Source organism: Microbacterium sp. NPDC064584, assembly GCF_040687315.1.
Lineage (GTDB): Bacteria > Actinomycetota > Actinomycetes > Actinomycetales > Microbacteriaceae > Microbacterium > Microbacterium lacus.
Map to the genome: position 1 here is coordinate 114605 of NZ_JBFBMZ010000001.1, position 225371 is coordinate 339975.

Annotated in this window: 207 protein-coding genes, 1 tRNA gene and 2 riboswitches (2 of these 210 running past the window's edge); of the genes, 72 read left to right on the forward strand and 136 right to left on the reverse strand. The window is 70.6% G+C overall.

Going from position 1 to position 225371, the window contains the following annotated elements; genetic code table 11:
- On the forward strand, window positions 1-1449 hold the 3' portion of the coding sequence (locus AB0P18_RS00540) for a molybdopterin-dependent oxidoreductase (protein WP_363358458.1). 129 nt of this gene lie to the left of the window's left edge; the window shows 1449 of its 1578 coding nt (coding positions 130-1578); its start codon lies off the left edge, out of view; its stop codon occupies window positions 1447-1449.
- Between the two features lie 60 nt (window positions 1450-1509).
- Here AB0P18_RS00540 and AB0P18_RS00545 read toward each other — a convergent pair whose 3' ends face one another.
- The 3 genes from AB0P18_RS00545 to ddaH form a co-directional block, all read right to left on the reverse strand.
- Window positions 1510-5019 carry a carbohydrate binding domain-containing protein gene (locus tag AB0P18_RS00545; protein ID WP_363358459.1) on the reverse strand — a complete coding sequence of 1170 codons (3510 nt, stop codon included), beginning with the start codon at window positions 5017-5019 and terminating at the stop codon, window positions 1510-1512.
- A 419-nt stretch (window positions 5020-5438) separates the two neighbouring features.
- Window positions 5439-6662 (reverse strand): ornithine--oxo-acid transaminase, encoded by a 1224-nt coding sequence (gene rocD, locus AB0P18_RS00550; RefSeq protein ID WP_363358460.1) that lies wholly within the window; start codon window positions 6660-6662, stop codon window positions 5439-5441.
- A complete protein-coding gene (gene ddaH, locus AB0P18_RS00555; RefSeq protein ID WP_363358461.1) occupies window positions 6659-7549 on the reverse strand; it encodes a dimethylargininase in 891 nt (296 codons plus the stop codon). The genes rocD and ddaH overlap by 4 nt, the downstream gene beginning before the upstream one ends.
- A gap of 177 nt (window positions 7550-7726) precedes the next feature.
- Between ddaH and AB0P18_RS00560 the strand changes: the two genes are divergently transcribed.
- A complete protein-coding gene (locus tag AB0P18_RS00560; RefSeq protein WP_363358462.1) occupies window positions 7727-9679 on the forward strand; it encodes an MDR family MFS transporter in 1953 nt (650 codons plus the stop codon).
- Between the two features lie 6 nt (window positions 9680-9685).
- Here the strand turns inward: AB0P18_RS00560 and AB0P18_RS00565 are convergent, their stop codons facing one another.
- From AB0P18_RS00565 to AB0P18_RS00580, 4 genes are all read right to left on the reverse strand, one after another.
- Window positions 9686-10690, reverse strand: a complete 1005-nt coding sequence (locus tag AB0P18_RS00565) for an NAD(P)-dependent alcohol dehydrogenase (RefSeq protein ID WP_363358463.1) — start codon at window positions 10688-10690, stop codon at window positions 9686-9688.
- The gene (locus AB0P18_RS00570) at window positions 10687-10914 is read right to left on the reverse strand and encodes a helix-turn-helix transcriptional regulator (protein WP_363358464.1); all 228 of its coding nucleotides are present in this window, start codon (window positions 10912-10914) and stop codon (window positions 10687-10689) included. The genes AB0P18_RS00565 and AB0P18_RS00570 overlap by 4 nt, the downstream gene beginning before the upstream one ends.
- Window positions 10914-11348, reverse strand: coding sequence for a hypothetical protein (locus AB0P18_RS00575; RefSeq protein ID WP_344055905.1), 435 nt, complete (start codon window positions 11346-11348; stop codon window positions 10914-10916). Before AB0P18_RS00575 ends, AB0P18_RS00570 begins: the two co-directional genes overlap by 1 nt.
- Before the next feature lie 101 nt (window positions 11349-11449).
- Window positions 11450-15184, reverse strand: coding sequence for a bifunctional proline dehydrogenase/L-glutamate gamma-semialdehyde dehydrogenase (locus AB0P18_RS00580; RefSeq protein ID WP_363358465.1), 3735 nt, complete (start codon window positions 15182-15184; stop codon window positions 11450-11452).
- A gap of 103 nt (window positions 15185-15287) precedes the next feature.
- Between AB0P18_RS00580 and AB0P18_RS00585 the strand changes: the two genes are divergently transcribed.
- Entirely contained in the window at window positions 15288-16175 is an 888-nt protein-coding gene (locus tag AB0P18_RS00585) for a LysR family transcriptional regulator (protein WP_344055907.1), read from the forward strand.
- A gap of 7 nt (window positions 16176-16182) precedes the next feature.
- On the opposite strand, the gene AB0P18_RS00590 is transcribed toward AB0P18_RS00585, so the two are convergent.
- Window positions 16183-16770 (reverse strand): hypothetical protein, encoded by a 588-nt coding sequence (locus tag AB0P18_RS00590; protein ID WP_363358466.1) that lies wholly within the window; start codon window positions 16768-16770, stop codon window positions 16183-16185.
- A 147-nt stretch (window positions 16771-16917) separates the two neighbouring features.
- Between AB0P18_RS00590 and AB0P18_RS00595 the strand changes: the two genes are divergently transcribed.
- Genes AB0P18_RS00595 through AB0P18_RS00605 form a run of 3 tightly spaced genes read left to right on the forward strand, consistent with a single transcriptional unit; the run spans window position 16918 to window position 18616 of the window.
- The gene (locus tag AB0P18_RS00595; RefSeq protein ID WP_363358467.1) at window positions 16918-17562 is read left to right on the forward strand and encodes a hypothetical protein; all 645 of its coding nucleotides are present in this window, start codon (window positions 16918-16920) and stop codon (window positions 17560-17562) included.
- Window positions 17559-18104, forward strand: coding sequence for a hypothetical protein (locus AB0P18_RS00600; RefSeq protein ID WP_363358468.1), 546 nt, complete (start codon window positions 17559-17561; stop codon window positions 18102-18104). Before AB0P18_RS00595 ends, AB0P18_RS00600 begins: the two co-directional genes overlap by 4 nt.
- Window positions 18101-18616: a hypothetical protein gene (locus tag AB0P18_RS00605; protein ID WP_344055911.1), complete on the forward strand. Its 516-nt coding sequence runs from the start codon at window positions 18101-18103 to the stop codon at window positions 18614-18616. The genes AB0P18_RS00600 and AB0P18_RS00605 overlap by 4 nt, the downstream gene beginning before the upstream one ends.
- Here AB0P18_RS00605 and AB0P18_RS00610 read toward each other — a convergent pair.
- Window positions 18589-19851, reverse strand: coding sequence for a hypothetical protein (locus tag AB0P18_RS00610; protein WP_344055912.1), 1263 nt, complete (start codon window positions 19849-19851; stop codon window positions 18589-18591). The genes AB0P18_RS00605 and AB0P18_RS00610 overlap by 28 nt on opposite strands.
- 19 nt (window positions 19852-19870) lie before the next feature.
- Entirely contained in the window at window positions 19871-20431 is a 561-nt protein-coding gene (locus AB0P18_RS00615; RefSeq protein WP_363358469.1) for a thioesterase family protein, read from the reverse strand.
- 153 nt (window positions 20432-20584) lie between these two features.
- Between AB0P18_RS00615 and AB0P18_RS00620 the strand changes: the two genes are divergently transcribed.
- Window positions 20585-21091: a GNAT family N-acetyltransferase gene (locus AB0P18_RS00620; protein ID WP_363358470.1), complete on the forward strand. Its 507-nt coding sequence runs from the start codon at window positions 20585-20587 to the stop codon at window positions 21089-21091.
- 10 nt (window positions 21092-21101) lie between these two features.
- On the forward strand, window positions 21102-21866 hold the full coding sequence (gene cofE / locus AB0P18_RS00625) for a coenzyme F420-0:L-glutamate ligase (protein ID WP_363358471.1): 765 nt from the start codon (window positions 21102-21104) through the stop codon (window positions 21864-21866).
- Here cofE and AB0P18_RS00630 read toward each other — a convergent pair.
- The 3 genes from AB0P18_RS00630 to AB0P18_RS00640 are packed head-to-tail and all read right to left on the reverse strand — an operon-like array spanning window position 21853 to window position 25324.
- Window positions 21853-23571, reverse strand: coding sequence for a cytochrome b/b6 domain-containing protein (locus AB0P18_RS00630; RefSeq protein WP_363358472.1), 1719 nt, complete (start codon window positions 23569-23571; stop codon window positions 21853-21855). The genes cofE and AB0P18_RS00630 overlap by 14 nt on opposite strands.
- A gap of 5 nt (window positions 23572-23576) precedes the next feature.
- Window positions 23577-24545: an electron transfer flavoprotein subunit alpha/FixB family protein gene (locus AB0P18_RS00635; protein WP_363358473.1), complete on the reverse strand. Its 969-nt coding sequence runs from the start codon at window positions 24543-24545 to the stop codon at window positions 23577-23579.
- A gap of 2 nt (window positions 24546-24547) precedes the next feature.
- Window positions 24548-25324, reverse strand: a complete 777-nt coding sequence (locus AB0P18_RS00640) for an electron transfer flavoprotein subunit beta/FixA family protein (RefSeq protein ID WP_363358474.1) — start codon at window positions 25322-25324, stop codon at window positions 24548-24550.
- A gap of 108 nt (window positions 25325-25432) precedes the next feature.
- On the opposite strand from AB0P18_RS00640, the gene AB0P18_RS00645 reads away from it, so the two are divergent.
- Window positions 25433-25969, forward strand: coding sequence for a MarR family transcriptional regulator (locus AB0P18_RS00645; protein WP_344055919.1), 537 nt, complete (start codon window positions 25433-25435; stop codon window positions 25967-25969).
- A 43-nt stretch (window positions 25970-26012) separates the two neighbouring features.
- Here the strand turns inward: AB0P18_RS00645 and AB0P18_RS00650 are convergent, their stop codons facing one another.
- The 5 genes from AB0P18_RS00650 to AB0P18_RS00670 form a co-directional block, all read right to left on the reverse strand.
- On the reverse strand, window positions 26013-26795 hold the full coding sequence (locus AB0P18_RS00650) for an enoyl-CoA hydratase (RefSeq protein ID WP_363358475.1): 783 nt from the start codon (window positions 26793-26795) through the stop codon (window positions 26013-26015).
- Window positions 26792-27694: a 3-hydroxyisobutyrate dehydrogenase gene (gene mmsB / locus AB0P18_RS00655; RefSeq protein WP_363358476.1), complete on the reverse strand. Its 903-nt coding sequence runs from the start codon at window positions 27692-27694 to the stop codon at window positions 26792-26794. The genes AB0P18_RS00650 and mmsB overlap by 4 nt, the downstream gene beginning before the upstream one ends.
- The gene (locus AB0P18_RS00660; protein ID WP_344056030.1) at window positions 27691-28827 is read right to left on the reverse strand and encodes an acyl-CoA dehydrogenase family protein; all 1137 of its coding nucleotides are present in this window, start codon (window positions 28825-28827) and stop codon (window positions 27691-27693) included. Before AB0P18_RS00660 ends, mmsB begins: the two co-directional genes overlap by 4 nt.
- A gap of 512 nt (window positions 28828-29339) precedes the next feature.
- On the reverse strand, window positions 29340-35378 hold the full coding sequence (gene pulA, locus AB0P18_RS00665; RefSeq protein WP_363358477.1) for a pullulanase-type alpha-1,6-glucosidase: 6039 nt from the start codon (window positions 35376-35378) through the stop codon (window positions 29340-29342).
- 296 nt (window positions 35379-35674) lie between these two features.
- Window positions 35675-36331 carry a histidine phosphatase family protein gene (locus AB0P18_RS00670; protein ID WP_363358478.1) on the reverse strand — a complete coding sequence of 219 codons (657 nt, stop codon included), beginning with the start codon at window positions 36329-36331 and terminating at the stop codon, window positions 35675-35677.
- A gap of 62 nt (window positions 36332-36393) precedes the next feature.
- On the opposite strand from AB0P18_RS00670, the gene AB0P18_RS00675 reads away from it, so the two are divergent.
- Complete coding sequence (locus AB0P18_RS00675; RefSeq protein WP_363358479.1) at window positions 36394-37743, forward strand: DUF222 domain-containing protein; 1350 nt, start codon at window positions 36394-36396, stop codon at window positions 37741-37743.
- Window positions 37744-37865: 122 nt separating this feature from the next.
- On the opposite strand, the gene AB0P18_RS00680 is transcribed toward AB0P18_RS00675, so the two are convergent.
- Window positions 37866-39044, reverse strand: coding sequence for a thiolase family protein (locus tag AB0P18_RS00680; RefSeq protein ID WP_363358480.1), 1179 nt, complete (start codon window positions 39042-39044; stop codon window positions 37866-37868).
- A gap of 47 nt (window positions 39045-39091) precedes the next feature.
- Window positions 39092-40594: a helix-turn-helix transcriptional regulator gene (locus AB0P18_RS00685; protein ID WP_344055927.1), complete on the reverse strand. Its 1503-nt coding sequence runs from the start codon at window positions 40592-40594 to the stop codon at window positions 39092-39094.
- Window positions 40595-40707: 113 nt separating this feature from the next.
- On the opposite strand from AB0P18_RS00685, the gene AB0P18_RS00690 reads away from it, so the two are divergent.
- Window positions 40708-42339: an alpha/beta hydrolase gene (locus AB0P18_RS00690; protein ID WP_363358481.1), complete on the forward strand. Its 1632-nt coding sequence runs from the start codon at window positions 40708-40710 to the stop codon at window positions 42337-42339.
- A 19-nt stretch (window positions 42340-42358) separates the two neighbouring features.
- Window positions 42359-43318 carry a type II CAAX endopeptidase family protein gene (locus AB0P18_RS00695; protein WP_363358482.1) on the forward strand — a complete coding sequence of 320 codons (960 nt, stop codon included), beginning with the start codon at window positions 42359-42361 and terminating at the stop codon, window positions 43316-43318.
- A gap of 33 nt (window positions 43319-43351) precedes the next feature.
- Here the strand turns inward: AB0P18_RS00695 and AB0P18_RS00700 are convergent, their stop codons facing one another.
- Genes AB0P18_RS00700 through AB0P18_RS00715 form a run of 4 tightly spaced genes read right to left on the reverse strand, consistent with a single transcriptional unit; the run spans window position 43352 to window position 47644 of the window.
- Window positions 43352-44545, reverse strand: a complete 1194-nt coding sequence (locus AB0P18_RS00700; protein WP_363358483.1) for a bifunctional 2-methylcitrate synthase/citrate synthase — start codon at window positions 44543-44545, stop codon at window positions 43352-43354.
- 20 nt (window positions 44546-44565) lie between these two features.
- Window positions 44566-45465, reverse strand: a complete 900-nt coding sequence (gene prpB, locus AB0P18_RS00705) for a methylisocitrate lyase (RefSeq protein WP_363358484.1) — start codon at window positions 45463-45465, stop codon at window positions 44566-44568.
- Window positions 45465-46991: an MmgE/PrpD family protein gene (locus AB0P18_RS00710; RefSeq protein ID WP_363358485.1), complete on the reverse strand. Its 1527-nt coding sequence runs from the start codon at window positions 46989-46991 to the stop codon at window positions 45465-45467. Before AB0P18_RS00710 ends, prpB begins: the two co-directional genes overlap by 1 nt.
- On the reverse strand, window positions 46988-47644 hold the full coding sequence (locus AB0P18_RS00715; RefSeq protein ID WP_363359094.1) for a GntR family transcriptional regulator: 657 nt from the start codon (window positions 47642-47644) through the stop codon (window positions 46988-46990). The genes AB0P18_RS00710 and AB0P18_RS00715 overlap by 4 nt, the downstream gene beginning before the upstream one ends.
- Before the next feature lie 137 nt (window positions 47645-47781).
- Between AB0P18_RS00715 and AB0P18_RS00720 the strand changes: the two genes are divergently transcribed.
- Genes AB0P18_RS00720 through AB0P18_RS00735 form a run of 4 tightly spaced genes read left to right on the forward strand, consistent with a single transcriptional unit; the run spans window position 47782 to window position 51682 of the window.
- On the forward strand, window positions 47782-48714 hold the full coding sequence (locus tag AB0P18_RS00720) for an ABC transporter ATP-binding protein (RefSeq protein WP_363358486.1): 933 nt from the start codon (window positions 47782-47784) through the stop codon (window positions 48712-48714).
- A complete protein-coding gene (locus AB0P18_RS00725; protein WP_363358487.1) occupies window positions 48711-50330 on the forward strand; it encodes a polyketide antibiotic transporter in 1620 nt (539 codons plus the stop codon). Before AB0P18_RS00720 ends, AB0P18_RS00725 begins: the two co-directional genes overlap by 4 nt.
- Window positions 50331-50335: 5 nt before the next feature.
- Window positions 50336-50794, forward strand: coding sequence for a MarR family transcriptional regulator (locus AB0P18_RS00730; protein WP_344055936.1), 459 nt, complete (start codon window positions 50336-50338; stop codon window positions 50792-50794).
- 9 nt (window positions 50795-50803) lie between these two features.
- Window positions 50804-51682, forward strand: a complete 879-nt coding sequence (locus tag AB0P18_RS00735; protein ID WP_363358488.1) for a hypothetical protein — start codon at window positions 50804-50806, stop codon at window positions 51680-51682.
- Here the strand turns inward: AB0P18_RS00735 and AB0P18_RS00740 are convergent.
- The 5 genes from AB0P18_RS00740 to rlmN are packed head-to-tail and all read right to left on the reverse strand — an operon-like array spanning window position 51673 to window position 57086.
- Window positions 51673-52257: a dihydrofolate reductase family protein gene (locus AB0P18_RS00740; RefSeq protein ID WP_363358489.1), complete on the reverse strand. Its 585-nt coding sequence runs from the start codon at window positions 52255-52257 to the stop codon at window positions 51673-51675. The genes AB0P18_RS00735 and AB0P18_RS00740 overlap by 10 nt on opposite strands.
- A 35-nt stretch (window positions 52258-52292) precedes the next feature.
- A complete protein-coding gene (locus tag AB0P18_RS00745; RefSeq protein ID WP_363358490.1) occupies window positions 52293-52775 on the reverse strand; it encodes an NUDIX domain-containing protein in 483 nt (160 codons plus the stop codon).
- A gap of 15 nt (window positions 52776-52790) precedes the next feature.
- Window positions 52791-53801 (reverse strand): aldo/keto reductase family protein, encoded by a 1011-nt coding sequence (locus AB0P18_RS00750; RefSeq protein WP_344055940.1) that lies wholly within the window; start codon window positions 53799-53801, stop codon window positions 52791-52793.
- Between the two features lie 55 nt (window positions 53802-53856).
- Window positions 53857-55815: an AarF/UbiB family protein gene (locus AB0P18_RS00755; RefSeq protein WP_363358491.1), complete on the reverse strand. Its 1959-nt coding sequence runs from the start codon at window positions 55813-55815 to the stop codon at window positions 53857-53859.
- 32 nt (window positions 55816-55847) lie between these two features.
- Window positions 55848-57086 (reverse strand): 23S rRNA (adenine(2503)-C(2))-methyltransferase RlmN, encoded by a 1239-nt coding sequence (rlmN, locus tag AB0P18_RS00760; RefSeq protein ID WP_344055942.1) that lies wholly within the window; start codon window positions 57084-57086, stop codon window positions 55848-55850.
- A 51-nt stretch (window positions 57087-57137) separates the two neighbouring features.
- On the opposite strand from rlmN, the gene AB0P18_RS00765 reads away from it, so the two are divergent.
- Window positions 57138-57776 carry a LysE family translocator gene (locus AB0P18_RS00765; RefSeq protein ID WP_344055943.1) on the forward strand — a complete coding sequence of 213 codons (639 nt, stop codon included), beginning with the start codon at window positions 57138-57140 and terminating at the stop codon, window positions 57774-57776.
- A 214-nt stretch (window positions 57777-57990) separates the two neighbouring features.
- Here the strand turns inward: AB0P18_RS00765 and AB0P18_RS00770 are convergent, their stop codons facing one another.
- From AB0P18_RS00770 to AB0P18_RS00785, 4 genes are all read right to left on the reverse strand, one after another.
- Window positions 57991-59541, reverse strand: coding sequence for a DUF4407 domain-containing protein (locus AB0P18_RS00770; RefSeq protein WP_363358492.1), 1551 nt, complete (start codon window positions 59539-59541; stop codon window positions 57991-57993).
- A 161-nt stretch (window positions 59542-59702) separates the two neighbouring features.
- Window positions 59703-60533 (reverse strand): NAD(P)-dependent oxidoreductase, encoded by an 831-nt coding sequence (locus AB0P18_RS00775; protein ID WP_363358493.1) that lies wholly within the window; start codon window positions 60531-60533, stop codon window positions 59703-59705.
- Window positions 60530-61321, reverse strand: coding sequence for an enoyl-CoA hydratase-related protein (locus tag AB0P18_RS00780; protein ID WP_363358494.1), 792 nt, complete (start codon window positions 61319-61321; stop codon window positions 60530-60532). Before AB0P18_RS00780 ends, AB0P18_RS00775 begins: the two co-directional genes overlap by 4 nt.
- 19 nt (window positions 61322-61340) lie before the next feature.
- Window positions 61341-62105, reverse strand: a complete 765-nt coding sequence (locus AB0P18_RS00785; protein ID WP_363358495.1) for an SDR family NAD(P)-dependent oxidoreductase — start codon at window positions 62103-62105, stop codon at window positions 61341-61343.
- 176 nt (window positions 62106-62281) lie between these two features.
- Between AB0P18_RS00785 and AB0P18_RS00790 the strand changes: the two genes are divergently transcribed.
- Window positions 62282-63007 carry an aminoglycoside 3'-phosphotransferase gene (locus tag AB0P18_RS00790; protein WP_363358496.1) on the forward strand — a complete coding sequence of 242 codons (726 nt, stop codon included), beginning with the start codon at window positions 62282-62284 and terminating at the stop codon, window positions 63005-63007.
- 12 nt (window positions 63008-63019) lie between these two features.
- Here AB0P18_RS00790 and AB0P18_RS00795 read toward each other — a convergent pair whose 3' ends face one another.
- Genes AB0P18_RS00795 through AB0P18_RS00805 form a run of 3 tightly spaced genes read right to left on the reverse strand, consistent with a single transcriptional unit; the run spans window position 63020 to window position 65864 of the window.
- A complete protein-coding gene (locus AB0P18_RS00795; RefSeq protein WP_344055948.1) occupies window positions 63020-63781 on the reverse strand; it encodes an energy-coupling factor transporter transmembrane component T in 762 nt (253 codons plus the stop codon).
- On the reverse strand, window positions 63781-65235 hold the full coding sequence (locus AB0P18_RS00800) for an ATP-binding cassette domain-containing protein (RefSeq protein WP_363358497.1): 1455 nt from the start codon (window positions 65233-65235) through the stop codon (window positions 63781-63783). Before AB0P18_RS00800 ends, AB0P18_RS00795 begins: the two co-directional genes overlap by 1 nt.
- 5 nt (window positions 65236-65240) lie before the next feature.
- Complete coding sequence (locus AB0P18_RS00805; RefSeq protein WP_363359095.1) at window positions 65241-65864, reverse strand: ECF transporter S component; 624 nt, start codon at window positions 65862-65864, stop codon at window positions 65241-65243.
- Between the two features lie 5 nt (window positions 65865-65869).
- Window positions 65870-65978, reverse strand: a riboswitch (TPP riboswitch).
- Between the two features lie 37 nt (window positions 65979-66015).
- Between AB0P18_RS00805 and AB0P18_RS00810 the strand changes: the two genes are divergently transcribed.
- A complete protein-coding gene (locus tag AB0P18_RS00810) occupies window positions 66016-67437 on the forward strand; it encodes a D-alanyl-D-alanine carboxypeptidase (protein WP_363358498.1) in 1422 nt (473 codons plus the stop codon).
- Here the strand turns inward: AB0P18_RS00810 and AB0P18_RS00815 are convergent.
- Window positions 67430-68104: a hypothetical protein gene (locus AB0P18_RS00815; protein ID WP_363358499.1), complete on the reverse strand. Its 675-nt coding sequence runs from the start codon at window positions 68102-68104 to the stop codon at window positions 67430-67432. The genes AB0P18_RS00810 and AB0P18_RS00815 overlap by 8 nt on opposite strands.
- Before the next feature lie 188 nt (window positions 68105-68292).
- Between AB0P18_RS00815 and AB0P18_RS00820 the strand changes: the two genes are divergently transcribed.
- Window positions 68293-69735, forward strand: a complete 1443-nt coding sequence (locus AB0P18_RS00820; RefSeq protein ID WP_363358500.1) for a DUF2252 domain-containing protein — start codon at window positions 68293-68295, stop codon at window positions 69733-69735.
- 18 nt (window positions 69736-69753) lie between these two features.
- On the opposite strand, the gene AB0P18_RS00825 is transcribed toward AB0P18_RS00820, so the two are convergent.
- From AB0P18_RS00825 to AB0P18_RS00855, 7 genes are all read right to left on the reverse strand, one after another.
- Window positions 69754-70380 (reverse strand): hypothetical protein, encoded by a 627-nt coding sequence (locus tag AB0P18_RS00825; RefSeq protein ID WP_363358501.1) that lies wholly within the window; start codon window positions 70378-70380, stop codon window positions 69754-69756.
- 17 nt (window positions 70381-70397) lie between these two features.
- Complete coding sequence (locus AB0P18_RS00830) at window positions 70398-72428, reverse strand: ABC transporter ATP-binding protein (RefSeq protein WP_344055954.1); 2031 nt, start codon at window positions 72426-72428, stop codon at window positions 70398-70400.
- Window positions 72425-74152 (reverse strand): ABC transporter ATP-binding protein, encoded by a 1728-nt coding sequence (locus tag AB0P18_RS00835; RefSeq protein ID WP_363358502.1) that lies wholly within the window; start codon window positions 74150-74152, stop codon window positions 72425-72427. Before AB0P18_RS00835 ends, AB0P18_RS00830 begins: the two co-directional genes overlap by 4 nt.
- A 117-nt stretch (window positions 74153-74269) precedes the next feature.
- Complete coding sequence (locus AB0P18_RS00840) at window positions 74270-75196, reverse strand: DnaJ domain-containing protein (protein ID WP_363358503.1); 927 nt, start codon at window positions 75194-75196, stop codon at window positions 74270-74272.
- Between the two features lie 51 nt (window positions 75197-75247).
- The gene (locus AB0P18_RS00845) at window positions 75248-75778 is read right to left on the reverse strand and encodes a hypothetical protein (protein WP_363358504.1); all 531 of its coding nucleotides are present in this window, start codon (window positions 75776-75778) and stop codon (window positions 75248-75250) included.
- Entirely contained in the window at window positions 75775-76608 is an 834-nt protein-coding gene (locus tag AB0P18_RS00850; RefSeq protein ID WP_363358505.1) for an LssY C-terminal domain-containing protein, read from the reverse strand. Before AB0P18_RS00850 ends, AB0P18_RS00845 begins: the two co-directional genes overlap by 4 nt.
- 10 nt (window positions 76609-76618) lie before the next feature.
- Window positions 76619-77686 (reverse strand): enoyl-CoA hydratase/isomerase family protein, encoded by a 1068-nt coding sequence (locus AB0P18_RS00855; protein ID WP_363358506.1) that lies wholly within the window; start codon window positions 77684-77686, stop codon window positions 76619-76621.
- Between the two features lie 113 nt (window positions 77687-77799).
- Between AB0P18_RS00855 and AB0P18_RS00860 the strand changes: the two genes are divergently transcribed.
- Both AB0P18_RS00860 and AB0P18_RS00865 read left to right on the forward strand, forming a co-directional pair.
- Window positions 77800-79242 carry an ABC transporter ATP-binding protein gene (locus AB0P18_RS00860; RefSeq protein WP_363358507.1) on the forward strand — a complete coding sequence of 481 codons (1443 nt, stop codon included), beginning with the start codon at window positions 77800-77802 and terminating at the stop codon, window positions 79240-79242.
- Complete coding sequence (locus tag AB0P18_RS00865) at window positions 79239-80060, forward strand: ABC transporter permease (RefSeq protein ID WP_363358508.1); 822 nt, start codon at window positions 79239-79241, stop codon at window positions 80058-80060. Before AB0P18_RS00860 ends, AB0P18_RS00865 begins: the two co-directional genes overlap by 4 nt.
- A 5-nt stretch (window positions 80061-80065) precedes the next feature.
- Here the strand turns inward: AB0P18_RS00865 and AB0P18_RS00870 are convergent, their stop codons facing one another.
- Window positions 80066-80542 (reverse strand): hypothetical protein, encoded by a 477-nt coding sequence (locus AB0P18_RS00870; RefSeq protein WP_363358509.1) that lies wholly within the window; start codon window positions 80540-80542, stop codon window positions 80066-80068.
- 104 nt (window positions 80543-80646) lie between these two features.
- Between AB0P18_RS00870 and cofG the strand changes: the two genes are divergently transcribed.
- Genes cofG through cofC form a run of 4 tightly spaced genes read left to right on the forward strand, consistent with a single transcriptional unit; the run spans window position 80647 to window position 86172 of the window.
- A complete protein-coding gene (gene cofG, locus AB0P18_RS00875; protein WP_363358510.1) occupies window positions 80647-83022 on the forward strand; it encodes a 7,8-didemethyl-8-hydroxy-5-deazariboflavin synthase CofG in 2376 nt (791 codons plus the stop codon).
- Entirely contained in the window at window positions 83019-84527 is a 1509-nt protein-coding gene (locus tag AB0P18_RS00880; RefSeq protein WP_363358511.1) for an NAD(P)/FAD-dependent oxidoreductase, read from the forward strand. Before cofG ends, AB0P18_RS00880 begins: the two co-directional genes overlap by 4 nt.
- On the forward strand, window positions 84524-85543 hold the full coding sequence (gene fgd / locus AB0P18_RS00885; protein ID WP_344055965.1) for a glucose-6-phosphate dehydrogenase (coenzyme-F420): 1020 nt from the start codon (window positions 84524-84526) through the stop codon (window positions 85541-85543). Before AB0P18_RS00880 ends, fgd begins: the two co-directional genes overlap by 4 nt.
- On the forward strand, window positions 85540-86172 hold the full coding sequence (cofC, locus tag AB0P18_RS00890) for a 2-phospho-L-lactate guanylyltransferase (protein WP_363358512.1): 633 nt from the start codon (window positions 85540-85542) through the stop codon (window positions 86170-86172). Before fgd ends, cofC begins: the two co-directional genes overlap by 4 nt.
- Here cofC and AB0P18_RS00895 read toward each other — a convergent pair whose 3' ends face one another.
- The 6 genes from AB0P18_RS00895 to AB0P18_RS00920 all read right to left on the reverse strand — a co-directional run bounded on the left by AB0P18_RS00895 (window position 86173) and on the right by AB0P18_RS00920 (window position 89978).
- Window positions 86173-86913 (reverse strand): sulfite exporter TauE/SafE family protein, encoded by a 741-nt coding sequence (locus AB0P18_RS00895; protein WP_363358513.1) that lies wholly within the window; start codon window positions 86911-86913, stop codon window positions 86173-86175. It lies immediately after the preceding gene.
- An 8-nt stretch (window positions 86914-86921) separates the two neighbouring features.
- Entirely contained in the window at window positions 86922-87914 is a 993-nt protein-coding gene (gene cofD, locus AB0P18_RS00900) for a 2-phospho-L-lactate transferase (RefSeq protein WP_363358514.1), read from the reverse strand.
- Window positions 87911-88705: a uroporphyrinogen-III synthase gene (locus AB0P18_RS00905; RefSeq protein ID WP_363358515.1), complete on the reverse strand. Its 795-nt coding sequence runs from the start codon at window positions 88703-88705 to the stop codon at window positions 87911-87913. Before AB0P18_RS00905 ends, cofD begins: the two co-directional genes overlap by 4 nt.
- Before the next feature lie 181 nt (window positions 88706-88886).
- On the reverse strand, window positions 88887-89186 hold the full coding sequence (locus tag AB0P18_RS00910) for a hypothetical protein (protein ID WP_363358516.1): 300 nt from the start codon (window positions 89184-89186) through the stop codon (window positions 88887-88889).
- Window positions 89176-89577 carry a phage holin family protein gene (locus tag AB0P18_RS00915; RefSeq protein WP_344055971.1) on the reverse strand — a complete coding sequence of 134 codons (402 nt, stop codon included), beginning with the start codon at window positions 89575-89577 and terminating at the stop codon, window positions 89176-89178. Before AB0P18_RS00915 ends, AB0P18_RS00910 begins: the two co-directional genes overlap by 11 nt.
- Window positions 89578-89579: 2 nt before the next feature.
- Window positions 89580-89978, reverse strand: coding sequence for a hypothetical protein (locus AB0P18_RS00920; RefSeq protein WP_363358517.1), 399 nt, complete (start codon window positions 89976-89978; stop codon window positions 89580-89582).
- Window positions 89979-90119: 141 nt separating this feature from the next.
- Here AB0P18_RS00920 and AB0P18_RS00925 point away from each other — a divergent pair, with 141 nt between their 5' ends.
- Window positions 90120-90452, forward strand: a complete 333-nt coding sequence (locus AB0P18_RS00925; RefSeq protein ID WP_344055973.1) for a hypothetical protein — start codon at window positions 90120-90122, stop codon at window positions 90450-90452.
- 6 nt (window positions 90453-90458) lie between these two features.
- Here AB0P18_RS00925 and AB0P18_RS00930 read toward each other — a convergent pair whose 3' ends face one another.
- The 5 genes from AB0P18_RS00930 to AB0P18_RS00950 form a co-directional block, all read right to left on the reverse strand.
- Window positions 90459-91943 (reverse strand): FAD-dependent oxidoreductase, encoded by a 1485-nt coding sequence (locus AB0P18_RS00930; protein WP_363358518.1) that lies wholly within the window; start codon window positions 91941-91943, stop codon window positions 90459-90461.
- Between the two features lie 101 nt (window positions 91944-92044).
- Window positions 92045-92713 carry an ABC transporter ATP-binding protein gene (locus AB0P18_RS00935; protein ID WP_344055975.1) on the reverse strand — a complete coding sequence of 223 codons (669 nt, stop codon included), beginning with the start codon at window positions 92711-92713 and terminating at the stop codon, window positions 92045-92047.
- Window positions 92710-93642, reverse strand: coding sequence for an ABC transporter ATP-binding protein (locus AB0P18_RS00940; RefSeq protein ID WP_363358519.1), 933 nt, complete (start codon window positions 93640-93642; stop codon window positions 92710-92712). Before AB0P18_RS00940 ends, AB0P18_RS00935 begins: the two co-directional genes overlap by 4 nt.
- A 4-nt stretch (window positions 93643-93646) precedes the next feature.
- Entirely contained in the window at window positions 93647-96331 is a 2685-nt protein-coding gene (locus AB0P18_RS00945) for an FtsX-like permease family protein (protein ID WP_363358520.1), read from the reverse strand.
- On the reverse strand, window positions 96328-98685 hold the full coding sequence (locus AB0P18_RS00950; RefSeq protein ID WP_363358521.1) for an FtsX-like permease family protein: 2358 nt from the start codon (window positions 98683-98685) through the stop codon (window positions 96328-96330). The genes AB0P18_RS00945 and AB0P18_RS00950 overlap by 4 nt, the downstream gene beginning before the upstream one ends.
- A gap of 86 nt (window positions 98686-98771) precedes the next feature.
- Here AB0P18_RS00950 and AB0P18_RS00955 point away from each other — a divergent pair, with 86 nt between their 5' ends.
- Window positions 98772-99341: an HhH-GPD-type base excision DNA repair protein gene (locus tag AB0P18_RS00955; protein WP_344055979.1), complete on the forward strand. Its 570-nt coding sequence runs from the start codon at window positions 98772-98774 to the stop codon at window positions 99339-99341.
- Window positions 99342-99344: 3 nt separating this feature from the next.
- Here AB0P18_RS00955 and AB0P18_RS00960 read toward each other — a convergent pair whose 3' ends face one another.
- From AB0P18_RS00960 to AB0P18_RS00970, 3 genes are all read right to left on the reverse strand, one after another.
- Window positions 99345-99740 carry a hypothetical protein gene (locus AB0P18_RS00960; protein ID WP_363358522.1) on the reverse strand — a complete coding sequence of 132 codons (396 nt, stop codon included), beginning with the start codon at window positions 99738-99740 and terminating at the stop codon, window positions 99345-99347.
- A gap of 138 nt (window positions 99741-99878) precedes the next feature.
- Window positions 99879-102395, reverse strand: coding sequence for a C1 family peptidase (locus AB0P18_RS00965; RefSeq protein WP_363358523.1), 2517 nt, complete (start codon window positions 102393-102395; stop codon window positions 99879-99881).
- Between the two features lie 167 nt (window positions 102396-102562).
- Window positions 102563-103066, reverse strand: coding sequence for a DUF2087 domain-containing protein (locus AB0P18_RS00970; RefSeq protein ID WP_363358524.1), 504 nt, complete (start codon window positions 103064-103066; stop codon window positions 102563-102565).
- A gap of 39 nt (window positions 103067-103105) precedes the next feature.
- Between AB0P18_RS00970 and AB0P18_RS00975 the strand changes: the two genes are divergently transcribed.
- The gene (locus AB0P18_RS00975; RefSeq protein WP_344055984.1) at window positions 103106-103543 is read left to right on the forward strand and encodes a VOC family protein; all 438 of its coding nucleotides are present in this window, start codon (window positions 103106-103108) and stop codon (window positions 103541-103543) included.
- Window positions 103544-103626: 83 nt separating this feature from the next.
- Here the strand turns inward: AB0P18_RS00975 and AB0P18_RS00980 are convergent, their stop codons facing one another.
- Together AB0P18_RS00980 and AB0P18_RS00985 are read right to left on the reverse strand one after the other, a co-directional pair.
- Complete coding sequence (locus AB0P18_RS00980; RefSeq protein ID WP_363358525.1) at window positions 103627-104790, reverse strand: hypothetical protein; 1164 nt, start codon at window positions 104788-104790, stop codon at window positions 103627-103629.
- 68 nt (window positions 104791-104858) lie between these two features.
- Window positions 104859-105644, reverse strand: a complete 786-nt coding sequence (locus AB0P18_RS00985; protein WP_344055986.1) for an SDR family oxidoreductase — start codon at window positions 105642-105644, stop codon at window positions 104859-104861.
- A gap of 61 nt (window positions 105645-105705) precedes the next feature.
- Here AB0P18_RS00985 and AB0P18_RS00990 point away from each other — a divergent pair, with 61 nt between their 5' ends.
- Window positions 105706-106284, forward strand: a complete 579-nt coding sequence (locus AB0P18_RS00990; protein WP_363358526.1) for a TetR/AcrR family transcriptional regulator — start codon at window positions 105706-105708, stop codon at window positions 106282-106284.
- A gap of 161 nt (window positions 106285-106445) precedes the next feature.
- Here the strand turns inward: AB0P18_RS00990 and AB0P18_RS00995 are convergent, their stop codons facing one another.
- Window positions 106446-107831 carry a glycine--tRNA ligase gene (locus AB0P18_RS00995; RefSeq protein ID WP_344055988.1) on the reverse strand — a complete coding sequence of 462 codons (1386 nt, stop codon included), beginning with the start codon at window positions 107829-107831 and terminating at the stop codon, window positions 106446-106448.
- 116 nt (window positions 107832-107947) lie between these two features.
- Here AB0P18_RS00995 and AB0P18_RS01000 point away from each other — a divergent pair, with 116 nt between their 5' ends.
- A complete protein-coding gene (locus AB0P18_RS01000) occupies window positions 107948-108988 on the forward strand; it encodes a cupin domain-containing protein (protein ID WP_363358527.1) in 1041 nt (346 codons plus the stop codon).
- On the opposite strand, the gene AB0P18_RS01005 is transcribed toward AB0P18_RS01000, so the two are convergent.
- The 5 genes from AB0P18_RS01005 to AB0P18_RS01025 all read right to left on the reverse strand — a co-directional run bounded on the left by AB0P18_RS01005 (window position 108989) and on the right by AB0P18_RS01025 (window position 112537).
- Window positions 108989-109816 carry a hypothetical protein gene (locus AB0P18_RS01005; RefSeq protein WP_363358528.1) on the reverse strand — a complete coding sequence of 276 codons (828 nt, stop codon included), beginning with the start codon at window positions 109814-109816 and terminating at the stop codon, window positions 108989-108991. It abuts the gene before it with no gap.
- Between the two features lie 140 nt (window positions 109817-109956).
- Window positions 109957-111090, reverse strand: coding sequence for an o-succinylbenzoate synthase (gene menC, locus AB0P18_RS01010; RefSeq protein ID WP_363358529.1), 1134 nt, complete (start codon window positions 111088-111090; stop codon window positions 109957-109959).
- A gap of 25 nt (window positions 111091-111115) precedes the next feature.
- Complete coding sequence (locus tag AB0P18_RS01015; protein WP_363358530.1) at window positions 111116-111574, reverse strand: hypothetical protein; 459 nt, start codon at window positions 111572-111574, stop codon at window positions 111116-111118.
- A gap of 32 nt (window positions 111575-111606) precedes the next feature.
- Window positions 111607-111747 (reverse strand): hypothetical protein, encoded by a 141-nt coding sequence (locus tag AB0P18_RS01020; RefSeq protein WP_344055993.1) that lies wholly within the window; start codon window positions 111745-111747, stop codon window positions 111607-111609.
- A 76-nt stretch (window positions 111748-111823) separates the two neighbouring features.
- Window positions 111824-112537: a GNAT family N-acetyltransferase gene (locus AB0P18_RS01025; protein WP_344055994.1), complete on the reverse strand. Its 714-nt coding sequence runs from the start codon at window positions 112535-112537 to the stop codon at window positions 111824-111826.
- Between the two features lie 128 nt (window positions 112538-112665).
- Between AB0P18_RS01025 and AB0P18_RS01030 the strand changes: the two genes are divergently transcribed.
- Window positions 112666-114066 (forward strand): MFS transporter, encoded by a 1401-nt coding sequence (locus AB0P18_RS01030; RefSeq protein ID WP_363359096.1) that lies wholly within the window; start codon window positions 112666-112668, stop codon window positions 114064-114066.
- A gap of 191 nt (window positions 114067-114257) precedes the next feature.
- Here the strand turns inward: AB0P18_RS01030 and AB0P18_RS01035 are convergent, their stop codons facing one another.
- The 9 genes from AB0P18_RS01035 to AB0P18_RS01075 form a co-directional block, all read right to left on the reverse strand.
- Window positions 114258-115781, reverse strand: a complete 1524-nt coding sequence (locus AB0P18_RS01035) for an aldehyde dehydrogenase family protein (RefSeq protein ID WP_363358531.1) — start codon at window positions 115779-115781, stop codon at window positions 114258-114260.
- Entirely contained in the window at window positions 115778-116422 is a 645-nt protein-coding gene (locus tag AB0P18_RS01040; RefSeq protein WP_344055996.1) for an HD domain-containing protein, read from the reverse strand. Before AB0P18_RS01040 ends, AB0P18_RS01035 begins: the two co-directional genes overlap by 4 nt.
- Before the next feature lie 9 nt (window positions 116423-116431).
- Complete coding sequence (locus AB0P18_RS01045; protein ID WP_363358532.1) at window positions 116432-117718, reverse strand: FAD-dependent oxidoreductase; 1287 nt, start codon at window positions 117716-117718, stop codon at window positions 116432-116434.
- A complete protein-coding gene (locus AB0P18_RS01050) occupies window positions 117718-118038 on the reverse strand; it encodes a 2Fe-2S iron-sulfur cluster-binding protein (RefSeq protein ID WP_344055998.1) in 321 nt (106 codons plus the stop codon). Before AB0P18_RS01050 ends, AB0P18_RS01045 begins: the two co-directional genes overlap by 1 nt.
- A gap of 18 nt (window positions 118039-118056) precedes the next feature.
- Window positions 118057-118830 carry an SDR family oxidoreductase gene (locus AB0P18_RS01055; RefSeq protein ID WP_344055999.1) on the reverse strand — a complete coding sequence of 258 codons (774 nt, stop codon included), beginning with the start codon at window positions 118828-118830 and terminating at the stop codon, window positions 118057-118059.
- An 11-nt stretch (window positions 118831-118841) separates the two neighbouring features.
- Window positions 118842-120680 carry a PEP-utilizing enzyme gene (locus tag AB0P18_RS01060; protein ID WP_363358533.1) on the reverse strand — a complete coding sequence of 613 codons (1839 nt, stop codon included), beginning with the start codon at window positions 120678-120680 and terminating at the stop codon, window positions 118842-118844.
- 63 nt (window positions 120681-120743) lie between these two features.
- A complete protein-coding gene (locus tag AB0P18_RS01065; RefSeq protein ID WP_363358534.1) occupies window positions 120744-121817 on the reverse strand; it encodes a PEP/pyruvate-binding domain-containing protein in 1074 nt (357 codons plus the stop codon).
- Window position 121818: 1 nt separating this feature from the next.
- Window positions 121819-123126 (reverse strand): cytochrome P450, encoded by a 1308-nt coding sequence (locus tag AB0P18_RS01070; RefSeq protein ID WP_363358535.1) that lies wholly within the window; start codon window positions 123124-123126, stop codon window positions 121819-121821.
- A 50-nt stretch (window positions 123127-123176) separates the two neighbouring features.
- Window positions 123177-124031, reverse strand: a complete 855-nt coding sequence (locus AB0P18_RS01075; RefSeq protein ID WP_363358536.1) for an IclR family transcriptional regulator — start codon at window positions 124029-124031, stop codon at window positions 123177-123179.
- 102 nt (window positions 124032-124133) lie between these two features.
- Here AB0P18_RS01075 and AB0P18_RS01080 point away from each other — a divergent pair, with 102 nt between their 5' ends.
- On the forward strand, window positions 124134-124811 hold the full coding sequence (locus AB0P18_RS01080; RefSeq protein WP_363358537.1) for an HD domain-containing protein: 678 nt from the start codon (window positions 124134-124136) through the stop codon (window positions 124809-124811).
- 182 nt (window positions 124812-124993) lie between these two features.
- Complete coding sequence (locus AB0P18_RS01085; RefSeq protein WP_363358538.1) at window positions 124994-126064, forward strand: LacI family DNA-binding transcriptional regulator; 1071 nt, start codon at window positions 124994-124996, stop codon at window positions 126062-126064.
- A gap of 4 nt (window positions 126065-126068) precedes the next feature.
- Here the strand turns inward: AB0P18_RS01085 and AB0P18_RS01090 are convergent, their stop codons facing one another.
- From AB0P18_RS01090 to speB, 6 genes are all read right to left on the reverse strand, one after another.
- Complete coding sequence (locus tag AB0P18_RS01090; protein ID WP_344056006.1) at window positions 126069-126458, reverse strand: DUF1801 domain-containing protein; 390 nt, start codon at window positions 126456-126458, stop codon at window positions 126069-126071.
- Window positions 126459-126502: 44 nt separating this feature from the next.
- Window positions 126503-127705 (reverse strand): cysteine desulfurase-like protein, encoded by a 1203-nt coding sequence (locus AB0P18_RS01095; protein ID WP_363358539.1) that lies wholly within the window; start codon window positions 127703-127705, stop codon window positions 126503-126505.
- Between the two features lie 121 nt (window positions 127706-127826).
- On the reverse strand, window positions 127827-128516 hold the full coding sequence (locus AB0P18_RS01100) for a cyclase family protein (RefSeq protein ID WP_363358540.1): 690 nt from the start codon (window positions 128514-128516) through the stop codon (window positions 127827-127829).
- Window positions 128506-129882, reverse strand: a complete 1377-nt coding sequence (locus tag AB0P18_RS01105; protein ID WP_363358541.1) for a cytosine permease — start codon at window positions 129880-129882, stop codon at window positions 128506-128508. The genes AB0P18_RS01100 and AB0P18_RS01105 overlap by 11 nt, the downstream gene beginning before the upstream one ends.
- A 26-nt stretch (window positions 129883-129908) precedes the next feature.
- Complete coding sequence (locus AB0P18_RS01110) at window positions 129909-130319, reverse strand: nuclear transport factor 2 family protein (protein ID WP_344056010.1); 411 nt, start codon at window positions 130317-130319, stop codon at window positions 129909-129911.
- Window positions 130316-131308: an agmatinase gene (speB, locus tag AB0P18_RS01115; protein WP_363358542.1), complete on the reverse strand. Its 993-nt coding sequence runs from the start codon at window positions 131306-131308 to the stop codon at window positions 130316-130318. Before speB ends, AB0P18_RS01110 begins: the two co-directional genes overlap by 4 nt.
- A 97-nt stretch (window positions 131309-131405) precedes the next feature.
- On the opposite strand from speB, the gene AB0P18_RS01120 reads away from it, so the two are divergent.
- Window positions 131406-131987, forward strand: a complete 582-nt coding sequence (locus AB0P18_RS01120; RefSeq protein WP_363358543.1) for a helix-turn-helix domain-containing protein — start codon at window positions 131406-131408, stop codon at window positions 131985-131987.
- 398 nt (window positions 131988-132385) lie between these two features.
- Here AB0P18_RS01120 and AB0P18_RS01125 read toward each other — a convergent pair whose 3' ends face one another.
- The 12 genes from AB0P18_RS01125 to AB0P18_RS01180 form a co-directional block, all read right to left on the reverse strand.
- On the reverse strand, window positions 132386-133165 hold the full coding sequence (locus AB0P18_RS01125) for an IclR family transcriptional regulator C-terminal domain-containing protein (RefSeq protein WP_363358544.1): 780 nt from the start codon (window positions 133163-133165) through the stop codon (window positions 132386-132388).
- Between the two features lie 117 nt (window positions 133166-133282).
- The gene (locus AB0P18_RS01130) at window positions 133283-134452 is read right to left on the reverse strand and encodes a thiolase family protein (protein WP_363358545.1); all 1170 of its coding nucleotides are present in this window, start codon (window positions 134450-134452) and stop codon (window positions 133283-133285) included.
- A gap of 1 nt (window position 134453) precedes the next feature.
- Entirely contained in the window at window positions 134454-135101 is a 648-nt protein-coding gene (locus AB0P18_RS01135; RefSeq protein ID WP_363358546.1) for a 3-oxoacid CoA-transferase subunit B, read from the reverse strand.
- Window positions 135098-135850, reverse strand: a complete 753-nt coding sequence (locus AB0P18_RS01140) for a 3-oxoacid CoA-transferase subunit A (protein WP_363358547.1) — start codon at window positions 135848-135850, stop codon at window positions 135098-135100. Before AB0P18_RS01140 ends, AB0P18_RS01135 begins: the two co-directional genes overlap by 4 nt.
- Before the next feature lie 226 nt (window positions 135851-136076).
- Window positions 136077-137066: a hotdog domain-containing protein gene (locus AB0P18_RS01145; RefSeq protein ID WP_344050370.1), complete on the reverse strand. Its 990-nt coding sequence runs from the start codon at window positions 137064-137066 to the stop codon at window positions 136077-136079.
- 23 nt (window positions 137067-137089) lie between these two features.
- Window positions 137090-137749: a substrate-binding domain-containing protein gene (locus tag AB0P18_RS01150; protein ID WP_363358548.1), complete on the reverse strand. Its 660-nt coding sequence runs from the start codon at window positions 137747-137749 to the stop codon at window positions 137090-137092.
- A 14-nt stretch (window positions 137750-137763) separates the two neighbouring features.
- A complete protein-coding gene (locus tag AB0P18_RS01155) occupies window positions 137764-138819 on the reverse strand; it encodes an aldo/keto reductase (protein WP_363358549.1) in 1056 nt (351 codons plus the stop codon).
- The gene (locus tag AB0P18_RS01160; protein ID WP_363358550.1) at window positions 138816-139769 is read right to left on the reverse strand and encodes a Gfo/Idh/MocA family oxidoreductase; all 954 of its coding nucleotides are present in this window, start codon (window positions 139767-139769) and stop codon (window positions 138816-138818) included. Before AB0P18_RS01160 ends, AB0P18_RS01155 begins: the two co-directional genes overlap by 4 nt.
- Window positions 139766-141121 carry a protocatechuate 4,5-dioxygenase subunit alpha/beta gene (locus tag AB0P18_RS01165; RefSeq protein ID WP_363358552.1) on the reverse strand — a complete coding sequence of 452 codons (1356 nt, stop codon included), beginning with the start codon at window positions 141119-141121 and terminating at the stop codon, window positions 139766-139768. The genes AB0P18_RS01160 and AB0P18_RS01165 overlap by 4 nt, the downstream gene beginning before the upstream one ends.
- Window position 141122: 1 nt before the next feature.
- Window positions 141123-142076 (reverse strand): amidohydrolase family protein, encoded by a 954-nt coding sequence (locus tag AB0P18_RS01170; protein ID WP_363358553.1) that lies wholly within the window; start codon window positions 142074-142076, stop codon window positions 141123-141125.
- On the reverse strand, window positions 142073-142777 hold the full coding sequence (gene ligK, locus AB0P18_RS01175) for a 4-carboxy-4-hydroxy-2-oxoadipate aldolase/oxaloacetate decarboxylase (RefSeq protein ID WP_363358554.1): 705 nt from the start codon (window positions 142775-142777) through the stop codon (window positions 142073-142075). Before ligK ends, AB0P18_RS01170 begins: the two co-directional genes overlap by 4 nt.
- A 17-nt stretch (window positions 142778-142794) precedes the next feature.
- Window positions 142795-143823, reverse strand: coding sequence for an amidohydrolase family protein (locus AB0P18_RS01180; RefSeq protein ID WP_363358555.1), 1029 nt, complete (start codon window positions 143821-143823; stop codon window positions 142795-142797).
- Between the two features lie 110 nt (window positions 143824-143933).
- Here AB0P18_RS01180 and AB0P18_RS01185 point away from each other — a divergent pair, with 110 nt between their 5' ends.
- Window positions 143934-144842: a LysR family transcriptional regulator gene (locus AB0P18_RS01185; RefSeq protein WP_344050386.1), complete on the forward strand. Its 909-nt coding sequence runs from the start codon at window positions 143934-143936 to the stop codon at window positions 144840-144842.
- Here AB0P18_RS01185 and AB0P18_RS01190 read toward each other — a convergent pair.
- The gene (locus tag AB0P18_RS01190; protein WP_363358556.1) at window positions 144839-145471 is read right to left on the reverse strand and encodes a hypothetical protein; all 633 of its coding nucleotides are present in this window, start codon (window positions 145469-145471) and stop codon (window positions 144839-144841) included. The two genes, AB0P18_RS01185 and AB0P18_RS01190, sit on opposite strands and share 4 nt — an antisense overlap.
- A gap of 61 nt (window positions 145472-145532) precedes the next feature.
- Here AB0P18_RS01190 and AB0P18_RS01195 point away from each other — a divergent pair, with 61 nt between their 5' ends.
- From AB0P18_RS01195 to AB0P18_RS01215, 5 genes are all read left to right on the forward strand, one after another.
- Window positions 145533-146285: an IclR family transcriptional regulator gene (locus AB0P18_RS01195; RefSeq protein ID WP_363358557.1), complete on the forward strand. Its 753-nt coding sequence runs from the start codon at window positions 145533-145535 to the stop codon at window positions 146283-146285.
- 195 nt (window positions 146286-146480) lie between these two features.
- Complete coding sequence (locus AB0P18_RS01200) at window positions 146481-147665, forward strand: 4-hydroxybenzoate 3-monooxygenase (RefSeq protein ID WP_363358558.1); 1185 nt, start codon at window positions 146481-146483, stop codon at window positions 147663-147665.
- A gap of 228 nt (window positions 147666-147893) precedes the next feature.
- Entirely contained in the window at window positions 147894-148955 is a 1062-nt protein-coding gene (gnd, locus tag AB0P18_RS01205; RefSeq protein WP_344050396.1) for a phosphogluconate dehydrogenase (NAD(+)-dependent, decarboxylating), read from the forward strand.
- Window positions 148952-150319, forward strand: coding sequence for a glucose-6-phosphate dehydrogenase (locus AB0P18_RS01210; protein WP_344050399.1), 1368 nt, complete (start codon window positions 148952-148954; stop codon window positions 150317-150319). The genes gnd and AB0P18_RS01210 overlap by 4 nt, the downstream gene beginning before the upstream one ends.
- A 40-nt stretch (window positions 150320-150359) precedes the next feature.
- A complete protein-coding gene (locus AB0P18_RS01215) occupies window positions 150360-151133 on the forward strand; it encodes an alpha/beta hydrolase (protein ID WP_363358559.1) in 774 nt (257 codons plus the stop codon).
- Window positions 151134-151151: 18 nt separating this feature from the next.
- Here AB0P18_RS01215 and AB0P18_RS01220 read toward each other — a convergent pair whose 3' ends face one another.
- The 4 genes from AB0P18_RS01220 to AB0P18_RS01235 form a co-directional block, all read right to left on the reverse strand.
- Complete coding sequence (locus AB0P18_RS01220) at window positions 151152-152045, reverse strand: aldo/keto reductase (RefSeq protein WP_363358560.1); 894 nt, start codon at window positions 152043-152045, stop codon at window positions 151152-151154.
- An 84-nt stretch (window positions 152046-152129) separates the two neighbouring features.
- The gene (locus AB0P18_RS01225) at window positions 152130-152621 is read right to left on the reverse strand and encodes an FBP domain-containing protein (RefSeq protein WP_344050405.1); all 492 of its coding nucleotides are present in this window, start codon (window positions 152619-152621) and stop codon (window positions 152130-152132) included.
- Window positions 152622-152836: 215 nt separating this feature from the next.
- Window positions 152837-153157, reverse strand: coding sequence for a multidrug efflux SMR transporter (locus AB0P18_RS01230; protein WP_344050407.1), 321 nt, complete (start codon window positions 153155-153157; stop codon window positions 152837-152839).
- Window positions 153158-153169: 12 nt separating this feature from the next.
- Window positions 153170-153236, reverse strand: a riboswitch (guanidine-III (ykkC-III) riboswitch).
- Window positions 153237-153293: 57 nt separating this feature from the next.
- Window positions 153294-154079 carry a hypothetical protein gene (locus AB0P18_RS01235; RefSeq protein WP_363358561.1) on the reverse strand — a complete coding sequence of 262 codons (786 nt, stop codon included), beginning with the start codon at window positions 154077-154079 and terminating at the stop codon, window positions 153294-153296.
- A 144-nt stretch (window positions 154080-154223) separates the two neighbouring features.
- On the opposite strand from AB0P18_RS01235, the gene AB0P18_RS01240 reads away from it, so the two are divergent.
- Both AB0P18_RS01240 and purU read left to right on the forward strand, forming a co-directional pair.
- Window positions 154224-155594: a DUF222 domain-containing protein gene (locus AB0P18_RS01240; RefSeq protein WP_363358562.1), complete on the forward strand. Its 1371-nt coding sequence runs from the start codon at window positions 154224-154226 to the stop codon at window positions 155592-155594.
- A 30-nt stretch (window positions 155595-155624) separates the two neighbouring features.
- The gene (purU, locus tag AB0P18_RS01245) at window positions 155625-156509 is read left to right on the forward strand and encodes a formyltetrahydrofolate deformylase (RefSeq protein WP_344050413.1); all 885 of its coding nucleotides are present in this window, start codon (window positions 155625-155627) and stop codon (window positions 156507-156509) included.
- A 12-nt stretch (window positions 156510-156521) separates the two neighbouring features.
- On the opposite strand, the gene AB0P18_RS01250 is transcribed toward purU, so the two are convergent.
- The gene (locus AB0P18_RS01250) at window positions 156522-157436 is read right to left on the reverse strand and encodes a serine hydrolase (protein ID WP_344055764.1); all 915 of its coding nucleotides are present in this window, start codon (window positions 157434-157436) and stop codon (window positions 156522-156524) included.
- A 142-nt stretch (window positions 157437-157578) separates the two neighbouring features.
- Window positions 157579-159540 (reverse strand): M13-type metalloendopeptidase, encoded by a 1962-nt coding sequence (locus tag AB0P18_RS01255; RefSeq protein ID WP_363358564.1) that lies wholly within the window; start codon window positions 159538-159540, stop codon window positions 157579-157581.
- A gap of 83 nt (window positions 159541-159623) precedes the next feature.
- Between AB0P18_RS01255 and AB0P18_RS01260 the strand changes: the two genes are divergently transcribed.
- Window positions 159624-160949: an MATE family efflux transporter gene (locus tag AB0P18_RS01260; protein ID WP_363358565.1), complete on the forward strand. Its 1326-nt coding sequence runs from the start codon at window positions 159624-159626 to the stop codon at window positions 160947-160949.
- 57 nt (window positions 160950-161006) lie between these two features.
- On the forward strand, window positions 161007-161453 hold the full coding sequence (locus AB0P18_RS01265) for a pyridoxamine 5'-phosphate oxidase family protein (protein WP_363358566.1): 447 nt from the start codon (window positions 161007-161009) through the stop codon (window positions 161451-161453).
- Window position 161454: 1 nt separating this feature from the next.
- On the opposite strand, the gene AB0P18_RS01270 is transcribed toward AB0P18_RS01265, so the two are convergent.
- The gene (locus tag AB0P18_RS01270; RefSeq protein WP_363358567.1) at window positions 161455-162081 is read right to left on the reverse strand and encodes a TrmH family RNA methyltransferase; all 627 of its coding nucleotides are present in this window, start codon (window positions 162079-162081) and stop codon (window positions 161455-161457) included.
- Between the two features lie 148 nt (window positions 162082-162229).
- On the opposite strand from AB0P18_RS01270, the gene AB0P18_RS01275 reads away from it, so the two are divergent.
- Window positions 162230-163504 (forward strand): Nramp family divalent metal transporter, encoded by a 1275-nt coding sequence (locus AB0P18_RS01275; protein WP_363358568.1) that lies wholly within the window; start codon window positions 162230-162232, stop codon window positions 163502-163504.
- A gap of 135 nt (window positions 163505-163639) precedes the next feature.
- Window positions 163640-164293 (forward strand): metal-dependent transcriptional regulator, encoded by a 654-nt coding sequence (locus tag AB0P18_RS01280; protein ID WP_344050425.1) that lies wholly within the window; start codon window positions 163640-163642, stop codon window positions 164291-164293.
- 26 nt (window positions 164294-164319) lie between these two features.
- Here AB0P18_RS01280 and AB0P18_RS01285 read toward each other — a convergent pair whose 3' ends face one another.
- A complete protein-coding gene (locus AB0P18_RS01285; protein ID WP_363358569.1) occupies window positions 164320-165273 on the reverse strand; it encodes an SDR family NAD(P)-dependent oxidoreductase in 954 nt (317 codons plus the stop codon).
- Between the two features lie 88 nt (window positions 165274-165361).
- On the opposite strand from AB0P18_RS01285, the gene AB0P18_RS01290 reads away from it, so the two are divergent.
- Both AB0P18_RS01290 and AB0P18_RS01295 read left to right on the forward strand, forming a co-directional pair.
- On the forward strand, window positions 165362-166171 hold the full coding sequence (locus AB0P18_RS01290; protein WP_344050429.1) for an HAD-IIA family hydrolase: 810 nt from the start codon (window positions 165362-165364) through the stop codon (window positions 166169-166171).
- 16 nt (window positions 166172-166187) lie between these two features.
- A complete protein-coding gene (locus AB0P18_RS01295; RefSeq protein WP_363358570.1) occupies window positions 166188-166763 on the forward strand; it encodes a YdeI/OmpD-associated family protein in 576 nt (191 codons plus the stop codon).
- Window positions 166764-167055: 292 nt separating this feature from the next.
- Here AB0P18_RS01295 and pyrE read toward each other — a convergent pair whose 3' ends face one another.
- Together pyrE and AB0P18_RS01305 are read right to left on the reverse strand one after the other, a co-directional pair.
- A complete protein-coding gene (pyrE, locus tag AB0P18_RS01300) occupies window positions 167056-167634 on the reverse strand; it encodes an orotate phosphoribosyltransferase (RefSeq protein ID WP_344050433.1) in 579 nt (192 codons plus the stop codon).
- Window positions 167635-167692: 58 nt separating this feature from the next.
- Complete coding sequence (locus AB0P18_RS01305; protein WP_363358571.1) at window positions 167693-168496, reverse strand: trypsin-like serine protease; 804 nt, start codon at window positions 168494-168496, stop codon at window positions 167693-167695.
- Window positions 168497-168600: 104 nt separating this feature from the next.
- Here AB0P18_RS01305 and AB0P18_RS01310 point away from each other — a divergent pair, with 104 nt between their 5' ends.
- Window positions 168601-169446 (forward strand): exodeoxyribonuclease III, encoded by an 846-nt coding sequence (locus AB0P18_RS01310; RefSeq protein ID WP_363358572.1) that lies wholly within the window; start codon window positions 168601-168603, stop codon window positions 169444-169446.
- Between the two features lie 7 nt (window positions 169447-169453).
- On the opposite strand, the gene AB0P18_RS01315 is transcribed toward AB0P18_RS01310, so the two are convergent.
- Window positions 169454-170698, reverse strand: a complete 1245-nt coding sequence (locus AB0P18_RS01315; protein ID WP_363358573.1) for a PIG-L family deacetylase — start codon at window positions 170696-170698, stop codon at window positions 169454-169456.
- 171 nt (window positions 170699-170869) lie between these two features.
- Between AB0P18_RS01315 and AB0P18_RS01320 the strand changes: the two genes are divergently transcribed.
- The 5 genes from AB0P18_RS01320 to AB0P18_RS01340 all read left to right on the forward strand — a co-directional run bounded on the left by AB0P18_RS01320 (window position 170870) and on the right by AB0P18_RS01340 (window position 175571).
- On the forward strand, window positions 170870-172141 hold the full coding sequence (locus AB0P18_RS01320) for a sensor histidine kinase (RefSeq protein ID WP_363358574.1): 1272 nt from the start codon (window positions 170870-170872) through the stop codon (window positions 172139-172141).
- Window positions 172138-172794: a response regulator transcription factor gene (locus AB0P18_RS01325; protein WP_344050445.1), complete on the forward strand. Its 657-nt coding sequence runs from the start codon at window positions 172138-172140 to the stop codon at window positions 172792-172794. Before AB0P18_RS01320 ends, AB0P18_RS01325 begins: the two co-directional genes overlap by 4 nt.
- A gap of 66 nt (window positions 172795-172860) precedes the next feature.
- Complete coding sequence (locus AB0P18_RS01330; protein WP_363358575.1) at window positions 172861-173745, forward strand: ATP-binding cassette domain-containing protein; 885 nt, start codon at window positions 172861-172863, stop codon at window positions 173743-173745.
- A complete protein-coding gene (locus AB0P18_RS01335; protein WP_363358576.1) occupies window positions 173742-174857 on the forward strand; it encodes an ABC transporter permease in 1116 nt (371 codons plus the stop codon). Before AB0P18_RS01330 ends, AB0P18_RS01335 begins: the two co-directional genes overlap by 4 nt.
- A gap of 129 nt (window positions 174858-174986) precedes the next feature.
- Window positions 174987-175571: a nitroreductase family protein gene (locus tag AB0P18_RS01340; RefSeq protein ID WP_344050451.1), complete on the forward strand. Its 585-nt coding sequence runs from the start codon at window positions 174987-174989 to the stop codon at window positions 175569-175571.
- A gap of 10 nt (window positions 175572-175581) precedes the next feature.
- Here the strand turns inward: AB0P18_RS01340 and AB0P18_RS01345 are convergent, their stop codons facing one another.
- Entirely contained in the window at window positions 175582-175959 is a 378-nt protein-coding gene (locus tag AB0P18_RS01345) for a VOC family protein (RefSeq protein WP_363358578.1), read from the reverse strand.
- A gap of 68 nt (window positions 175960-176027) precedes the next feature.
- On the reverse strand, window positions 176028-176543 hold the full coding sequence (locus tag AB0P18_RS01350; protein ID WP_344050454.1) for a winged helix-turn-helix domain-containing protein: 516 nt from the start codon (window positions 176541-176543) through the stop codon (window positions 176028-176030).
- Between the two features lie 58 nt (window positions 176544-176601).
- Here AB0P18_RS01350 and AB0P18_RS01355 point away from each other — a divergent pair, with 58 nt between their 5' ends.
- From AB0P18_RS01355 to AB0P18_RS01370, 4 genes are all read left to right on the forward strand, one after another.
- Window positions 176602-177993, forward strand: coding sequence for an MFS transporter (locus tag AB0P18_RS01355; protein ID WP_344050456.1), 1392 nt, complete (start codon window positions 176602-176604; stop codon window positions 177991-177993).
- A 61-nt stretch (window positions 177994-178054) separates the two neighbouring features.
- Entirely contained in the window at window positions 178055-179188 is a 1134-nt protein-coding gene (locus AB0P18_RS01360; protein WP_344050458.1) for a type III polyketide synthase, read from the forward strand.
- Window positions 179185-179883, forward strand: a complete 699-nt coding sequence (locus tag AB0P18_RS01365; RefSeq protein ID WP_344050460.1) for a methyltransferase domain-containing protein — start codon at window positions 179185-179187, stop codon at window positions 179881-179883. The genes AB0P18_RS01360 and AB0P18_RS01365 overlap by 4 nt, the downstream gene beginning before the upstream one ends.
- A complete protein-coding gene (locus AB0P18_RS01370; RefSeq protein ID WP_363358579.1) occupies window positions 179876-181039 on the forward strand; it encodes an NAD(P)/FAD-dependent oxidoreductase in 1164 nt (387 codons plus the stop codon). Before AB0P18_RS01365 ends, AB0P18_RS01370 begins: the two co-directional genes overlap by 8 nt.
- A gap of 3 nt (window positions 181040-181042) precedes the next feature.
- Here AB0P18_RS01370 and AB0P18_RS01375 read toward each other — a convergent pair whose 3' ends face one another.
- The 7 genes from AB0P18_RS01375 to AB0P18_RS01405 all read right to left on the reverse strand — a co-directional run bounded on the left by AB0P18_RS01375 (window position 181043) and on the right by AB0P18_RS01405 (window position 190275).
- Window positions 181043-181897 (reverse strand): UbiA family prenyltransferase, encoded by an 855-nt coding sequence (locus AB0P18_RS01375; RefSeq protein WP_363358580.1) that lies wholly within the window; start codon window positions 181895-181897, stop codon window positions 181043-181045.
- Entirely contained in the window at window positions 181894-182364 is a 471-nt protein-coding gene (locus tag AB0P18_RS01380) for a hypothetical protein (RefSeq protein WP_344050466.1), read from the reverse strand. The genes AB0P18_RS01375 and AB0P18_RS01380 overlap by 4 nt, the downstream gene beginning before the upstream one ends.
- A gap of 32 nt (window positions 182365-182396) precedes the next feature.
- Complete coding sequence (locus AB0P18_RS01385) at window positions 182397-184601, reverse strand: AAA family ATPase (protein ID WP_363358581.1); 2205 nt, start codon at window positions 184599-184601, stop codon at window positions 182397-182399.
- Between the two features lie 193 nt (window positions 184602-184794).
- Window positions 184795-186459: a SulP family inorganic anion transporter gene (locus AB0P18_RS01390; RefSeq protein WP_363358582.1), complete on the reverse strand. Its 1665-nt coding sequence runs from the start codon at window positions 186457-186459 to the stop codon at window positions 184795-184797.
- Between the two features lie 60 nt (window positions 186460-186519).
- Window positions 186520-187530, reverse strand: coding sequence for a helix-turn-helix domain-containing protein (locus AB0P18_RS01395; RefSeq protein ID WP_363358583.1), 1011 nt, complete (start codon window positions 187528-187530; stop codon window positions 186520-186522).
- 310 nt (window positions 187531-187840) lie between these two features.
- The gene (locus AB0P18_RS01400; RefSeq protein WP_363358584.1) at window positions 187841-189049 is read right to left on the reverse strand and encodes a glycosyltransferase; all 1209 of its coding nucleotides are present in this window, start codon (window positions 189047-189049) and stop codon (window positions 187841-187843) included.
- Window positions 189050-189054: 5 nt separating this feature from the next.
- The gene (locus tag AB0P18_RS01405; protein ID WP_363358585.1) at window positions 189055-190275 is read right to left on the reverse strand and encodes a glycosyltransferase; all 1221 of its coding nucleotides are present in this window, start codon (window positions 190273-190275) and stop codon (window positions 189055-189057) included.
- 271 nt (window positions 190276-190546) lie between these two features.
- On the opposite strand from AB0P18_RS01405, the gene AB0P18_RS01410 reads away from it, so the two are divergent.
- The 3 genes from AB0P18_RS01410 (at window position 190547) to AB0P18_RS01420 (ending at window position 194162) form a co-directional block, all read left to right on the forward strand.
- The gene (locus AB0P18_RS01410) at window positions 190547-191443 is read left to right on the forward strand and encodes a formylglycine-generating enzyme family protein (protein WP_363359097.1); all 897 of its coding nucleotides are present in this window, start codon (window positions 190547-190549) and stop codon (window positions 191441-191443) included.
- A 42-nt stretch (window positions 191444-191485) separates the two neighbouring features.
- Window positions 191486-192076, forward strand: coding sequence for a hypothetical protein (locus AB0P18_RS01415; RefSeq protein WP_363358586.1), 591 nt, complete (start codon window positions 191486-191488; stop codon window positions 192074-192076).
- A 73-nt stretch (window positions 192077-192149) separates the two neighbouring features.
- Window positions 192150-194162: a LuxR C-terminal-related transcriptional regulator gene (locus AB0P18_RS01420; protein WP_363358587.1), complete on the forward strand. Its 2013-nt coding sequence runs from the start codon at window positions 192150-192152 to the stop codon at window positions 194160-194162.
- A 9-nt stretch (window positions 194163-194171) separates the two neighbouring features.
- On the opposite strand, the gene AB0P18_RS01425 is transcribed toward AB0P18_RS01420, so the two are convergent.
- From AB0P18_RS01425 to dnaK, 9 genes are all read right to left on the reverse strand, one after another.
- The gene (locus tag AB0P18_RS01425) at window positions 194172-196595 is read right to left on the reverse strand and encodes an arylsulfatase (protein ID WP_363358588.1); all 2424 of its coding nucleotides are present in this window, start codon (window positions 196593-196595) and stop codon (window positions 194172-194174) included.
- A gap of 5 nt (window positions 196596-196600) precedes the next feature.
- On the reverse strand, window positions 196601-197773 hold the full coding sequence (locus AB0P18_RS01430) for an AI-2E family transporter (protein ID WP_363358589.1): 1173 nt from the start codon (window positions 197771-197773) through the stop codon (window positions 196601-196603).
- A 304-nt stretch (window positions 197774-198077) separates the two neighbouring features.
- On the reverse strand, window positions 198078-199148 hold the full coding sequence (locus AB0P18_RS01435) for an AI-2E family transporter (protein ID WP_363358590.1): 1071 nt from the start codon (window positions 199146-199148) through the stop codon (window positions 198078-198080).
- The gene (locus AB0P18_RS01440; protein WP_363358591.1) at window positions 199145-199930 is read right to left on the reverse strand and encodes an ion channel; all 786 of its coding nucleotides are present in this window, start codon (window positions 199928-199930) and stop codon (window positions 199145-199147) included. The genes AB0P18_RS01435 and AB0P18_RS01440 overlap by 4 nt, the downstream gene beginning before the upstream one ends.
- Window positions 199931-200108: 178 nt before the next feature.
- The gene (locus tag AB0P18_RS01445; protein ID WP_363358592.1) at window positions 200109-200783 is read right to left on the reverse strand and encodes a ThuA domain-containing protein; all 675 of its coding nucleotides are present in this window, start codon (window positions 200781-200783) and stop codon (window positions 200109-200111) included.
- Window positions 200783-201247 carry a MerR family transcriptional regulator gene (locus AB0P18_RS01450; protein ID WP_344050488.1) on the reverse strand — a complete coding sequence of 155 codons (465 nt, stop codon included), beginning with the start codon at window positions 201245-201247 and terminating at the stop codon, window positions 200783-200785. The genes AB0P18_RS01445 and AB0P18_RS01450 overlap by 1 nt, the downstream gene beginning before the upstream one ends.
- A gap of 40 nt (window positions 201248-201287) precedes the next feature.
- A complete protein-coding gene (locus AB0P18_RS01455) occupies window positions 201288-202280 on the reverse strand; it encodes a DnaJ C-terminal domain-containing protein (RefSeq protein WP_363358593.1) in 993 nt (330 codons plus the stop codon).
- Window positions 202281-202295: 15 nt separating this feature from the next.
- Complete coding sequence (locus AB0P18_RS01460; RefSeq protein ID WP_344050491.1) at window positions 202296-202883, reverse strand: nucleotide exchange factor GrpE; 588 nt, start codon at window positions 202881-202883, stop codon at window positions 202296-202298.
- Between the two features lie 4 nt (window positions 202884-202887).
- On the reverse strand, window positions 202888-204759 hold the full coding sequence (gene dnaK / locus AB0P18_RS01465; protein WP_344050493.1) for a molecular chaperone DnaK: 1872 nt from the start codon (window positions 204757-204759) through the stop codon (window positions 202888-202890).
- Between the two features lie 159 nt (window positions 204760-204918).
- Between dnaK and AB0P18_RS01470 the strand changes: the two genes are divergently transcribed.
- Window positions 204919-205476, forward strand: coding sequence for a GNAT family protein (locus AB0P18_RS01470; RefSeq protein ID WP_363358594.1), 558 nt, complete (start codon window positions 204919-204921; stop codon window positions 205474-205476).
- A 2-nt stretch (window positions 205477-205478) separates the two neighbouring features.
- Here the strand turns inward: AB0P18_RS01470 and AB0P18_RS01475 are convergent, their stop codons facing one another.
- Window positions 205479-206162 carry a GntR family transcriptional regulator gene (locus tag AB0P18_RS01475; protein ID WP_344050497.1) on the reverse strand — a complete coding sequence of 228 codons (684 nt, stop codon included), beginning with the start codon at window positions 206160-206162 and terminating at the stop codon, window positions 205479-205481.
- Between the two features lie 184 nt (window positions 206163-206346).
- Between AB0P18_RS01475 and AB0P18_RS01480 the strand changes: the two genes are divergently transcribed.
- Together AB0P18_RS01480 and AB0P18_RS01485 are read left to right on the forward strand one after the other, a co-directional pair.
- Window positions 206347-208032 carry an L-lactate permease gene (locus AB0P18_RS01480; RefSeq protein ID WP_363358595.1) on the forward strand — a complete coding sequence of 562 codons (1686 nt, stop codon included), beginning with the start codon at window positions 206347-206349 and terminating at the stop codon, window positions 208030-208032.
- Window positions 208029-210887, forward strand: coding sequence for an FAD-binding and (Fe-S)-binding domain-containing protein (locus tag AB0P18_RS01485; RefSeq protein ID WP_363358596.1), 2859 nt, complete (start codon window positions 208029-208031; stop codon window positions 210885-210887). Before AB0P18_RS01480 ends, AB0P18_RS01485 begins: the two co-directional genes overlap by 4 nt.
- A 7-nt stretch (window positions 210888-210894) precedes the next feature.
- Here the strand turns inward: AB0P18_RS01485 and AB0P18_RS01490 are convergent, their stop codons facing one another.
- Window positions 210895-212088: a cation:proton antiporter gene (locus AB0P18_RS01490; RefSeq protein WP_344050500.1), complete on the reverse strand. Its 1194-nt coding sequence runs from the start codon at window positions 212086-212088 to the stop codon at window positions 210895-210897.
- 7 nt (window positions 212089-212095) lie between these two features.
- Window positions 212096-212584 (reverse strand): TrkA C-terminal domain-containing protein, encoded by a 489-nt coding sequence (locus AB0P18_RS01495; RefSeq protein ID WP_344050502.1) that lies wholly within the window; start codon window positions 212582-212584, stop codon window positions 212096-212098.
- Window positions 212585-212724: 140 nt separating this feature from the next.
- Here AB0P18_RS01495 and AB0P18_RS01500 point away from each other — a divergent pair, with 140 nt between their 5' ends.
- A complete protein-coding gene (locus tag AB0P18_RS01500; RefSeq protein WP_344050504.1) occupies window positions 212725-214107 on the forward strand; it encodes an MFS transporter in 1383 nt (460 codons plus the stop codon).
- Between the two features lie 6 nt (window positions 214108-214113).
- Here the strand turns inward: AB0P18_RS01500 and AB0P18_RS01505 are convergent, their stop codons facing one another.
- Window positions 214114-214641: a MarR family transcriptional regulator gene (locus tag AB0P18_RS01505; protein WP_344050506.1), complete on the reverse strand. Its 528-nt coding sequence runs from the start codon at window positions 214639-214641 to the stop codon at window positions 214114-214116.
- Window positions 214642-214754: 113 nt separating this feature from the next.
- Between AB0P18_RS01505 and AB0P18_RS01510 the strand changes: the two genes are divergently transcribed.
- Window positions 214755-215438, forward strand: a complete 684-nt coding sequence (locus tag AB0P18_RS01510) for a hypothetical protein (protein ID WP_344050508.1) — start codon at window positions 214755-214757, stop codon at window positions 215436-215438.
- 85 nt (window positions 215439-215523) lie between these two features.
- Here the strand turns inward: AB0P18_RS01510 and AB0P18_RS01515 are convergent, their stop codons facing one another.
- Window positions 215524-216132 carry a TetR/AcrR family transcriptional regulator gene (locus tag AB0P18_RS01515; protein ID WP_363358597.1) on the reverse strand — a complete coding sequence of 203 codons (609 nt, stop codon included), beginning with the start codon at window positions 216130-216132 and terminating at the stop codon, window positions 215524-215526.
- Between the two features lie 73 nt (window positions 216133-216205).
- Here AB0P18_RS01515 and AB0P18_RS01520 point away from each other — a divergent pair, with 73 nt between their 5' ends.
- Complete coding sequence (locus AB0P18_RS01520) at window positions 216206-216640, forward strand: ester cyclase (RefSeq protein WP_363358598.1); 435 nt, start codon at window positions 216206-216208, stop codon at window positions 216638-216640.
- An 85-nt stretch (window positions 216641-216725) separates the two neighbouring features.
- On the opposite strand, the gene AB0P18_RS01525 is transcribed toward AB0P18_RS01520, so the two are convergent.
- The 4 genes from AB0P18_RS01525 to AB0P18_RS01540 form a co-directional block, all read right to left on the reverse strand.
- Complete coding sequence (locus AB0P18_RS01525; protein ID WP_344050514.1) at window positions 216726-217526, reverse strand: ABC transporter permease; 801 nt, start codon at window positions 217524-217526, stop codon at window positions 216726-216728.
- Window positions 217527-217535: 9 nt separating this feature from the next.
- Window positions 217536-218459, reverse strand: a complete 924-nt coding sequence (locus tag AB0P18_RS01530) for an ABC transporter permease (protein WP_363358599.1) — start codon at window positions 218457-218459, stop codon at window positions 217536-217538.
- 64 nt (window positions 218460-218523) lie between these two features.
- On the reverse strand, window positions 218524-219705 hold the full coding sequence (locus tag AB0P18_RS01535; RefSeq protein ID WP_344050518.1) for an ABC transporter substrate-binding protein: 1182 nt from the start codon (window positions 219703-219705) through the stop codon (window positions 218524-218526).
- Between the two features lie 56 nt (window positions 219706-219761).
- Window positions 219762-220835 (reverse strand): ABC transporter ATP-binding protein, encoded by a 1074-nt coding sequence (locus AB0P18_RS01540; RefSeq protein ID WP_363358600.1) that lies wholly within the window; start codon window positions 220833-220835, stop codon window positions 219762-219764.
- 125 nt (window positions 220836-220960) lie between these two features.
- On the opposite strand from AB0P18_RS01540, the gene AB0P18_RS01545 reads away from it, so the two are divergent.
- Together AB0P18_RS01545 and AB0P18_RS01550 are read left to right on the forward strand one after the other, a co-directional pair.
- On the forward strand, window positions 220961-221737 hold the full coding sequence (locus AB0P18_RS01545; protein ID WP_344050522.1) for a GntR family transcriptional regulator: 777 nt from the start codon (window positions 220961-220963) through the stop codon (window positions 221735-221737).
- Window positions 221734-222492, forward strand: coding sequence for a cache domain-containing protein (locus AB0P18_RS01550; RefSeq protein ID WP_363358601.1), 759 nt, complete (start codon window positions 221734-221736; stop codon window positions 222490-222492). The genes AB0P18_RS01545 and AB0P18_RS01550 overlap by 4 nt, the downstream gene beginning before the upstream one ends.
- 34 nt (window positions 222493-222526) lie before the next feature.
- On the opposite strand, the gene AB0P18_RS01555 is transcribed toward AB0P18_RS01550, so the two are convergent.
- From AB0P18_RS01555 to AB0P18_RS01565, 3 genes are all read right to left on the reverse strand, one after another.
- Window positions 222527-222916, reverse strand: a complete 390-nt coding sequence (locus AB0P18_RS01555) for a PPOX class F420-dependent oxidoreductase (RefSeq protein ID WP_363358602.1) — start codon at window positions 222914-222916, stop codon at window positions 222527-222529.
- Window positions 222909-223514, reverse strand: a complete 606-nt coding sequence (dcd, locus tag AB0P18_RS01560) for a dCTP deaminase (RefSeq protein WP_344050529.1) — start codon at window positions 223512-223514, stop codon at window positions 222909-222911. Before dcd ends, AB0P18_RS01555 begins: the two co-directional genes overlap by 8 nt.
- A 115-nt stretch (window positions 223515-223629) precedes the next feature.
- Entirely contained in the window at window positions 223630-224847 is a 1218-nt protein-coding gene (locus tag AB0P18_RS01565; protein WP_363358603.1) for a low temperature requirement protein A, read from the reverse strand.
- A 76-nt stretch (window positions 224848-224923) separates the two neighbouring features.
- Here AB0P18_RS01565 and AB0P18_RS01570 point away from each other — a divergent pair.
- Both AB0P18_RS01570 and AB0P18_RS01575 read left to right on the forward strand, forming a co-directional pair.
- A tRNA-Gly gene (locus AB0P18_RS01570) sits at window positions 224924-224997 on the forward strand.
- Between the two features lie 214 nt (window positions 224998-225211).
- Window positions 225212-225371 carry the beginning of a peptidase M23 gene (locus AB0P18_RS01575; RefSeq protein ID WP_363358604.1) on the forward strand. 407 nt of this gene lie beyond the right edge of the window, so the window shows 160 of its 567 coding nt (coding positions 1-160); the start codon lies at window positions 225212-225214; the stop codon falls past the right edge of the window.

The following is a 225371-nucleotide window of genomic DNA, read 5'->3' on the forward strand; positions in this document are numbered from 1 at the left end:
ATCGGCTCCGCCCTGATCGACTTCGCACCGGCGTGGGCGAAGGAGACGGCGATCGCCCTGTTCGGCACCGCCGACAAGATCGCGCTCATCGTCGGGATCAGCATCGTGCTCGTCCTCGTCGCCGCGATCGCGGGGCTGATCGAACGCGCGCGTCCGCCGTTCGGGCTCGCGCTCATGATCGTCTTCGGCGGTGTCGGGGTGCTCGCGGCCATGACGCGCGCGAACCCCGGCCAGCTCGACTGGGTCCCCTCGCTCTCCGCGGGCGTGGCCTCGGCGCTCGCGCTGAACCTGCTGATCGCCCGTCTTCCCGAACGCGCGACCGCACCGGCGGAGGACGTCGGATCGGATGCCGAGGAGACGGCGGTCCGCCCGGCGGCGGCATCCCGTCGCACCTTCCTGCTGTGGACCGTAGGCACCGCCGCGGTCGGCGTGCTCGCGACCGTCGGCTCGAGCGTCGCGCGGGCGGGCTCGCGCGCGGTGACGGCGGTGCGCGAAGCGCTCACCCTGCCGACGCCCGCCGTCGCAGCAGCCCCCGTCCCGGCAGGTGCCGAGCTCGGCATCACGGGGCTCGACCCGGTGGTCACCCCGAACGACCGGTTCTACCGGATCGACACCGCGCTGATCGTGCCGCAGATCGACCCGGCGGAGTGGAGCCTGCGCATCCACGGCATGGTCGAGAACGAAGTGACCCTCACGTGGGACGAACTGCTCGCGCTCCCGCTCGAAGAGAGCCACACGACCCTCGCCTGCGTGTCGAACCCCGTCGGCGGCGACCTGATCGGCAACGCGCTGTGGCTGGGGTACCCGATCCGCGAGCTCCTGGCCCGGGCCGTGCCGCAGGCGGATGCCGACATGGTGCTCTCCCGCTCGATCGACGGCTTCACCGCGAGTTCGCCGATCGAGGCGCTCACGGACGAGCGGAATGCGATCCTCGCGGTCGGGATGAACGGTGAACCGCTCCCGCCCGAGCACGGCTTCCCCGTGCGGATGGTCGTGCCGGGTCTGTACGGCTACGTCTCGGCGACGAAGTGGGTCACCGAGCTCGAGGTCACGCGATTCGACAAGGCCACCGCGTACTGGACGACCCGCGGGTGGTCCGAGCGGGGACCCATCAAGCTGCAGTCGCGCATCGACGTCCCCAAGAAGCAGCAGGGCATGAGCGCGGGCGACTCGGTGATCGCCGGCGTCGCGTGGCAGCAGCAGGTCGGCATCTCCGCGGTCGAGGTCCAGATCGACGAGGGCGAGTGGCAGCAGGCGACGCTCGCCACCGCGATCTCGAACGACACGTGGGTGCAGTGGAGCATCCCGTGGACGGCGACCGTCGGCGATCACCTGATCCGCTGCCGGGCCGTCAGCGCGACGGGTGAGGTGCAGACCGCCGACGTCTCGCGCGTCGATCCCGACGGCGCGACCGGCTGGCACGAGCGCTTCATCTCGGTCTTCGCCTGACCGGCCGCACGCAGCGGTGCGGCATCCGTCCCCGGAAGAACGGATGCCGCACGGGCGCTGTCAGTGCTCGGCGCGAGTCTTCCGTCGGCGACGCATGAGCAGGGCGCCCAGTCCCAGGAGCAGCAGGGCGAGCCCCGCGAGCGGTGTCACATCGACTCCGCCCGTCGTCGCGAGACCGCCCGCACCGCCGGAGGCCTGACCACCGGACGCGCCGCCGGTGGAGCCCGTACCGGTCCCGGTCCCGTCACCGTTCCCGTCTCCGCCGCCGTCACCGTCGCCACCGCCGCCGGTGGTCGGGTCGGTGACTTCGGTGAGCACCTGCACCTTGTCCAGGCTCACCGCGCCCTCGGGCGCGGCGAACAGCGACAGGCTCGTGGCGTCCGGCAGCGGAGCACCGGCGACCTCGATCTCGTAGCCGGTCACCGCCGTGCGACCGAAGCCGTCGTCCGCGGCGCCCTCCTGCTGCTGAGCCGACCGCGCGAAGTCGGCGAACGGCAGCTGCACGAACCGCCATCCCGCCTCATCGTCCGTGAACGTCGCCTCGAACTTCTCGGTCTCCTGTGGCGCCTGGTAGACGCGTACGTAGTCGACCTTCAGCTGTTGCGGAAAGGTGAGGGTGTCCGCAAGCGGGCCGCCGAAGTTGCCGCCGACCGCCATGTTCATCAGGAGGGTGAACGGGTGCTCGTACACCCAGTCGTTCGGCGCGATGTCCTCGGGCGTCGCGGTGTGGAACAGGATCTCCTCGCCGCCGTCGCGCTGCACGTACCAGCGGATCTCGCCCTCTTCCCACTCCACCGCGAACGTCAGCCACTCGTTGCTCAGGTCTTCACCGAAGTCGTATGTGTCGCCGTAGGCCTGGCCGCCGCTGTACCCGGGGCCGTGGATCGTGCCGAAGATCTCCTCGGGGAGTTTGCCGACGTACTCCATGATGTCGATCTCGCCGGTACGCGGCCATCCGACGTCACGGAAGTCGTTGCCCAGCGACCAGATGGCCGGCCAGATGCCCGCTTCGCCGTCCGGCATCTGCGCACGCGCCTCCATGCGGCCGTGCAGCACCTCGAGCTTGCCCTCGGTGATCAGGCGCGCCGAGGTGTATTCGCACGGTCCGTACCAGCACTCAAGACCCGAAGCCGCGGGCTCCTCGACCGCGCGGGTCGTGATCACCATGTTCCCCTCGCCGTCGTGCGCCGCGTTGTCGGTCGAGTCGCTGTAGTACTGCAACTCGTCGTTGCCCCAGCCCCAGCCGCCGGTCTCGTACGACCAGTAGCGGGAGTCGGCCCGGGTACCGGCCGGTGCGTCGAACTCATCCGACCACGCGAGCGTCCAGTCCTCAGGACCCGCGTCGACCGGCGTCGTGTCGTGGACGCGCAACGTCACGTCGCGGCCGTCGCCCTGCCCGTCGTACCAGAAGCCGATCCCCTCGTGTGCGCTCCAGTCCTGCGGCTGGGCGAAGCTGCGGGCGTATCCGCCGGTGCCGTCGATGTCGAGCACGTTCTCGAAGAGGTCCTGCCCCTCGTACGCGTCGTCGTCGGATGCCGCCACGAGGCGCGTGGACAGCGCGGCGTCGCCGATCGGGTCCAGGCCCGCGGTGCCGTTCTCGAAGTCGTCGAGCAGGCCCGGCAACGGTGCATCGCTGTCCTGGATGCTGACCCGAGCCACCGCGAGCGGGTTCAGCTCGGCGCCCACGGGGTCGGAGAGCCGCACGAGGAAGGTCTCATCCACCTCCGCCTTGCCGTCGGCGAGCGTCGGGACCGTGATGACACCGTCTCGGGAGCCCGCAGGGATCGTGAGGGTGCCGCTCGTGCTCACGTAGTCCACGTCGGGCGTGGCCGGCGGGTCCTCGGTGGACGTGCGGTCGACCGCTTCTTCGGTGCGGTACGCCACCGTGACGTCCTGGTCCGCGGCACGGGTCAGGCGCACGAGCACCTCGGCGTCATCCCCTTCCGCGACCGTGAAGATCGCCCGGGCGGTGTTGATCATGAGCGGCCGGTTGGTGTCCGCCTGACCGACGAGGGTGATGTCGTCGATGAGGAGGTCGGGCTGGACGGGGGTGGAGGTCTGCTCGACACCGATGCCGATGCCGTGGACCTCCGTCAGCGTGAACCCGTCGTCCGGGGCGCCGTTGCCGATGTTCTTGCGCGTGAAGTCCGAGAACGGGAACTCCACGAACCTCCACCCGGTGAAGTCATCCGTGAACCGCACCGACATCCGCTCCGCGTCATCGACCGTCGAACCGGGCGTGCGGTTGTCCAGCACGTCCACGAACATCGGAGCACCCGAGTTCGACCCGCGCATCCAGAACCCGACACCCCGGTACGCCGACCAGTCCTGCGGCACCCACGTGGACCCGTCCGTGGTGAAGTTGTCGATCACGACCGCCCACGACGACGTATCGAAACCCAGCGCCAGCGCGTCGTTGCCGTCCGCCGCACCCGGACGACCGGCATCCGCCACCCGCTCGAACGACGGCACGTTGCCCGCACCCTGCGCCGCGAACCACCCCACCGGCGGCACCGCCGCCGGATCCCCCAGCACCAGCTCCGCCTCGAAGTCCTCGACCGTATCGGTCAGCACGCCGATCGCGCCGGCCGGCGCGGAATCGTCGTCGCGCACGGTGACGGTCGTCGCGGCAGCGCCGACCGTGGCGCCGGCCGCACCGGAGAGCGCGACGGTGAACGTGCGGTTGCCGTCCACGGTCTCGTTCGCCGTCGTCGGGACGACGATCTGCGCGTCGCGCACGCCGGCGGCGAACGTGAGGGTGCCGCTGGTCGCGGTGTAGTCGGTTCCGGCGACCGCCGTGCCGTCGGCCGTCGTGAAGTCGACGGTCACGTCGCTCGTCGGCGCGGTTGACAGGCGCACGGGGATCACCGCGTCGGAGCCCTCGACCACGTCGAGGGCGGTCGTCGTGACGCCGACCGAGGGAGCGACGACCGTGCCGGCATAGAGGCCGATCTCGTCGAGCTTGACGACGGCCTTGCCCGCGTTCGCCGGGAAGAGGAGTCCGCGGACGAAGTCGAGGTCGAGAGTGCCGTCGTTCGGCGCCCCTCCGTCCTGGTAATCGGTGGCGTACCCGAAGCTCGCGAACGGGAGCTTCACGAGGTTCCAGCCCGCGGGGCCGAGCGGCACCACGACGTCCCAGCGGTCGTGGACCGTGGAGTCGGCCGTGACCGCATCGAGAAGCTCGACCTGCACCGACGAGGCGCTGCCGTCGCTGTACATCCAGAACTGCACGCCGTCGTACGCGCTCCAGTCCTGCGCGGGCTGCCCGCCCGTGTACTCGAAGCCGATTCCTCCGTAGAACGGGTCGGCGGTGAGGTCGAAGCCGTAGGAGAGCACGTTCGCGTTCGGCACCGAATCCGACCACGAGCCGACGCCCGAGTCGGCCACGGACTGCACCCCGGCGCCGGCGGCACCCCACTGGATGTGCGAGGTCGTGCCGTCCTCGAAGTCGTACAGGGTCGTCACGGTCTCCTCAGCGGCCGCGGCCGCGGTGGGAACGAGCGCTGTCGCGGCGAGAGCCGCAAAGGTCGCCGCGGCGATGGCCCGGCGGCTGGGGTGTGGTCGGGTCAAGACAGACTTCCTCGTCTTCGGTGCGAACGCGTGAGAGCGCTCCCAGAGAGCGCTCTCACAGATTAGTGCGCGCTTCGCGGCCCTGTCAACGGCCATCTCCCCGGCGAGCGGTGCCCAAAGACGGCTGAGTGGGGCAGCTGTCGCCGCGGGCGGCCCTGAACCGCCCCGCCCGTCACTCTCAGCAGTCTTTCGGCACGGGTGAGCGGCCGCGCGGACGGCGCGGCGCCGGGCGGCGCAGGCCGGACGGAGGGCGGGCGGCGCAGGCCGGACGGAGGGCGGGCGGGTGAACGGGCCAGCCGGCGCGGCGCAGGCCGAGTGTCCGGGCGAGCGGACGGCCCTCGGCGGTGCGGCGCAGGCCGAACGGGCGGGCCGGCGGCCGGGCCGCCCGGGCGGGCCGGCGGGCCGGGCCGCCGGGGCGATCAGCCGGCGAGAACCACCCGGAGCTGCTCGACCGCCCAGTCCAGCTCGGTGCCGCGGATCACGAGCGGCGGCGCGATGCGGATCGTCTGTCCATGCGTGTCCTTGACCAGCACCCCACGCGCAAGCAGCTTCTCGGCGATCTCCCGCCCCGTGCCGCGGGCCGGGTCGATGTCCACACCCGCCCAGAGGCCGGCGACACGGATGCCGGTCACGCCGTCTCCGACGAGCTCGGTGAGCTTGGCCTCAAGATGCTCGCCGAGCGCCGCGGCGCGTCGCTGGAACTCTCCGGTCGCGAGCATCTCCACGACCCGCGTCCCGACGGCCGCCGCCAGGGGATTGCCGCCGAACGTCGACCCGTGCTCGCCCGGCCGGATCACGCCGAGCACGTCGCGGTTCGCCACCACGGCGGAGACGGGCAGGATGCCGCCGCCGAGCGCCTTGCCGAGGAGGTACACATCGGGAACCACGCCCTCACGGTCGCACGCGAACGTCTCGCCCACCCTGCCGAGCCCGGACTGGATCTCGTCGGCGATCATGAGCACGCCGTGCCGGGAAGTGATCTCGCGGACGGCGCGCAGGTACCCCGCCGGCGGGATGACGACCCCGGCCTCTCCCTGGATCGGCTCCAGCAGCACCGCTGCCGTGTTCTCGTCGATCGCTGCCTCGAGGGCTGCGGCATCCGCGTAGGGCACCGTCACGAAGCCCGGGGCGTACGGCCCGAAGCCGTCGCGCGCCTGCGGGTCGTCACTGAAGCCCACGATCGTCGTCGTGCGACCGTGGAAGTTGCCTCCCGCCACGATCACCGTCGCGCGATCATCGGCAATGCCCTTCACGCGGTAGCCCCACGCGCGGGCCACTTTGATGCCGGTCTCGACCGCCTCGGCGCCGGTGTTCATCGGCAGCACGAGGTCCTTGCCGCACAGCTCGGCCAGCGCGGCGGCGAACACGCCGAGCCGATCGTTGTGGAACGCCCGGCTCGTGAGGGTGATGCGGCCCAGCTGCTCGCGCGCCGCGGCGAGGATGGCCGGGTGGGAGTGGCCGAAGTTCACGGCGGAATAGGCCGCGAGCAGGTCGAGGTAGCGCCGACCCTCGACGTCGGTCACCCATGCACCTTCCCCGGAGGCGATCACGACGGGCAGCGGGTGGTAGTTGTGCGCGACGTGCTCGTCCTCGGCGGCGATGATCGCCGCCGAGTTCGCGTCGAGAACCTGCGGGGTCGTCATGCCCGGGCCCCGCGCAGCTCGAGCGTGCAGCACTTGATGCCGCCGCCGCCGAGGAGGAGTTCGGACAGATCGACCATGATCGGGTTGTAGCCGCGCTCGCGCAGCTGCGCCTCGAAGCCCTTCGCGCGCGGCGAGATGATGACGTTGTAGCCGTCGCTGGCGGAGTTGAGCCCGAACACCGCGCCGTCCTCATCCGACACGTGGATCGCATCGGGGTAGCGCGTGGCGAGGATCGCCTGGCTCGCCTCGTCGAACGCCGACGGCAGATAGGCGATGTTGGCCCGCTCGGGTCCGCCGTTCTCGATGCCCTCGATCGGATCGAGCACCGCGATCGCCGTGTCCAGGTGATAGAACCGGGGGTCGGTGAGCGTGAGCGAGATGACCTCGCGGCCGAAGACCTCGCCCACCTCGCGGTGGCTGTCTCCGGTGGAGCGGAAGCCGGTGCCGGCGAGGATCACGTCGCCGACGAGGAGGAAATCGCCCTCGCCCTCGTTGACCTCGACCGGCTCACGGGTGTCGAAACCCGCCGCCCGGAACCAGTCGATGAAGGGACCGGCCTCCCCGGCGCGCTCGGCGAAGCGGAACTTCGGCCCGTAGGCGATCCCGTCGATCAGGAACCCGCCGTTCGCGGTGTAGACCATGTCCGGCAGCCCCTCGACGGGGTCGATCAATTCGATCTCGTGGCCGAGCGCGATGTACGTGTCGTACAGGTCTTGCCACTGCCGGACGGCGCGCGCCGTGTCCGTCGGGTTGGCCGGCTCCATCCACGGGTTGATCGTGTAGCTCACCGTGAAGTGCTCGGGGCGGCACATCAGGTAGCGGCGGTGGTGCGCGGTGCGGGCGGTGGTGCCGGCGGTGGTGGATGCCGGCGCGATGTTCTGCGTCATGATGAGCTCCTGTGCAGAGGGGCGGCGGACGCTGTCCTCGGGGCCCGGCGGAGCTGCGGAAGCCGGCGACTCGGGCACGCCGATTTCATTCTCGCACAGCGATATCCGCGCTAAGGTAGTTGACCTGCGACAACTACCGTCGTCGCTGAGTGCTCCTCTTCTCGCTCCGAGGTCTCGATGTCTGACGCTACGACGGCCACCGGCCGCATCCGCACCCGCGGCGCGGAACCGGTGATGACGCACCGCATGATCATGTTCGTCATATTCGGCCTGATGGCCGGGATGTTCCTCTCCGCGCTGGACCAGACGGTCGTCGGCACGGCGATCCGGACGATCGGCGACGACCTGAACGGGTTGAGCCAGCAGGCGTGGGTCACGACGGCCTACCTGATCGTCTCCACGATCTCCACACCCATCTACGGCAAGCTCTCGGACATCTTCGGCCGGCGCCCGCTGTTCATCTTCGCGATCGTCGTGTTCATGATCGGCTCGCTCCTGGCGAGCTTCTCCACCTCGATGATCGAGCTGGCCGCGTTCCGCGCGATACAGGGCCTCGGCGCCGGCGGCCTGATGTCGATGCCGCTCGCGATCATGGGCGACATCCTCGCGCCGCGCGAGCGCGCGAAGTATCAGGGCTACTTCCTCGCGGTCTTCGGCATCTCGAGCGTGATCGGCCCGCTCGTGGGCGGCCTGTTCGCCGGAGCCGACCAGATCCTCTGGATCGCGGGCTGGCGCTGGGTCTTCCTCATCAACGTCCCGATCGGCCTCGTCGCGCTCGGCATCGTGCTGCGCTTCCTGCACATCCCCCGCCATCCCGCGCACTCCGTGCGGATCGACTGGTGGGGCGCCTCGCTCGTCGTGATCGCACTCGTCCCGCTGCTGCTCGTCGCCGAACTCGGCCGGGAGTGGGGATGGGGGTCGCCCCTCGCGATCACGTGCTACGTGGTCGGCATCCTCGGTGTGATCGGCTTCGTGATCGCGGAGGTTCTCATGAAGGACGACGCGCTGATCCCCCTGAAGCTCTTCCGCTCCTCGACGTTCTCGATGGCGACCGTGATCGGCGTCTTCATCGGCTTCGGCATGTTCGGCGCGATGCTGACCCTGCCCCTCTACCTGCAGCTCGTCACGGGCGCGACGCCGACCGAGAGCGGTCTGCAGATGCTGCCGATGATCCTCGGCCTCATGATCGCCTCGATCGGATCCGGACAGATCATCGCCCGCACCGGGCGGTACCGCATGTTCCCGATCCTCGGCACGGCGCTGCTCTCCCTCGGTTTCTTCGCCCTGACCTTCCTGCAGTACGACACCTCGTACTGGTACATCGCCGGTGGGATGCTGCTCATCGGTCTCGGACTCGGCCAGCTCATGCAGACCCTCACGATCGCGAGCCAGAACTCGGTCGGCATCCGCGATATGGGCGTCGCGACGAGCTCATCGACGTTCTTCCGGCAGATCGGCGGGACGCTCGGCACCGCGGTGCTGCTCTCGCTGCTGTTCACCGTGCTGCCCGCGAACGTGCAGACCTCGTTCGCCGACACCGAGACGCTCACGACGGCTCTGGATGCGGCGCTGGACCCGGCGGTCGCCGAGGCCCCCGAGAACGCCGCGATCATGGACCAGATCTACGCGCCGATCGTCGCACAGCTCACGACCGCCACGACCACCCAGATCGAGGACGCCCTCGCGCAGGGCGTGCCCGCGAGCCAGCTCGAGCAGCAGATCCCGGTCGCGCAGATCTCCGAAGACGGCACGGTGACGCTCGACTTCTCCGACGACGCCGCGCGCACGGCCTACGTGGAATCGGCCGTCCCCGTGATCGAGGACCGATTCGCCTCGGGCGGCGGCACGAGCGAGATGGACTCCGCGGCGCTGGACGACACGTCGTTCCTCACGGGCGCGGCTCCCGCGCTGACCGCGCCGATCCTCATCGCCTTCAACGCTTCGGCGGTGCTGGTGTACCGCGTCGCGATGTGGGTCGTGATCGTGGCGTTCATCCTGTCGCTGTTCTTCCGCACGCCGCCGCTGCGCGCCAAGTCCGCACTTCAGGAGGCGGCGGACGACGCGCGGGAGGACGAGCTGGTCCGGGCGACGAAGGCCGCCGACACCGCCGGGGTGCTCGTCCAGCCGTAGGGTCGGTCAACCCGCGTGCGCCCCGCGCACGAGGACCTTGCCGACCGTGCGACCGGCTTCGACGTGGGCGAGCGCGGCGCTCGCGTCCTGGAACGCGAACGTGCGCTCGATCACCGGCGTGAGGCGACCGGATGCCGCCTCCGCGAGCAGTCGCTCGGTGACGGGCGTCTTCGTCACCGCCGTGATCGGGACGAAGCGGCGGCCGGGCCGCCCGACGAAGAGGGACCGGAGGATGCGACCGACCGGGCCGAGGACGCGACCGCCGTCGCCGCCGACGAGCGCGACCTTCCCGCCGCGGCGGAGGAGTCCACGCAAGAGCGTGAGGGGCGGCAGGCCCGCGATGTCCACGACGACGTCGAAGTGGTCGGCGGGCAGATCGGCGAGGTCGGTCGTGCGGTAGTCGAACGTCCGGGCCGCGCCGAGCCGACGGAGGGTCTCCTCCGCCCGTGCCCCGCACGTCGCCCAGACCTCGGCGCCGAGGGCCGCGGCCAGCTGCACCGTGAACGTCCCCACGCCCCCGCCGGCGCCGACCACGAGCACCCGCGAGTCCTTGCCGACCCCGCACCGGTCCAGGACGGTCAGTGCCGTGTTGCCCGCGATCGGCAGGGCTGCGGCATCCGTCGTCGACACCTCGGCGGGGATCGCCGACAGCCGCTTCTGCGGGACCGCGACGAACTCGGCGAGCGTGTCCTGGTGCGCGCCGACCACGCGGTCGCCGACCCGCAACCCGGTCACATCCGCGCCGAGCGCGACGACGGTGCCGGCCAGGTCCATCCCCCGACCGGCGACGCGGGGGCGGCGCAGGCCGAGGAAGAGCCGGACGAGGCGGGGTTCGCCCTGCATGAGGTGGATGTCGCCGGAGTTGATCGAGACGGCGTCGACCCGGACGAGGACCTCATCGGCGCGGGGAACCGGCACCGGCACGGTCTCGGCGGCGACGGCGTCCGCGCCGCCGTACCGATGTTGGCGCCAGGCGGTCATGGTCTTCGTCGTGGCGGTATACGTGCTCATGCGGATTCTCCTTCGGTGGGGTACTGGAAGACGTCGTCGAGGCCGGCCCCGAAGACGCGGGCGATCTGGAACGCGAGCTCGAGCGTGGGCGAATAGCGCTCCTGCTCGATCGCGATGACGGTCTGGCGCGTCACGCCGATGCGGCGGGCGAGCTCGGCCTGCGTGATCCCCGCGGCTTCCCGCAGTGCCCGGATGCGGTTCGTGACCCGTGTCGGCTTGACCATCAGACGAGTCCCCGCCGGTAGGCGATCACGCTGGCGAGCCCGCCGACGAACGCCGACAGGGCGAAGCCGAAGAACATCGTGTTGGCGATCCAGAACCGGTCGGCCCCGATCGCGCAGAGCACGATCACCCCGACACCCGCGATCGCCAGGAACGCCTGACCGACCCGGCTCCCCATCCGCGAGATGTCCCGGTCACGCAGATCGGAGCGGGTCGCGCCCTCGGGGTCGCGCATGCCCGCGACGATCCCCCACAGGATGCTGCTCACGATCATCACGACGACGCCGATGCCGATCGTCCACAGCATGATCGGCCACCAGACGACCTCCGTCAGCGGCCCGCCGTCGGCCTGCTGCAGGACGGCGATCGTGTAGACCGCCATCGCGATCACGCTGCCGACCAGGCCGACCCAGGTATTGCGTTCCTCGTACCCCACGGCATCCCCCGATGTCTAGAATGTTTGACATCACGGTACGCGACGCGAGTCGTGCGTGTCAAACTTTCTTTACATCGGGCGCGAGCCCACGGTCGGCGAGTTCAGATGACGGAGGCGCTCCAGGGATCGGGGTTGCCGAAGCGATGCGCGGTGATCGTGATCGACTGCTCGTGCAGGAACGGCAGGAGCTCGACGCGGCCGGCGGTCGTGACCTCGTTCGAGTACACGGCGAGATCGGGGTCGCCCGCCACGGCGTCGGCGAGCGCGCGGTGCAGCTCGGCGACGGAGTCCGGCGCGCCGACGAGTCGGGCACGCGGCGGACGGGGGCCGGCCCCCTCACCGGTCGCGGTCATGCGCTGGAGCCATTCCTCGTCCGACTCGACGAACACCGCGACCCCTTCGTCACCGAGCGCACGGCGAACGGACGCGGGAAGACCCACCGGCGCGCTGAGCGTGAAGGACGACCCCGCCCGGATGCCGGCCACCACGACCCGCAGCAGGGCCTGCCACGACGCGTCCTTCGTGGCGCGCACCGCGACCTCGACGGGGCGGTAACGGAACAGGTTCCGCTCGACGCCGAGGCGCGACACGTCCCGCACCTGCCCGAACTCGCGGTCCCACGCGAGCGCGTCCGACAGCGCTCCACGCCGCAGCCACTCGAACGCCTCGTAGTCCAGCGACGGCTGCGCCGCCTCGATCAGCGTCGTGATGCGCGAGTCGAGCCCGCGCAGGTGCAGCGTCGTCGAGGCGGCACCCCCCGCGGACGGTCGCCACGCGCCGAGACCGACGAGATAGTTCGGACCACCGGCCTTCGTGCCGGCGCCGACCGAGGAGCGCTTCCACCCGCCGAACGGCTGCCGCTGCACGATCGCGCCGGTGATCCCACGATTGACATAGAGATTGCCGGCCTGCACCTCGTCCAGCCACACCTCCAGATCGTCGGGGTTCTGGGTGTACAGACCCGCGGTGAGCCCGTATGCGACGGCGTTCTGCAGCTCGATCGCGTGCGCGAGCGAGTGCGCGTGCATCACGCCGAGCACCGGGCCGAAGAACTCCTCGCGGTGGAACCGGGATCCGGGGCGCACGCCGGTGCGGATGCCGGGGCTGAAGAACCTGCCCTCGTACTCGCGTCCGAAATCGAGCGGACGCGGCTCGACGAGCCATTTCTCGCCGTCGTCGAGTGTGCTGAGCGCCCACGCGAGCTTGCCGTGGGGTGGTTCGATCACGGGCCCGACCTCGGCGGTCGGATCGGTCGGCGGCCCGACGCGCAGCGAGGTCGCGGCATCCACGAGCTGTCGCGCGAAGCGCTGCGAGCGCGCGACCGGCCCGACGAGGATCGCGAGCGAGGCGGCGGAGCACTTCTGTCCGGCGTGGCCGAACGCGCTCTTGACGAGGTCGGCCGCGGCGAGATCGAGGTCGGCGGAGGGCATCACGATCATCGCATTCTTGCCGCTCGTCTCGGCCAGCAGCGGCAGATCGGGACGCCAAGAGCGGAAGAGTGCGGCGGTCTCCCACGAGCCGGTGAGGATCACCCGGTCCACGTCGGGGTGCGAAACGAGGTGCCGTCCGAGCGCGCCTTCGTCGAGGTCGACGAGCGCGAGCACATCGCGCGGCACACCGGCCTCCCAGAGCGCCTCGGCGAGCACGGCGGCGCACCGCCGGGCCTGTGGCGCCGGCTTGAACACGACACCCGACCCGGCGGCGAGGGCGGCGAGAACGCCGCCCGCCGGGATCGCGACGGGGAAGTTCCACGGCGGCGTCACGACCGTGAGCCTGGCCGGGACGAACACCGCGCCGCTCACCCGATCGAGCTCGCGCGCGGTCGCGGCGTAGTAGTTCGCGAAGTCGACCGCCTCGCTCACTTCGACATCCGCCTCGGCGAAGACCTTGCCCGTCTCCGACGCCGCGACCTCGATCAGCTCGCCGCGCCGCGCCTCCAGGGCTCGCGCGGCAGCCTGCAGCACGGCCGCCCGGTCGGCCGCGGGACGCTGTCCCCAGGGCTCGGCGGCGGCACGGACCCGGGCGATGATCACCTCGAGCTCGTCCGGATCGCTCACGAGCGCCGCGGCGATCGTCGCGTCGCCGGCGGTCGAGGAGTCGATGCGCTGCAGAATGGCGCGGCTCCACTCCCGGTTCGCCGGAAGCGAGGGGTCGGTGTCGGCGGCGTTACGGAATCCGGGGGCACCCTCGGCGTGGTCATCGGCCTGCCGGACGGCGAACACCGCGGTCTCGACGTAGGCGTCACCGGCGAACATCTGCTCGGCGGCCGTCGGCTCGATCGGGACGGTGTCGCCCTCGCCGGCCGACCCGCGGGCGATGCCGAGAACAGCCTGCGTCAAACCCTGGGGAGAATCCGCACCATTCGCGTCGCTGAGGGACCCGACGGGCGCTTTTCTCCCCGGCGTTTCACCGTCCGCGGGCCGCACCAGCGCCGGGGGCGCCCCATCGACAATGCGGTCCTGCCGACGGTTCGGCCCCGTCGGCAGCGCCGGGTCGGCTGCGCGGGCGATCGAGGCGGTGAAGCGGTCGCGCTCGCGGTCGAACAGAGAGGAGTCGTCGGCGAGCTCGAATGCCGCCGAGAGGAAGTTCTCGCTCGACGCGTTCTCCTCGAGGCGCCGCACGAGGTAGCTGATCGCGACGTCGAACTCATCCGGACGGACGACCGGCACGTACAGCAGCACGTGTCCCACCTCGCGCGCGACGGCCTCGACCTGCCCCTGCGCCATCCCCAGGAGCATCTCGAACTCGACGTCGGCGCGCACCCCGCGCTCACCGGCGAGCAGCCACGCGTACGCGATGTCGAAGAGGTTGTGGCCGGCGACGCCGATCCGCACCGCGGCGGTGTGCGCGGGATCCAGCGCGCTCTGCAGGCACCGCACGTAGTTCGCGTCCGAGTCGAGCTTGCGGTCGTACGTCGCGAGCGCCCAGTCGTGCATCACGGCGTCCACGCGCTCCATCGCGAGGTTCGCGCCCTTCACCAGGCGCACCTTGATGCGCGCCCCGCCCGCGGCGACGCGAACGCGCGCCCACGCGGTGAGCTCCTCGAGTGCGGGCAGGGCGTCGGGCAGGTAGGCCTGCAGCACGATGCCCGCCTCGAGCTGCTGAAGGCGGGGGTCCTCGAGCAGTCGGGTGAAGACGGCGATCGTGAGGTCGAGGTCGCGGTACTCCTCCATGTCGAGGTTGATGAACGTGCCGTCGGTCGCGGCCGTGAGGTACAGCGGCAACAGTCGCGTGACAACCCGTTCGACGACGTCGTCGAACGCCCACATCGAGATGTGGCTCGCGATCGCCGAGACCTTGACCGAGACGTAGTCCACGTCGGGCCGGCGGACGAGGTCGTGGATCCCCTCGAGCCGGCGCAGCGCCTCCTTCTCGCCGAGCACCGCTTCGCCGAGCAGGTTGAGGTTGAGCCGCGCACCGCTCTCGCGGATCTTCGCGATCGCGGGGCCGAGCTTGTCCGGGCGGGCGTCGACCACCAGATGCCCGACCATCTCGCGCAGGACGCGCCGCGCGATCGGCACGACCGGTGTGGGCAGCACCGGGGCGACGACGCCGCCGACCTGCACGGCGCCACGCAGGTACCACGGCAGGAACTTCGGCACGAGCGGGGCGACCCGCGTGAGGTTGGATGCCGCCGCGGACAGGCTCTCCGGACGCATCACCCCGTCCACGAAGCCGATCGTGAAGGGCAGCCCGTCCGGGTCCTTCAGCACGCCGGCGAGGCGCTGCGCGGATGCGTCGCCCTGCACCCCCGCGCTCTCGGCGACCCAGCGACGGGCGAGGTCGATCGCCTCATCGGTCAACGTGTCGGGGAGCGCAGTCGAAGAGGCGGACATGCCTCCAGCATGCGGCATCCGAACGTTCGAGAAAAGCAACCATCTATGATCGGTACCGTTCGCTCTCATCGATGAATGCCGAGGCGAGGTCCGAGGGGGTGCCGTGTTCGAACTTCGACGACTCCGTCTCCTGCACGAACTCTCGCTCCGCGGCACGCTCGCCGCGGTCGCCGAGGCGCTCTCCTACAGCCCCTCGACGATCTCGCAGCAGCTCGCGCAGCTGGAGAAGGACGCGGGCGTCGCGCTCCTGATCGCCGACGGTCGTCGGGTGCGGTTGACGGATGCCGGCATCCTGCTGGCCGCGCACGCGGCGCGGGCGCTCGAGCTCGAAGAGCGGATCCGCGCCGAGCTGGAGAGCCTGCAGCCGGGCATCGCGCCGGTGCGCGTGGCGGTGCTGCAGACCGCGGCGCACGCCCTGCTGCCGGCTGCGCTGTCCCTGCTGGCCGAGCGCGAACCGGGCCTGCGGGTGGAGATCGCCGAGGTGCCGCCGGAAGAGGGTCTGTTCGAACTGTCCGCCCGCGGATTCGACCTGGTGATCGCGGAGCAGTATCCCGGGCACACCCGCGCGCATCGAGCCGGGCTCGAGCGCGACGTGCTCGGCAGCGATCCGATCCGGCTCGCCCTGCCACCGGCGGACTCCGCCCGCTCCCTCGCCGACCTCCGCGACCGCGCCTGGGTCATGGAGCCCGCAGGAACGGCCGCCCGTCAGTGGGCGGTGCAGCAATGCCGCGCCGCGGGATTCGAGCCCGACGTGCGCTTCGAGATCGCCGACCTCACCGCCGCCGTGCGCCTGATCGCCGCGGGCCGGGCGGTCGGAGTCCTGCCGGATCTGGTGTGGACCGACATCGATCCGCCGGTGCGACTCGTCGACCTGCCCGGTCAGCCGGTTCGCGAGATCTTCAGCGCCGCCCGCGCCTCCTCGGCGTCGAGGGTCGGCATCCGGGCGGTGCGGGCGGCGCTGCGCGACGCGTTCGCCGCCCGGCCGGTGTGACCGCAGGTCAGGCCGGCGGGCGCTGCTCCCGCGCTGCCCGCACCGCGTCGGGGTCCCCCGACACACCGTCTCGCGCGGCTGGGACGTCCCCGGCACTGCGTCGCGGCGCGGGCACGTAGCCCTGCGTGACGTCGCCCTCCCGGTCGTCCCGGATGCCGTCGCCGTCGGCGTCCGCGTGACGCGCATCGCCCTGTCGGGCATCCGCCCGCTCGGTGCGGACCTGCGGGTCGAGCTCGTCGGCCTTGCGCAGCTTCTCGGCCTGCTCGGCCCGCAGCCGCTCGGCGTCCGAGCTGTGCTCGCCGATCGTGGCCGAGGCGCGCTCCGCCTCGATGCCGGCCTGAGCGGCACGGGCCTTCGCCTGCTCCGCCTCCGCAGCGGCGGTCGCCGCATCGGCCCGCGCCTGGGCGGCCTGCGCTTCGCGCTCGCGCGCGGCGAGCTCGGTCTGCCGCGCGTCCGCGCGCAGCTCCTCCGCCTTCGAGTGTTGGGCTTCGAGCCGCTTCGCCGACGCACGCCGCGAAGCCATGATCGCGATCACGACGATGATCGCGACGACGATCACCGCGATGACGATCCAGATGAGGGTGGCAGTGTCCATGAGGTCACTCCTTCGAGGTTTCGGGATCGCCCGGGTGGGACGACCGCACCTCCGAAGGCAACCGCACCTGCGCGCGCCGCGCCATCCGCTTGCGCGGTCGGGCGCCGTGGGGTACGCCGACAGGACGACGTTTCGTAGGGTGAAGTGGTGACGCCCCCCGACCAGAGCCCGGTGACGCGCGCTCGGACGCGCTTCGGATGGTTGCGCGCGGCATCCGATCGGGTGCCCACCCGCTGGTTCGCGGCGATCGGAACAGGACTCTTCCTCGCTGCGACCGCCGCTTTCGGGGGACTCGCGACCGCCGCGGAGCACGAGCCCGCGGTGCTCGCCGACGGTGCGACGCACCGCAACGCCCAGCTGTCGATCCAGGTCGAGCGGGCGGTGCTGATCGACGAATTCCCGGATGCCGGCGTCTACGTCGAGGACGGCCAGCGGGTCCTCGCGCTCGTGGTGACGGTCGAGAACGAATGGACGCAGCCGCTGCCGACGAGCCCGGGCACGAGCGTGGCGAAGTCCTTCACGATCGAGGGGCTGAGCGCCGGACCCGACTCGACGGCTCGCCTGGACGATGCGACGGTGGGACCGTGGCTCCAGCCCGGTGTCCCCGCGCAGATCGTCGTGACGTGGGCCGTCGATGCCGATCGGTTCGACGCCGACCAGAACCTCACGGTGACGCTGAACGATCTCACGCTGTACACGGGGTCGTTCGTGACCAGTGGGCAGTGGTGGACGGATCCGGTGCCCGCGGCGACCACGACGGTCGTCATCGAGGACGTGGGGGCGGGGGCATGAGGCGCGTCCTCGCCTGGGCGGCGGGCGCGGGACTCGTCGCCGCGGCGTGGGGCGTCGCGGCGATCACTCCCGCGCCGGACGCCGAGGAGGAGCCGTTCGTCGTGGCCGCGGCCGTCGGCGAGCGCGCGGTCGGGCGCAACATCGCGATCACCGTCACGGACGTGACGCGCGCGAGTGATGTTCGTGCGGGCGAGTGGAGAGCGGAGGGCAACTGGGTCGTCGTCGACCTGGATGCCGAAGCCGTGGTCTCGGAGAAGGGGTGCCTCCTCGCCCTGGCGACCCTCGAGGTGGACGGCCGAACCTACCGCGCCAGCGAGCGGCCGGAGTCGTTCCTGGGTCAATCGCTCTCGGTGGGGGTTCCGCAGTCCGGGAGCGTCGCCTTCGAGCTCGCCGACGACGTCACCGGCGGCGATGCCACGCTGCGATTCGGAGAGACCACCGACCCGCGTCTGGACTCCCTCATCGCGGTGAACGTCGACCTCGGCACCGTCGAGCCCGCCGCCGACGTCGAGCTCGATCCGACCGTCTGGAGCGCCCGATGACCGGCTGGTGGCGGCGCAATGCGGTCGCGCTCGGCGCGGTGGCGGTCCTGCTGCCGCTCACGGCCGGAGTCGTCGCGGTGAACGAGTGGTCCGAGTTCGACGCGGGGCATGCCACCAGACCCGTCACGGTGCACAGCGGCGACTCGACGGTCTACGCCGGCGCGACCGTGGGCCCGGCCCGTGCGGGCGTCGAAGACGAGTCCTCGGCTCCCCCCGGCACGAAGGTCGTCATGGCCCGTGTCCTGGTGGATCCCGGTGCCGAGCCCATCGCGTGCTCCCCGCCCGTCCTGCGCGAGATCGGCGGGACTCAGCGTCAGTGGAACGAGGCGTCACTCGAGCTCGATCTGCCCTACGACCCCGAGCGTCGATCCTCGTGCGACTCCGCGCTCCCGATCCGCTACTCGCTGACCCTCGCCTACATCGTCCCGGCCGATGCGGAGGGTCCTTTCACGGTCGACCTCGAGACCGCTGCGGAGTATCCGAACTACGTGCGGCTGATCGTCTCGCCCTGAACCGGCGCCGCCTCGTCGCTCGCCGCGGCGGGCGCCAGCCGCGCGATCACCGCGTCGTATGCACCGGCGACCAGAACGACCCGCAGCGGCTCGATCACGAGCGGCACCGCGAGGAAGATCAGCGGCGCGTTGACCATCCAGAACGACGCGAGCTCGTTCGGGCCGACGACGCGGGAGATCCCGAGCTCGAGCGCGGCATCCAGCGACAGCAGCACGGTGAACAGCAGGACGTACGACCCGATCAGCACCGGTCCGGCGCGCCACATGAGCAGGATCGCGCGCCCGATCGGCTGGAAGCGGGCGATCAGGTCCGACCAGATGTCCTTCAGGCGCGCGCGCAGTCTGCCCGGCAGCGTGTCCAGGCGGGCGCGGGCACGGGTGTAGACCGCACCGCCGAGCTGCGCGCTCTGCGGCGCGACCGCCTGCCCGTAGATGACGCCGGCGATCGTGAGCCACGCGATCGGCAGCAGGACGATGCCTCCGACCTCGCCGAGGAGCCACTCCACGCCGTCCCAGATCCACGCGATCGGCACGAGCTGATCGGCGACCCACGCGCGCGCCTCCGCGAGCCAGACGATGCCCTGCCGGGTCTGCACCCAGCCGGTCACGATCCCGAGCGCGTCCGCGATCAGGGTCACCGACAGATAGACCCACAGGATCTCGAGATACACCGCGGCGACCGCGAACGCCCGGGGCAGTCGCGCGCGATGGCGCTTCCACAGCCAGCGCCCGGCGAAGGCGGCGACGATGATCGCGATCGTGATCGGGCCGAGGCTCAACTCCCCGACCGCCGCGTCACCGGCCCGCTCCCGACCGCCGAAGATCTCGTCGGCGATCAGCCCGGTGTTCACGTCGAGGAGGCGCGCGAAGTAGGCGGCGGCATCCTCTTTCAGATAGCCCCATGCGGCGTAGAACGCCACGAAGGGCAGGATGCCGGCCATGAGCGCATCGACGAACGCCCGGCGCCGCCCGGCCCGATCGACCGGCACCGGCGCGATCGCGCCGAGGGCGACCATGCCGTCCCTGAGCACCAGGAGCATCGCGACGAGGGCGACCAGACGCGCGAGGATCGCGAGGGGGAAGAGCAGCGCACCGCCGATCGCGCTGTACGCACCGACGAAACCGGCGATCTGGATCGCGAGGTACCGACCGAGCGTGCCCGCGAGGTAGAGCGCGAGAAGGGCGGGCCAGTGCCGCCACAGCAGCCGGCCGGCCAGGCGCAGGACGGCGATCACGCGTCCACGCTACCGGGGCCTACTGCCAGGTGCTCGGCGCCGGAACCCGCGTCGACGGCAGGGCCGACGCCGCCGCCCACTCGACGACCCACGGGGCGAGCTCGGGGAGGTTGTCGGGGCGGTGCAACTCCTGGAACAGCTCCTCATGCGGCACGATCCCGCCCGAGCGCCGCAGGAAGCGCGCGCGCACGATCATCTCGGCGTACACCTCGCCGTCCACGACGGCGCGGTGCATCAGGTACGCCGACTTGTCGTCGTGCCCGAGCAGGCGCGACTCGACCGTGAAGCGCTGCCACAGCTGCAGCGACTTGCGGAACGTGATGGTCTCGCTGGCCACGACCGCGTACCAGCCCTGGCGGCTGAACACGTCCCAGATACCCGTGCGGATCAGCAGGTCGAAGCGGCCGAGGTCGAACAGCGACCCGTAGCGGCCGTTGTTCATGTGCCCGAGCAGGTCGATGTCGGTCGGAAGCGTCCGCACCGACACGCGCCCCACGGCCGTCGGGGGGAGGGTGCCCTTGCGGCGCAGCTGGATCTTCGCGCGCCAGATCGTCAGCAGGGTCCGCCAGATCACGTTCACGAGGAGCGATGGTAGCCATCGACGACCGCTCGGGCGATTCCGTTGTCGGATTCCGACATGCTTCGGAGGCGGCATCCGCCGTTCGCGACACCCCGATTGTCAAGCGCCGGCGCCGATTTTGGCCGCCGCAGAGCCGAGCGTAGAGTCAGCCCCATGGAAGCCGAACTGCAGACCGACATCGTCGTCCGTCCAGTGCGAGACGTCGATGCTGAAGCCCTCGGCCGCGTACACGCGACCTGCTGGCACGAGACGTACGACCACCTGATCAGCAAGGCGGCGCTCGAGAAGATCTCGCCGCGCCGGATGGCCGAGCTGTGGACCCACTGGGCATCACAGGGTCCCGACTTCAAAATGTTCGCCGCGCTCGCCGACGGTGAGATCGTCGGCTTCGCCGGCTCCGGCCCCGCCCGCGACAAGGACGCCCCGCGCTTCCGCGAGCTGTACTTCATCTATTTGCTCGACGCGTGGCACGGCACCGGCATCGGTCAGCGTCTGTTCGACGCCGTCGTCGGCTCCGACGAAGAGGTGTACCTCTGGGTCGCCGAGGACAACCCTCGCGCGCACCGCTTCTACTCCCGCAACGGGTTCAGCCTCGACGGTGCCGCGCACACCGAGCCTTTCCTCGGCGAGACGCTCACCGAGGTGCGGTTCGTCCGCTGACACGGTCTCGGTGCTGCAGATCTGGCCGCTGCGCGGCATCCCCGAGGTCACCGCGCAGTCGGATCTCGTCGCGCTGATCGCGGACGCCGCCGGCGACACGCTCGCGGACGGCGACATCCTGGTGGTCACCTCCAAGATCGTCTCGAAGGCCGAAGGCCGCATGATCGCCGCGGACGACCGCGAGGACGCGATCACGGCGGAAACGGTCAGGGTCGTCGCATCCCGCACGTCCGAGAGCGGTCACACGACGAGGATCGTGGAGAACAAGCTCGGGATCGTCGCCGCCGCCGCCGGTGTGGATGCGTCCAACACCCCGCAGGGCACCGTCTTGCTCCTGCCGGTCGACCCCGATGCATCGGCGCGGGAGATCGCCACCGGGCTGCGCGCCCGTCTCGGCGTGCGGGTGGGCGTGATCGTCTCGGACACCCTCGGTCGGGCGTGGCGCGAGGGGCAGACCGACGCCGCGATCGGCGCGGCGGGCGTCCACGTCTTCGAGGACCTGCGCGGTGCGACGGATGCCGAGGGCCGGCCCCTGGTCGTCACGATGCCGTGCGTCGCCGACGAGCTGGCCGCCGCGACCGATCTCGTGAAGGGCAAGGCGACCCGACTGCCCGTCGCGGTGGTGCGGGGCAGAGCGGATCTGGTCGGCGACCTCGACCTGCCCGGGGCCCGCTCGATCGTCCGGGATCCCGAGCGCGACATGTTCCGCCGCGGGGCGGACGAGGCCTACGCCGACGGGTTCGCCGCGGGTGCGGCATCCGTCACCGGCCGCTGACGGTCCCGAAGAGTCGCGCGATCGGGGCGAGGACGAGCGGCCGCGCGGCGATCCACCCGGCGGCGATCACGACCATGGACGCGGCGAAGATCCAGAACCCGACCCAGTTGACCGCGTCCTGCGCGGCGTACATGTGGTTGAGGTTGCGCAGGGCCCCGGTGGCGAAGACGAGTGCGACGTGCACGATGATGAACGCGACGAAGTACAGCATCACCGGGAAGTGGATCTTCCGGGCCCACTCGACCGGGTACGCCTTGTTCAGCGCGGTCGCGTTCTTGGGCCAGATCCCCGACATGCGCACACCGGTTGCGATCGCGAGCGGCGCGGCGAGGAAGACGGTCGCGAAGTACGCCAGCTGCTGCAGTGAGTTGTAGTTCACCCAGCCGTTCTCGGTCGGCCAGTCCAATGACACGTACTGCAGCGCTGCGCTGATCGCGTTCGGGAACACCTCCCAGCTGGTCGGGACGATCCGCATCCACTGCCCGGTGGTGAACAGCAGGACGATGAAGATCACGCCGTTCGTGACCCACAGCAGATCCAGCGCCTGGTGGAACCACAGGTTCAGGCTGATCTTGCGCTTCTTCGCGCCGCGCGGCGACCAGAACACGCTCGGCCGCTTCTCGCGGCGCACCTGCAGGCCGGTGCGGATGATCAGCACCATCAGGAACACGTTGAAGAAGTGCTGCCACCCCAGCCACGCCGGGAACCCGACCGGCGCCCCCTCGGGCAGCTCGTACTCGCCCGGATAGGTGGTCAGGAAGTCCTGGAACGGCTCCAGGCTCAGCAGGAACCGCACCGCGACCACGGCCATCCCCGCCGCGAACAGCAGCCCGGCCCCGCCCACGATCACGGCCCCCGCCCACTGGAGTCTCGTGAACGGGCCGATCCGCGCAGGTTCGGGGCGCGGTGCGGGGCGGGTGCGCGCGGCTCTGCCCGGGTACACCGTGCGCGTGAACGGCAGAGGCACCGACAGATCGGTGGCGGCATCCGCCCGCGAAAGTGTGACCTCGTGCCCGGTCGGCGGCGCGGAGGCGACCGGTACTGCCACGTCGGCATCGGAGGCCGGGTGCGAAGGTGTCGCGTCGTGCCGGGTAGGCGGCGCGGAGGCGACCGGTGCTGTCACTTCCGCGCGCTGCTCCGGCGCGAACCCGGCGGGCGGCCACGGGTCACCGCCCACCGTGCGGGGCAGCCCGCGCCGGAGCGGGCGCGCACCGTCCGTGCTCGGCGCCGCCGCGGCGGGCGCGGCCGCGGCGGGCGCGGTCGCTCGGGGTTCGTCCGTCACCTGTGCACGGATTTCAGGGGCGTCGGCGTTCACGGGTGACGGATGAACGGGCGCGGCGGCAGGCTCCGCCGAGGCGACGACAGCGGATGCCGGGGGCCAGGGCTCCCCGCCCGGCACGCGCGGCAGGCCGCGGCGGATCGTCCGGGCACCACCGGCCGCGGCGGCCGACGCGGGCGCGATCGGATGCCGATCCCCGTCCACACGGACCGCATCCGGCGTCAGGGCCCCGGCCGCGATATCCGCGGGCACGGCGGTCGGAAGCGCCGAGGGGACGACGCCCGTGCCGTGCGCGTCAGCGGCGGGCGCCTCGGCGGCGGGCATCTCGGGAGATGCGACGAGCGGAGATGCGGCATCCGCGGGCCACGGCTGCCCGCCCGGGGTGCGCGGCAACCCGCGCCGCAGGGTCTGCCCGTACGTCGCCACCGGGGTCAGGCCTTCCGCGCCTGCAGCGCCTCGATCAGCTGCGGCACCACCGTGAACAGGTCGCCGACGACACCGAAATCGGCGATCTCGAAGATCGGCGCGTCGGCGTCCTTGTTGATCGCGACGATCGTCTTCGCGGTCTGCATGCCGGCCTTGTGCTGGATCGCGCCGGAGATTCCCAGCGCGACATACAGCTGCGGCGACACCGAGACACCCGTCTGCCCGACCTGGTACGACTGAGGCACATACCCGGCGTCCACCGCCGCGCGCGACGCACCCACCGCAGCTCCCAGCGCGTCGGCGAGCTCGTCGACGAGCGCGAACTTCTCCGCCGACCCCAGCCCCCGGCCTCCCGAGACGACCGCCTTCGCGCCGCGCAGCTCCGGCCGCGACGACGTCACCGCGGCCGGCTCCACCGCATCCACCGACGCGGCCCGCTTGCCCGACGCGGTCACGGCGAGATTCTGCACCGCCGGTTCTGCGACCGCGGCCGCGCGGGCCTCGACCGCGCCCTGCCGCACGGTGATCACGGGCGCCCCCCACGTCACCGCGGCGTCGACGTTGTACGCACCCCCGTATACGGAGTGCTGCGCGACCACACCCTCGGCATCCCGCGAGACAACGACGGCGTCCACGCACAGACCCGACCGGGTCCGCGCTGCGAACCGGCCCGCGACATCACGTCCCTCGATCGAGTTCGAGATCAGGATCGCGTCCGGGCGCACCAGATCCGCCGCCGCGGCCAGCGCATCCACTACCGGCACCGTCAACTCCCCCGCCACAGGCGCCACCACCAGGACGGATGCCGCGCCCAGAGCACCGGCATCCGCCGCGAGCTTCTCGTCGCCGACGATCACCGCGACGGGCGTGCCGATCTCCGCCGCCGCCCCGAGAAGCCCGGCCGCGGACTTGGCCAGCTCGCCGGTCGGCATCACATCCAGGAGCGCCAGGATCGAATCCTCTGCGAACGCCATGATCACACCAGCCTGTTCTGCACGAGGAACTCCGCGAGCTTCTCGCCCGCGTCGCCCTCATCGACGATCTTCGTCCCCGCCTGACGTGGCGGCTTCTCACTCAATGCCAGCACGATCGAGCGCGACGCGGAGTGATCCTCCGGCTCGACACCGAGGTCCGCGAGGGTCAGCGTCTCGAACGGCTTCTTCTTGGCCGCCATGATGCCCTTGAAGTTCGGGAACCGCGCGTCCGGCAGCGCCTCCGTGATCGAGATCACCGCCGGCAGCTCCGCCGACACCCGCATCGTCGCGCCGTCGCTCGCCCGCTCCCCCGACACCCGACCGTCCTCGATCTGCACCGAGGTCAACGCCGTCAGGTTCGGCACGTCCAGCAGTTCGGCGACCATCGCGCCCATCACCCCACCGGACCCGTCCGTGGACAGGTTCCCGGCGATCACCAGATCGAACCCGGTGCGCGAAACCGCCGCGGCCAGCACCTCCGCCGTCAGACCCAGATCCGCCCCGACCAGCTGCTCATCCGCGACCTGCACCGCCGAATGCGCGCCCATCGCGAGACCCTTCCGCACCGTCGCCGCGGACTCCGCCGGCGCCATCGACACCACGACCACCTCGGTGCCGGCATTCTGATCCGCGTAACTCAACGCCACCTCGAGCGAACGCTCCCCGATCTCGTCGAGCACCCGCTCGCTCGCGGACCGATCGGCCAGACCCGTCTCCAGGCTCAGCTTGCGATCACCCCACGTGTCCGGGACCTCTTTGACCAAGACGACGATTCTCATTGCGCTCCGCTCCTTCGTGCTTCGAGTCTATGGCGCGCGCACAGCCGCGATCGCGCTCGTGGCGGCCTCGAACGGCTACCGTGGACATCGCCGGAAGGGAGGCCCGGGATGCCCAAGTCAGGACCGCTTCCCGTCGACCCGATCGCCGAGGCGAAGCGCCAGTGGACGGCGCACGGATGGACGGATGCCGCACCGGGAATGTCCGCGGTGACCTCGATCATCCGCGCGCAGCAGCTCATGCTCGCGCGAATCGATGCGGCGCTCAAGCCCTTCGGCCTGTCGTTCGCGCGGTACGAGATGCTGCGCCTGCTGGGGTTCACCCGAGAGGGACGGATGCCGATGGCCAGCGCGATCGCGCGGCTGCAGGTGCACCCCACGAGCGTCACCAACACGGTCGACCGGCTCGTGCGCGACGGCTTCGTCGAGCGACGCCCCCACCCGGTCGATGGACGTGCCGCGATGCTCGTGCTGACGGCATCCGGTCGTGATCTCGTCGAGCGCGCGACCCTGGCGTTGAACGAGCAGGTGTTCGCCGAGCCGGGCCTGAGCGCAGAGGACACCGCCGAACTGGTGGCGATCATCGCGCGCCTGCGCAAGGATGCCGGCGACTTCGCCGAGCCGCGCCCGCTGCCCGACCCCCTGTAGCCCGGCGCCGCACCCACCCGCGAGACTGCCATCGGGGGGAGAGTCAGCGGTTCTGGAAGTCGGGGGACCGCTTTTCGCGGAAGGCGGCCATGCCCTCCTTCTGGTCCGCCGTGTCGAACAGCGACGCGAAGGTGTGCTTCTCGAGGCGCAGGCCTTCGGCGAGCGTGGACTCGAGCGCGGCATCCAGCGTCGCCTTCGCGGCGTACACGGACGGAAGGGACTTCGCGGCGATCGTGTCAGCGACCTTTCCGGCCTCCTCGAGCAGCTCGGCAGCCGGGACGACCCGCGACACGAGCCCGGCGCGCTCGGCCTCTTCAGCGCCCATGAGGCGACCGGTGAGCACGAGCTCGGCGGCCTTGTAGTACCCGACCGCCCGGACGAGTCGCTGCGTGCCGCCCATCCCGGGGATCACGCCGAGGTTGATCTCGGGCTGGCCGAATTTCGCGGAGTCGGCGGCGAGGATGATGTCGCACATCATGGCGAGCTCGCAGCCGCCGCCGAGCGCGTAGCCCGCGACCGCGGCGATCACGGGCGTCCGCACCGCGGCGAAGCGCGCCCAGCCGCCGAAGTGATCGTCCATGACCATGTCCAGGCCGGTCTTGGACTCCATCTCCTTGATGTCGGCGCCGGCGGCGAAAGCGCGCTCGGATCCGGTCACGACGATCGCGCCGATGCGCGGATCGGCGTCGAAGGCCGAGGCCGCGGCGACGATGTCGTGCATCACCTGCGAGTTGAGGGCGTTGAGCGCCTCCGGACGGTTCAGGGTGATCCACCCGACCCGGCCGCGGGCCTCGACCAGGATCGTCTCGTACGTGTAGGTCGTCATGCGGATGCTGCTCCTCGGCTCTCGGCGCGGATCGTGGTGATGATCCCCGAGAAATCCTGCCCGGCACCCGCGCCGTCCGCGAACTCTTTGTAGATCTCGCGCGCGAGCAGGCCCATCCGCGCGTCGACGCCGGTGAGATCGATCGCCTGCTCGGCGAGCCCCAGGTCTTTCGACATGAGGGCGCCCGCGAAACCGGGCTGGTAGTCGCGGTTCGCGGGACTCGTCGGCACCGGTCCCGGGACGGGGCAGTTCGTTGTGAGGGCCCAGCACTGTCCCGATGCGTTCGAGGCGACATCGAACAGGGCCTGATGGCTGAGCCCGAGCCGCTCGCCGAGCACGAACGCCTCGGCCACGGCGATCTGCGACACCGCGAGGATCATGTTGTTGCAGACCTTCGCCGCCTGCCCGAGGCCGGCGCCGCCGCAGTGCACGACGCGGCGGCCCATCGCCTCCAGAAGCGGCCGGGCCGCCTCGAAGTCCTCATCCGAGCCGCCGACCATGAAGGCGAGCGTCGCGTTCTCCGCGCCGACCACCCCGCCTGAGACGGGGGCGTCGAGCGAGCGATGGCCCGCCGCTTCGGCGAGCGCGTGCGCCTCGCGCGCCTCGTCGACAGCGATCGTGGAGCAGTCGATGAACAGCGTCCCCGGTGCCGTCGCGGCGAGCAGTCCGTCGCGGTACGCGTCGATCACGTGCCTCCCGCTCGGGAACATCGTGATGACGACGTCAGCGGATGCCGCGGCATCCGTCCCCGCGTCGGCCACGACCAGGCCGCCGGCGCGCGCGGCGTCGATCGCGGCGGGCACGACGTCGAAGCCGATCACCTCATGGCCGGCCTTCGCCAGGTTGAAGGCCATCGGCAGGCCCATGTGCCCGAGGCCGAGGAACGCGACGCGGGTCATCGCCCGGATCCCAGCAGCTCGCGGCCGATGATGACGCGCATGATCTCGTTCGTGCCCTCGAGGATCTGGTGGACGCGCAGGTCGCGGACGACCTTCTCGATGCCGTACTCGTGCAGGTACCCGTACCCGCCGTGCAGCTGCAGGGCTTCGTTCGCGACGCGGAAGCCCGCATCGGTGGCGAAGCGTTTGGCCATGGCGCACTGCAAGGCGACGTCGGGGGCCTTCTCGTCGATCGCCCGCGCGGCGTCGCGGACGAGTGCGCGTGCGGCGCGGAGGTCGGTGGCCATATCGGCGAGCGTGAAGACGACCGACTGCTTCTCGGCGAGCGGTTCGCCGAACGTGAAGCGCTCCTGCACGTACTGCACGGCACGGTCGAGGGCCCACTGCGCGCCTCCGAGCGAGCACGCCGCGATGTTGATGCGGCCGCCGTTCAGGGCGGACATCGCGATCTTGAAGCCCTGACCCTCGGCACCGAGGATCGAAGTCGCCGGGACGCGCACTTCGTCCAGGATGACCTGACGGGTGGGCTGGGCGTTCCAGCCCATCTTCTTCTCGTTCTGTCCGAAGGACAGCCCCTCGGCGTCGCCGGGCACGAGGAACGCGGTGATGCCACGTGCTCCGGGCTCCCCGGTGCGGGCCATCACGACGTAGACCGCCGCCTCGCCCCCGCCGGAGATGAACTGCTTGACGCCGGTGAGGACGTAGTGATCGGCGTCCTTGATCGCGCTGGTCGTGATGGCCGCGGCATCCGACCCCGCACCGGGCTCGGTGAGGCAGTAGCTGCCGAAGCCGGTCATCGCCGTGAGGCTCGGGAGCCACTCGTGGCGCTGCACGTCGGTGCCGTACGTGTCGATCATCCACGCGACCATGTTGTGGATCGTGATGAACGCCGCGACCGCCGGGTCGGCCTTCGCAAGCTCTTCGACGATCGCGACGGCGTCCGTACGGCTGAGGGCGGAGCCGCCGACGTCCTCGCGGACGTAGATGCCGCCGAGGCCGAGCTCGCCGGCGTGGCGGAGCGCTTCACGCGGGAAGTGTTTGTGCTCATCCCATTCCAGCGCGTGCGGCGCGAGCTCGGACTGTGCGAAGTCACGCACCGCCTCGATGATCGCGGCGCGCTCGTCCGGACTCATCGTGAGCACGTCTGTGACCGATTCGCTCGGTGTGATGACCGCCTGCTGCGACACTCTGCCGCCTCCTTCCGCGCCGCCGTTGGCACGTTGATCACTTTACCTGGACTTCCTAGTATATCCGAGGAAGACCAGGAGTCTCACGGCCGCCCTTCACATGTCGCCCGTCCGTCTCGGGATGGTCGCTCGCCGCCGAGATGGTGGGTCTCCTCCCGAGATGGTGGGTCTCCTCCCGAGATGGTGGGTCTCCTCCCGAGATGGTGGGTCTCCTCCCGAGATGGTGGGTTTCCTCCCGAGATGGTGGGGTTCCCGCCGAGATGGTGCACACCATCTCGCGAGAAGAGGGACCACCTCGGCGGGAGGAGCACCATCTCGGGAGAAGAGGGACCACCTCGGCGGGAGGAGCACCACCTCGACACGAGGGACCCGCGGGGCGAGTCGGCGAAAAGGCGCCTTCTCGAGCGAGAAGGCGCCTTTTCGGTGGGCGGGGGGACCCGTAAGAGGCGGGCGCCGGGCTAGAACACCACGACCGGCACCGCGAACAGCGACTGCGAGTCGCGCCAGCCGTCGGCTCCCGTGAAGGTCGTCCGCAGGAGGTGGATGCCGCGCCCCAGATTCGGCAGCGCGATGTCGACCTTGCCCTTCGCCGAGGCCGTGAGCTCAGCCGTCGCGATGACCGTGCCGCGATCGGTGATCGTGACCGTGCCGACCGGAGCACTGCCGTCGTCGGCGAGCACCCGCCCGGTGACCTTCACCGGGGTCCCGGCCTTCACCAGCGCCTTGTTCGGCACCGTGAAGACCGCCGTGTCGACGTCCTCGACGTCCACGAGGACCGCCACCGAGCGGGCGGGCACGGTGACCGTGCCGGTCTTGGCATCCCACGTCGTCGTCTTCACGACCGGGTCCGATCCATTCGCCAGCGCCGGGGTGAGGGCGAACGAGCGGCCCTCGAGCACGTCGACGGTCTGGGTGACAGCATCCGGCGACGCGTTGAAGACGACCAGCGCGCCCTCGAGCTCCGGGTCCACGTTCTCACCGAGCAGGTCGTCGATCACCATGACGATCACGCCGGGAGCAGCATCCGTCCCCCCGTTCGGGAACGACACCTTCTGCTCGATCAGCTCCGCCGAGCCCAGGCGCAGCAGGTCGACCTCCGAGCGCACCCGCAACAGGTCCAGCGCTTGCGCCTCGGCAGAGGCGATGTCGGATGCCGCCGGCTTGAGCGCCGGGTTCGCCAGGAGCGGCGCCATCAGGGGCCACTTCTCGCCGTTGTCCGCCTCCATCGGCAGGCCGGAGCCGAACGTGGACTCCTGCCCGGTCCAGTCGATCCGGTTGAACCAGTCGCCGGAGTTGTAGCTGTTGCGATCCAGCGACTTCGAGCGCAGCAGCTCGGTCCCGGCGTGCCAGAACGAGATCGACTGCGAGAGGGTCACCGTCGCGAGCGACACGGTGTTCATGCGCACCCGATCGGCAATCGGCGTGTCCGTGGGCAGCTTGAAGACACCGAGGTCGTACAGCGTCTCGTTGTCGTGCGCGTCGACGTAGTTGATGACCTCGTCGGGCTGGTCGGCGTAGCCGGCGGGCGAGCCGTTGTAGTCCACCTCGGCGCCGGTCTTGACCGTCCCGTCCGAGGCTTCGAACGCGAAGTCGCGCAGGTTGCCCGCGAGGCCCAGCTTCACCAGGTCGGTCTGCTCGCCGAGCGTGCGGTCGGCGGGGTCCACGGGCGACCCGTTCGGGTCGGTGCCGAGTCCGGTGCCGAAGCCCTGCTCGAGGGTGGACGAGCCGTCGACCGGGCTGCCGCCGTGCACCCCGTCGCGGAGACGGTCGTTGAACGTGCCGATCCCGGTGCCGCCGAGCTGCCCCTGGGTCGCCTGTTCGAACAGCGCGTTGTTCGCGACCTCGCCGAAGTTCCAGCCCTCGCCGTAGAGGTACACCGCCTTGCCGTCGACGCCGTCCTTCTTCACGGTCAGTTCATCCAGCGCCGCGCGCACCGCGAGCAGGTTCTCCTTCGAGTGGTGACCCATGAGGTCGAAGCGGAAGCCGTCGACCTTGTAGTCGCGGGCCCACATCACCACCGAGTCGACCATGAGCTTCTGCGCGGCGGCGTGCTCGGTGGCCACGTTCTGGCAGCACGTAGAGGTCTCGACACCGCCGGCCGCGTTGAGCCGCTGGTAGTAGCCCGGCACGACCTGGTCGAGCACGGAACGCTCGCCCTGCCCGGACTCGGCGGTGTGGTTGAACACCTCGTCCAGCACGACCTGGAGGCCGGTCTGGTGCAGCGCCCCGACCATGGAACGGAACTCCGCGACGCGTGCGCCGCCGTTCGGATCCACCGCGTACGAGCCCTCGGGCGCGAAGAAGTGGAACGGGTCGTATCCCCAGTTGAACCCGTCCGCGTCGCGGATCGCGTTGATACACGCCTGCTGCTCCGGCGACGCCGGGCCGAAGGAGGCCAGATCGCAACCCGGGACGGCCTGCGCGGCGCGGTCCTCCTCGATCGTGGCGATGTCGAACGAGGGCAGCAGGTGGATCGTGTTGATCCCGGCATCCGCGAGCTGGGCCAGCTGGGTCATGCCCGCACTGTCCTTGTGCGTGAACGCCTTGTAGGTACCCCGCTCCTCGGCCGGCACCGTCTCGTCGGTGAACGAGAAGTCGCGGATGTGAAGCTCGTAGATCGAACGGTCCACCGGCTTGTCGATCGTCGGAGACTTCGCCTTCTCCCACGCCTTCGGCTTGTGGGCCTTGTCGGCGAGGTCGACGGCGACCGACCGTTCGGAGTTCACCGTGAGGGCCACCGAGTACGGGTCGGTCACCGCGTTCGTCTCGATCTTCCCGGTGGTCGGGGCGTACACCACGACCTCCCAGAGATACTCGTCACCCTTGAGGTCGCGCTTTCCGGCGACGGACCACGTTCCGGATGCCGCATCCCACGCCGCCTCGTGACGCACCGGGTCGCCGGCGGCACCGGCATCCCACGTCAGCAGCGTCGCCGTCTGCGCGGTGGGCGCCCACAGCCGGAAGGTCGGCTTGTTGCCTTGGAACGTCACGCCGAGCTTCGCATCGGCGAGCGCGTCGGCGTACAGGTCGTCCAGCACCCCGGGGATCTGCACGCCGGTGAAGGCGGTCAGGCTCCCGTCGGCGTTGCGCTGCGCGACCGCGAGCTGACCCTTCACGAGGGTGGCGGCATCCGCCCCCTCGACGCGCAGCGCGCGGTACGACGACAGCGCCGGGAACTCGTCCTTCTGCGCGTCGGTCAGGCCACCGTCGATCGGGGTGAGCTCGATCGGGTCGCCGCCCGTGACCTCGCCGTCGGCCACGGTCAGGCCCGCGTCGGGCGACGCGTACAGCTGCCAGGTCGCGCCCGCGGCAGTGCTGCCGAGGTCGGCCGGCCACGCGATCGTCTCGGCGTCGATCCAGTGCGCGCGCTGTTCACCCAGGCCCGCGAGCGGCGGATCCACCGTCGTGACGGTGAGGACGTGCGTCGCGAGCGCGTAGCGGAACGTCACGACCTTGCCTGCGCTCGCGGTGAAGGCGATGTTCGGGCCGTTCGAGACTCCGCCGGCACCGTAGTTCTCGTCCCAGCTCAGGCCGTGCGTGACCTTGACCTCGTACGAGCCGGTCGGGAGGTCGTCGGTGGTGAACTGGAAAGTGCCGTCGGCGTTCTTGTCGAACATCATCGCCGTCAGGCACGACGGATCCCAGTCGCCCGCGCAGCCGAGCTCGCTCTGGAAGTTGCCGGCGAGCGTGATGATCGGGCCGTCGGCCGTCGAGCGGATGTTCTTCGTGCGCGGGTCGAAGTAGAAGGTGATCTTGCCCCCGGCATGCGTGAGGGTGATGTCGCTGCCGTTCTGAGCGCCTCCCGCGCCGTAGTTCTCGTCCCACTTCTTCTCGGTCGCGATCTTGTAGGCGTACGTGCCGGCGGCAAGGTCGTCGAGGGTCAGGGTCCAGATGCCGTCGACCTGGGTCATCTGCACCTGATCGCAATCGGGCTGCCAGTCACCCGGGCACCCCGCCTCGGAGTTGAAGCTGCCGGGGACGCTCACGGCGCCGTAGACGGTCGGCTCCTGCGGCTCGGGTTCGTTCGGCACCTCGGGCTCTTCGGGGATGCTCGCGGTGACGGCGTTGCCGACGGACGCGTATGTGGACGCCGCAGAACGGTGGCCGGCGGCATCCGTCGAGACCGCGCGGTACTCGATCAGGGTGCCGGCAGCGAGGCCTCGGACGTCGTGGTAGACGCGGGGGGAGGTGTCCTCGGCCGTGCCGAGCGGCGTCCAGTCGGTGTCACCGACGACCCGCCACGCGAAGCTCGTCTCCGCCCACGTCGAGTCCGCGATGTCCGCGCTGACCGGGGCGAGGCCGCTGAGGCCCGCACCGGCGGTGGGCGCGGTCACCGTGATCGGGCCCGCCTCAGCCGGTGCGCTCACGGTGCGGTCGGCGGTGAACACGACCGCGGACAGGGCCGGGACGGTGACGGATGCCGCGCCGTCGGCGCCCGAGGTGATCGGTGCGCTCGCACCGTACAGCGGGGCGAAGGTCGCGTCGGCGGTCAGCGTCGGGACCTGCACCGTCTTCTCGGAGGCGGAGTTGTTCGTGGCGACGAGATACTCGATCTTCTCGTCGCGGTCGACGCGGCTGAACGCGTAGACGCCGGGGCCGTCATCGGCGTAGCGCTCGATCTGGGCGCCGGTGCGCAGCGCGGTGTGGCCGCTGCGCAGCGCCGACAGGTCGGCGATCTGCGTGTAGAGCGGCGCGGCGGTGTCGAACCGATCGGTCGAGCCGAGCTGCTCGCCGGTGACGAGGGGCTGGTTCGCGTACTCGGCCGTCTGCGTCGCGAACATGCTCTGACGGGCGTCCTTGTCGCCGCCGGTGCCGGCGAAGCCCTGCTCGTCGCCGTAGTAGACGACCGGCTGGCCGCGCGTGAGGTACATCAGCTCATGGGCGAGCTCGTCGCGCTCGAGGGTCCCCGACCCGCCGAGGAAGTACCCGATGCGGCCCATGTCGTGGTTGCCGAGGAAGGTCGGCAACGCCGTCGCGGACGAGTCGGGCGTCGTGTACATGTCGTCACCGGCGAACAGCGACTGCAGGAGCGCAGCCGAGCCGCCCTTCGCGTACGCGGCGGCGTTGGACTGGAACGTGAAGTCCAGGACCGAGTTCATGTCGGTGTCGCGGACGTAGGGCGACAGCTTCGCCGGGTCGGCGTCGTAGACCTCGCCGAACATGAAGAAGTCGGGCTTGCCGGACGCGTGGGCGTAATCGAGCACCTGCTGCGACCACTGCTCCCAGAACTCGAAGTTCACGTGCTTGGCGGTGTCGATGCGGAATCCGTCGATGCCGAGGTCGACCCACGTCTTGTAGACATCGACGAAACCGTCCACGACCGTCGGGTTCTCGGTCATGAGGTCGTCGAGCCCGCTGAAGTCGCCGTAGGTGGTGGACTCACCGGAATACGTCGAGTCGCCGCGATTGTGGTACAGCGTCGGGTCGTTCAGCCACGCCGGCACCTTGAGGTCCTGGTCCTCCGGCGCGACGACCGGGGTGTACGGGAAGCTCGTCTGGGCGTCGAGCGTCGGGAAGGTGTCGCCGCCCGCATACTCGGCCGGGTCGAAGACGTTGCCGGCGGCATCCCGATACGGGCTCGTCGCCTGATCGACGTACGTGTACTGGTTCTCCTCGTAGGAGATCACGTCGGCGGTGTGGTTCGTGATGATGTCGAAGTAGATCTTGATGCCCTTGGCGTGGGCCTCGTCGATCAGGGCTTCGAGTTCGGCGTTCGTGCCGAGGTGCGGGTCGATCTGGGTGAAGTCGGTGATCCAGTAGCCGTGGTATCCGGCGCTCGCGTTCGCGCCCTCGCCCTGCACGGGACGGTTCTTGAAGCTCGGGGTCAGCCAGATCGCCGAGGTACCGAGGCCCTCGATGTAGTCGAGCTTGCTGCGCAGGCCCGCGATGTCGCCGCCCTGGTAGAAGCCCTTGTCGGTGGGGTCGAACCCGGTGGTGAGCCGGTCGCCCTCGAGGCCGCCGAGGTCGTTCGTGGCGTCGCCGTTGGCGAAGCGGTCGGTCATCACGAAGTAGAACTGCTCTTCGCTGCCGGGCTGGCGGGCGGGGGCTGCGACGAGGGCGTCGTCGTCGGCGGAGTAGCCGGCGGCGAGGCTGGTGGCCTCGACGCCGACGCGCTTGATGTTGTCGTCGAACACGAAGCGCAGCGTGGCGGGACCGTTGACCGTGAGCGGGATGTTGTCGCCACCGCCGTCCAGGCCGTACGACTCGTCCCATGTGCCGTTCACGGCGACCTTGTACTCGTAGGAGCCGGCCGGAACCTCGAACTCAGCGGCGGAGACGCCCTCGGTGCCGGTGGGCTGCAGGCTCGTCTGGGTGCAGTCCGGCTGCCAATCGGCCGAACACCCGAGCTCGCTCTGGAGGCTGCCGACGAGCGCGAACGTGCGGTCGGCAGCGGCGGCCGGAGCGGTGACGGCGACCGCTCCGGTGAGGATCAGTGCGGCGGAGGCGAGGACGGCGATCAACCGGCGTGCGCGGACAACAGGGGTCTTCTTCGACACGGGGGGCTCCTGGGGGGATGGAGTGGGCACGGCTGCGTACCCGGCGCGATTCAGCCGAAGGTAACAGGAGATCCACAGGATTGCAAGCGCTTACAGCAGTCCGTGTAAGCGCTTGCAGGACCGGCCGCCCGGACGCCGCGACGGTCGTGCGCGCCGCCGTCGTTTCGGATCTGCCGTGTCCGAGGTCGCCGAGGTGCCGAAAGACTGCTGGTCGTGACCAGTGTCGTCACTACGGGCCGAATTCGACCTCCTTCAGCCCCGCTCAGCAGTCCCCGGGCACGCCGACGCCGTGAGGGTCAGGACTCGGAGGGCTCCAGCGGCAGAACCAGCCCGTAGTTCCACGACACGATGGCGGGCTGCTCGCGGTAGTAGCTCAGGACCGAGACGGAGCCCGCGTCCAGGGTGATCTGCGCGCCGAACCGCGGTGCCATGCGGAGGAACACCGCCGTGAGGATGCGCAGGAAGTGCCCGTGCGCCACGAGCGCGACATCGCCCTCGACCATCGCGGGCAGAACCCGGTTCAGCACACGTGATGCGCGGGCGGCGACCTCTTCCACGGTCTCGCCGGGCGTCGCGCCGCGGATGACGCCGTGCGTGAACGCGCTCCAGTTGTACCCGAGCTCGGCGCGGATGTCGCGCGTCGTGCGCCCCTCGTACCCGCCGTAGTCCCACTCGACCATGAGCGGATCGATCTGGGCGTCGAGACCCGCGAGTTCGGCGGTGCGGCGTGCGCGTTCCAGCGGCGAGGTCAGCACGAGCGAGAAGTCGTAACGGGCCACGAGACGACCGGCGCCGCGGGCGAGGTCTTCCCCCCTGGCGGTGAGCGGGATGTCGGTGAGCCCGGTGTGACGACCCGACTTCGACCACTCCGTCTCGCCGTGGCGGATCAGGACGAGGTTGCCCTGGGGGTTGTCCGGAGCGGGGCGATCGGGCAACGGATCATCGAGGGACATGTCGCAACGGTACCCGCCGCCGCGCCCCGTGCGATGTCGGTGGCCCCTCGTACATTTGTTCTATGAACAGGGCGCTCGATCTCCTCCCCGCAGAGGTCGAGGGCGTGCGCGCCGTGTGGAGCGGGCCGGATGCCGCGTCGCTCAGCGACAGTGACCTCGTGGCCGTGAACGAACGGTACTGCCGCATGCAGCGGATGCTCGACGCGGACCGGGCGCAGCTGGCCGCCGAGATCGCGCGACGGTCCCGTCCCGAGCTCGGACCTGGGAGTCTGGCCAAGACGCAAGGATTCCGAAACCCGACCGCGCTGATCGCGGCGACCGCGGGCACGTCGACCGGGGACGCCGCCCGACTGGTCAAGGTCGGTGAGGCGACCGCGCCGCGGCAGCTCCTCTCGGGTGAGAAGGCCCCCGCCCGCCACCCGCACGTGGCCGCGGCACTGCAGGAGGCGGGCCTGACTGCGCAGGCCGCAGGGGCGATCATCGGCATGCTCGACCGTGTCGCCCTGCGGGCCGGGCACGAGGCGATCGAGGTCGCCGAGAAGACGCTGGCCGAGCAGGCGCCAGGGCTCTCGATGGATCAGCTGCACCGGTTGCTCGTGCACGCCGAGGCATGGCTCGACCCCGACGGGGTTGCTCCGCGGGAGGACGAGAAGCGCGGACTCGAGCAGCTGATCATGCGCGAGGTGGACGGCATGTTCGAGATCACCGGGCGACTCACGCCCGAGCACGGCGCCCCGGTCAAGGTCGCGATCGAAGCACTGGTGTCGGCCGAGATGCGGGCCACGCGGGATGACCCGCGGGACGGGACCGCCGACTCGCATGCCCCACGCCGGTCCGTCGTGCAGATGCACGCCGATGCGCTCGTGCGGCTGTGTGAACACGCGCTCGGATGCTCGCAGACCGACCTCCCGCTCCAGGGCGCCGCCGTCATCGTGCGCATCGACCACGACAACCTCATCAACGGCACCGGATACGCCACGATCGACGGCATCACCGCCCCGGTCTCAGTCGCCACCGCCCGCCGGATGGCCGCCGCCGGCGAGATCATCTCCTGCGTGCTCGACGGCACCGGGCAGATCCTCGACTGGGGCCGCACCCGACGGCTCTTCTCCCGCAACCAACGCCTCGCCCTGCTCGAACGAGACGGCGGATGCGCGATGTGCGGCGTCCCACCCGGACACGTCAAGGTCCATCACATCCGCTGGTGGGCACGGGATGCTGGACCCACCGACCTCGCCAACGGCGTCTGTCTCTGCGAAAGCTGTCACCACCGCATCCACGACAATGGGTGGGAGATTCGGATCGACGGAATCGGCATCAGCGCGAAAGTCTGGTTCATCCCTCCGCCCCACGTCGATCCGGCTCGCACGCCGCGCCTCGGCGGCCGCGCCAAATACGACTACGCCGCCTGATACGACTACGCCGCCTGAGCGAGGCCGCCGGTGGCACCAGCGAGGCGGGAGCGCGCGTGGGCCGCGAGCGCGTGGGCAAGAGCGCGTGAGCGTGAGGGCGCGGGAACCGCCGAGCGAAGCAGCTACAGCCGCTCGATCAGCGTCGCGTTCGCCATCCCGCCGCCCTCGCACATCGTCTGCAGCCCAAACCGTCCGCCGGATTCCTCGAGGCTCGCCATGAGCGTCCCGAGCAGGCGCGTGCCCGACGACCCGAGCGCATGCCCGAGCGCGATGGCTCCACCCCACGCGTTCAGACGATCGGGATCGGCGTGCAGGTCATGCGCCCACGCGAGCGGCACCGAGGCGAACGCCTCGTTCACCTCGTACGCGTCGAGGTCGTCGATCGTGAGGTTGCTGCGCTCGAGCAGACGCCGCGTGGCCGGGATCGGCCCGGTCAGCATCATGAGCGGGTCATCGCCCACCACGGCGAACGACACGAACCGCGCTCGCGGTCGAAGCCCGAGCTCGACGGCCTTCTCCTCGCTCATGATGAGCGCGGCCGACGCTCCGTCGGTCAGCGGCGAGGAGTTGCCGGGCGTGATCCGCCAGTCGACCTCGGTGAAGCGCGCCGCCATCTCCTCCGTCCGGAAGGCCGGTGCGAGACCGGACAGGCCCTCGATCGTCGTCCCCGCGCGCACGGTCTCATCCGCGGTGACGAGCGCGCCGTCCACCTCCACCGGGATCAGCTGAGAGGAGAAGAGACCATCGGATGCCGCATCCGCCGCCCGTCGATGAGATTCCACCGCATAGGCATCCAGCACCTCGCGCGAGAGTCCCCACTTCTGGGCGATCAGCTCGGCCGACACGCCCTGATTCACGAGCCCCTCGGGATAGCGCTCCCGCAGGAGCGGCGAGCGGGTGCCCCCCGCGCGCGACGACCCGAGCGGCACCCGGCTCATCGACTCCACCCCGCCGGCGATCACGATTTCGTAGGCCCCGGCGATCACCCCCTGCGCGGCGAAATGCGCGGCCTGTTGGCTCGAACCGCACTGCCGGTCGATCGTCGTGGCCGGCACCGACTCATCGAACCCGGCGGCAAGGACCGCGTGCCGGGCGACGTTCATACCCTGATCGCCGACCTGGCTCACACAGCCCAGCAGCACGTCGTCGATCTGTGTCGACTCCAGCCCGTTCCGCTCGAGCACCGACCGCAGGACGAGCGCCGCGAGGTCGATCGGGTGCACGCCCGACAGCGCTCCCCCGGGCTTGCCTCTGCCGGACGGCGTTCGGACGACGTCGACGATGACGGCGGTGCGGCTCATGGCGCTGCCTCCTGGCGAGCCGGGTCGGCGGCATCGCCGTGTCCAGCCTACGGAGCCGACATGGATCGCGGGGAGGCGTCGTCGCCGTCGCCGGCGATGAGCAGCCCTCGCTCACGGGCGACGCGCACGGCGTCGCTGCGGCGACTCACCCCGAGCTTGCGGTAGACCGACTTCGCATGCTGTCTGACGGTGTGGAAGCTCAGGTACAGGCGCGCAGCGATCTCAGCCATCGTCAGCAGCGAGGGAAGGAGGGCGAGGACCTCGCGCTCTCGGGCCGTCAAGACGACGGTGGGCGCGTCGGGGCGAGGGCGCAGCGCGGCCTGCAATGCGGCGATCCGCTCCGCAGAGCCGCGCCATCGGGCCGCCTCCGAATCGATGGCGAGGATCCGCAACCGCGCTGACGCCTCCCCGGAGCTGCGACGGAGCAGCTCGATCTCGGCGAGATCCGCGACGACAGCCACCAGTGGATCGACCCCGCCCATCTCGCGCATGGGCGCGAGCGCGGCGAGCGCGACGCGCGCGTCCTCATCGCGCTCGTCATCGGCGGCCGCAAGAGCACTCGCTGCCCACGCGGGCGCGGTCACCGGCTGATCGTCCCAGCCGAGGGCTCGCGCGGGGGCGAGAGCGGTCTCGGCCGCGAGCGCGGCGCTGCGCGCTTCGCCGAGCAGGGCCAAGCCGATCGCTCGGAAGCCGTCTGCGCGCACGGCAACGAACTCCGATGCCTGCGGCACGCCACGGCGGTCCGCGAGCATCCGCACGCCCCGCTCCAGGGACCCCGCCCACAGCTCGGCGTGCCCCGCGAGCGTCTCGGCCACGTCGACGTAGATCGGCCAGGCGGGCGTCGTGGCCGGATCCAGCATCCGCACCGCCTCCACGGCGGCGCGGGCACTCATCAGCATCGCCTCCGGCTGCCCGTCCATCAGAGCGCGCTCGGCGGTCAGGATGTGCACGGCCGCGATCGTCGGCGGCGGGACCGGGGCGACGGCGGCCCGCACGGCCTGCACGGCGACGCGAAGCTCCCTGCGGAACGCCTCCCGCTGGCCGCGACAGAACGCCAGCGCCGACAGCGCCGCCGCGAGGGCGGGATCACTGGGCGCTAGATGCCGCGGAATGCGATCGAGTTCGATCAGCAGCGCTTCCCGATCACGACCCGCGAACAGCAGTGCGACGCTGCGCATGAGGAGTGCGCCGACGAAGAGCCACTCACCCGCATCGGCCGCGCAGCGAATCGCGAGCAGCAGCATGCCTTCGCGTTCGTACCAGACGGCTGCCCGTGCGAGCAGGCCGCGCCGCATCGCCGGGCGCCGCTCCCACTGCGTCAATGCCCCTGACCGCAGACCCGGCTCCACGGCCGTCTGACCGCTCCCGGGGTCGATGACCACGGCGCCGCTCGCCCTCAGGCGATCGAGCTGACCGGCCACCGCCATCACGGCGTCATCCGCGGGATCGTCGTCGTCCTCGGCGAGCACGGCCGCCAACAGCGGTGTGATCACCTCCACGAGCGCGAGCCGGGCAAGCAGGTCCCGGTCGAGATCATCCAGATCGCGCACGACATCGCCCCTTCTGCGGACGGCCCCCCATCCGCGGATTCCCCCATTCTGGGGGAAGTGGCGGGCACCGGGGCCTCGATGGAATGAACCGTTCCCCTACGCCAAGGAGTTCCATGTCGCCGCGCCCGCTGCCCAGCCGTCCTCGCTTCGTCCGACTCATCGCCGTTCCGATCGCGGTCATCGCACTCGCGTTGGCGGGATGCACCGCCGAGGAGGGGACGGACGACTCCGAGTGGACCTTCTCGGACGCTCCGGTCTCCTGGGCCGCGTGCGCGGGAGACGATGCCGTGATCGAGGGGCTCGAGTGCGCGACCTACGAGGTGCCGCTGGATTACGCCGATCCGGGCGGTGAGACGATCTCGCTCGCTCTGCGCCGGATGCCCGCCGTCTCCGGAGAGAGCCAGGGCACGCTGTTCTTCAACCCCGGCGGACCGGGTGGCACGGGATCGGGACAGTTCCCGGCCTGGTACGAGCTCTTCCCTCAGACGGTGCGCGACGCTTTCGACCTCGTCAGCTGGGACCCCCGCGGGGTCGGCGAGTCCACCGCCGTGCAGTGCTATCCCGACGCGGATGCCGAGGGAGAGGTCATCGGCCCGGTGGGCGACTTCCCCCTCACCTTCGACGAGCAGCAGGCCTGGAACGAGGCGTACGCGGAGTTGGGCGAGGCGTGCGCGTCGAACGCCGGTGATCTGGCCGCACACGTCTCCACCGGAGACACGGCGCGGGACCTCGAACAGCTGCGCCGGGCCACCGGCGGCGAACCACTGAACTACTGGGGCGTGTCGTACGGCACGTTCCTCGGCATGACCTACGCGAACATGTTCCCCGATCAGATCCGCTCCTTCGTCCTCGACGGCAACCTGAGCCCCCAGAACTGGACGAACGACGGCGATCCCGATGCCCAGCAGACACTCGGCGTGCGCATCGGATCGCTGGACAACGCCGAGGTGCTCGATCAGTTCTTCGTCCTCTGCGCGACCGCAGGGCCTGATGAGTGCGCGTTCGCCGCGCCTACGGTCCAGCAGACGCGCCAGAAGTGGACGGACCTTCAGAACATCCTGGCGGCAGGTCCGGTGACCTTCTCGTCGGCCGCCGGACCACGCACGATCACCCTCACCGACCTGGTGACGGACGTCGACAACGGCATGGACGTCAGCGCTCCCATCCCGGGGGCGCAAGGGTGGGTGGGAACGGCCACCGCGCTGCAGACCATCTACGAGGCGGCGACGAACCCCGCGCCCGCTCCCGCGCAGCCGGACGGGGACGCCTCGTCGGATGCTGCGCCGGAGCCACCGGCGACGACGTATGTCGGACCCGAGCAGGCGCTCAGCATCGCCTGCGGGGATGCTGCCGCCGTAGCACCCGAGCGCATCCCGACGCTCGCGGTGGAAGTGCAGCAGCAGGCGGGATACAGCGGTCTGGCGACGCTGTATTTCGACGTGCCGTGCAGCTTCTGGCAGGTGAATGCGGCCGATCCCTACACGGGCCCGTGGAAGGTGAAGACCTCTCAGCCCGCCCTGGTCGTCAACACGACCCACGACCCGTCGACGCCCTACAAGAACGCGGTGCAGAACTCCGATCTTCTCGAGGGATCCGTATTGCTGACCGTCAACGGATACGGGCACACGTCGCTGCTGAACCGGAGCACCTGCGCCGACGACCTGATCGCCGCCTACATCCTGGACGGCACGCTTCCCGAGGCCGGCACGTTCTGCGCGCAGGACAAGCAGCCGTTCCAGCAGTGAGCACGGCGAAAGGATCATCATGACCACGGCGACCGAACCCCGCACCGACGCCACCCGCGAGCCCGGCATCCGGGGCCTCGCCCGCCGGCGCCCCCTGACGATGTTCTTCGTCATCGCCTACGCGGTGACATGGCTGCTGTGGAGCCCGCTCATCCTCCTCGGTGTGCCGGCGTTCAATCCCGACACATTCGCCCCGACGATCTGGGTACTCCCGGGGATCGCGATCGGTGTGACCGGAACCGCGTTCCTCATGGTCGGGCTCATCGACGGCAAGCCCGGCATCCGGCGTCTCGCGAGCCGCCTCATCTCGTTCCGGCACGGAATCCAGTGGTACCTGGTGGCGATCCTGCTGCTTCCGGGCACCGCGGTGATCGTGACGCTCATCCTCGGCGCGACAGACGCGGGTGCCGCCTTCGCGCTGACGTCACTCGTGATCTACCCGGCTTCGTACGCCGCGCACTTCATCTTCGGACCGCTCTTCGAGGAGACCGGCTGGCGCGGATTCGCCCTCCCGCGGATGCAGAACAAGTACGGTCCGTTCCGGGGCACGTTCTACCTGTCGCTGCTGTGGGCGACGTGGCACTTCTCGCTGTACATCCCGTCCTGGTTCGGCAGCGGCGACATCGGCCAGGGGATGTTCGGGCTGGGCTTCTTCACCCTCACCGTGATCGGGATGACGTTCATCTTCACCTGGCTCTCCAACAACACGCAGGCGAGCCTCGCGCTCTGCATCCTCCTGCACGGCTCGATCGACGGCTCCGTGACGTACTTCCAGCGCCTGGCGGCGGGCGGAACGATCGCGGCGGACACGTCGGCCATGCTCGTCGGATTCGGCGCCACGATCGGATACTTCGTGATCGCGATCATCGTGCTGCTCGCGACCCGCGGCAGGCTCAGCTATCCGCGCTACCAGCGCGAGGCCGAAGACCTCGATCTGCACCCGGCTCGGCACCACGGCGAGCGCATCCTCGCCGGTTGAGAAGGCGAGGCCGCCGGCTGCTGGGGGGCAGGGTCAGCCGGCGGCCTCCTCCGGGCGGTCCAAGGTGGCTGCGGCATCGAGCGCGGCATCCGGAACGTAGCCGTCGATGTGACGCTCGTCGGGACCGTTGTACGCCGACAGCGGCCGGATGAGGGCGTTCGAGGCGGCCTGCTCCATGATGTGCGCCGTCCACCCGGTCACCCGCGCCGCGACGAACAGCGGTGTGAAGGTGAGCGTGTCGAAGCCCATCAGGTTGTACGCCGGCCCCGACGGGTAATCGAGATTGGGGTAGATGCCCTTCCGCGCAACGAAGTCGGCCTCGAGCGCGTCGTACAGCGCGGCGAGGTCGCGGGCGCTGTCGCCCTGCGCCGAGTAGTGCTCGACCAGGGTGTCCAGCGCGGCCTTCATCGTCGGCACGCGCGAATCGCCGTGCTTGTACACGCGGTGCCCGAAGCCCATGATCTTGCGCTTCTCGGCGAGCGCGGTGTCCAGCCACGGTCCGACGTTCTGCGCCGAGCCGATCTCGTCGAAGATGTGCATCACGGCCTCGTTCGCGCCACCGTGCAGCGGTCCCTTGAGGGCCCCGATCGCCCCGACGACCGCGGAGTACAGGTCGGACATCGTGCTCGTGATGACGCGGGCCGTGAACGTCGAGGCGTTGAACGAGTGCTCCGCGTACAGGATCATCGACACGTTGAACGCCTGCGCGACCACGGGGTCCGGCTCTTCGCCGAACGCCATCCAGAGGAAGTTCTGCGAGTAGTCCAGATCCTCCCGAGGATCCAGGATGCCGAGCCCGTGGCGTCGGCGCTGGTCGTAGGCGACCATCGCGGGGAGCTTGGCGAGCAGGCGCCGCGACTTCGCCAGATCGGACTCGCGCGAGCTGTCGAACGCAGCGGGGTCGGAAGCCCCGACGAGGGAGACGGCCGTGCGCAACACGTCCATCGGGTGGGCGTCCAGCGGCGTGAGGTCGATCGCTTCGCGGACGTTGTCATCCAGCGCCCGGTTCGCCCGCTCCTCGGCGGTGAACGCCGCCAACTGGTCGGCATCCGGCAGCTCGCCGTACCAGAGCAGGTACGCGACGGCCTCGAACGACTGCGTCGCGGCGAGCTCCTGGACCGGGTAGCCGCGGTAGAGCAGGCTGTTCGTCTCGGGATTGACCTTCGACACGGCGGTGTAGTCGACGGTGACCCCGGCGAGGCCCTTCTTGATCTCGATGTCTGTCATCTCTCTCTTCCTCGGGAGGCTCAGCGGGCGATCTGGAAGTTGAACACCGAAGTGTCGAAGTGGTTGTAATCCTCGTAGTCGATCAGGTCGTAGAGGTCGGCGCGATGCTGCATCTCGCCGAGCTTCGAGGTCAGGTGCCCCTCGTCGATCAGCGTATCCAGCGCCCGGCCGGCGGCCCCCATCGCGATGCGCAGGAGCGACACCGGCCAGATCACGATGTTCACGCCGACGCTCTGGAGCTGATCGACGGAGAACAGGTCGCTCTTTCCGAACTCGGTCATGTTCGCGAGGATCGGCACGTCGACCGCGGCGCGCACAGCGGCGAACTCCTCGAGGGAGCGCATCGCTTCGGGGAAGATCGCGTCGGCCCCGGCATCCACGAGCGCCTTCGCGCGGTCGAGCGCCGCCTCGAGACCGTCCACCGCGCGGATGTCGGTGCGCGCCATGATCAGGAAGTTCGGATCGCGACGCGCGTCGACCGCCGCGCGGATGCGCTTGATCGCGGTGTCCTGGTCGACGACGGCCTTTCCGTCGAGGTGACCGCAGCGCTTCGGGTTGATCTGATCCTCGATGTGCATGCCGGCAAGGCCGGCGTCCTCGAGCGTCTGGATCGTCCGCGCGACATTCATCGGCTCGCCGAACCCCGTGTCGGCGTCGATGAGGGCCGGCAGCTCGGTCATCCGCGCGATCTGCTGCCCGCGACCGGCGACCTCGCTGAGGGTCGTCAGACCGATGTCGGGCAGACCGAGGTCGGCGGACAGCACGGCACCGGAGATGTAGACGCCCTCGAATCCCTTGCGCTCGATGAGCTTCGCGCTCAGCGGGTTGAACGCGCCGGGGAAGCGCAGCAGCTCCCCCGACGCCAGCCGCTCACGGAACAGCCGCCGTTTCTCGGCCGCCGGTGTCTGCGCGTACAGCATCAGAACAGCCCCTTCGGGGCGGGCGCGGTCGCGAGCACACCGGGCTTCGCGACGATCGTGAGCCGACCGACCTCTTCGGCGGTGAGATCGGGCAGGCGCTGGGCGAGGTCCAGGAACCGCTCGATCTCCTCGGGCAGGAGCACCGGCTCGGCGAGGATGCGGAACTTGCGGACGTAGTCCTCGCGTGCGAACGGACGCGCCCCGAGCGGGTGGGCATCGGCCACCGCGATCTCGTCGACGAGCTCGGTGCCGTCGGTGAAGCGGATCACGACGCGGCCGCCGAAGGCCTTCTCGTTCGGGTCCTCCGAGTGGTAACGGCGAGTCCACTCGGCGTCCTCCGCCGTCGTGACCTTGTGCCACAGGGCGACGGTGTCCTCGCGGGTCGCGCGCTCGGGAGCGTAGGAGTCGACGTGGTGCCACGTGCCGTCCTGCAGCGCGACGGTGAAGATGAACGGGATCGAGTGGTCCAGCGTCTCGCGTGAGGCGTGCGGGTCGTACTTCTGCGGGTCGTTCGCGCCCGAGCCGATCACGTAGTGCGTGTGGTGGCTCGTGTGCAGCACGATCGACTCGATGTTCTCCGGGGCGAAGGCATCGGGGCGCTCGTTGTGGAGCTTGCGGGCCAGGTCGATCCAGGCCTGCGCCTGGTACTCCGCGGAGTGCTCCTTCGTGTACGAATCGAGGATGCCGCGCTTGGACTCCCCGGTCGCCGGCAGCGGCACCTCGTACGAGGCGTCGGGACCGTCCAGCAGCCAGGCGATCACGCCGTCTTCGCCCTCGTAGATCGGGCTCGGCGAGGTCTCGCCGCGCATCGCGCGGTCGACAGCCTCCACGGCCATCTTCCCGGCGAACGCGGGAGCGTGCGCCTTCCACGTGGAGATCTCGCCCTTGCGGGACTGCCGGGTCGCGGTCGTCGTGTGCAGCGCCTGACCGACGGCCTGGTAGATCGTCTCGACCGGGAGGTCCAGGAGTGTGCCGATCCCGGCGGCGGCCGACGGGCCGAGGTGGGCGACATGGTCGATCTTGTGCTTGTGGAGCGAGATCGCGCGCACGAGGTCGATCTGGATCTCGTAGCCGGTGGCGATTCCGCGCACGAGCGCCCGGCCGTCGGCGCCGACGTGCTGCGCGACCGCGACGATCGGCGGGATGTTGTCGCCGGGGTGCGAGTACTCCGCGGCGAGGAAGGTGTCGTGGTAGTCGAGCTCGCGCACGGCGACGCCGTTCGCCCACGCCGCCCACTCGGGGCTCGTCCGCCGCTCGACGCTGCAGCCGAAGACGGTCGCCCCCTTGCCGCTGATCGACACCGCGTGGTCGAGCGCCTGCTGGCGGGCGGCGCTCACGGGCGCCCGGGTGAGGGATGCCGCGGCCACGGCGGCGTTGTCGATCACCCGGTTGATGATCATGTCGACGACGTCCTGGTCGACCTCGACGGGATCGGCGGCGATCTCGGCGATGCGCCAGGCGAGCTGTCCCTCGCGGGAGAGGTGCTCGTCACTGCGGTGGACGCGGAGGTGGTGCGTGGTGGTCATGCCGTGCCTTTCAGAGCGGACGGTGCGTCGAGCGACGCGAGGATCGTGGTCAGAGCGTTGTGCAGGTGCACGTGGGTCGCGTGGGCGGCGAGGTCGGCATCCCGATCGGCGATCGCGGAGGCGATCAGGCGGTGCTCGGCGACCGAGGCGGCCAGTCGCTCGGGGATGTCGCGGGCCAGGCGCCGCACCCGCACGAGGTGGGTGCGGATGCCGCGCAGAGCCGACGTGAGGTAGTCGTTGTCGATCGCGGCGTCCAGCTGCGCGTCGAAACGGGCGATGAGCGCGTAGTACGCGTCACGCCCGTCGTCGCGGTCGAGGGCGCCGACGCCGGCGAACTCGACGGCGAGCGCGGCGAACACGTCGGCGTCGGCGCGGGTGGCGGCCAGGCGCGCGGCGGTCTCCTCGAGGGCGCGGCGCACCTCGAACAGCGCGCGGATGTCGGCGACGTCGATGTCGCTGACGACGGTCACGCGCGGGGACTGCTGGACGACGAGGCCGTCGGCCGCAAGACGCCCCAGTGCTTCGCGGAGCGGCGTGCGGCTCACCCCGAGTCGGGCGGCCTGCTCGACCTCGGCGAGCACGGTGCCGGGAGCGAGATCGCCGGACTGGATCTGGTCCAGGAGCGCGGCGTACGCCCGATCACTTGCTCGCATGGTCACCCTTCTCCTCTGATTGTATACACAATAACGTGAAGGAGGCCACGAAGTCGCCTGGGTCGGGGTTTCGGTATACACCACGGACCGCCGTCACTGCATTCACAAATTACTGAAACAGGCGTATCGTTCGTCGCATGAGCAGCGTGATCCGCACGACATCCCTCATCAAGCGCTACGGAACCGTCCACGCCCTGGACGGACTGGACCTGCAGGTCGAGGCGGGACAGGTGCACGGCTTCCTCGGACCCAACGGCGCCGGGAAGTCGACCACGATCCGCATCCTGCTCGGACTCGCCCGGGCGACATCCGGCAAGGTGCGCGTGTTCGAAGAGGACCCGTGGCGGGAAACAGTGGGGCTGCACCGGCGGATCGCGTACGTTCCGGGGGATGTGAGCATCTGGCCCAACCTGTCCGGCGGCGAGTCGATCGACGTGCTCGCCCGGCTGCGGGGTGCCGGCAGCCGTGACGCCGCCTACCGTGCGCAGAAGCGACGGCTGATGGAGGAGTTCCAGTTCGATCCCCGCACGAAGGGACGGGCGTACTCGAAGGGCAACCGGCAGAAGGTCGCTTTGATCGCAGCCCTGGCGGTGCCCGCCGAGCTGTACATCTTCGACGAGCCCACGAGCGGTCTGGATCCCCTGATGGAGGTGGTGTTCCGCCGCGAGATGGCCCGGGTGAAGGATGCCGGGGCCACGGTGCTGCTGTCGAGCCACATCCTGTCGGAGGTCGAGCTGCTGTGCGATCGCGTCAGCATCATCCGCGCCGGCCGAGTGGTCGAATCCGGCACACTCGCAGACCTGCGCCACCTCACCCGCACGGAGATCTCGTTCGAGGCGGCGGAGATCGCCGCGGCCGACGGCATCCCCGGCGCGCATGACGCGCGGATCTCCGAGGGCCGTGCGCACGTCACGATCGACAGCGATCGCGTCGCGGCGGCACTGCCGGAGCTCGCCCGGCGCAACGTCAGCGGGCTGCGCATCGAGCCGCCGTCCCTCGAGGAGCTGTTCCTCCGTCACTACGGCGACCGGCCGCAACCGGAGGATGCGCAGAGCGGGTCCGGCCGATGAACGCGTTCGCGACCCTGCTGCGGGAGCGGATCCGTCGAGACCGCTGGCAGCTGCTGATGTGGATCGTCGGGACGGCGCTGCTCGCGTACCTCACGTACGTCGGAGTCACCCAGTCGTACGGCACGCAGCAGGACCGCGAGGCGCTGTTGGCCACCGCGATCGCCAACCCGGTCATCATGCTGTTCCGCGGACTGCCGTCCGGCGCCGACGAAGGCGCATTCATGCTGTTCCTGATCTTACCGTTCCTCGCGATCGACGCCGCTTTCATGAGCTCGTTCCTGGCGGTCCGGCACACCCGCATGGACGAGGAGCTCGGCAGGACCGAGCTGGTCGCCGCGACACCCGCCGGGCGGACGGTGCCGGTTCTGGCCACGGTCGCGCACGGACTGCTCGCCAACCTCGGACTGGCGCTTCTCACCTCGCTCGCTCTGCTCAGCACGGGGCTCGCCGCCGGCGGATCGTTCGTCGCAGGTTTCGGAGCCGGTGCGGTGGGAGTGACCTTCCTCGGCATCGGGCTCATCGCCGGGCAGCTCATGCGCACGTCGCGGGGCGCCAATGCGCTCGCGGTGTGGATCCTGCTGCTGACCTTCCTGCTCGCGGGCCTCGGCAACGCGCTGGGGACGCCGACCGCGGACCTCCAGCGCATCGAGAGCTCATGGCTGACGTGGCTCTCGCCGTTCGGCTGGGGTGAGCAGTCGCGCCCTTTCGCCGACGACGCGCTGTGGCCGCTCGTGCTGTGCGTCGTGTTCGGGCTCGCACTCGCCGCAGCATCCGTCGCGATCCAGAGCACCCGCGACTTCGGCGCAAGCCTCGTCCCCGAGCGGCGCGGCCGCCCCGACGCCTCGGCCTCCCTGGCCGGACCGACGGGTCTGGTGTGGCGGCTCACGCGCGGGTCGATCCTGGGCTGGGCCGCCGGCGGACTGTTGACCGGGCTGCTCGCGACGAGTCTCGCAGGCGTCCTCGCCGACGTGGTGACCGAGCTGCCGTCGGTGCAGGCGATCCTCGAGGTCATCAGCGCGAACGGCAGCATCGCCCAGGGCGCGGTCATCATCTTCTTCGAGATGCTCGGGATCCTCGCCGCCTGCGCCGCCGTGCAGACGGTCTGCCGCGCGCGCTCGGAGGAGGCCCACGGCACGGCCGAGGCAGTGCTCGCGACACCGGTCGACAGGGTGCGCTGGCTCTCCGGCTACGTCGTCGTCGGGTTCGCGGCGATCGTGATCGTCGTCGCCTCCGCCGTCGTCGGCGCGGCCCTCGGCATCGCGGGCCGCGACGGCGACTGGTCGCTGATGGGCGATGTCGCGGTCGTCGGATCGGGACAGGTCGTCGCGGCGAGCGTGTTCCTGGTGCTGACAGCGCTCGTCTTCGTGCTGGCTCCCCGCGTGACGATCCCCCTCGGCTGGACGCTCGTGATGCTCGCGATGGTGCTCGGGCTCTTCGGTCCGCTCTTCGGCTTCCCCGACTGGCTGGTCCATGCGGCGCCGATCGCCGCCGCACCCACGGTGAACGGCGACGGCGTGGATCTGCAGGGACTGTGGGGGCTCCTCGTGGCGATCGCGGTGATCGGCGGCGCGACGGCCGCGCTCATGCGCCGACGCGAGCTGGCTCCGGCAGGATGAGGACTGTGGAACACCGCGGAACGGAGGCCGCCGAACAGGCCGCGGCGATGATGACGGCGGCCGGGATGCCGCGCATGCCCGCCCGTGTGATGATGGCGCTCGTCGGCTCGCCCGACGCAGGCTACACGGCGGCGGAGCTCGCCGATCGGCTCGGAGTGTCGGCGGCTGCTGTCTCGGGCGCCGTGCGCTATCTGCAGGCGATCCACATCATCCATCGGCTCCCCCACCACGGCGACCGACGGGACCGCTACGACATCGCCGACGACGGCTGGCGCGTGGTCCTCACCGCCAATCTGCCGCTGTACGAGCGCCTCGCCGACTTCGTGGACCGCGTCGCGGATGACAACGCCGACGCTCCCCAGTCGGTCGCGCGCGCCCGCGACATGTCGGGATTCTTCCGCTTCCTCGGCGAGCGGATGCCGCGCCTCTTGGACGAATGGGACGCCGAGCGCGACCGCGGTTAGCCTGAATGCGTGCCCGAACACCAGCCCGGCGCCCTGACCGCCCTCGAGCGTGCAGAGCTCGAGGCGCTGCGCGCACGCGCGTACGGACCGGACGCCGACATCTTCGACGATGCGGAGGCCGTGAGCCGGCTCGACGAGCTCGAAGAGCGGGCACGTGCCGAGCGCGGCGCGCGACTTCCCGCGCCCGAGATCACGCCCGCCCTCACCGAGAGCGGCGCGCCCGATGACGAACAGGAGGCTGCGGAGCCGGCGGCCGAGCGGCGCATGCCGACCCCGATCGCGCCTCTCCGGGCCTCGCGCCGCCACGTCGCCGCCATCGCGGCGACGGCGGTCGTCGCGCTGCTCCTCGGCGGCACGGCCTGGAGCATCTCCCGGTCGGGCGATCCGCAGCGCCCGTCGGCGCAGGCACGGGCAGCGGCGATCGCCGCGGAGCAGCGCGCGGCGGGCTATGACGCGCAGTACGCGGCCTACTTCGCGGGTCTGCGCGAAGACATCCTGGCTCTGCCGGGTGCGGAGGCGGTCGCCGACCAGCTGATCTGGGAGCAGCTCACTCCCTACGGCATCCTGTACGGCCGGACGGTCGGGGCGGGGCCGACGACGGACCAGCGGTTCTGCATGATCATCGCGGATCTCCCCTCCGCCCAGATCGTCTGCATCCCGATCGAGAAGGCGTCCGCGGTGCAGGCGACGGTCTCACTGCCCGCCTGGTATTCCGAGGCCGACGGCGATCTGTTCACGGGCCTCGGCGAGCAGATCGACTACACGCTGCTGCCGGGCGGCGTCGTGGTCGCGGTGCCCGCCGGTGCGTCGCTTCCGGCCGACGACATCCCGGTCGTGGAGAACCCCGGTCCGACGCCGACCGCGACACCGCCCCCGGGCTACAACTGACCCGCACGCCGGTAGGTCGCGAGGATCACGCCTCCGGGCAGCGGCTCGACACCGACCGCCTCGAGGTCCAGTGCGCGAGGGATGCCTGCGCCGCCGAAGAGCGGGACACCGCGCCCGAGGGCGAGCGGGTTGATCTTCAGCTGCATCTCGTCGATCTGGTCCGCCAGCTGCCCGGCGAGGTCGCCTCCGCCGCACAGCCAGATGTCGGCGCCCGGCTCCGCCTTCAGTTCCGCCACGCGGGCGGCGACGTCTCCGGAAATCGTCTCGATGTGCGCCGAGGCGGGCACTTCGCGGTGGGTCACGACGATCTGCCGCAGATGCGGATAGGCGCCGTCGATGAGGCCCGCCTGCACGGCGGGCTCGTGCGTCCGCCTGCCCATGAGCACCGTGTCGAAGCGCCGCGGAGGTGCGGTGCCCCCGAGGGCTGCTCGCACATGCGCCGGGCACGTCTCGGGATACCTCGCGAACAGGTCCGCAAGGGTGGCGGGGTCGACCGGGAACTGCGAGAAGTCACCGTCCGCGTCGGCGATGAATCCGTCGATCGTGGTGGCGATGTAGTACACCAGCGCGCGCACGCCGTCCTCCTTCGTGTCGTCAGCGGATGCCGGGCTCAGTGCTGCGCATCCGCCAGGTGCCGCTCGAGCGCATCGATCGCGGGCCGCTGACCCTTCACGAGCCGCTCGCGGGCGGCATCCATCCTCACCCACTCCACCTGGTCGACCTCTGGGAAGGACTGGACCCGGCCGGAGCGGGGCGGCCACTGCATCTCGAACTCACCGAAGGCGAGGCCGTCCAGCGCGAGGGCCGAGCCGTCCGCGACGAACACCGTCACGCGTTTGCCGGACGAGTACGCGAACGTCCCGAGCTCGGCGTAGTCGGCATCGGGGGCCGCGACGCCGAGCTCTTCGCGGAACTCGCGAAGCGCCGCGTCCAGCGCGCCCTCCTCGTCGGGGTCGTATTCGCCCTTCGGGATCGACCACGCCCCGGCGTCCTTGCGCGCCCAAAAGGGTCCGCCCATATGCGCGATCAGCACCTCCGGCGGGGCGCCCTCCTCGAGCCGGTAGAGGAGGATGCCCGCGCTGGAGGTCGGCATGTCAGGACGCGGAGGTCAGGGACGCGTCTTCGGCGAGACGGAGTACGTCTCCTCCGCATCGGTGACGGCGACCCCGCCGACGGCCGCATCGATCGCGGCCAGGGTGTCGGCATCCAGCGTCACACCCGACGCCGCCACGTTCGACGCGATCTGCTCCGGACGCGACGCCCCCACCAGGGCCGCGGCGACGTTCGGGTTCTGCAGCACCCAGGCGATCGCGAGCTGCGGCATCGACAGGCCCGCCTGCTCGGCGATGGGCTTGAGCTTCTGCACGGCGGTCAGCACGTCGTCGTCCATGAAGCGCTTGATGAAGTTCGCGCCGCTCTTCTCGTCGGTCGCGCGCGAGCCCTCGGGCGCCGGCTGCCCCGGCAGGTACTTGCCGCTCAGCACGCCCTGCGCCATCGGCGACCACACGATCTGCGAGATCCCGAGCTCTTCGGAGGCCGGAACGACCTTGTCTTCGATGACCCGCCACAGCATCGAGTACTGGGGCTGGTTCGAGATGAGCTGGAAGTTGAGCTCCTTGGCGAGCGCGTGACCCTCGCGCAGCTGCTCTGCGGTCCACTCCGAGACGCCGATGTACAGCGCCTTGCCCTGGCGGACGATGTCGGCGAACGCCGTGAACGTCTCCTCGATCGGGGTCTCGTAGTCGTAGCGGTGCGCCTGGTAGAGCTCGACGTAGTCGGTGCCGAGGCGCTTCAGCGAGCCGTTGATCGACTCCATGATGTGCTTGCGGCTGAGGCCGCTGTCGTTCGCCCCGCCGGGACCCGTCGGCCAGTAGACCTTCGTGAAGATCTCGAGCGACTCGCGACGCTGCCCCTGGATCGCCTTGCCGAGGACGGATTCCGCGGCGGTGTTCGCGTACGCGTCGGCCGTGTCGAACGTGGTGATGCCGGCATCCAGGGCCGCGTGCACCGTGGCGATCGCGTCGGTGTCGTCGACCTGCGAGCCGTGCGTCACCCAGTTGCCGTACGTGATCTCCGAGACCTTGAGTCCGCTGTTTCCGAGATATCGATAATTGACCATCCGATAACGCTACTCGCGCGGGAAGTGTCCCGGGCGGCGGTTGACAGCGGTGGACTCAGGAGCGCCGGCGCAGCGCTCCGCGCAGACTCCGCAGCAGCAGGAGCAGGCCGCCGAGGCCGACGATGCTGCCGAGGAAGGAGAAGGCGGGCACGTCGCCGGTCAGCAGCGGGCCACCGTCGTCGACGCCGAGCATGATGCCGGCGATCACGAGGGTGATGCCGATGACGGTGGTCGTGAGGCGGCCGATGATGCCGTCGATGTACGAGCGGTCATCGGGGCTCTCCAGCGCGCGCAGCCGCACCGAGAGCGTCCCCTCATCCAGCGAGCGTGTCAGGCTCTCGATACGACGCGGCATCCGTCGCATCTGCTCGGCGATGAGCGTCGACCAGGTCTGCGCGCTGAGCAGGGCCGTGCGCGGCGAGACGAGCGAGCGCGCCACCCGCGGCGCGACCTCGAGGGCGCGGCCGACCATGTCGTAGTCCGGCACCAGCCGGCGCAGCGTCCCCTCGAGCGACGCGAGCGTGCGGAACACGAGCAGAAGCGACGGCGGCAGCGCCATGCGATTGCGCCGGAGAGCGTCCAGGAACGAACGGAAGATGTTCTCGTCGGCACGCGCGTTGTGCACGCGGGTCAGGATCACGCCGATATCCCGCTGCAGCGTCGTCGTGTCGAACTCGCCGCCGGGCGGCTCGCACATGAGCAGCGCGACGTCGGTGACGGCCACGTCATCCTCGTTGGCCATCCCGATCAGCATCGGGATCAGGAGCCGCCGCATGCTGCGTTCGAGCACCCCGACGGCCCCGAAGTCGATGAGTGTGACAGCCCCGTCCTCCCCCAGGATCACGTTGCCGGCATGCAGGTCGGCGTGGAAGACGCCGCGCACCGCGATCTGCTCGAACACCGCGTCGAGCAGATCGTCGGCGATCCGTCGAGCCTCTTCCTCCGGAACCGCACCCGGTGCGAGCCGACCGAACGGCGTGCCGATCACGCGCTCCTGCACGATCATCTGCGCGGTGGAGTACTGCGGGTACACGCGCGGAACATGCAGGCGCGTCGCTTCCGATCTCGGGATCGCGGAGCGGAGCATCTCGGTGTTGGCGACCTCGATCCTGTAGTCGAGCTCTTCGCGCAGCGCGCGCGAGAACTCGGCCACCAGTGCCCGCGCGCCGTATGCACGGGCCCAGTCCGTGCGACGCTCAGCCTGCGCGGCGAGGCGCTCGAGGATGTCGAGGTCGGTGGTCACCTGCGCACGGGCCCGCGGCCGCTGGATCTTCACCACGACGTCCTCGCCGGACCGCAGTCGGGCCGCGTGGACCTGGGCGACGGATGCGGCGGCCAGAGGCACCGGGTCGATCTCGGCGAAGACCTCCTCGATGGGGCATCCCAGCTGCGCGCGGATCGCGGCCTCGGCTTCGGCCCAGGGGATCGGCGTCGAATCCATCTGCAGCGTCGAGAACGCCGCAATGAGCGCCGGCGGCAGCACGTCCTCGCGGGAGGACAGCACCTGACCGAGCTTGACGAACGTGACCCCGGCCTCGTTCATCGCCGAGACGAGCGCCGCGGGCAGCTCCTCGTCCTGCTCGCCGCGTCGCCTGCTCTCGTAGAACGTCAGTCCATGCCGCGAGCCGATCGCGAGGATCTGCGCGTAGCGCCGTGCGCGGTCCCGGCGGCGGATCGCGTCGCGCACCACCGAGATCGGGTTGCGCCAGCGACGGGAGGGCCAGAGGAACTCGAGCGTCAGCACTGCGATCACGACGGCGGCCAGCATCCAGCCGACGGTGAGCGCGACGAACGCGATCGCGATCGCACCGTCGGCGACCAGGCGACCGTCCTCGTAGACCTGCGCCTGCGTCAACGACCACACCGCGACAGGTGATGCGATGACGAACACCACGATCGCCGTCACCCAGGCGCGCAGCCACCCGACCTCGACATCCAGAAGACGCCGTACGATCCACGCGGCGACCAGCGAGAAGGCCAGTGCGACGAGCGCGAAGACGAGCCAGGCGGGCATGAGCCGATTCTGTCAGGCTCGCCGGCGCGCGGTCAGTCCTCGTTCGGGGTGGCCGCGGCGGCCGCTTCGTCCTCGGTCGTCGCCACGAGCTGGCCGCACGCACCGTCGATCTCCTTGCCGCGGGTGTCGCGGAGGGTCGTCGGGATGCCGGCATCGTTGAGCCGGCGGACGAACTCGTTCTGCACCGAGACCTCGGACGCCGTCCACACCGACCCGGGAGTCGGGTTGAGCGGGATCGGGTTCACGTGCACCCAGCCGCGACCGCGCGCGTTGAGCTTGTCCGCGAGGAGGTCGGCCCGCCACGCGTGATCGTTCATGTCTTTGATGAGGGCGTACTCGATCGAGACCCGGCGCCCGGTCTTGTCGAAGTACGCCCGTGCGGCATCCAGCGCCTCGTCGACCTTCCAGCGGGAGTTCACCGGGATCAGCTCGTCGCGGAGCGTGTCGTCGGGGGCGTGCAGCGACAGCGCGAACGTCACCGGGATGTCCTCGTTCGCGAGCTTCGTGATCGCCGGGACCAGCCCCACCGTCGAGACGGTGATCCCGCGCGCGCTCATCCCGAGACCGTGCTCCTTGTCTGTCATGACACGCACGGCCTGCATGACGCGGGCGTAGTTCGCAAGCGGCTCCCCCATGCCCATGAAGACGATGTTGCTGACGCGCTCGGCGCTGTGGTCATCGCGCTTCTTGCCACCGAGCCCGCCGTCGGCGATCAGGCGGTTGGCGCGGACGATCTGCTCGATGATCTCGGCCGCCGACATGTTGCGGGTGAGCCCCGCCTGCCCGGTCGCGCAGAACGGGCAGTTCATGCCGCATCCGGCCTGACTGGAGACGCACAGCGTGATCCGGCCCGGGTAGCGCATCAGGACCGACTCGACGAGCGCGCCGTCGTGCAGCTTCCACAGGAACTTGATCGTGTCGCCGCGATCGGTCTCGAGCCTGCGCACTTCGGTGAGAAGCGGCGGCAGCATGCCGTGGACGAACTCCTCGCGGCCGGATGCCGGCAGGTCGGTCATCGCGGCGGGGTCGTGCGTCCAGTGCTGGAAGTAGTGCTTCTCGAGCTGCTTCGCGCGGAATCCGGGCAGGCCCAGGTCCTTGACCTTCGCGACCCGCTCCTCCGGGGTGAGATCGGCCAGGTGCACGGGGGGCTTGCCCCGCTTCGGGCTCGCGAACTGCAGGAGGGGCCTGCCCTCGGCATCCTTCTTCTGCTGCCAGCCCTCGGTGCGAGGCCGCACCTGTCGCACGGGCGTCGCTTCGGGCCTGGTCGTCATGCTCTCAGGGTAGGCGATGAGCCTGGGCGGGCGCCGGACTAGGGTGACCGTGTGGTCCCGGTCGACAATCTCCTCGCGTTCGTCCTCGCGTCGCTCGTGCTGATCGTGATCCCGGGGCCGAGCGTGCTCTTCACGATCGGTCGCGCACTCGCCCTCGGCCGCATCGGGGGCCTTCTGAGCGTGCTCGGGAACGCGCTCGGGCTCCTGCCGATCATCGGCCTGGTCGCACTCGGGGTCGGCGGGATCGTGGCGCGCTCGGTCGTGCTGTTCACGATCGTGAAGGTGGCCGGCGCGCTGTACCTGATGTTCCTCGGCATCCAGGCGATCCGCCATCGCGGACGCGCGGCCGAGGCGGCGCTGTCGGGCGCGCTCCCCCGCTCGCACTGGCGTCAGCTCGGCGAAGGGTTCGTCGTCGGCATCACGAACCCGAAGACGATCGCGTTCTTCGTCGCGGTGCTGCCGCAGTTCGTCGACCTGGATTCGGGCTCGGTACCGCTGCAGATGGTCGAGCTCGGGCTCGTCTTCTTCGTGATCGCTCTCATCTCGGACGGCGTCTGGGCGCTCGCGGCCGCGGGCGCCCGCGCCTGGTTCGGCAAGTCGCCACGACGCATCTCGGTGCTCTCGGCGACCGGCGGCGGGCTCATGATCGGGCTCGGCGGGATCCTGCTGCTCTCCGGCAGCAAACACTGAGCTCCAGGGTCGGTGCTCCTTCGCCGAGAACAGACGCGGCGGCGGTCAGCATCCCGTCGAGAACAGGCGCGGCGGCGGTCAGCATCCCGCCGAGAACAGGCGTTTCGGCGGACACAGGAGGATCTGAGCGTCGAACCACCTGCCTGCGCCGAAACTCCTGTTCTGGGCGCTGCGGCGGGGCTGAAGGCGCGTCCAGGTGACGCGGCGCGACGGGTCAGGTGCGGACGATCGCCGCGCGCTCGCGCCAGGTCGCGGCGGTCACCCGATCCAGCGCGACCTGCTTCTTCATCGCGTCGGCCCGCTCGTACAGCGACGGATCGCCGTAGCTGGTCAGCACCTTGACCAGCACCGGGAGCAGCTCGATCATGAAGAACAGCAACGCGATGAGCCAGTGCGCCATGGCGAGGGCGGGCTCGCGGGCGGCGAGCCGCTCCATCGCGCTCATCTGCGAGAGCAGGCCCATCGCCTCGGCGTTGCCGCCGGCGACCTGCGCGGCTCGGGCGTCGTACGCCGCCAGAGCAGCGTCGTACTGCGCGCGGGCGGCCGGCAGCTGGTCTTCGGCGAGCTGCTTGTTCTGCTCGGCGGACGAGGCTGCGGCATCCGTCCCCGCGGCGTTCGCGGCGGTGAGCGCCGCGGTCGCGTCTTGGAGCTGCACGGCGAGGGCGTCGTATCCGGACTGGGCCTGGGCGAGCTGCGCCTGCGCGGCATCCGAGCTCGCGCCGTCGCCGACGACGCCGGTGCAGCCGGGTACCGTGCCGACGCCTTCGCCGGTGAGCTCGCACTGGTACAGAGCGCGCGCCTGATCGATCACGGCCTGCTGGTCGGCGAGCTGTTGCGTGAGCTGGTCCACCGTCTGCTGCGCGGCCACCGTCTCGGCCGACGTCGAGGACGTCCCCTCGACGATGCCGGTCGCGGCCTGGTTCTCCAGTGTCGCGACCCGCGCCGATGCCTCGTCGAGCGCCTGCTTCTCGGGGCCGTTCGTGACGGCATCCTGATCCGCCTGCGCCTGGACGACGTTCGTCGAGTTGACCTCGCGCGCGATGTCGTTCTGGAACGCCTGGAGCACGAGCGGCTCCGCGACGACGATGCCGATCAGCGCGGCGAGGAAGATGCGCGGGATCGCGAGCACGATGAGCTTCCAGATGTTGCGCGTCGAGCGCATCGTCGAGGTGAGGAACCGGTCGAGGTTGAAGATGATGAGCGCCCACACGAGCGCGAGCGGCACCGCGATCCAGATCGAGATGCGGACACCGGTGATCAGGGCGAACATCATCGACAGCGCCGAGACGAGCGCGGTGCCGGCGAGCACGAAGAACATCTGCACGAAGCGGGAGATCTCCTCCGGCACCGCCTCGAGCACATCCGCGTCGGCGCCGCCGTGCACGGCGAGCTGCGTCGCGAGAGGCAGGCGACGACGGATGCGGCGGCCCGAGCGCGCGGACCGGGTCGGGGCGACCGCCGGCTCGGCTGCCGGTTCAGGCTCGGGTTCGGACTCGGCCGCCGGTTCGACAGCGGCGGCGGGCGCGGGCTCAGCGGCCGGCTCGGACTCCGGACCGTGCTCGGGAGCGGCGGCGGGCGCGGGCTCAGCGGCCGGCTCGGACTCCGGGCCGTGCTCGGGATCGGCATCCGGTTGCGCCTCGACCGACTCGTCGGCGCGCTCGGTGAGCACGTCGCTGAGGTACTGGGGCTCGTCCTGGTCCGCGACGTCGAACTCGATACGGCCGTCGGAGCCCATGCGGCCGGGCCGGTGAACGGAGAAAGACATCCCTCCAGTCAAGCCGACACGCCTGGACAACTGCCCAGCGCCGCCTCAGCGCCTCCCCCGCACCCGTGAGACGACATCTGCACGTCGAGACTGTGGGGAAACCCCATGGTCTCGTCGCGCAGATGTCGTTTCAGCGAAAAGCGAGAAGAGCGCCGCCGGCGTCAGAGGAAGATGTCGGGGAACAGACGGTCGTCGGGGGTGCCGGGGACGGCGGCGTAGCGCGAGAAGTCGGTCACTCCGGCATCCGTCAGCACGTCTTCGACGATGAGGGTCTGACCCGTGTACGAGCGGGCGGGGCGGGTGAGCACCTCGTAGGCGGCGTCGGCGTAGATCTCGGGGGTCCGGCTCGCGGCCATCACCCGGTCGCCACCGAGCAGGTTCTGCACCGCTGCGGTCGCGATCGTCGTGCGCGGCCACAGTGTGTTCGCGGCGATCCCGTCCTTCGCGAACTCCGCGGCGAACCCGAGCGTCACCATCGTCATGCCGTACTTGGCGAGGGTGTAGCCGGTGTGCGCGCCGAGCCACTTCGGGTCGAGGTTCAGCGGCGGCGAGAGCGACAGGATGTGCGGGTTCTCGGCATCCTTCAGGATCGGCACCGCCGCCTGCGACAGCATGAACGTGCCGCGGACGTTGACGTCCTGCATGAGGTCGTACTTCTTCGCGGCCAGCTGCAGCGAGGGCGACAGGTCGATCACCGAGGCGTTGTTCACGACGATGTCGATGCCGCCGAACTCGCCCTGGGTCTTCATGACCGCCGCGGTGATGTCGTCGTCGCTGCGGACGTCGCCCACGATCGGGAGGGCATTGCCGCCCGCCGCGCGGATCTGCTCGGCCGCGGAGTGCACGGTGCCATCGAGCTTCGGGTGGGGCGAGTCGGTCTTGGCGAGCAGCGCGATGTTGGCGCCGTCGGCCGCGGCACGCAGCGCGATCGCGAGGCCGATGCCGCGGCTGCCACCGGACATCAGGATGGTCTTGCCGGCCAGGGTGCTCATGCGTTCTCCTTCGGTGCGGACTGCTTGCGGGATGCCGCGGCGAAGGCGGCGATGCGCAGCTTCGACTCCTCGGTGTCGAAGCGGGCGCCGATGCTCGCGGCCTCGTCGGCCAGGTTCTCCTCGAAGCTGCGGTGCGCGCCGACGCGCACCAGGCGCTTGGCCTGGCCGAACGCCGCCGTTGCGTTGTCGAGCCAGAAGCGCGCGACCGCTTCGGCGCGCGCGGCGAGCTCGCCCGGTGCGACGACCTCGGCGACCAAGCCCCAGTCGAGCGCGGTCTCGGCGTCGATCGTCCGGTCCTGCAGGAGGAGGGCGAGGGCACGGCGCTGACCGATCGCGGCCGGGAGCAGTGTCGAGACGCCGAGGTCGGGGGTCAGCCCGATGTTCGCGTACTTGCTCACGAACTTCGCCGACTCCGACGCGACGATGTAGTCGGCGCTCAGCATGAGCCCGAGCCCACCGCCCGCGACCGCGCCCTGCACGGCCGCGACGATCGGCTTGTCCGAGAGCACCCAGTCACGGATCCCCTCGTGGATCACGTGCGCCATCGCGGTGACGTCCTCGCCGCCCGCGGGTGCGCCGGCCATCGCGACGACATCGCCGCCCGCGCAGAATGCCGGGCCGGCGGCATCCAGGATCACGGCGCCCACCGATGCGTCGCCGGTCACCTCGTGCGCGATGTCGCGCCAGAGGGTGCCCATCTCGAAATCCATCGCGTTGAGGGATGCCGGACGGTTGAAGGTCACGCGGGCCAGCGGGCCCTCGCGCGTGACGAGGATCGAGTCGCTCATGAAGTCTCCTGGGTGGGGGTCAGCGCGGCGCCATGCGGATCGCACCGTCGAGTCGGATGGTCTCGCCGTTCAGGTAGCCGTTGCGCACGGCTTCCATCACGAGCGACGCGTATTCGTCGGGACGGCCGAGCCGCGCCGGGTAGGGCACCTGCTCGCCGAGGGAGTCCTGCGCCGCCTGCGGGAGCCCGGCGAGCATCGGGGTCTCCATGATCCCGGGGGCGATCGTGAGGACGCGGATGCCGTACCGGGCGAGCTCGCGCGCGATCGGCAGCGTCATCGCGTGCACGCCGCCCTTGCTCGCCGAGTACGCCGGCTGGCCGATCTGCCCGTCGAACGCCGCGACGCTCGCCGTGTTGACGACGAGTCCGCGGTCGCCGCTGTCGGCATCGGGGTCGGTGCGGGCCATGACGGCGGAGGCCTGCGAGGTCACGTTGTACGTGCCGATCAGGTTGACGCGCACGATGCGCTCGAACCCGTCGAGAGGCGAGGGGTTGCCGTCGCGGTCGAGCACCTTGGCGGGCGGGGCGATCCCGGCGCAGTTCACGACGACCCGCAGGGGGCCGGATGCCGCCGCCTGGCGCACCGCGTCGGCGACCTGTTCGGGGCTCGTGACGTCGGCGGGCGCGAACGTGCCGCCCAGTTCGGCCGCGACATCGGCTCCGGATGAGGAGGGCAGGTCGATGATCGTGACGTGGGCGCCCGCGGCGGCGAGCCGGCGGGCGGTCGCGAGTCCCAGGCCGCTGGCGCCGCCGGTGACGAGCGCGGAAGCTCCGCTGATGTCCATGTGCTCTCCTTCGAACGTGCGACTGCATCCCAGCTTAGATGGGACTCAGTTCCACCGTGAACCCGGCCGCGCCCGGCGCCGGTGTCGCGGCATCCGTCGCCCAGGGTACGCCCGCTCCCCCGGCCGCTTCACCGCGAGACTGCGCGGGCGGAGCCCGGGCCGGAGAGGATAGGGGCGTGAGCATGCCATCGGAGCCGATCACCGTCGATCCGATCGTGCGGCGGCTCGCCCGCGGGGCAGCGCTCGAACCCGTCTGGGTCAACCAGCTCGGCGGGGCGACGTTCCGCACGGATGACGATCGGTACATCAAATTCGGCCCGCGCAACGCCGAGACCTCGTTCGCGGCCGAGGCCGAGCGACTGGCCTGGGCCCGGGAGTTCACTCCCGTCCCCGTCGTGCAGGAGGTGGGCGGCGACGACGAGCGGGAGTGGATGGTCACCGCAGCGCTGCACGGTCGGTCCGCGGTCGACCCGCGCTGGCTCGCGGATCCCGCCAGCGCGGTGCGCGCGATCGGTGAGGGGCTGCGTGCGCTGCACGAAGCCCTGCCGGTCCGGGAGTGCCCGTTCGATTGGAGCGTGCGCCGACGGGTGGCGAACGCCGCAGAGCGCGGCATCCGCGTGTCCGAAGAGCTGCGGACATCACCGGCCATCGATGCGCTCGTGGTCTGCCACGGCGACGCGTGCGCACCGAACACGCTCCTCGGGGCCGACGGGCGATGGAGCGGACACGTGGATCTCGGCGCGCTCGGGGTCGCCGACCGATGGGCGGACATCGCGGTCGCGGCGATGAGCACCGAGTGGAACTACGGTGCCGGCTGGCAGGACGCGCTCGTCATCGCCTACGGCCTCGAGCCCGACCGTGAACGCATGGCGTACTACCAAGCGCTCTGGAACGCGACCTGACCGATCCTCTTCTCACCCCGGGCCGAGGATGAAGTTCCACGAGCCGGAGACCACAGCGGCGGACAGGGCCGCGGCGGCGATCGCGGCGCCGACGGCCATCAGGCCCCACTCTGCGGCGCCGAACGTCGACGGCCGCGCCCACGTCCGTGCGCCCGGCGCACCGAAGCCCCGCGCCTCCATCGCCGTCGCGAGCTTCGACCCCCGCCGGATCGACAGCACGAGCAGCGCGAAGGCCATCCCGAGGAACCGGCGCAGCCGCCCGCGGTCGGCGACGCCGCGCGCCCGGCGCGCGAGCTCGAGCGCTCGCCAGTCATCCAGGAACAGCCCCACCATGCGGAGCCCCGCGAGGCCGCCGAGCACGAACCGCGCCGGCAGCTTCAGGATCTGCGAGAGCCCGTCGGCCAGATCCGTCGGGTCGACCGTGGCGAACAGCACGACCGACGGCAGGGCGATCGCCAGCACGCGCAGCGTCGTGGCGAGTGCGAGCTCGAGCGACCCGTCGCTCACCCGCACGGCGAGCCACTCGACGTACACCTGTCCGGACGTGCGGCCGTAGAGCGCGATCGTGAGGCCGGTGAGCGGAGCGAGGACCCAGACGAGCCAGGTGCGGCGCCAGAACTCGCGCCAGCCGAGACCGGCGAACGGCATGAGCAGCAGCTCGAGCGCGAGCGCGACCGCCGCCGAGACGACATCGAGCGTCAGCACGAGCGGGACCGTGATGAGCACGGCCGCCCCGAGCTTGGCGACGGGGTTGATCCGCGCGACGCCGCGCATCAGGACACCCCCAGCGCGAACCGCTCGGCGTGGAGGGCCGCGGCGACATCGAGGTCGTGCGTCACCGCGACGACCGCAGAGCCGGCGTCCCGCAGCTCTGCCAGGAGAGCGACGAGTTCGCCCCACGTGCGGGCGTCCTGACCGAACGTCGGTTCGTCCAGGACCAGCATCCGGGGTCTCGTCGCGAGCATCGCCGCCACGGTCAGTCGCCGCTTCTCGCCCCCGGAGAGCGAGAACGGGTTCGCGTCGGCGAGATGCGCGAGCCGCAGCCGGGACAGCAGCTCGTCCACGCGGGCGGCGGTCTCCGCCGCGGGGAGCCCGAGGGCTGCGGGACCGACCGCGAGCTCCTCCCGGACGCTGCGCGCGAGCAGCTGATGCTCCGGGTCCTGGAATACCGTGCCGATCCGGGTGAGGAGGTCCCGCGAGCGCCAGCGGATCGGCTGCGCTCCGACGCCTCCGGCCAGCGCAGGGGTCGCCTCGAGGACACCGGATGCCGGGGGCAGGAGCCCCGCGAGGGTCAGCCCGAGTGTCGACTTGCCGGCGCCGTTCGGCCCCGTGATCGCGAGCGCCGACCCGGCCCGTACGTCCAGCTCGATGCCCGCGGCGACCGGCTGAGCACGGACCCGCTCCACGGCGAGGCCTCGTGCCCGCACGAGGGTCTCGCCGGGAGCATGCGCCGGCGGCGACGGCAGAGCGGGCGGGATGCCGGGCACCCAGACCCCGTGCGCGGCGAGCTCCGTCCCCCGGGCCCCGAGAACCGCATCGGGCGAGCCGTCCGCCACCACCCCACCTTCGCCGAGCACGATCACCCGATCCACGAGGGGGAGCCAGACCTCGACGCGATGCTCGACCACGACGAGCGTCGTCTCCCCGGCGCCCACCAGTGTGGCGACCGCCGCGCGCACCTCCGCGACGCCCCCCGGGTCGAGGTTCGCGGTCGGCTCGTCCAGCAGAACGAGTCCGGGCCGCATCGCGATCACCCCGGCCAGCGCGAGCCGCTGCTTCTGCCCGCCGGAGAGCGCGCTCGTCGAACGGTCCAGGGCGACGTCCAGCCCGACCCGGTCGAGGGCATCGCGCACGCGCGGCCAGATCTCCGCGCGCGGGACGCCGAGGTTCTCGCAGCCGAACGCGACGTCGTCGCCGACCCGGGCGAGGATCACCTGCGCGTCGGGGTCCTGCAGCACGAGCCCGGCGCGCCCGCGGGAGGCCGCGGGCGGCATCCCGTCGATCGTCAGCTCGCCCGCCCGATCGCCCTCTTCATCGCCGCCGAGGACGCCGGCCAGGCCTTTCAGGAACGTCGACTTGCCCGATCCCGATGCGCCCAGGAGCAGCACGCGCTCCCCCGGCTCGATGCGCAGGGTGACGTCGCGCAGCGCCCAGGCGGAGCGTCCCGCGTGGCGCCAGCCCCATCCGCTCGCGGTGACGGCGGCCGGGCCCGGTGCGGCGGCAGGCACCGCGCTCAGACGCGGCGGCGGGCGTCGCGGCCGGAGGCGAAGCGGTCGAGGGCGCCGGTCGCGGCCAGGCCACGGGCGAGGAGCCAGGACAGCGCACCCGCGATCACCGCGCCCGAGAGCATCGTGCTGATCAGGTAGACCACGACGAACGTGACGTCGGCCCCGGCGTACCAGAGGATCAGGTTGTTGATGCCACCCGCGAGCGCGGCGCCCACCCCGGCGAGGATCGCCACCGGCAGGTTCCAGCGCCGGTAGAAGAACGCGAGGAACACGAGTTCCGCGCCGAGACCCTGCACGAGCCCCGCCTCGAGCGTGAGGACCGCGCCCCACGTGTTGCCGACGAGCGTGAGCGCGGACACGGCCGCGGCGAGCAGTTCGGTGTAGACCGCGGCGCCCGGCTTACGGATGATGAGCGCGCCGAGCACACCGGCGAACAGCCAAGGTCCGTCCAGAAGTCCCTGCAGGCCCGGGAGCAGAGGCGAGAGCAGCTCGCTCGGACCGCGGTACAGGACGTTCCAGGCGAGGAACACCAGGCCTGAGGCGACACCGATCACGCTGGCGACGACGATGTCGACGACGCGCCACCGGGCGGGCCGCGACCGGGTGGTCGTGACGGGGGATGTGGACATGGACGTGCTCACAATGGACTCCTTCCTGCGCTGGCATGACCCAGATCAGGTTCGACGGTCGAAGCGTTTTCGCTTCCTCTCAGCCCGGCACACCGGACTCCCGTGTTGACCCGATGATCATAGCCCAGCCGCGAGGCGGTATTTTGGGCGGATGACCGTCGACGAGGCCCCGCCCGCGTCTCGTCGCACGCAGCGTGCTCAACAGGTGCTGATCGAACAGCCCGTCGCTCGCTCCGGCCCGGTCGCGTTCACGTGGGTCGACGAGGAAGCCCTCACGCGCACGGCGCCCGCGGCGACGACGCTCGCCGCCGCCGAGACGCCGTTCCTCCCGGTCGGCGCCGATCTGCTGAGCGACGCGCCGCGCCGTTCACCGTGGCGAGCCGGTGTCCTGGTCCCGGTGATCATCATCGCGCTGCTGTTCGGCGGGTACGCCGCCGTCACGCTGCTCTGGCCGCTGCACGCGGTCGCTCCCACTGTCGAGCCCGCGCAGGTCGATCCGATCCCCGCCCCCGCGGCCGCCCTCACCTGGCCGGGCGCGGGCAGCGCCTCCGTCGCGGTCGAGGGCATGAACGGGGTCGTCGCTTCCGCTCCGGATGCCGTCCCCATGGCGAGCATCACGAAGGTCGTCACCGCGCTCGTCGTCCTCGATCAGATGCCGCTCGCGCTCGGCGAGCAGGGACCGGAGTTCCGCTTCACCGCGCGCGACAGCGACGAATACTGGAGCTACCTGCGCAACAACGAGTCCGCCCTGGACGTGCCGGTCGGCGGCACGCTCACGCAGTACCAGCTGCTCGAGGGCATGCTCATGGGGTCGGCGGGGAACTACGCCGACCGCCTGGCGGGCAACCTCTGGCCGACGGATGCCGTCTACGCGAGCGCCGCGAACGCCTGGCTCGCCGCTCACGGGGTGCCGGGTATCACGGTCGTCGAGCCGACCGGGATCGACGCCCGCAACACCGCGAGTCCGGAAGCGCTCATCGCCCTGGCCAAGCGGGCGCTCGCGAACCCGGTGATCGCGGAGATCGTCGCGAAGCCCTCGGTCGAGCTGCCCGGTGCGGGGGTCGTGACCAACACGAACGGACTCCTCGCCGATCCGGGTGTCGTCGGCATCAAGACCGGGTCCCTGGACACGTGGAACCTGCTGTCGGCGAAGGATCTGACGATCGGCGACACCGTCGTCCGCACCTACGCCGCCGTGCTCGGTCAGCCCGACGACGACGCCCGGCTCGCGGCGTCGCGCACCCTGTACAGCGAACTCGAAGCGGCGCTGCAGCCGACGCCCTCGGTCGCCGCGGACACCGTCGCCGGTCGGGTGACGACGCTGTGGGGCCAGGACGTCCCGATCGTCGCGGCGGATGACGCCGATCTGATCCTCTGGAACGGCGCGAGCGGTGCCGTGACAACGGAGTTCTCGCTCGGCGACGCGCGGGAGAAGGGCGCTGATGTCGGCAGCCTGACGGTGACCGGTCCGCTCGGATCGGCCACGACGGCGCTCGAGCTCGCCGAGGACATCGAGCCGCCGAGCGCATGGTGGCGCCTGACGCACCCGCTGGACCTGTTCGGCCTCAACTGAGGACGCGCCCCGTCCGCCGCCGGAAGTTCTGGACGAGGATCAGGATGCTGACCGCGAGCACCCAGGCCGGGAAGATCAGCGTCACCCAGAGGCTCAGCGACGTCACGAACAGCAGGACGATCGCCACGGCGTAGGTGATGACGGCGAGCCAGCGCGGCATGACGCCCGTGCGCAGCCACATCGTCCCGAGTGAGATGAGGAAGACACCCGCCATCCGCAGCGCGTAGATGTTGCTGACCTGCAGCATGACCGCGCGACCGAACGTGGTGAGCTCCAGCCGGCTCTGATCGTCGGCGATGAGGGGCGCGCTGGCGACGATGCCGCCCGCGATCGCCGACGAGACGAACACCATCGCCAGGAACAGCAGACCCGATCCGACGAAGACGGACGAGAACAGCTGATCCTCCGCGTCCTTGAACCGATCGCGGACGACGCCCATGAACCACAGGAACGCGATGCCTGCGAACGGCATGAGCGCGAGACCGATCGTCAACCGGGTCGTGATCGCGGAGTCGGACCAGTCAGCATGGGCGGTAAGCGTCTCGGGCAGCGAGGTGCGCAGGAGCACGAGGGCTGTGGCGAAGAGCAGGGCGAAGATCACCCCGGCGAGGGCGGCCGCCCGCGGCGAGGTGAGCTGGCGCCGCGCCGGGCGTGCACGATCGTTCATCCGGGAAGTCTGGCACCACCGCGGGGCCGCGCACGAGGGCGACGCGGCCCCGGAGAGCACCCTCTTCGGGTGATCTTTCTCCTCGGCGACGGCAGCGGTGTTCCCCCGCGGAGACCGAGCGGGCAGACTGTCGAGCACTCGGAGATCGCCCCCTACTCGCACGGGGCGACGCACGAGAAGGAGACACCATGGCCGACGATTCGTCCCCCACCGCGCTCACCCCACCGGCGGCGACAGATTTCGCGGGCCGCCGCGCCTATGGACGGGCCGCGCGCGTGCACACCCCGCGCTCCAGCCATGCCGTCTGGGAGGCACCGCCCGATCGGACCGATCCGATCTCGCTGCTGGAGGAGCAGGCGACCTCCCGCGTACAGGACCTCGTTCCGATCCGCCACGGGCGCATGATGGTGTCGCCCTTCACGTTCTACCGCGGTGCCGCCCTGCTCATGGCAGCCGACCTGGCGCGGACCCCGCGCAGCGGGCTCCAGGCCCAGCTGTGCGGAGACGCGCACCTGTCGAACTTCGGTCTGTTCGCCAGCGCCGAGCGGCGGCTGGTGTTCGACATCAACGACTTCGACGAGACGCATCCGGGGCCGTTCGAGTGGGATGTGAAGCGGCTCGTGACGAGCATCGAGATCGCGGGACGCGATCGCGGCTTCACGGAGGACGAGCGCCGCACCGCGGTCGCCGCCGCTGCACGCGGCTATCGCGAGCGGATGGCGATCTCGGCGGCATCCAAGGTCCTCGACGCCTGGTACGACCACCTCGACGTGGACAGCGTGCAGGAGTGGCTGCGCGACCACGCCGAGGAGCAGCCGGCGCAGAAGCGGCAGTTGAAGACATTCGATGCGGTGGTCGCGAAGGCGCGCACGCGGGACAGCATGCAGGCGTTCTCGAAGCTGGTGTCGGTGCAGGACGGTCGGATGCGGATCATCGCCGACCCGCCGCTCATCGTGCCGGTCGAGGACCTGTACGACGCCGACAGCAACATCGAGGCCACCGAGGCCGGCATGCGGGAGATCCTGGACGCCTATCGGCAGACGCTGCCGAGGGGGCAGCACCCGCTCGCCGAGTTCTCGTACGTGCACATGGCCCGCAAGGTCGTCGGGGTCGGCAGCGTCGGCACTCGCGCGTGGATCGTGCTGCTGAAAGGACGCGACGACGAGGATCCGCTGTTCCTGCAGGCGAAAGAGGCGCAGGCGTCCGTGCTCGAGCGCTTCCTGGCACCGTGCGCGTACGAGAACCAGGGCGAGCGGGTCGTGCGCGGGCAGAGGCTCATGCAGGGTTCAAGCGACATCTTCCTCGGCTGGCAGCGCGTCCGCGGCGAGGGCGGGATCGAGCGGGACTTCTACATCCGGCAGCTGCGCGACTGGAAGGGCTCCTTCGACCCCGAGAAGTCCGTGCCACGCGGACTCGAGCTGTATGCGCGCCTGTGCGGCGAGACACTCGCCCGCGCGCACGCCCGCGCCGGCGACCGGGTCGAGATCGCCGCGTACCTCGGCGCGGCGACGACGTTCGATGAGGCCATGGTGTCGTTCGCGACCGCTTACGCCGACCAGAACGAGGCGGACTACGCCGCCTTCATCGCTGCGATCGACTCGGGCCGCCTCGCTGCCGAGCCCGGCCTCTGAGCCGTCCCGGCCCGGCGGTCAGAAGCGCACCGGGAAGGTGAACAGCACGATGAGTCCGCCGAGCGCGATCGCGCCGGCGAGACCCAGCACGATGCGTGACGCGAGGAGCGAGATGCCCCGCTGGGCGATCGCGGCGAGGAACAGCACAAGGGCGAACAGCACCGTCATGAGCGAGTAGCTGTCGCCCTTGTCGTTGAGCTCGAGCGCGGAGGCCTGGAGCTCGTCGGCCTTCTTCGTCTTCGCGGCCGCCTCTGTGCTGCCGGGCGCCACGTACTCGTCCATCGCGAAGGGGCCGCGCTCCTGCATCCCGTCGGCCTGCCAGGCCTGGAAGGCGACCGCGAGCTCCGGCGAGAAGCGCTCCTGGATGTAGTCCGCGAGGGCGGGGTCGTCGTCCGCGCCGGCGAGCACCCACTGCGTGTAGAGGTTGATGTCGATCATGCGGGCGTCCCGCGCCTGACCCTCCAGATCGGAGGCCTCGATGCGCGCCGCGGACGCCTCGGAGAACGCCACCGACGAGTCCCCGCCCCATTTCGTGGACTGGAAGCCGCACCACGCCGTGAGCACCGCGACCAGGGAGAGCAGGATCACCGCGATCAGCTCGTGCGTCGAGCTGTGGGACGGGCGTGGCGAGGCCTGATCCTCCATGCAGGCCAGCGTAGAGCCTAGGGCGCCGGCACCTCGGCGGCCTCGGCCACGGCCGGTCCCATGTCGGACGCTGCCTGCTCGAACTGCGACTGATACAGGCGCCAGTACGCACCCTGCGCGGCGATCAGCTCGTCGTGCGTGCCCTTCTCGACGATGTCGCCGTGCTCCATCACGAGGATGAGGTCGGCATCCCGGATCGTGGACAGGCGATGCGCGATCACGAACGAGGTGCGTCCTTCGCGCAGCGCCGCCATCGCGTGCTGCAGCAGCAGCTCGGTGCGGGTGTCGACGGAGGATGTCGCCTCATCGAGGATCAGCACCGACGGCTGCGCCACGAACGCCCGGGCGATCGTGATGAGCTGCTTCTCGCCCGCCGAGACGTTCGACGCCTCTTCGTCGAGGACCGTGTCGTACCCGTCCGGAAGCGAGTGCACGAAGCGGTCGACGCGCGTGGCGACGGCGGCCGCCATCACCTCCTCGTCGGTCGCGGTCTCGCGCCCGTACCGGATGTTCTCGCGGATCGTCCCGGCGAACAGCCACGGATCCTGCAGCACCATGCCGGTTCGCGAGCGCACGTCGTTGCGGGTGAGTTCGGCGATGTCCTGCCCGTCGAGCAGGATCCGCCCCCCGTCGAGTTCGTAGAAGCGCATGATCAGGTTCACGAGCGTCGTCTTGCCCGCACCGGTCGGTCCCACGATCGCGACGGTCTGGCCCGGCTCCACCCGGAAGGACAGGTCGGTGATGAGCGGGTGATCGGGAGAGTAGGAGAACCGGACGTTCTCGAACTCGATCACGCCGTCGCCGTCGACCGGCTTCGGGGCATCGACCGCGTCGGGCTCCTGCTCGTCGGCATCCAGCAGCTCGAACACCCGCTCTGCGGACGCCGTGCCGGACTGGATCACCGCGGCCATGCCGCCCAGCTGCGACAGCGGCTGGGTGAACTGCTGCGAGTACTGGATGAACGCCTGCACATCACCCAGCCGGAGCTGGCCGTTCGCGACCATGAGCGCGCCGAGCACGGCGATGCCGACGTACGTCAGGTTCCCGACGAACATCATGCCCGGCATGATGATGCCGGAGAGGAACTGCGCCTTGAAGCTGGCCTGGTAGAGCTCCTCGTTCTCGACCTGGAACTTCTCGCGCGAGTCGGCCTCGCGACCGAAGACCTTCACGAGCGCGTGACCCGAGAACGACTCCTCGACGCGGGCGTTGAGTCGCCCGACCTTGCGCCACTGGGTGCCGAACGCCTTCTGCGAGCGGGGTCCGATCACGCCGAAGATCACCGCCATGAGCGGCAGCGAGATCAGCGCGACCAGCGCGAGCTGCCACGAGATCGAGAACATCATGATCAGGACGCCGATCACGGTCAGCACCGAGGTGACCACGCTCGAGAGCGACTGCTGCATCGTCTGGGTGATGTTGTCGATGTCGTTCGTGACGCGGGAGATGAGCTCGCCGCGCTGCACCTTGTCGAAGTAGGACAACGGCAGACGGTTGATCTTCGTCTCGACGGATTCGCGCAGGCGCCACATCGTGCGGACCATGATGATGTTGATCACGTAGCCCTGAATCCAGCTCAGGAACGAGGACACGACGTAGATCGCGAGCACCGCGACGATCACCATGCGGAGGGCGTCGAAATCGACGCCGGTGCCGACGGTGAAATCGCTCATCGCGCCGATCATGTTCGCGAGATCGGTCTGGCCCGCGGCGTTCAGCGAACGGACCACGGTCTCTTGCGACGTTCCGGCCGGGAACTGCGCGGCGAGCGCGTTCGAGGCGGCGCCCTCGAAGATGATGTTCGTCGCCTCGCCGAGGATCTTCGGGGCGATCACGGCGAGGAACACGCCGATCGCGCCGAGGATCGACACGAACACGAACGCGACGGCGTGGGGCTTGAGCAGCCCGACCATGCGGGCGAAGCTCTTGCCGAAGTTGTCGGCCTTGCCGGGCTTGACACTGTCCCAGTCGCCGGAGCTCTGCCGGGCCTGCTCGGCGAGCTCGAGTTCGGCCCGCTCCTCCTCGGTCAGGGTGTCGGGCACGCTCATGCCTCCACCCCCAGCTGGGATTCGACGATCTCGCGGTACGTCTCGCTCTGCTCCAGGAGCTCCTCGTGCGTGCCGACGCCGGCCATGCGACCGTCTTCGAGCACGACGATGCGGTCGGCATCCGTGATCGTGGACACGCGCTGCGCGACGACGATCTTCGTCACCTCGGGCAGCTCCCGCCACAGCGCCTGGCGCAATCGGGCGTCGGTGGACAGGTCGAGTGCCGAGAACGAGTCGTCGAAGATCAGGACGTCGGGCTGATGCACGATCGCCCGCGCGATCGCGAGCCGCTGGCGCTGACCGCCGGAGACGTTCGTGCCGCCCTGCGCGATGCGCGCGTCGAGCTGCCCCTCCATCTGTTGCACGAAGTCCTTGCCCTGCGCGATCTCGAGCGCCTTCCACAGCTCTTCGTCGGTGGCCTCCTCGCGGCCGAAGCGGAGGTTCGAGGCGATCGTCCCGGAGAACAGGAACGGCCGCTGCGGGACGAGGCCGATGCCCTTCCACAAGTAGTCGAGATCGGCTTCGCGCACGTCGACGCCGCCGACGCGCACGGCGCCGCCGGTGACGTCGAACAGGCGCGGGATCAGGGAGACCAGCGTCGTCTTGCCCGATCCGGTGGAACCGACGATCGCGACCGTCTCACCCGGCCGGGCGGCGAACGAGATGCCCTGCAGCACCGGGGACTCCGCACCGGGATACGTGAACTCGGCGTCGTCGAATTCGACGGAGCCCGGAGCGGCGAAGTCGCGCACCGGGTTCTCGGCGCGCGCAAGGGTGGACTCGCTCGCGAGCACCTCGCCGATGCGCTCGGCCGAGACCGCCGCGCGAGGGATCATGATCACCATGAAGCTCGCCATGAGCACACCCATGAGGATCTGACCCACGTACTGCATGAACGCGAACAGCGTGCCGATCTGGATCGTGCCCTGATCGACCTGGATGCCGCCGAACCAGATCACGCCGACGACCGTGAGGTTGAGGACGAGCATCGCCGCGGGGAACAGCAGCACGAACAGGGAGCCGACCTTGCGGCCGACGACCATGATGTCGGTGTTGGCGACCGCGAAGCGCTCCTCCTCGATGTCCTCCCGGACGAACGCCCGGACGACGCGCACGCCGGTCAGCTGCTCGCGCATCACACGGTTCACCGCGTCGAGCTTCTTCTGGAACGAGCGGAACAGCGGAACCATCCGGCTGATCATGAACAGCACGAAGACCAGCAGCAACGGCACCGACACGGCGATGAGCCAGCTGAGGCCGATGTCCTGCTGCACGGCCATGAAGATGCCGCCGATCGCCAGGAGCGGTGCGGTCACGAGCATCGTCGACCCGACCATCGCCAGCATCTGCACCTGCTGCACGTCGTTCGTGTTGCGGGTGATGAGCGAGCCGGGACCGAACGCGGAGACCTCGCGCTCGGAGAAGGCGCTCACCTTCTGATACACGTCGAAGCGGATGTCGCGGCCCGCCGCCATCGCCGCGCGCGCGGCGAAGTAGGTCGCGATGATGGATGCCGTGATCTGGCCGAGCGAGATCACCAGCATGAGCATTCCCGTCGACCAGATGTAGGCGGTGTCGCCCGTGGCGACGCCCTGGTCGATGATGTCGGCGTTGAGCCTCGGCAGGTAGAGCGAGGCCATCGCGGCGATGAACTGGAAGACGAGGACGCCGAGCAGGAGCCAGCGATAGGTCTTGAGATATCTGAAGAGGAGTTTGCCGAGCACGGGATCTCCGAGAAGGGTCGACCGACGCGGCGCGGCGGCGCCACCGCTCCACACTGCCACCAACTCCGGACACGCTCACCCGCCGTCCGGATTTGTCCGCTCAGGGCGGAACCGCTCTCACACGAAACGGACGGCCTGCTGCAGGCGGGTGCGGACGTCGAAGATCTCGTTCCCGCCGATCGAGCGGGCACCCGGCACACCCTGCCGCAGCAGGTTCGACAGCGCCCCGCGCGCGACGAGGACGACCGGGATGCCGCGCGCCCGGCCCAGGTCGGTGACGGGCTGCAGCAGGTCCTCATCGGGGAGGACGACGATCACGCCGCCGAAGCGGACCCCCGCCGAACGCGAGATCGACCGCACCCGCGCGAGCAGGTCGGCGACGGGGGTGCCGGGCACGGCGTCGCCGGTCAGCTCGCCCCGCCGCACGGTCACCGGGCCGCCGAAGTCCTCCGACAGCACGGCGTACAGGCCGGACGGGCTGAGCACGATGTGATCGAGCTTGTCGTCGCCGGTCCCGCCGCGGACGGGGGCCGCCACGTCGTGCCACACCGTGTAGCCGATGCCGAGGTCGGCGACCAGGCGCGCCGTGGCCTCTTCGGCGAGCGCATCCGCCAGCATCCGTCTCAGCTCCCGCGGCGCACGGCGCACGAGGGCCGGGTCATACGGATCCTCCACGGCGACACCGCGGCCGACCCACTCGCGGATGAGGTCGAGGTAGCGCTCGCGGCGCCATCCGCCCGGCTGGCCGAACGACTTCGCGCGCGGCCGCGTGTCGGCCGGCCGCGGCGTCGCGCGCCAGCCGGACCACTCGGCGGCGGGTGCGTCACCGAAACCGTGACCGCGGTCGTATGCGGTGCGGGCTTCGGCGGTTCCGACGAGCTCCCACGCCCGCTGGACCTGGATGAAGACCGCCGCGTCGCCGCCGGTGTCGGGGTGCGTCTGGCGCAGCCGCAGTCGGTACGCCTTGCGGAGCGTCTCCTCGTCGGCCGCCGGGTCGACGCCGAGCACGTCGTACGCGGACGCGGACAGCGGGCTGTCGAACACTCCGGCTCCCCTCGCAGGCGCCGCGCGCGGGCGGGCACGGCGCGATCCAGGCTAATCGCTGGCGCTGGGCGGTCGCTCATTCCGGCGGGCGTACGCGGCCGCACTGCGGCTGGACAGCGCGAGGAGGATCAGGATGTCCAGGCCGACCGACAGCAGACTCGTGTTGATCGTGATCTCCTGGTCCTCGCTCCACCACTGAGCGAACACGGACGTGATCGACAGGGTCGAGAAGACCATGACGGCCACGCGCGCCCAATTGCGCCCGCGCAGGATGAAGACCGCGAAGATCAGGTCGGCGAGCAGGAACATCCCGACGACCGAGGCCAGCACCGCCAGCACCGCGCCGGTCGCGCCCGGGACGACCTCGGCGTCGTCGACCGCCAGTCCGATGTCCTGCGACCACTGCGGCGCATCCAGCGTGACGATCAGGATGGTGATCAGGCCCGCGACGACCCGCAGCAGCACGAGCACGGCGCCCGCCACGATCGTGCCGGGGCGAGCCATGTCCGGGTCGTACCGCTGCCGCTGGAGCAGGTCGGCGGCGGGCTCATAGGCGGGGCGCTTCGCGGGGGTGCCGGTCACGTCGTCACCGTCCGCGGACTGTCGACGGCGCGGACGTCGATGATCGGCAGGTCGCCGTCCGTGCGGATGCTGTCTCCCCCGCCGTTGCGGGCGTGATAGCCCGTGGAGAAGTCCTTCAGGACGGTCAGCGCGACCCGCGGGTCCGCGCCGGTGACGGTGCGGACGATGTGGTCGCGCTCGACATCGGTGTCGGCGTCGATGCGGTGGGTGATCTGCAGCGTGAACAGCGAAAGCCCGACCGCGGTGTCGAACGTCCCCGCCGCGAGCCATTCCACGCGCGTGCCGCCGGGGAGGAGCCACCCGTCCGGGCACTTCCAGAACCGCACGTGGTGGCGCTGGGCGGGATTGCCGTCGACCTCCTGCTGGTAGGCGAAGTCCTGCTGCCGCCCGAAGAGGAACAGGGGACTGACCGGTGCTTCGTCGTAGCTGCGCCGGGTGAGCGTCGAGGTCACGATCCGCCACGACGAGGCGAGGGTCACGGGGTCGGCTCGCGTCCACGCCGCGGCGCGCATCACGTGATGGATCTGGTCGGCATCGCCCAGCAGCGCGAGGTTCACCGGGTCACCGAGAAGTCCGTCGCTCGTGCGCGCCCGGCCGATGAAGTACTCGGGTACGTAGATCGTCGTGAGGATCCGGTGCAGGCGCGGCAGGACGAGGTAGGCAAGGAGCACCCAGAACGCGATCGCGAACAGCACACCCCACCAGCCCACCTTGAAGGTCTCGGTGAAGCTCAGATAGGCGAGCCAGATCGCGGCGAGCCCGGCGAAGACGAAGAAGAACCAGTCCACGGCCACTCCGATCGAGTAGCGCCTGCGGGCTCGGTTCCCCATGATCGTCCCGTCAGTCCCAGAGGGCCGTCGGCGGGGTGTAGGCGAAAGCGGATGCCGCGGCATCCGTCGGCAGCTCGTCCAGCGTGGCCGGCCGCCACGACGGATTGCGGTCCTTGTCGACGAGCTGCGCGCGGATGCCCTCCCGCAGGTCGGGCTGGGTCGTGGCGAACCAGAGCACGAGGCCGTACTCCTGCTCCAGCGCCGCGCGCAGGTTCGGCAGGGCTCGAGCCCGCCGCACGGCCTCGAGGGTCACGGTGAGCGCGGTGGGCGACAGGGTCCCGAGCAGGTCGGCGGTGGCGGATGCCGCGTCCTCTCCTCGCGCGCGCAGCCGGTCGATGATCTCCGGCACCGTGCCGGCGGCGAACGCGTCGTCGATCCACGGGCGCTGCGCCGCCAGCGCGGAGCCCTCGGGGGTCTCGTCGAACAGCAGGACGAGTTCGGTCGGGGTGGCGGGATCGGCGCGGGTGAGGAGCGCGTCGTGCAGATCCGCGAGGTGCTCGGCGCGCACGAGATGGTCGGCGAACCCGGCGGCGACCGCGTCGGCGGCATCCATCGACGCGCCGGTGAGGGCGAGGTACTCGCCGAGGCGTCCGGGCGCGTGCGCGAGGAGCCATGTGCCGCCCACGTCGGGCGTGAAGCCGATGCGGGTCTCGGGCATCGCCAGCCGCGAGCGGTCGGTGACCACCCGCACCGCGGCGTGCCCGGCGAGCCCGATGCCGCCGCCCATCGTGATGCCGTCCGCGAAGACGACGACGGGCTTCGGATACTCGGCGATCCGGGCGTTCAGGGCGTACTCCTCGCGGAAGAACGCCGCCGTCGCCGCCGCGTCGCCCCCGACGATCTGGTCGTACAGGCCGCGCACGTCGCCACCCGCGCAGAGGCCCCGCTCACCGGCGCCGTCCAGCAGCACGATGCCGACGTCGGGATCGTGCTCCCAATCGTCCAGCGCCGCCGCGATCAGGCGGATCATCGTCAGGTCCAGCGCGTTGAGCGCGCGAGGGCGATTCAGCCGCACGTGCCCGAGTCCGCCGGACCGACGGATCAGGACACTCGGTTCGCGCTCTGCAGCTTCGCTCACGCCCGACACGTTACCGGGCGGCCACCGGATCGCGTGCCGGGCCGCCCGCTGGGAGATGCGGGGCTTTTTTGCCAGGATGGACGGAACGCCCCCACGACGACGAGAGGTTCGGCATGCCCGAAGGACACGTGCTCGAATTCTCCGGGGTCACGAAGCGCTTCGGCGCCGTCACCGCCGTCTCGGGCCTGTCGGCACGCGTCGAACCCGGTGTCGTCACCGGATTCCTGGGACCCAACGGCGCGGGCAAGACCACGAGCCTGCGCATCCTGCTCGGCCTCGTCGGAGCCACGAGCGGCACCGCGACGATCGGAGGCGTGCCGTACGCCGCGCTCGAGCGTCCGCTGCAGAGCGTCGGGGCGGTGCTCGAGGCGTCGAGCTTCCACCCCGGACGCACCGCCGCGAACCACCTGAAGGTGTACGCGCAGGCGGCGGGCCTGCCGGTGCGACGCGTCGAGGAGACCTTGGGGCTCGTGGGCCTCGCGGACGTCGGCGGCCGCAAGGTCGGCGGATTCTCGCTCGGCATGCGCCAGCGCCTGGGTCTGGCGTATGCGCTGCTCGGCGACCCCGGCGTGCTCGTGCTGGACGAGCCCGCGAACGGCCTCGACCCCGAGGGCATCAAGTGGATGCGCGGGTTCCTGCGCGAGCTCGCGCACGAGGGACGCACGGTCTTCATCTCCTCGCACCTGCTCGCCGAAGTGCAGCAGACCGTGGATTCGGTGCTGATCATCGCGCAGGGCCGACTCGTCTATCAGGGCGCGCTGGAGGACCTCGCCGACGCGTCCGAGTACGCCACGGTCGTCGACGCGCCCGATCGGGCCGCGCTCACCCGCGCGCTCGCCGACGCCGGCATCCCGTTCGACGTGCTGCGCTCCGGACTCACCGTGCGGGGCGCGGATGCCGCCGCGATCGGGGCGGTGGCGGCATCCGCGGGAGTGGCCCTCTCGGCGCTGCAGCGCAAGGGTCCCGCGCTCGAGGAGGTGTTCCTCGATCTCGTGAGCGGCGCGCGCGTGCACGCGACGATGGCGGATGCCGCGCCGGAGGCCGCGGCCGTCGCTGCTGCTCCGGCGGTCGCCGAGCCCGAGGCCGAGCTTGCGCCGGTCGCCGAGCCGGAGGCCGGAGTTCCGCCGGTCGCCGAGCCCGAGTCCGCCGCCTCCGCCGAGCCCGCACCGGTGTCGACCGCGATCGCCGTGATCCCGGCGGCAGCGGCACCGGCCGGGCCCGATCCCGACGACCTCGATCCGGCCGGAGCGGACGAGGCGGCTCCGCCCCCGGTGTACCAGGTCGCGGCGACGGGCGTGATCGACATCATCCCGGCGGCCGGGAACCCGGCGACCGACGCGTTCGCCGACGACCGCCCCCTCGACGCGGATGCCGATGTGGAGGCCCTCGGCGAGATCGACGACGAGCTCGAGGCCGCCCCGAACGATCGACCGTGGGAGACGTACGTGAAGACGGATGCCGACCGCGAAGCCGACGCGTTCTTCGCGGCGTTCGATCCTCATGCGGAGGACGGCGACGATCCGCGTCCGGACGACGAAGGCGGTGCGCAGCGATGAGCGTGTCGGCTCTGGTGCGGTCGGAGACGACGAAGCAGTTCTCCACGTCACTGTGGTGGATCCTTGCGATCGTGCTCGTCGCGTACGTGGGTTTCACCGCGGCGATCCTCGGGTTCGTCTTCGCGGCGTCCTCCAGCGGCAGCCTTCCGGGGAACGCACCGGCGATCCCCGCGGACGGACTCGCGAGCGTGCTCTACAGCACGGCGACGTCAGTGGGCTACGTGTTCCCCCTCTTGATCGGGACGCTCATGGTCACGACCGAGTTCCGGCACAAGACCCTGACCCCGACGTTCCTGGCCACCCCGCGACGCGGGTCGGTGCTCGTCGCGAAGGTGATCGTCGGCATCGGCGTCGGCGTGCTGTTCGGGGTGCTGGGCGTCCTCGCGTCGGTCGTACCGGCGGCAGGGCTGCTCGCCGCATACGGCGTGCCGACCGAACTGGGCTCCGCCGCCACGTGGGCGCTGTTCGGCCGCATGATCATCGCGTTCGCGCTCTGGGTCCTCGTCGGCATCGGCGTCGGCGCGCTCGTACGCAATCAGGTCGGTGCGATCGTGGGCGTCCTCGTGTTCACGCAGTTCCTCGAACCCGTCGGACGCGCCGCGGCGGCCTTCGTGGAAGGGCTGTCGGACGTGACCCGGTTCCTGCCGGGAGCCGCGAGCGACGCGCTGGTCGGCGCGAGCGTCTTCACCGCCGCGACCCCCGGTGCCGCGGGTGGCGGGACGCTGGAGTGGTGGGTCGGCGGGCTCGTCCTGCTGGGCTACGCCGTGGTGCTCGTCGTGCTCGGACACCTCGTGAGCTGGCGCCGCGACGTCACCTGACCGGATCAGAGCGCGGGCGCAGCCCGCGGCCGGCGCTTCTTCGCCGGTGCGGCCACGCCGCTCTCGGGCTCGGGCAGCACCGGGATCGTGCCGGTCGCGATGTCGACCACGTCGGTCGGCGCACCGTCGCCCACGTCGAGGTTGAGCGCCTGCACGAGCGCGAGTCCGTGGCGCGTCGTCAGGATGATGCGCTGATACTCGGCGCCGCCGTTCAGGTCGATCACCACGCTCGGCCGGTGCCGGCGGATGATCGCGAAGTCGTCGCCGCCCGCAGAGCGCCACGTGCCCATCGCGATGACGCCGCGGACGTGCGTTCCGGGGCTGGGCACGCCTCGCAGCCACGTCCACGCGTCGTCGGTGAGCTGCACCTTCGCGATGGTGGAGCGGTCGATCCGCACATTCCCACGGCGGAATGAGAGTGCCTTCTCAGCGCCCGACAGCACGATCTCGAGCTGCGTCGAGTCGAGCAGGAGCGTCACCATGGCCTCTAGTCTGCCAGCGGCTCCCGGCGCTCACAGAGGGTTTTGCTTACGGAGCGGCAACGATCGCGGAGCCCGTCGACGGCGCGCGGTGCAAGACTGGACCGGTGACTCTGCTCGAACCCGCGCGAGCCGCAGACCGCTCCGAGGTCCGCGCCGCCCTCGACCGAGCCTCCGCGGGAATCGCCCTGACCGCCGATGACGCTGAAGCGCTCCTCGGCGCGGGGGGCGCGGAGTTCGAGCGCCTGCTGCAGATCGCCGGGTCCGTCCGCGACGCCGGGCTGGCGGCATCCGATCGGCCCGGCGTGATCACCTACTCGCGCAAGGTCTTCATCCCCCTCACGACGCTGTGCCGCGACCGCTGCCACTACTGCATCTTCGTGGACACGCCCGCACAGCTGCAGAAGCTGCACAAGCCCACGTACATGTCGGCGGAGCAGGTGCTCACGGTCGCCCGTCAGGGCGCGGCGCTCGGATGCAAGGAGGCCCTCCTCACCCTCGGCGACCGGCCCGAGGACCGGTGGCCCGAGGCCCGCGCCTGGCTCGACGAGCACGGGTACGCCTCGACGCTGGATTACGTCGGCGCGATGGCGCGGCTCATCACGGCCGAGACCGGCTTGCTCGCCCACCTCAACCCCGGTGTCATGACGCGGGACGAGCTGCGGATGCTGCGCCCCACCGCACCGTCGATGGGCATGATGCTCGAGACGACGTCGCGTCGGCTGTACGAGGAGCCGGGCCAGGTGCACTTCGGCTCGCCGGACAAGGACCCCGACGTGCGGCTCGCCGTGATCGAGGACGCCGGACGGGAGCGCGTGCCGTTCACGACCGGCATCCTGGTCGGCATCGGCGAGACCCTCCGCGACCGCGCCGAATCGCTCGTCGCGATCCGCGACGCGCACGAGCGTCATGCCGTCCAAGGGCAGGGGCATGTGCAGGAGGTGATCGTGCAGAACTTCCGCGCGAAGCCCCGCACCGCGATGCAGTCCGCCCCCGACGCCTCCGTGCGGGAGTATGTCGCCGCGGTCGCGGTCGCCCGGCTCGTCCTGGGTCCCCGCATGCGCGTGCAGGTGCCGCCGAACCTGTCGGATCCCGCCGAGTTCGCGCTCCTCGTCCGCGCCGGAGCCGATGACTGGGGCGGCGTCTCGCCGCTCACGGCCGATCATGTGAACCCCGAGCGGCCCTGGCCGCACCTGTCCGACCTCGAGGCGCGGACCGCCGAGCTCGGGTTCGCGCTGCGCGAGCGGCTGACCGCGCAGCCGGAGTTCGTGCTCGGCGCGCAGACCTGGATCGACGAGGCCCTGCACCCCGCGGTCGCCGCCGTCGCCGACCCCGCGACGGGTCTGGCCGCCCCTGCCGCTCGCGAGAGGGCAGAAACGACCGGTTCTCCCGGCGTGTCGCGTACATTTGTGCCCTCTCGCGGGAGCAGTCGCGGGAGCCGGGACGCGGAGCGCGCGGCGGCCGACCCGCTCGGCCTGGACGACGAGGAATGGGCGCGGCTGCTCGGTGCGACGGGCGCCGAGCTCGACGCGTTGACCGCCACGGCCGATGACGTGCGGCGCTACACCGTCGGCGAGGCGGTGACGCTCGTGGTCAACCGCAACCTGACCTCCAGCGGCTTCCGCCGCACTCCGACGGGCGAACCCGGCACGTTCGGACTCGACGACGTCGCGGCGATCGCGACGGATGCCGCAGACCTCGGTGCCACCGAGATCTGCGTGCAGGGCCTCCTCCCCGACACCGAGGACCCGGCGGCCTACCTGCAGATCGCCCGCGCGATCCGCGACGCCGTCCCCGGCATCCACCTCCACGCCTACCGCCCGCAGGACGTGCGCGACCTCGCCGACCGCGGCGGCCTGGGTCTGGCGGGCGCTCTGGACGCCCTGCGCGAGGCCGGGGTGAACACCGTCCCGGGGACGGGCGTCAAGGTCCTGAGCGAGCGCGTCCGCGCCATGATCGCGCCGACGGACCTCGAGATCGACCGCTGGGTCGAGGGCATCACGGCCGCCCACCGGGCGGGCTTCCGCTCGACGAGCGTCCTGTTCTACGGACACGTCGAGAGCGCCGAGGAGCGCATCGCGCACCTGCGGCGCCTGCGCGGGATCCAGGAGGAGACGCGCGGATTCACCGAGTTCGTGCCGATTCCGCTGCCCGGCCCGGTCGGCGGCACACCGCTCGTCGCCGGCCGCTCCGCGTTGGACGAGCACCGCGCGATGGTCGCCGTGTCGCGCCTGCTGCTGAGCGGCAGCATCCCGCACGTCCAGATCCCGTGGACGCGCGTCGGGCGTGACGTTGCGACCACGCTGCTGCGCTCCGGCGGCGACGACCTCGGCGGCACCCTGCTGGACGGCCGCGTGCTGCCCGAAGCGGGCATCGAGCACGGGCTCGAACTGCCGGTGGCGGATGCCGCCCGCCTGGCCGCCGGAATGTTCCGCCCGTTCCGCGTGCGCACGACCGACTACCGCGAACCGGGGCTGCGATGACCGCCACCCGGGTCGAGGTCGCGATCGTCGGGGCGGGCTTCGCGGGTCTCGGCATGGCGATCGCGCTGCGCCGCGCCGGTCGCGAGGACTTCGTCCTCCTCGAGCGCGGCGCCTCGGTCGGCGGCACCTGGCGCGACAACACGTATCCGGGCGTCGCGTGCGACGTGCCGTCGCACCTGTACGGATTCGCCGCGCACCCGAACCCGGACTGGTCCGAGGTCTTCGCGACGGGTCCTGAGATCCGCCGCTACCTGGAGGACGTGGCCGAGCGCGAGCACCTCGGCGAACGCCTCCACCTGCAGACGCCGGTGCTCGACGCCCGCTGGGATGCCGAGGCATCGCTCTGGCGGATCCGCACCGGTGGCGCGCACGAGTCGTTCACCGCCGACGTCCTCGTCCTCGCGTGCGGGCGACTCACCGAGCCGTCGATCCCGCACGTGGACGGGCTCGAGAGCTTCCCCGGACCCCTCTTCCACTCGGCCCGCTGGGATCACACGGCCGATCTCGCCGACGCGCGCGTGGCTCTCGTGGGCACGGGTGCCAGTGCGATCCAGATCCTGCCCGAGCTCGCCCGCACGGCGGCGCATGTCACGCTCCTCCAACGCACCCCGGCGTGGATCGTGCCGCGCGGCGGCGATTCCTACTCGGACGCCGATCGCGCACGGTTCGCAGCCACCCCGCAGGCGCTCGAAGCGCTGAGGACCGACCTCTACGCCGAGGGCGAGGCGCGCTTCGCCTCTCGCTCCGGCGACTCCGCAGCCGCGGCCGAGGCCGAGGCCGTGGCACGCGCGCACCTCGAACGGCAGGTCTCCGACCCCGCGCTGCGCGCCGCGCTCACACCCGACTACGCATTCGGCTGCAAGCGCGTGCTGCTCTCGGATGACTTCTATCCGGCAGTGGCATCGGACGCCGTGACACTCGTGCGGGGAGCGCTGTCCGCCGTCGAGGGGTCGACGCTGGTCGCTTCGGACGGCTCCCGGCACGACGTCGACGCACTCGTGCTCGCGACGGGGTTCGCTTCGACCCGCCAGCCGTACGCAGACCTCGTGCGCGGGACGGGCGGCCGGACGCTCGCGGCCCACTGGTCGGAGGGGATGACCTCCTTCGCCTCCACCGTCGTGGCCGGGTTCCCCAACATGTTCGTCCTCAACGGCCCGAACGCCTCGCTCGGCCATTCGTCGTCGGTCCTGATGATCGAGGAGCAGGCGGCCTACGTCAGCCGGGTACTGGACGGGCGCGCGGGACGCACCCTGCACGTGGACCCCGCAGCCGAGCGGACGTACACCGCCGAGATCGCCGAGGCGGCGGCGTCCACGCGGTGGATGACCGGTGGATGCCGCAACTGGTACGTCGACGACCGCTCCGGTCGCCTCACCCTGCTGTGGCCGGGAACCGTCGACGCGTTCCGCGCCCGGCTCGCGCGCGCCGACGGCTCCGAATTCATCACCGCCGACCCCCGAGAGGTGCACGCCCCCGCATCGGGCGCGCCGAGAGGAGCATCATGACCTTCCCCCTGCGTCTGGGTTACAAGGCTTCCGCCGAGCAGTTCGGACCCAACGAGCTCGCCGATTTCGCCGTGCTGGCCGAAGAGGTCGGCTTCGACTCGGTGTTCGTCTCCGACCACCTGCAGCCGTGGATGCACGACGGCGGACACGCCCCCGCGGCGATCCCGTGGATGGGGGCGGTCGGTGCGCGGACGTCGCGCATCGTGCTGGGCACCTCGGTGCTGACCCCGACGTTCCGCTATCACCCGGGCGTCGTCGCCCAGGCGTTCGCGACGCTCGGCGTGATGTACCCGGGCCGGATCATCCTGGGCGTCGGCACCGGCGAGGCCCTGAACGAAGTGACCCTCGGACTGGACTGGCCCGACCCGCCGGAGCGCTTCCAGCGTCTCAAGGAGTCGATCGGCCTGATCGAGAAGCTGTGGGCCGAGGAGCGGGTCACCTTCGACGGCACCTACTACTCCACGCACGACGCGACGATCTACGACCGCCCGCCCGCTGACCAGAAGGTGCCGATCTACATCGGCGCCTCCGGCCCCGCCGCGACCCGTCTGGCCGGACGCATCGCGGACGGCTACATCACGACGAGCGGAAAGGACCCGGCGCTGTACACCGACACGCTGCTGCCGGCACTCGCGGAGGGCCTGCAGAAGGCCGGGCGCGAGGAGGGCGCGGTCGACACGCTGATCGAGGTGAAGGTCTCGCTGCACCCCGACCCGGAGGTGGCGCTGGAGAAGACCCGCTTCTGGGCCCCGCTCGCGCTGTCGGCGGAGGAGAAGATGGGGATCCACGACCCGATCGAGATGCAGCGCCGCGCGGCGGAGCTGCCGATCGAGCGCGCCGCGTCGCGCTTCATCGTCTCGACCGACCCCGAGGAGCACGTCGAGCGCATCGCGCAGTACGTCGACCTGGGCTTCCGTCACCTGGTCTTCCACGACCCGGGGCACGACCAGGAGGAGTTCCTGCGGATGTACGGCACCGAGGTGCTTCCGCGGCTGCGAGCGCGGTTCGGGGAGTGACCGGGCCCGGCTCCGGCTGGGCGGTCGTCATCCCGGTCAAGCCCGGCGCGGTCGGCAAGTCCCGCCTGCATCTGGCCGATGTCGACCGGGTCACACTCGCGCGCGCGATCGCGCTGGACACGATCGCGGCCGCAGCGTCCTGCTCCGAGGTCGCGCAGGTGTTCGTCGTGACCGATGACGGCGCCCTCCCGGCGCTCGCCTTCGACATCCCCGGCCTGCGGTTCGTGCCGGAGGGGGACGGAGCGCTGCGCGGCATCGATGCGGCGGTCGCCGCGGGAGCGGCCGCGGCCGGAGAGGGGATGCCGCGCGCCGCGCTTCTCGGAGACCTCCCCGCCCTGCGCGCCGAGGATCTCGCGACGGCCCTCCGCGACTCCTCGGCGGTACCCCGCGCCGTCGTCGCCGATGAGGAGGGCACCGGGACCACCCTCGTGACGGCAGCGGCCGGCGTCCCGTTCCGCTCGTCGTTCGGCGAAGGGTCCTTCGTGCGCCACGTCGGCCTCGGATGCACGCCCCTGGACGTCGACGAGACCTCGACGCTCCGCCGCGACGTCGACACGGCAGACCAGCTGCTGGACGCGATGACCCTCGGCCTCGGTCCCCGCACCGCCCGGGTGCTGTCGGGTCGATGATCAGATCAGCAGGTAGACCGCGCCGATCACCGTGAAGGCGATCACGAGCCGTTCGAACACCGTCTGATTCAGGCGACCGGCGAGCCAGCGGCCGAACAGGGCACCGCCGATCACGAGCGGGGCGAGCACGAGGTCGACCACGAGCCCCGGCACCGTGATCAGGCCGAGCCCGATCGAGAAGGGCACCTTGCCGATGTTCACGATCGCGAAGAACCACGCGGCCGTGCCGAGGAACTCCTTCACCGGGAAGCGCGCGGCGAGGAAGTACATCGACATCACCGGTCCGGCGGCGTTCGCGACCATCGTGGTGAACCCCCCGATCGTGCCGTAGGTCGCCGCCGCGACGCGGTGCGGACCGGCATCCGACACCTGCGCGCCCATGCGCCGGCGCAGCAGCGTGATCGCGATCACGACGAGCAGGATGACCCCGATCGTCTTCTTCACCCACACGTCGTCGGCGAAGAACAGGAACACGACGCCGAGCAGGATGCCGGCGACCACGGCGGGAGCGAGGCGCAGCAGGGCGCGCCAGTTCGTGTGCTTCCGATACGTGAAGACGGCGAAGAGGTCGGCGAGGATCAGCAGCAGCAGGATCGTCCCGGTGGACTGCTTCGCCGGGAGCATCGCCGCGAAGATCGCCACCGCGACGGTCCCCGCTCCCGGGACGGCGGTCTTGGAGAGGCCGATCACGACCGCCGCGACGCCGAGCAGCGCCGACGCGAACCAGCTCAGCTCGAACATCGGCTCGATCAGCTCGTCGCGCGCGCGGCCGCGAGGGCGGCATCCGCGAGGGCCGCCGACGTGGGGAGATCGCGCATCCAGAGCGGCGTGACGACGGGGCGGATGCCGAGCCCCCGCACCGCATCGGCGTCGGCCGCGTCCTCCTCGGCGAGGAGCCACGCATCCAGAACGCCGCCCGCGGCGCGCGCGCCGTAGTGCGCGGCGACCGCGGACGCGGAGGTCTCGACCCCGATCGCGGTCAGGCACACGTCCGCCATGCCGCGAACCACCCGGCCGCCGATGATCGGCGAGACCCCGACGACGCGGGCGGCGGTGGAGCGCAGCGCCTCGCGGATGCCGGGGACGGCGAGGATCGGGCCGATCGAGACGACCGGATTCGACGGCGCGAGGACCACGACGTCGGCCTCGGCGATCGCCTCGGCGACGCCCGGTGCCGGCACCGCCGCGGCGATTCCGGGGTTCTCGAAGCGCACAGGCGCCAGCGCGGCCCGATGCCGGGTCCACCACTCCTGGAAGTGCATCGTGCCCTCGCCGGGGTCGGCGACCGTCACGTACGTGTCGACCTCGGCGTCGGTCATCGGCAGCAGCCGGGCGCCGAGCGGCCACCGCGCCGACAGGCGGGCGACGACCTCGGTCGGGGTGAGTCCGTCGCGCAGCCACCCGGTGCGGGCGAGGTGCGTGCCGAGGTCCAGGTCGCCGAGCGTGAACCACGGCCACCCGGCGCCCCAGGCCTGCAGCTCGTGATTCACCCGCTCGCTGTCGCCCGCGCGGCCCCACCCGCGCTCGGTGTCGTTCACGCCGGCGAGCGCGTACACGATCGAGTCCACGTCGGGCTGCAGGCGCACGCCGGACAGCCACAGGTCGTCACCGGTATTCACCACGATCGTGAACGGGGCGGATGCTGCACTCCCGGCATCCGCTCGCCCCTGCAGCGCGGCGCGCATGCCGAGGCAGAACCGCGAGCCCCCGACACCGCCGGCGAGGACGACGACGCGGGTCAAGGCGCGAATTCGTCCGCGGCGTGCGGAAGGGTGAAGCGGGCGACCGCATCGATCAGGGCGTCGACGGTCTGCGTGGCGGCGATCACGTCCACGGAGAGCCCGGCGCGGCGGGCGTCCTTCGCGGTGCGGGGTCCGATCGCGGCGATCACCGTCGAATCGGGGATCTCGGGGAACTGCAGGCGCACCTGCTCGGCGACCGAGCCGCTCGTGACGAGGATCGCGTTGATGCGGCCGCTGCGGACGTCGTGCCCGATGCGCTCGGTCACCGGCACACCCACCGTGCGATAGGCGACGACGCTGCGGACGCGGTGGCCGGCCTCGACGAGGAGACGGGTCAGGACAGGCTTGGCGATCTCGCTGCGGAGCGTCAGGATGTCGCGCGCCTCCGGCTCGATCGCGATCATCTGCTCGGCCATGCCCGCGGCGGAGTTGTCGCGCTCGGGGACGAGATCGACGCGATACCCGACCGCCTGGAGCGCGGCGGCGGTCGTCTCGCCCACCGCGGCGACCTTCGTCTGGGCCGGGATCGACGCCCGGTGCGCGAACAGGACGTCGACGGTGGTGGCGCTGGTCACCGTGAGCCAGTCGAACGCGCCGGCTTCGAGATCGGCGAGCGCCCGGTCGAGCGTCTCCTGGTCGTTCGTCGGCGCGAAGTTGATGAGCGGCGCGACGACAGGAATGGCCCCCTGGTTGCGCAGACTCGCCGCGACACCGTCGCCCCACGGGCCCCCGCGCGGCACCAGCACGCGCCATCCCGCGAGGGGCTTGGGCTGCTGTGGAACGTGGTTCATGGTGTTGGGCTCTCGTGGTGCGCGGTCAGCCGCCCCAAGATCGAGCAACCGACAGACGAATTCAGACCTCGGGTCTTGTGGTCAACGCCGTCGGCAGCATTCGCACCATTGCACTGCCTGACCGTTCGAGCATACTCCGGGCGGTGGTCGGCCGCGCCGGCGCACGACGCGAAGGGCCTGATCAGCGGGCGTAGAGGCGCACGGCTGCCCAGACGATCAGGCCGACCGCCGCGGCTCCGGCCACGACCGCGGCCGTCGCGGCACCCGGATTCCTGCGCGAGAACGCCCGGGCCTTCACGACACCGCGATCCGTGGCCAGCGCAACCCGCTTGGGGACGTTGGCCTTCTCCTCGATCGCGGCGAGCGCGGCCTTCAGCTCAGCGCGGGCCTGTTCGACCGGGTCGGTGATGCCGATCGGGACTGCGGTGCGCGGCACGGCGACCGTCGCGCGCGAGACGGGAACGGGAGAGTCAGAGCTCATCGCGCACCTCCTGGACGTCCTGGACGATGGATTGCACCGGGTTCTGCGAGCGCGCGACCTTGCGGAAGCGCCGGATGCCGAGCAGCACGAACAGCGCCGTCCCGAGCAGCAGCGACACGAGCACGATCAGGGCGGACAGCCAGTACGGCATCCAGCTGCCGAGGCCGATGATCGCGAAGGCGACCATGACGCCGAGCGCCCAGAACAGGAGGAAGATCGCGACGGCGAGCCAGGCCGCGCCGATGCCCGCGTCTTTCGACGTCCGGCGCACCCACGCCTTGCCGGCGTCGACCTCGGCGATAACGAGATTGCGGATGAGCTCCGGGATCTCGCCGATCAGGGTGAACAGGCTGTCGTCGTTGCGGTCACGGTAACCGCGCGGAGTCGTCATCGTCAGGCTCCGTTGCGGGAGTCGCCCGCGGCCTTCGCGATGTCGTCGAACGCGTCGTCGGCGGCATCCTTCACCGCTTCCGCGCTCTTCTGGGCGGACCGGCTCACGTCATCGACCTGGGCACGCCCGGTCTTGATCGCGGAATCGAGCTTCTGACCGGGGGTCCCCTTCGAGGTCGCCGCCTTCGTGACCTTGACCGCGCTGTCCCAGAGGGTGCTCGGCAGAGCCATCGCGGTGGACTTGGTGAATTCCTTGACCTTGGTCACCTGCTCCTGGACCGGGTCGAGGTTCCAGACCTTCGCGGCCTGAGCCTTGATCTGCTCGTAGCGCTCGCGACCCGCGCGGGTGCCGAGCACGTAGCCTGCGGCCAGTCCGATGACCAGCCCTACTTTGCCCCTCATGGGGTCTCCTCACGGTCGTTGGATCCTGATGTCTGCGACCAGGCTATCGCCGTATGCCGATTCCGACATCCGGTGGTCATCCGAAGGGCCCTGTGATAGGTCGGCGGCCCCGGGCGTCTCGCCGTTTGCCAGACTGGACGCGTGAGCATCGACGGGCGCGACACCGCGAGCGGGCCGTTCTCGGCCATGCTCGTCGTCGACCTGCCGATCGCCAAGCTCGACGCCCTCGACGTCATCGCGTTCGTCGCCGACAGCACGGTCGAGAACGCACAGACGGCCTTCCCGCGGGTGCCGCTCGAGCCGAACGCGTGGGCGGAGGTGCAGATCCCGAAGTTCGGCGATCCGCCGCCGTTCGCCGTCGACGTGTGCTCGGACGTCTCACCCGCGCACGCGGCCGCAGCGGCCGCGCGGCTGGCCGAAGCGCTCGAGCGGGTCGGCTGGTCGGTGCGGCTTCCCCGGCCCGGCGAGGCCTGACCGGCGTCAAGTGAGGGGTCGCTCGTCCGGGGATCCCCACAGCGCGGTGCGCCGCACGCGCTCCGCTTCGTGCGCGGCATCCGGAACGACCTGCGCGAGCCCCGTCCCCGCGAGCCACGCGCCGACGACGGCGAGTCCGTCCACCCCGTGGATCGCCGAACGCGCCGCCTCGGTGCGCTCGGCGTGCCCGAGCGCGGAGACGGGGTCGGGCTGGCGGTAGCGCCCGCGATGCGACGCCAGAAGCGCGTCGCCGTCCAGTGCGACGCCGCGCGCGGCCGAGACCTCCGCGAGGGCGAGGGCGGCCGCGGCGCGGTCGTCGAGGTCCGCCGTCGCCGGACGCGTACCGGGCCCGCCGAACGAGACCTTGAGCACGTGGACGTCGGGGGCGGTCTGCATCCACGGCCAGCGCGCGGTCGAATCGGTGACGGATGCCGCACCCTCGCGACCCGGAACCGAGTAGACCGCCGTCGCGATCGGAGCAGCCGTCAGGGCGGGCGAGCGGACCACGAGCGTGACGACCTCGAGCGCGGTCGTGGCCGGCTCGGCGAGCTCCGGGACGAGCGCGCCGAGGAGGCGGTGCGCGTCGGCGGCGCCCGTGGCGACCACGATCTGGTCGGCGGGCCCGACGGGATCGTCGTCCTCTCCCGCGTCGGTCTCGATGATCCACTGCCCGGCAGCGCGCTGCACGCCGAGCACCCGGGTGCCCGTGCCGATGCGCACCTCGAGGGCGCGCAACCGCTCGTCCAGGGCGTCCACGAGCCGGCTCATGCCCCCGTCCAGGCTCTCGAGCCCGGCATCCGCGGGCCGGCCCTTCTTCGCAGCGCTCGCCCGATCGGCGCGCAGCTGCATCACGGCGCCGGCGAGGGATCCCGTGCGAGTGAGGGCGGCGTTGAGGCCCGGGACGACCGCTTCGACGTCGACGTCGTCGGGGTCGATCGCGAACCCGCCGACGCTCAACGGCGCGACGATCCGCTCCAGGACGGCCTCGCCCATGCGGGTGCGCACGAGCTTCCCGAGGCTGCGCTCCTGCCCGATCGTCAGCGGGGGCCGGATGCGGTCGAGGTACGCGCGCCACGCTCCGCGCCACCCGATGATGCGGCGGACGCTCTCGTCCCACGGGTTCTCCGGGATGCCGCGCAGCGTCGCCGCCGGCACCGGGGCGGCGCCGTCCGGCAGTCCCGCGATCCACTCCGCGCGCGGGGCCGTGGGCACGACGGCCCCGCCGAGACCGAGCTCGTCGACGAGGCGGCGGACGGCTCCGCCGCGGGTGGCCCACCCCTCGGCGCCCAGGTCGACGCGGACACCCGCGAGCTCGTGCGTGCGGATCGCGCCGCCGAGCGCCGTGTCCTCCTCGAGGAGCGTGACGCGGATGCCGACCTTCGCGCATTCGAGCGCGGCGACGAGTCCGCCGATCCCGCCGCCGATCACGACGACGTGGGAGTCGTGCGCGTGCGCGGCGAGGTCGTCCAGGGCTGAGGTGTCGGCATCCACCCCTCTATCTTCGACGCTGGCCTCTCCCCCGTGAAACGACATCTGCACGTCGAGACGGTGGGGTTCACCCATGGTCTCGACGCGCAGAAGTCGTCTCAGCGTCAGGCGACGCGGCCATCGTGCAGCTCGACCACCCGATCGGCGCGCTGCACGAGCAGCGGATCGTGCGTGGAGACCACGGCGGCGATGCCCTGGCTGTGGACGAGGTCGCCGATCAGGTCCATCACGGTCGCCGCGGTCCGGGAATCCAGCTGCCCGGTCGGCTCGTCGGCGATCAGCACGCGGGGCCGCGCGACGATCGCGCGGGCGATGCCGACGCGCTGCTGCTGACCTCCGGAGAGCTCCCCCGGGCGCTGGGCGGCGTGATCGGCGAGCCCGACCAGCGCGAGCGCCTCCGCGACCCGCGCGTCGCGCTCCGCGGCCGCGACGCGGGCGATCCGCAGCGGGAGCTCGACGTTCTCGGAAGCCGACAGGACCGGGATGAGCCCGAAGGACTGGAAGACGAAGCCGAGCTGCTCGCGGCGCAGCAACGCGAGGGCGTCCTCGTCGAGCGCCGTCGCCTCGGTCCCACCGATCCAGACCCGGCCCGAGGTCGGCCGGTCCAGGCCGCCGAGGAGGTTCAGCAGAGTGGTCTTGCCGGCGCCGGAGGCCCCGCGGATCACGACGAGCTCGCCGGGATCTGCCGCGATGTCGATGTCGACGCACGCGTGCACCTCGCCGGCCGACGTCGAGAACGTGCGGGTGAGCGCCTCCGCGCGCACAGCGGTCATGACGCGTCCTCGTCGTCGCTCGTCCGCGGTGCCGGCCGGACGGCGACGTGGTCGGGTTCGAGCGCGAGGCGGACACGCTCGCGGAGGTCGAGGGCCTGCACGAAGTCGTCGGGCAGCTGCAGGCGGCCCACGCGATCGAGCACGGCGTACTCCTCCGCCACGTGCTCCTCCGCACCGTCCGCGTCGACCCGGGTCGAGCGCAGGACTTCGGTCGAAGTGCGCCCGTCGCGGATCTGCACGGTGCGTGCGACGTGCTCGGACACACTCGGGTCGTGCGTGACGATGAGCGTCGTCACCCCCAGTTCGCGGTTGACCGCCCGCATCGACTCGAGCACGTGCGCGGTCGTGGCGTCGTCGAGCTCGCCGGTCGGCTCGTCCGCGAGCAGGACGCGCGGATTGTTCGCGATCCCGACAGCGATCGCGACGCGCTGCTGCTCGCCGCCGGACATCTCTGCCGGCCGGCGCCCGGCGCAGTGCGTGACCTCGAGGAGGTCGAGGAGCTCGGCCACGCGCGCGCGGCGCGCGGCGGCGCCCTTCGGCGCGCCCGTGATCGCGAGCGCCGCGGCGACGTTCTCGCTCGCGTCCAGATACGGCAGGAGGTTGCGCGAGGTCTGCTGCCACACGAATCCGACGCTCCGGCGGCGGAAGACGACCCGCTCCTTGTCCGTCATCGTGAGCAGATCGTGTCCGGCGACCCACGCGACCCCCGCGGTGGGCTGGTCGAGGCTCGAGAGGATCGACAGGAGCGTCGACTTGCCCGACCCCGAGGCGCCGACGACCGCGACGAGCTCGCCCGGGTCGACCCGCAGGTTGAGGCCCTGCAGCGCCTGCACCTCGACGCCCTGGCCCGTCCCGGTGAGCACCTTGAAGATGCGCACGAGATCGACGCACAGGATGTCGGCTCCCGAATCGGTGACGGCGTATGCCATGGTCCTATCCTTCCTCCACGGTGCGCAGGGCGCTCGCGGCGCGGGCCCGGCGCGACACCCACAGGGCGATCGCGGTGAACAGCGCGGCCAGCAGGACGAAGCCGCCGAGCGTGATCGCGAGGGTGACGGCATCCACGTGATAGCCGGGCTGAACCGTCGATCCCGTGAACGAGCGGAGGTCGACCCCCGCGAGGACGACGACCGGCACGAGCGCCCCGAAGAGCGTCCCGGCGACGATCGCCGCGATCGCCGGTGGGCCGACTTCCCACAAGGCCAGCGCGGTGGCCGACCGCGGCGGAGCGCCGAGCGTCCGCAGGAGCGCGAGGACCCGGGCGCGGGGCCGCGCGGCGAGCGTGAGGGTCATCACGATCGCGAGCGCGCTCAGCAGCGCCGCGAGCGTCGTCGCGGCGAAAAGCGCGATGCGCACGCCCTGCACGGAGGGGCTGGACTGGATGCCGGCGACGATCCGGTCGACCGACTCGATGCGGACGGCATCCCCCAGCTGCGCCCGCACCGCCGCGGAAACCTCGTCGACGGATGCCGCAGATTCCAGCCTCAGCAGGAGAGTGCGATCCGCCGGGTCGCGTCCGGTGACCTCGACGGCCGCGGACGAGTCGATCGCGACCCAGTTCTCTCGGGATCCGATCGGGCTCGGACCGCTGGAGACCCCGGCGACCTGGACGGGGACCGCGTTCACCCGCACCTCGGTCGAATCGCCGATCAGGTCCGCGGTCGCCGCGGCGACGACGACCGGCGTCGCCGCACTCCCGGGCGTCAGATCGGAGCCGGCGGGCAGCAGTCCCGGTCCGTCTCCCTGCACGGTGCGCAGGTCGGCGGCGTCGACGACGAACACCGACGTCGGGCGCTTCTGGCCGCCCACATCGAGCGTCGCGGTCTCGGCTCCGGAGACGCCGGTCGCGGCATCCACCCCCTCGATCGCGCGCACGCCCTCGAGCTGCTCGGCCGTGAAGGAGCCGCCGGTGATCTTCAGGTCCGCACCGATCTGGGCCTGCGCCGAGCGGGCGACCCCCTCTTGCAGCGAAGAGAGGAGGACACCGGAGGACACCGCGACGGACACCCCCACGACAAGGGCGAGCACGGGGGTCAGTCCGATCGCCGGTTCACGCAGCGCCCGCGCTGCGCCGAGGAACGGCCCGAGCGTCGAGCGGCGGCGCGCCGCATCGAACACGCGACGCAGCGGCAGCGGGTAGACGCGCAGGGTGATCAGACACGCGACGAGCGCGAGCAGGAGCGGCGTGGCGGCCTGCAGCAGATCGACCCCCTGCGCGGCTTCCGTGCCACGCAGGAACAGCAGCGCCACCGCGGCCGCGGCGAGCGCGAGCACGACGCCTTCGACGATGAGCCGCACGCGGGAGCCGCGCCGCCCGAGGTCGGCGCGGGAGGGACGCTCGGATGCCGTTCCCGCGAGCACCGCGAGGATGACGGGCGGGGCGAGGGCGAGCAGGAGCGCCGGGACGAAGATCGCGGGCGTGACCGGCGCGGACCACACCGCCGCGCCGATCGCCACCGCCAGCAGGGCGCCGATCACCGCCGGAACGAGGCCCAGCAGCACCCCCTCGAGGCCGAGGATCGCGCGCAGCTGCCCCGGAGACGAGCCCCGCGCCGACAGGAGGCGGAGGGCGGAACGGCGTCGCTCGAGCACGAGCCGGCATCCGAGCACCAGTACCGCCGCCGCCACGCCGACCGGTCCCGCGACGATCATCGCGAGGAGGGCCGCGGTCGCCCGCTCCTGCGCGAGTGCGCGCTCGATCGTGGCGGTGACGTCGGCGGTGAAGCGCAGACTCAGGATGCCGACGCCGTCGGCGGAGGAGCCGATCGTGTGCGAGACCGCCGTGAGCTTGCGCAGCGCGGCCGCGGTCTGCGGCGCCGTGCCCGCGTCGATCGAACTCGTGTCGAACGGGTACCAGACCGTGCTCCGCTGGGGTCCGGGGAGCGAGAACGAGATCGGGGCCGACGCAGGATCGGCGTAGCCGATGCCCGTGACACGGCGCGGCTGATTGCCGTCGTCGAACACGTTGGGCTGGAGGACCGAGGGCACGTGCTGCCAGTAGTCGCTGCCGGCATCCACCGCCTCGAACGTGCCGACGAGGACGATCGATGTGCGGAGGTCGCCCGCCACGGTCGTGCGGGTCTGCCCGATCGGCCAGTCCATCTCGGTGGCCGTGTCATCGGAGAGCACGATCTCGACGAGGCCGTCCGTCGCCGGCGCCGGGGCGCGCCCCTGGACGATGCGGATCTCCTCGGCGTACCCGGGGTCGAACGCGATCGTGACGAATCCGGTCCGCGGGGTCTCGATCAGAGGCAAGTCCAGGCTCATCCCGACGGCACGCGCAGGGCCGAGGAGTGTGGGGAGCGGCGCGTCGGCCTGCGTACGGATCTGCTCCAGGCTCGCCTCGAAGCCGCCCCACACGTCGTCGACGGTGAGCGCCGGATCGACCGCACGCGCGGCCGCCTGCGGAAGCCCCGCGACGGTCGCCTCGACGTCGCGATCCAGCGCGCCGAGGCCGGCCAGCCGGTCGCGCATCGCGGTGTCGGCGAGCGTCGCGAGTGCGAGCGGTGCGAGCGTTGCCACGAGGACGAGCACGAGCACGAGAGCAGCGACGGTCGACCCGCCGGAGCGGGCGCGCACGTGCCGGGTCACGAGCGCCGGGATGCTGCGCGCGCTCACCGCGCCTCCTCCCCGACGGTCGCGCCGATCGCGGCGCGGCGGACACCGACGGCGGCGATCCCGGTGACGACGCTCAGACCGATCAGCTGCAGGGCGGCCGCTATCGCGAACGGCGGCCACGCGAACGCGACCCCCGCGCCGAGGGCGAGGATTCCGGGGGTCACCGCCTGCACGAGCGCGGGGGCGACCAGCCACGAGACCGCGATTCCGGCGACCGTGCCGAGGACCGCGGACGCGGCGAACACCGCAGCGACCTCGCCCGCCCGGGAGCGCGCCTGCGCGCCGGGGGTGAGGCCGAGAGCCCGGAGCACGCCGAGGTCGCGGCGCCGGTCCAGGCTCAGGGTCTGGATGATCGCGAACGCGGCCAGCAGCGCGAGCGCGCCGGAGCCGCCCGCCGCGATCCACCAGCCGGAGACGAGGGAGCCGACGACGGATGCCGTCACGCCGGGCGCCGCGGTCGCGACCGGGCGATCGCCCAGTGCTTCGCTGAACGCGCGATCGGCATCCGGATCACCGGCGGCCCAGACCGCGTTCGGCGGCACGAAGGACGTCCCCCGCTGCAGCGCGGACGCCGTGAGCGCATCGAGCGGGACGAAGACGGCGAGCCCGGACTGCGCCCCCGGGACGGCGTCGACCACGACGGCGACCTCGAGCTCACCGCGACGGCCGGTGCCGGCGTAGCGGAACTCGACCCCGTCGCCCGGGCCGATGCCGAGGCGCGCCGCGAGGGCCGACCCGATCGCCGCGCGGACGGGAGCGGGGTCGCCCGGCTCCGCACCGACCCACAGGACCGCCTCGGCACTCTCCCCGAGGACGGCCTCCCCAGTGACGGCGAGGGCTTCGCCGGCCGCGTCACCGGCGAGCGGCTGGACCGTGTCGATCCGGACACCGACGTCGGCCGTCGAGAATGCCGGCGGGATCGCCGCGGTCAGCGCGGAAAGGCTCCAGGGGCCGGTGCCGGCGGGGACATCGGCGGTCGCGGTGACCGCGGTCGTGCCCGCCAGGACCTCATCGAGCGTGAGACGGGCCGAGGTCGGCGTACCGAGCGCGTCGACGAACGTCGCGCTCAGCTGGAGCACGGCGGCCACGTTCGGGCGCGACGACGCGATCTCGACGGTGACGCGGATGCCGGTCGCCTCCTGTCCCAGGGCGACGGGTGCGCCGGCGACGGAGTCGGGGGTCGGGGTCACGGTGGCCGCGAGGGCCTCCGGATCGACCGCCCCACCGGCCGGGGAGAGGACCGTGGGGATCGCGACGGAGGGCACCGCGATGATCTCCGCGACCGTGCTGCCGATCTCGATGGGGGCCACGAGCACACCGGCGGCGGCATCCACACCCTCGACGGCTGCGGCGTCCGCCACCGTCCCGGGACTCGCGGTCTGCGGCGGGAGGTCGACGCGCAGATCGGCGCCCGCCCGGACGGCGGCGGAGTCGGTCGCCGCGGCGGTCCAGGTGGCGCTGTACGCCGCGGCGAAGAGCGCCTGCGCGAAGGTGAGTGCGACCAGCAGCACGGCCACCGCGTACACCGGGAGCCGCCGGGCGACCTGGCGCGGTGCGAGCGCCGGGCCGGGTCCTGCGGCGCCGGCGCGGGCGACCGTGGCCGCGCCGGCGGCGAAGACCGCGAGCGCGAGGAGAGCCGCGGCCAGGAGTACCGCGCTCGGCGCGATCGCGACGATCGGATCGAAACCCCCGGGACGCGCCTGCGGCAGCTGCCAGACCGCGAAGGCGCCGGTGAGCGCGACGACGCCGATCGCGGCGGCCGTCGCGATGCGCGCGCCGCGACGGCGGGAGTCCGAGCGGCGGCGCTGCGCGGCGACGAGGACCGCCGCGAGGACGAGGGCCGTGAGTGGCGCCGTCCAGCCGAGCGGGAGCGCCTCGAGCGCCGCCTGCGCACCGAAGAGCAGCACGGTGAGCGCGCCGCCGGACACGAGGCCCAACACGCTGGCGGTCACCGCGATCGCGGCGGCCTCGATCGCGCCGAGCGCCGTCGCCTGGCGTCCGGACAAGCCCCGCGCCCGCAGGTTCGCCATGTCCTGCTCGCGGGCGGCGGCCAGAAGCCGCCCGAGTTGGAGCACCGCGGTGGAGGCCAGGAGCAGAACGAGCACGATGAGCGCGGGCGCGGCGGAGAGCAGGGCGACGACGCCGGCAGCCACCTGCGCGGCGACCTCATCGCGCGGCACGCCCGGAGGAGCGGCATCCCCCGACCGCTCGACGGCGACCGTCAGGGACGCGAGGATCGCGTACACCGTCGCGACCGCCACCGACAGCGTCGCGGCCGTGGTGAGCAGCAAGCCGCGCCGGGCACCCGCGCGGGCACGGACGAGCCGTCCCGTGCTGAGCGCGCGAGCAGGCATGGGCGTCCTCCGGGGGGTCGGGTGCGGCCATCTCAACCTATCCCGGCCCTCTGCCCGAGCCCCGAAGGGAGTGGGAGACTGGCGGGATGACGCTGCACATCACCGGCGACTCGGATGCCGACCGCCTGCTCACCGACGACCCTCTCGCCCTGCTGATCGGCATGCTGCTGGATCAGCAGGTCGCGATGGAGACCGCGTTCGCCGGGCCGCTGAAGATCCGGGAGCGGGTCGGATCGGTGGATGCCGCGACCCTGGCGTCCTACGACGCCGACGCGCTGGTGGAGGTGTTCAAGGAGACGCCCGCCGTGCACCGCTATCCGGGCTCGATGGCGGGACGCGTGCAGTCGCTGTGCGCCGCGATCGAGCAGGACTGGGGCGGCGACGCGGCCGCGATCTGGACGCAGGACGACCCGGACGGCGCGACCGTCCTCAAGCGCCTGAAGGCGCTGCCGGGGTTCGGCGAGCAGAAGGCGAAGATCTTCCTCGCGCTCCTGGGCAAGCAGTACGGCTTCACGGGCGCCGGGTGGCGCGAAGCGGCCGGCGCGTACGGCGAGGAGGGCTCGTTCCGCTCCGTCGCCGACATCGTCTCACCGGAGTCCCTCGCGAAGGTCCGCGAGCACAAGCGCGCGATGAAGGCGGCCGCGAAGGGCGCGTGACCTTCAGGCGGGTACGGCGAGCGCGCCGTAACCCAGCGCGATGAACAAGCTGAGCACGGCGAGCACGATCGTCACCGGGACCATCGTGAACCTCTCGGGCTTGCTGCGCGAGACCGCATTCATCAGGATGCCGAGCATGAAGTAGGCGAAGATCACCCACATCGCGACCTCGGCGAAGCCCGCGGGGAACAGGGCGATCGCACCCACGCGGTCCCAGGCGATGAGGTCGATCAGCACATAGATCAGGACCGAGACCGCGCTGCCGACCCGGAGCCGGGGCGGCAGCACCCGGTGCTGTCCACCCCACGCGAACCGGCCGAGCGGCGCTCCGAGCGCGAGCGCGATCTGGAAGGCGGCGAGCAGGGCGAGGACGACCGTCAGGGCCAGGGCGAAGGGCATGGTGCGAGGCTATCGACCCGGGGCCGCGGCGATGCGTGTGCAGAACTCCTCAGATCTGCCCGGTCCGCACACCCACGGCGCGGAATACGGCCCCACGCGCACCGAGTTTGAGGAGTTCTGCACGGGAGAGGCCGGGGGTCAGAGCTCGTAGAAGAACGAGTCGCGGATCGCGCCGCCCGCGGCGCTCCACCACAGCTCCATCGACCCCGGGACACGGCTGACAGCCGCCACCGCGAACGGGTTCGCCGACTGCTGCGGGCCCTCCAGCGTGTACCGGGACCAGGAACCGCCCTCGTACCAGTACGCACCCTGGACCGACTGGTCGGCCCCGGCGAACCACAGCTCCATCGATCCAGGAATCCGCGAGACGGCGGCGATCCCGCTCGAGGGGAGCGCGGCGCCGGGGCCGGCGAGCTGATACCGCGACCACTCGCCGCCCTCGTACCAGAACGCCGCCTCCACCGAACCGGCAGGCCCGGTCCACCACAGCTCCATCGAGTTCTCGATACGCGACACCGCGGCGATCCCCCCTCCGACGGCGGCAGACCCGGCCGGCGCCAGCTGATACCGCCCCCACGCTCCGCCGTCATACCAGAACGCCGCCTCCACCGAACCGGCGGGCCCCGTCCACCACAGCTCCATCGAGCCCGGGATGCGCGACACCGCCGCGAACTCCGAGCCGCGGCCCGCCGAACCCTCGGGTGCGAGTTGATACCGCGACCACGAGCCGCCCTCGTACCAGAACGCCGCCTCCACCGAACCGGCCGGACCCGCCCACCACAGCTCCATCGAGTTCGGGATACGCGACACCGCCGCGACGCCGGTCGCGGCATCCGCTGATCCGTCGGGTGCGAGCTGGTGCCGCGACCACGAGCCGCCCTCGTACCAGAAGGCACTCTCGATCGACCCGCGGGCGCCGACCCACCAGAGCTCCATCGAACCGGCGACGCGGGAGACGGCGGCGATGCCGGATGCCGCAGCGGCGGATCCCGCCGGCGCGAGCTGGTATCGACCCCACTGGCCGCCGTCGTACCAGAAGGCCCCCTCGACGGAGCCGGCGGGACCGATCCACCACAGCTCCATCGAATTCGGGATCCGCGACACCGCGGCGATGTTGGGAACCGCGGCGGCGCTGCCGGCGGGCGCGAGCTCGAATCCTCGCCATGCGGCCTTGTCGGAGACCTTGTTCGCCACTGCACCGAAGCGGCGGCCGGCCCACGTGGTGAACCCGGAGGCCATGCCCTTCTCGCGCGTGTGGTGGTGCAGGGTGAACGGCTGTGCGGTGTTGTCGGGTCCGAAGTCGATCGTGAAGTCCAGCACGTGCAGTCGGTCGGCCCGCGCCGCTCCACGCACGGGTCGCACCTCGCCCGTCGAGCGACGGTACGCCAACGCCGCGGCGCCGTCGGGCGCGACACCGTCCACGGTCAGGACGCCGCGCCATCCGTCGTGGTTCATCTCCCACTCGCCGAGCCAGTCGACCCGGTCGAACGGGTCGGCAGGCGCCGCCGGCACACCCCCGCGCCGGAGCTGCGCACCGAACGGGATCCCTGCCCATGACGTGTCGCCGGCGGCCAGCCCGACATCGCTCGAATAGACGCTGACGGCGAAGTCCTGGCCGCCGTCGCCGATGTCGGCGATGCGCAGGTTCACGGTCTGACCGGCATCCGAGAACCACCCCGTGACGTCGTGCTTCGCGCCGTTCAGGTAGTAGCTGCCGAGCTTGGTCGCGGACCCGGCCGAGAAGGAGTCGGATGCCGCGCGCAGGTCCGTGAAGCGGCGGAGCGTCATCCGCCCGCGCCAGCCGTCGTGGTCCATGTCCCACTGGCCGACGAAGGCCGCCCGGAGGTCCGCCGCCGGATCGATGACATCGATGATGTAGTGGGCGATCCCGGTGTTGATCATGAAGGTGGGGTCGTTCTCGTACCGGATGCGGATGAAGTCGCCCTCGCCCCACGAGTTCTTGGCGATGAAGTAGCGCCGCTCCGCGTTGAACCCCACGAGCAGGAGCACATGTCCGCCGCCGCCGACCGTCACGTTGACGACGACCTCGTGTCGCGCGCGGAGCACGTTCTCGAGGTCGGTGACGGAGAAGTCCGTGAGCACCCCCGAGGTTCTCACGCCGTAGCGAGCCCGTCCGCGCGCCGCGAACGGGATGTGCGCGGGTGCGAACTCGAAGTGGTCGCGCTGCTCCTGTGTCGGGCTCGCCGCCCCGTTCAGCGTCGCGGCCGCGGGGATGTTCGCGATCATGTCCGCCTGGGTGCGGTAGGGAGCGTCCGCGCGCTCCGGGACCCGCATCCGTTCGAGGTGTTTGACGATGTCGCTGGAGCCCTGGAATCCCATGAGCGAGTGGTTGCCGAAGTCGCTCTCGTGGGCCTTGCAGATGTGGAACAGATACTGCTCGGACAGGCCCACCTGGAGCCCCTTCAGGCGCCGGTAGGCGGCTTCGAGCGCCGCGATCCCGGCGAATGCCCAGCACGTGCCGCGGTCCTGCTGGTTCTGGAACGGCGATTGATCCGCCGCGAGGGTGACCTCGGTGCCGGTGAGCACCACCGGCGGCATCGGGGTGACCCAGCCGTTCGCGAGGGACAGCGTGCGGGCCTCCTCGAGTCCGCGGGTGAAGAGGGCGAGGGGCTGGAGGGCGGGGTTCGCAGGCATGGGAACGGCTCCGATCATCGGCTGGTGATACCGATGAGGAGGTAGGGGCGGCGCGCGTGATACCTCTCGGCGGTCAGGCGTGCCGCGGAGATCGAGGATTCTGAGGACGGATGCCGCGCACGGCCCCTCCGGAACCTCGATCCCCTCCGAACGGGGCCTTCGCGCGGTCAGGGGCGCGCGTACTCCGAGCCGGACCGGGTCCTGGCGAGCTCGCCGTGGTCGACGAGGTGGCGGCGCAGCACCGCCACGTCGTCGGTGAACGCCGCGAGCTGCTCGTTGACCTCGCGCTCGCTGAGAACGCGATCGTCGGGGAAGGCACGGGCGGCCACGTGCGCCAGGAGTTCGGCCCGCACCGAGCGATCCGCTGGGTACGCGGTGATGCGGCCGTCCGGCCCGAGGAAACGCTCGACGCCCTGCGGCCGGGGCCGCACCGGATTCGCGACCAGGGCACGGGCGAAGACATCCGGGACCACACGAAGATCGGCGCCGTCCACGGACAGCAGGCCGGAGCGCGTCAGCGCCTCGCGGACGTGCCGTGCGCGCGACGGCGACAGTGCGTCGAGCGTCGGACTCGCTCCTGCCGTCACGAACTCGGCGTAGACCGCCCGGGCGGTGTCGTTCGCCAGGGCGGCGACGATCGCTCGCCAGCCTTCGGCGGGGAGGGCAGCCATGCCTTCACGCTACGCCGGGCCACGAGTAGTGTGCCCCGCATGCCCATCCGGTTCGAGAACGTCGCGATCGCCGTGCGCGATCTGGAGGCGACGATCGCGTTCTTCACCGATCTCGGGCTGGAGGAGATCGGCCGCGACACCGTGAGCGGCGAATGGACGGACACCGCGGTGGGCCTGGACGGCAATCACGCGAAGATCGCGATGCTGCAGACACCCGGCGGCGACGGTCGGCTGGAACTCTTCGAATACATCCACCCGGACGCGATCGAGACCGAGCCCACCCGGCCGAACGAGATCGGCATGCACCGGGTGGCGTTCTCGGTCGACGACCTCGACGAGGCGCTCGCGATCGCCGCCCGGCACGGCTGCGAGCCGCTGCGCGGAGTGGCGAGGTACGGGGACGTCTACAAGCTCACGTATGTGCGCGGTCCGAGCGGGATCATCGTGATGCTCGCCCAGGACCTCCGCCGGTCCTGACCCACCTGCACCCGCGAGAGGGCACGAACGCACCTCCCGAGCGGCGTGTCGCCCTACAGATGTGCCCTCTCGCGGAGGAGCAGTCAGCCTGGTGTGATCGAGATGGCGGTCGCGAGGACGCTCGCTGCCGCACCGAAGATGCTGGTCGCCCACGCGAGCGCCCACCCGAGATTCAGATCGACGGAGCGCAACGAGTCGAAGTGGCGATCCAACTCGGCGTAGTACAGGACCTTGCCTCCGCGCAGGCCCGGATCCGGGTAGGTGGCGGCCAGGCGACGAAGCCTGCTGTCTACGGGAGCCCGCCACCTGTCGATCTGCCTGCGCACCAGACGCAGCACGTGCCACTGGGCCCAGATGGCGTCACGGACGAAGACTGCTCCGACGATGAGAAAGGCGACGAATTCGACGATCACCGCGGCGATCCAGGATTGCGGCGTGCTGACCCAGGACATGAAGGGCGATGGCTGACCCTGCACCGCGATGGCCAACAGGACCATTCCGAGCGAGATCGCGCCGCCCACTTTCCACAATGCCCGATTCAGGAAGACGATGGCGGGTGTGCGAGCCGGGTTGTGCCAGTCCAGTCGCAGGCTGGGCCTGCTTCCGAGCACGGGGACGAGTGCGGCTATCCACCAGAGGATCCACAGCCCGTTGGCTGCCAGCGCCGCCGTCAGTGCCATCGTCAGGAACTCGCCGGGACCGAGGCTGAACTGGCCCCGGGAGGCATCATTCACCCACAAGAGGAGGGCCATTCCGGTTCCCGCACCCGCGACGACGCCGGCGATCTGGAGCGACATGCGTACGTAGTGCGCTCGGATCCAGTCAGCAATCGCATCTGCATCCGAGGACGACAGCCCGAGGCCGTCGATGGCGACAGCGGCGGTGAGCAGGGCGTTCCACAGCACCGGCCCACCGATCAAGAACAGCGCGTTGATCGCGCACAGCGCGGAGCACCACAGCCACGTGATCCACCCTGGGCCGACACCGGGCACGCCGAGCGCGGTGCTGATCGCCAGGACGAGGAGGGGGCTGACCGCGATGACGGCCGCTCGGCTGCTCCCCACGGCTGTCCGCACGGTCGTCTCACGCGAGTGTTCGCGATACGCCAGACGAGCCTCGGGGGTGAGTCGGCTCAGTGGAACCGCGCTCGTACCGCCGATGCGAAACAGCAGGAGTGCAGTCCGCCCCTCCAGAACCGCCGCTGTGACCGGCCCCGCATCGGCGCGCACGATCGTTCCGTCACCCATCCATCCCCCTGGGACCACGTTAGCGGCGCGGCATCATGCCCCAGGAATCGATGACCTCGGAGTCGACGTCAGCCCAGGACGCGACCGCTCACGGCGAGGGCGGTGCGGCGGGGCATGAAGCCCACGAGCTTGGCGGTGATCGCGTTCATCCGGCCGGACACCACGCTCGGCGGCGTGCTGCGCCGGTCCAGCTCGCGCAGAGCGAGCGAGACGACCTGCTCGGGGGTCTGGAACCGCCCGACCGATGCGTCCTCGCCGCCCACCACGTCGAAGAACTCGGTGCGCGTCGCGCCCGGGCTCACGGCGAGGACGCCGAGCCCCGACTCCCGCGTCTCATACGCGAGCGCCTCCGTGAAGCTCAGCACGAACGCCTTCGTCGCCCCGTACACCGCCATGCTCGGGCACGGCTGGTACGCCGCCGTGCTCGCGATGTTCACGAGGGCGCCGCGTCCCGCACGGACCAGGTCGGGGAGGAACTCGCGCGTGATCGCCACGAGCGAGGAGACGTTCAGCTGCACCATCTCGGCGATCCGCGCGGGATCCGCCTCCACGAAGTCGCCCTTCATTCCGAAGCCGGCGTTGTTCACGAGGGTGTCGACCGACAAGCCGCGCGCCTGCAGTTCTCGCCGCAGTTCGGCCGCGGCATCCGGCCGGGCGAGATCGAGCCCGATCACGGTCGCGGTCACGTTGTAGCCGGACTCCAGCGAGGCGGCGAGGTCGCGCAGGCGCTCCTCGCGGCGGGCGACGAGCACGACGTCCGCTCCGCGGGCGGCGAACTGGCGCGCGAACTCGGATCCGAGGCCGGCGCTCGCGCCGGTGATGAGGGCGGTCGTGCCGCGGTGGTTTCTGGTCATGATGTCAATGTAGACAGTGACAGCATTGTTGTCAATGCCAACACTGAGATAACGTGAGGGCATGACCTACCACCACGGCAATCTGCGCGCCGATCTCCTCGAGCGCGCGTGGAGCGTGGTGGACACCGAGGGCGCCGAGGCCCTGTCCCTGCGTCAGCTCGCCCGCGACGCCGGCGTGAGTCACGGCGCTTCGGCACGCCACTTCCGCGACAAGCAGGCGCTGCTGGACGCGGTCGCCCTCCAGGGCTTCGAGCGGCTCAACAGGGCATTGACGGATGCCGCCACCTCGGCATCCGCCTTCGCCGAGCGCTTCCGCGCCGTGGGCGACGCGTACGTCGCGTTCGCGGTCGCGCACCCGGCGGTGCTGGGAGTCATGTACGCGGCGAAGCACCACCCGGACGCGAGCGCCGAACTCGTCGCGGCCAGCCACGTCGGCATGCACGGACTCGTCGAGCTCTTCGTCGCGGGTCAGGCCTCGGGCGACCTCCGCGCGGGCGACCCTGCGCAGCAGGCGCTCGTCGCGTTCGCCGCGGTGCACGGGGTCGCGACACTCGCGACGGACGACCTCCTGAACGGGGTGCCGTGGCGGGATGCCGCCGCCGCGACGATCTCGTTCGTCTGGAGCGGGCTCGCCGCCTGACCCGTTCGCTTCAGTGGGCAGCATCCGTCGCCCCATCCGCGGCGAAGCGACAGATGGCGTCCACCGAAAGGGCGACGCGCGCCCTGAGTGGGCGACATCCGCCGCCTCATGGGCCGGAGGCGACAGAAAGCGCCCACCTAAGGGATGGTGCGCCCGCGAGCTCAGGCGCCGCGCAGGCGCTCGGCGAGGTAGGCGTGCAGGGTCTCCAGCGGCACGCGCTCCTGGGCCATCGTGTCGCGATCGCGCACGGTCACGGCGCGGTCCTCGAGCGAGTCGAAATCGATCGTGACGCAGAACGGCGTGCCGATCTCGTCCTGCCGGCGATAGCGGCGACCGATCGCGCCCGCGTCGTCGAAGTCGACGTTCCACTCGCCGCGCAGGTCCGCCGCGACCTCGCGCGCGATCGGCGAGAGCTGCTCGTTGCGCGAGAGCGGAAGCACCGCGACCTTCACCGGGGCCAGACGCGGGTCGAGCTTGAGCACCGTCCGCGAGTCGGTGCCGCCCTTCGCGTTCGGCACTTCCTCCTCGCGGTACGCGTCCACGAGGAACGCCATCATCGCGCGGGTGAGACCGAACGACGGCTCGATCACGAACGGCGTGTAGCGCTCGCCGCTGGCCTGATCGAAGTACGACAGGCTCTGGCCGGACGCCTCGGTGTGGCTGGAGAGGTCGTAGTCCGTGCGGTTGGCGATGCCCATGAGCTCGCCCCACTGCTTGCCGGGGAAGCCGAACTCGTACTCGACGTCGATCGTGCCATCCGAGTAGTGCGCGCGATCCTCCTCGGGCACGTCGTATCGGCGCATGTGCGCGGGATCGATGCCCAGGTCGACGAACCAGTTCCAGCACGCCTCGACCCAGTGATCGAACCACTCCTGCGCCTCGGCCGGCGGCACGAAGAACTCGATCTCCATCTGCTCGAACTCACGCGTGCGGAAGATGAAGTTGCCGGGGGTGATCTCGTTGCGGAACGCCTTGCCGACCTGGCCGATGCCGAACGGCGGCTTCTTGCGCGACGCGGTGAGCACGTTCGAGAAGTTCACGAAGATGCCCTGCGCGGTCTCGGGGCGGAGGTAGTGCAGGCCCGACTCGTCGTCCACGACGCCCAGGTAGGTCTTCACGAGGCCGGAGAACGCCTTCGGCTCGGTGTACTGACCCTTCGTGCCGCAGTTCGGGCACGGGATGTCGGCGAGACCGTTCTCGGCCGGGCGGCCCTTGCGTGCCTCGAAGTCCTCGATCAGGTTGTCGGCGCGGAAGCGCTTGTGGCAGTGCAGGCACTCCACGAGCGGGTCGGTGAAGGTCGCGACGTGACCGGAGGCCTCCCACACGCGCTTGGGAAGGATCACCGAGGAGTCCAGGCCCACCATGTCGCCGCGGCCGCGGACGAAGGTCTGCCACCACTGCCGGCGGATGTTCTCCTTCAGCTCCGTGCCGAGCGGGCCGTAGTCCCACGCGGAGCGCGAGCCGCCGTAGATCTCACCGGCCTGGAACACGAACCCGCGGTGGCGGGCGAGGGCGATGACTTTGTCGAGGCGGGACTGCTCGGCCACGGTGGCTCCAATGGTCGGGTGAGGGAGGCGCGATGCGCGCAGAGAGCCACGCGCGGCATCCGTCAAGTCTAGCTAGCGTGGTGCCCAGCACCTTCCTACTCGTCCGAGGAGGCCTCATGCCCGAGCAGTCCGTCCACGTCCGCGACCTCGCCGGCGCGGCGCCGGCCTTCGAGAGCGATCTCGGCCGGATCGACGAGCTCACCCGCGAGCGGTTCCCGATCCTGAAGCGCCTGTCGATCAAGCGCATCGTGCTCGAGCCCGGCGCCGCCCGCGAACCACAGTGGAACGTCAACGCCAACCAGCTCGCGTACGTCGTCTCGGGCACCGTTCTCGTCTCGATGCTCGGCAACGCCGATGCGTTCTCGTCTTTCGTCGTCGGCCCGGGGCAGATGTACCACGTCGAATCCGGGGCGGTCTATCACCTCGAGAACATCGGCGACGAGACCGCCGAGATCATCGCGGCGCTGCGCAGCTCGCGCCCGAAGCACTTCTCGCTGCAGTCGAGCATGAACGCGATGACGGATGCCGTGCTCGGCAACACGTACGACCTTCCGGCATCCGCATTCCAGGCGTTCCCCCGCGGCGACGCCTCCCAGCTCGTGCGCCGCGAAGGCGCCGCGCGCATTCCCGACACCGCGGGCCTGCCCAACGCCCGGCTGTTCGACCTCGGCGGGCAGATCGCGCCGCTCGCGTACCCGTACGGCAGTGCGAAGCTCGCGCGGAAGCAGTTCTGGGCGGCGCTGGAGGACATCTCGATGTACTCGCTGACGATCGGCGGGGCCGGGATGCGCGAGCCGCACTGGCACCCGGTCACCGCGGAGCTCGGGTACGTCCACCGCGGACACGGGCGCATGCGCGTGCTGTCACCGGACGGGACGCTGGACGAATACGAGCTGCGGCCCGGCCAGGCGTACTTCATCCCCCGCGCGTACCCGCATCACATCGAGGCGCTCGAGGATGACGGCATCCACTTCCTCATCTTCTTCGACCAGCCCACCCCCGGCGACATCGGGTACCGGGCGACCGCGTCGGCGTTCTCGCGCGAAGTGCTCGCCGCGTCGTTCGGGGTACCCGAGCGCGCTCTGCCGAGGTTCCCGTTCACGCCGATCGATCCGCTCATCGTCGCGCGGAAGAACCCGCGGGACCCGGTGGACTGATCAGCCCGGCCCGAACCCGCACCAGTCCGCGACCCAGCGCAGGATCTCGCCGCGCATCGCCTCGGGAGCGGCGACCTCGACCGCGCCTTCGGTGCCGTCGACCCGCACCTGCACATTGAACACCGTGCCGCGTTTGTCCTCCATGACCGCGTGCGGATCGCAGCGCAGCGGGACGATCGGCACGGTCACGTCGGTGGCGGCATCCGTACCGGCGACGGTGAGGCCGAGCGGGAAGGGCGTCGGCTGATCGCCGAACTTCAGGAGGTTCGTGGTCTGAACGTCGAGGAGCTCCGCCGCAGCCGCGCCGCCGACCGGCGCGATCCCGAGGGTCACTGCGGCGGGAGCGGGCGCGGCGCTCGGGGTGAACTCCGTCCACTCCAGGGCGACGGCCTTCGCGAGGTCGGCGCGGAGGCATTCCTTCTCGTGCATCAGGGTCGTGAATCCGAGCGGGTCGTCGACCTCGACCGTGGCGGTGCTGCCGTCCGCGAGCTCAAGGGTCACGCGGCTCGTGCGGGAGGCGGCATCCGGCTCACCGTCGCACGCCGACGGCGGCAGGCCGAAGCGGAGGTCGACCGTGCGGCCGGCGGCGATCGTGCTCGTGCGGTCGCGGACGGCCTCGGCGTCGAACCAGTCGTCCGCGAAGGTCAGGCGGGTGATCGTGAGGTCTTCGTCGGAGTCGTTGATCACGCGCACCTGCGCCCCGCGCTCGGCGACGTCCGAGCGCAGCTGGAAGAGCTCGACCTGGACTCCCGCCGGCAGCGCGGCCGGTGTTCCCCCGGTTTCGGCGGGTTGCGGGGCGCACGCCGCGAGCGCGAGGACGGCGGTCACCGCGAGCGGCTGGGCATAACTCCTGCGTCTCCGTCCCCGGCCTCCGAGCCGGCCGCGGAAAGACGCCGCGCCCGGCATCACAGGCGCGCGGAATGCGGGAGTTGTGAACGCCGAGCCGCCGCGACCCATGCCTGAACCGCCTACCGCCGCACGATTTCGCGCGCGACCGTGAAGTCTTCGAGCGCGACCGGGTCGATCTCGACGCCCAGGCCCGCGCCGGTGGGCACGCGCACGTGCCCGTCCTCGAGCACGGCGGGCTCGGTCACGATGTCGCGCGCGTAGAACCGGCTCGAGGCCGACACGTCGCCCGGCAGCGAGAAGCCCGGCAGAGCGGCGAGCGCGGCGTTCGCGGCCCGGCCGATCCCCGTCTCGAGCATCCCGCCGCACCACACCGGGATGCCGGCCGCCTGGCACAGGTCGTGGATCGCGACGGCCTCGAGGTAGCCGCCGACGCGTCCGGCCTTGATGTTGACGACGGATGCCGACCCCAGCGCGAGCGCGTCGACCGCGGCCTTGCGCGACACGATCGACTCGTCCAGGCACACCGGGGTGCGCAACCGCCGCGCGAGGGTCGCGTGGTCGACGATGTCGTCCTCCTGCAGCGGCTGCTCGATCAGCAGGAGGTCGAAGCGGTCCAGCTCCGCCAGCGTGTCCGCGTCGGCGAGCGTGTAGGCGGAGTTCGCGTCCACCTGGAGCGGGATGCCGCCGAACGCGTCCCGCACGGCCGCGGTGTCCGCGACGTCGCGGCCGGGTTTGATCTTGATCTTGATGCGCACGTATCCCTCGTCGAGGTACCCCCGGACGACCTCGACGAGAGCGGCCGGATCCTGCTGGATGCCGACGCTCACACCGCTCGGCACGCGGTCGCGCACCGCGCCCAGGTACTCCCCCAGCGGTCGGCCGGCGGCGCGCAGCGCCGCGTCGAGCACGGCGAGCTCCAGCCCCGCCTTGGCCATGCGGTGTCCCACGAACGGATGCAGCGCGCCCGCGACCTGTTCGGGGGCGAGCGTGCGCTCCGCGAGCAGGGCGGGGATCAGGAAGCGGAGCGCGGCATCCCACGCCCCCTGCGTGTATTCGCTCGAGTACAGCGGTGCGGCGCTCGTGACCACCTCGCCCCAGCCGTCACCGTCGGCGGTGAGGGCACGCGCGATGATCACTTCGCGCACCGCCTCGGTGCCGAAGCTCGTGGTGAACGGCGCGACGAGCGGGATCTGCAGCACGCGCAGCTCGAACCCGTCGAGCGTCACGGCCGGGGCGGGGCGGGCGATCGGCATGCGCCCAGGCTACGCCCGGGACGGTTCAGCCGACCGGGCCGACCGTGTACGACAGGTAGGGGCTCTCGCCGTCGATCGTGGTGACGCTGAGGGTCCAGGTGCCGTTCTCGAGGATCCAGACCTTCATCTCACCGAGGTCCTGCGAGGTCGTCAGGGTGTAGCCGGCGGCCTCGACCTCCTCCGCGAACGTGGCGCCCTGCGCGACGTCGTCGAGCGTCGTCATGATCTGGAAGATGCCGTCGGTCGTGAGCGAAGACGTGATCGTGCCGGGCGGCACCGGCACGTCGGCCGGGAAGTCCGAGGGAAGTGAGGCGCCGCCTCCGGTGTCGATGTCGACGTTGCCGCCGGTCGCCTGCTCGATCGCCTCCTCGACGCCCTGCTCGACCCCGCCCTGCACGAGCTGGTCGATCGGATTCGTACAGGCGGTGAGCCCCAGGCCGAGGAGGACGGTGGCGGCGGAGAGTGCGAGGGTGCGGCGGAGCATGGCGGGTCCGATCTCGAGCGGCGGGTGCGCGGTCAGGATACGACGAGGTGCGCGTCGGGAGCGATGAAGGTCGTGCGGGCCCGGCGGGGCCGGCCGGCGCGACGGACGAGTCGCACCCCGCGCCGCTGCGGGCGTGTGAAGACCGCCACCAGACGATCGATGAGCGTGTGCACGGCATCCCCCCGATTCTGCGCGCAGGCGCGCGTCGTGAATCAGGAGCATCGAAGCGCCCCCCTGATACACGGGGGTTCAGGGGCGCACGAACACGTACCCGCGGTCGTCGTCGAACCCGCCGACGACCAGGCCCTCCGACAGGCGGGCGAGGAACTCCTCGCGCACGCGGACGCGCCAGGCTGCGGCATCCGCCGGCGCCTCGTCGCGCAGCGCGGCGATGTCCTCGGGCACGGCGACGGCGGCGACCACCCGGTCGGCGGGCGGCGTCGGCACGGGCGGGGCGGCGAGGGCCCACGACACCATGATCCGGTCGGACTCGTCGCCGCGGTTGACTCCGTCGTCCATGGGGCCGTACTGGTTCACGAGGTATTCGGTGACGCGGGCGCCGAGGACGCGCAGGTTGAAGTGCGCGTTGCGGGCCACGAGCGGGTCGAAGGTCCACGTGATGTGGCCGACGTCGCGCGCGAAAGCCCACTCGCGCTGATGCTGCTTGAGCAGGCGGCCGAGACCCCGGCTCTGCAGGCCCGGCAGGACGCCGGTGATGTGCGAGTGCATCGAGCGCTCCGCGGGGGCGGCGAAGAACGCGACGGACGCGCCGATCATCGCCTCGCCGTCGTACAGCCCGACGGCGTAGTTGCCGGAGTGCGCGAGCGCGCGCAGCAGGTTCGGCGGCATGCCGGAGCGGTCGCCTCCCCACACCTCGGCGAGCACGGCCGAGGCGCGGAACACCTCCTCGACCGTGTCGAGCGGGCGGATGCTGATGCCACGGTCGGCGGCGGAATCGGCCATGCGCTCCACGGTACTCGCGGGTATGGGCAGCCGCGGAGGTCGACCGCCGCAGCCGTGGACAGGTGAGCGGGCGATAGCCTCGAATGATGGGATCACGGGACGAGGACGCACGAAGACGTCTCTCCCGGATGCCGAGCCAGGGCGCCATCATCGCGGTGCTCGCCGCGGCGGGGCTGTGCTCGTCGTTCATGTTCACCCTGATGGTGCCGATCCAGTCGAAGCTGCCCGAGCTGCTGGACGCGAGTCGCGAGGACACCGCATGGGTGGTGACCTCGACCCTGTTGGCCGCCGCGGTGATCACGCCGATCTCGGGGCGCCTGGGCGACATGTACGGCAAGCGGCGCATTGTGCTGGTGCTGACGGCGGTGATGGTGGTCGGCTCGGTGATCGCCGCGCTGTCTCCGGGGATCATCGGCATCATCGTCGGCCGGACCCTGCAGGGCGCGATCGTCGGCGTCGTCCCGCTCGGGATCTCGATCATGCGCGACGTGCTGCACGAGGACCGGGTGGACTCGGCGATCGCCTTCATGAGCGCGACGCTCGGGGTGGGCGGTGCGCTGGGCCTCCCGATCAGTGCCCTGGTGACCGAGCGCAGCGACTGGCACGTGCTGTTCTGGATGGCCGCGGCACTCGGGGTGGTCGTCTTCGCGCTCGTGCTCTGGATCGTCCCGGTGAGCGTGCTGCGCACCGCCGGCCGGTTCGACTACGTGGGTGCGGTGGGCCTGGCGCTGGGGTTGATCGGGATCCTGCTCGCGATCTCGCGCGGCGGCGACTGGGGCTGGGGCTCGCCCGCCGTGCTCGCGTGCGGGCTCGGCGGACTCGCCGTGCTGCTGGTGTGGGGCTGGTACGAGCTGCGCATCGACGCGCCGCTGTTGGACCTTCGAGTGGCGGCCCGGCCCGCGGTGCTGCTGACCAACATCGCCTCGGTCGCGATGGGGTTCTCGCTGTTCGCGTCGAACGTGGTCTACCCGCAGCTGCTCGAGCTGCCGGCAGCGACCGGCGTCGGGTTCGGGCTGTCGCTTCTGGTGGCGAGCCTGATCGTCATGCCGTCGGGGCTCGTGATGATGGTGCTGTCCCCGGTCGCCGGGCGGATCGCGACGCGCACCGGACCGAAGCTCCTGCTCCTCCTCGGCGCGGTCTCGCTCATCGCGGCATACGGATTCACGCTGCTGTTCTCGTCCGAGGTGTGGCACATCCTCGTGGCGAACATCCTGATCGGGGCGGGAATCGGGTTCGGCTACGCGTCGATGCCGATGCTCATCATGCGCTCGGTGCCGCAGAGCGAGACGGGCGCGTCGAACGGACTCAATGCCCTGTTCCGCTCGCTCGGCACCTCGACCGCCGCGGCCGTGGTGGGCGCGGTCCTGGCCGCGTCCGCGGTCGATGTCGGAGGCGTCGCGGTGCCGTCGAGCGCGGGCTTCACCCTGTCGCTCGTCCTGGGGCTGGCCGCCGCGGCGCTCGCGCTCGTGGTCGGCCTGTTCATCCCGACGCGGGCCGCCGGGGAGCGGCATCCGTCCCTGCCTCAGTGAGCGCGCACCGCCGAGATGGCGGATTTCCTCCCGAGACGGTTGGTTCTCCGCCGAAATGGTGGGTTTCGTTACGAGACGGTGGCACCATCTCGGCGGGAAAGGGACCATCTCGGCGGGAAAGGGACCATCTCGGCGGGAAAGGGACCATCTCGGCCGGAGGCGGCGAGGCGCGGCAGCGCGGGGACCCGGGCTCAGCGGGCGCGACGGTGCACGGACTGCGGTGTCAGGTACGCGGACAGACCCTCGACGCCGTACTCGAGGCCGAGCCCGGAATCATGGCGCCCGCCGAACGGCGCGAAGTGGTTCGACGCGAAGAAGTTGAGACCGATCGAGCCGGTGTCCACGCGGCGCGCGACGCGCAGTGCGGCATCCTCGTCTGCACCGAACACGATGCCGCCCAGGCCGAACCGCGTCGAGTTCGCGATCGCCACCGCGTCGTCGACATCGCGCGCGGGCAGGATCGTGACGACCGGCCCGAAGATCTCCTCCTGCGCGATGCGCATGTCCGCGCGTACATCCGCGAAGACCGTCGGCGCGACGAACGCCCCACCGGCCACCGGCGCGGGAACATCGCCGCCGAGCGTCACGCGCGCGCCTTCCTCCACCCCCGCCCGGATCAAGCCGCGCACCGAAGCCTGCTGCGCGGCGGTCGCGACCGGGCCGAACACCGTGGTCGGATCCAGCGGATCGCCGACCGACGCCGCGCCGATCACCGAGGTCACCATCTCGACGAGCTCGTCGTACCGCTCCGGCGTCGCGATCAGGCGGGTCGAGATGTAGCAGGTCTGCCCGGTGTTGCGGATGCAGCTGCGCAGCAGCACTCCCGCCATCGCGTCGAGGTCGGCATCCGGCAGCACGATCGCCGCGGACTTGCCGCCCAGCTCGAGCGTCACCGGCCGCAGGAGCTCGCCGCACGCCGCGGCGATCCGCCGGCCGACGGGGGTCGACCCGGTGAACGCCACTTTGTCGACGTCCGGATGCCGCACGAGCGCATCTCCCGTCGCCCCGCTTCCGGTCACGAGGTTGATCACGCCGGGCGGGATGCCGGCCTCATCCGCCGCGTCGAGGAGCAAGCGCACCGAGAGCGGAGTGGGCGAGGCGGGCTTGATCACGACGGTGCACCCGGCCAGCAGCGCCGGGGCGAGCTTGATCACGACGAGGTTGATCGGGAAGTTCCACGGCGCGATGAGCGCGCACACCCCCACCGGATCCCGCGCGACGAGCGTCTCGTTGACGCCGCCGGGGAACGGACGGATGTCCGGATTCTCGAGGAAGCCCGCCAGATCGGCGAAGACCCGCAGAATGGATGCCGCATTCCCTGCAGCACCGGACGTCTCGGCGATCGGCGACCCGTTCTCGAGCGTGTTCGTGAGCGCGAGAGGTTCGGCCCGACGCTCGATCGCCGCCGCCATGCGCCGAAGGGCGTCGGCGCGGGCGCTCGGTGCAAGCGCCGCCCACGCGGGGAACGCCGCGCGCGCCGCACGCACGGCGGCATCCACCTCGGCTGCCGACGCCTCGGGAACCGAGCCCCACCGCTCCCCCGTCGCCGGATCGATCACCGGCGACACGGACCCCGACGACGCGACCTCGTCTCCGCCGATCCGCAGGGTCGCCACTTCGGCGTAAGGCACGTCGGCGATGGCTGCGCGGTGGCGCTCCCGCATCCGCTCGACGAGTCCCGGAACATCCGTCGGCAGGTCGGCCAGCGTGCTCACGACAGCTGCTCCGTCTTGAGCAGCACCTCGGAGCGCGCGAGCTCGGCCTCCGCCATCTGCACCGCGGCCTCGGTGAGCAGCTCGGGCACGATCTCGGACCGCAGACGCCGGCAGTATTCCGCCGGTGTCAGGCCGAACCACCCCGACGCGAGCGCGATGCCCGCCGGCGTGAAGCGCCAGAGCCGGTCGGCGTCGCGGACGAGGCTGTCTTCGAGCGAGTGGGACTCGGGGCGGGTGTCGTGCCCGTCAATGATGTCGGTCACGCGCGCCACGAACTCGTCGTCGTAGCCGAGCGGGGGCAACACCTCACGCGCGATGTCGCAGCCGTGCCGCTCGTGCTCGTAGCGCACGTCGGCCTTGCGCCAGTCGCCGGTGAACCCCTCGCTCAGGATGCGGGTCTCGTCCACGCGGGCCCAGCCGGTGTCGTGCAGGAGGATCGCGACGCGGACGACGAGGGCGTCCGCATCCGGGTAGGCGTCGCACAGTCGCTCGGCGAACGCGAACGAGATCGGCAGGTGGATGTCGTTCGCACGCGTGCGCGATTCGGCGACGATCGCCCGCCAGATCGGGTCGAGGTCGCGATCCCGGTCGTCGGCGTGGATCGGGGAGATGTCGACGGGGTTCGTGGTCTGGACGGTCATAGCCTCACCTCAGGATGCGAGCGCCACGGGGGCGTCGACGACGGATTGCTTCAGCGGCACGCCGGTGTCGGCGGCGGCGAGCGGGGGGATGGTCCTGCCCTTGGCGAGCGCCTGCTTGATCGCGAGGAACTCGGCGGGCTGGTTGACGCAGTCGGCGGCGATGAGCCGCCCGTCGCGGTAGTACAGGACGGCGAACCTCTCGGAATCCGGTTCGCCCCGCACGACCACGGAGTCGTAGCCGGCCGAGAGCCCGGCGATCTGCAGCTTGAGGTCCGCCTGGTCCGACCAGAACCACGGCACCGTCGAGTACGACGCGTCCTGACCGAGCAGCGTCGCTGCGGCGATCTTCGCCTGCTCGAGGGCGTTGTTGACGCTCTCGATGCGGATCATGCCGCCGAGACCTGCGGGGTACGGGTTCGGCATGATCGCGCAGTCGCCGGCGGCGACGGTGCGTCCGTCCGACGCGCGGCACGCGGAGTCGACGACGATGCCGCCGGCGACGTCGAGGCCGAGCTGCACGGCGAGCTCGACCCGCGGGATCACGCCGATGCCGACCACGACGAGGTCCGCCGGGAGCACACGACCGTCCTCGAGCTCGACGCCGGTGACCGAACCGCGCCGCCCCGCGGCGGAAGCATCCTCTCCGAGGATCCGCGCGAGCCGCGCGCCGAGGATCACCTCCGTGCCGCGCCGGCGGTGGGCCGCGAGGTAGAAGTCGCTCGTCGGCTCGGCGACCACGCGGCCGATGAGGCGCCCGGTCCCTTCGACGAGCGTCACCTTCTTGCCGAGCTGCCGGGCGACCGCCGCCGCCTCCAGGCCGATGAAGCCGCCGCCGGTCACGACGACGCGCTCGGCACCGGGCTCGGCGAGCGCCGGGCCGAGCGAGATCGCGTCGTCCGCATCGCGCAGGTAGTGCACGCCGCGGTAGTCGGTGCCGGGCAGAGCGAGTCGCCGCGCGGACGCTCCCGTGGTGAGCGCCAGCCGCGTGAACGGGATCTGCCGCCCGCCGAGCGTGTGGGCGACGCCGGAGCCGCCGGGCTCGCGGTGGATCGTGACGACGCGATCGCCCGCGATGAGCTGGATGTCGCGATCCTCGTACCACTGGCGGGTGCGCAGGATCACGTCGTCGGGCTCGAGCTCGCCCTTGAGCCACCCCTTCGACAACGGCGGCCGCTGGTACGGGCGGTGCCCCTCCTCGCCGATCATGACGATCGGATCGGCGTCGCCGAGGTCGCGCAGCGTCGCGGCGAGCTGCACGCCCGCCTGGCACGTGCCGACGATGAGCGTGGTCTGCATCAGAGCTGCTCGCTCGGCGTCGTGACGTGGTACTCGCACCCGTCGACGAGCTTGATCTGGCACGACAGCCGTGAGCTCTCCCGGCGGTCCACGGCGGTGCCGTCGAGCATCTCGTCCTCGAGATCGCCCGGACCGCCCACCAGCTCGAGCGTGTCCGGAGCGACGAAAACGTGGCACGTCGCACAGGACAGGCTGCCGCCGCATTCGCCGACGATGCCGGGGACGCCGTTGCGGACGGCGGTCTCCATGACCGAGTCGCCGGGTCGTCCGTCGATCGTCGTGACGCTGCCGTCATCGGCGGTGTAGACGACTCTGCTCATTGCTGCTCCTTGGAATGTCTAGATGAACTGCCGGCCGCCGTCGACGACGAGGGTCTGACCGGTGATGAAGGCGGCGTCCGGACCGGCGAGGAAGAGGACGGCGCCGACGATGTCGTCGGGCTGGATGGGACGCTTGATGGATCCCCGCTCGATGCCGTACGACGCGGCATCCTCGATCAGCCCGTGGCTCGCCTCGGTGAGCGTGAATCCGGGCGCGACGGCGTTCACCGTGATCCCGCGGGCTCCGAGCTCTTTCGCGAGCACGCGCGTGAGGCCGATCACGCCGGCTTTCGACGCGACGTAGTGCGCCCAGTGGGCGGACCCGCTCAGCACGGTCGCGGAGGACACGTTCACGATGCGGCCGTCGTCGTTCAGGTGCGGCGAGCACGCCCGGGCGATCTGCCACGGACCCTTGAGGTTCACGGCCATCACACGATCCCACTCCGCTTCGTCGATCTCCTCGAAGGGCGACCGCGTGAGGGTCGCATAGATCGCCGCGTTGTTCACGACGACGTCGATCCCGCCGGGACCGGATGCCGCGGCCAGAGCCGCGAGGGAGGCCGAAGAGGCGGCATCCGTCACGTCGACGCCGGTGCCGACGACGTCGAGACCCTCGGCGGCGAGCTCGGACGCCGCTCGCTCGGCACCGGTCCGATCGATGTCGGCGATCACCACGACATCGCCCCGGCGGGCGAACGCCTCGGCGAACGCGCGCCCGAGCCCTCCCGCGGCGCCCGTGACGATCACGGTGCGCGGCGGAGCCGGGGAGGACGATGTCGTGGTGTCGGTCACGGTCGCGCGCCTCAGTCGAGGACCGTCACGGTGCCGGAGTTGCCATCCACGCGCAGCATCTGACCGGTGCGGATTTCGGAGGACGCGGTGCCGGTGCCGGTGACGGCGGGCATGCCGTATTCGCGGCAGACGATCGCGGCGTGGCTCATCATTCCGCCGATGTCGGTGACGGTCGCGCGGATCTTCCCGAAGATCGGTCCCCAGCTGGGCGCGGTGACGGGAGCCACGAGGATCTCGCCCTCCTGCACGTCGGCGAGCTGGTCGGCGCTGGAGATCACGCGGGCGGGCCCCTCGGCGATGCCCGGTGAGGCGGCCATCCCCTTGAGGGTGCCTTCGGGGACGTCGCCCTTGCCGAGCCAGTTCTGGATCTGGTCGTCGGTGATGCCCCACAGCATGAGCGTGAAGGGTTCGGTGATCACCGCGGGGGGCGTGTTCAGCGCCGGCTGCGGGCGGGCGGTGGAGAGCGCCTCGATGATCCCGCGGCGACGCTCGATCTCGGCGGGCCAGTAGTCGGGTCCGATCGCGGGCGCGCCGACCATCCACGCGTTCACGTAGTCGAAGAGCGCTTCGCGCACCTCGTCGCGGCGGAGATAGAACATGTCGTTCGCCTGCGGCCAGAAGCCCTGCGCGTGCAGCACGGCCGAGAGCTGGCGGGCCTTGCGCCAGAAGACGCCCATCGTCCAGTGCTCGATGTGGAAGTTGTGGTTCTCCACGTACGGGTACACCGTGCGCGCGAGGCCCAGCTTGCCGTGGAAGGTCTCCAGAGCCTCGCCGTCCAGCAGTTCGGCGTACTCCCCGGTGATGCGGTCGCGCTCGGCGATGAGCTCATCGACGTGCCGGTCGATGTCGGCGCCGTTCTGCAGCCGCTCGATGTAGCCCTTGACGAACGCGAGCGGAGTCTCGGGCACGTCGCGCCAGTACTCGTCGTGCGCGTAGAAGCCGTTTCCGGTCGTGAAGTTGAACCACGGGTCCTGGGCGCCCTGCCACGCCTGCGTCCATGCCTCGCCGGCGGGGTCGGCAGCGATCGCCGCGAGCAGGGCGGCGGCATCCGACGTGTCGGCGAAATGAGCAACGAGTCCGTCGCGTACCGCGATCTTCGCGAGGTTCTTCAGCTCGTCGTCGGGACGAAACAGCTCCATGTCGACGCCCTGCACCATCGTCGCGATCGCCTGGTCGGGGATGCGGGGGAAGACCTCCTTGCAGAACATGAAGAGGTCGAGGTACGCGACGTAGCCGAGGTTCAGGAACTCGAAGTGGTACTGCCACGCGCGGTAGGCCAGCGCGATGAGGCGGTCGTAGTCGGCAAGGAGCTCGGTGGAGGGGCCGGTGCCCTTGCCGCTGAGCACGTCGTCGATCGCGATCGCATCCGGAAGGGCGGCGAACTCGATGGACTCGAGCTCGTCGATCGTGGCCTTGAGCTTCGTGTGCCAGTTGGCCAGCAGGCTCTCCCAGTTCTGGAAGTAATGGCCGGCGCGCTGCATGAACTGCGGGACGCGCGCCTCGATGTGCTGCGGGTCGACGGCGACGGGCGACATGAAGACGTACCCGTTGTGGATGCGGTACTCGATGCCGTTCGCCGTCGGGATCAGCAGCTGCCGGGAGTTGTACTGGCCGAGACACCCGACGGCGAACTCGAACCCGATCGTCTCGAACGGCTTCGTGACGGTGGGCCAGTGCTGGCTGTCGCAGAACCAGAACTTCGCCTCCTCGGTCTCGCGACGGTTGTCCTGGAAGACCAGGTTGTAGGCGTAGAGGTCCTTCCAGCCCTCGGCGCCGGCGGGAGCCGGCTGCTCGTAGGGGCTCGGGAAGGCGTTCTTCGCGGGTGAGAGGACAGCGGTCGCCTGTGACATGTCGGGCCTTTCGGGTTGCGGTTCGGGTTGTTCGGGTGATGCGGGTTGTCGTGCGGGGTCTGCTCAGCGGCCGATCTGGGCCATGAGCGACTGGGTGATGCTCGCGATGCCGAAGCCGGAGGTCGACGGGGCCTTCTCGCTCGCCTTGGAAGCCCAGACCGTCTCGGGGCGCGACTGCAGAAGCAGCAGGTTCTCGCCGTCCGGGAGCCCCCGGTCGATCGCCCACTCGATGTCCTGCGGTGAGCCGAAGTGCTTCTCGGCGCGTTTGGCCATCGCGGCGACCGCCGTCACCTCCGCGTCGGTCAGGCACCGGACGCTGCGCCGATCGGGCTCGACCTCGTGCTCGCGGATGCCGCGGGCGTCGGCATCCGGAACCAGCTCGATGTGCTTGTCGCCCAGGTGTTCCGCCGAGATCGTGAGCATGACCTTGTCGACGTGCAGATTGTCGGGGGTGACCAGGCCCGAGACGACGAGCTCGCCGAGCCCCCACGCGGCGTCGATCACGATCGTGGACCGGTCACCGTTGGACGGGTCGACGGTCATCGCGACGCCGGCGGCCTTCGCGTCGACCATCTTCTGCACCGCGACCGCCATCGACAGGCCTTCGTTCGGGATCCCGGCGCGCAAGCGGTAGACGATCGCGCGGGACGTGTACAGCGACGCCCAGCAGCGCCGCACGTGCTCGGCGACCTCGTCGCGACCGATGAGCCAGAGGTAGGTGTCCTGCTGGCCGGCGAAGCTCGCATCGGGCAGGTCCTCAGCCGTGGCGGAGGAGCGGACGGCGACCGGGGTCTCCTCGGCGAAGCGCGACTGCAGCGCGGCGTACGCCTCGGAGAACTCGTCGTGGATCTCCGGCGGCACCGGGCGCTTGAGGATCTCGTCGCGGATCTGCGCGGAGACCCGGTCGATGCTCTCGACGTCGTCGGGGTCGATCGTGGCGAGCAGGGCGTGGATGTCGTCGGCGATGCCGGAGCTCTCGATGAAGGCCGTGTACGCGTCCGTGGTGATCGCGAAGCCGGGAGGGACCGGCATCCCGGCCGTCGTGAGGGCGACGAGCGAGGCGCACTTGCCGCCGAGGAGCTCGATCGGTGCGGGGCCGGTCTCGTCGAAGAAGCGGGTGAACAGGCGCTCTGACATGTCAGGCCTCCCAGGTGACGGGGACGGACGTGGGGACGCGGAAGGAGAGGTTCTCGCCGAATGCGATCGGGGCGCCGGTCAGGCGCAGGCTCGGCACGGCGGCTGCCGTCTCTTCGAGGACGATGCGGTCCTGGAGCTTGGCGAGCATGTTGCCGAGGCAGTAGTGGATGCCGTATCCGAACGACATGTGGTTGCGCGCGTCGGTGCGGTCGATGTCGAACACGTCGGGGTGGGCGAACACGTCCTCGTCGCGGTTGGCCGAGCCCATCACGAGCAGGATGCCGGCGCCCTCGGGAATCGGCACTCCTCCGATCTCGGTGTCGCGGAGGGCCTTGCGGCGCCAGGCGACGATCGAGCCGCTGTAGCGGAGGACCTCGTCGATCGCCGACGGGATGCGGGACGGATCGGCGACGATCGCCTCCCATGCCGCCCGGTGGCCGAGGAGGACGCGGATCGAGTTCGCGATCAGGGTCGTCGTCGTCTCGTGGCCGGCGAACAGCAGGCTGTAGCAGAGCGAGGCGATCTCATGATCGGTGATCTCGGCGCCAGCACCCTGGGCTTCGACGAGGTCCGCGATCAGGCTGTCGCCGCCCTCCTGGTGGGCTTCGACGACCAGGCGCTGGCACTCCTGCCAGTACTCGATGAGGTTGTGCGCGTGCGGGATCTGCTGCTCGTCGCTGAGGTCGCCCCACGTCATCGCGCCCCGCGAGTCCGACCAGCGCTTGTACGTGGGCACCATCGCGGGGTCGACGCCGAGGAGCGTGAGGATCGTGATCGTCGGGATGTCGAAGGCGATGTCGCGGAGGAAGTCGCCCTGCCGCTCGGGGGTGGCGAGCATGCGCCGCAGCGCGGCACGCGTGTTCTCGCGGATCGTCGGCTCAAGCGCCTTGAACCGCCGCGGCGTGAACGCGCGCTGGGCGATCGCGCGGATGCGGGTGTGGTCCGGGGGGATGCGGGCCGACAGGCCGGAGTACGCCGTGAAGCCCCCCTCCTTCATGATCCGCGTCGCTTCCGGGCCGCGCTCGCGCACCGGGGCCTGCGCGTTCTCGCTCGAGAAGGTCTCCCAGTCGTCGAACACGGCGCGGACGTCGGCCCAGCGTGTGACGACCCAGAGACCGACCCGCTCGTCGTACATGACGGGCTCTTCGCGGCGCAGGCGCTCGTAGGCGGGGAAGGGGTCGGTCATGTCGAACGGCTCGTACCCGTGGTGGTCGGCGCCGGCGGTGAAGGCCGTGTGGTCGACGGGGCAAGCGGCATCCGCGGCCCTCGAGGGCGCCGCCTCGTGCAGGTCGGTGCGGGATGCTGCCATGACGACTCCTTCGTTCTGCGCCGGTGCAGGGGCACCACTGGGTGCGCTGGTCACATTCCACCTCCGCCCTTCGCGCCGCCGGTAGCGGACTTCCGCTGAGTGGAAATGAGGTGCTCCGGGCCGCGGGGCTCCGGCCTCACGGCTCGCAGGGAGAAGCCGCCGACGCTGCGCTCGATGCGATGCGCGATGCCGCGCATCGCCGGCAGGTGCCGCTCCAGCCCCTCCGCGGTGTCGGCAGCGGTCACGAGTCCCAGGGCAGCCCCGATGCCCCCGTCGCGCTGGAAGATCGGCACCGCGATCGAGGCGGAGCCCAGGCGCACCTCATCGGCGGTCAGGGCGTAGCCACGGGCGCGGATGACGTCCAGCTCGATCCGCAGGGCGTCGGGATCGACGTGCGTCTTCGGGGTGCGGCTCTCCAGCGGCTGGGCGAGGACCGCCTCGCGCAGCCAGGACTCCTCATGGGCCAGGAGCACCTTCCCCACCGCCGTGGCGTGCAGCGGCAGCCGCCCGCCCACGCGGGAGGCCTGCGGCACGCGCCGCGAGCCGTACACGCGGTCGATGTAGAGCGCCTCGGTGCGCTCGCGGACGGCGATGTGGACGGTCTCCTGCGTGAGGCTGTAGAGGTCCTGCAGGAGCGGACGGGCGATGTCGCGCACCTGCCGGCCCGCGTGCTGGCCGAGCTCCCACAGGCGCAGGCCGATCTGGTAGCGGCCGTTGTCGTCGCGCTGGAGCGCACCCCAGTCCTCGAGCTCGGCGAGCAGGCGGTGGGTCGTGCTGAGCGCGAGTCCCGTCTCCTGACTGATCTCGGTGAGGCTGCGCGGCGAGAGCGACTGCTCGAACACCGCCAGGATCGACAGCATCCGGCCCGCCACCGTCTGCCCCGGACTGCTCACTCCGCCGGCCATGTCGGCCTCCTCGCCTCGGAGCGCTCCTCGGCGAGCGCTCGCACTTCCGATGAGCGGAAGCGTACTTGCCTGCGGGCCGCTGCGGCTGGGAGTGTGACCCGCATGAGCTCGCCGACGTCGACGCGCCTGAACCGGGACATCCGCGCGCACATCCCGCCGGCATCCGACGTGCCCGGCGTGATATCCCTGCGCGAAGCGGATGCCGCCGTGTGGCGGCTCGCCGCCCCGCACCTCGCGGTCCGCAACAACGACAGCCACACGCTGTACGCGTACGGAATCGCGCGCGCCCTCCTCCCCCTCGTGCCGGATGCCGACCCCGACGTCGTGCTGCCCGCGATCCTTCTGCACGACACCGGCTGGTCCACGGTGTCGGAGGCGCTGATTCTGGAGGCGATCGCGCCGGGCGGCGGACGGCCGGACCTCGTGCGCCGGCATGAGGTCGAGGGCGCTCGGATCGCGTCGTCCGTGTTGTCGGAGCTCGGCCGTCCCGCAGAGCTGGTCGCGCGCGTCGTTGAGATCATCGACGGACACGACTCCCGGTCGGTTGCGCTCTCCCCCTCGGATGCCGTCGTCAAGGATGCCGACAAGGTGTGGCGGGTCACACCCCACGGGGTCGACATCGTGTGCGGCTGGTTCGACCTGACGCGGGAGGAATCGCTGCGAATCACGTCGCTGCGCGTACAGGGGAGCTTGTTCACCGAGCCCGCCCGCGCGATGGCGCGCGGCTTCGCGGCGATCGGGTCGATCGACGTCGCGCCGGAGCGCCAGACCCTGCGCTGACCTGCCCGTCCCGCCCCGCGTCGTCGCCTAATGCACGAGCTCTTGCCGAGCGAACGGGACAGGAACGCACACACGCCGTGCACTCGGCGCGGAGCCGTGCACTCGGCGCGGAACGGGCGCCGCGCCCCCGGGCGGAGTAGCATCACTGCGTCCACGGTCGCAGTCTCGAGGGGAAGGTGCGCATGGCCCTGCCCACCCGCCCCGCCGGCCGCGGCACCGGCCGACCCAACCTCGAGCAGGTCGCGGCCGTCGCGGGCGTCTCCCGCGCCACTGTGTCACGAGTCGTGAACCGCGTCCCCTCCGTCGACCCGGACACCCGCGCTCGGGTCGAGAAGGCGATCGACGAGATGGGGTACGTCCCGAACCACGCCGCCCGGAGCCTGGTCACCCACCGCACCGACACGATCGCGCTCGTCGCCGCCGAACCGGACCCGCGGGTCTTCGGCGACCCGTTCTTCTCGGCGATCATCCGCGGGGTCAGTCAGGAGCTCATGGATGCCGGGCTGCAGACCACGCTCCTGATGGCGCAGTCCTACCCCGACCTCGACCGCATCCAGCGGTATCTGCGGACCGCTCCCCTCGACGGCGTCCTGCTGATCTCGGAGCACGCCGACCACGACCCGATCCCCGCCGCCATGGCCGCGGCCGGAGTCCCCCTCGTGATCGGCGGCAGGCCCGTGCAGACCGACATCGAGGTGCCGTACGTCGACAACGACAACGTCGGAGGAGCACGTCTGGCAGCCGAGCACCTGATCGCGCGCGGCTGCCGTCGCATCGCGACCGTCGCCGGCCCCGAGGACATGTCGGCGGCGACCGACCGCCTCGACGGCTTCCGCGCGGCGCTCGGCGACGCGTTCGATCCGGCGCTGGTCGAGCACGGCGACTTCACACAGACCGGAGGAGAATCGGCGACCGAGCAATTGCTCGAGCGCTCGGCTGACATCGACGGCCTGTTCGCGGCATCCGACCTGATGGCCTTCGGAGCCCTGCGCGCCCTCCGCCGGGCCGGCCGCCGCGTTCCCGACGACGTCGCCGTCGTCGGCTTCGATGACATTCCGCTTGCCGCCGCGGCGGAGCCGCCGCTCACAACGATCCGGCAGCAGACCGTTCGGCAGGGGCGCGCGATGGCGCGACTGCTCCTCTCGATCGCGCGCCCGGATCTGGCGGTCGCCACGGGCGACGGCATCCCCGATGTGAACGGCGTCGACCGGATCGTGCTGCCGGTCGAACTCGTGGTGCGCGAGTCCGCCTGAGCGGCTAGGCCCGGGCCCAGGCGATCTCGACCAGCCGACGGAGGACGTCGGGATCGGCGTCTTCGAGCTTCTTGAGGTAGACGCAGCCGGCGCCCTCGGTGAACGTGCCGAGCTCGGGCAGCAGCGCCTCGCCTTCGGGCGCGTCCTTCAGCCCGTAGATCGTCAGTTGCGCCTTGCGCGGCGAGAAGGCCACCTTCGGCCAGCTCGCCCCCGCGGCGGTATCGGAGCTGCCGAAGCCGACGATCGAGGGTCCCCACATGACCGGTTCCACGCCGGTGACCTGCCGGAAGAGCTCGGCGAGGTCGTGACCCTCACGGACGCGGCGGGCGGGGGTCGCCGCATTCAGGAAGTCCGGAACACTGGCGTCGGTCGGGACGGTCTTCGCTCCTGCCATGCGCCCAGTGTGCCACCGACGGCCGACGTCGGGAACCGACCTTGTCAGACGAAGTCCGCGAGCCCCTCCAGCAGCCGGTCGACGTCGCGATCGTCGTTGTAGGCCGCGAGTCCGACGCGCATCCCCGCGACGACCGGGACGCCCAGCGCGCGGAACGGCTCGTGGGCGTAGAAGCTGCCGGCCGGCGCGAGGACGTCTCGCGCGGCCAGGAATCGGGCGGCCTCGCCCGCATCGCGATCGGCGAACGTGAAGAACAGCGTCGGGGTTCGGCTCATCGCCCGGGAGTGCAGGGTCACCCGCTCGCCGAACCCGGCGAGCGCGTCCTCGATGCGCTCGCGCAGCACGGTCTCATGGGCGTGGAAGAGCGCGAACGCCCGGTTCAGGCGCTCGCGTCGGCCGCCGACCGTCGAGGCCGCGGCATCCGCGATGAACTCGATCGCCGCCGTGACGCCCGCCATCGTCTCGTAGGGCAGCGTGCCCAGCTCGAAGCGCTCGGGCACGGCATCCGTCGAGGGCAGCAGCTTGTCGGGGCGGAGCGACTCCAGGAGGGCGGGCGATGCCGCGAGCGCGGCGCAGTGGGGCCCGAAGAACTTGTAGGGCGAGCAGACGAACAGATCGGCCCCGAGTGCGGCGATGTCGACGAACGCGTGCGCCGCGTGGTGCACGCCGTCGACGTAGACGAGCGCACCGACCTCGTGCGCACGGGCCGCGATCGCCGCCACCGGCGGGATCGTGCCGAGGAGATTGGATGCCGCCGTGACGGCGACCAGCCGCGTGCGCTCGTTCACGACCCCGTCGAGGTCGCTCACATCGAGTTCTGCCGTGGCCGGATCGAGGCGCAGCCAACGGACGGTGACCCCGCGGGCTTCGGCCGCTTGGATCCAAGGGCGGACGTTCGCGTCGTGATCGAGCTCGGTGACGACGACTTCGTCGCCCTCGACCCAGGTCTTCGCAAGCGCGCGGGAGAGGTCGTACGTGAGCTGAGTGGCGCTGCGGCCGAAGACGACCCCGCGCGGGTCGGCGCCCAGGAGGTCGGCGATCGCCGCGCGGAATGCGCCGACGGCCTCGTCGGCGTTGCGCTCGCTCGCCACCGAGGTACCGCGGTTGGACAGCGGCCCGGTGAGCGTGCGTGCGATCGCCTCGCCGACCGCGCGGGGGGTCTGCGTCCCGCCCGGCCCGTCGAAGTGGGCGATGCCCGATCGCAGGGACGGGAAGCTCTCACGCAGGGCGGCGACGTCCAGGCTCACGGTGCGGTCTCCTTCTCGGTCTGGTTCCTCCGTGCCCGAGCGTATCCCCGCCGAGATGGTGGCTTCGCCGCCGAAATGGTGCGTTTCCGCGCGAGATGGCGACCGACGAAGGACCCGACGGTCAGCTGCGCACGAGCGTATCGCCGTCCGCGAGGAACGCGACGGCCCGCACCGGGGCGCCGTCGACTCCGAGCTTGAGCGGGAAGAACCCGATCGTGACCCGGGACGGCAGCCCCTCCAGGCCGCACAGGTTCTCCACGATGAGCCGGTCCCGCCCGAGGACTTCCTCGTGCACCGGGAACTCCTCGCCTCCGGTCGGGTCGGGACTCAGCGTGTCGACGGCGAGCACGCACATGCCTCGGGCGACGAGTTCGCGGGCGGCGGACGCCGCAAGCGCGGGGTGACGGAGCCTGCGCTCGTCGTCGAACCACCGCGCCCACCCGGTGTCGATCACGACGATGGGCGGCACGACCGCGGGGATCGCACCGGACCGTTCGAGCCGGGCCCAGTCGTAGGTCTCGCCGTCCGCGAGTCCGTCCACCCGGATGACGAGCGCCTCGCCGTACAGCTCCGCCAGCGCGATCTCGGCCATCGTCCGCCCGCCCGGGATCGTGTGCGACGGGGCGTCGAGATGGGTGCCCGTGTGCGAGCCCATCCGGACCTCGGCGACATCGACGCCGTCATGACCGACGGTCAGGGCCGCGCCGACGTGGACGGACGGGTCACCCGGGTACACCGGCATCCCGTCGACGATGGCGTGACTGAGGTCGCGCAGCAGGCGGGGCGCTTCGCCGCGCAGCTCAGCGCTCATGCTGAACCGTCGCGAGGCTCTGCGCCGGCGCGAAGCCGCCCGTCGTGCGACCCGGAAGCGAGAGGAGCAGGTAGAGCACGAACGTCACGACGAACGAGGGCAGGGTCGCACCGAACGGCAGCGGCCAGACGTAGGCCCACACGTACGCCAGCACCGCGCCGACGAGCCACGCGCCGACCGCGAGCCAGTTGACGCCGCCGCGGTACCAGTAGCGTCCGCCCCTGTCACGCAGGATGTCCTGGGTGTACGACCCGCGCTTGATCAGGTAGTAGTCGACGATCATGATCGCGAACACCGGCGCGAACAGCGCGCCGATCGTCACCAGGAACGTCGTGAACTGCGCGAGCAGTCCGAAGAAGGTGGCGCCGATGATCGAGATGACGCCCAGAATGAGGGCGGTCGCAAGGAACGGCACCCGGCGCCCCGGGATCGCATTCACGACGGTCGTGACCATGCCGTAGACGACCATCGTGTTCGTGGCCATGACCGACAGGAAGATCGCGACGGCGAACAGTGCACCGAAGGGCTCGATGATCGTCACCGGATCGAACGCGACGGGTTCGCCGCCGCTCAGGACCACGTAGCCGATCGCGGTCGCACCCAGCGACATCGAGATGACCGTGGACAGGGTGTAGCCGACGCCGGATCCGATCGCACCCGCGCGCGTGCTGCGGGCGAAGCGGTTGAAGTCCGCCGACAGGACGGTCCATGAGATCGCGGTCGCCAGGACGACGTCGAAGACGAGGCCCGGCGAGTAGAACGGCTCCGCCGGCGCCGGGATCGCCGCGAAATCGGCGGGTCCGAACGACGTGAACGCCACGAAGAAGACGTATGCCGCGATCGCGAGGATGATCGCCGCCAACCACGGCTCGACACGCGCGACTCCGGCGTGGCCGAAGATCGCGAGGATCACCACGATCGTCTGACACAGCACCGCGAAGATCACCGGGCTGGAGAACCCGGTGAGCGTCGCGACGATGTAGTCCAGCGAGATGCCGGCGAGCATCGCCTGCACCCAGCTCCAGCCCATGAGGATCACGACGTTCGCCGCCACGGGCAGGAGGCTCCCGCGCGTGCCGAACGGGCCCCGGGTGAGGGCCATGGTCGGCAGGCCCGTACGCGTGCCGATCGCGCCGATCAGCACCAGCACGGCTGCGCCGAGGACCGTGCCACCGACGATGAGCGCCAGCACGAGTCCGTACGGCACGTCCGGAACGAAGAGCGTTCCGGTCAGCAGAGTGGTGACGACGAGGTTCGCGGCGAGCCAGATCATCAGCATCCGTCGTCCGGAGTACGTGCCGCGCACGGCTCCGGCATCATCGGACTGCTCCGCAAGTCTGTTCTCGAGGCGGGCGTAGAGCGACATCTTCGGGCTCCTTCAGGGGGTCGGTGCTATCGGGACGCCGCGTCGGGCAGCGGCGACAGGTGCTCGTGGACGGCGACCAGGCCGCCGTCCTGGGTGGTGAAGACGATGGTTTCGCGTTCGCGGTACGACTCGGGGCCGTCGGGGGTCTCCACAGAGGTGGCCACGGCGTGGGTGAACACCGCGCCGCCGGGGAAGGACTGCACGTGCTGGTCCGTGGACCGGCACGATGAGACCCGCCACCCCTCGGCGAGCCAGCCCGCCCAGAGCCGCTCGTACTCGGCACGGCTGTTCAAGCGCGCGGACTCGGTGTGGAAGACGAACGTCGCCTCCGGCGCGAAGCCGCCGAAGTAGGCGTCGGTGTCGGTGCGGGCGAAGGCGTCGACGATCGCGGATGCCGCGTCCAGGACGTCCTGCTCGGACGGGACGGTCGCGCTCATCGCGTCTCCTCCGCGCCGCGCGGCGCCATCGCGCTCAGCAGTTCGTACACGACATGGCTCGCGGCGACCGCGGTGAGCTGCGCGTGGTCATACGCCGGTGCGACCTCGACGACGTCGGCCCCGACGATGCGCAGATCGGTGAGCGCCCGCAGCATCCGGAGCAGTTCACGACTCGTGAGTCCGCCGGCCTCAGGGGTGCCGGTGCCGGGAGCGTGGGCGGGATCGAGCACGTCGATGTCGATCGAGATGTACAGCGGCGCGGTGCCGACGCGGGCGCGGATGCGGTCTACGGCGGCGGCGACGCCGTTCTCCTCGACGAACTCGCTCGTGATGATCGCGAAGCCGAGACGCGCGTCGTCCTCGAGGTCGCCCTTGTCGTACAGGGGTCCGCGGATGCCGACGTGCATGCTGGCCGTCAGATCGATCAGCCCTTCTTCCGACGCGCGGCGGAAGGGTGTGCCGTGGGTGGTGGGAGCCCCGAAATACGTGTCCCACGTGTCCAGGTGCGCATCGAAGTGCAGGACGGCGACGGGACCGTGCTGCGCGTGGATCGCCCGCAGCAGCGGGAGCGCGACCGTGTGGTCTCCACCGATCACGACGAGCCGGTCGGCCCGAGCGCCGAGCTCGCGCGCGCCGGTCTCGATCTCGGCGACGGCGGCCGAGATGTCGAACGGGTTCGCCACGAGGTCGCCGGCGTCCGCGACCTGCTGCGCTCCGAAGGGGAAGACGTCCTGCGCGGGGTTGTACGGACGGAGCAGGCGCGAGGCCTCCCGGACGTGCGCGGGCCCGAAGCGCGCGCCGGGCCGGTAGCTGACCCCGCTGTCGAAGGGGATGCCGACCACGGCGATATCGGCGTGGTCGACCTCGTCCAGCCGCGGGAGCCGGGCGAAGGTCGCGATGCCGGCGAAGCGAGGAACGAGGCTGGCGTCGACCGGGCCCCGGGGGGCGGAATCCGGGTCCGACGACGTGCCGTTCGGCGAGGGTTGCATATTTGGCAACTTTCGATACTCTGGAGACAACATCTGAGGGGACGATACGCGCACACCCCGGGCGCGTCAAGAGTCCGCTCTTCGTCGAGGAGGCCCGGTGCGCGCGATTCACCCGACCGCGGACGAGAACGCGCGACCGATCGGCGCCAAGCTGCGTGCCGCCAGGACGTCGCAGGGCATGTCGCTCGGGCAGGTCGCCGAGACGACCGGGCTGTCCAAGGGATTCCTCAGTCGCGTGGAGCGCGATGAGACCTCGCCGAGCGTGGCCACGCTCGTGCAGCTCTGCCAGGTGCTCTCCCTGCCGATGGGCGCTCTGTTCGCGGAACCCGAAGTGCAGCACGTCGCCTACGATTCGGCGCCCCGGATAAACCTCGGCGGGTTCGCCGCCGACGAGCGGCTCATGTCGCCCCGGAGCGAGCAGCGCGTGCAGCTGCTGCGCTCCGAGCTTGCGGCGGACGCCCACGGCGGCAGCGACCTGTACACGATCAACTGCGACGTCGAGGTGCTGCACGTCGTCTCCGGGACCCTGACGGTGCGCTTCTCCGACCGCAGTGTGACGGTGCACGCCGGCGACGCGCTCACGTTCCCGGGCCGGGAGCCGCACACGTGGCAGGTCGAAGGCGGCCCCGCGACCGTGCTGTGGGTCATCGTCCCGGCTCCCTGGAGCGGCTCCGCCTGACCCCGGGTGACCGCCCCGCCCCGCCCCGCCCCGCCCCGCCCCGCCCCGCCCCGCCGAGATGGTGGGTTTCCCGCCGAGATGGTGGGCACCACCTCGGCGCAGAAGCCACCATCTCGGCCCCACTTGTTCCCGGCAGCCGGGTGCTCGGGATCAAGCTGGAACGGCGGCGTCTCGGCGTACATCACCTGCAGCGAATACGGGTGCCCCGGCTCGGCGAAGGGGATGCGATGTCTTCCCCCGAGATGGCGGGTTTCCCCCCGAGATGGTGGGTTTATCCACGAGATGGTGTGCACCACCTCGGGAGAAGATGCACCACCTCCGGAGAAGATGCACCACCTCGGGAGAAGATGCACCACCTCGGCGGAAGAGGGACCACCTCGGCGGAAGAGGGAGGTCGGTCAGACCAGGTGCAGCTCGGCATCGATCGCGGCGGCGGCTGCCCGGAGCGCGGGGAGATACGCGTCCCGCACGTGCTCGACCGAATCCCGGGTCGCGCTCGTGGACACGTTCACCGCCGCGACCACGCGCCCGTCGCGGCCGTGCAGCGGCACGGCGACCGAGCGCAGACCGGGCTCGAGCTCGCCGTCGACGAGTGCCCAGCCCTGCGCGCGCACGGCGGCGAGCTCCTCCCGCAACACCTCGGGTTCGGCGAGCGTGCGTTCGGTCAGCGGACGAAGATCGGATGCCGTGAGCACGGCATCCGCATCGGACGGGCGCAGCCCCGCCAGCAGAACGCGCCCCATACTCGTCGCGTACGCCGGGAAGCGCGTGCCGATCGTGATGCGCACGCTCATGATGCGGCGGGTCGGGACGCGGGCGACGTAGACGATGTCCGTGCCGTCCAGGACTGCGGCGGACACGCTCTCGCCGACCTCACGGGACAGCGACTCGAGATGCGGCTGCACGATCTCGGGGAGCGAGAGGGAGGACAGGTAGCTGAATCCGAGTTCGAGCACGCGCGGTGTCAGCCGGAAGGACCGGTCGTCGGAGGCGACGTATCCGAGCGTCTGGAGGGTGAGGAGGAACCTGCGCGCTGCAGCCCGGGTCATGTCCGCGCGGCGAGCGACGTCGCTGAGGGTCAGCTCTGCGTGCTCAGCGTCGAACGCGCGGATCACTGCGAGACCGCGGGCCAGCGACTGCACGAAATCGCCGTTCGATGCCGCTGCGGTCTCGCTCACCGGCTCACCCTACCGATCGCGGGCGTGCAGAACTCCTCAGTATCGGTGCTCAGACTCTGCATTTCGGCCCGGGACGGGTCGCATCCGCCCGAAACTGAGGAGTTGCGCACGCGTCCCTCACCGCTCCAGCACGACGGCGAGCCCCTGGCCGACCCCGATGCAGATCGCGGCCACCGCGACGCCGCCGCCGCGGCGCGCGAGCTCGTGCGCCGCGTGGCCGATGATGCGGCCGCCCGATGCGCCGAGCGGATGCCCGATCGCGATCGCGCCGCCGTGGATGTTCACCCTCTCGGGATCCAGCTCGGGCCACAACTGCAGGCACGCGAGACTCTGCGACGCGAACGCCTCGTTGAGCTCGACGACATCGACATCGGCCCACGTCCTGCCGGCCCGTGCGAGGGCGCGGTTCGCGGCCTCGACCGGCGCGACACCGAAGACGTCGGGGTCGTTGCCGAACGCCGCGCGGCCGGCGATGCGCGCGAGCGGCTCACCGTCGAGCACGCCTTCCGCGCCGAGCAGCAGCGCCGAGGCTCCGTCGTTGATCGAGGACGAGTTTCCCGCGGTCACCGATCCCTCCGCCGCGAAGAGCGCCGTGAGGCCGCCGAGCTTCTCGAGTGTCGTGTCGACCCGGATGCCTTCATCCATCTCCAGCTCATGCCCCGGGACCTGCACGATCTCGCCTTCGTAGGCTCCGGCATCCCACCCCAGGGCTGCCAGCCGGTGGCTGCGCAGCGCGAACGCGTCCTGCGCATCTCGCGAGATGCCGTAGATCTCGGCGAGCTTCTCGGCCGACTGCCCGTTCGAGAGCGTCCAGTCCTTGCGCAGCGCGGGGTTCGTCATGCGCCAGCCGATCGCGGTGTTCCACATTGTCTGGTTGCCGGTCGCGGGAAAGGGCTTCGCGGACTTCTCCACGACGTACGGCGCCCGGCTCATCGACTCCACCCCGCCGGCGAGGATGACCTCGGCATCCCCCGCCTCGATCGCCCGCGACCCCTGGATCACGGCCTCCACCGCCGACCCGCACAGTCGGTTCACCGTTACAGCCGGCACCGCCGTCGGAAAACCCGCGAGCAGCGCGCCGAATCGCGCGACGTTGCGGTTGTCCTCGCCGGCCTGGTTCGCGTCGCCGAAGATCACGTCGTCCACCCGCGCCGGGTCGAGCCCGGTCCGCTCGACGATCGCGCGCATCACGACCGCGGCGAGGTCGTCCGGTCGCACGGAAGACAGTGCCCCGCCGGCCCGGCCGAACGGGGTGCGGACGGCGTCGTACACGAAGGATGCGGGCATGTCAGATCTCGCTTTCCGAAAGGGTCAGACCGGTGAGCTCGGACAGCGACGCGACCGTGTTGTCGCCGAACGCTTCGCGCACCGCGAACCCGTCGGGCGTCACGTCGAACACGGCGTGGTCGGTGTAGACCCGGGTGACGCAGCCGACGCCGGTGAGCGGATACGTGCACGCGACGACGAGCTTGGACTCGCCGGTCTTGGTGAGCAGGTCGGTCATGACGTAGACGGCTTTGGCGCCGATCGCGAGGTCCATCGCGCCGCCGACCGCGGGGATCGAGCCGGGCGCCCCGGTCGACCAGTTCGCCAGGTCGCCGGTCTCGCTCACCTGGAACGCGCCGAGCACGCATACGTCGAGATGGCCGCCGCGCATCATCCCGAACGAGTCCGCGTGGTGGAAGTACGCCGCACCCGGAAGGGCGGTCACCGCCTGCTTGCCGGCGTTGATCAGATCCGGGTCGACGTGCGCGGCATCCGGCGCCGGCCCCATCCCGAGGAGTCCGTTCTCCGTGTGCAGGACGATCTCCTGGTCGTCGGGCAGGAAGTTGGCCACGAGGGTCGGCGCGCCGATGCCGAGGTTCACGTACGAGCCCTCGCGGATGTCGGCGGCGATGCGCCGGGCGAGGTCCTCGCGGCTGATGCGGGTGCTCACTCGGCTGCTCCCTTCACGGATGCCGCCACCGGCCGGCCCTCGAGATCGACGCCTCCGACGAAGGCTCCCCCGTGAAGCCAGGCTCGTTCGTCGACGGCGACGACGCGGTCGACGAAGATGCCGGGGGTGACGACCGTCTCGGGATCGAGCGACCCGAGCGGCACGATCTGATCGACCTGCACGACCGAGGTGGTCGCGGCCGACGCCATGATCGGACCGAAGTTGCGCGCGGTCTCGCGGTAGACGAGGTTGCCCCAGCGGTCGGCCTTCAGTGCGCTGATGAGGGCGACGTCGGCGCGGATGGGGTATTCGAGCACGTAGTCGCGGCCGTCGATCGTGCGGGCCTCTTTGCCTGCGGCGAGCTCGGTGCCGACGCCGGTCGGCGAGAAGAACGCCCCGATGCCGGCGCCCGCGGCGCGGATGCGCTCGGCGAGGTTTCCCTGCGGCACGATCTCGAGTTCGATCTCGCCCGCGCGGTACAGGCCGTCGAACACCCAGGAGTCGTGCTGGCGCGGGAAGGAGCAGATGATCTTGCGCACGCGCTTCGCCGCCAACAGTGCCGCCAGGCCCGTGTCGCCGTTGCCCGCGTTGTTCGCCACGATCGTGAGGTCGCCCGCGCCCTGCGCGATGAGCGCATCGATGAGCTCGACCGGCTGTCCGGCGCGACCGAACCCTCCGATCATGATGGTCGAGCCGTCGGCGATGCCGGCGACCGCCGCCGCGGCGTTCCGGACGGTCTTGTCAATCATTTCGCCCCAATGTGTTCGCTCTGCGCACGCCCATACGTATATCGAACAGAATAACCGAAGTGCCGCCTCCGGCACCAGCCCCGTCGGCGCCATGCAGCGGTCGCCGCGTGCACAACCGGTCGAGCCCACACCTGCAGAACTCCACAGAACCGAGACGCTGATCGACGGATTCGCGCGGGATCGGGCCTGATCAGACCGGATCCGTGGAGTTCTGCAGAACCCCCGGCTACGGCTCGAGCGTGAGGGACGCGGCGAGCGGGACGATCGTCTCGCGCAGGGCCACGATCTCGCGCGCGTGCTCGTGCAGACGCACGTCCTCCGGGAGGACCGGCTCCCAGACCGGCACCGGCAGCGCGACGCCGTCGTCACCGGGAACGACGAACACGCTCAGGCACTGCGTCGTGAGGGTCAGGTCATCGGGGGTGCGCGGATCGGCGGTGGAGACCCGCGTGCTGATGTGCATGCTGTGCGGTCCGGTCAGCACGATGCGCGCGCTGACCTCGACGAGATCGCCGATGCGCACGGGCGCGAGGAAGTGGATGCCGCCCGAATACACCCCGACCGCGTGATCGGCCTGCGCCGAGGCGCCCGCCCACGCGACGGCGCACGCGTACGCGGCCTCGTCGATCCAGCGCATGACCGTCCCGCCGTGCGCTTTGCCCCCGAAGTTCACCACGCCGGTCGGCACGAGGAAGCGCAGCGTGGTCTGCGGCGCGGCGGAGTCGGCCGTGTACTCCTCGTCGAGCATGAGCTGCTTGATACGCGCCCTCGTGTCCATGCGCTCGAGCGCGGCCTCGGCGAGCTTGCGGTCGGACCGCGACACCGGCTGCCACTGCGGCACGGCGGTCGGCCGCCCGTCGGCACCCTTCGCGACGAAGATCAGCACGCACGTCGTCGCGGGCGTGTAATCCCGCGTGCTGACCTCGGCCGACGACACCGTCACGACGACGTGCATGCTCGACCGGCCGGTGTGCACGAGACGCGCCTGCACCTCGATGAGGCTGCCCGGCGGAATCGGCCGGCGATGGCGCACGTTGCCGACGTACGCCGTGACGCAATACGCTCCCGCCCACCCGACCGCGCACGCGTAGCCGGCCTTGTCGATCCACTCCATGACGCTGCCGGCCGCGACCGAGCGCCCCCCGGCGGCGGTGTCGGCGGGCGTCGCGAGGAAGCGCAGGACGACGCGGTCGTCCAGGGGAACGGCGGGGGTCACGGCGCCAGCATAGGGCGCGCGGCTCACGCGGGCGGGTCGAAACTGTGGGCGCGTACGACGGATGCCGCCGCACGACCCCCGAAGAACGCCAGCAACGCGCGCGCGGCGCGCGAGTCCGTGGTCACCGCACCGGCGAACACGGTGTCGATCGCGCAGTCGCGCGGGAGCACCCCGAGGATGCGGATCCCCGGCTGGCCGGCGAGCTCGCTCAGCTGCTGGAACCCGAGGTCCACCTCGCCGTCCGCGAGCAGCTGCGCGACGGGCACGCCCGCCCGCGCCTGCACGAGCCGACCGCCGATCTCGGCGCTCAGGCCCCACTCCTCGATCAGCGCGAGGAGCGCGGTGCCGCTCGGGCCGGTCGAGAACCCGATGCGCGTGGCCGCCCGGAGCGCCTCACGCACCCCTGCGGCGTCCGCGAAGGCCGGGCCGTCGATCGAGCCGGCTGCCGGAACGGCGACGGCGACCTGCGACACGGCGATCGGGGTGACGGATGCCGCATCCACGTGCCCCGCGGCGGCCAGGCGCTCGAGCGCGTCGGCGGCGAGGAACACGAGGTCGAACGGCTCCCCCGCGGCGACCCGCCGCGCGGCGTCGACCCCGCCGACCGATTCGATCTCGAGGAGGCCGAAGCCGGCATCCGCCGCCCGGGCCGCGAGGTCGCCCAGCAGGTGGCGGGTCGCCATCGACGAGATCGCCCTCATCGTCTGACCTCGCCCGTCGCCGAAACCGAGGCCGCCGCCTCGCCCTCAGGCGCCGGGGCGTCCTCGATCTCCGACGCTGTCTGATCGAGGGATTCCGCATCGACCTCGGCGGACTGCGCGGCGCCGTAGCGGGGACCCGCGACCGTCCCCGTGTCGATGAGTTCACCGGCGCGCGCGAGCAGACCCGCATCCACCACCAGCGACAGCGTCGCCTGGTTCTCACGCAGATGGGCCACCGAGGTGGTGCCCGGAATCGGCACGACGCCGCGCGCGAGCAGCCATGTCAGGGCGAGCTGGGCGGGCGTGCAGCCGGCCTCGGCGGCGAGCGCACGCCACGCGGGAAGGAGCGCGGCGTTGGCCTGCCAGTAGGGCGACTGGAAGCGCGGCATCGCCCGTCGGATGTCCTTCGGTGCGAACTCCTCCGGATCGCCCACGGCGTCCGCGAGGAACCCGCGGGCGACCGGCGAGAACGCCACGAACGCCACGCCCTGCCGGCGCGTCTCGTCCAGCATCCCGAGTTCGGCGTTACGGCTCCACAGCGAGTACTCGTTCTGCACGGCGGCGATCGGAGCAACCTCGAGCGCTTCGTGCAGACGTGCGACCGACACCTCCGACAGCCCGATCGCGCCGATCTTGCCTGCGGAGACGAGCTCGGCGAGCGCACCGACGCTCTCGCCGATCGGCACGCCGCGGTCCCACCGGTGCAGGTAGTACAGGTCGATGTGCTCGACGCCGAGGCGGCGCAGCGAGGCGTCGACCTGCGCGCGCAGCGTCTCGGGCCGCCCGTCGATCGTCTTCACGCCGTCGACGAGGGCCATCCCTCCCTTGCTCGCGAGCACGACCTCATCACGGCGCGCCGAGCCGAGAGCCGCGAGCGCGCGCCCGACGAGCTCCTCGTTGCGGCCGCCGCCGTACAGGGTCGCGGTGTCCAGCATCCCGACGCCCTCCTCGAGCGCGGCACGCAGCACCGCGAGACCTTCCTCGGGTGAGGGCGGGATGCCGTACGCATGGCTCAGCGACATGCAGCCGAGCCCGAGCCGGGGCAGGATCACGCGAGCTGTTCCTCCAGTTCCGCCAGCACCCGGTAGCAGTCCAGCACCTGCCGCACGGAGGAGTTCGGCTCGCGACCCTCGCGGATCGCGGCGATGAACTCGCGGTCCTGCAGCTCGATCCCGTTCATGCTCACCGCGACCTGCGACACGTCGATCGGGTTCTCCGCGCCGTCGACGAGGTCGTCGTAGCGGGCGATGTAGGTGCCGGTGTCGCCGATGTAGCGGAAGAACGTTCCGAACGGTCCCTCGTTGTTGAACGACAGCGACAGCGTGCAGATCGCTCCGGTCTCGCTCTTGAGCTGGATCGACATGTCCATCGCGATGCCGAGCACGGGGTGCAGCGGACCCTGCAGGGCGTTGGCCTGCACGATCCGACCCGCCTGGTAGGCGAACAGGTCGACCGTGTGCGCGGCGTGGTGCCACAGCAGGTGGTCGGTCCACGAGCGCGGCTCCCCCTTCGCGTTCGTGTTCGTGCGACGGAAGAAGTACGTCTGCACGTCCATCTGCTGCACGGCGAACTCGCCCGCCGTCACGCGCTCATGCACCCACTGGTGCGACGGGTTGAAGCGGCGGGTGTGGCCCACCATCGCCACGCGGTCCGACGCCTCCGCCGCGGCGAGGGTGGCCTGGGCGTCGGCGAGCGAGTCCGCGAGGGGGATCTCCACCTGCACGTGCTTGCCGGCGGCGAGCACCGCCTGGGTCTGCGCGGCGTGCATCTGGGTCGGCGTGGCGAGGATCACCGCGTCGACGTCGTCGCGCTCGAGGACGGCATCCAGTCCCACGACCGCGGCCGGCACGCCGTATCTCTCGGCGACCGCCTGCGTCGGCTCGGGACGCGTGCCGCTCACGACCGTGACCTCGGCGTCGTCGATCTGGGCGAGACCGTCGAGGTGCTTCATGCCGAACGCGCCGGCGGCGCCGACGACGGCGACCCGGACCTTCTCAGTCATACGGTGACTTCCTCGGGGACGGTGGCGCTCACAGTGTCGGCAGCGTCGGCCTCGGGCGCGACGGGGTTGCTGATCACGAGGTGGCCGACGGCGGTGTTGGATGCCGGCACGTGATAGAACCGGTGGTTCACGTCGGGCGCGCCACCGCCGAACTGGTCGTCCATCGCGCCGCGCGCGATCAGCCAGTCCACGAGCTCGATACCCTCCGAGCCCGCCTCGTCGACGTACTCCATGTGCGACCACTCGGTGAGTCCGAGCGGGTCGGCGATCAGGTGGTCCAGGAACGCGTTGTCCCACTCCTCGTTGATCAGGCCCGCGCGGGGTCCCTGCAGCTGGTGGCTCATCCCGCCGGTGCCCCAGATCTGCACGTTGAGCTCGGGGCCCTCCCACTTGTCCAGGGCCCGGCGGATCGCCTTGCCGAGCTCGTAGCAGCGGCGCCCCGAGGGAACGGGGTACTGCACGACGTTCACGGGGAGCGGGATGACCCGGCAGGGCCACTCCTCGACGTCGCCGAACACGAGCGAGAGCGGCACGGTCAGTCCGTGGTCGACGACCATCTCGTTCACGAGGGTGAGGTCGAAGTCGTCCTGGATCACGGACTGGGCGATGTGGGCGGCGAGCTCGGGGTACCCCTTCACATCCGGCACGGGACGCGGGCCGTAGCCTTCGTCGGCGACCGGATAGTGCTCGCCGGTACCGAGCACGAACGTCGGGATGATGTTGGAGTCGAACGCGGTCGCGTGGTCGTTGTAGACGAGGATCACGACGTCGGGCGTGTTCTCCTTCGCCCAGGTCCGCGTCCACTCGTAGCCGTCGAAGACCTTCTTCCAGTACGGCTCCTGGGTCTTGCCGTGATCCATCGCGGCGCCGATCGCCGGCACGTGCGACGTGAACAGCGCCGAGGTGAACCTCGCCGGCGCGTCCGGCCGCATCGTCGTCGCCTTCTCGGTCGACGGCGGCGCCCAGCCGTCGAGGTCCTTGAGACGGTTCCCCTCGGGACGGCGACCGCCCGAGACCATCATGTCGCGGTAGGCGGCCTCGCTCATGCCCGTCATCGACCCGGCCATCTGCTGGAAGCTCAGCCCGTGCGTGGCGCCGATCTTGCTCAGGAAGTAGATGTTGCCGCCCTCGGCGATGCACGTGTTCAGGTCGAGGTCGAGCACGGCCTGACGCTGGACGGGGGTCAGCGGCCACTCGTCGAGGTAGGCCTCACGATCGGCGAGGTACCGCTCGCGGTTCTCCGGCTTCATGAGCGACATCGAGAACTGGTTGAGGTGATACCCCTTGCGCGCCTGGTCGGCGTCGAAGATCGTCGTGCCGGGGATGTTCTTGTACGGCTTGTCCAGTGCCATGTCATGCTCCTTCAGGCCAGTAGAGGCGCAACGGGTTCTCGACGAGCAGCTTGTGCTGCAGCGCCTCCGTCGTCGCGATCTGCGGGATGTAGTCGACCAGCAGCCCGTCGTCGGGCATGTGGTCCTTCAGGTTCGGGTGGGGCCAGTCGGTCCCCCACAGCACGCGGTCGGGGAACTCCTCGACCACGCGTCGGGCGAACGGCACGACGTCGGTGTACGCGTGCTGCTCGCCGTCGAGCGCCCGGGGTCCCGTGACCGAGAGGCGCTCCGGGCACGAGACCTTGGTCCACACGTTCGGGTTCTCGCGGAGGAACCGCAGGAAGAGCCCGAACTCGGGTCCGTCAGGATCCTTCGTGACATCCGGGCGGCCCATGTGGTCCACGACGACATCCGTGGGGATGCCGGAGAAGAAGTCGTAGAGCTCGGGCAGGTCCTCGGCCTCGAAGTAGATCACGACGTGCCAGCCGAGCGGCGCGATCTTCGTCACGATCTCCTCGAGCGACGCGGTGTCGAGGCGGTCCACGAGACGCTTCACGAAGTTGAACCGCACGCCGCGGACGCCCGCGTCGTGCAGCTCGGCGAGCTCGGCATCCGTCACGTCTTTCCGCACGGTTGCGACACCGCGCGCCCGCCCGCCGCTCCGGCGGAGGGCATCCACGAGGGCGCGGTTGTCGGCGCCGTGGCACGTCGCCTGCACGATGACGTTGCGGTCGAACCCGAGGCGGTCGCGCAGGGCGAACAGCTGGTCCGCCGAGGCGTCGCACGGCGTGTACTTGCGCTCCGGGGCGAACGGGAACTCCGCGCCCGGGCCGAACACGTGGCAGTGCGCGTCCACGGCACCGACGGGCACACGGAACGTCGGCACGCTTGGGCCGTCGTACCAGTCGAGCCAGCCCGGGGTCTTCTCGAAGCCGCCGCTGGTGTGGCCGTGCGCGATGGCCTCGGTGCCGGTCACGAGCCCGCCTCCACGTAGGTCAGGCCCGCCTTCGCGAGCGGCTCGCGCATGCCGTAGATGTCGAGGCCGAGGACGCCGGCGCGGAACTTCTCGCGCTTGGCCTCCTCGTTCGCCTCCCTGGCGGCCGAGGCGTCCGCGACGGCGCCGACGAGATCGCGGGGCACGACGACGACGCCGTCGACGTCGGCGACGACGACATCGCCCGGGTTCACGAGTGCGTTCGCGACCACGACGGGGATGTTGACCGAACCCAGGGTCGCCTTGACGGTGCCCTTGGCATTGATCGCGCGCGAGAACACCGGGAAGTCCATCTTCTCGAGGTCGGCGACGTCGCGGACGCCGCCGTCGATCACGAGCCCCTTGCAACCGCGGGCGGTGAGCGAGGTCGCGAGGAGCTCGCCGAAGAAGCCGTCCTCGCTCTCGGTCGTGCATCCGGCGACGATGACGTCACCTTCCTGCACCTGTTCGGCCGCGACGTGGAACATCCAGTTGTCACCCGGCTGCAGCAGCACGGTCACCGCGGGTCCGCACAGTTTCGCACCCGTGTACGCCGGGCGGATGTAGGGGCGAAGGAGCCCCACCCGGCCCATGGCCTCGTGGATCGTGGCGACGCCGAACTGCGACAGGCGCGCGACGTCGGCGGGGTCTGGCCGCGGGATGCCGGTGCGGACGATCCCGAGGTCGTTCAGGCGCTGGGTCACGGTGTTCCTCCTGGTGTTCAGAGTCCGCGGGCGGCGAGGGCGCGGTCGACGCGGGGGTAGATGCGGCGCGCATTGCCCTCGAAGACCTGCCGGCGCTGCCCGTCGTCGAGATTCGCGGTCGCGTCCACGTAGCGCTTGGTGTCGTCGAAGTAGTGGCCGGTGCGGGGATCGATGTCGCGCACGGCGCCGATCATCTCGCTCGCGAACAGGATGTTCGAGGTCGGGATGACCTGCGTGAGCAGGTCGATGCCGGGCTGGTGGTACACGCACGTGTCGAAGTAGACGTTGCCGAGCAGGTGCTCCTCGAGCTCCGGTTTGCCGAGGGCCATCGCGAGCCCGCGGAAGCGCCCCCAGTGGTACGGCACCGCGCCGCCGCCGTGCGGGATGACGAATTTCAGATCGGGGAAGTCGCGGAAGAGGTCGCCCTTGAGCAGCTGCATGAACGCGGTCGTGTCCGCGCCGAGGTAGTGATCGCCGGTGGTGTGGAACTGAGGCTTGCACGACGTGCTGACATGGATCATCGCGGGCAGCTCGTACTCGACGAGCTTCTCGTAGAGCGGGTACCAGCTGCGGTCGGTCAGCAGCGGCGCGGTCCAAAGCCCTCCCGAGGGATCGGGGTTGATGTTGACGGTGACGACGCCGAGCTCGTCCACCGCACGGTCGAGCTCGGCGAGCGTGGTCCTCTGGTCGACACCCGGCGACTGCGGCAGCATCGCGCCGGGCAGGAAGCGGTCGGGGAACAGCTGCGAGACGCGCGCGACGAGGTCGTTGCAGATGCGCGCCCACGTCGCGCTGACGGCGAAGTCGCCGATGTGGTGCGCCATGAAGGACGCCCGCGGACTGAAGACCGTGATGTCACAGCCGCGCTCGTCCATCAGGCGGAGCTGGTTGGACTCGATCGTCTCGCGGATGTCCTCGTCGCTGATATGCAGATCGGAGGGCGACGGCTCGTCGCCGGCACCCTCGGCGAACGCGACCTGCAGGTCGCGCCACGCGCCGAGCTGCGCGGGCGCGGTCGTGTAATGGCCGTGGATGTCGATGATCATCGCGAGTCCTTCGTCATGCGTCGCTGCGTGCGCTCCTTCCGAGGTTAGGTCGGTCGTCGGACTTCAGTCCAATAGATTCCATCGCGGTTGCCTATAGATACGATCGATGGGTGGCCCTCACCGACCTGAACCAGCTGCGCACATTCGTCGTCCTGTACGAACTGCGCTCCGTCTCGGCGGCGGCGGCCCGCCTGCACGTCACCCAGCCGACGGTGAGCTACACGCTCGGGCGCCTGCGCGACCGCTTCGGTGATGAGCTGTTCCGCCGCGAGGGCAACGTCATGGTGCCGACCGCCCACGCCACGCGCCTCTTCGGCCCGCTGCACGAGGCGCTCGCGCAGATCGACGCGACCGTGAGCGACCCGGAGGAGTTCGACCCGGGCACCTTCGCCGGCGAGATCGCGCTCGCCCTCACCTCGATCGGCGAGCAGACGTTCCTGCCGCCGCTCATGGCGGCACTCGCGCGCACCGCCCCCGGCGTGCATCTGCAGGTACAGCGCCTGGACGCCGACTTCGTGGAGGACGGACTCATCCGCGGCACGATCGACCTCGCGATCACCGTCTCGCTGCTGGCGACCCCACGTCTGTGGCGCACGCCGGTGCGGAACGTCGAATACGTGGCCCTCTCCGCGGCCGCACACCCGCTGCCGCCGGTCGGCCCGGAGATGTTCGCGGGCCGCAGGTTCGTCCGCGTTTCCGCCCGCGGTGGACACGTCTTCCCCCTGCAGGCCCTGATCGAGCACGGCTTGATGCCCCAGGTCGCCCTCTCGGTGGAGGAGTATGCGAGCGTCCCGGCGGTGCTGCAGGCGACGGACCTGGTCGTGCTGCTCCCCCGGCACGTCGCGGAGGTGTTCTGCGGGTGGTTCCCGGACCTCCGGATCGCCGAGCTCCCCTGGCCGGGCAGCAGCACGCCGGTCTCGGTCTACACGCGCAGCGAGGCGAGCCTCACATCACCGCAGCGCTGGTTCCGCTCGATCGCCGTCGACGCCGTCGCGGCGGACGAGTACCGCGCGGGCTAGCGTCCCGGGCGATTCCAGCTGGCCTTGGCGGGAAAGCGAGGCGTGCGCACCGGGATCGACCACGACGAGTGCGGATGGATCGAGAGGATCGCCCGCTCCCACCACGCCCGCGCCTGCTCATCCAGGAGCGGGAGCACGGCATCCTTATCGGCGTCATCCTGCGGTCGGGGTCGCAGCGCCTTCCAGACGAGCTGCACTTCGGGGGCGCCGGTCGGGATGCCGTCGACCTCGCGCACCGCGCGGTCCCAGGGCAGCTGCAGGCGGGGGTCGCGGCGGTAGAGCCACGCGGCATCCGTCCCGTCCTCGACATTCAGCCGCAGGACCCACGTCCCCCGACGGTCGTCGCGGACCTGGATGATCTGCACGTCGGCGTCGGCGGGCACCTCGCCGAGCGCGACGAGCGTGTCGTCCTGGACCGCCCACGCGCTCCACTCCGGCGGCAGTGCGGCGATCAAGGGTGGAACGTCCGTCGGGATCGTGCTGACGTCGATGTTCGGTCGCTCGCGGATCGCCCGTCCGGCGAACAGGTCGAGCGCGACGCCGCCGGAGATCCACCAGCGCGCGGCGGTCCCGTCGAAGAGCTCCGCGACGGCGCGCGGCTCGAGGGGAGACCAGGGTTCATCGGCCATCCCCTGAGGGTACTGCGGTCCGGCGTTTCCCACTCAATGGGAGTCGTGGGATGCTGGCGGCATGGCGAACTCCCCGTCGGGCGACTCGGTCACCGACCGGCTCGTGCGGGTGCTCGAGACCTTCACCCCCACCCGGACGGTACAGACCGCGGCCGAGATCGGCCGGCGCGCGGGGCTCCCGGGATCCAGCGCGCACCGCATCGTCGGCGAGCTCGTCGACGCCGGACTGCTCGAGCGCGACGACGACCGTCGCATCCGCATCGGCGTGCGGCTGTGGGAGCTCGCGACCCGCTCGTCGCAGGCGCTGCGCCTGCGGCAGGTCGCGATGCCCGCGATGGAGCGCGTCCAGGCGCGTGTCCGCGAGCACACGCAGCTCGCGATCCTCGAGCAGGACGAGGCGCTCTTCCTCGAGCGGCTGAGCGCCCCCGACTCCGGCGCGAACATCACGCGGATCGCAGGACGCCTCCCCCTGCACGCATCGTCGTCAGGTCTCGTGCTGCTCGCGTTCGGCGAGCGCGAGCTCCAGGAGCGCGTCCTCGCCGAGCCGCTCATCGCCCTCACCCGCGAGACGATCACCGATCCCGCGGTGCTCCGCCGCAAGCTCGCCGAAGTCCGCACGCTCGGCCACGCCGTCGCCCGCGGGTTCATCGAGACGGTCTCGACCGGTGTCGCCGTGCCGGTGCGCGACGAGGCCGGCCGCGTCACGGCCGCCCTCTCGGTCGTGCTGCCCCGCGACGCACCGACCGAGCCCGCACTGCGCGAGCTGCACACCGGCAAGCGCGAGATCGAGCAGGCGCTGGGTTTCCGGGGTTGAGCCCCCGTTGCGCCGAGTGCACGACTTCGCGCCGAGTGCACGGGTTCTTTGCGCGATGAAGCCGTGCACTCGGCGGCATCCCGTGCACTCGCGATCCGAGGGAGAAGAGGGTTCCCGTTGAATGGGAGATGAGAGGCGAGGACGCGGGGGCGGGGCAGACACTGGGCGGACAGCATCCCCGTCGAAGGAGACGTCATGACCGCCACCGTCCGCACCCGCGTCGCGATCGTCGGCGCCGGACCCGCCGGCCTCCTGCTGTCGCACCTGCTCGCAGATGCCGGCATCGAGTCGGTCGTCGTCGATCAGCGCACGCGCGAGCAGATCGAGTCGACCATCCGCGCCGGCATTCTCGAGCAGGGCACGGTCGAGGTCCTCGACTCGCTCGGCGAGCACAGTCGCGCCCGCACGGTCGGGCACCGCCACGACGGCATCGAGCTGCGCTTCGCCGGCGAGGGGCACCGCATCGACTTCCCCTCGCTCGTCGGACGCAGCGTGTGGCTCTACCCGCAGCACGAAGTGCTGGAGGATCTCATCGCCGCGCGCCTCGCCGGCGGGCAGGACCTCCGCTTCGGCATCACCGTCAACGGCATCGAGGATGCCGAGACCGAGCGCCCGCGGGTGATCGCGACCGACGCCCACGGGCAGCCGCTCGTGATCGAGGCGGACTTCGTGGTGGGCGCCGACGGCTCGCGCAGTGTCGTGCGGCCGGTCGTGACCGGATCCGCGTTCGGCGGATACTTCCGCGAGTACCCGTTCGCGTGGTTCGGCATCCTCACCGAAGCACCGCCGAGCGCGGACGAGCTCATCTACAGCAACTCCCCCGACGGCTTCGCGCTGATCAGTCAGCGCAGCGCCACCGTGCAGCGCATGTACTTCCAGTGCGATCCGGATGCCGATACGGCGGCGTACTCGGAAGCGCAGCTGTGGGAAGAGCTGCAGAAGCGCGTACCGGGCACGACGCTGAAAGAGGGACCGATCTTCCAGCGCGACGTGCTGCGCTTCCGCAGCTTCGTCGCGCATGAGCTGCGGAAGGGTCGTGTCGCGATCGTCGGGGATGCCGCCCACACCGTGCCGCCGACCGGCGCGAAGGGCATGAACCTCGCCGTCGCCGACGTGATCCTGCTGAACCTCGCCCTGCAGGCGCTCCTGCTCGAAGGCGACGAGCGGCGCATCGACGACTTCGCGGATGCCGCCCGGCGCCGCATCTGGAAGGCGCAGCACTTCTCCTGGTGGATGACGAGCATGCTGCACGTGACCGCTGACGCGACGGATTTCGACCGGATGCGTCAGCTCGGCGAGCTGCGCTCGATCGTGGAGTCCGAGGCCGGCCAGACCTATCTGGCCGAGGCGTACACCGGCTGGCCGCTCGCAACCGCGTAGCTCCCGCGCTCCGACCCCCGCGCCGGTCCCTCTCCCGCCGAGATGGTCCCTCTCCCGCCGAGATGGTCCCTCTTCCGCCGATCAGGTGGCCCCGCGCTGGGGTCGGGCGTCGCGTTCAGTGTCCCAGGCGCCGTGCCGTCACCGCCACCCTCGGACCCGCATCCGATCACCGGCCGTAGACTCCGGTGATCCGCCGTGATGCGGGTGGGACGACAACGTGGAGGAAGCATGCGACTGGGAATGGTCGGCCTCGGCCGGATGGGCGGGAACCTCGTGCGCAGACTCATGCGCGACGGGCACGAAGCCGTCGTGTACGACGTCACCGAGGCGGCGGTCGCGGCATTGGAGAGCGAGGGCGCAGACGGCAGTCGCAGCCTCGCAGAGCTCGCGCAGAAGCTGCAGTCGCCGCGCGTGGTCTGGCTCATGATCCCCGCGGGCCTGACCGGCAGAGTCGTCGATGAGGTCGCCGCGCACCTCGAACCGGGCGACATCATCATCGACGGCGGCAACTCGAACTACCGCGATGACGTCCGCCGGGCGAAGAAGCTCACCGAGCGCGGCATCCACTACGTCGACGTCGGCACGAGCGGCGGCGTCTTCGGCCTCGAGCGGGGGTACTGCCTCATGGTGGGCGGGCCGGACGAGGCCGTGCGGATCATCGAGCCGATCCTGAAGACGATCGCACCGGGTCCGGGCGAGATCCCGCGGACCCCCGGCCGCGAGGGCGACTTCGCGCCGGAGGAGCAGGGGTACCTGCACTGCGGCCCGTCCGGCGCGGGCCACTACGTGAAGATGGTGCACAACGGCATCGAATACGGCATCATGGCCGCCCTGGCGGAGGGGCTCAACATCCTCGAGAACGCGGATGCCGGCATCCGCGAATCCGAGCACTCGGCCGAGGTCGCGCCGCTGGAGGAGCCGGAGTTCTACCAGTTCACGATCGACACCCCGAAAGTGACGGAGCTCTGGCGCCGCGGTTCGGTGATCTCGTCGTGGCTGCTGGATCTCACCGCGGCGGCGCTCGAGGAGAACCCCACGCTCGACTCGCTCGCCGGACGCGTGTCCGACTCGGGCGAGGGACGCTGGACGATCAAGGCGGCCGTGGACACCGGAGTTCCGGTCCCCGTGCTGAGCGCCGCGCTGTTCGAACGCTTCGCCTCCCGCGGAGAGGACCACTACGCGAATCAGCTGCTCTCGGCGATGCGCCTGCAGTTCGGCGGGCACAAGGAGCTCCCCGCGGGAGACGTGCTCGAGGCCGGCAGCCGGAAGGCGGATTCGGATTCCGCATGAGCAGGAAGCGCGAACCCCAGAGCGTCAGCCTGCTGATCCTGGGCGCGGGGGGCGACCTCACCAGGCGCCTCCTGATCCCGGGCCTGGCGAGCCTGCTGTCCGAGCACGAGTACGACGTTCAGGTCATCGGCGCTGCCCGAGAGGAGCGCACCGACGCGGAGTGGAGAGCGCTGATCCGCGACAGCTTCAGCCAGGTCACCCACCCCGAGAACGCCGACCGCTACCTCGAGTCGGCGCGCTACATCACGGGCGACGTGACGGATGCCGCTCACCTGAGGACCCTGCTCGAAGCGTGCGACCACACGCCCGTCATCTACTTCGCCCTGCCGCCCGCGGTCACCGTCACGGTCTGCGCCGCGCTGCGGAAAGTGGAGCTGCCCGAGGGCACCCGCCTCGCGCTGGAGAAGCCGTTCGGGACGGACCTGCGCTCCGCGCGGGCACTGAACCGCGTGATCGCGCAGCTCGTGCCCGAAGAGCAGGTGTTCCGCATCGATCATTTCCTCGGGATGTCTATGGTGCTCAACATCCTCGGGCTCCGCTTCGCGAATCAGTTCTTCGAGTCGGTGTGGGATGCCCGCCGCATCGAGCGCGTCGAGATCATCTACGACGAGCTGCTCGGGCTCGAGGGGCGCGGCGGCTACTACGACCACGCGGGCGCGCTGGTCGACATGCTGCAGAGCCACCTGCTCGAAGTGCTGGCCCTGGTCGCGATGGAGCAGCCGCCGCGGTTGAACGAGGTGGAGCTTCGCTCGAACGCCGCCCAGGTGCTGCGTGCCACGCACGTGTGGGACGACGACCCGGTCGCCTCGAGCCGCCGAGCGCGGTACACCGCCGGCAAGGTCGGGGACCGCCGACTGCCGTCCTACGCCGACGAGGAGGGTGTGGACCCGGCGCTGAACACCGAGACGCTCGCCCAGATCACTCTCGAGGTCGACACGGCGCGCTGGCGAGGCGTGCCGTTCGTGCTGCGGTCGGGCAAGGCGCTCGGTCAGTACGTGACGCAGGTGCGCGTGCACATGCGTCCGGTGCCGGAGATCCCCGGTTTCGGGGGCGCCCCCGAGCCGGATTCGATCATGCTCGACCTCAAATCCGGCGCGGTCGAGCTCGGGGTGACCATGAACGGCAGCGGTGACCCGTTCGGCCTCGAGCGCAGCATGCTCGTCGCAAAGAAGGAGCCCGGGCATCTTCTGCCCTACGGTCAGGTGCTGCAAGGCATCGTCGAGGGCGATCCGCTGCTGTCCGTGCGGGCGGACATGGCGGAGGAGTGCTGGCGCATCGTGGCGCCGGTCCTCCGCGCGTGGAAGAAGAACGAGGTCCCGCTCGAGGAATACGCGGCCGGGTCGCTCGGCCCCAAAGGCTGGTAGGCCCCTCGCGGATGTCGGCGGGCCGTGCTTGGTTATCGGCATGGACACCACCACCTCTGCCGACGGCATCACGATCGCGTTCGAGAAGATCGGGGAAGGCCCTCCCGTCGTGGTCGTCGGCGGCGCGTTCTCGGAGGCCGCCGACGGCGCCGGGATCGCCTCCGCCCTGGCGGATGCCGGCTTCCGCGCCGTTACGGTCGATCGTCGGGGCCGAGGTTCGAGCGGCGATCGGCGCGGGTCGACGCCCGACGACGAGGTCGCCGATCTGGCCGCGGTCATCGACGCGGTGGGTGGGCAGGCGATCGTGCTCGGCCACTCCTCGGGTGCCGTCCTCGCCCTCTATGCCGCCGCGCGCGGCGTGCCGATCACCTCACTGTTCCTGTCCGAGCCGCCTTTCCGGTTCGGCGTGGGCGAACCCGATCCTCGGCTGGCGGAGCGGCTGCAGGAGCTCATCGACTCCGGCCAGCCTGACGACGCCGTCGTGACGTTCCAGCTCGAGGGCGTCGAGCTGCCGCGTGGGATGGTCGACCAGATCCGGCAGAGCGACCTGTTCCCGCACCTCGTCGGGCTCGCGCAGTCGACGGTCTACGACGCGCGACTCACGGCAGCGGTCTCGACGCCGACGCCGGAGATGCTCTCCGTCGCGCTGCCGGTCACGATCCTGCGCGGTGAGCAGACGTTCCCGATGCTCATCCGCGCCGCAGACCGGCTGGCCGAGGAGATGGCCGCCGCGGACCTCGTGATCGTCCCGGAATCGGTCATGCACCGCCCCGACCCGGTCGCGACCGCACGCGTGATCGCGGAGCGCATCTGACCCGCACGGGCCGCGGGCTCAGTCCTCGAAGATCCCCACCGAGCGTGACAGGGCCGCGACCTCGTCGCCGCTGAGGTCGAGATCCGTCGCCTTGGCGGAGTCGACGATGGATGCCGCTCGCCGCGCGCCCGGAATCGGGATCACATGCGGGTCCAGCGCGAGTTCCCACGCCAGCACGACCTGCTGCGGGCTGACGCCGCGTGCTTCGCCGATCTCGCGGAAGGCCGAGAAGCGGTCGCCGACGTTGCGTCCGCCGCCGCCGGTGCCGCCGAGCGGGCTCCACGGGAGGAAGGCGATGCCGTGATCGCCGCAGTAGCGGAGCTCGTCGATGCTGCCCGGATGCTTCGGCGAGAACTCGTTCTGCACGCTCGCGAGGCCACCGTCCCCGAGCACGTGCTGGGCGATCTCGATCTCCTCGACGCTCGCGTTCGAGATGCCGACCGCGCGGACGAGCCCCTCCTCCTTGAAGCCCGCGAGCGTCGCCATGATCTCGCCGTACACGAGCCAGCGGTCGGGGCGGTGGTACTGGTACAGGTCGATGCTGTCCACGCCGAGGATCTCGAGCGAACGCTCGAGCGCGCTCCGAAGATACGCCGCCGACCCATCCCGGCCCCACTTCTCCCCCTCGCTGCGCGTGATGCCGCCCTTGGTCGCCACGAAGATGCTCGACGCATCTCCGCTCCAGGTGCGAAGGGCCTCGGCGACGATCCGCTCGTTGTGACCCATCTCGTTCCACGCCGGGGCGTAGATGTCCGCGGTGTCGATGAGCGTCACCCCCGCATCGAGGGCCGCGTGCACGGTCGCGATCGCGTCTTCGAGCGCCGGGTACTCCCCGTCGTTGTTCATCGACAGCGGCATGGCACCGAGTCCGATGGCCGAAACCTGTCGTCCGGCGAGTGTGCGGTGCTTCATGGGGTCTCCTGATCGTGGTGTGGTTCCAGATTGCCACCGGTGGTACGTCGGCGGCTGGGGGTGGACGGGGAACGAATGGGCGGGTCAGCCCTCGCCGCGCACGTCACGCACGAAGCCGTCGACGCTCTGCCGGAGCGCCTCGATCCGACGGTCGCGCGCCGCTTCGCGGTCGAACCCGAGGTACGCGCTCGGCGGCAGTCTGCGCACGTTCTGCGAGCACTCGAAGTTCTCGCAGATGAGCGTGCCCACGGTGTCCCCGCGACGTCCGGCGGCACCCGCTCGCTTGGTCGAGAAGAAGACGACGTCGTTCGGCAGCTGCACGTCGGCGCACCACGCGCACTGCGCGCGGCTGCGCGGTCGTGCGTCGGCGCGGCGGAGCAGGATGCCGACGGCTTCGTCGTCGATCTCGGCGACGACGTACGCGACGTTCGGAAGCTTCGGATCCCGCCAGCCGAGATAGTCGAGCGGGGAGAAATCCCGGGCGTCGAAATCGGCCGGCAGTGTGAGGTTCTTCAGTTCGCTGCGCGAAGCGTTGACGAAGGATGCCCGGATCTGGGCGTCGGTGAAGGATCGCATGATGACTTTCTTCGGTGGGGTCGCCGGAAAGCGACGTTCGTGACGGATGCCGGAGCGCGAGTGCACTCGACGGGAGGGTGACGGGAGGTCAGGCTCGACCGTCTGTCGACGCGGTGAGCGTCGACGACCTCCTCACGCCTGAAGGCGTCATGCGAATATCCACCCCGGGAGTCTACGCCCGCTCAGCCGGGTGGGCCCCGGATGCCGGCGCTCCCCTACTCGCCGCCGACCAGCTTCAGACCGATCACGCAGCCGACCAGGCCGAGCAGCAGCAGCATCCGCACGATCGAGAAGGGCTCGGCGCCCGTGATCATGGCGTACGCCACCGTGAGCGCCGCACCGATCCCGACCCACACCGCGTACGCGGTGCCCGTCGAGATGTCGCGCATCGCCCACGCGAGACCGCCCATGCTCGCCACCAGGGCGACACCGAACACCACGGTCGGCCAGAGCTTCGTGAAGCCCTCGGACTTGCCGAGCGCGGTCGCCCACACGGCCTCGAGGACCCCGGACAGAACAAGAATGACCCACGACATGAGACTCGCCTCCATGGCCAGTCTTGTCGCTCACCGGGTACTGATCCGTCGTCCGGGGACCTTGTTGCGGGTCCTCGACGAGTCTAGGGCGCCCGCCTGTGCAGGCGCTGGTCACGCGTCCTGATCTGCCTCCCCATCACACGAGTGCCGCGCACTGCCCGGTGGCGTTGCCTCCCACGACGTTCACGCTGCCAGGTACGAACCCGCCCGACACTCCCGGCGTCAGGCCGTTGCACGTGAGGTTGCGCGCGACGTTGTTCCGGACGATGTAGACGCCGGGCGCACCCGGGTGCGGGTCGCTGAGCGCGATGTTCGTGAGCGTCGCATTGCCCCCGATCGTGTTGAACAGGGCGCCGAGCCACTCCGTCCGCTGACCGGTGATCGTGAGGTTTCCGTCGATCGCGTTGTTCTTGATCGACCACGGGATCGTCGATCCGCCACCGGTGAGGGTGACGTTGCCGCGCACCGTGATTCCGTTGAGCATCACGGCCATCGCTCCGTTCGCCGTGACGTTCCCCCCGACGGTGATCACCGATACACCTTCCGGATCGACGGTGCACTCGTGTGCGGAGTTGCCGGTGTAAGAGGGCGGCTGACAGCCCAAGCCGAGGAACGAGCCGGCGGATGCCGTGACATTGCGGGCGACCGAGATCGTCGCCGATGCACTCTGGGCGTCCAGTGAGGCGCCGGCGGCGACGCTGACATTTCCGGTGATGTCGATCACTGCTCCGACGCCGACCGTGCACGGACCCGTCACCGAGACGTTCGCGTAGGTTCCCGATGGGATCTCACCGCCGCTGCACGTGTAGTTCGCCGGCGGCGCCGTTCGGGGCGAAGCGGCCATCGCCGGGACGGCGGACAGCGACAGCGCCACCGCGATCGCACCGGAGAGGAGCACCCGCAGGCGCGTTGACTTCTTCATCGAATCCGACCTTTCCTCTGTCTTTCCCCGCGCTCGGTCTACACCCGACCGCCCGGGTGCACCAGTACTCGCGGCGACGAAGGGGGAAAAATGGGGGGTGCGGGAGGCCCGATCGATGTCGGAGGCCCCTGCCATCATTAGTACATGCATTCGAACGGCATCATCGGTTTCAGCGATGCGGACGCCGTCGTCCTCGCCGAGATCGTGGCCGATGTCGAGAAGTCCACGGCCCTTCTCGCGGCAGCACAGGCGGCGCAGACACGGGCGCTCGCCCGGGCAGGAGACCTCGCCCGCACGCAGGCCGCCCGCTCGTCGGCGAAAGTGCGCGATCACGACATGGCCCTGCGTGCGATCGCCGCCGAAGTGGCCGGGGTCATGCGCACCTCCGACCGTTCCGTGCAGCGTCAGATCGGCGACGCCACCGAGCTCGTCCAGGACTATCCGATGACTCTCCAAGCCTGGCAGGACGGCCTGATCACCCGTGCTCATGTGCGCGCGATCGTCGACACCGGCGTCGTCCTGCCGCCCGAGTACCGTGCCGAGTTCGAGGCGACGGCCCTTCGCGAGTGCGAGATCGACACCGCCGGGCGCGTGCGGACACGGCTCGAGCTCATCGCCGAGAACATGCATCCGCGCACACTCGCCGAACGTCACGACGACGCGCGCGAGCAGCGCGCGGTGAAGATCATGACCCTCGCCGACGGCATGTCGGCGCTCACCACGATCGCCCCGACGGTGCTCGTCGATGCCATCTTCGACCGCCTCACCCAGCAGGCGCACACGATCGTCGACGCTCGATCGCGGGCGCGCGCGATGACGCCCGCCGATTCCTCGACGGATGCCGCTCCCCCGGCATCCGCGTCGCTCACCCCGCAGCAGATCGCGTCGGACACGCGCTCGATGGATCAGCTCCGCGCGGACCTGGTCGCGGACATGCTGCTGACGTCGATGCCGGGCGCCGACCCGAGCCGCGACGACGACGGCCCCGGCACGCTCGGCGCGATCCGGGCACGCGTGCAGATCGTCGTTCCGGCTCTCACGCTGCTCGGCTCCGACGATCAGGCGGCCGATCTCGTCGGACGTGCACCGATCGATCCCGAAACCGCACGCGAACTGGCCCGCCTCACCCGGAGCCCGTGGGAGCGCATCCTCACCCACCCGGCGACCGGCGTCGTGCTGCACGTGGACACGTACCAGCGCACCGCCGCGATCGACCGCCACCTTCGGGCCCGCGACCAGCACTGCAGATTCCCCGGATGCCGGCAGCCGGCGATCCGATGCGAGGTCGACCACACGGTGGATCACGCGCTCGGCGGCGAGACCCACGTGCGCAACCTCGCCCACCTGTGCCAACGCCATCATTCGATGAAGCAGTTCACCGCCTGGCGGGTCCGACAGCTCAGCGACGGCGTCCTCGAGTGGACCTCTCCGCTCGGTCGCATCTACATCGAGGATCCCCCGTCTCTCGGCGTGCACTTCCGAACGAGCGCGGACACGTCCGTCCCACCGTTCTGATCACCGACGCGCTCATGCCAGGCTTGACGCATGCCAGCGCGAAACGAGTCCCTGCGCGACCACGCCTGCCTGATCGTCCACGGCCCCGACCGGCCGGGCATCGTGGCAGCCGTCACGGCGCTCATCACCCGGAACCAGGGCAACATCGTCCAGCTCGACCAGTACTCCGATGACGCCGACGGCGGAGCCTTCTTCCAGAGGGTGGTCTTCCACCGCGCTGACCTGGCGGCATCCATGCCCGAGATCGAAGCGGACATCCAGGCGACCCTCGCCGATTTCGGCATGGAGTGGACGCTGACCGACCAGTCCGTGCCCAAGCGCATGGCGATCCTCGCCTCGACGTCCGATCACTGCCTGCTCGAGCTGCTCTGGCGGCACCGGCGCGGCGAGCTGCCCGTCACGATCCCCATGGTGATCTCGAATCACACCAACACCGCCGAGGACGTCCGCTCGTTCGGCATCCCGTTCTTCCACGTGCCCTCGCAGGGCACCGACAAGTCAGCGGCCGAAGCGAAGATCCTCGAACTCGTGAAGGACAACGTCGACTTCATCGTGCTCGCCCGCTACATGCAGATCATCTCGGAGGACTTCCTCGAGACCGTCGGCGTACCGGTGATCAACATCCACCACTCGTTCCTGCCCGCGTTCGTCGGCGCAGCTCCCTACCGCCGGGCGAAGGAGCGCGGCGTCAAGCTCATCGGAGCAACGAGCCACTACGTCACGAAGGACCTTGACGAGGGCCCGATCATCGAGCAGGACGTCGCGCGGGTGAACCACGCGATGGATGCCGCCGCTCTGCAGGCACACGGAGCATATGTGGAGCGCGCCGTCCTCTCCCGCGCCGTCCAGTGGCATGCCGAGGACCGTGTGATCCGCCACGGCAACCAGACGATCGTCTTCAGCGACCGCCCCTGACCGGCACGCAGGTCAGAACACGTACTCCATGAGGTCCGTGCCGAGGGTGCGGAACGCCTCGTGTGCGCGGAGCCGGTGCGCGATCGACAGGTCGTCGAAGCACACGATGAGTGCGTAGGCGACCCCCGCGCGCGGACCGCCGAGAACGCCCGCCTCGACCCGGATTCCGGCATCCCGGCCCGTCTTGTTCACGAAGAGCAGCCCGTGCTCGTCGTTCTCGTGATCGAAGGCGTCGAGGCCCGTCGCCGAGCCCACGAGCGAGAGATCCTGGTTCAGGCTCAGCCACTCCGCCACCTGCGCGCTGACTCCGGCCGACACGGCGCTCGAATTCACCAGCGCCGCGAACAGCTCCGCGAGTTCGCGTGCCGAGCCCAGCGCGACGTGGGGGGCGTCATCGGGGCCGCGTTCGTCGCGGAAGAGATCCAACAGGGCCGTGTGCGCGAAGCCCAGCTGCTCGATGCGCGCGCGGACCGCTGGCAGGCCGACCCGCCCGATCAGGGCGTTCGCCGCCAGCGCATCGCCTGCGGATGCCGCGAGTACCGCGAGATCCGACAGCGGCAGCGCCGGCGCCTTCAGATACTGCCACACGCCCGCTCCGGCAACCGGCCCGATGCTCGACTTCTCGATGATCTCGAGCGGGTCGAGAGAACCCGACTCGAAGCCCGATGCGACCTCGATCAGCAGCGGCACCACGCCGAGACCGGCGACCGGGAGCGTGACGAAGTCGTCCCCGGCGAGGACGGAGGTCCCTCGATCGAGGTCCGTGATGCGCACGGAGATCCGCGCGCCGCTCGCGGCGAGCTCATCCAGCGCCTTCAGCGTCGCGGTGAACGAGCGACGGCCGACCGCCGCGCGACGCGGAAGCCGGCGACCACCGCGCCGCGAGCTGCGGAGGGACTCCGCGTCACGACGAGGTTCAGGGGCGATGCCCACGTGGTTCCTTCCCGTGTCCAGGGGGTCTGCGGTTTTCGACGGGCACACCGAACACCGCTTGCGAAAACGCGTGTTCTCCTGCGGTCCGGCCGCTGCGCACTCGGGTGGCGTGCGCGGCGATTCTAGCGGGGACGCCTCACCAAATGGTGACGCGTTTGTCGGCGTCGAGCCAGAGCTCATCCGACTCCGTCACATCGAACGCGTCGTAGAACGCGTCGATGTTGCGGACGATCTGGTTGCAGCGGAATTCGTTCGGCGAATGCGGGTCGATCGTGAGCAGGCGGATAGTCTCGGCATCCCGCCCCTTCTGCTGCCAGATCTGCGCCCACGACAACAGGAGCCGCTGGATGCCGGTGAATCCGTCGATCACCGGTGCCTCCGCGCCGTCGAGCGACAGTTCGTACGCCTTGATCGCGATGCCGAGTCCGCCGAGGTCGCCGATGTTCTCGCCGATCGTGAGCGCGCCGTTGACGTGGTTCTCCTCCGCGAGGCCGCGGGGAACGAGGGCGTTGTACTGCTCGATGAGCACGCTCGTGCGCTCTTCGAACGCCGCACGGTCGGCATCCGTCCACCAGTCGCGGAGCGACCCGTCGCCGTCGAAGCGGCTGCCCTGGTCGTCGAAGCCGTGGCCGATCTCGTGCCCGATCACCGCACCGATGCCGCCGTAATTCGCTGCGGCGTCGCGGTCGGACTCGAAGAACGGATGCTGCAGGATCGCCGCGGGGAAGACGATCTCGTTCATGAGCGGGTTGTAGTACGCGTTGACCGTCTGCGGCGTCATGTACCACTCGTCGCGGTCGACGGGTCCGCCGATGCGGCCGATCTGACGGTCGTGCTCGTGGACGTGCGCGCGGCGGACGTTGCCGATGAGGGCGGCGGCGTCGATCTCGAGCGCCGAGTAGTCGCGCCACTTGACGGGGTACCCGATCTTCGGGGTGAAGGCGTCGAGCTTCGCGAGCGCCCGCTCTCGCGTCTCAGGGCTCATCCACTCGAGATTCGTGATGCTCTGCCGGTACGCCTCGATGAGGTTCGCGACGAGTTCGTCCATCGCCTCCTTCGCCGCCGGCGGGAAGTGACGCTCCACGTAGACGCGGCCGATCGCCTCGCCCATCGCGGCCTCGGCGAGGCCCACACCGCGCTTCCAGCGCTCGCGATTGACCGGCACTCCGGTCAGCTGCGTGCCGTAGAACGCGAAGTTCTCGTCGACGAACTCCTCGGGCAGGAATGCCGCGGCACCGTGCACGATCCGCCAGCGCACCCACGCCTTCCAGTCCTCCAGGCGCTCTTCGCTCAGCAGCGAACCGAGTCCCTCGATGAAGCTCGGCTGGTAGACGTTCGCCTCGGCGAACGCCTCCTCGCGTCCGGGTGCGGTGCCCTCGAGCCACGGGTGCAGGTCCACCCCGGCGAGCGCGGTGACCTCGTCCCACGACTTCAGGTTGTAGGTCGCGACCGCATCGCGGCTGCGTACGTTGTCCCAGTGGTGCGAGGCGATCTCGGTCTCGAGCGCGAAGATGCGGTCGGCGGATGCCGCGGCGTCGGCGATGCCGGCCAGCTCCAGCATCTTCTCGATGTGTGCGCGATACGCCGTGCGCACGGCGTCGAAGTTCTCGAGCCGGTAGTAGCTCTCATCGGGCAGCGACAGTCCGCCCTGCACGAGGAACGGCACATAGCGGTCGGGGCTGCCCGGATCGGGCTCGACGTACAGGCCGATGAGGCCTCCGATCCCGTCGCGCTCGAGTTCGCCGAGCGTGCGCAGCAGGGCGGGGATCGTGTCGATCGCGTCGGCCTGGGCGAGCTGGTCGTGCAACGGCGCGACGCCGAGCGCGGCGATGCGCTCGGTGTCCATGAAGCTCGAGTACAGATCGCCGATCTTGCGTGACTCGGAGCCGGGCTCGGCATCCCGTGTCTCTTCGACGATCGCCCGCACGTCCTTCTCGGCCTGCTCGGCGATCAGGTGGAACGAGCCCCAGCGGGCCTTGTCCTCGGGGATCTCGGTCCGCTCCAGCCACGCACCGTTCACGTGGCGGAAGAGGTCGTCCTGGGGGCGGATCTCAGCACTGAGCTCGTCGAGCGCGAGACCGGAGCGGGAAGCGGTCATCCGTACAGGATATGCGCGCATCCATCGAGCGCGAGCGCCTCTGAGGAACTCCTCATGTGGGCGCGGACTCATAGGGTCGAAGGGTGCCGACCTCCTCCCGAACGCTGAACCGCGACATCCTGCGGCTCGCCGTGCCGGCGCTCGGTTCGCTGATCGCGGAGCCGATGTTCCTCATCGTCGACTCCGCCCTCGTCGGACATCTCGGGGTCGCTCCGCTCGCGGGCCTGGGCATCGCCTCCGCGGTCCTGCAGACGATCGTCGGGCTCATGGTGTTCCTGGCCTACGCGACGACCCCGGCCGTCGCGCGGCGCTTCGGTGCGGGAGACCCGAGCAAGGCGGTCTCGGTCGGGATCGACGGCATGTGGCTCGCCCTCGGGATGGGTGCGATCCTCGCCCTCGGCGGCTACCTCGCGACGCCCTTCCTGGTCGGACTCTTCGGCGCGACGCCGGAGGTGGCGCGGGATGCCGAGACGTATCTCGGCATCTCGATGTGGGGCCTGCCGGCCATGTTGATCGTCTTCGCCGCGACCGGGCTCCTGCGCGGGATGCAGGACACCGTGACGCCGCTGTGGATCGCGGGGTTGGGGTTCGGCGCGAACGCGCTCCTGAACTGGCTGTTCATCTACGGGTTCGGCTGGGGCATCGCCGGGTCCGCGTTCGGCACGGTCGTGGCGCAGTGGGGCATGGTCGGTGCCTACGTCGTCGTGATCGGTCGACTCGCGCGCACGCACTCCGCCTCGATCCGCCCGCAGCGCGACGGCGTGCGCGGCTCGGCCCGGTCGGGTGGGTGGCTGTTCCTGCGCACCGTGTCGCTGCGCGCGGCGCTCCTCGCGACCGTCGGCGTCGCGACCGCGCTCGGCACGGAGGAGCTCGCCGGCTGGCAGGTCGCCTTCACGATCTTCTCCACGGCGGCGTTCGCGCTGGACGCCCTCGCGATCGCGGCGCAGGCGCTCATCGGCAAGGGCCTCGGGGCGGGAGCGCTCGACGAGGTCCACCGCACGCTCCGGCGCACCGTGGCGTGGGGCGTGTGGTTCGGGGTGATCGTCGGCGGCGTGATCGCCGCACTGTCCGGCGTGATCGGACTGCTCTTCACCGGGGATCCCGCCCTCGCGGCCCTGATCCAGCCGGCGCTGCTGATCCTCGCGGTCGCCCAGCCCGTGTGCGGCGTCGTGTTCGTGCTCGACGGCGTCCTCATCGGCGCCGGTGATGCGAAGTACCTCGCGATCGCCGGCGTCCTGAACCTCGTCCCCTTCGTCCCGGCGCTCATCGTGCTCGCGGCGATCGGCGTCGGCGCCGCGGCCGGACTCGCGTGGCTGTCGGTCGCCTTCTTCGGCGTCTACATGCTCGCCCGCCTCGCGACCCTCGGCTGGCGCGTGCGAGGAGCGGCCTGGATGACCGCCGGAGCGTAGTCCGCGGCGGGACCTTCGGCCTGCGTGCCCGACGGCGCGGGCAGGTTGACTGACCGCATGAACGAGGGAGCACCCGCCGTCTGGAACCTGGACGAGGACGCCTGCTGGAATCTGCTCGCCCGCGGCGAGGTCGGCCGACTCGCGGTCGCCGTCGGAGGCAGACCGGACATCTTCCCGGTGAACTACGTCGTGGACGGGCCGCGGCTGCTGTTCCGCACCGCGCCGGGATCGAAGCTCACCGACCTCGCCGAGAACGCCGAGGTCGCGTTCGAAGTCGACCGATGGGACGAGCACCAGGCGGCGAGTGTCGTGGTGAAGGGCACCGCGACGCGCCTCGCCCGCCAGGCCGACATCGACGCGGCGGACGCCCTGCCGCTTCGACCGTGGATCCCGACGCTCAAGTACCGCTGGGTGCGGATCACCCCGTTCTCCATCACCGGACGCCTGTTCACCCGGACGCCGGAACCCGCGCGCTACGCCGCGTCGACGGGCGCCGCGGACTGACTCACGCCCAGCGGCGGCACCACTCGTACATCACGACGGCGGCAGCCGCCGACGCGTTGATCGAGCGGGTCGAGCCGTACTGCGTGATCTCGACGGTTCCGGATGCCGCCGCCAGCGCCTCCGCAGACAGACCGGGACCCTCCTGCCCGAAGAGCAGGACGCAGCGCTCCGGCAGCTCGGCTCGGTCGACGGGCACGGCGCCCGGAAGGTTGTCCACCGCGACGACGGGGATGCCGGCATCCCGAGCCCACGCCGTGAACGTCGCGACGTCCTCGTGATGGCGGACGTGCTGGTACCGGTCGGTCACCATCGCGCCGCGCCGGTTCCAGCGGCGCCTGCCGATGATGTGCACCTCGGCGGCGAGGAACGCGTTCGCGCTCCGCACGATCGAGCCGATGTTCATGTCGTGCTGCCAGTTCTCGATCGCGACGTGGAACGGATGCCGCCGGGTGTCGAGGTCGGCGACGATCGCGTCCAGGCGCCAGTAGCGGTAGGCGTCCACGACGTTGCGGGTGTCGCCGTGCGCGAGCAGGTCCGGGTCGAGGCGCGGGTCGTCGGGCCATTCGCCCGGTCCGCCGGGCCACGGCCCGACGCCGTGCGAGGGCTCGGCGTCAGGCTCGGCGGTCATCGGGTCAGGTTATCGGGTGCCACGTCGCGCTTCGGCGCCAGTTCCCTGCGTGGGCGCCTGAGGTTTCGTAGGGCCTTTGCAGATCGGCATCGCCAACCTGTGACAGGGAGATATTTCGGCAAGCCGAAAACGGCGCTAGGGTTTCGGTGTGCCGAAAACGTCGAGTCCGCCGCGCACGACGGCGCGCGCGGCGTGGCTGATCGGTCCCGCACTCGTCGCGGGCGTCGCGTACCTGGACCCCGGGAATGTCGCGAGCAACATGACGGCCGGCGCCGCGTACGGCTACCTGCTGGTCTGGGTCGTCGTCCTCGGGAACGTGATGGCGTGGCTCATCCAGTACCTGTCCGCGAAGCTCGGCATCGTGACCGGCCGGAGCCTGCCCGAAGTGCTCGGCGACCGCATCCGCCGGCCGTGGGCCCGGCGCGCTTACTGGCTGCAGGCCGAGCTCGTCGCGATGGCCACCGACATCGCCGAGGTGATCGGCGGTGCGGTCGCGCTGAACCTGCTGTTCGGCATCCCGCTCCTCTGGGGCGGCGCGATCACCGGCGCCGTCTCGATCGCGCTGCTCCTGCTCCAGTCGCGCCGCGGGCCGAAGACGTTCGAGTTCGTCGTGATCGGACTGGTCGCGATCATCGCGATCGGCTTCACGTTCGGTGTCTTCATCGCTCCGCCCGAACCGGGCGCGATCGTCGGAGGGCTCGTCCCGCGCTTCGAGGACACCGGCTCGGTGCTCCTGGCCGCCTCGATCCTCGGCGCGACGATCATGCCCCACGCGATCTACGCGCACAGCGCCCTCGCCCGCGACCGGTTCGCGCCGGCCGACCCGGGCTCACGCACCCCGGCGCCGCTCGAGCAGCTCCGCGGCATCTCGACCACCCGACTCCTGCGGGCGACGAAGTGGGACGTCAGCATCGCGATGCTGATCGCCGGCACCGTGAACCTCTGCATCCTGCTGCTCGCGGCCGCGAACCTCGCCGGCGTCGACGGTACGGACACGCTCGAGGGCGCGTATGCCGCGCTGCAGAGCGGCATCGGCCCGGCCGTCGCGACCCTCTTCGCCGTCGGACTGCTCGCGAGCGGTCTCGCGTCGACGAGCGTCGGCGCCTACGCCGGCGCGGAGATCATGCACGGACTCCTCCGTGTGCGCATCCCGCTCCTCGCCCGCCGGCTGGTGACCCTCGTGCCCGCGCTCGTGCTCCTCGGACTCGGCGTCGATCCGACCCTCGCGCTCGTCCTCAGTCAGGTCGTGCTGTCGTTCGGCATCCCGTTCGCCCTCATCCCGCTCGTCACCCTCACCGCGCAGCGCCGCACGCTCGGCGCTCACCGCAATCGTGTGCTCACCACCGCCGCCGGCATCGCCGCGTCGGTGTTCCTGATCGCGCTGAACGGCGTGCTCCTGGTCCTCGTGATCACCGGCGCCTGATCACGTGCCCGTGAAAGCACGGGGAGATTCCGGGGTCTTTCGCCCGCCACAGTCGTCTTCGGGTCCATTTCTCCCCGGCGTTTCACCACAGCTGCGACTTCTCAGCCCGACGGGCGACGCCGGTAGCCTGAACGCGTGCCCTCCTCCGCCGCGATCGACGACTATCTGAAGACGATCTACCACCACACCGAGTGGCAGCCGGAGCGCATCACCCCGTCCCAGCTCGCCGCCGAACTGGGGCTGGCCCCTTCGAGTGTGACCGAGATGGTGCAGAAGCTCGCCGCGCAGGGGCTGGTGACGCACCGCCCCTACGGACCGATCTCGCTGAGCGATGCGGGGGCGCGCCGCGCGGCATCCGTGATCCGCCGGCACCGCCTCATCGAGACGTGGCTCGTCCGCGAGTTCGGCTACGCGTGGGACGAAGTCCACGACGAGGCCGAGGTGCTCGAGCATGCGCTGAGCGACCGCCTGCTCGAGGGCATCGACGCGCTGCTCGGACGCCCCCGCTTCGACCCGCACGGCGATGCGATTCCGGATGCCGACGGCCAGGTGCACCGCGAGCCCTTCGTCCTGCTCGCCGACGCCGCCCCGGGGCACACCGCGCGGGTGCTGAGGGTGAGCGACCGCGACTCCGACCTGCTGCGCTCGCTGGAGGCCGCCGGTGTCGCGGTCGGCGCGCACGTGGCGGTGACGGATGCCGCGACCCTGCGCCTCATCCCGGACGAGGGTCCCGCCAGGTCGGTGACGCTGCCCGCCGCCGCGGCCGGCGCCGTCTGGCTCAGCGCCTGAGCGGAGCGCTCAGAGCAGGATCGCCCTCAGCTCCGTGCGGCCCGCGCGAAGTCCCACCGCACGCCGGTGGCGTCTTCGCAGACCTGCCACAGGCGCGCGGCGATCTCGGGATCGCGCGTGATCCTTGAGGCCGTCGCCCGCCTCGGCTCACCGCGCACGACCGACCTCGGTCCCCAGAACTCCCCGCCCTCGATGTCCGGATCGACCAGCGCCCGGACGAGCGGCCACGCGCCGTGCTCTTTGGACTGCGTGATCCCCAGCTGCAGGTTGTCGGCGAACCGGGTCAGCCGGGACGGGCTGTTCACCCCGACGATCCCGGGGGTCCGGCCGCTCGTCGAGTAGCCGGGGTGCGCGATCACGCTCGAGACCGCGACGCCCGCCGCGCGCAGCCGACGGTCGGCTTCGAGCCCGAGCGCGGTGGTCGCGACCTTCGACTGCACGTACGCCCGCCAGCCGGTGTAGCCCTCGACCAGTTCCGGATCGACGGGGTCGTATCTCCAGAGCGAAGTCGACATGCTTCCCAGCCACACCATGCGGCCCGCGGCGTGGGCGAGCGGGCGCAGGAGCTCGCCCGCGAGCGCGAAGTGGCCGAGGACGTTCGTCGCGAATACGAGCTCGTGCCCGTCGCCCGTCACTTCGCGCGTCTTCGGCGGATGCACGATCCCGGCGTTCAGCAGCACCCCGTCGAGCCCCCCGCGGGCGCCGATCGTGGCCGCCGCGGCACGGACCGAACCCAGGTTGCTGGTGTCCAGCAGCATCGTCTCGACCCGGGTGTCGGCATCCGGCACCCGACGTCTGATGGCGGCCCGCGAAGCCATCAGCCGGTTGGGGCTGCGGCCCGTCATGAACACGTGGGCGCCGGCGCGCACGAGCTGTTCGCACGAGAAATAGCCGAGCCCCGCATTCGCCCCGGTCACGAGGTAGGTGCGTCCGGTCAGATCGGGAAGATGCCGGGGATCCCACGGCTGCGTACGCGCCACGCTTCGACCCTAGGCCGCGGGCGGCGCCCGGTCGCGGCGGCTCTCGGAAAGAAGTTCGCGCCGTCGGCCCGGCGGATAGGCTGTGCCCATGCGGACCCGCGCCGACATCGAATGCTGGCTGACCGACATGGACGGCGTGCTCGTCCATGAGAACACCCCGATCCCGGGCGCGTCCGAACTGCTGCAGCAGTGGCGCGACACCGGAACACCCTTCCTCGTGCTGACGAACAACTCGATCTTCACGCCCCGTGATCTGTCCGCGCGACTGCGCGCGTCCGGGCTCGTCGTGCCGGAGGAGTCGATCTGGACCTCGGCGCTCGCGACGGCGGACTTCCTCCGGGGACAGGCGCCGGGGGCGAGCGCGTTCGTGATCGGCGAGGCGGGGCTCACCACCGCGCTGCACGAAGCGGGGTTCATCATGACCGAGACCGACCCCGACTACGTCGTGGTCGGCGAGACCCGCAATTACTCGTTCGAGGCGATCACGAAAGCGATCCGCTTCATCGCCGAGGGGGCGCGGTTCATCGCGACGAACCCCGACGCGACCGGACCTTCGGTGGACGGCGTGCTTCCGGCCACCGGTGCGATCAGTGCCCTCATCACGAAGGCGATCGGCAAGGAGCCCTACGTCGTCGGCAAGCCGAACCCGATGATGTTCCGCTCGGCGCTGAACCGCATCGGCGCGCACTCCGAGAACACCGGGATGATCGGCGACCGCATGGACACCGACATCGTCGCCGGCATCGAGGCGGGCCTGCACACCGTGCTCGTCCTCACGGGCATCAGCGATACCGCGGAGATCGAGCGGTTCCCCTTCCGCCCCGACGAGGTGCTCGACTCGGTCGCCGATCTGCTCTCGGACGACCCGATCGAGGCGGAGGAGCAGGACATCCTGTGAGCAGGGGCGCACGCTGATGGGGGCGCTCGACGACGGCGAGCGGGTTCTCGCTGCGGACGCCGCCGCCTGGCGCGCCTGGCTGGAGGAGAACCATCGCCGCTCGACCGGAGCCTGGCTCGTTCGGGCGCGACCGGGATCGGACGTCGTCGTGGTCGAATACGAGGACGCGATCATGCAGGCGCTGTGCTTCGGCTGGATCGACGGCCCGGTGCGCACGTTCGACGAGCGCACGGGCGGCCTGTGGTTCGCGCCGCGGCGTCCCTCCAGCGGCTGGGCGGCGACGAACAAGGCGCGGCTGCTGATCCTGGAAGAGCAGGGCCTCATGACCGAGGCCGGCGTCCGCGCGGTCGAAGTGGCCAAGGCCAACGGCGCGTGGACCGTGCTCGACAACGCGGAGGCGCTGCGCGAGCCCGATGACCTCGCCGCCGCGCTGGATGCCGTGCCCGAGGCCCGCGAGAAGTGGGACGCGTTTCCCCCGTCGGCGCGGAAGTTCGGCATCGGCAACGTGGACGCCGCGCGCCGACCCGAGACCCGGGCGAACCGGATCGCGAAAATCGTGGCGGACGCGGCCGCCGGGAAGAGGCCGTTGTGAGTGCGTCCGATCAGACACTGCTGCTGGCGGCATCCGGCGTCGTCGTCCTGGGGACGCTGATCGTGTTCGTGTGGCAGTTCTTCCGCAACCGCGACCGCGACTGACCGCCCGCCCCGGTGGATCCCCCCTCCCCCGCGAGATGGTGGGTTCTCCGCCGAGATGGTGGGTTTCCCCTCGAGATGGTGGGGCATTCTCGGCGCAGAACCCACCATCTCGGCAGAAGACCCACCATCTCGGCAGAAGACCCACCATCTCGGCGGACAGGGGGAGAAGGCGCAGCGGGCGGCGGGGGCTACTGCGGCTGCAGACCCAGATCATCCAGGTCGATCGCGGCGAGCCAGCGCAGGCCCTCGGCCTCGACGGCGGCCTGTGCGCCGGTCTTGCGATCCACGATGACCGCGACCGCGACCGGCTCGGCCCCTTCGCGACGCAGCGCCTCGACGGCCTTCAGCGCCGACTGACCCGTGGTCGAGGTGTCCTCGAGCACCACGACGCGCTTGCCGGCGACATCCGCACCCTCGACCTGACGGCCGCGACCGTGGTCCTTCGGCTCTTTGCGCACGACGAACGCGTCCAGCGGCTGATCCGTGCGCGCGGATTCGTGCATCACGGCGTTCGCGATCGGATCCGCACCGAGTGTGAGCCCGCCGACCGCGACGATCCCGTCGACCTCGCGCACCAGATCGAGCATGATGCGCCCGATCGCCGGGGCCGCGCGGTGGTCGAGGGTCAGCTTGCGCATGTCGACGTAGTACGTCGCCTTCTTCCCGCTGGAGAGCGTGAAGTCGCCGTGGAACACCGCCTCATCCTTGATCAGGGCGATCAGCGCCTGGCGATCGGCTTCGAGCTCGGCAGTGGAGGCGACGGTCATGCCCCGAGTCTATTGAGGGCGGATGCCGCTCCCCCGGCACCCGCCCTCACTCAGGTCCCTACTGGTCGGCGAGGAAGCTGCCGATGAACGCCAGATCGTCCGCCCGGTCGATGCGGTACACACCGCCCGTACCGGCGCACGTGCTGTTCTTGCCGAACGACGTGACGCCCGCGATCACGTTCGAGGACCCGAGGAAGTTCGGCCCGCCCGAGTCGCCCGAGCACGTCCCGCCGGTGTTGGCGTTGTTGGACAGGATGAGCGACCCGTCGCCGGTGTAGCCGGTGTTGATCGAGATGAGCTTCGGCGTCGAGACCATGCGGGTCTTCAGCGCACTGTTCTTGTACGCCGTCGCGTCGGGGAAGCTCTTCTGCAGCCCGTAGCCGACCGCGGTGAAGGTCGCGTCCTTCTTCGTCTTGTTCGCGAACTGGTCGAGCTGGTCGAGCCCCGGCAGTGCCCCGTAGGTCGCCATTTGGACGGGCTCGTCGAGGACGACGACGCCCAGGTCGTACAGGTAGAACGCCGCGTCGTCGTACTGCGGGTGCGTGTACGGCGTGCCTCCGACCTGCCCGGTGAACGGATAGCCGTAGGTCGCCGGCGTCGGCTCGAGGTTGCTCTGGAACCAGATCTCCACGTGATCCGCACCGAACGTGCAGTGACCGGCGGTGACGTACACGGTCGGCGAGATCAGCGTGCCGCTGCAGCGCCACATCGGGTTGCCCGCGTCATCCTGCGCGACCATCAGGCCGACGTACGGGTGGGCTTCACCGTCTGGTGAGCCGTCGGTGATCGCGGAGGCGGGTGAGGCGGCCAGGACGACCAGGGCAAGGGCCGCGATGGTGGCGGCGAGCGCTTTGTGGCGCATGTGGGGACCCCTTTCTGTGGGTTAGCCGCCATTCACCCACATGGCCCGGCCGGGGACAACCCCTTCCTGCAGAACCGTCGGCGGCGCGGCCTAGGCTTGATCCCATGCGACTTGCCACGTGGAACGTCAACTCCATCCGCGCCCGCGTCGAGCGCACCGTCGAGTTCGCGGTGCGCGAGCACATCGACGTGCTGGCGATGCAGGAGATCAAGTGCAAAGCCGAGCAGTTCCCCTTCGCCGCGTTCGAGGAGGCCGGCTTCCACGTCGAGGCGCACGGCTTCTCGCAGTGGAACGGCGTCGCGATCGCGAGTCGCGAACCCCTCGCCGACGTGTCGTATGCCTTTCCGGGAATGCCGGGATTCGCGAAAGACCATGTGGGCGACGATGCCCCGCAGGAAGCCCGCGCGATCGGCGCCACGATCGGCGGCGTCCGCATCTGGAGCCTGTACGTCCCCAACGGGCGCGCTCTGGAGGACCCGCACTACTTCTACAAGCTCGACTGGCTCAGCGCTCTGCAGGAGCACGTCGGCGATGAACTCCAGAGAACGCCGGATCTGCCGCTCGCCCTCGTCGGCGACTTCAACATCGCACCGACGGATGCCGACAACGGCGACCCCGCCGTCGTCCCGGGCTTTTCCACCCACGTGTCCGAACCCGAGCGGGCGGCGTTCGCCGCGCTCGAGTCCGCGGGGCTCACCGATGTCGTCCGCCCCCTGGTGCCGACCGGCTACACGTACTGGGACTACAAGCGCCTGCGCTTCCCCAAGAACGAGGGCATGCGGATCGACTTCATCCTCGGGTCCCACGCACTGGCGAACGCGGTGACGGGCGCCGCGATCCACCGCGACGAGCGCAAGGGAGAGGCACCGAGCGATCACGTGCCGGTCGTGGTCGACCTCGATTTCACGTCGGAAGAGGACGACGACGATCGGCCGATGATCTTCGGCTGAACGGCTGTCACTCCTCGCGAACCACGTCGCCGTACGGGATCAGGTACTGCCGCTGCAGCCAGGCGCCGAACTTGTTCACCCTCAGGCACCCCGCCGAGTCCTTGCAGCTGATCACCGGGTCGTTCGCGGCGTAGATCGCGAACGTGTTCAGCTTGCGGGCGAGCTCGTCCCCGCTGAGGTTGACCGGGCGGCGGGCGACCGGGTACCCCTGCGCGAACTGCACGATCGCACCGTTGATCAGCCCCGCATCCACGGGCGCCGCGACGATGCGACCGACCGACCGGTGGTCCGGGTGGTCTCCGTCGGCACCCTCGGCGAACCCCGGAAGGTGGGAGATGACCTCGGTCGCACCGTAGCTGTTCACGAGCTCGGGGACCGTGCTCTGAAGCTGATCCAACGTCACGGTGTGCTCGCCGTCCAGCGTGTGCATCTCAGCGATGTCGCCCTCGACCAGCTTGGGGAGGCTCTCCCACCCCGTGTTCTTGTAGCCGCTGCCCGGCAGGCCCCCGTCGGGGAGACCGAGGAAGATCAGCGAGACCCTGCTGTCGCCGTCCGGGCGACTGAGGGTGACGGTGACGCCGTTGCGCAGCTGCACGGTCTGATCGGACCACAGGCCGGACTGCCCGCGGACGGAGTTGTAGGCGCGGCGGATGCCGAGCTCCCGGTTGGACGCGTACGAAGACTTGCCTTCGCCGGCGTCCGAGCCCGTGAAGAAGAAGGTCCGCAGGCACTGGCCGTTGTCGAACGCCTCCTGCAGAGCCGGGTTCGCGAAGATCAGATCGTCGTCGTAGTGCGCCCAGAACGACACGACCGTGCCCGCGGCGCACGGTGGGTCGATGAACTGCAGCGGCGACGAGAACACCGTCCCTTCCGGGTCGGTGCGCGCGGCATCCCTGCTCACCATCGCGGGCAGCTGATCGCACTGCCCCACGGAGGCGAAATAGGTCATCGCGTCGGCGGCCCACTGCGACAGGTCCGGCAGCGGCAGGCCGGGTGCAGCCGGGTCGGCCGCGGTGAGGCCTCCGCAGGTCTGAGCGAGCGCGATGATCTGGTCGCCGGTGAGGTTGTTCCGCGACGGCACCGGGGCGGGTGTCGATGTCGGCTCCGGCGTCGGGCTCGGCGCGGCGACGGGAACCACCGAAGCAAGCGACGGCACCGCGGCCGAGGCGCTCGACACTCCGCCGCCGATGACCAGCACCACCGTCACGGCGGCGCACGTCGCCCCCCACTTCACACCTTCGCGAAGCACCACGCCCCCAAGCGCACTCACCCGATACCGACCCCACCGCGCATCCCCATGCGATGCAGCGAAGTTCCCCGCCAGCCAGAGTAACCCGTCCAAGCTGATCAGCCCGTCCACGCCGAGCCGGTCTCCGTCGCGCGGGGGATGCCGCTCCGCCGCCCTCCGCCGTAGCGTGGACGGGTGGCAGTCGTCGATGCATCTCCCGTCCGCCCCGGCCCGACCGCCCGTGACCGCCGCGCCGACCTCGTGCTCGCGCTGGTCATCCTCGTCGGCGCGGTCCTCAGCGCGACGCTGAGCGCGATCGGAGGGATCTACGGCGACGAGCAGGGCTCGATGCAGCTCGCGCTGGTCTACGCGATCGTCCTCGCCGTTCCGCTGGCCTTCCGACGGCGCTGGCCGGCGACGGTGGCGGTCATCATCTCCGTGGCCTACTTCGCGGCGGTGACGCTGCGGATCCCCGAGGTGTACGTGGGCAACATCGCGATGTTCATCGCGCTGTACACGGTCGGCGCATGGTCCACGGATCGGCGCCGCGCGGCGGTCGTGCGGATCGCGATCATCATCGGGATGTTCGCCTGGCTCGTGATCGTGATGTACCGCGACGCGCTCAGTTCCGCCGAGGAGGCGGAGGTGATCGCCGGAGCCTTCTCACCCGTTGTCGCGCAGGTGATGCTGACGATCCTCGTCAACGCCCTCTATTTCGGCGGCGCGTACTACTTCGGCGAACGGGCGTGGGCCTCGGCCGCCCAGCGCACCGCCCTGGAGGCGCGCACCGCCGAGCTCGAGGCCGAGCGCGAGCTCACCGCCGCTCAGGCTGTGGCGCTCGACCGAGTCGGCATCGCCCGCGAGCTGCACGATGTCGTCGCCCATCACGTGTCGGTGATGGGGGTGCAGGCAGGCGCCGCGCGCGCGACCCTCGCGACCGATCCCGAGGCGAGCAGGAGGCTGCTCGCAGGGATCGAGACATCCGCCCGGGAGGCGATCGACGAGCTGCACCGGCTGCTGGACACGCTGCGCACCCCGGGCGCAGCGGAGGACGCGCCCGCCTCGACCCTCGGTCTCGACACGCTGCCGGCTCTCGTGGCCGCCTCCGACGCCGCAGGTCTGGAGACGACGTTCACGATCATCGGCGACCCGGTCCCGGTGCCTCCGGTCACCGCGGTCAACCTCTATCGGATCGCCCAGGAGGCGCTCACGAACGCCCGCCGCCACGGCGGCCCGGGCACGACCGCGGACGTGCGACTCCGCTACACCGGCGACGGCCACGTCGAGCTCGAAGTGGTCAACACGGGCCGCGCCGTACAGGAGCCCCGACCGGGACTCGGCCAGCTCGGCATGCGCGAGCGTGCCGCGGCGTCGGGCGCTCGGATCGAGATCGGGCCGCGCGAGCGGGGCGGCTTCCGGGTCAGGGTGACCGTGCCGCTGCACTCCGACGCGGCGGCGGTGTCATGATCCGGGTCCTCCTGGTCGACGATCACGCCGTGATGCGCGCCGGATTCCGCACGATCCTCGAGGCGGCGGACGGCATCACCGTTGTCGGCGAAGCCGCCGACGGGCAGCAGGCGATCGCGGCGGCTTCCGCCGTGCGCCCGGACGTGATCTGCATGGACGTCCAGATGCCCGTCCTGAACGGGCTCGAGGCCACTCGCCGCATCGTGGCCGATCCGGCGGTCGCGGCGGCGGTGATCGTCATCACCACGTTCGACCGCGACGAGTACCTGTTCGAAGCCCTCGAGGCGGGCGCAAGCGGCTTCCTCCTCAAGAACGCCGGGGCAGACGAGCTGGTCGGGGCCGTGCGCGTGGTTGCGGCCGGCGACGCGCTGCTCGCCCCCGAGGTCACCCGGCGCGTGATCGAGCGCTTCGGCGCGGCATCCGCTGCCCCGGCCCCACCGGCGGAGGCCTTGCCGGCCGCGGCGCTGCTGACCGAGCGCGAGGCGGAAGTGCTCCGCCTCGTCGCCCAGGCGCGCAGCAACGCCGAGATCGCCCGTGAGCTCTACATCGGCGAGGCGACCGTGAAGACGCACGTGTCGAACGTGCTGCAGAAGCTCGGCGCGCGCGATCGGGTGCACGCCGCGGTGCTGGCGCACCAGCACGGACTCGCCTGAATCTCCCCCTCGCGTCTCCGCCGCGCGGGGGATCCGCTTGCCCCCCGGGGTTCGTAGCGTGGAGCCATGCTGCAACTGCGAAATCTCGACAAGAGCTACGGCGCGCACCGGGTGCTCTCCGACGTGAGCTTCGACGTCCCCGCCGGGCGTCTGACCGGCTTCGTCGGAGGCAACGGTGCGGGCAAGACCACCACGATGCGCATCGTGCTCGGCGTCCTCGCCGCCGACGGGGGGACCGTGACGCTCGGCGGCGGACCGCTGGGGGCGGAGGACCGCCGCCGCTTCGGCTACATGCCGGAGGAGCGGGGCCTGTACCCCAAGATGAAGGTCCTCGACCAGATCGTCTACCTCGCTCGGCTGCACGGCTACTCGCGAAGCGCCGCGACGGATGCCGCCACGTCACTGCTGGAACGCCTGGGTCTCGGCGAGCGGCTGGGCGACAACGTCGAGACGCTCTCGCTCGGCAATCAGCAGCGTGCGCAGATCGCCGCCGCCCTCGTGCACGACCCCGAAGTCCTCATCCTCGACGAGCCCTTCTCGGGGCTGGACCCGATCGCGGTGGACGTCGTGGCGGGCGTGCTGCAGGAGCGCGCCGCCGCCGGCACCGCCGTCCTGTTCTCCTCCCACCAGCTCGACCTCGTGGAGCGGCTGTGCGATGACCTCGTGATCATCGCCGACGGCACGATCCGCGCCTCCGGCGACCGTGAGACGCTCCGGCGCCAGCACTCGGCCCAGCGATACGAACTCGTCTCCACCGGCGACGCCGGGTGGCTGCGGACCGAGCCCGGCGTCGAGATCGTCGACTTCGACGGTGGATACGCCGTCTTCGATGTCGACACCGACCAGACCGCTCAGCGGGTCCTCAAAGAGGCGGTCGCCCGCGGCGACGTCGGCAGCTTCGCCCCGCAGCATCCCACCCTCGCCCAGATCTTCCGAGAGGTCATCTCATGAGCACCCTCCCCCGCACGATCGACCGTCCCGCCGCACCGAGCGAGGCCGCGGCCGTCTGGCTCGTGGCCGAGCGCGAGATCGCGTCGAAGCTGCGCAGCAAGGCGTTCCTCATCTCCACCGCGATCCTGTTCGTCCTCGCCCTCGCCGGTCTCGTGTTCGGCGGCCTCGCCGCGCAGAACCAGTCCGGCACCCCCATCGCCGTGACCGCGGATGCGGTGTCCCTCGTCCCGCAGAGCGACGCGCTCGAGATCACCGAGGTCGCGGACCGTGCAGCGGCGGAGGCGCTTGTCTCCGACGGCACCGTGGACGCCGCCGTCGTCGGCGATCCGAACGCCGAGCCCTTCGGATTCACGATCCTCGCGGAGTCCTCCGCGCCGACGACGCTGCTCCTGCAGTTCGCCGAGGTGCCCGAGGTCGAGCTCCTGCAGCCCGCCGCGACCGACGAGGCCCTGCGCTTCATCGTGGCGATCGGCTTCGGCATCGTGTTCCTGATGGCGGCGAGCCTGTTCGGGTCCACGATCGCCCAGAGCGTCGTGGAGGAGAAGCAGACCCGGGTGGTCGAGATCCTGATCTCCGCCATCCGTGCGCGGAGCCTCCTGGCGGGCAAGGTCATCGGCAACACGGTGCTCGCCATGGCGCAGATCCTCGTGCTCGCGGCGATCGCCGTCGTGGGTCTCACGGTCATCGGGCAGACGGAGCTCCTGGGATTGCTGGGCGCGCCCATCCTGTGGTTCGCGGTGTTCTTCCTGTTCGGGTTCGTGCTGCTGGCCGCACTCTTCGCCGCGGCCGCCGCCATGGTCTCGCGCCAGGAGGACATCGGATCGACGACCTTCCCGCTGACGCTGCTCATCATGGCGCCGTACTTCCTGGTGATCTTCTTCAACGACAACCCGGTCGTGCTCACGATCATGTCCTACGTGCCGTTCTCGGCGCCGGTCGGGATGCCGATGCGCCTCTTCCTGGGCGAGGCGCAGTGGTGGGAGCCGCTGATCGCACTCGCGATCCTCATCGCCACGTGCATCGGGGCGATCCTGGTCGGCGCGAAGATCTACCAGAACTCGCTTCTGCGGATGGGAGCGCGCGTCAAGCTCGGCGAAGCACTGCGGGGGTGACCCTGTGGATGCCGCGACCCGGGTCGCGGCATCCACAGGTCTCGCGGGAATACATACGACTGAATGCGGTTTGATCACCTGGGCCAACGGCGACCCGACTCCCATCAGATCCCCGCGAAAGAGGTCGCCATGTCCACTCCCGTCCTGAACCGCACCGCCGCCACCGACGCCCCGGTGCTGGAGATCCTCGCCGATCGCTGGAGCCCGCGCGCGTACGCCGTGGACGACGAGGTCGACGAGCAGCAGCTCGCGAGCGCCCTCGAGGCCGCGCGCTGGGCCCCCTCCGCGAACAACACCCAGCCGTGGCGATTCGTCGTCGCCCGTCGCGGCAGCGCCGAGCACGCACGCATCCACGACGCGCTCATGGGATTCAACCAGGCGTGGGCGGGCAACGCCGCCGTGCTGATCGTCGCGGTCGCCGAGACCACCTCCCCCGACGGCTCGCCTCTGCCCTGGGCCGTCTACGACCTCGGCCAGGCCGTCGCGCACCTGTCGGTGCAGGCCCACCACGACGGGCTGTACGTGCACCAGATGGGCGGCTTCGACCGCGACGCGCTGCGCGACGCGTTCGGCATCGAGGAGCGCTTCGAGCCGGTCACCGTCGTCGCGCTCGGTCCGATCGGCGACGCCGCCGACCTGCCCGAGGCACTGCAGGAGCGTGAGGCCGCTCCCCGCGTGCGCCGCCCGCTCGCGGAGTCGCTGATCGCGTCCTGAGCCGGCGGGCTCAGGACGGCCGCAGCACCGACAGCACGTTGCCGGCCGGGTCGCGGAACCACGCGATCTCGGGGCCGTTTCCGCGAAGGATCCCCTTGGCATCGCCGCCGAAATCGCCGTCGTAGATCTTGGTGGCGACGCCGCGCGCGTTGAGCTCATCCACCGCCGCGTCGATGTCGTCGACCGGGAAGTTCAGGATGGTGAAGACCGCCGGCTCGTGATCGGGCTTCGGGTAGATGATCACCCGGGCGCCCGTGCCGAGGGTCACTTCGAGGATGCCCATGTCGTTCTTCTCGACGGGAAGGCCGAGGGTCTGTCCGTAGAACGTCGCGGCCGCGTCGAGGTCATCCACGGAGAAGCCGCTGAACGCGGCGGAGTGCGTGAACATGAATGGGCCTCCGGATCGATGAGGGGTCCTCTCAGCATCCGCCTCGCCGCCCGCCGTGTCCACCCCAGTCAGGAGCGGGGCGCGGGGGGATTCAGATCGGGGTGCAGCGCGATGAAGAGTGAGTAGGGGCTCCCGTCCGGGTCCGGGCCCCGCTCCTTGAACTCCTGCGCGAGGGCGAACAGCCGCTCCTCGAGCTCGGCCTTGTGCTCGTCGCTCAGCTTGAGGCCGAGCCACGTCGTGTCCACCTCGTCCGGAGGAACCCCGGCGATCTGCTGCAGGAAGGTCTCGACCAGCACGGCCGATGCTCCCGGCAGCGGCGAGCGCCACGACGCCCCCGTCGCCCGGTACGGCACTTCGCGCGCGCCCTGTGCGCCGCTGCGCTCCGGCTCGGCGACGAGGAAGCCCGTCTGCACGAGAGTCCGGACGTGGTGCAGCATCGTGCCCGGATTGAGCCCGAGGAGTTCGGCGAGCTCCTTGTTCGTGCGCGACTCGAACGCGCACAGACGCAGCACCCGCAAGCGCGTCGCCGAGCTGAGCGCTCGGATCCGCGCCTGGGCGGCCGGGTCGGACTCCGAGTCGCTCACATCGGGAGTCTATCGGCGACTGATTGACAATTCCCAATCAGTCGCTCACACTGGGCAGATGCCTCCCTCCGACGACGCGGATGCCGAGATCCTGGCCGAAGCCCGCGCCGAGTCGAGCCTGCACACGTCGACCTCCGGAGCGGATGACGCCGTCGAGGCCGACCAGGCGGCATCCAGGCAGCCCGCGCCCGCGCCGAAGGGATCGCTCTGGCGCGACCGCAACTTCCTCACGATGTGGACAGGGCAGGCCTTCAGCCAGTTCGGCGCGCAGGTCACCGAGCTCGCGATCCCCGTCCTCGCGGTGCTGCTGCTGAACGCGAGCGAGTTCGAGGTCGGCGTGCTGACCGCGGCGAACGTCGCCGCGTTCCTGATCGTCGGGCTCCCCGCCGGCGCCTGGATCGACCGCATGCGCAAGCGCCACGTCATGATCTGGGCGGACGCGGTCCGCGCGCTCGCCCTCGGCACGGTGCCGCTGCTGTGGCTGCTCGGGATGCTGCACATCTGGCAACTGGTCGTGGTGGCCCTGATCATGGGCATCGCCACGGTGTTCTTCGATGTGTCGTATCAGAGCATCATCCCCTCCCTCGTGCGCCCGAACCAGATCGCCGAGGCGAACGGAAAGCTGGAGTCGACCCAGCAGATCGCGGGCCTGACCGGACCCGCCGTCGGCGGATGGCTGATCGGCGCGATCACCGCGCCGATCGCGATCCTCGCGACGGTCGGCACGTACGTCATCTCCTTCATCGCGCTGCTGTTCACCCGCGACCACGAAGAGCGCCGCGCACCCGAGGACCACCGGCCGATCATGACCGAGATCGGCGAGGGCCTGCGCTGGGTGTTCGGCAACCCCCTGCTGCGTCGCATCGTCGCGACGACCGGTTTCGCCAACCTGTTCGGGACGATCTCGATGACCCTCCTGCCGATCTACCTCCTGCGCGTGCTCGAGCTGAGCCCCGCGCAGATGGGCGTGATCTTCTCCCTCGGAGCGGTGGGGGGCCTCCTCGGCGCGATCGCCACGCCCCGGATCGTGAAGCGGTTCGGCGAGGCGCGCACCCTCCCGCTCAGCGTGATCGGGTTCAGCCTGACGCCGCTCCTCCTGCCGGTCGCGACCCTCGTGCCGCAGATCGCGTTCCCGTTCCTGGTGGTGCAGTCCATGCTGATGAGCTTCACGGTGCTGCTGTACAACATCACGCAGGTGACCTTCCGGCAGCGCATCACCCCGCCCCGGCTCCTCGGTCGCATGAACGCCTCGATCCGGTTCTGCGTGTGGGGCGTCATGCCGATCGCGGCGCTCGGCGCGGGTGCGCTCGGCACGTGGCTGGGCGTCGTCCCGACGCTCTGGATCGCCGCGATCCTGGAGCTGTTCGCGGGCCTGTTCGTCATCATCGGGCCCTTCTGGCGCATGCGCGACCTGCCCGACCCCGAACCGGTCGCCGCCGGGTCCGCGTAACAGAGTTCTTCGGCGGCGCAAGTACCGCGCCGTCGGGGCGCGCGCAGGCTTATCGTGAAGCATGACCGCACGCATCATGTCGATCGGAACCGCCGTCCCGCCGACCGTGATCACCCAGGAGCGCATCCGCGACTTCTTCGCGGCGCAGCCCGGGATCGATCGGCTCACGCAGCGGCTCATCCGCGCGAGCTTCGACGCGTCCGACATCCGTCGCCGCCATACAGTCATCCCCGAACTCGGCGAAGGCGGGGGCGACGGCATGTTCGTGGACCCCTCCAGCGCGCTGCGCGCCCCCGGAACGGCGCTCCGCAACGCCGAGTACATCCGTCACGCGCCCGAGCTCTCGCGGCAGGCGGCGATGTTCGCGCTCGCGGAAGCCGGAGTGGCGGCATCCGAGATCACGCACGTCGTCACCGTGTCGTGCACCGGATGCTTCGCCCCCGGCCCCGACTTCCGCCTCGTGCGCGACCTCGGACTCTCCCCCTCGGTCGAGCGCTACCACCTCGGTTTCATCGGGTGCGCTGCGGCTTTCCCGGGGTTGCGCGCCGCCGAGCGGTTCTGTGCGGCACAGCCCGAAGCGGTGGTCCTGGTCGTGTGCACCGAGTTGTGCAGCCTGCACATCCGCCCGAGCACCTCGCCCGATCAGATCGTGTCCTCGTCGGTGTTCGCCGACGGGTCGGCCGCGGCCGTCGTGACCGCCCGACCGTCCGAGCGGGCGGGCCTGGACCTCGGCCGCTTCGCCACGACGCTCACCTCCGAGGGTGAGACCGACATGGCCTGGACGATCGGCGACGACGGGTTCGAGATGGTGCTGACCGCCGAAGTGCCGCGCATCATCGGACGGGAGATCAGCGGCGCCGTCGAACGGTTCCTCGACGGCGAGAAGCCGGACGCGTGGGCCGTGCATCCCGGCGGGCGCAGCATCCTGGATCGTGTGGAGTCGGGTCTGGGCCTCGCCCCGGACGCGCTGTCGGCATCGCGGGCCGTGCTGCGCGAATACGGCAACATGTCCAGCGCGACCGTGCTGTTCATCCTCCGTGACATGCTGCACGACGAGTCCGTCGCCGACGGGGCATCCATCGCCGGGCTCGCGTTCGGACCCGGCCTCACCGTCGAGACCGTGCTCCTGACCAAGCGGGCCCCCCTCCGGCAGGACGCCCCCCGCACCGACCAGCGCCTGGCAGTCGCCGGGTGAGCCTCGCCGCGCGCGACCTCGCCCTGCGCGAGCTCATGGACGATCCGGCGTGCGATCCGGACCGGCTGCGCGCGACCCTGCAGCGTTTCGACACGGTCAACCGCCTGGTCTCGGGGTGGGGCCGGGTCTATCGGCGCCGCATCCGCCCGTTCCTCGCCTCGCTCGATCGACCGGCGCGCGTCCTCGACCTCGGTTGCGGCGGCGGCGACGTCGTCGCGCGCCTCGCCGCAGCCGCCGCGCGCGACGGCCTGCGGGCGGAGTGGGTGGGCGCCGACCCCGACCCCCGCGCGATCGAAGTGGCCTCGGCGCGCGCCGGGGGCGCGGTGCGCGTCGAGACCGCGCACAGCGGCGACCTTCTCGCGCGGGGCGAGAGATACGACCTCGTCGTCTCCAATCACGTCCTGCACCACCTCGCCGGGTCTGAGCGCGATGGGTTCGTCGAAGACTCCCGGCGCCTCTCCCGCGGACTCGTGCTGCACGGCGACATCGAGCGGGGCCGCGCGGCGTACGGGCTGTACGCGATCGGGATCACCCCGCTCGCACCGGGGACCTTCCTGCGCACCGACGGGTTGCGCTCCATCCGCCGCAGCTACCGCCGCGATGAGCTCGCCGCGGCGCTCGGCGCACCCTGGCGGGTCGAGCGTCCCGCCCCGTTCCGCCTGCTCGCGACCGCCCGGGGCACCGCCGATGACTGACGTGATCGTCGTCGGGGCGGGCCCGGTCGGCACGGTCCTCGCGGGCGAGCTCGGGCGGCGGGGCGTGACGGTGCGGGTGCTGGAGCGACGAGTGACCGCGGGCGGCGGAACACGGGCGATCGGCCTCCACGCCCCGGTGCTCGCGGCGCTGGAGGAATCGGGGATCACCGAGCAGCTGCTCGCGCGGGCGCTGCGCGTTCCGCGCGGGATCGCGCGCGCCGGCGATCGGGTCCTCGGGGAGGTCCGCTTCGACACGATCTCGGCGCGGTTCCCGTTCGTCGCGACCCTGCCCCAGTCCGAGACCGAGGACGTTCTCGCGGGGGCGTCGATCGCCCCCGAACGCGGGGTCCAGGTGACGGCGGTGCGCCCGCGCGCGGGTGCGGTCACGGTGACCGCAGTGCACCGCGCCGGGCCCGCGGACGGCGCGATCGAGGAGCTCACCGCCCCGATCGTCGTGCTCGCCGGCGGCTGGAGCGCCCGCGCCCTCGCCTACCGCGACGGACGCGTGCCCGCGAAGGTCTACCCCGACCGGTACCTCATGTCCGACATCCCGGTCCCCGACCGCCCCGATGCCCATACGGCCGTCGTGAACCTGTCCCGCGGCGGCGTGCTGGAGTCCTTCCCGATGCCGGGATCCGTGCGTCGCGTGGTCGCCTGGGACGCCGACGCCGATCCCGCGGTCGATTCGCCCGAGGTTCGGATGCAGCGGCTTCGCGCGGCTCTGCGGGCCCGCGGCGAGGGGGCGGTCGCCGATGCCGTGCAGACCGCCACGGCCTTCGGCATCCGACGCGTGTGCGCCCCCGAGCTGCGCCGGGGCCGCCTGTTCGTGATCGGCGATGCCGCGCACGAGGTCAGCCCGATCGGCGGGCAGGGCATGAACCTCGGCCTGCTCGATGCCGTCGGCCTCGCACCCCTCCTCGCACGCTGGGTGCGCACCGGCGCGGCACCGGACGCGGAGCTCGCGGCCTGGGAGCGGCGGCGCGTGGCATCGGCCCGGCGCGCGGGAGCCCTCGCGGCGGTCAACACCCTGCTCGGGCGGCCGCGCGGCGCAGCGGGCGATCTCGTCCGGCGCACCCTGGTGCGCGGGATGCTGGCCCCGCCGCTGGGCCGCGGCTTCGCGTGGGCCTACGCGATGGGGTTGGATGCCGGGGCGTGACCCTCACGCGGCGAGCGCCTGCCCCGTCGCCGCGAGCTGAACGCACAGCAGAAGCGCCGCGAGCATCACGAGCCGGAACACCCACCGGCCGGGCGGCCGGGCGAGCGCGAGCACCAAGCCCGTCACGGCGATCAGCACGACCGCCGCGAACACGGTGATCGCGAGGGGGGAGGGAGCGGCATCCGGCCCGATCAGCACCGCGACCGCCCCGATCGCGAGCGCGGAGGCGGCGAGCACGGCCGAAATCCGCCCGCCGAGGCGGTGCGGCAGGCCTCGCACCCCGGTGCGCGCGTCGTCCTCCAGGTCGGGCAGGACGTTCGTGAGGTGGATCGCCACCCCGAGCGCCGCACCCGCGACCCACGCCCAGCCCGCCGCGAGCGCGGGCGGCTGGGCGGACAGTGTCACGAGGGAGGGCAGCAGCCCGAAGCTCACGACGAAGGGAACGACCGAGAGGGCGGTCTTCTTGAGCCCGGCGTTGTAGGCCCACGCCGAGGCGAGGGCGACGAGGTGCGCGAGGGCCATCCGCCAGCCGAGAACGAGCGAGAGGGCCAGGCCCACGACAAGACACACGGATGCCGCCGCCCACGCGACGCGCACCGACACGTCGCCCCGGGCGATGGGCTTGTCCCGGCGCGCGTTCGCGATGTCGCGCGGTGCGTCGATGGCGTCGTTCGAGATCCCGACCGAGAGCTGGCCTGCCAGGATGGCGAGGCCGAGCACGACGATGCGCCAGGGCTCGAGGCCCGTGGCGAGGCCGAGGACGACCGCGACCGTGGTGACCACGACGCTCGGTCCCGGATGCGTGGAGCGCCAGAGGGCGCCGATGACCGAGGGCTGCCGCCCGGGCGCGGTGCTCACGCGTCGAACGGGCGCCGCCAGCGGACGATCCCGACGACGGCGAGCACGAAGGTCGCGAGGTAGGCCAGGCCGATCACGGCGCCGGCGACCGAGCAGATCGCTGTCGACGCGTCCTGGCTGATCGCCCCGCCGGTCCAGACGGTCAGCGCGGAGTCGAGCGGAGGGCCGTCGCCCGCGTCCGAGACCGTGAGCCCGGCGACGATGAACGCCGCCCACATCACGAAGCTGGCGATGTCGTACCCGAGCCGGGTGGCCTTGCCGCGCCGAACCGTCCGATCGAAGAGCGTGAGGATCGGCGGGATCATCAGCACGGCGATCACGAACAGGCCGTAGACGACGCCGAGCACGGAGAGCCAGCCGAGCTGGGCGCCGACCAGGCCGCGCCCGATGAAGAAGAAGGCCGGCAGCAGCACGGCGGCGACCCATTGCGCAATGAAGACGAAACGGCCGGTGGATGCGATGCGCATCCCCCGACCGTACCTGCCCCTGCCGCCGCAGGTCAGTCTTCGAGCAGCTCCGCCTCGATCACGTCGTCGTCCGCAGGCTCCGCCGGCGCGGCGGGCCCGGCACTGGTGAGCACGAGCGCGGAGTCGTCGGCCGCCACGTCGACGCGCACGAGGTCGCCGTCGTGCACGCCCCCGGACAGGATCGCCATCGCGAGCCGGTCCTGGATCTCGGACTGGATGAGCCGGCGGAGCGGCCGTGCGCCGAAGGCGGGATCGTAGCCGCGCTCGGACAGCCATGCCCGGGCATCCGGAGTGACGGCGAGCGTGAGCCGGCGGTCGCGGAGGCGCCGCTGCAGCGCATCGACGGCGAGCTCGACGATCTGCGCGAGGTCGTCCTGGCTCAGCGCCTGGAAGATCACGATGTCGTCGAGTCGGTTCACGAACTCGGGCTTGAACGCCTGCCGGACCAGCCCCTGCACGGCATCCCGCTTCTGCTCGAGCGTCAGCGTCGGGTCGATCAGGATCGGCGACCCCAGGTTAGACGTGAGGATCAGGATGACGTTCTTGAAGTCGACCGTGCGCCCCTGTCCGTCGGTGAGGCGCCCGTCGTCCATGACCTGCAGCAGCACGTCGAACACTTCGGGGTGGGCCTTCTCGACCTCGTCCAGCAGCACGACCGAGTACGGGCGCCGCCGCACGGCCTCGGTCAGCTGGCCGCCCTGCTCGTAGCCGATGTATCCCGGAGGGGCACCGACCAGGCGCGACACCGAGTGCTTCTCGCCGTACTCGGACATGTCGATGCGCACCATGGCGTGCTCGTCGTCGAACAGGAAGTCCGCGAGCGACTTCGCCAGCTCGGTCTTGCCGACGCCGGTCGGGCCGAGGAACAGGAACGACCCGGTCGGCCGGTCGGGGTCGGAGATGCCCGCGCGCGAGCGGCGCACCGCATCGGCCACCGCCTTGACGGCATCCTTCTGGCCGATCAGGCGCTTGCCCAGCTCGGCCTCCAGATGCACGAGCTTCTCGGTCTCGCCCTGCAGCAGACGACCCACCGGGATGCCGGTCCACGCGGCGATCACCGACGCGATGTCCTCGTCGGTCACCTGGTCGTTGACCATGCGGTCGCCGGCGGGTTCATCGCGCTCGGCGTCGATCAGCTGGCGCTCCAGCGCCGGGATCTCGGCGTACAGCAGCCGGGACGCCTTCTCGAGATTGCCCTCGCGCTGCGCGCGCTCGGCCTCCATGCGCGCGGCGTCGAGCTTGGTCTTCAGGTCGCCGACGCGGTTCAGCGAAGAGCGCTCGCGCTCCCAGCGGCCCTGCAGCTCCCGCAGCTTGTCCTCCTCGGCGGCGAGGTCGTCGCGGAGCTTGGCGAGGCGCTCCTTGGATGCCGCGTCCTTCTCCTTCTTCAGCGCGAGCTCCTCGAGCTTGAGGCGGTCGACGTGGCGACGCAGCTCGTCGATCTCCAGCGGCGCCGAGTCGATCTCCATGCGCAGGCGGGACGCCGCCTCGTCGATCAGGTCGATCGCCTTGTCGGGCAGCTGCCGGGAGGGGATGTACCGGTTGCTGAGGGATGCCGCGGCCACGAGCGCGGCATCCGCGATCGCCACCTTGTGGTGGGCCTCGTACCGTTCCTTGAGTCCGCGGAGGATCGCGACGGTGTCCTCGACCGTGGGCTCGCCGACATAGACCTGCTGGAAGCGGCGCTCGAGCGCGGCATCCTTCTCGATGAACTCGCGGTACTCGTTGAGCGTCGTCGCGCCGATCAGGCGCAGCTCGCCGCGGGCGAGCATGGGCTTGAGCATGTTGGAGGCCGCCACGGAGCCTTCGCCGCCGCCCGCTCCCATGAGCACGTGCAGCTCGTCGATGAACGTGATGATCTGCCCGTCGGACTCGGTGATCTCCTTGAGCACCGCCTTCAGGCGCTCCTCGAACTGCCCGCGGTACATCGCGCCCGCGACGAGCGCGGAGATGTCGAGGGTGATGAGTTCCTTGTTCTTGAGGGACTCGGCGACGTCGCCCGCGACGATGCGCTGGGCGAGGCCCTCGACGACGGCGGTCTTGCCGACGCCGGGCTCGCCGATCAGCACGGGGTTGTTCTTGGTGCGGCGGGTCAGCACCTGACTCACCCGGCGGATCTCGCTGTCGCGTCCGATCACCGGGTCGAGCTTGCCCTGCCGAGCACGGTCGGTGAGGTTGATGCCGAACTGCTCGAGGGCGCTCTGCTGCTCCTCCTGCCCGGGCTGGGGCTGTGCGTTCATGGTGTCTCCTGAAGTCTGTGGTGAGGCTCTCTTCAAAACTTGAGCCTTCTGCACTCAACTTTAGCAGAGCGCCGGCCCCCCGGCAATGGGTCGGCGCTGACCGTGAGACTGCACCGGAACGCCGAGACTCGGGGGAATCCCCTGAGTCTCGGCGCGCGGTTGCAGTCTCGCGGGGCCAGGGTGTCGGTGGGAGTCAGGAGCGAATGCGGGACAGCGCGTCGGCATACGCCTGACGCACGGTCTCGCCGACCCACTCGGTGCTGCGGTACACGTTCGCGGCGCCGAGCTCGTCGCGCAGCCCGCTCGCGACCACCTGGTCGTACACGAGCTTCTCGCTGATCACGAGCACGAGCGCGCCCTCCACCGCCCGCAGCTCCCCCGCGAAGCGTCGCAGCACCTCGATGAGCGACAGGCCGATCTGGTCGGTGCCGCGGAGCCGGATGATGACCGTCGCTCCGCGCGAGCCCTCGTCCACGGTCGGGAGCTGCGAATCGAACACGGGAGCGCTCGCGAAGAACAGACTCCCGTACGGCTGCAGCACCACGACCTGACCGGCCTCGATCCGCGCCGGCGGCGCGCTCTCGCGCATGCGCCCCTGCTCGAGCACGTGCACCTGCCGCACCCGCACGCGGTTGGACTGCTGGGCGACGAACAGGATGATCCCGAGCCCCACCCCGACGAGCACCGCGTACTGCAACGGGATCACGAGGGTGAGCCCGAAGGTGACCGCCATGATCGCGGTGGGAAGGGGTCCGCTCTTGACGACCGAGTAGATCCGGCTCGGCTTGACCGCCCCGATGCCGACGACGATCAGCAGACCCGCGAGGGCCGGCATCGCGATGTAGCTGACGAGATCGGAGGCGAAGAAGATCACGAGCGTCATGACGATGCCGGCGAACACGAAAGCGAGGCGGGTCTTCGCCCCCGCTTGGACGATGAGCGACGAACCCGACATCGACCCGCCCACCGGCATCCCCTGGAAGATCCCCGCCACGAGATTGCCGGCACCCTGCCCCACGAAGTCGCGCGACGAGTCCGCGGGGCGCCCGTCGGCGGTCGGGAGCCCTGCCGAGACCGCGGCGCCCTGCACGAGCCCGACGAAGGCGAGCGAGAGCGCGGGCAGCAGGAGGAACAGCACGTCGTCGACGTTCGGCAGCACGGGCGCCGGTAGGCCGTTGGGCACGTCCACGACATCGTCGAGGAGCACGACGGGCTCGGCCACCCACACGTTCAGCAAGGCCGCGAATCCGGATCCGATCACGACCGCGATCACGAGACCGAGCGATCCCACCGGGGTGAGGCGGAACAGGTAGATCAGTCCGATCGCGACCAGCCCGACCGCGACGGCGGCGGCGCTCCACTGCGGGATGTGCAGGAGCAGATCGACGAGCTTGAACAGGCGGTTCGACCCCTCCGAGGCGAAGCCGGTGAAGTTCGACAGCTGGCCGAGCACGATGTTCACGCCGACCGCGGTGACGAATCCGGTCATGACCGGGGTCGGGACGAAGCGGACGAGCCGCCCGCCGCCGAGGAGCCCGGCGATGATCATCACGATCCCCGTCATGATCGCGAGCGTGTACAGCGCCCGGTCGGGGTCAGCGCGGCTCTGCAGGTCGGAGTCCGAGACGATGAGCGCCATCGCGCCGGTCGCCTGCACCGCCATGAACGTGCTGCTGGTGAAGAACGCCGCACCGATCATCCCGAACAGGTAGGCGTAGAGACCGGCGAGCGGGTTGATGCCGGCGAGAAGCCCCGCCGCGAGCCCGTCGGGGACCGCCTCGACGCCCAGCACGAGTCCGGAGACGGCGTCCTTGCCGATCGTACTGCGGGAGAAGAGCCTCCCGAACCCCACGCGCACGCTCACACGCTATCGGCGACGTTCTGCCCGCGCCTCGCCCGGATCAGGTGAGACGTCGGCTCACGCGGCCGACCCGGCGAGCTCCTCCGCGCGCCGCTCGAGCGCCGACCCGCCCGTTCCGATCTCGCAGCAGAACGTGTTGCGGTAGGCGGTCGGGGTCGTGCCGAGCACGCGGGTGAAGTTCTGACGCAGAACGGATGCGGACCCGAAACCGCATTCCTCGGCGATGCGGTCCAGCCCGTAGTCCGTCTGTTCCAGGAGTCGCTGCGCGTGGATGATCCGCTGGCGTCCGAGCCAGGACGCGGGGGTGGTCCCGTAGTCGGCCTTGAAGCGGCGGGCGAACGTGCGCGCCGACATGTGCGCCTTCGCGGCGAGCTGGTCGACCGTGAGGTCCGCACGCAGGTTCTCCAGCATCCAATCGGTGACGGGCGCGAGCGACAGGCTCGAGACCTCCGGCAGGGGGCGCTGGATGTACTGCGCCTGCCCGCCGTCGCGCTGCGGCGGCACGACCATTCGACGGGCGATCGTGTTCGTCATCTCCGCGCCGAGCTCCTGCCGCAGCAGGTGCAGGCAGGCGTCCAGTCCCGCCGCGGTGCCTGCGCTCGTGATGATGCGACCGTCCTGGACGTACAGCACGTCGGGGTCGACCTCGATCGCCGGATACATGCGGGCCATCGTGTCGGCGTACATCCAGTGGGTGGTCGCCTTGCGGCCGTCCAGGACGCCGGACTGCGCGAGGATGAACGATCCGCTGCACACGCTCAGCAGCCACGCGTCGCGCGCGGCGGCGTCGCGGACGACGTCGAGCACGCGGGGGTCGGTGTTGTCCCACCACTCGCGCGGAGTCGGCGAGACGACCACGAGGTCTGCCGTGTACGCGAACGACAGGTCGTCGTCGACGTTGAGTGAGAAGCCGAGCTTCGAGGTGACGACGCCGGGCGTCGGCGTCACGACCTTGAAGTCGAAGTTCGGGATGCCGTCATCCGAGCGATCGAGGCCGAACGCCTCGCACGCGACCCCGAATTCGAACGGCGCGAAACCGTCTTGGACGATGACGGCGACGGTCTTCATGGTGACTCCCGGGCGTTGGCAGTATTCGAACGATAGGTGTCCATCCTGCCACTATTGGCAGGATCAGGTCAAGCGTAGCGTTTCTGCCATGTTGATGATGATTGCTCTTGCAGCCCTGTCCGCCTACGCGATCGGCGCCTCGATCGTCTCTCTTCGCAACGACGGCTACCGTCGGATTCCGACCGACCGCACCCGCCTGCCCTGACCGTCGCGCGCCGCGCGTGCCGAACGACTGCTGGTCGGGGCGCGTGATGTCGTGGCACCCCGCTCCGCGGCGACTTCTGCCCCAGCCGGCAGTGATTCGGGCCGATCAGCCCGCGATCACCCGCTCGTAGATCTCGACCATGGCCGCCGTCCGCGAGGACTGCCGGAAGCGCTCGCGGATCGACGGGTCAGGCGCGGGGGCCGCATCGGCGGAGATGGCAGCTGCCGCGACGCGCAGGGTGTCGGCGAGCGCGGAGACCGAGCCGTCGGCGACCGACCAGAACCCTGCCCCGAGCTCGTCGGCGATGTCGGGGTCGCTGATCACGGCGGGCGTGCCGAGCGCGGCGGCTTCGAACACGGTCATGCCCTGCGTCTCGAAGCCGATCGAGGTCTGCACGACCGCGTCGGCCGCGGCGATCCGGCGCAGCGTCTGTGCGTACGGCAAGCGCCCCGCGAACGAGACCGTGCCGGCCAGATCGTGGCGCTGCACGAGGCGGCGCGCCGCCTTCTCCTGACCTCCTCCGCCGATGATCTCGACGTCGGCGTCGATGCGGGCTTGTGCGAGGGCCTCGAGGAAGGGAAGCAGCCTCTTCTCCGGGCTCATCCGTCCCAGCCACACGAAGCGCGGGCGTCCGGGCAGCCGCTCGGCCGCGTCGCCGAGCGCGGCATCCAGCACATCGTCGTCGATGCCGTTCCACACGTCGATCACGCGCTCCCCGACGAGGGAGAGCGCGCCGTGCTCGTCGAGCCGGCGCGCGAAGTGCGCGGAGGGCGCCGTGACCGCGTGCGAGCGCGCGGCGAAGCGCCGGAGATACGCCCAGCCGTCACCGCCGTCCTGGACACGGCCCGGGACGTCACGCAGCGCGCGTCGCTGCCAGCGGTTCAGAGCGCGGAGCACGAGACGGGGGAAGGGGGCGGTGGCGTGGATGCCGACATCCACGCGGTTGTGCATCGTGTGGACGACCGGCAGCCCGTGCCGGGCCGCGAACCGGTGCCCGGTGAACGCGCCCCAGAAGTCCGCCTGCACATGCACGACGTCCACGGGTGGCAGGCCGCGCAGCGCGGCATCCACGAATCCGTCGGTGCGGGAGCCCGGCCACGACAGCGAATACTCGCGGTCGGGGGTGATCGCGATCGAGGGGGTGTCCACGTAGGCCGGGTCCGGGGAGAACCCGGCCCGGGGCCCGTGCATCTTCGGCGCCACGATCGTCACGGTGTGCCCGGCGCGCTCGAGGAACCGCCGCTGCAGGCGCATGGAGACCTGCGCCCCGCCGAGCGATTCGACGTGCTGGTCGCCGAACATCACGACGTGCATCGGGCCTACGCCGGGAGCGGTTCGGCGCGGTAGAGCGCCTCGAACGTGTCGAGCGTGCGGTTGATGTCGTGGATCGCAACGCCGTCCAGCGACGCCTGCTGCATACGGAGACGCTCCGCCGGGGCCGCCGTGAGCACGTCGGTCAGGCGCGCGGCGAGCTCTTCGTCGTTGCCGGGCTCGAACAGGTAACCGTTCTCACCGTCGTGGACCAGGTGCGGCAGCGCGACCGCGTTCGCTGCGACGATCGGAAGCCCGGATGCCATGGCCTCCATCGTCGCGATCGACTGCAGCTCGGCGATCGAGGCGATCGCGAACAGGCTCGCCTGGCTGTACAGCGTGCGCAGCTCCTCTTCGGGCGCGTGCCCGTGGAAGGTGACGCGCTCGTCGAGACCGAGCGTGTGCCGGAGCTGTTCGAGGTTCTTGCGCTGATCCCCACCGCCGACGAGGTCGACGTGGACGTCGAGCGCCGGATCGAGCCGGGCGACGGCCTTCAGCAGGACGTCGATGTGCTTCTCCGTCGTCAGGCGTCCGACGAACAGGATGCGGTTCTGCGCGCGGGGCGTGAGATCGGGCCGATAGTTGGACCTGTCGATCCCGCAGCTGATCGGGATGACGTCCGCGATCTCGATCGTGGACTCCAGGAAGTCCGCGGCGCGGCGCGTGGGCGTCGTGACGGCGCGGGTCAGATCGAACGTCCGCTTCGCGTCGGCCCACGCGAGCTTCACCACGACGCGGTTCAGCGCGTCGGGGAGCGTCGTGAAGTCGAGGATGTTCTCGGCCATCACGTGGTTCGTCGCGACGATCGGGATGCCGCGCTTGGACGCTTCGCGGGACAGGCCGCGTCCGATCACGATGTGCGACTGGATGTGCACGACGTCCGGCTGCACCTCGTCGAGGACCTTGCGCGAATAGTGCTTGGCCATCCACGGGAAGACGAAGGTCAGCCAGTCGTGGGGCAGATAGCGGTGCGACGGGATGCGGTGCATCGTCATGGGCTGCCCCTCGATGACCTCGACCCGCGTGCCGTGGTCGTGGCGCTGCGCGGCGGGGGCCATCACGTGCACGTTGTGCCCGCGGGCGACGAGCCCGGCGGCGAGGCGCTCGGCGAAGCGGGCCGCGCCGTTCACATGCGGGGAGAACGTGTCGGCACCGATCAGGATCGTGAGGGGTCGGCGTTCGTCGGGGCCGGCGGGGCGGGGATCGTCGGGCGTCTCGGACGGGGTCACGGGATGCGGGTTGCCAATCTCTGCGGCGGGGGCGGGTCGCACGAGGGGGTGCCGGTGCCCCTCAACTGTACCTGAGCGCCCTTTCCGGCCCCTGGACGCGGGCCGGACCGCCGCACCGCGTGAAACACCGGGGCGATATCGACCTGTTGCCGCGCACCGAGCGCCGCATGACGCGATTTCTCCCCGGCCCTTCACCGCAGCACGCGCAGACGGGCCGCACGCGCTCCCCCGTTACCCTGGCTGCATGCCCGCAGAGCGCCCCGCCGACGACATGGTGCGCATCCCCGGTGGCGCCTTCCTGATGGGGTCGGAGGACTTCTACCCCGACGAGCGGCCCGTGCACGAGCGCGACGTCGCCGCATTCGACCTCGACCGGCATCCCGTCACGAACGAGGAGTTCGCGGCTTTCGTCGCCGACACGGGGTACGTGACGATCGCCGAGCGCGGACTCGATGCGGCGGAGTTCCCGAACCTGTCCCCCGCCGAGCTCGCGCCCGGGTCCATGGTCTTCACGCCCACCCCCGGACCGGTCGACCTGTCGGACTGGCGCGCCTGGTGGCGCTGGCAGCCGGGCGCCTCATGGCGCCACCCGCAGGGACCCGGCTCGGGCATCCACGAGCGGCTGCGGCATCCGGTGGTCCATGTGGCGTTCGCGGATGCCGAGGCCTACGCCGCCTGGGCGGGCAAGCGGCTGCCCACGGAGGTCGAGCACGAGTTCGCCGCGCAGGGCGGTACGTCGGGAACGCGGTACGCGTGGGGCGATGACCCCTTCCCGGGCGGGATCCCGCAGGCGCACACGTGGATCGGCCACTTCCCGTACGACGCGCGAGGGGACTTCGGCGGAGGGACCGCGCCGGTCGGGACGTATCCGCCGAATGCCTACGGCGCGGTCGACCTCATCGGCAACGTGTGGGAGTGGACGAGCGACTACTACACCCCGCGGCACCTGCGCCTGTCCGACCGCCCCGTGGATGCCGGCAGGCGGACGAACCTGCTCGCGACGGCGAGCGCCGAGCCCGGGTTCCGCACGCCGCGGCGCGTGCTCAAGGGCGGATCGCAGCTGTGCGCGATGGAGTACTGCGTGCGATTCCGGCCCGCGGCCCGCTCCCCGCAAGCGGAGGACACCGGGATGTCGCACATCGGCTTCCGCTGCGCGCGGGACGTCTGACTCCCCCAGCGTCTGCATAGGGGTCTCACCTACTCTGGAGGCATGGCCCGACTGCAGGCAGACGCCGACAAGACCCGCTGGGTGGCGGTCACCGATTCGTTCGGTTTCGGCGGGCGGCGCCATCGCAAAGCCGCGATCCGGATGCTCCTGACACAGGCGAATCAGGCCCTCGGCGTGCAGTCCCGCCCGGGTGGGGGACTCGCGGCGTGGGCGATGAGCCAGGCGACGCCGTTCCTCATGCGCCGCGCCGCCGGGCGCGTCCTCGTCTGGGTGTGGAAGGCCGATCCCGAGCTTCTCGTGGTGATGGCGCAGGTGCAGGAGGCGACCGCGCAGCTGCGCGCCGCCCGGGCGAGCATGCCGATGGAGTACGACGACACCGAGACGTTCCGCGGGACCTACCTCGGCGTCGGCGAGAAACTCGCGATGCCGCTGCCGAAAGATCCGCGCACCCCGCCGTTCGCGACCTACACGTGGGACACCGGCACCCACTTCGTGACCGTGACGGCGGTGTGCAGCGACCGTGAGCGGTTCGGCACGGTGATCGGAGCCGTGGACGAGCTCGCCCGGAGCCTTCGGATCAGCGACGACGTCGCACTCGGCGAGACCCCCGACGTCCTGCGCATCGAGCCCTAGCAGCACCGGCTAATGTATGCCTGCGGCCATCGACGCCGCAGGTGACGTGCGCTTCCGGGGGAAAGGGACCGCCATGCTCCGCTCCATGGTCGAGCGACCGCTGAACGAGGCTCTCGTGGGCCGCGACGGCTTCGTCGCCCTGATCGCCACTGCCGGTGCGGGCAAGACCACTCTGCTGCGTCAGTGGGAGGCCGCCGACTCCCGCCCGTTCATCCGGCTGGCCGCGGCGGACGCTTCTGACGCGGTCGCGATCGTCACGGGGGCGACCGGGCCCGTCGTCGTCGTGCTGGACGACGTGCACCGGCATCCCGACGGCGGCGCGTTCGTGGTCCGCTCCCTCGCCGAGCTCACGCTGCAGCCCGGGATCGCCGTCGTCGTCTCAGGTCGGGCCGTTGACCGGCGCGCGCTGACGGCGATGCGGCTCCGGCCCGACCTGGTCGACCTCTCCGACGCCGACCTCGCCCTCGACGAACGCGCCGCGCGCGAGGTACTGGGCGGGCACGTGGGCGAAGAGGAGCTTCGTCGTGTCCTGCGCCGCACGCGCGGGTGGGCGGCGGGACTCCAGCTGGCGCGCGTGGCGCTCGGCCGTCGCAGCGGCGACGAGGACCCCGAGTTCACCGGGGCGGATCGCGTGGTCCGCGATTACCTGCAGTCCGAGGTCCTGGACGACCTGGGCGACGAGCTCACAGGCTTCCTGCTGCACTGCGCACCGTTCGACGAGCTCAGCGGTCCGCTGTGCGACGCCGTGCGCGGGTCGAGCGATTCGCAGGAGCTCCTGGAGCGACTCGAGCGCGAGCACCTCTTCGTGAGCGCCCTGGACCGCGAGGGACGCAGGTTCGGCTGGCTCCCCCTCGCGCGCGAAGCGCTCGCGGCCGAGCTGGACCGCCGTGACCCCACCGAGGCGAAGCGCCTGCGCACGGTCGGCGCCGACTGGCTCGCCGCCCACGGCGACGCCCGGACCGCCCTCGCGCTGCGACTGGCGAACGGCGACCGGGAGCAGGCACTGCACTTGCTCTCGGAGGTCGTCCTCCCGATGTTCTACGCCGGACAGCTCGAGGAGATCGTCGGGATCATCCACGCCATCGGCCCCGACATCGCCATCACGCACGGCTACTTGGCCACGATGTTCGCGTACGCCGGCATGATGACCGGCGACGAGGTGTGCGCACGGCGGTGGACCAAGGCGGCGGGCGACTTCTACCAGGTCCACTCGTTCGGCGACGGCGACGAGCAGGTCGCCTTCCTCGCGCTGCGCGCCCACCTGTGCGCAGACGGCGTGCAGCGGATGCGGCGCGATGCGGAGGCCGCGCGGGTCAGGGTGAAGGAATCCAGCCCCTGGCGCGCGCCCGTCCTCATGATGAGCGGCATCGCGGCGGGGCTGTGCGGCGATGCCCGGGCCGCCCACCGGCTCCTCGAGGAGGCCGCGCACGTGAGCGCCGAGCTGCGCGCGACGCCGGCCCTGATGCTCGCGCTGTCGGAGCGCATCGAACTGGATTCCGGGCGCGTGAGCGCCGACGCGATCGCGCACGCCGTCGATGCGGCGGAGGGCGGCCCGTTCACCCATTATCCGCACGCCGCCCTCGGGTACGCGCTGCGGGCGGAGGCGGCGGCGATCGCCGGGGACAAGGATGCCGCGCACCGCGATCTGCTGCGCGCCCACGGCTATCGCGCCGCGCTCGGCCGCGAGCTGCCGTGGCTCGCGGTCCAGGTGCGGCTGCGGATCGCGCGGGCGACCGCGTCGCTCGGGGATCCGGCGGGAGCCCGCCTCGTGCTCGCCGAAGCGGAGGAGATCCTCGGCGGGCTCGCCGAGACCGGCATCCTGAAGAGGCAGGCCGCCGACCTCGCGGCCGCTCTGCGCCCCCTCGGGGGCACCGACGCTGTCGGCGCGAGCCTGCTCACGAGCGCCGAGCTGCGCCTCCTGCCCCTGCTGCCCAGCCACTTGTCGTTCGAGGAGATCGGCGACCGCCTGCACCTGTCGCGCAACACGATCAAGACGCAGGCGCGGTCGGTCTACCGCAAGCTCGGGGTCACCTCGCGGTCCGAGGCGGTCCAGCACGCGACCCAGCTCGGCCTCGTCAGCGCCTGAGCCTGGAGGTCACGACTCGATGTGCCGGGCGTGCTGCCCGGCGACCTCCGCGTGGTGCAGCGCCGCCTCCTCGCGGCGGCCGGGCTGTCGGACGTCGAAGTCCACGCGGTGGATCCCGCCCGCGAACGCGAACGGAGCGCGGTCCGCGTAGACCGGGTCGACGACCTCGCCGTTGTCGCGGCCGATGTCCATGCCGGAGTATCCGTTGAACATGATCGGCACGGTGTGCTCCAGACGCCCTTCGCCGACGAGCTCGTCACCGATCCACAGGGTCAGCGCACCCGCCGGCGCCATGACGGCGGCATCCGCTTCGAAATCGAGCCGGACGGTGACCTCGCCCGTCGGCAACGGACGATCGGCCTGCTGGTGATACACCTCGACGCCCATGAAGCTGTAGGTGTGGCGGAGCACGCCGCCGTCGACGAACAGGCTGAAGCCGCCGAGGTGGTCGAACGCCGCCACGATCACCCCATCCGCGCCCTCGGGCGGAACGGTGAGCTCGGCCGTGATCGAGTACGAGCGGTTCATGATCGGCGGCATGATGCCCGCCGGCGAGTTCTGCACGTCCGCACCCCAGTACGTCCAGCGGGTCTGCCGGCGCAGCGGGGGGACGATCCCGAAGAACGCCGACATGCCGCCGAGGAGCGGCAGCACCTTGTTGTCCTCCGCCTCCTGCCACCACAGGTCGGCGAGCTCCTTCACCTTCTCGGGGTGCTCGGCGGCGACGTTGCGGGCCTGCGAGAAGTCCTCCGGCAGGTGGTACAGCTCCCATTCGAGCGCGTCCGGGTCGAACACCCCGGGCGCGAAGCGCCGGATCGTGTTCGGCGTCGCATCCCACGGGATGCGCGGCAGCATGCAGGACGCCCACCAGCCGTCCTTGTACATGCCGCGGTTGCCGTAGATCTCGAAGTACTGCTGCCGATGGTGCTCGGGCGCGTCGGCGGACGCGAACGACGCGGCGAAGCTGGATCCGTCCATCGGCACCTGCGCGATCCCGTCGACCGTTTCGGGCACCGGGATGCCGGCCGCATCGAGCACGGTCGGCCCGATGTCGTTGACATGGGCGAAATGCCCGCGCACCGCCCCCGCGTCCGTGATGCGCTCCGGCCAGCGCACGACCATCGGGTTGCGCGTGCCGCCCAGGTGGGAGGCGACCTGCTTGCCCCACTGGAACGGGGTGTTCCCCGCCCAGGCCCACGCCGCCGAGCAGTGCGGCGCGGTGTCCGGACCGCCCCACGCGTCCAGGCCCCCGTACGCGTCGATCAGCGCGCGCTGCTGATCACCCGTGAGCGGGATGCCGTTCTGCATCGTGAGCTCGTTGAACGAGCCCGTGAGCGTGCCCTCGAGCGACGCGCCGTTGTCGCCCCAGATGTAGATCACGAGCGTGTCGTCCCACTCGCCCATGCGCTCGATCTCGTCGAACAGGCGCCCGACGTTGTGGTCGGCGTTCTCCTGGTAGCCCGCGTACACCTCCATCTGGCGGGCGTAGAGGCGCCGCTCGTCGTCGGTGAGCGAGTCCCAGGCCGGGAACGCGTCGTCGCGCGGGGTCAGCTCGGCGTCGGCGGGGACGACGCCCAGCTCCTTCTGCCGGGCGAACGTGCGCTCGCGGTACACGTCCCAGCCGTCGTCGAACATGCCCTTGTACGCCGCCGACCACTCCTCCGGGACGTGGTGCGGCGCGTGCGCGCAGCCGGTGGCGTAGTACATGAACCACGGCTTGTCGGCCTTGTGCGCTCGCGTGCCGTGCAGCCACGCGATCGCCCTGTCGGTCAGGGCGTCGGGAAGGTAGAAGTCCCGGTCGGTCGGGCCGCCGTAGGCCTGGTCGACCGCGTCGTTCTCGTAGATCATCGGGTCGTACTGGCCGGACTCGCCGGAGAGGAATCCCCAGAAGTAGTCGAAGCCCCAGCCGCTCGGCCAGCGGTCGAACGGGCCCGCGGGGCCCTGGGCACGGCTCGGGGTCAGGTGCCACTTGCCGATCGCCGCCGTGGAGTAGCCGTTCTGCTGCAGGATCTTCGGGAACGGCGCGCAGTCCTTCGGCACGACGCCCGAATACCCCGGGAACGGTCCGGACAGTTCGCCGACCGAGCCGAAGCCGACGCGGTGGTGATTGCGGCCGGTCAGCAACGACGCGCGCGTGGGCGAGCACAGCGCGGCGGTGTGCAGACCGGTGTAACGCAGTCCGCCGTCCGCGAGCTTCGAGAGGTTCGGCGTGGCGATCGGCCCGCCGAACGTCGACGCCTGGCCGTAGCCGGCGTCGTCGATCAGCACGACGAGCACGTTCGGCGCACCGGCGGGCGGCTGCACGTCCTGCACGATTCCCCAGTCGGGAACGGAGGCATCGAGAGTGCGGCCCATCTTGCCGGCGAAGACCGCGTCGCGGATCGGCAGGTGCGTCCGGTCGACGTCGGGGGTGGGAGCGGAGGTGTCAGCCATGTCGGTCAGCTTCCTGCGAGGGGGTCGGGTGCGGCATCACCCGGCGGAGGTGAAGCGAGGGTCTTCGCATCCTGCCGCGGGACGACGATCTCGCGGAGAATCAGCAGCAGCGATGCCATGACCGGCAGCGCGACGAGCACGCCGATCACCCCGGCGAGTGTGCCGCCCACCATCGCGCCGATCAGGACGAGGGCGGCGGGGATCGCGACGGCGCGCGTCATGACGCGTGGCGTGATGACGTAGGACTCGATCTGGATGTAGATCAGGTAGGCGATGCCGAAGATGAGCGCCTGGGTGGGACTGGAGATCAGGGCGATGAGCGTGCCGAACACCCAGAAGATCACGGAGCCGAACAGCGGGATCAGGGTGAGCACGAACGCGATGAAGGCCATCAGTGCGGGGTACGGCAAACCGATGAGCAGGTGCAGGACGAACACGACGCCGGCGTTGATCAGTGCGAGCGTCACCGAGCCGAGCAGCGAACTGCCCACCGACGCGGTGACCCGCTCGGTCATGTCGCTCAGGCGGGGGCGGCTGTAGGCCGGAGCGAGGCTGTAGAGCGCCTGCTTCATTCCCGTGAGGGAGGCGAGGAAGTACAGCGTGAGCGCGACGATGATGAACCCCGCCGAGATCGCCGCGACGACGCCGACGCCCACGGCGAGCGCTCCCCCGCTGATCGCCGCGATCGTCTCGGGCTGCCGCAGGGCGGCGGCGACCTCGGCGGTGGCCACGGCGATCGCATCCTGCAGGTCGGGTGGCAGCGCCAGGAACCAGGCGGACTGCTGCGCCTGCATCAGCGCCTCGGGGAACGAGCGGACGAACTCGACGACCTGGGCGAGGATCGGCGGCAGCACGAACACGAAGAACGCCGCGATGAGGAGCGCGAACGCGACGAAGACGATCAGGATGCCGGTCCCCCGCTTCACGCCGCGCCGCTCCAGCACCCGCACGATCGGGTCGAGGCCGAGCGAGACGAACAGCGCGAGCACGATGTAGAACAGGATCGTCGTGATGGAGGCGATCGCCGACCCGAGGATGAGCCCGCCGAGCACCCCGAGCGTGGCGATGAAGGCGACGACGAGCGGTCGGTCCACGAGGGCGCGGATCCCCCGCCGCTCGGGGACGGCGAGGGCGGCATCCGCGACGGGCACGGGCGGGCGGGCGGCAGGGTCGGACATGGCGCCAGGCTAGGCGTGCGCCCCGCTCCGGTGCCTCATGCCGGAGGGGTGAACCCCCGCCCGCCGAGATCGTGCTTCCTCCGCCGAGATGGTGGGTTCTGCGCCGAGATTGTGCCCACCATCTCGGCAAAGGAACCACCATCTCGGCAAAGGAACCACCACCTCGGCAAAGGAACCACCACCTCGGCAAAGGAACCACCACCTCGGCAAAGGAACCACCATCTCAGTGAGAAGACCACCACCTCGGCAGAGGAACCACCACCTCGGCAGAAGACCACCACGTCGGCGGGTGGAAGAAACCGGGTCAGGAGGGCGGCGTATCCCCGGACAGCCACCGCAGCCACCGCGCGCCCGGGTCGCCCTCCAGCACGAGCGCGCGCACGAGCAGGGTGAGCGGGATCGAGAGGATCGCCCCGAGCGGCCCGATGACGAACGTCCAGAAGATCACCGAGAAGAAGCTCAGCGTCAGGCTGAGGCTCACCGCGTCGCTGACGAACTTCGGCTGGACGAGCACCTGCAGCGTCACGTTCACGACGCAGTAGATCGCGATCACGGCGAGCGCGAGCGGCCAGCCGCCCACCACGAGCGCCAGCAGGGCGGGCGGAATGAGGCCGATCACGAATCCGATGTTCGGGATGAAGTTCGTCACGAACGCGAGGATCGCCCAGACCGCCGGCGCCGGTACCCCGAGCGCCCAGAGCGCCAGTCCGTCGATGATCGCGACGACCGCACCGAAGCTCGCGTTGACGACGTAATACCGTCGCACCCCGGTGTTGAACGCGCGGAACCTCTTCACGGTCGGCCGCGCGGCTGCGCCGAAGACCGTTTCGGCGCGGCTGTAGCGCGCACCGTCCGCCGCCATGAAGATCACGTATGCCAGCACGAAGAAGAGGGCCGTCAGGATGCCGAGCGCCGTTCCGCCGAGAGAGGCGATGAAGTTCACGATCGTGGCCGGCTGCAGAGCGGATGCCGCGGCATCCGACGCCTGTTGATCCAGGCCCAGCGACCCCAACCACGTCACGACCGTCTGCGCGGTCGCCTGCAGTTCGTCGGTGTAGTCGGCCACGAGGCGCACGAACTGGGTCCCCGCGAAGAACAGCAGCACGCCGAGCACGCCGAGGATGAGGTACGCGACGACGATCACGCCCGTCGTCGCCGCCCAGCTCGGCCATCCCCATCTCTCGAGCGGATGCCGAACGGGATGGCAGATGATCACGATGACCGCCGCGAGCACGAGCGGCCCGACGAGCTCGCGGGCGAAGAACAGGCCGGCGAGCGCGATGACCGTCGCCGCCAGCCCGATCAGTACGCGGAGTGTCGGCGAGAGGACCGGAGGGGAGGGAACGGCGGGTGCCGGGCGCCCGAAGAGACTCACGGCTGGTCCTGCCCGCTGTCGCCGGAGCGTTCGCGGGCGACCCGCGCGGCCGCTGCCTGCAGCTGCACCGTCAGCGCCTTCACATCCGCGCGACTCGCGGGCATCTCATCCTCGTGGCCGCGCGAGGCCCGCTCGACCACCCACGACGAGATCGTCGCGACGACCAGGCCCACGAGCACGACACCGCCGACCATCAGGACGACCGCGGCGCAGCGTCCGGAGATCGTGACGGGCACGAGGTCCCCGTATCCGACGGTGGTCACCGTACAGAAGGCCCACCACACGGCATCCCCGAACGAGTCGATCGTCGCCCCCGGTGCGCCGCGCTCGGCCTGCAGCACGAGGAGCGAGATGTACCAGACGAGCAGCAGCGCCGAGCCGACACCGTAGGTCAGCAGGCGCGCGCGGATGGAGTTGCCGGCGGTCCGCGTGAATTGCGGCAGCCGGGTCACCGCGTCCAGCAGCCGCACCGGGCGCAGCGCCGGGATGAGCGCCAGCAGGAGCTCGAACTTGTGGGCGCGGAACCAGACCCGGCGCGGATCGGACAGCCGGAGCTTGACGAGATACTCGCCGATGAACATGAGCCAGATCAGGGCGATGATCGCCGTCGTGAGGATCGACCAATCGCCCTGCACCTCGCCGACGACGTGCACCGTGTAGGTCACGAGGAACACCGCGGCAGCGACCGCGAGCGGCCAGTAGGTGATCCGCGACCAGCGCTGGGTGGCCTCGGTCTCCCCTTTGGCCGGATCAGGCGCCTTCACGGCGTTCGCGATGGTCACGACTGCACTCTAGGGGCGGCGTTCGACAGGGCGGTGGCGACCCGCTGGGGCTCGGGCGACGGGCCACCATCTCGGCGAAAGACCCACCATCTCGGCGAAAGAGGCACCACCTCGGCGGAAGACCCACCACCTCGCGGAAGACCCACCACCTCGGCGGAGGGAAGGGGCGCGGACGCGGTCAGCGGGCGGGGCGGGCGGCCCAGAGGATGCCGCGCTCGATCACCGTGCGCACCGTCGGGTGCGCGAGCACATCGAGATCGTGGCCGGGCGTGCAGACGACGATGCGGCCGGCACCCCACTCCCGCGTCCAGATCGCCGGGACCGTCACCGCCCGCTGCCACGGCTCGCCCGCGCGCGCCGGATGCGTCGTCGTCGCGAGCACATCGTTGAGGTCGTCGGTCAGCACCCAGTACTGCTCGGTGCGCAGCGTGAAGTCCGCCAGCCCGCCGGTGATCGGATGCCGCCGTCCGAGCTCCGTGAAGGCGATCTCGTGCGACACCGCGTACTCACCGTCCAGGCCGGGGTGCGCCGCGAACTGCCCGCCGACGAGCTGGAGATAGTCGGCCGATTCGCGGAACGAGTCGGCGATGCCGCCGTGCCAGCCGGTGAACCCGGTTCCGGACGCCACGGCGGTGCGGAGACCCGCGACCTGTTCGCGCGTGATCGAGGACATCGTGACGCACTGCACGATCAGATCGGCATCCGCCATCACAGCCGTGTCCGCGTAAACCTCCGTCGACTCCTCCACCCGCACGGCGAACCCGTGCTCCCGCAGGAACGGCACGAACATCTCGGTCGCCTCGGCAGGCTGATGGCCTTCCCATCCGCCGCGCACGACGAGCGCGCGCCGCATCAGCCCTCCGCGCCGTCCGCCGGATCCTGCTCGAGCGCGAGCCGCGGGCGCCAGATGACGATGTCGGTCGCGCGCCGCACGCGGCGACCCTGCTTCAAGGTGATGACCGATCCGGTCGCACCGGCGGCGAACACCCGCGCACCTGGTCGATTCTCGAGCTCGGCGCGCATGCGCGCCTCGAGGTCGCGGACCCGGACGCGCAGTTCCTGCACGTGGTTCTCGAGCTCGATGATCCGCGCGATCGCGGGCAGGCTCATGCCGTCCGAGGACAGCCGGGCGACTTCGCGCAGCTGCTCGACGTGACGCGTCGAGTAGCGGCGCGAGCCGCCCTGGGTGCGGGCGGGGACGACGAGCCCCAGCCGGTCGTACTGGCGGAGGGTCTGCGGATGCATCCCGGCGAGTTCGGCGGCGACGGCGATCGCGAAGATCGGCGCATCCTCATCGATCTCTCGTTCCTGCGGCATCCCGTGTCACCTCCTCGCGCCGGCGTCTGCCAGCATCATGTCATCCGCGCGCTTTGCTCATCAGGTCGGCGCGGGGGTTCTCCTTGGGCTCGAGGTCGTGGAAGCGCTGGAGCGCTTCGCGAGCCGCCTCGTCGAGGTGCGACGGGACCGCGACCTGCACTTCGGCGAGCAGGTCGCCGGTGCCCTTCGCGGTCTCGACGCCCCGCCCCTTCACGCGCAGAACGCGGCCGGATGGCGTGCCCGGAGCGACGCGCAGCTTCACCGGGTCGCCGCCGAGCGTCGGGACCTCGATCGTGGCGCCGAGGGCCGCCTCGGTGAAGGTCACGGGGACGGTCACGCGCAGGTTCAACCCGTCGCGGGTGAACACCGGATGCGGCCGCACCGCGACCTGGACGACGATGTCGCCGGATTCCCCGCCGTCGGGCGAGGGGCGACCCCGGCCGCGCAGGCGGATCTTCTGCCCATCGGAGACCCCGGCCGGGATCTTCACCTTGAACGGAGCACCGTCCTCGCCCTGGAGCGTGATCGTCTCGCCGCGCGTGGCGGTGAGGAAGTCGATCGTGGTGCGCGCGGTCACGTCGGCGCCGCGCTGCGGACCGCCGTACCCACGGAATCCGCCGGTGGACTGACCGAACCGGCCTGAGCCGAAGCCGCCCCCCTGGGTCTGGTTGAACATGCTGAAGATGTCGTCGAAGTCCTGCGGGGACTGCTGGCGACCGCCGCGACCCTTGCCGAACATGCTGAAGACGTCCTCGAACCCGCCGGGCTGGTCGCCCGCCGTGAAGCGCGGAGCACCCGCGCCCATCGCGCGGATCTGGTCGTACTCCTTGCGCTGCTCGGCGTCGGAGAGCACCGAGTACGCCTCGCTGATCTCCTTGAACTTCGCCTCCGCCTTCGCATCGCCCTGATTGGAGTCCGGGTGATACGTGCGCGCGAGCTTGCGATAGGTCTTCTTCAGATCGGCGTCACTGATGCTCTTGTCGACGCCGAGGGTCTTGTAGAAGTCCTTGTCGAACCAGTCCTGACTGGCCATACGGTGCTCCCTCGGTTATTCTGCCGGCACCGCGACGACGACCTTGGCCGGACGCAGCTCGACCGACCCCAGCCGGTAGCCGACCTCGACGACCTCGAGGATCGTCGGCTCGGTCACGCCGGGGGTGGGCGCTTGGAAGATCGCCTCGTGCTGCTGCGGGTCGAACGCCTCCCCGGCCTCGCCGTAGGAGGTCACACCGAGTCGCTCGGCGACGCCGCGCACCTTGTCGCCGATCGCGGCGAAGGCGGTGCCCTCGACGAGATCGCCGTGCTTCGTGGCGCGGTCGAGGTCGTCGAGCACCGGAAGCAGACCCTTGACGGCCTCGCCCTTGGCCCGCTCGATCTCGCGCTCGCGCTGCTCCTCCGTGCGGCGACGGTAGTTCGCATACTCGGCCTGCAGGCGCTTCAGGTCGACCAGGAGGGCGGACTCGAGGTCGGCGATCACGGCGTCCTCCGCCGCGGCGTCGGCGTTCTGTGCGGCGCCCAGGATGTCGTCGACGGTGAGCTCGTCCTGCGACTCGGGGTCGGAGACCTGCGCCTCCGACCCCTCGTCGTCCGGTCGAACCTCGTCGCCCTGCGGGTCTTCGAAGTTCTTCTCCGTCATGGTCCTACTTCTTCTCGTTCTCGTCCTCGTCGTCGACGACCTCGGCGTCGATCACGTCCTCCTCGGGGTTGGGGACGTTGCCGGCACCGGGCTCGTTCGCGGCCGGGTCGGGCGTCTCGCCCGCGGCCTGCGACGACTGGTAGATCGCCTCGCCGAGCTGGGACTGGCTCTGGTTGAGCTTGTCGTACGCGGTCTTCACCGCGTCGTCGTCCTCGCCCGCGAGCGCGGCCTTCAGGGCGTCGACATCGGCCTGCACCGAGTTCTTGACCTCTTCGGGCAGCTTGTCCTCGTTCTCCTTGATGAGCTTGTCGATCGAGTAGGAGAGCGTCTCGGCCTGGTTGCGGACCTCGGCGGACTCGCGGCGCTTCTTGTCCTCGGCGGCGTGCTCCTCCGCCTCGCGGACCATGCGCTCGATGTCCTCCTTCGGCAGCGACGAGCCGCCGGTGATGGTCATCGACTGCTCCTTGCCGGTGCCCTTGTCCTTCGCGGAGACGTGCACGATGCCGTTCGCGTCGATGTCGAACGTGACCTCGACCTGCGGGATGCCGCGCGGAGCCGGCGCGATGCCGGTCAGCTCGAACGTGCCCAGGGGCTTGTTGTCGCGCGTGAAGTCGCGCTCGCCCTGGAAGACCTGGATCGCGACCGACGGCTGGTTGTCGTCGGCGGTGGTGAAGGTCTCGCTGCGCTTGGTCGGGATGGCCGTGTTGCGCTCGATGAGCTTGGTCATGATGCCGCCCTTGGTCTCGATGCCGAGGCTCAGGGGGGTGACGTCGATCAGCAGGACGTCCTTGCGCTCGCCCTTGAGGACACCGGCCTGGAGGGCTGCGCCCACCGCGACGACCTCATCCGGGTTGACGCCCTTGTTCGCCTCTTTGCCGGCCTCCTTCTTCACCAGCTCGGCGACGGCGGGCATGCGGGTGGAACCACCCACGAGCACGACGTGGTCGATGTCGGCGACCTTGATGCCGGCCTCGCGGATCACGTCTTCGAACGGCTTCTTCGTGCGGTCCAGCAGGTCCTTCGTCAGGTCCTCGAACTTCGCGCGGGTCACGGTCTCGGACAGCGACACCGGGCCGCTGTCGGTCAGCGACAGGTACGGAAGGTTGACGCTGGTCGACATGGAGCTGGAGAGCTCCTTCTTCGCCTGCTCCGCGGCCTCCTTGAGGCGCTGCAGCGCGATCTTGTCGCCCGAGACGTCGACGCCCGTCGTGTCCTTGAACTGCTTGATGAAGTAGTCCACCAGACGCTGGTCCCAGTCGTCGCCACCGAGGCGGTTGTCACCGGCGGTGGAGCGCACCTGGATCGTCGAGAAGTCGTCGTCCTTGCCCACTTCGAGCAGCGACACGTCGAACGTTCCGCCACCGAGGTCGAAGACGAGGATGAGCTCGTCCTCCTTGCCCTTGTCCAGGCCGTACGCGAGGGCCGCAGCGGTGGGCTCGTTGATGATGCGGAGCACGTTCAGGCCCGCGATCTCGCCGGCCTCCTTCGTGGCCTGACGCTCGGCGTCGTTGAAGTACGCGGGGACCGTGATGACGGCATCCGTCACCGAGTCACCGAGGTACTCCTCGGCGTCGCGCTTGAGCTTGCCGAGGATGCGGGCCGAGATCTCCTGCGGCGTCCACTTCTTGCCGTCGACGTCGAAGGACCACGTCGTGCCCATGTGGCGCTTGACGGACGAGATCGTGCGATCGACGTTCGTGACGGCCTGGCGCTTGGCGGTTTCGCCGACCAGTACCTCGCCATCCTTCGTGAAGGCGACCACCGACGGCGTCGTGCGGAAGCCCTCGGCGTTCGCGATGACCTTGGGCTCGCCGCCCTCGAGGACGCTGACCACGGAGTTCGTGGTTCCGAGGTCGATTCCAACAGCACGGGGCATGTGTTCTCTCCTTGTGTCAGGGGTCTGCGACCCCGGGGTTCGTGGTGAAGTCCGCTCGCGGATCCGACAGGTTGAGCCGCGATGACTCAACCCTACCGAGGGTCGCCGAACGTGTCAAATGAACTTGATATGACTGGACTCAAGTCCCAGGATGGCGGTATGGGACTCCCCTGGAACTTCTCTCCGCTGCACGGCGACCGCGTGCACCTGGATCTGCTGCGCCCCGATGACCTCGACGCGCTGTTCGCGATCCAGTCCGATCCCGAGGTCTGCCGGTACCTGCTCTACGAGCCGCGGAGCCGGGAGAAGGTGCAGGAGGTGCTCGCCCGTGATTCCGCGGGGACCCGATTGGCCGAGGCGGGCGATTTCGTCCAGCCGGCGATCCAGGATGCCGACGGCCGACTGATCGGCACGATCTACTTCAAGATCACGAGCACCGAGGATGCGACCGCCGAGATCGGATGGCTGCTCGCCCCGTCCGCACAGGGTCACGGGTACGCGCGCGAGGCTGCGGCGCTCATGCTCGACCTGGCGTTCGGCGAGCTCGGTCTGCACCGCGTGTACGCCGAGCTGGATCCGCGGAATGCGGCATCCGTCGCCCTCTGCCTGCGCCTGGGGATGCGTCATGAGGCGCACTTCCGCGAGCACATGTGGTTCAAGGGCGCGTGGGCCGACACCGGCATCTACGCGGTCCTGGCCTCCGAGTGGCGCGGCTGAGATCAGCCGCCGACGCCGGGCGCGAACGCCTCGGGGCCGGGCTCCCCACCCAGTCGCTCGGCGAGCTTCTCGCGGGCTCGGCCGATGTGGGTCGCCAGGAGCACCGCCGCCTCCTCGCCCCGACCCGCCTCGATCAGCCGCAGGAGTTCGTCGTGCTCGCCCGCGATCACCTCGGTCGACAGCAGAGCCGCGCCCTGGATCTGAGACATGCAGAACACGACCTCGGATGCGAGAGCGTCGTACAGCCGGCTCGTGCGCTCACTGCCGAGCGCATCGACGAGGCTCCGGTGGAAGCGCATGTCCGGCTCGATGATCTCGCGCGGCGAGGCGTTGACGAGCGCGGCGATGTCGCGGTTGGCCTCCCGGGCCCCCTCCGGCACGCGTCCCTCGCGGGCGAGGGTGCGCACGACCTCGGACTCCACCACGTGACGCGTGCGGTAGATGTCGCGGGCGTCAGCCGGAGTGAGCCGCACGACGCGCGCGGTCTTGTGGGCGCTGCGCTCGAAGAGCCTCTCTCGGACGAGGTTCTCGATCGCCGCCTTCGCTGTCGGGCGGGCGACTTCGTACTCGTCGGCGACCTCGACCTCCGCGAGCGGTGTTCCGGGCTCGAGCTCTCCGGCGAGCACGCGCCGGCGGAGGTCCTCGGTCACGGCGTCGATGATCGAGACGACGGCGATTCTGGGCATTCGCACTCCTGAGTCGGCGGACCGATTCTGGAGCGAACACCGATCCGAAGCCCATTCTACGACGAATGAGAGACATGAAGTCTTGACAAGCAGGTGCACTTGTCTGACAATATATCAATACCGCGATGGTCGCGGCGGCGAGCGCATCATCGCGCGGGCCGACTCGAAGCCGAGTGGAGTGGCCGTGTTCCAACAGATCCTGGATCCCGTATTCGGGTCGCTCGTGATGTCCGCCCTCGTCGCGGTGATCCCCCTGGCGACCCTGTTCGTCCTGCTCGGCGTGTTCCGGGTGAAAGCGTGGAAGGCGTCCCTGATCGGCCTGGCGATGTCGATCCTGCTCGCGGTGCTCGTGTGGCGGATGCCGCCTATCCAGACTCTCAGCGCGACGTTCGAGGGCGCGCTGTACGGCATCGTGCCGATCCTCTGGATCCTGGTCAACGCGCTGTGGCTGTACCGGCTCACCGTCGTCACCGGGTGGTTCGAGGTCCTGGGCGACCGCATCCGCGCGATCAGCGACGACCAGCGCATCCTCGCGATCCTCATCGCGTTCTGCTTCGGCGCACTGCTGGAGTCCCTCGCCGGCTTCGGGGCTCCGGTCGCGATCTCGATCGCGATGCTGATCGCCGCCGGGATGAAGCCGGTGAAGGCCGCTGTCGTCTCCCTCCTGGCCAACACCGCTCCGGTGGCGTTCGGCGCGATGGCCGCGCCGATCATCGCGCTGTCCGGCGTGACGGGCATCGACATCCACCTGCTCTCGCAGATGGCGGGTCGGCAGACGCCGTTCCTCGCGATGTTCGTCCCCCTCATCCTCGTCTTCATCGTGGACGGCAGGCGAGGCGTCCGTCAGACATGGCCGGTCGCCGTCGTCGCCGGTCTCGCCTTCGCGATCTCGCAGTTCATCACCTCGAACTTCATCGCCGTGGAGATCACCGATGTCGTCGCCTCCGTCGTGACGGTGATCGCGGTCCTGCTGATGCTGCGCGTCTGGAAGCCCTCGCACACCGTCGTCTTCGAGCGGGCCGCCGATGAGGCCGACGCGGTGGGCTCAGCATCCGTCTCGGGAACCACCACCTCGGTCCAGGTGATCGCCGGCCGCAAGATCGACCAGTCCACTCGGACGACGGCGAATCTGACGTGGAACGCCGTCATGCCCTATGTCGTCATCATCGTGATCTTCTCGATCTCCCAGATCCCGATCGTGAAGGACTTCCTCGCCCACGCCACGACGGTGACCTTCCCGTGGCCGGGTCTGGAGATCACGGATGCCGCAGGCAACCCGGTGGGAACCGCCTACAAGCTCAACATCCTCGGCACCGGCGGCACGCTCCTGCTCATCTCGGGCATCATCGTCGCCCTGCTGTACCGACTCTCCGCCCGGGAGGCCGTTCGCGCCTACGGCGCGACCCTCCACCAGCTGCGCTTCACGATCGTCACCGTCACCGCGGTGCTGGCGCTCGCCTATGTGATGAACCTGTCCGGGCAGACCCAGAGCCTCGGGGCCGCCCTCGCCGCCACCGGCGCGTTCTTCGCGGTCCTCTCGCCGATGATCGGCTGGCTGGGCGTCGCGATCACGGGATCGGACACCTCCTCCAATGCGCTGTTCGGCCTCCTGCAGGCCACGACCGCCGAGCAGGTCGGCATCAACCCGATCCTGACCGCCGCCGCCAACTCCTCGGCGGGCGTGCTCGGCAAGATGCTCTCGCCGCAGAACCTGGCGGTGGCCGCCGCCGCCGCGGGAATGGCGGGCAAGGAGGGCGACCTCTTCCGCCGCCTCATCTGGTGGAGCCTGGGCCTGCTGGCCGTCTTCACCGCCTTCATCTATCTGCAGTCCACGCCGATCCTCGGCTGGATGGTCCCGGTCGCGCCGTGAGCCTGAGATCGACCCGGCGGCCGAGTGTCCAGGACACGCCGCTCGCCCGGCATGAGTCAGGGCGCGTCGGGGACACTCAACCTCCGGCGAACCTCAGCACCCGCGCGATCGACAGGGTCGCGTACGCGTCCGACGCCTCGCACTACCTGCTCACGCCGGATGCGGTGATCATCGCGGCGGACCCCGCAGCCGTCGCGGACGTCTTCCGATGGGCGAGCGATACCGGCACCCCGGTGACGTTCCGCTCCGGAGGCACGAGCCTGTCGGGGCAGGCGAGCACAGATCGGGTTCTGGTCGACACGCGGAAGGCGTTCCGGCGGATCGACGTGCTGGACGGCGGCACCCGGGTCCGCGCGCAGCCGGGCGCGACCGTCCGACAGGTCAATGCCCGCCTCGCCCCCACGGGCCACCGCCTCGGCCCCGACCCGGCGAGCGAAGTGGCCTGCACGATCGGCGGCGTCGTGGCCAACAACTCCAGCGGTATGGCCTGCGGCATCGTGGAGAACACGTACCGCACTCTCGAGTCGCTCGTCTTCGTGCTGCCCTCGGGGACGATCGTCGACACGAGTCATCCGGACGCGAACGCGCGGCTGCGGGACGCCGAGCCCGAGCTCTTCGAGGGACTCCTGCGCCTGCAGCGCAGGGTGACGCGGAACCCGGCATCGGTGCAGGCGATTCGCCGACAGTTCTCGATGAAGAACACCATGGGGTACGCGGTCAACGCGTTCCTGGATTTCGAGAGCCCGGTCCAGATCCTCAGCCATCTGATCGTCGGCAGCGAGGGAACGCTCGCGTTCGTGGCGGAGGCGACCTACCGCACGGTGCCGATCAAGCCGAAGGTCGCGACGACGCTCGCGGTCTTCGCCGACCTGGATGACGCAGCCCGGGCACTCCCCGCGCTCGTCTCGTCGCGCGCCGCGACGCTCGAGCTCATGGATGCCGCGAGTCTCCGCGTCGGTCAGGGTCTCGCCGACGCGCCCCCGCAGATCCGTGGGTTCGAGGTCGCCTCCGAGGCCGCGCTGCTGATCGAATACCAGGCCGCGGAGCAAGGCGAGCTCGACGAGCTCGTCGCGCGCGGTGCGGATCTGCTCTCCGAGCTGCCACTGCGCACCCCCGCCGCCCTGTCGCAGGATGCCGCGGAGCGCGCACTCGCGTGGAAGCTGCGCAAAGGTCTGTACACCTCGGTTGCCGGCGCCCGCCCGAGCGGCACCACGGCGCTCCTCGAGGACATCGTCGTGCCGGTCCCGGCGCTCGCGCCGACGTGTGCCTCGCTGCAGGAGCTTTTCGCCGAGTACCGGTACGGCGACAGCGTGATCTTCGGCCACGCGAAGGACGGCAACATCCACTTCATGCTCACCGACCGGTTCGAGGGCGACGAGGCGATGGGGCGGTTCTCCGGGTTCACCGAGGCGATGGTGGACCTGGTGCTGGAGGCGGGCGGAAACCTCAAGGCCGAGCACGGCACGGGCCGGGCGATGGCCCCGTACGTGCGACGGCAGTACGGCGACGAGCTCTTCGAGGTCATGCGCGAGATCAAGCGGCTGTGCGACCCGTGCGGCATCCTGAACCCCGGCGTGATCATCGAGGAGGACCCGGCGGCGCACCTGCAGAACTTCAAGCAGCCGCAGCCGATCGAGGCGGAGGCCGATCGGTGCGTGGAGTGCGGGTATTGCGAACCGGCCTGTCCTTCGAAGGATCTGACCCTCACCCCGCGGCAGCGCATCGTCGTGCGGCGGGGGATGCAGCGCGCCCGGGCGGCCGGAGACGAGGCCCTCGCGCGCGACCTCGAGGGCGACTACGACTACGAGGGCGTGGACACGTGCGCGGTGGACGGCATGTGCCAGACCGCCTGCCCCGTGCTCATCAACACCGGCGCGCTCGTGAAGAGACTGCGCCGCGAGAATCAGAACCCCGTGCTCGCGGCCGGGTGGGGCGCGGCCGCGAAGGCCTGGGGTCCGGTCACCCGCGCGGGATCCATGGCTCTCACCGGGGCCGATCGGATGCCGGTCGGCGCGGTCCGCGCGGCGACGAGCCTCGGCCGCGGGGTGCTCGGGGCGGACACCGTCCCCGCGTATTCACGCGACCTACCGCCCGGAGGCCCCGCGCGAGGCCCGCGGGCCGGACTGATCGGCTCGGGGGATGCCGGGCCGATCGCGGTGTTCATCCCCGCGTGCGTCAACAGCATGTTCGGGCCCGCCGCTGGCGGCATCGGTGTGACCGAGGCGTTCGTGCGGCTGATCGAGCGTGCGGGCGTGCGGGTGATCGTGCCGGAGGGTGTCGAGGCCCTCTGCTGCAGCACGCCGTGGACGTCGAAGGGATACACCGGCGGGCGGGAGACGATGGCGCGCCGCGTGATCGCCGCGGTGACGGCCGCGTCGAACGGCGGGCGGCTGCCGATCGTCAGCGACGCCGCCAGCTGCACGGAGGGGTTCACGCACATCTTCGAGGATGCGGACCTCGACCTTCCGACCGAGGACGCCGTCGCCTTCATCGCGCGAACGGTGCTTCCTTCCCTCGGGTCGGTGAAGCCGATCGTGGACTCGCTCGTGCTTCATCCGACGTGCTCGTCCACGCAGATGGGCCTTGACCCCGCCCTGGCGACGATCGGCGCGGCCGTGGCGACGCGGACCACGGTGCCGGATGCGTGGGGGTGCTGCGGCTTCGCCGGCGACCGTGGGATGCTGCACCCCGAGCTGACGGCATCGGCCACGGCCGCCGAGGCAGCCGAAGTGCGGGAGCTCGCCGGCGACGCCCATGCGTCGTGCAATCGGACGTGTGAGATCGGGATGACGCGGGCGACCGGCGAAGACTACCGCCACGTCCTCGAGCTGCTCGAGGAGGCGACCCGCCCCTGACCACGCCTCAGGCGGCCTGACGCGCTCGGCGCTGCTGCTGGCGTCCCTTCGCCCAGCGCTTGAACGCCTTCGTGTCGGGCACGCGGGCAAGGATCGGACCGACGACGATCGTGATGAGCACGTACGCGGTCGCGAGTGCGGCGAGCGCAGGATTCACGCCCGCCGCGACCGCGAGCCCCGCGATCACGATCGAGAACTCCCCGCGCGGCGTGAGCGCGAAGCCGGCGCGCCAGCGCCCCGCCTCCGCGATCCCCGCCCGGCGCGCGGCGCGGTATCCGGTCGCCACCTTCGTCGCCATCGTGACCACGGCCAACACGATCGCCGGGCCCAGCATCGGCAGGAGATCCGCCGGGTCGGTGGACAGACCGAAGAAGAGGAAGAACACCGATGCGAACAGATCACGCAGTGGCGTGAGGAGCCGTGCCGCGTGCTCGGCGACCGGACCCGAGATCGCGATGCCCACCAGGAACGCCCCGACCGCGGACGAGACCTTGACCTCGGCCGCGAGTCCCGCGACCAGCAGCGTCAGACCCATCACCGTCAGCAGCAGAACCTCCGCGCTGCGCGACCACACCAGCCGCGACACGACCGCGCCGTGCCGGAGCGCCAGGTAGAGGATCACGAGCACCGACGCGAGGGCGATCAGCACCGTCGCAAGGCCGGCGCCGAGGTCCATCCCGACCAGCAGCGCGGTGAGGATCGGCAGGTAGAACGCCATCGCGAGGTCTTCGATCACGAGGATCGACAGGATCGTCGGGGTCTCGCGGTTCGTGAGGCGCCCGAGATCCTGCAGAAGCTTGGCGATCACGCCCGAGGAGGAGACCCAGGTGATGCCGCCGAGAGCGATCGCGGCGACCCACCCCCACCCGAGGAGCAGCCCGAGCAGGACGCCGGGCGTCGCGTTCAGCACCATGTCGAGCAGTCCGGCGACCTTCGACGCCTTCAGGTTGCTGACGAGCTCACCCGCGCTGTACTCGAGTCCGAGCATGAGCAGCAGGAGGATGATCCCGATCTCGGCGCCCACCGAGATGAACTCCTCGCCCGCGTTGATGGGGAGGAACCCGCCGTCCCCGAACACGAGTCCGAGGAGCAGCACGAGCGGGATCGACGAGATGCCGAGCCGGCCGGCGAGGCGGCCGAGCAGGCCGATGCCCAGGAGAAGCGCGCCGATCTCGATGAGGACGAGCGCGCCGTGTTCCATGGTCCGGTCAGCCCGTCGCGATGATGCGCACGAGGAGGTCGAGGCCCTCGCGGGTTCCGACGGCGACGAGCGTGTCCCCGCTGGCCAGCTTGTCGGCGGGTTCGGGCGCGGGCAGGACGCCGCTCTCGCGCACGATCGCGACGATCGAGCAGCGGGTGCGGGTGCGGGCCTTCGTGTCTCCGAGCGGGCGGCCGACGAACGGCGAGTCCGCGCGCACCGGGATCTGCTCGGTGTACAGCCCGGACAGCTGGTCGCGGAGCCCCGCGAGCTGGGTGAGGATCAGTGATCCGCCGAGCACCTCCGACAGCGCGGTGGCTTCGTCGTCGGTGAGGGAGATCGTCTCGGCCGCGCGGTCCGGGTCGTCCTCGTCGGCGAGCGCGAGCTCTCGGCCGCCGTCGCGGAAGTTGACGACGGAAAGACGGCGTCCCTCATCGGTGAGGATGTCGTGCCGCACTCCGATTCCGGGCAGGTCGGCACGCTCGACGTGGGCGGGCATGCGTCCATCATGGCACCGGATGCCGCGGCATCCGTCACGGCATGATGCAGCCGTCCCCCCGGCTGTAGCCTGGCCCCGACACACCGCATCGTCGCGGCCGGGTGACCCGACGCACCCGCCGTTCACCGAAGGGCTCCAGCATGGCCGACATGAACGAACCGGACGTCCCTCGCATGAAGCCCGATCTGCCGCAGTTCGCGGGGGTGACGCCCACCGACGCGCTGGCGACGGCGATCGGGGCGGAAGGACCGGCGACGACCCGCAAGCGCATCGTGCTCGCGTGGGGGCTCTGGGACTGGGGATCCGCGGCCTTCAACGCCGTCGTCACCACGTTCGTCTTCACGGTCTACCTCACCGGATCGAGCTTCGGACCGGAGGGCACGGTCGAGGCCCAGCTCGGCTGGGCACTCGCGGCCGCCGGCCTGTTGATCGCCCTCCTCGCCCCCGTCACCGGCCAGCGTTCGGACACGTCGGGCCGTCGCAAGTTCTGGCTCGCGGTGAACACGTACGTCGTCGTGGCACTCACCGCGGCGATGTTCTTCGTGCAGCCCGACCCGTCCTTCCTCTGGCTGGGACTGTTGCTGGTGGCGGCCGGCAACGTGTTCTTCGAGTTCGCCGGGGTCAACTACAACGCGATGCTCTCCCAGGTCTCGACGCCGCGCTCGATCGGGCGGGTGAGCGGTTTCGGGTGGGGCATGGGCTACATCGGCGGCATCGTGCTGCTGCTCATCGTCTATTTCGGCTTCATCCAGGGGCTGTTCGGCGTGCCCGACGAGGACGGGCTGCCCGTCCGGGTCGCGATGATCGTCTCCGCGATCTGGTTCGGGCTGTTCGCCCTGCCGGTGCTGTTCGCCGTCCCCGAGTACCGCGGAACCGGAGCGAAGCGCGAGAAGGTCGGCTTCTTCGCCTCTTATGCCCGCCTCGGACGCGACATCGCGCGGCTGTGGCGCGAAGCGCGACACACCGTGTGGTTCCTGCTCGCGAGCGCGGTCTTCCGCGATGGGCTCGCGGGCGTCTTCACGTTCGGGGGCGTTCTGGCGGCATCCGTCTTCGGGTTCTCCCCCGGCGAGGTGATCATCTTCGCGATCGCCGCGAACGTCGTCGCCGGCGTCTCCACGATCGCCGTCGGCGCCCTGGATGACCGGCTGGGTGCCAAGCCCGTGATCGTCGCGGCGCTCATCGGACTCATCGTGTCGGGGCTCCTGGTGTTCTTCCTCCACGACGGCGGGCAGATCGTGTTCTGGACCGCGGGACTCGCGCTGTGCCTGTTCGTGGGCCCCGCGCAGTCCGCCTCGCGCACGTTCCTCGCCCGGATCATCCCGCCGGGGCGCGAGGGCGAGGTGTTCGGGCTCTACGCGACGACAGGCCGCGCCGTGTCGTTCCTCGCGCCGACGATGTTCGCGATCTTCGTCACGATCGGCGGGGCGGCGTACTTCGGCATCCTGGGGATCGTCCTCGTGCTCGCCGTCGGTCTCGCGCTGCTCATCCCGGTCAAGGCCGTGCAGGAGCGCCTGCGGTCCTGAGCGCGGCTAGGCGGGCCAGGCGTCGGCGAGCTTCGTGAGGAGCCGCGCGAGCTCGGCGCGCTCGGCATCCGTGAACGAGTTCAGCGCCGCGTCGATCGCGGTGCGCCGCTCGCCGCGGAATCCCCGCACGAGCCTCAGCCCCTCGTCGGTGAGCGCGACACGGGTGCGCCGGGCATCGTCGGGGTCGGCCTCCCGTCGCACGAGTCCCATCTCGACCGCCTGCTGCACGAGACGCGACGCCCGGGGCTGATCGACCCCGACGGCATCGCCGATCTCACTGACGGAAAGGGGGCCGGATGCCGCGGCCAGCGCTTCGAGCAGGCGCAATCGCGCCGGTCCCCCCAGTCGCGGTCCCGCGACCCACGGGGGCGGACCACCCATGCCCCCGCCCATCCCGCCGCGCTGCCAGCCGGGGTGGTGATGCGGATGGCCGCCGCCGTGACCGCCCTCCCACGGCGGCCTCGGCATCCGTCGCCCGCGCAGGCGCGCAAGGGCGTTGGCGATCGCGTCGGCCGAGTCCGCAGCTGAGGTCATGCATCGAATTTACATGTGAGTTGACATGTTCTTCCATTCCATGTCACACTACATATACATGCGTTATGACATGTACCTGCGGCGGGTCCACGCCGCCCGACAAAAGGATTCACATGAACACCGATGACAACGACTATGAAAACGACTCCTCCGGCGAAGGCGCCTCGACCGGGCGGCGACCGCTCGGCTTCTGGCTGCGCACCGTCGACGCCCTGATCACCCACGAGTTCTCCGCCGCATTCGACGGCGCCGGCATCGACCGGCGCGACTGGATGCTGCTGAATGCGCTCTCGGGCGAGGTCGAGCTTCCGGCGTTCGCCGAGCGGTTCGTCCGCCGCGGAAAGCGCTTGCGCCGCCTGGAAGAGCGCGGCTGGGCTGTGGAGAACGGCGACGGCACCTGGGCGCTCACCGATGAGGGGCGCGCCGCCCGAGACGAGCTCAGCGAGGTGGTGGACGGTATCCGTTCCCGCGTCGCCGGCGCGGTCTCACCCGAGGAGTACGCCACCACGATGGCCTCGCTCGAAGCGATCGCCCGCGAGCTGGGCTGGGAAGAAGGCCGGCGCATGCCGCGCGGAGGCTTCGGCCGACGCGGCGGGTTCGGACCCGGCTTCGGCCCGCGGGGCGGATCCGGACACGGCGGCGGCTTCGGGCCCGGTTTCGCGCCCGATCCCCACCACTGTGCGCACGCGCACGCCGGCCACGGCGCCCCCGGCCACCGCCGCCCCCACCACCACGGGGAGCGCGCCTACGAGCGCGGCTTCGACGCCGGTTTCGCCCGCGGTCGCACCGCCGGCTGACCCCACTCCCTCGCGAGAGGGCACGAATGCAGCGCGCCGCGGCGAGCCTGCAGAACTGCCCTCTCAGAGGCAGCAGTCGACGGCGTCAGCGCAGCAGCTGCGCGACGAGCGTGTCGGCCAGCCAGCCCTCGAACCGCGCGGGAGTCCAGCCGGCATCGACGACGAGCGCTGCGTAGACGCCGGTCGCCGCGTACGCCCGGAAGAGCGCCTGCGCATCCGCGAGGGGCACTGCGAGATCCGGCTCCGCAGAGGCGATGAGCTGATCCATCACCCGGTTCCGGCCGCGCAACTTCGCGGCGAGCAGCCCGCGGGTATCCTCATCCTCGTCGCTGGCCGCATCGAGCACGCGGACCACATCGAAGTCCGTCGCATAGAGACCCACGAGCCATGCCGCAGCTCCGCGGACGCGCTGTTCTCCATCGTCCAGATCGAGCACCGCGCGGGCGCGCTCCCGCGCTCCCGCCCGCTCGAGCCACCGCTCGCAGATGACCGAGAGGATCTCTCGCTTCGCGCGGAAAGCCGCGTACACCGTGCGCGGCGCGACGCCCGCCTCGCGGGCGATGCCGTCCATGCTCGTCGAGCCGTAGCCGTCGCGAGCGAACAGGCGCTGTGCAGCATCGGCGATCCGGACACGGGTCGCCTCCGCCTGCTCCTGCCGGTAGGTGGAGCGGGGGGCCTTGACGGGCGCGGTCATGAGGTTCAGACTAGCCACTGCATACAATGCAGTATTGCTGCATTGAATGCATGACTGCTGCGAAGGAGTGACCATGAAGACCATCTCCCCCGCTGCGCACGTCGTCGAGCGGATGCTGCACGAGGGGTTCGCCGCGGGTGACACCGACATCGTCGACGAGCTGTGCGCCCCGGACCTCATCGAGCACCAGTTCGGCTTGACGGGCGAGGGGCCGGCCGCGATCGAGAAGGTCAAGCGCGGCATCCGGACGGTCCACGGAGCGTTCCCCGATCTGCGCTTCACCGTCGCGGACATCGCCGAAGACGGCGAGACGGTCTGGGTCCGCGCCGAAGCGACCGGGACCCACACGGGACCCTTCCTCGGCCCCCCGACGGGCCGCGAGGTTCGCTTCACCGTGATCGACGTCGCGACCGTCCGTGACGGACGCATCGTCGAGCACTGGGGCGTGCCGGATCGGTTCGCGATCCTGGCGCAGACCGGCGGTCTCGAGCGTCTGGGGGCGGACTGAACCGACCGGCCCCTCGCGAGAGGGCGCGAATTCAGGCCAGCATGCCGCGGCGACCCTGCAGAACCGCCCTCTCGCGAGGCAGCGGTCAGCGCCGGGTCTGCTCCGATCCGGACAAGCGCTGGGCGAGATAGATCGGGATGATGGAGACGAGCACGAGCACGACCGCGATCACCGACACGATCGGAGCTTGAGCGGGCCGGAACATGTTGTTCAGGATGAAGATCGGCAGTGTCGTGACCCCGGATCCGGCGGTGAAGGTCGTCACGATGATCTCGTCGAAGCTCAGGGCGAAGGCGAGCAGACCACCGGCCAGCAGCGCGGAGCGCAGCTGCGGGAACGTCACGAGGCGGAACGTGGTCCAGATCCCCGCCCCGAGATCGGCGGAGGCCTCCTCGAGCGACGTGCCGGTGCGGCGCAGGCGCGCGATCACGTTGTTGAACACCGTGACGATGCAGAACGTCGCGTGCGCGATCACCACGGTCCAGATCGACAGCGGTACACCCATGATCGTGCGGAAGAAGTTGTTCAGCGCGATACCCGTGATGATTCCGGGCAGGGCGATCGGAAGGATCACCAGCAGGCTGATCGCATCGCGCCCGAAGAACTCGAAGCGCTGCAGCGCGATCGAGATCAGCGTCCCGAGCACGAGCGAGATGAGCGTCGCGACGACCGCGACCTGCACGCTCGTGAGCACCGCCTCCCTCGCCCCGGCGCTCTGGAACGCCTTCGCCCACCACTCCAGGGTGAATCCGGGCGGCGGCCATGTGAGCGAGGTCGAGGTCGAGAACGAGTTGATGAGCACGACACCCAGCGGTACGTAGACCGCCACGAGGATCAGCCCCGTGACGGCCCCCAGCACGATCCGTGCGGTTCTTCCGAGTCGCATGCGTTCGTCCTAGAGGTTGTTCAGGGCGCCCGTGCGGCGCACGATCGCGAGGTAGCCGAAGATGATCACGATCGGGATGAGCGCGATCGCCGCCGCGAGCGGCAGATTGTTGGCCGCTCCGACGTTCGTGTAGACGAGGTTGCCGAGCATCTGATTCGCGCCGCCCACGATGTTGACGGTGATGTAGTCGCCGAGCGACAGCGAGAAGCTGAAGATCGTGCCGGCGATGATCGCGGGGAAGACGAGCGGAAGCACCACGCTCCCGAGCGTCCGCCACGTCTTGCCGCCGAGGTCGGCGGATGCTTCGAGCAGCGAGTCCGGAACCCGCTCGAGTCCCGCGTAGATCGGCAGGATCACGTACGGCAGCCAGAGGTAGGACAGCGTGATGATCGTGGCGGTGAGGCCGTAACCGGGCGTGTGCAGGCCCAGAGGGGCCAGCATCCATTCGAGGATGCCGTCCTGCGAGAGCACGGAACGCCACGCGTACGCCTTCACGAGATAGCTCGCCCACAGCGGCATGAGCACCGCGATCAGCAGGATCCGCTGCGCCCGCGGCGAGGCGACCTTGGCCATGTAGAACGCGATCGGCAGAGCCAGGAGCACGTCGATCAGGGTCACGAGCAGCGCGACGCCGAGCGTGCGCAGCGTGACCGTCTGGTAGAGCGCGCCGGTGAGGACCGTGATGATGTTGTCCAGCGTCCACTCGGTGACGATCTCGCCCGTGAAGGCGTCGACCTTCCAGAACGCCGTCACCAGCAGCAGCACGAGCGCGACGATGTAGACCACGCCGAGCCAGAACAGCGGCGCCGACAGCAGCAGCGCCAGGCGCGTCCGCGGGTGGGCGGTGAGGAAGGACGAGAGCCGGCGCGGCGGGGTGTCGCGCGGCGGGGGCACGGCGCACGGCGCTCGCTCTGCCACGGGGGTGGAAGTCATGTGTGCTCCGGGAGGGAACCGGGGGCGGCGGTTCGGGTCCGCCGCCCCCGGTGGCGGGAAGGGGTCAGCCCTTGATCTCGGACCAGGCTTCGGTCCAGGTGGAGTAGTCGACGCACTCCACGTCGGTGCGACCGTCGACGCACTCCGCGATCGGCGTGGTCCAGTACCAGATCTGCGACGCGTACTCGGCGTCACCGGCGTGGTACGCCTCGCAGTCGTCACGGAAGTTGCACGCCTCCTGGCTGGAGGGCGCCTCGCCGAAGTAGGCCGTGGCCGCCGCATTCGTCTCGGGGCTCGCGATCCAATCCAGCCACGCGTACGCGCAGTTCGGGCTCTTGGCCGCCGACGCGATCATCCAGGTGTCGGACCAGCCGGTCGCACCCTCTTCGGGCAGCACGACGGCGGTCGGCGCGCTCTCGCCTTCCAGGACGTTCTGGATGACCTGCCACGTGGTGCCCGCGACCGAGTCGCCGGTCTCGAACGCCGAGATCTCCTTCAGGTAGTCCGACCAGTACTCGCTGATGTGCGGGCGCTGCGCCTTCAGGAGGTCGACCGCCGCCTGGAACTGCTCCTCGTCCAGCGCGTACGGGTTCTCGATGCCGAGTTCGGGCTGGTGGGTCATCAGGTAGACCGCCGCGTCGGCGATGTAGATCGGCGAGTCGTACGCGGTGACCTTGCCGGTGTACTCCGACGCCTTGTCGAACACGATGTCCCAGGACGTGGGGGCCGGGGTGACGACCTCCGTGTTGTACAGGAGCAGGTTCGCGCCGTAGCCGTGGGGGACGCCGTACGAGACGCCGTCGACCGAGTTCCACGCCTGGTCCTTCAGGAAGTCGAAGATGCCGGCGTAGCTCGGGATCAGGTCGGTGTTCACCGGGGCGACGTCGCCGCCGGCGATCAGGCGCAGCGTCGCGTCGCCCGATGCCGCCACCACGTCGTAGTCGCCTGTCTTCATGAGGCTGACCGCTTCGTCGGAGGTGCCGTACGTCTTGGATTCGACCATGCATCCGGTCTGCTCCTCGAAGCCGGACACCCAGTCCACGGCGGGGTCGTTGCTGCCGTCCTCGACGTAGCCGGGCCACGCCAGGATCGAGACCGTGCCCTCCATCTCGCCGAGCTCGTCGGCGGCCTCGGTCGGACCGGCGCTGCCGCCCGAGCTCGTACCGCAGGCGGTGAGCGCGACGACCGCGCCGATCGCCAGGGTGGCGACGGCCGCGCCGCGCGCACCCCGTGTGATGTGCCTCATAGTTCTTCCTCTCGGTGCTGCGAGCCGGGGCGGACGCCTCGGCGGATGATCCCGGGTCAGGTGCCCGGGGGGATCAGGGCGACGACGTCCTCGTCGTGCCAGCTCACGTGGACGCGGTCGCCGCGATCCGTCTCCTCCGACCGCGAGCGGTCGTTCCGTTCGAGCACGGTCACACGGAGTCCGGCATCCAGATCGATCACCCGACGGATGCCGCTGCCGACGTAGATCGTCTCGACGACGGTTCCCGGAGCCGAGCGCAGGCCGTCACCCACGCGCGGCTCGGAGGAGAGCGAGAGCTTCTCGGGACGGATCGTGTGCTCGCCCTCCCGGCCGATCAGGCTGCCGGAGCGCTCGGCGTCGAACAGGTTCGACGTGCCGACGAAGTCCGCAACGAAGCGCGAGGCCGGGCGCTCGTAGAGATCACGCGGGCTGCCGAGCTGTTCGATGCGTCCCGCGTTGAACACCGCGATCCGATCCGAGAGCGTGAGGGCCTCCTCCTGATCGTGCGTGACGAAGATGAATGTGATGCCGAGGTCGCGTTGGATCTGCTTGAGCTCGACCTGCATCTGCTCGCGCAGCTTGAGGTCGAGGGCACCCAGCGGCTCGTCCAGCAGCAGGACTTTGGGCTGCACGACCGTGGCCCTGGCCAGTGCGACGCGCTGCCGCTGCCCCCCGGACAGCTGCGAGGGCTTCCGATCGGCCATGTTCTCCAGCCGCACGCCCGCGAGGGCCTTCGCCGCGCGCTCCCGGCGCTCCTTGCGACCCACTCCTCGCACGCGCAGGCCGTACGCCACGTTGTCGAGCACGCTCATGTGCGGGAAGAGCGCGTAGTCCTGGAAGACCGTGTTCACGTCGCGGTCGAACGGCGCCTTGCCGGTGACGTCCTGTCCGAACAGCTCGATCGTGCCGGATGTCGGCCGCTCGAAACCGGCGATGAGCCGGAGCACCGTGGTCTTGCCCGAACCCGACGGGCCGAGCATCGAGAAGAACTCGCCGGGAGCGATCTCGAGGTCGACGTGATCGACGGCCGTGATCGCGCCGTGCGCCGCGCTGAACTGCTTCGTCAGCCCGCGCAAGCGGATGACCGGCGCGGCGGCGTCCGTGCGCGTGTTCGCTGTCTGATCCGTCATGACGATCCCCTTCGACGTCGGTGCTACTAAATCATATGGATCCATATGTATAACAGTGGGTCTGCGTGTTACGGTCGTGTCACGGATGCCGGGTCCACTGTCTGACGCGAGGGAGCGCCGCACGCATGCCGAACCCGACGGGCCACCAGGACGCCGCCCGCTCCGTCGTGTTCGCTCCCCTGGACGGCTCCGGCAGAGCCGAGCTCGTGGAGCAGCGACTGACGGACGCGATCGTGTCCGGCGTGCTCCGCGACGGCGAACGCCTGCCGAGCGAGTCAGAGCTGTCGCGCAGTCTCGGCGTCGCCGTCGTCACCGCCCGCGAAGCGCTGGAGGGCATGCGTGATCGCGGTCTCGTGCGCACCCGCCGGGGACGCGACGGCGGCAGCTTCGTCACGTACGACCGGGATGCCGCGGCCCGACTGCTCGAGTCGCGTCTGCGCGGGCACTCCCGCATCGAGCTGCGCGATCTCGCTCTGCACGTCGGGGCGATCGCGGGAACGGCCGCCGAAGTCGCCGCTGACCGCGCGAGCGCGGACGACATCGAGTCGCTCCTGTCCGTCCACGAGGGCGCGGACTCCTCCACAGCCGGCGGTGCCCGGCGCGCGCTCGGGCGCTTCCGCCTCGAAGTGGCCGCGATCAGCCAGTCCCCCCGGCTCGTGCGCGAAGAAGTGCGGCTGCAGAGCGAAGCAGGTCCCCTGCTCTGGCTGTGCCTGCGCGAGCGGGAGTACCGTGACCTCAGCATCGCCGGCAGGCTCGAGGTGATCGACGCGATCCGCGCCGCCGACCCGGGCGCCGCTCGCGCCGCGACGATCGCGCAGACGACGGCCGCCCTGGAGTGGCTGGTCGATGAGAAAGTGCGGCTCGAGGCGTCGGCGGACCGCACCGCGAAGGAGGACCCGTGACCACGACCGCAGCGCTCACTCCCGTGCAGATCGCCGATCGGGTGGCGAGCACGATCGACGAGCTGTTCGCACGCGTCGACCGCTGGCGTGACACGCTCGAGGAGCACCTCAACGCCGATCCGTCCCCGAGCGCGGCCGAGCTGGACCCGATCGTGCAGTCCTTCGCCGAACCCGCGCTCGCCGCGGACGGACTCGTCACCGGCAGCGGTTTCGTCGCCGCGCCGGGATTGCTCTCCGACGCGCACTGGCACCTGGCGTGGTGGCTGGGCGGAGTGCTCGGCATCCGGCGTCTCGCGACGATCGACGACCCTTCGAACGACCAGTTCCGCGATTACACGAGCCTGGAGTGGTGGCGGCTGCCCGCACGCACCGGGACGAGGCATGTCACCGGCCCGTACGTGGACTACGTGTGCACGGACGACTACACGGTGACGATCACGACACCGGTCTCGGTCGGGGGGAGGCTGCTCGGCGTGGTGGGGATGGACATGCTCGTGGACCGGCTGGAGCGGGAGCTGCTGCCGCTCCTGCGGTCCTCCACGACGCAGGTCGCGGTCGTGAACGCCTCGGGCCGGGTGGTGACGGCGACGGACACGCGGCTCGAGCCGGGCTCGATCCTGCGCCGGGAGGGACTCGTCGACGCGCTGGAGCCCTTACGCGCACCCGTGCCGGCGGCGGTGCAGGCGCACCTGGCGGACGGCGCGGAGGTCATCGCGTGCGGCGACACGTCGCTCGCTCTGGTGGTGGGCCCCTGACCGATCCGTCTCCTCGCGACGCAGCAGGGTCACGTCACGGGGTGAGCGTGATGCGGATGCCGGCCGCGGCGTCCTGCCCGCCCCGGCGCACCGCGCGGCGCACGAAGAGCCTCCCGAGCCAGCCGTACTTGCGGCCGAGGGCGTCCTGCACGTGGATCGTGCCCGCCGTGTCGAGGAGCTCCGCCCGACCGGACACCGTCGCGCCGGTGACCTTGCCGCGCATGGTGCACGGCGCGACGGTCACCTCGCCCGAGCGGCGGATGCGCTTGACCTTGCCGCTCTCGCGCGCGGTCCACACCAGCAGCGCGCCCGCATCCTCGACCGACCACACCGGCGTCGGCACGGCTGTCCCATCGCGCTTGAACGTCGTCAGCTGCACGTACTTCGCTTCACGCACCGCGCGGAGCGCATCCGCCTCAGGCACCCGGGGCCCCGGCATCCGTCGTGCCGACGTCGGTCCGGTGGAAATTCTGGAACGAGCGCGACGCCGTCGGCCCGCGCTGCCCCTGATAGCGGTTGCCGTAGGGACCGGATCCGTAGGGGTTCTCGGTCGGCGAAGACAGCCGGAAGAAGCACAGCTGACCGATCTTCATGCCGGGCCAGAGCTTGATCGGCAGGGTCGCGACGTTCGAGAGCTCGAGGGTCACGTGACCCGAGAAGCCGGGGTCGATGAACCCGGCGGTCGAGTGGGTGAGCAGCCCGAGGCGCCCGAGCGAGGACTTGCCCTCCAGCCGCGCCGCGATGTCATCGGGGAGGGTGATGAGCTCGAACGTGCTGCCGAGCACGAACTCCCCCGGGTGCAGGATGAACGGCTCGTTCGCGGGCGTCTCGATGAGGTGCGTGAGCTCGGGCTGATCCTCGGCCGGGTCGATGAAGGGGTACTTGTGGTTGTCGAACAGCCGGAAGTACCGGTCGAGCCGGACGTCCACGCTCGACGGCTGCACCATCGCCGGGTCCCACGGGTCCAATCCGATGCGATTCGCGGTGATTTCGGCGCGGATGTCGCGGTCTGAGAGCAGCACGCGACCAGCCTAGGCGGCATCGCTGCGCACAACTCCTGCATTTCGGGCGCGCGGGCGCCGGCGACCCCCGGGATTCCGCGGCAGTCGCTGCCCGCCGCCTCCCGGAATGCAGGAGTTATGCGCGGCGCATCGCCTCGGCCCGCCGGTGCAGCGCACTCTCGGTCAGCGCGATCGCGCCGGTGAGGGTGACGGCGATCACCAGCGCGGCGAGCGGCGGCACGACGGCGAGCACCGGGAGCGCCGCGAGCAGCACCACGGCTTCGACCGCCCGCATGATCGGGCGGCGCACGCCCACGAGCAGGGCGAAGACAACCGTTCCCGCGGCGAACATCGCGATGCCCGCCCCGAGCGCCGTGGCTCCGAACCAGCCGAACGGCTCGGCGTCGCCGACGTGCTTCATCGCGTCCTCGATACCGAGCGCGGTCACGATGATGCCCGCGATGATCACGAAGTGCGCGTACGAATAAGCGTCCGCGCCGAGCCTCGCGCGCGCGTACTCGTCGCGCGTGGTCAGCGCATGCTCTCCCGCGGCGGCAAGGCGGGCGAAGTAGGACCACCACAGCAGCACCGACAAGACGACGGATGCCGCCGCGCCGAGCATGATGAACGGGTCGACCGGCTCGCGCGCGACTCCGACGCCGATCGCGACGATCGATTCGCCGAGGGCGAGGATCACCACGAGACCGTGGCGCTCTGCCCAGTGCTCGGCGGAGGGCAGTCGCCAGCCGCGGCCGAGCGCCGACCCGACCCACGTGGCGCCGAGGTCGTAGATCATGCCGGCGAGCCAGAGCCAGAGCTGGGCCTGCCCTCCGAGGAGTGCGCCGACGAAGATGAGCGTCACCGCGGGAATCAGAGCGATCAGGAAGATCAGCAGCTGCCGGCGCACCCCGCTGTCCTCGCGCGCGACCACGAGGTACAACGTCACGTGGATGATCCGCACGGCCGCATAGGCGGTGGCGAAGACGATGGGCCCGTTCCAGCCGCCCTCGAGGTCCTCGTACGCCTCCGGAATCGTGAGTGCGGCGATGAAGACCGCGATCATCGCGAGCGTCATGACCGTGCGCAGGAACGGCTGATCGGCCGAGGCCTGGTTCGAGATCCAGCTGTAGCCGACCCAGGTCCACCACATGAGCGACAGGATGATGAGCGCTTGGAGGATGCCGATCGCGCTGTGCGTCTCGGCCATGAGGCGCGACACCTGGGTGAACGCGAAGACGTAGACCAGGTCGAAGAACAGCTCGAACGTCGTCACGCGGCTCGCGGACTGGGACGTCGCCGGGGGACGGATCGGGATGCGGCGCGAGGGGGCGCCGTCGCCTTCAGGGCGGCTCACACGGTCAGTGTAGGGCCGCCCCGGTAGGCGGTGGCGGGTTGTTGTTATGCTGGTCCGAACGCCTCCGGGCGTTTCCGGGGATGTAGTTCAATGGCAGAACTTCAGCTTCCCAAGCTGATAGCGCGGGTTCGATTCCCGTCATCCCCTCCAATGCCCCGATGTGCCGACGAAGTCGGTGCAGCGGGGCATTCGTGTGGATGCCGTCCGAAACGATCCGCCCCGGGCGGGCCCCACCCGCCACGCCGGGCGCTCGGCCCGCGCCGCGCCTCCCGGCCCCCCGGGCACCACGTGCCGCGAGGACGACGGCGTGCCGCGAGCCAGGCACCCCCACGCCCCTCCCAGCGACCGGTGACACGATGGCGGGATGACGCGCCGTGCGAGCCTGGTGGGGACGGCGATCGTCGCCGTGCTGATCGCCGCTTTCGTCGCGCTCATCGGCGGCGCGTTCTCAGATGGGGCCCGGTCGACCGGTCCGGTGACCGCATTCGACGCCGAGCAGCTGTGCAACGCGTCCACGATCATCT

What these genes read in the sequence shown, in the direction of transcription:
- AB0P18_RS00695 (WP_363358482.1), top strand. Translation starts at nt 42,359, where the DNA reads ATGACCACGGCGACCGAACCCCGCACCGACGCCACCCGCGAGCCCGGC.
- AB0P18_RS00675 (WP_363358479.1), top strand. Translation starts at nt 36,394, where the DNA reads ATGAACAGGGCGCTCGATCTCCTCCCCGCAGAGGTCGAGGGCGTGCGC.
- AB0P18_RS01360 (WP_344050458.1), top strand. Translation starts at nt 178,055, where the DNA reads ATGACCGCACGCATCATGTCGATCGGAACCGCCGTCCCGCCGACCGTG.
- AB0P18_RS00965 (WP_363358523.1), bottom strand. Translation starts at nt 102,395, where the DNA reads ATGCCTGCGAACCCCGCCCTCCAGCCCCTCGCCCTCTTCACCCGCGGA.
- AB0P18_RS00775 (WP_363358493.1), bottom strand. Translation starts at nt 60,533, where the DNA reads ATGAGCACCCTGGCCGGCAAGACCATCCTGATGTCCGGTGGCAGCCGC.
- AB0P18_RS01215 (WP_363358559.1), top strand. Translation starts at nt 150,360, where the DNA reads ATGGACACCACCACCTCTGCCGACGGCATCACGATCGCGTTCGAGAAG.
- rlmN (WP_344055942.1), bottom strand. Translation starts at nt 57,086, where the DNA reads ATGACGACCAGGCCCGAAGCGACGCCCGTGCGACAGGTGCGGCCTCGC.
- AB0P18_RS01430 (WP_363358589.1), bottom strand. Translation starts at nt 197,773, where the DNA reads ATGTCCGACCCTGCCGCCCGCCCGCCCGTGCCCGTCGCGGATGCCGCC.
- AB0P18_RS01235 (WP_363358561.1), bottom strand. Translation starts at nt 154,079, where the DNA reads ATGAAGAAGTCAACGCGCCTGCGGGTGCTCCTCTCCGGTGCGATCGCG.
- AB0P18_RS00880 (WP_363358511.1), top strand. Translation starts at nt 83,019, where the DNA reads ATGACCGCCACCCGGGTCGAGGTCGCGATCGTCGGGGCGGGCTTCGCG.
- AB0P18_RS01270 (WP_363358567.1), bottom strand. Translation starts at nt 162,081, where the DNA reads ATGACCGCCGAGCCTGACGCCGAGCCCTCGCACGGCGTCGGGCCGTGG.
- AB0P18_RS00640 (WP_363358474.1), bottom strand. Translation starts at nt 25,324, where the DNA reads ATGAGAATCGTCGTCTTGGTCAAAGAGGTCCCGGACACGTGGGGTGAT.
- AB0P18_RS00650 (WP_363358475.1), bottom strand. Translation starts at nt 26,795, where the DNA reads ATGACGACCTACACGTACGAGACGATCCTGGTCGAGGCCCGCGGCCGG.
- AB0P18_RS00620 (WP_363358470.1), top strand. Translation starts at nt 20,585, where the DNA reads ATGGAAGCCGAACTGCAGACCGACATCGTCGTCCGTCCAGTGCGAGAC.
- AB0P18_RS01340 (WP_344050451.1), top strand. Translation starts at nt 174,987, where the DNA reads ATGTCCACTCCCGTCCTGAACCGCACCGCCGCCACCGACGCCCCGGTG.
- AB0P18_RS01295 (WP_363358570.1), top strand. Translation starts at nt 166,188, where the DNA reads ATGGGGGCGCTCGACGACGGCGAGCGGGTTCTCGCTGCGGACGCCGCC.
- AB0P18_RS00560 (WP_363358462.1), top strand. Translation starts at nt 7,727, where the DNA reads ATGTCTGACGCTACGACGGCCACCGGCCGCATCCGCACCCGCGGCGCG.
- AB0P18_RS00715 (WP_363359094.1), bottom strand. Translation starts at nt 47,644, where the DNA reads ATGCGAGCAAGTGATCGGGCGTACGCCGCGCTCCTGGACCAGATCCAG.
- AB0P18_RS01445 (WP_363358592.1), bottom strand. Translation starts at nt 200,783, where the DNA reads ATGCGGCGCGCGCTCGTCGTGCGCGGCGGATGGGAAGGCCATCAGCCT.
- AB0P18_RS00940 (WP_363358519.1), bottom strand. Translation starts at nt 93,642, where the DNA reads ATGGCATACGCCGTCACCGATTCGGGAGCCGACATCCTGTGCGTCGAT.
- AB0P18_RS01160 (WP_363358550.1), bottom strand. Translation starts at nt 139,769, where the DNA reads ATGACTGAGAAGGTCCGGGTCGCCGTCGTCGGCGCCGCCGGCGCGTTC.
- AB0P18_RS01425 (WP_363358588.1), bottom strand. Translation starts at nt 196,595, where the DNA reads ATGGCTGACACCTCCGCTCCCACCCCCGACGTCGACCGGACGCACCTG.
- AB0P18_RS01530 (WP_363358599.1), bottom strand. Translation starts at nt 218,459, where the DNA reads ATGACTTCCACCCCCGTGGCAGAGCGAGCGCCGTGCGCCGTGCCCCCG.
- AB0P18_RS00810 (WP_363358498.1), top strand. Translation starts at nt 66,016, where the DNA reads ATGACCGTCGACGAGGCCCCGCCCGCGTCTCGTCGCACGCAGCGTGCT.
- AB0P18_RS01525 (WP_344050514.1), bottom strand. Translation starts at nt 217,526, where the DNA reads ATGCGACTCGGAAGAACCGCACGGATCGTGCTGGGGGCCGTCACGGGG.
- AB0P18_RS00795 (WP_344055948.1), bottom strand. Translation starts at nt 63,781, where the DNA reads ATGCGCGGCGTCGCGCGGATCAACCCCGTCGCCAAGCTCGGGGCGGCC.
- AB0P18_RS01410 (WP_363359097.1), top strand. Translation starts at nt 190,547, where the DNA reads ATGGTGCGCATCCCCGGTGGCGCCTTCCTGATGGGGTCGGAGGACTTC.
- AB0P18_RS01220 (WP_363358560.1), bottom strand. Translation starts at nt 152,045, where the DNA reads ATGAAGCACCGCACACTCGCCGGACGACAGGTTTCGGCCATCGGACTC.
- AB0P18_RS01475 (WP_344050497.1), bottom strand. Translation starts at nt 206,162, where the DNA reads ATGCCCAGAATCGCCGTCGTCTCGATCATCGACGCCGTGACCGAGGAC.
- menC (WP_363358529.1), bottom strand. Translation starts at nt 111,090, where the DNA reads ATGCCGATCGCCCGCCCCGCCCCGGCCGTGACGCTCGACGGGTTCGAG.
- AB0P18_RS00660 (WP_344056030.1), bottom strand. Translation starts at nt 28,827, where the DNA reads ATGAGTCCGGACGAGCGCGCCGCGATCATCGAGGCGGTGCGTGACTTC.
- AB0P18_RS00565 (WP_363358463.1), bottom strand. Translation starts at nt 10,690, where the DNA reads ATGAGCACGTATACCGCCACGACGAAGACCATGACCGCCTGGCGCCAA.
- AB0P18_RS00700 (WP_363358483.1), bottom strand. Translation starts at nt 44,545, where the DNA reads ATGACAGACATCGAGATCAAGAAGGGCCTCGCCGGGGTCACCGTCGAC.
- AB0P18_RS01230 (WP_344050407.1), bottom strand. Translation starts at nt 153,157, where the DNA reads ATGTCGTGGGTCATTCTTGTTCTGTCCGGGGTCCTCGAGGCCGTGTGG.
- AB0P18_RS01310 (WP_363358572.1), top strand. Translation starts at nt 168,601, where the DNA reads ATGCGACTTGCCACGTGGAACGTCAACTCCATCCGCGCCCGCGTCGAG.
- AB0P18_RS01085 (WP_363358538.1), top strand. Translation starts at nt 124,994, where the DNA reads ATGGCCCTGCCCACCCGCCCCGCCGGCCGCGGCACCGGCCGACCCAAC.
- AB0P18_RS00680 (WP_363358480.1), bottom strand. Translation starts at nt 39,044, where the DNA reads ATGAGCCGCACCGCCGTCATCGTCGACGTCGTCCGAACGCCGTCCGGC.
- AB0P18_RS00950 (WP_363358521.1), bottom strand. Translation starts at nt 98,685, where the DNA reads ATGCCTGCTCGCGCGCTCAGCACGGGACGGCTCGTCCGTGCCCGCGCG.
- purU (WP_344050413.1), top strand. Translation starts at nt 155,625, where the DNA reads ATGCCAGCGCGAAACGAGTCCCTGCGCGACCACGCCTGCCTGATCGTC.
- AB0P18_RS01535 (WP_344050518.1), bottom strand. Translation starts at nt 219,705, where the DNA reads ATGAGGCACATCACACGGGGTGCGCGCGGCGCGGCCGTCGCCACCCTG.
- AB0P18_RS01090 (WP_344056006.1), bottom strand. Translation starts at nt 126,458, where the DNA reads ATGGCAGGAGCGAAGACCGTCCCGACCGACGCCAGTGTTCCGGACTTC.
- AB0P18_RS01130 (WP_363358545.1), bottom strand. Translation starts at nt 134,452, where the DNA reads ATGCCCGCATCCTTCGTGTACGACGCCGTCCGCACCCCGTTCGGCCGG.
- AB0P18_RS00920 (WP_363358517.1), bottom strand. Translation starts at nt 89,978, where the DNA reads ATGAGGGGCAAAGTAGGGCTGGTCATCGGACTGGCCGCAGGCTACGTG.
- AB0P18_RS00605 (WP_344055911.1), top strand. Translation starts at nt 18,101, where the DNA reads ATGACCGGCTGGTGGCGGCGCAATGCGGTCGCGCTCGGCGCGGTGGCG.
- AB0P18_RS00905 (WP_363358515.1), bottom strand. Translation starts at nt 88,705, where the DNA reads ATGAACCACGTTCCACAGCAGCCCAAGCCCCTCGCGGGATGGCGCGTG.
- AB0P18_RS01370 (WP_363358579.1), top strand. Translation starts at nt 179,876, where the DNA reads ATGACTGACGTGATCGTCGTCGGGGCGGGCCCGGTCGGCACGGTCCTC.
- AB0P18_RS00720 (WP_363358486.1), top strand. Translation starts at nt 47,782, where the DNA reads ATGAGCAGCGTGATCCGCACGACATCCCTCATCAAGCGCTACGGAACC.
- AB0P18_RS01335 (WP_363358576.1), top strand. Translation starts at nt 173,742, where the DNA reads ATGAGCACCCTCCCCCGCACGATCGACCGTCCCGCCGCACCGAGCGAG.
- AB0P18_RS01345 (WP_363358578.1), bottom strand. Translation starts at nt 175,959, where the DNA reads ATGTTCACGCACTCCGCCGCGTTCAGCGGCTTCTCCGTGGATGACCTC.
- AB0P18_RS01420 (WP_363358587.1), top strand. Translation starts at nt 192,150, where the DNA reads ATGCTCCGCTCCATGGTCGAGCGACCGCTGAACGAGGCTCTCGTGGGC.
- dnaK (WP_344050493.1), bottom strand. Translation starts at nt 204,759, where the DNA reads ATGCCCCGTGCTGTTGGAATCGACCTCGGAACCACGAACTCCGTGGTC.
- AB0P18_RS01505 (WP_344050506.1), bottom strand. Translation starts at nt 214,641, where the DNA reads ATGACCTCAGCTGCGGACTCGGCCGACGCGATCGCCAACGCCCTTGCG.
- AB0P18_RS01195 (WP_363358557.1), top strand. Translation starts at nt 145,533, where the DNA reads ATGGCGAACTCCCCGTCGGGCGACTCGGTCACCGACCGGCTCGTGCGG.
- AB0P18_RS01190 (WP_363358556.1), bottom strand. Translation starts at nt 145,471, where the DNA reads ATGGCCGATGAACCCTGGTCTCCCCTCGAGCCGCGCGCCGTCGCGGAG.
- AB0P18_RS01040 (WP_344055996.1), bottom strand. Translation starts at nt 116,422, where the DNA reads ATGACCGTCCAGACCACGAACCCCGTCGACATCTCCCCGATCCACGCC.
- AB0P18_RS00895 (WP_363358513.1), bottom strand. Translation starts at nt 86,913, where the DNA reads ATGTTCGAGCTGAGCTGGTTCGCGTCGGCGCTGCTCGGCGTCGCGGCG.
- AB0P18_RS01240 (WP_363358562.1), top strand. Translation starts at nt 154,224, where the DNA reads ATGCATTCGAACGGCATCATCGGTTTCAGCGATGCGGACGCCGTCGTC.
- AB0P18_RS01460 (WP_344050491.1), bottom strand. Translation starts at nt 202,883, where the DNA reads ATGACGGAGAAGAACTTCGAAGACCCGCAGGGCGACGAGGTTCGACCG.
- AB0P18_RS00580 (WP_363358465.1), bottom strand. Translation starts at nt 15,184, where the DNA reads ATGTCCGCCTCTTCGACTGCGCTCCCCGACACGTTGACCGATGAGGCG.
- AB0P18_RS01080 (WP_363358537.1), top strand. Translation starts at nt 124,134, where the DNA reads ATGAGCTCGCCGACGTCGACGCGCCTGAACCGGGACATCCGCGCGCAC.
- AB0P18_RS01065 (WP_363358534.1), bottom strand. Translation starts at nt 121,817, where the DNA reads ATGTCAGAGCGCCTGTTCACCCGCTTCTTCGACGAGACCGGCCCCGCA.
- AB0P18_RS00985 (WP_344055986.1), bottom strand. Translation starts at nt 105,644, where the DNA reads ATGACCAGAAACCACCGCGGCACGACCGCCCTCATCACCGGCGCGAGC.
- AB0P18_RS01415 (WP_363358586.1), top strand. Translation starts at nt 191,486, where the DNA reads ATGGCCCGACTGCAGGCAGACGCCGACAAGACCCGCTGGGTGGCGGTC.
- AB0P18_RS00850 (WP_363358505.1), bottom strand. Translation starts at nt 76,608, where the DNA reads ATGGGGAACCGAGCCCGCAGGCGCTACTCGATCGGAGTGGCCGTGGAC.
- AB0P18_RS01110 (WP_344056010.1), bottom strand. Translation starts at nt 130,319, where the DNA reads ATGAGCGCGACCGTCCCGTCCGAGCAGGACGTCCTGGACGCGGCATCC.
- AB0P18_RS00815 (WP_363358499.1), bottom strand. Translation starts at nt 68,104, where the DNA reads ATGAACGATCGTGCACGCCCGGCGCGGCGCCAGCTCACCTCGCCGCGG.
- AB0P18_RS00670 (WP_363358478.1), bottom strand. Translation starts at nt 36,331, where the DNA reads ATGTCCCTCGATGATCCGTTGCCCGATCGCCCCGCTCCGGACAACCCC.
- AB0P18_RS00915 (WP_344055971.1), bottom strand. Translation starts at nt 89,577, where the DNA reads ATGACGACTCCGCGCGGTTACCGTGACCGCAACGACGACAGCCTGTTC.
- AB0P18_RS01025 (WP_344055994.1), bottom strand. Translation starts at nt 112,537, where the DNA reads ATGGCCGATTCCGCCGCCGACCGTGGCATCAGCATCCGCCCGCTCGAC.
- AB0P18_RS00780 (WP_363358494.1), bottom strand. Translation starts at nt 61,321, where the DNA reads ATGAGCGACTCGATCCTCGTCACGCGCGAGGGCCCGCTGGCCCGCGTG.
- AB0P18_RS00830 (WP_344055954.1), bottom strand. Translation starts at nt 72,428, where the DNA reads ATGAGCGTGCCCGACACCCTGACCGAGGAGGAGCGGGCCGAACTCGAG.
- AB0P18_RS01325 (WP_344050445.1), top strand. Translation starts at nt 172,138, where the DNA reads ATGATCCGGGTCCTCCTGGTCGACGATCACGCCGTGATGCGCGCCGGA.
- AB0P18_RS01395 (WP_363358583.1), bottom strand. Translation starts at nt 187,530, where the DNA reads ATGAAGACCGTCGCCGTCATCGTCCAAGACGGTTTCGCGCCGTTCGAA.
- AB0P18_RS00570 (WP_363358464.1), bottom strand. Translation starts at nt 10,914, where the DNA reads ATGGTCAAGCCGACACGGGTCACGAACCGCATCCGGGCACTGCGGGAA.
- AB0P18_RS01075 (WP_363358536.1), bottom strand. Translation starts at nt 124,031, where the DNA reads ATGGCCGGCGGAGTGAGCAGTCCGGGGCAGACGGTGGCGGGCCGGATG.
- AB0P18_RS00710 (WP_363358485.1), bottom strand. Translation starts at nt 46,991, where the DNA reads ATGACCACCACGCACCACCTCCGCGTCCACCGCAGTGACGAGCACCTC.
- AB0P18_RS01200 (WP_363358558.1), top strand. Translation starts at nt 146,481, where the DNA reads ATGACCGCCACCGTCCGCACCCGCGTCGCGATCGTCGGCGCCGGACCC.
- AB0P18_RS00770 (WP_363358492.1), bottom strand. Translation starts at nt 59,541, where the DNA reads ATGTCTTTCTCCGTTCACCGGCCCGGCCGCATGGGCTCCGACGGCCGT.
- AB0P18_RS00980 (WP_363358525.1), bottom strand. Translation starts at nt 104,790, where the DNA reads ATGGGTGACGGAACGATCGTGCGCGCCGATGCGGGGCCGGTCACAGCG.
- AB0P18_RS01305 (WP_363358571.1), bottom strand. Translation starts at nt 168,496, where the DNA reads ATGCGCCACAAAGCGCTCGCCGCCACCATCGCGGCCCTTGCCCTGGTC.
- AB0P18_RS01000 (WP_363358527.1), top strand. Translation starts at nt 107,948, where the DNA reads ATGCCCGAGCAGTCCGTCCACGTCCGCGACCTCGCCGGCGCGGCGCCG.
- mmsB (WP_363358476.1), bottom strand. Translation starts at nt 27,694, where the DNA reads ATGACCCGCGTCGCGTTCCTCGGCCTCGGGCACATGGGCCTGCCGATG.
- AB0P18_RS01180 (WP_363358555.1), bottom strand. Translation starts at nt 143,823, where the DNA reads ATGATCATCGACATCCACGGCCATTACACGACCGCGCCCGCGCAGCTC.
- AB0P18_RS01210 (WP_344050399.1), top strand. Translation starts at nt 148,952, where the DNA reads ATGAGCAGGAAGCGCGAACCCCAGAGCGTCAGCCTGCTGATCCTGGGC.
- AB0P18_RS00590 (WP_363358466.1), bottom strand. Translation starts at nt 16,770, where the DNA reads ATGGACACTGCCACCCTCATCTGGATCGTCATCGCGGTGATCGTCGTC.
- AB0P18_RS00860 (WP_363358507.1), top strand. Translation starts at nt 77,800, where the DNA reads ATGCCCGAAGGACACGTGCTCGAATTCTCCGGGGTCACGAAGCGCTTC.
- AB0P18_RS00960 (WP_363358522.1), bottom strand. Translation starts at nt 99,740, where the DNA reads ATGCCCTTCGCCCTGGCCCTGACGGTCGTCCTCGCCCTGCTCGCCGCC.
- AB0P18_RS01380 (WP_344050466.1), bottom strand. Translation starts at nt 182,364, where the DNA reads ATGCGCATCGCATCCACCGGCCGTTTCGTCTTCATTGCGCAATGGGTC.
- AB0P18_RS01255 (WP_363358564.1), bottom strand. Translation starts at nt 159,540, where the DNA reads ATGACCGCTTCCCGCTCCGGTCTCGCGCTCGACGAGCTCAGTGCTGAG.
- AB0P18_RS01455 (WP_363358593.1), bottom strand. Translation starts at nt 202,280, where the DNA reads ATGGCCAGTCAGGACTGGTTCGACAAGGACTTCTACAAGACCCTCGGC.
- AB0P18_RS00690 (WP_363358481.1), top strand. Translation starts at nt 40,708, where the DNA reads ATGTCGCCGCGCCCGCTGCCCAGCCGTCCTCGCTTCGTCCGACTCATC.
- AB0P18_RS00750 (WP_344055940.1), bottom strand. Translation starts at nt 53,801, where the DNA reads ATGGTCAATTATCGATATCTCGGAAACAGCGGACTCAAGGTCTCGGAG.
- AB0P18_RS01165 (WP_363358552.1), bottom strand. Translation starts at nt 141,121, where the DNA reads ATGGCACTGGACAAGCCGTACAAGAACATCCCCGGCACGACGATCTTC.
- AB0P18_RS00600 (WP_363358468.1), top strand. Translation starts at nt 17,559, where the DNA reads ATGAGGCGCGTCCTCGCCTGGGCGGCGGGCGCGGGACTCGTCGCCGCG.
- AB0P18_RS01515 (WP_363358597.1), bottom strand. Translation starts at nt 216,132, where the DNA reads ATGACCGCGCCCGTCAAGGCCCCCCGCTCCACCTACCGGCAGGAGCAG.
- AB0P18_RS00825 (WP_363358501.1), bottom strand. Translation starts at nt 70,380, where the DNA reads ATGGAGGATCAGGCCTCGCCACGCCCGTCCCACAGCTCGACGCACGAG.
- AB0P18_RS01105 (WP_363358541.1), bottom strand. Translation starts at nt 129,882, where the DNA reads ATGTCGCTCTACGCCCGCCTCGAGAACAGACTTGCGGAGCAGTCCGAT.
- AB0P18_RS00785 (WP_363358495.1), bottom strand. Translation starts at nt 62,105, where the DNA reads ATGGACATCAGCGGAGCTTCCGCGCTCGTCACCGGCGGCGCCAGCGGC.
- ddaH (WP_363358461.1), bottom strand. Translation starts at nt 7,549, where the DNA reads ATGACGCAGAACATCGCGCCGGCATCCACCACCGCCGGCACCACCGCC.
- AB0P18_RS01470 (WP_363358594.1), top strand. Translation starts at nt 204,919, where the DNA reads ATGGGACTCCCCTGGAACTTCTCTCCGCTGCACGGCGACCGCGTGCAC.
- AB0P18_RS00755 (WP_363358491.1), bottom strand. Translation starts at nt 55,815, where the DNA reads ATGCCCGCCTGGCTCGTCTTCGCGCTCGTCGCACTGGCCTTCTCGCTG.
- AB0P18_RS00645 (WP_344055919.1), top strand. Translation starts at nt 25,433, where the DNA reads ATGCCCAAGTCAGGACCGCTTCCCGTCGACCCGATCGCCGAGGCGAAG.
- AB0P18_RS01140 (WP_363358547.1), bottom strand. Translation starts at nt 135,850, where the DNA reads ATGATTGACAAGACCGTCCGGAACGCCGCGGCGGCGGTCGCCGGCATC.
- AB0P18_RS00725 (WP_363358487.1), top strand. Translation starts at nt 48,711, where the DNA reads ATGAACGCGTTCGCGACCCTGCTGCGGGAGCGGATCCGTCGAGACCGC.
- AB0P18_RS01545 (WP_344050522.1), top strand. Translation starts at nt 220,961, where the DNA reads ATGCCGAACCCGACGGGCCACCAGGACGCCGCCCGCTCCGTCGTGTTC.
- AB0P18_RS01495 (WP_344050502.1), bottom strand. Translation starts at nt 212,584, where the DNA reads ATGCCCGCCCACGTCGAGCGTGCCGACCTGCCCGGAATCGGAGTGCGG.
- pyrE (WP_344050433.1), bottom strand. Translation starts at nt 167,634, where the DNA reads ATGACCGTCGCCTCCACTGCCGAGCTCGAAGCCGATCGCCAGGCGCTG.
- AB0P18_RS00990 (WP_363358526.1), top strand. Translation starts at nt 105,706, where the DNA reads ATGACCTACCACCACGGCAATCTGCGCGCCGATCTCCTCGAGCGCGCG.
- AB0P18_RS01030 (WP_363359096.1), top strand. Translation starts at nt 112,666, where the DNA reads ATGCCGAGCCAGGGCGCCATCATCGCGGTGCTCGCCGCGGCGGGGCTG.
- AB0P18_RS00975 (WP_344055984.1), top strand. Translation starts at nt 103,106, where the DNA reads ATGCCCATCCGGTTCGAGAACGTCGCGATCGCCGTGCGCGATCTGGAG.
- AB0P18_RS01450 (WP_344050488.1), bottom strand. Translation starts at nt 201,247, where the DNA reads ATGCCGCAGGAACGAGAGATCGATGAGGATGCGCCGATCTTCGCGATC.
- AB0P18_RS01100 (WP_363358540.1), bottom strand. Translation starts at nt 128,516, where the DNA reads ATGAGCGCTGAGCTGCGCGGCGAAGCGCCCCGCCTGCTGCGCGACCTC.
- AB0P18_RS00635 (WP_363358473.1), bottom strand. Translation starts at nt 24,545, where the DNA reads ATGGCGTTCGCAGAGGATTCGATCCTGGCGCTCCTGGATGTGATGCCG.
- AB0P18_RS01265 (WP_363358566.1), top strand. Translation starts at nt 161,007, where the DNA reads ATGAACGAGGGAGCACCCGCCGTCTGGAACCTGGACGAGGACGCCTGC.
- AB0P18_RS01400 (WP_363358584.1), bottom strand. Translation starts at nt 189,049, where the DNA reads ATGCACGTCGTGATGTTCGGCGACCAGCACGTCGAATCGCTCGGCGGG.
- AB0P18_RS00870 (WP_363358509.1), bottom strand. Translation starts at nt 80,542, where the DNA reads ATGGTGACGCTCCTGCTCGACTCGACGCAGCTCGAGATCGTGCTGTCG.
- AB0P18_RS01520 (WP_363358598.1), top strand. Translation starts at nt 216,206, where the DNA reads ATGAAGACCATCTCCCCCGCTGCGCACGTCGTCGAGCGGATGCTGCAC.
- prpB (WP_363358484.1), bottom strand. Translation starts at nt 45,465, where the DNA reads ATGCTGTACGCGCAGACACCGGCGGCCGAGAAACGGCGGCTGTTCCGT.
- AB0P18_RS00865 (WP_363358508.1), top strand. Translation starts at nt 79,239, where the DNA reads ATGAGCGTGTCGGCTCTGGTGCGGTCGGAGACGACGAAGCAGTTCTCC.
- AB0P18_RS01540 (WP_363358600.1), bottom strand. Translation starts at nt 220,835, where the DNA reads ATGACGGATCAGACAGCGAACACGCGCACGGACGCCGCCGCGCCGGTC.
- rocD (WP_363358460.1), bottom strand. Translation starts at nt 6,662, where the DNA reads ATGACGACCCCGCAGGTTCTCGACGCGAACTCGGCGGCGATCATCGCC.
- AB0P18_RS00820 (WP_363358500.1), top strand. Translation starts at nt 68,293, where the DNA reads ATGGCCGACGATTCGTCCCCCACCGCGCTCACCCCACCGGCGGCGACA.
- AB0P18_RS00970 (WP_363358524.1), bottom strand. Translation starts at nt 103,066, where the DNA reads ATGGCTGCCCTCCCCGCCGAAGGCTGGCGAGCGATCGTCGCCGCCCTG.
- AB0P18_RS00805 (WP_363359095.1), bottom strand. Translation starts at nt 65,864, where the DNA reads ATGTCCACATCCCCCGTCACGACCACCCGGTCGCGGCCCGCCCGGTGG.
- AB0P18_RS00955 (WP_344055979.1), top strand. Translation starts at nt 98,772, where the DNA reads ATGACGCTGCACATCACCGGCGACTCGGATGCCGACCGCCTGCTCACC.
- gnd (WP_344050396.1), top strand. Translation starts at nt 147,894, where the DNA reads ATGCGACTGGGAATGGTCGGCCTCGGCCGGATGGGCGGGAACCTCGTG.
- AB0P18_RS01050 (WP_344055998.1), bottom strand. Translation starts at nt 118,038, where the DNA reads ATGAGCAGAGTCGTCTACACCGCCGATGACGGCAGCGTCACGACGATC.
- AB0P18_RS01070 (WP_363358535.1), bottom strand. Translation starts at nt 123,126, where the DNA reads ATGGCAGCATCCCGCACCGACCTGCACGAGGCGGCGCCCTCGAGGGCC.
- AB0P18_RS01510 (WP_344050508.1), top strand. Translation starts at nt 214,755, where the DNA reads ATGAACACCGATGACAACGACTATGAAAACGACTCCTCCGGCGAAGGC.
- AB0P18_RS00745 (WP_363358490.1), bottom strand. Translation starts at nt 52,775, where the DNA reads ATGCCGACCTCCAGCGCGGGCATCCTCCTCTACCGGCTCGAGGAGGGC.
- speB (WP_363358542.1), bottom strand. Translation starts at nt 131,308, where the DNA reads ATGCAACCCTCGCCGAACGGCACGTCGTCGGACCCGGATTCCGCCCCC.
- AB0P18_RS01355 (WP_344050456.1), top strand. Translation starts at nt 176,602, where the DNA reads ATGCCTCCCTCCGACGACGCGGATGCCGAGATCCTGGCCGAAGCCCGC.
- AB0P18_RS00910 (WP_363358516.1), bottom strand. Translation starts at nt 89,186, where the DNA reads ATGAGCTCTGACTCTCCCGTTCCCGTCTCGCGCGCGACGGTCGCCGTG.
- AB0P18_RS00935 (WP_344055975.1), bottom strand. Translation starts at nt 92,713, where the DNA reads ATGACCGCTGTGCGCGCGGAGGCGCTCACCCGCACGTTCTCGACGTCG.
- AB0P18_RS01150 (WP_363358548.1), bottom strand. Translation starts at nt 137,749, where the DNA reads ATGGCGACCCGCCACCTGCTGGGCGACCTCGCGGCCCGGGCGGCGGAT.
- AB0P18_RS01330 (WP_363358575.1), top strand. Translation starts at nt 172,861, where the DNA reads ATGCTGCAACTGCGAAATCTCGACAAGAGCTACGGCGCGCACCGGGTG.
- AB0P18_RS01385 (WP_363358581.1), bottom strand. Translation starts at nt 184,601, where the DNA reads ATGAACGCACAGCCCCAGCCCGGGCAGGAGGAGCAGCAGAGCGCCCTC.
- AB0P18_RS01060 (WP_363358533.1), bottom strand. Translation starts at nt 120,680, where the DNA reads ATGTCACAGGCGACCGCTGTCCTCTCACCCGCGAAGAACGCCTTCCCG.
- fgd (WP_344055965.1), top strand. Translation starts at nt 84,524, where the DNA reads ATGACCTTCCCCCTGCGTCTGGGTTACAAGGCTTCCGCCGAGCAGTTC.
- AB0P18_RS01290 (WP_344050429.1), top strand. Translation starts at nt 165,362, where the DNA reads ATGCGGACCCGCGCCGACATCGAATGCTGGCTGACCGACATGGACGGC.
- AB0P18_RS01225 (WP_344050405.1), bottom strand. Translation starts at nt 152,621, where the DNA reads ATGCGATCCTTCACCGACGCCCAGATCCGGGCATCCTTCGTCAACGCT.
- AB0P18_RS01045 (WP_363358532.1), bottom strand. Translation starts at nt 117,718, where the DNA reads ATGCAGACCACGCTCATCGTCGGCACGTGCCAGGCGGGCGTGCAGCTC.
- AB0P18_RS01490 (WP_344050500.1), bottom strand. Translation starts at nt 212,088, where the DNA reads ATGGAACACGGCGCGCTCGTCCTCATCGAGATCGGCGCGCTTCTCCTG.
- AB0P18_RS01015 (WP_363358530.1), bottom strand. Translation starts at nt 111,574, where the DNA reads ATGCTCCGCCGCACCCTCGCACTCTCCGCCGCCACCGTCCTCCTCGGC.
- AB0P18_RS01500 (WP_344050504.1), top strand. Translation starts at nt 212,725, where the DNA reads ATGGCCGACATGAACGAACCGGACGTCCCTCGCATGAAGCCCGATCTG.